Raw genomic sequence first — 230,686 nt, 5'->3', positions numbered from 1 at the left:
AAGATATAAACGGTAGGCTTTAATTACGGCATCCACGCCGCTGCACAGACCCGTTTTAAGAAGAAACTGCCAGGCGTTGCAAAACATAGAAGCATGTATATTTTGCTCCCACGTCATAAACCAGTCGGTTGAGAAAGGGAGCATCCCTTTTGGCGGAGGGCTACCGCGTAATTCTTTGTAGAGCTTAATGAGTCGGCCACGGCTTAACTGCGTTTCGCTTTCCAGCATTTGCAAACGGGCGCCCAATGTGATTAATTCCATCGCTAGTTGGATATCACGCGCTTCCTGAACAATGCTTTTTTCGCTCATCATCAAGCCCTTTTCTTACGCGCCGCATCATCAATGTCGCTTAACAGACGCGTTGAAAGCATGATACCGGTGTGAATTTGCTGAAGATCGTCAACGCGAGAATCTTGCGTCAGTCGAGTAACAGTTTGGTGATCATCGAAACGGAAATGACATACCAGTTGATTTGTTTCAGCCAGTTTGACCATTTGAGGAAGTGTTAGTGTTGCCAACGTGTCCGCCATCTCTTCGCTGATACCAAGGCGGAACATCGCGGATGCTTTATCCTGAACGATCAAACGCTGTGCAAGCAATAAATATGACAAATTGATGTCATAAATGTGTTTCAGCAACTCGGATGTATGCATTATTTGCATCCATAATAACCAACATGATTTTTATGCGGTAAAACCGCACCCCGTGATGTCGCCGGGAAGGCCCGGTAAAAAAAACAAAAGGTCAAATACATAGCAGCGTTACGGCACTTACGCGTTGTGTAAACATTCCCTTTTAAGAAGGCCGCGTTCCTTACAAGCTCACATCAATTCTTACAAATGTCTAAGATTTTTCCTAATTCGACGCAACTCTACCCGCCACCCGTTACACATACAACGGAGCGATGCTGCGAATTTAAAGAATATGTGACACAGATCACATAAAGTAGCTAAAGGATTAACATAAATCCATCAGCGCGGCTTTTACTTTGCTTGTTTTTTGAACTATCGTTCTTCATTTCAATTCCATGCGTACGAATATTATTGCAATGAAACCGAATAGCGCCTTATTTACCTGCGTTAATATCACGCACTGAAATAACATGCTGAATAACTTATTCACTATGAAACGTTATTTCATTAAATGCTTTATAAACAACAACTTAAATATTAAGGTCAATTAATTAATACCGCATGGTGACGACATCTTAAATGTTAATTAATGTTTAATTTTTATTAACACATTGTTTTCATTAGCAGTTGATTTCACTTAAATCACCTGAATGCATTTCAGGCTCATTTGACGTGATTATTCTATTTATAAGAATAATTAATGAATAATCATGATGGCATTCACACTATTGTCAGGTGAAACGATGCAGTATTGAGCTAACCCGAGTAAACATGAAAGTTCTCTCATAATTCTTATATAAAGGAGCGAGTTATGAGCTATGCGCACATTCTTGTTGCTGTTGCAGCCACCCCCGAAAGCCACCAGCTGTTAGCGAAGGCCGTTTCTATCGCTCGCCCTGTCAATGCCCGTATTAGCCTGATAACCCTTGTCTCGGACCCTGAACTGTATAATCAATTCGCTGCACCAATGCTGGAAGACCTGCGTGAAGTGATGCAAGAAGAGACACAGGATTTTATTGATAAGCTCAGTAAAGAGGCTCAGTACCCCATTGAAAACACCTTCATCACCTATGGGGCACTGAACGAACATATTCTCGACGTATGCCGCAAGCACGCTGTCGATCTTGTCATTTATGGCAACCATAACCAGAGCTTCTTTTCGCGAGCATCCTGCTCAGCGAAAAGCGTTGTCAGCGCAAGTCAGGTGGATGTGCTGCTGGTTCCGCTGGCGGGTGACTAATCACCGAGCATCGGATTTCAGGCCAGTTTGGGCAATGAGGCCACGTTGTCGTGCGGCTGGCTTTCAGCATGACGTGGCGCGACCTTTTTTAGGTCACGAATAAAACTGGCCTGCCAGTTGTCGATATCGTTTTTTACAATCGTCTCCAGCATCCCGGCGTGACGCGAAATACGCTCATCAAGCGGCATGATTAACGCTCTGTTCAACGCGCTGGCAACGTCATCCCGATCGTAAGGGTTAACGATCAGCGCGGAGGCCAGCTCATTCGCCGCCCCGGCAAACTGTGATAACACCAGTACGCCGGGATTGGCAGGATCCTGTGCGGCGACAAACTCTTTTGCCACCAGATTCATTCCGTCCCGTAATGGCGTAACCAGTCCAACATCCGAGTAACGGAAAATCTTCATCAGCAATTTGCGGTCAAAATACTGGTTCAGGTAGTAGAGAGGCGTCCAGCCCAGTTGACCATATTTGCCGTTAATTCGCCCGGCTTCGGTCTCTAGCTGATGACGAATATCCTGATAAGCCTGAACTTCTTCGCGCGATGTCGGCGCTATCTGTGTATAACGAATCTTACCGTGGTGCTGAGGGTAATTTTCTAACAAAGACTCATACGCCTGAAATCGCTCCGGCAGGCCTTTGGAGTAATCCAGCCGCTCGACGGAAAATATATTCTTCACATTCTTTAATTCAGCCTTTAACTGCGCCATTTTCGGCGGAAGCGGCCCTGCCGCCTGTTTGGCGATTTCATCCGGCGCAATACCGATAGGATACACCTCAGTGCGAAACGCTTTATTCCAGGCATGGTGATGTTTGTCGCGTGTGGTCACTCTGGTTTGAGCGCTCAGACAATCGAGAAAAGCCTGACGATCATTTTCGGTCTGGAATCCGAGTAAATCAAAATCACACAACTGCTCAAGCAATACTTTGTGTGGCGGTAGCGCGGTGAAAATTTCCGGCGTCGGAAAAGGAATATGCAGGAAAAAACCAATACGGTTATTCACACCACGCTTACGCAGTTCACTGGCAAACGGGAGTAAATGGTAGTCGTGAACCCAGATGATGTCGTCATCACTAAGCAGTGGCAGCAGTTTATCAACCAGTAAGGCATTCACCCGCTGATAGCCTTCCCATGCAGGACGCTGAAACTGCACCAGATCCAGCCGGTAGTGAAATGCAGGCCATAAAACGGCGTTCGAAAACTGACAGTAATACTCTTCGTAATCCTGTTCGCTCAGATTAAACGATGCCCAGGTAATATTGCCGCGGGTAACTTTTTTTAGCGGTTTATCTTCATTGCCTGTTTCACCGCTCCAGCCAAACCATAGCCCGCCTGCGGCCTTCAGAGCGCCCAGTACACCGACCGCAAGACCACCTGCGTTCCCTTTATCATCCGGTGAGGCAATTCGATTAGATACTACGACTAAACGGCTCATAGCTATCTCTCCTGTCATTCGTTGTTTTTTGTTCTTGCTGCGGACAGTTGATTTGCTCCAGCCAGCGCCAAACATCTGTTACGCCTGCCAGACGCCATGTCGCCTGAGTCGCCCCGCTTCCCACCTTTACGGAGATACCGCCGGCGCGGTTCACTACTCTAAAACCGGCCTCATCCGTCAGGTCATCACCAATAAAAACGGGTACTCTTCCGGCAAAAGGGGCTTCCTGCATAAAGGCATCTATAGCTTCTCCTTTATTCGTACCTTTTGGTTTAATCTCCACGACGCATTTCCCAGGCTGTAGCGCAAGCTGCGGCCATTTATGGATGATGTGCTGAGCCAGTGCCAACAGCGCCGCCTCATGCTCAGGAGCCTGTCGATAATGCAGGGCAAAAGCCATGCCTTTTGCTTCAAGCGTGGTGCCTGGCAGTTCTGCCATCGCCGCATTTAGTAGCACACCAATTTCACGTTCAACATCCTGAGGTAGACTCACAATATGGGCATGGCCATTGATGTCGCGGCGTTCTGCCCCATGCACTCCGGCAAGCGGAAAGCGAAAGGGAGTAGTGAGTACGTCAAGCTCAGCCATTGAGCGCCCTGAAATCAATGCCAGTGCTCCCGCATTTTGCGCCGCCAGGCGATGTAACAAATGCAGGACTGTCTTAGGGACAACTACCTGATCAGGATGCGGTTTAATCTCTGCCAGGGTTCCATCAAGATCGAAAAAATAAGCACAGTTTGCAGATAGCTCAGGGGTTACGGTTAGCGATGCTGTCACCCGAATCTCCTCCTCATCATTGTCTGTGCGACGCGCGGATCGCGCCGTATATGTGATGTATGACGGATATAAGTATAGACAGTGTGACCAGGCTCGCCATTTGGAAAAACAATCGCCAGCCGGTATAGCGGCTGGCGATGAGGAGAAGCTAGACTAAAAAGTTGGCAATGAAATTATCAAACAGTACGCTTCGCTTTTTGTTTGTAACGGTCGAAGATCACCGCCGCCAGCAGGATTAAGCCTCGAACCACATATTGTGCAAACGGAGAAATGTTCAGCAGGTTCATCGCGTTTTCAACGGTTCCAAGAATCAGCACCCCGGCGACTACATATGAGATTTTTCCGATGCCGCCTTTGAGTGAAACGCCCCCTAAAACACAGGCTGAAATCACAATAAGCTCATAACCGATAGAGGTCATTGGCTGGCCGCTGGTCATGCGTGATGCCAGAATAATCCCCGCAACGGCGGATACCAGGCCGGAAAGAATAAAGATAATTATCTTGGTGCGTACTACCGGAACCCCCGCCAGACGCGCAGCCTCCTCATTACCACCAATTGCCAGCGTATTACGTCCAAAGGTGGTTTTATTCAGCAGTAGGCCAAAAATAATAAAGCAGCCTACCGTCAACCAGATGGGTGCCGGCAACCCTAACCAGTTGGCATAGCCGAGTGCAAAAAAGCGCTCGTCTTCAATCCCTACCGCTTTACCGTCGGAGATAATGTAGGCCAGACCGCGAACAATCTGCATAGTTGCAAGCGTGGTGATCAGCGCATTAATTTTTAAACGTGCAATTACGAACCCATTCACCAGGCCGCACAGAACGCCTAACAACAGTCCTGCGGCAACGCCAATCCACAGGCTTTCCGTCATATTGATGACCACAGCGGTTGTAACCCCGGCGCAGGCAATTACCGAAGCGACCGAGAGGTCAAAGTCACCGGATGCCAGGCAAAACAGCATCCCGCAGGCGACCATACCCGACATGGAAACAGCCAGCCCCAGCCCCTTCATATTAATAAAAGTGGCAAAGTTAGGTACGAAGATGGCGCAAACCAGGAACAATGCGGCGAAAACCACCAGCATCCCATATTGATCCCAAATTCTGCCAAGATTTAGCGCCGATTTTGATGCGCCAGAACCCGATGTAGAAACTGAAGACATTATACTCTCCTTATTCAGGCTACAGCCTGGCTGACTTTAGGCATAGCAAGGCTTAGCGCCTGCCGTTCATCCGCCTGTTCATGAAGTAACACCCCCGCAATCTCCCCTTCCCTCATCACTACGATACGGTCGGCGACACCGAGAACCTCCGGCAGGTCACTGGACGCAAACAGCACGGCAACGCCGCGCGCCGCCAGCGCATAGATCACGTTATAAATCTCATGTTTCGCACCCACATCAATGCCGCGCGTAGGTTCGTCGAGCAGAATCACTTTCATCTCTTCCGATAACCAACGCCCCAGAATGGCCTTCTGCTGATTACCGCCGGAAAGGTTCATGATTAATTGCTCTGCACCCGGCGTTTTAATGTTCAGTGCGCGAATATGGTGGTCGGCATTCGTTTCTTCCCAGTTGTTGTTGATCAGGCAACCACCAAGTACATGTTTACGACGCGCGCTGATATTGATGTTGTTACGTACCGAATGCACAGGAATAATCCCTTCGGCTTTTCGATCCTCAGGACACAGCATCATCCCCGCCTCGATAGCGTGGCTGGGTTTACGGATGTTGATTGGCTTTTCATCAATAAACACCTGACCGGCGGTGATCCGCGTCCCTCCAAACAGCCCTTTCATCAGTTCGCTACGTCCGGCTCCAACCAGCCCGAACAACCCGACGATTTCGCCACTGCGTACCGATAAACTGATCGGCGTACGTACACCGGGCGCCTTCACCTCATGCAGACGCAGACGTTCTGCACCATAAGGTCTGGATTTCCAGCCGTAGATATCTCCGAGGTCACGCCCCACCATTGCCTGTACCAGCGCCTCGTGATCAACCTGCTGCATATCCGTAAAGGTTTTAACGTACTGACCATCTTTAAACACGGTGATGGCATCACTGAGGGCGAAAATCTCTTCCATTCGGTGCGAAACATACAGAATGACGCGCCCCTCATTACGCAGTTCACGAATGACGCGAAACAGATTCTCAATCTCCCTGGCGGAAAGGGAGCTGGTTGGTTCATCAAAGGCGATAATTTTGGCATTGCGCGCCAACGCTTTCGCAATCTCCACCATTTGCCACTGACCAATAGAGAGATATTTCAATGGGGTGGACGGATCGATATCCATCCCTAAATGTTTTAACTGCAGACCTGCTTCGTAGTTCAGTAGCGAGCGATTAACAATTCCACCCTTGTGCGGAAGCTGGCCTAAATAGATGTTCTCGGCGACGGTCATTTCCGGCACCAGATGCAGCTCCTGATAAATTATGGCGACACCGGCGTTCAGCGCGGTGGTTGTATCCGCAAAGGAAACCTCCTGTCCGCGGATCACCAAAGAACCCGTCGTTGGCGCATAGTTACCGCTGAGAATTTTTAATAATGTTGATTTCCCGGCGCCATTTTCACCCATCAGGGCATGCACCTGACCGGCATAGCAGTCAAAGCTGATATCCGTTAGCGCCTTAACGCCAGGAAAGGTTTTGCCAATGCCACGAAATGAGAGATACGGGGTAGACTGTTGCATAACGTCTCCGTGAGTCAGTATCGTTCTAACCTGTTGCCGGATGGCGGCGTTGCCTTGTCCGACCTGGAGTTAGCAGGTCGGACAGACGTTTCACAATTGTCGTGTTACTTACCGCCCAGCCCTTTCTTCGCCAGTTCTTCTTTGAAGTTTTCGCGGGTGATCAACACCACATCCGTGACTTCGGTGAAGACCGGGGGTTCTGCGCCTTTAGTCACCCAGTTGTAGAGCATCTCGCTGGATTTATAGCCGTGGACGTCCGGGCTTGGCAGCAGTGAGCCATAGAACCCGGTCGCTTCACCCTTGGAGAGTTCACTAATCGCATCAACGCCGTTAATGCCGATACCAATCACGTTCGGAGCTTTAAAGCCTTGTCCCTCAGTAGCACGAACGCCACCCAGTACGGTGTTGTCGTTCATACCGACAATCAGCCAGTGTTTAACCTCTGGGTGCTGAACCAGCATGGAGTTGGCGGCGTCGAATGCGCCTGGGATATCATTGGATTTGGTCGGAACCTGGTAGATCTGTTTTTCCGGGAAGCCCGCAGCTTTGAGTGCTTCCATTGATCCGGAAGTACGACGACGTGCGGTATCCAGTTCATTAGCGGTAATGGCCATCACGGCAGAAGATTTCACATCCCAGCCGCGTTTCTGCATTTCGTTGTACAACTCCTGTCCCTGACGCTCACCAATTTTTGTTGCCGCCATCATTACCAACGGTACGGTATCCATTGGCTTACCTTTGGCGTTGGCGAACTGGTCATCCACAGCGATGACTTTCATATCATAGCCACGTGCCTTGGCCATAATGGCTGGCCCAAGTTTCGGGTCAGGGGTACAAATCACGAACCCTTTTGCGCCACTTGCCGCCAGGCTGTCGATAGCATTAAGGGTTTTTTCACCGTCCGGGACAGCAATTTTAATTACCTCAAAGCCAAGATCTTTACCGGCTTTATCCGCAAAATTCCATTCTGTCTGGAACCAGGGTTCCTCCGGTTGTTTCACCAGGAAACCGAGCTTCATGGATTCAGCGATAGCGGATTGTGACATAACGGCAGCCAGACCGATGGCCGCCAGCGCTTTAGTGAATTTGTGCATGGTTAACTCCAGCTTTAACGTTCTTTTATGTAGGGTAAAATCAAACGATTTTTTGTAATTCAGACATAAAACAAGGCATTACTTTGATTGATAAGATCAACGCCAGTGCTGAGAGTAGTTGTAGCGGGAAATTGATTCTCCATAAGAGAGCGGCATCACACCACAGAATTACAGTAATTGCGTACATAAATTCAGTGGGAAATGACATAAAAAAGCGCTGCATTTTTGAAGGGAATAATAAGGAGTAGCAGATTAATCCATAACATCAGCCAGCGAATCCTTGTTCCCGAATACCGAAGCATTCGGGGATCCAGAGATTACCATGCGTAATAAATGTGTTCGGCGTGATCGCGAACAGAAGCGTCATCATCTAACAGACGAGCTGAGAGCGTGAAAGCAAAATCAAAAATATGCCCTAAACCTTTACCACTGAGAAGATTCCCATCTTCCACGACGGGCGCATCAACATATTCCCCGTCAGTAACATTTGCCCACAGTTCACCAGAGCACACATAGCGGCGTCCTTTCAACAAACCGTTACCGCCCAGCACCCGGGCTGCGGCAGAACAAACCGGGCAGATAAGTTTCCCGGCTTCATCATGACGAGCAACAAACTGGACTACCGCATCACTGGCAGCAAGGTTAACGCTTCCCTGTGGACCGCCGGGCAGCACAACTGCGTCATAAACGGTCTCCAGTCGGGCCATCAAAGTACTGTCGGTCACCATCGGGATATCGTGATAGCTCACTACCGCTCGAGACTCGGCACAGGCCAGGGTCTCAACATCGATATTAAGACGACGCAAAATATCGATGGTAACAATGGCTTCAGCCTCTTCAAAACCGGGAGCCAGCAGTACCGCAACCTTCTTCATATACAACTCCTCGTTTAACCCACATAAATACCACAACAAATACCGAATTATTTATGCCGTCAGAGTAATTAAATTCGTTAAAACTGATCTGACGCATAAAATTAACCACCAGATAATTTCCATCAGCGTCGCTGAGAACAGAAAAATTCCATTAGCGTAATGATTGAAAATCGCCTGTAGAACCAGATTATCTTGTTGTAGAATTTATTTTTGTGACATGAAATAGCATTTCATTATTTTTATTCGCAATTAATTACTGATACATCAATTAGTTAACCACACCCCACTATGCTGCGGCGACAGATGCACAATATTTTTATGACGATATGTAAAAAAATATAAATATGTAGTTTTAAGGATTTTCTTATGACCAGGCTGGCGTTATGATTATTTGTGATCGGTAAAGAGATCACTCTTTGGTCACCTAAAGGACCGGCGGAACGGAATTATTCTGCTAACAGTATGACTTGTACGTTGATGTGAAGTGCAGCGACAGCCCGTTGTACTGCCGTTAGTAACGTACAGCTTTCTTTCTGGAAATAAGGATATTGATATGGCTGCAGTTGGAATTGTTCACAAACTCAACGCGCAAATGAATCTTGAGTTTTACGCATCGAATCTCTACCTTCACTTTAGTGAGTGGTGCTATGAGCATAGCCTGACAGGCACCGCAACGTTTCTGCGTACTCAGGCGCAGGCGAACGTGACGCAAATGATGCGGGTGTTTAATTTTATGAAAAAAGCAGGCGCTAATCCTATCGTGAAAGCCATCGATGTTCCCGGAGATGAGCTGACATCCCTTGAAGAGTTGTTTCAAAAAACGCTTGATGAATATCAGCAGCGCTCCAGCACGCTGTCGCGCTTAGCGATCGAAGCTGAAGCATTGAACGATGCCCCTACCATTGATTTTCTGAACGATCTGGAAAAAGAGCAGCAACAGGATGGCATGCTGTTACAAACGATTCTCGATGAAGTTCGTAGCGCCAAACAGGCAGGCCTGTGTATGGCGCAAATGGATAAGCACCTGCTAAATGTCGTTAACTACCAGCAGCACTAATCTTTGATTCACTCTGCTTTCATGCCGGATGGTGATGCGATTCACCTTACCCGGCTTACACTCGGTCATCTATACGTTCACGCCTCCCGTTCCGGGAGGCGCAAAAAAACCTTTCTAAAACCTGAAACAACGGTTTATTTTAGTGAGACTCATTCTGCGGAGTGAATTTCAGTTCGATCAATGCAACCGCTTTTTGAATTGCACGCATAGTCACCGGATCGGCACCCGCCGGGTGACTGGAAAAATCGATGTTTTTAAGCTGGCTGGACATTTTCTCCCGGACTTCAACCGGGGCAATGACATCAATGATATCCAGAATTTGCTTGATAACCAGTTGGCAGGCAACAACATCCGAGAGCAGTTCCTGATCGGCATTCAGTGTTTGGGACATAGTGAGCTCCTTATAGAAAGGTCGTCATAGTACCCATTCAGCTGTCGAAACGATAGCGGCGCAAGCAGTGTAGCTGCGCTGAAAATAAAAAAAACAGTCAATTTCTTTGAGATGGCAAGCACGACATGAGTGAACATTTAGCGGTTGAGAAATTACGTGGCCTTTCGCCGGCAGCACTGCTCGTTGCCGGGGCCTTCTTTATGGAATTTATCGATGGCACGGTCATTGCCACCGCCCTGCCCGATATGGCAAAAAGCTTTGGTGTGCAGGCGGTTGACCTGAACATCGGCATCAGTGCCTATTTGATTACGCTGGCGGTCCTGATCCCCGCCAGCGGCTGGATAGCCGATCGTTTTGGCGCACGTAAGGTATTTACCCTGGCGCTGGCAATATTTACCCTCGCATCCGTCTTTTGCGGATTATCCACCAGCCTCGAAGGCTTTGTGGCGATGCGTATATTACAGGGTGTGGGCGGCGCACTGATGGTTCCGGTCGGTCGTCTCGCCGTCCTGCGTACAACGCCAAAGCATCAATTAATCACCGCCATTGCCACTCTGACCTGGCCTGCACTGGTTGCCCCGATCATCGGCCCGCCGCTCGGCGGGTTTATCACCAGCTATGCCAACTGGCGCTGGATCTTTTTTATCAATGTACCGTTGGGACTGCTGGCGATAGCTCTTGCGTTACGTATTATTCCGGATATTCATGACGACGAGCGCCGTCCGTTTGACTTCCCCGGTTTTATGGCAATGTCTGTCGCTATGGTCAGTCTGGTGTACGCCATGGAGTTACTGGGTTCACAACAGCCTCAGGGTTGGCTCACCGCCGGGCTGCTCACTCTCGGGATTGCCACCTTCATATTCGCTCTGCGCCACTTTCATCATGCCGCCTGGCCGATGATTCGTCTGGAGGCTATGCAGGTACCAACATTCCGCGTCACGATGTACGGCGGCTCACTGTTTCGTGCATCTATCAGCGCCGTACCTTTTCTGCTGCCGTTAATGTTTCAGGTCGGTTTTGGCATAAACGCCTTTCATGCCGGATCCCTGGTGCTGGCGGTGTTTGTGGGAAACCTGACGATTAAACCAGCCACCACACCATTGATACGCTGGCTGGGCTTTAAGAAACTGCTGTTGATTAACGGAGCTCTGAATGTTCTGGCGCTGCTGGCCTGCGCACTGATTACTCCACAAACTCCGGTATGGGTGATTTTACTGGTGCTATATCTGGGCGGCGTTTTCCGCTCGATACAGTTTACCGGCGTCAGCACGCTTGCCTTCGCGGATGTCCCTGCACCACAGATGAGCTATGCCAATACGTTGTTCAGTACGGCAACACAATTAGCGGTAGGGTTGGGGATATCACTGGCGGCTATCGGGATCCGAATTGGCGATAAAATCAGTGAATGGTTGGCGCTGGACAATATTCCGGGGATCAGTTTTCGTCTGGCATTTGTGGCTATCGCCATCATTTGCCTGATTGGTATGGTTGATACATTGCGTCTGACCCGCGATGCAGGAAGCGCGGTATCAAACAAAAATCGTTAAGCCCGGCAGACCGCTACCACCGGGCAACAGGATTTAGCCAATGATCTTACGGACAAACGCTTCGATCGCTTTGTCCTGGCAATTTTCAAAGAAACACTGTTGGAAACGCGGGCCCGACACGGCGGTTTTCACCAGTTCAGGATCGATAGCGCGCAGGGTATCAAGATAGTTTTCTTTTACCACTGCCGCTTTCACCTGATTCAAAATACCTGCGTTACGCACCTGCGGTTCTTTGCGCTCCGGCGGGTAACCTTCGCCATTACGACCTGTAAATGCTTTTTCAAACATGTAGCGCACGTTCAGCTCAGCGCCCCAGCCAAAGCCTTTGGCGAACGCCAGGGAGAGCGCATTACCATTATTGATCTGCGCAAACAGGAAGGCATCTGCCGGATCGAGACAATAGCCACACACCACACCAGGATGGATATTCAGCGACATCATCGCACCTTGTCCGGTGCCACAGCCTGTCACCACAAAATCGACCGCTTTGGAATTGAGCAGAATGCTGGCCATAATACCGAGGTGAATATAGGTCAAATGATGGTCGTTTTCGTCACTCATTCCAACGTTGAAGACAGGAAATCCTTTCTCATCCGCGACAGCCTTAAGCTCGTTATGAATGATCGCGTTTTTGCTTGCCTGGCTGTTTTCCATCATCAATGCAATTTTCATTCTGTATTCTCCTGAATGCGTCGCGGGGATTCCGCTATGAGTCATAACATTCAGGTCACATTACTATCTCTCAAACACACTTTCAAATTTAATGAAATTTAGTTTTAAAAAATAATGAGATGCTCACATTTCCCCCGTTAAACGGCAGAATTCCTTACAACAAAAGCGTCGTTGTGATTAATCGCAGGTGATCTTCACGTTATTCAACCCATTGACTCGTCGCTGTATCAGTCAGGATAACGTATCACCGAATTTTCAGAGCGATATCATGAAGCCTCTTATTCTTGCACTCTTGCCGCTCGTGCTAACGGGATGCACTATCACAAAACAGGCGCAGGTCAGCGAAGCCAGCCCCATCACTGGCGTGGTTCGTCTTACTTACAACCAGGCAATGCTACAAACAGCGCGCACAGACAACTATATTGCCCAGAGTACGGCAACAAAAGAGTGTCAGCGGATGGGATACGCCAGCGCTGTAGCATTTGGTCAGCCAGTGGCAACTTGTAGCGTTTACGCAGGTTCCCTGTGTATGAATACCAGGATTACGCTTGCCTGGCAGTGTCATGGTGTGGCCGTGTCGCAGACACAACCTTTCGGCTATTAACCTTTCTGACCTGCATTGTTTTGCTGGTCTTTTATTACTTATATACCCGTCATACTTCAAACTGCAGATGCGTTGACTACACTCAGAAACCCCAGTCACATAGTTATTTATGCTCCTGGGGATTTCCTCCCTTGCCGGGTGACTCGGCCTACGGCCTCGCCCCTTTGGGACCTGCGCAAGCGCTGTTCAAAATACCTGCTGCATTTTGTCCTGCAACTCAAATTATTTAGAATATATCGCTCTTTTAATAGTATTAATGCGTTTTATTCCCATTCTCATTTTTAATAAATAAATTTATTATTTTACCTTTTGCAAATAATTAAATAACAAATTATAGTGGCGCCACGTAAATATATAATTAATGTTCGTGGAGCAGAACCATGCTGAAAACAGAAATGATCGACAAACTGAATGAGCAAATGAATCTTGAACTTTATTCATCTCTGCTCTATCAACAGATGAGCGCGTGGTGCAGCTACCACAGCTTCGAAGGTGCCGCTGCGTTTCTGCGTCGCCACGCCCAGGAAGAGATGACGCACATGCAGCGTCTGTTCGATTACCTGACAGATACCGGCAGCTTGCCGTGCATTAATACTGTGCCGTCACCGTTTGCTGAATATGCTTCTCTGGATGAACTGTTCCGTGTCACCTATGAACATGAGCAGTTGATCACGCAAAAAATTAATGAGCTGGCTCATGCGGCAATGACTCACCAGGATTATCCAACATTTAATTTCCTGCAGTGGTATGTTGCCGAGCAGCATGAAGAAGAGAAATTATTTAAATCTGTTATTGATAAGTTATCACTGGCAGGAAAAAGCGGTGAAGGTCTTTATTTCATCGATAAAGAACTGGCTACGCTTGATACACAGAATTAATTCTGTTGGATTACGGTGGCTGACCGCCACCGTAATTCGAGGATCTTAATGGCGGCAGATCTTGCTTTCATGAGTAGAAAAACCGTCATCGCTGGCAATGAATTTCCCCTTCGCCGCCAAAAACGCCACCAGCTCAGCCGCCGTCATGCCTTCAGCAGAACAGGTATGAAAACGCGCCTGCTCACCAAAACGGGCCGTAATCGCCGCTTCAAGACTGGCATTTGAATACTGCTCGCCAGACTCAATCATCATGTTGAGCACTTCGTGACCGTGAATAGAATCCATACTCCCTCCTTAATAAACCCCGTAGCCTAATGTGAACCATATTGCACTGCTTTGCGCTAACGCAGGTTTATGCTGGCAGGACACAAAAAATATCATCTGTAATACATCTTCACCGCCAAATATTCGTAAATTAATCTGTACACAGATTGTAACGGTGATTTGACGAAAATATCGTTATGCCTTAACCTGCGCCGCAGATATAACCGTTGATTATCTCTGGGACAGAGGAAAGCGTGAAGAATAGAACTCTGGGTAGTATTTTTATCGTGGCGGGAACCACGATTGGCGCCGGTATGTTGGCGATGCCGTTGGCTGCGGCGGGCGTGGGGTTTAGCGTCACGCTGGCGTTGTTGGTTGGGCTATGGGCACTCATGTGTTACACCGCGCTGTTGCTGCTTGAAGTGTATCAGCATGTACCAGCGGACACCGGACTTGGCACGCTGGCTAAACGCTATCTTGGTCGCTACGGGCAGTGGGTGACAGGCTTTAGCATGATGTTTTTAATGTACGCGCTAACGGCTGCATACATCAGTGGCGCAGGTGAATTACTGGCGTCAAGCATCAGCGACTGGACCGGTGCCAGCATATCCCCTACGGCGGGTGTACTGCTGTTCACCTTTGTTGCCGGGGGTGTGGTATGTGTCGGGACGTCACTGGTCGATCTGTTCAATCGCCTGTTATTCAGCGCCAAGATTATCTTCCTTGTCGTCATGCTCGCCCTGCTGATGCCGCATATCCATAAAGTGAATCTTCTCACTCTGCCGCTACAACAAGGCCTCGCACTCTCCGCAATTCCGGTGATTTTCACCTCGTTCGGTTTTCATGGCAGCGTTCCCAGCATCGTCAGCTATATGAACGGTAATATCCGTAAACTGCGCTGGGTGTTTATCACGGGTAGCGCTATTCCACTGGTCGCCTATATTTTCTGGCAACTCGCTACACTCGGCAGTATCAATTCATCGACGTTTATGGGGCTGCTCGCCAACCATGCTGGCTTAAACGGTTTGTTACAGGCGTTACGTGAAGTAGTTGCCTCGCCACACGTAGAGCTGGCGGTGCATCTGTTTGCCGACCTCGCGCTGGCAACATCCTTCCTTGGCGTTGCACTGGGATTATTCGACTATCTGGCCGATCTCTTCCAGCGCCGTAATACCGTAACAGGCAGAATACAAACCGGTGTGGTGACGTTCCTGCCGCCGCTGGCGTTCGCTCTCTTCTATCCGCGTGGTTTTGTGATGGCATTAGGCTATGCAGGCGTTGCCTTGGCGGTGCTGGCTCTGCTCATCCCGTCAATGCTGGTCTGGCAAAGCAGAAAACACAATCCACAGACAACCTGGCGCGTAGCGGGTGGTACACCAGCACTGGCGCTGGTTTTCATTTGCGGGATCATCGTGATAGGCGTGCAATTTTCTATCGCAGCAGGACTGCTACCTGAAGTCGGTTAAAACAATAGCTTTAGAGTCGCATTAAAGTTGTTAGTAAGACGAAGGGGCTAAACGCCCCTTTTTCTTAATGCAGACAGCACTGCTTATACTTTTTACCACTACCACATGGGCACGGATCGTTACGCCCAATTTTGGCATCCGTTTTTAACGGAACCTTCACCGGCGCTTCCTGTGGATGCGCCATCCAGTAGGCATGCAGATCCAGAGCCGCCAGGCGGATCGCATCCACGCTCTCGTCAAATGCTTCAGGAGTCAGTTTCTCAACGACCTCGAAGTTCTCTTCCGTACCGTGCAACGCAATTGCTTCAAGCGCCGGCTTTAACGAATCCGGTAATGAAGACCAGTCAGACAGCGCGACACCTCGCATATAGCCAAAGCACCACTCTTCAACAATAGTCAGCTCATGCTCTTCAATTTCGCGCAGGCCAAACAGCGGTTCAAACTGCTCAGGAAATTCGTCAAGGCGATCGGCTGTATCAGCCATATGCTGAAACGTCAGGTTCATGAAACGCGTCATTTCTTTCTCGGAGGACCAGCGAGGGACATACTGCGCGCCTCCCCATATAGCGACCAGCCACTGCTCCGGCTCAATTTCATAAGGTGAACTGAGCACCGCCGTCAATAAGCCATCCAGCTCTGACACATCCAGAATTGCCTTGTCCGTATTGTACTTAGTCAGTACATCATCCAGCCATTCCAGTTCGCTTTCGTTTAGTGGTCCCGTTTTCATAACGCTTTTCCTTAGTAAAAATTCTTGCCTGTGATTATCTTACATGGCTGGTGGGATAACAGATACAAATGGGCATGAGCGGTTCACTGACACCGCCTGTTCAGGTTAACAGGAAACGAGGGTAATTCCGGTAGTTAACGCACAAAAGAGGTCACAAAAAACCTGGCATCATCTTCTGATAACCAGAAAACCACCCGCAGGTGGTTTATTGTTGTTCAATATGGTTGAGCGTGGCCGTATATCCTGTTTTTGCTACCGCCTTGAGTAGCGTATCAGTAGAGAAATCTTCAGGCACGATCACTTCAGTCTGGCGCGTCTTCAGCGACGATTTAGCCTTGATCACGCCGTCAGTTTCACGTAGCGCCTGATTAACAGAAATGACACACAGCGAGCAGGTCATATTTTGTATATCCAGCACCACTTTTTGATGAGCTGCCTGAGCCCACAACGGCAGCAATAAGCAAGCGATCAGAGTGACTATTTTCATTCAAATACCTCATAAAACCAGGCAACCAGCGTTGGATAAAATAACACCGGTAAAATCACTATCAGCGCACACCAGTAGAGAATACGCATCTGTTTCAGGGTCAGCCAGCCGGTACACCACAACCTTTTGGAAAAATAGAGCCGCCAAAAGAGGCGCAACAGCAGCCCAAGCGTCAGCAGAATCAAGGGGAGACGCAAAAACTCGAAACGAGCGAATACCGTAAAACTTGCCGCCGAAATGCCAAACAGCAAATATAACAGTGGCCCCACGCAGCATAATCCTGCGGTGACGGCAGCCACAGCGGCCGTCAGCAGAGTGAGGCCAGCGCCTTTAGCGTTGTTCTGTTGCGACATAGTTGTAGGAGAACGCTTTAGGGTCATAGAAGTTGATCGGATCCCCGTCTACTTCCGCATAGGGGTAACCAAAATTGTTCATCGCCCCCTGTTCTGTGCCCGGATACAGTTCAAAATCACGTCCGTAGTTGAACCCTACCCAGTTCATTTCCCAGTTACCGAACAGGTAGGTGTTAACGGCCTGCACATCAGCATCCTGATGCGTTTTTTTCTCGGCCAGACGCATTTTCGTCACGTCCGCCGGGTCGCAAGGCAACCAGCCGTAGCCAGCCAGATAAAACTCTGCGCGACAGTGCTGACCTCCACTCACATCAGCTACCCCGGCACCGTCGGCTTTACCAAAGGCGCTTTTCGAGTAGCGTTCAAGCTTATTGGCTTTCCCCAGACGAATCCCGAATAATTCACGCGCCGGAATGCCGCTGGCACGTGCCAGAGCGACGAAAACGGAACTCATATCGGTGCATTTCCCTTTGAGTTTGCCACTCTTCAGAATCTCCGCCACATCACCCGTTCCGCAGCCGATAACGTCATTATCACGCTCCATATGGCTACTGACCCACTCATAGATCAGGCGTGCTTTTTTCAATGGGTCCTGCTCGTTGCCGGTGATTTTACGCGCTGTTTCCTGCACAAGCCCGTCAACGGGAGTATGCGCAGTCGGCAATAAATAGGGTTTCACATCCAACGGATAAACGATCTGCTCCGGCGCATGCCAGGTTTTTAGCGCATCCTGCTTCAGCGGCTCCCAATCGGCGGTTTCAATGTCAATATCAACCTTAATTAACAACTCTCCTTGTGAATTGGGCCAACTGGCAAACAACGTTTTCGCGCCATAAGCATTATTGGTAGTGACATATGCCTGCTTATAGTTGCCGCTAAAAACAAGGTCTGTCATCTGCTGAAATGCTGTATCTACCGGCAACGGGATCCACAGTTTCACCACACCGCTTGAGCCTTGTGGCGGATTCAATTTATAGGTTTGCGATAAGGCAAAGCGCCGACGTACTACAGGCGCAACTAATGGCTCTGCGGCTTGTACCGTCTGGCTAACGACGGAAGGACCGACTAAACCGGCCGCAGAAAGGAGAACACTATTTTTAAGAAATTGTCGACGTTGCATTGCTGTCTGTCCATGTTGTATGAGTTGAGCGACGGCTAAACGGGCAGAGACCGTACACGATCATCACAGCAGACAGACGCTGACGTAAAAAGGCGAGTCGATGGAGTTTATTCATCAATAACAGACCTGTTAACTGTGAATGAAAAGAGAAACAATTAAGCCATTTTCAACCACAAGAGTACAGGCGCAGCATTAAAAAAGACGAAAAACGCATAATAACAGGTAGGCTCCATATCCTTAAAAACCGGCCACATCAAAATATGTACACGTTGGTTCCTAGTTTACGGGCTAACCCTTTTGCTCCCTCACGCATTACAGTATCGTGATTCCAGCGAAAGACGGGCGCTGCCAGTGGAGCAAGGTAGTTCATCCAGCGAATAGTGGTCCGTACATGCCAGTCATACCTGACGATAGTTTCCTTGCCGTTGTCGGAAAAAGACCATATTCCTCGCCCTTCAACTTCACCACTCGCCTCCCCTTCCAGCAGACAACAAGGCAGTATATTCAGTACGTTAATATCAAAGGTTAGACGATAAGGCAGCGCCCCTTTCCAGGTATAGCGGTGCAACGCGCCAATGCCCTGTATATCCCCTTTCTTTATTTCAATAATTCGCTCCAGGCTTCCCCACCATTCAGGCCACTGATCCGGGTGAGAGAAAACATCCCATACATCCTGGATCGAAGCTTCAACCCGCCAGACGGTGGAAAACTGATATTCGGCCATAAACTCCGCGCCCTTAAGGTGTGAAAAAATCCACGGGAAAACGAATATTGATGATCATGGCATCCATAAGTACGGTTTCCAGCCACTTTCCACCAGCATCGTAACTGAGCACTTTCACGGGTAGTCGATGGTAGTTATCGAACCAAACGTCATACCGGTGAACACCATCAACGACCATCGTCCCCGGCCCCGTCACGCAGACGTGCGTGGTCGAACGCCCCGATACGTTCTCCTCCCCGATTATCGCCGTTTTCCCCTCTCGCTGCAGGTGACGAATATTGTCCAACAATGCGCCAATGTCAGACTGATCGACCCGATGGCCACGCTCGTCTTTTATTAAAGAATTTGTTGGGGAGAGGTTTAATACTGGCAAAGTTCCCAACCCAAACGGCCAAAGCTTCACGTTATTACTTACCGGGTTATAGGTAAGAACGGCCCCAGGATGCGGCTGAGTAAAATCCATCCTTATAAAGCCTGGCTTTTTATAGCTATATCGAATGATTTTACTTTCGGCCTGGACGGAAGAGGAACGAATAAGAACCTGATAAGACTGGAGCTTATCAAAATGCTGCCGGGCGATAACGATGTGGTCTGTAGTTGTGGAACGTTGTGACAGCAGTGATGCAACGGCCAAACTTTTGTCCACCGGATACATAATGCAGCTAAGGACAAGTAATGCAGCAAACATTACCGTCGGAGAAAGTAAGTCTCTGATGTAACCTCCTGCATCTGCATGGTGAGCAAACAGGGGTGATCGCCTGTTACCTGTTCAATTATAGTGCTTAATGCCCCCCTTTGACCTTCCTGTACCGTCATCATGAACAAGGACATAACAGCTAAATTGTTCGTCCTGCACCGGGTATCGTCGCAACCAAAAGCCATACTTTAATAGCCATACTTTTTATGAGTACTAATCATGAAACTGCCATGGGCGCTTTCCTGCGCTGCCCTCGCCATCCTGTTGATGGCCTCCTCCCATCTCACTGCCAGCACTTTGCAAGACCAGGCTGAACTGGAGCGAGAGTTAAGTGCCGCTTTAGCAACCGGACACAGCGTCATTATTATTGGTGGAACGGAGAATTTCGGTTTCACTCTCAGAGCCAGAAACAGGATCCACAGACCATTTGCTATCCAGGATGGTATTGGCGATCCCGTGATGATTAACGGTTTTCAGGACCACAACTATAACCCTGCACGGGATGGATTTATGAATAATCCTGCCCGGGGACGTTTTATGTTGAACGCACCTGTTCGCCGCTAAGTGCGATATACATGGCGAGTCACTAGCGAGGAGGGATTGCTGGTGGTTTTGTATTAACGGGTCATGTGCTGCATGATAATGAACAGTTCGCGAAAACACGCACAAAAAAACCGCCGAAGCGAGTTATGATTGGGAGGATTTTTAAATAGTTACCTCCAGCGGGCTTAACATTCGTTAGGCGAATTTTTACGGTCTGAAAACGAGTCGTTCCCCGCGACTCGTCTCCCACATGGATCTCCCCCCCCTGCCGGGAGTATCTTTATAATTAATAATCAGTGATATTGACACTTATCATGTATTGCTGTTTTGTAAACAGAGAATATTTTTCAATAGCTGGCTCTATTGCTGCTGTTAATTTTCCACCAGCGCCATCATTAATTTTGGGGCTCTTATCTGCGTTATTATTGATTCTTTATAACTTTGCCAGAGGCAAGGAAAAGCCGGTGAAGAAATCTGCGGGAACATACAGTTCATCGGGTTTACATAAAACCATAGAAAAACAATCTAAGCTTAATGCCGGAGCGGCAATATGCGCTGCTACGGGCGTCACTGTCAATGCCGCCAGAACCGTTTGTGCCCGTTCAGCCTGGCGATCGGCCTGTTTTATTGCTCAGTATCTGCCGTTCGGTTTACACGATTTTATATATGCCATTTGGTAAGTGCGTAGTCGCATAAAAAAACCAATGGTGAAAGCAATGAGCAAATCCTGGGATAACCTCCTGATATAAAAAGGTTGTTTTGAGTGTACTTAGCGAGCGGACAAAACCTAATGACAGTTAGTTATGGGATTAACAAATTTCAATTAGATCTTATATAATTTGTACGAACTCATACAAATTTATACTGAACCTGAAATCTGTATATACGTCTTGTATATAGCGACAGGCCTCAGTAACCACATCACTTTCAATCAAACCATTCACGAGGATGATTATTTACGTGCATGTATCATTTTAACAAATGTAATCATAAAAAAATCACCCTTAATCCTGCCTCATATGGAATTACTACAAAAATGGATTGAAAAACTATAAGCAGAAACAGCACAGGTAAAAAAAACCGAAATACATGCAACTTTCTTATCAACTCGACAAGACTGAGTTGCGCTGTGGTTTGGGAGTTTTGAAATTTCAAGAAATGTGATCTTCCGTTTATCATACTGAAACAACAAATAAAAGAAAATGATTCAGCCCCTTCAAACTCTGACTATGAGCAATGGGAGCGTTCTTGTTTTCAATATGGTGAACATACGGAAGCAACATTTAATACACAAGAACTACATTGAACTGAGCTCATCAGGTTCAACTAATTAAAGAAGAAATGATAATGCATAAAATCTCGGGTACTGAAAGAAGCAGACACTTTTGCTTCTTTGCATGGTTACAAATTTTTGTACAAGTATTATTTCCCCTGGTTCCAATCATGCCCCACAGTGTTCTGGCGGACAGCTTATCTCTTTCTTCGGCTACGTCTTCTCCATTTTCGACTGTGCATAGCACGACATCAACCGACTCTACGCTGCCTTATGCCGGAACATTAAACACCGTCGCCAGTTCGCTCTCTTCCAGCGGAAAAAACGGCGTAGTCAACAGTGCCAAATCAGCCGCCTCCGGTTATACCTCTTCAACGACTCAGCAGTGGCTCAGCCAGTTCGGTACCGCGCGCGTTCAGCTCAACATTGACGACAGCGGCAACTGGGACGAAAGCGCCATCGATTTCCTTGCCCCTCTGTATGACAATAAAAACGCAGTGCTGTTTACCCAGCTTGGTCTGCGAGCTCCCGACGGGCGCACGACCGGCAATATCGGCATGGGTGTACGAACTTTCTACACCGACAAATGGATGTTTGGCGGAAATGTCTTTTTTGATGACGATTTCACAGGCAAAAACCGCCGCGTCGGTATTGGTGCAGAAGCCTGGACAGATTATCTGAAGCTTTCCGCCAACACCTATATCGGTACAACTGAATGGCATAGTTCACGTGACTTCGAGGACTATAATGAAAAACCGGCTGACGGCTATGATATCCGTGCCGAAGGCTATCTCCCTACATATCCACTGCTGGGTGCCCGGGCCATGTATGAACAATATTATGGAAATGATGTTGCCCTATTCGACAAAGACCACCTGCAGAGCAACCCTTCCGCTATAACCGTCGGTCTGAACTACACGCCAGTTCCGCTGGTTACTGCTGGTATTGATTATAAGCACGGTCAGGATTCTATGGATGAAACCCGCTTCAGTCTGAACTTCCATTACACTTTAGGTCAGTCCTGGCAGTCGCAGATGTCCTCAGACCAGGTTGCCCTGCGCCGCAGTCTCGCTGGCAGCCGCTATGACCTTGTAGAACGTAACAATGAAATCATCCTGCAGTATAAGAAAAAAGATGACACAGCAGTTCTCACAGACATGACTCTAACGAGCGTTAAAGACAACAGCCCAGCAGACGGTATTGCTACAAATACAGTGACGCTTCACGCTATTACATCTGATAATAAAGCTGCATCAAATGCATCTATTACCTGGGCCGTCACTGGTAGTGCAAAACTTAGTACGACCACATCGATGACCGACGCCAATGGTAATGCTTCAGTCAATCTGACCAGTACAACTGCCGAACAGGTTATCGTCTCAGCTTCATCTGGAACATTGACCCGCACAATGCCAAGTTCATTTTCGCTGTCAGTGGCATCACTAAATCTCAACCTGACTAAAAATAACAGCCAGGCTGACGGTAATGATCAAAATATTGGCCAGGTAGTATTGAAAGATGCCAGTGGTAAAGTTCTTTCCGGCGTTGCAGTTGCATGGCAGGTAGACAGTGGAGCCACTATCGTCAGTAGCGAAAGCGCTACTGACAGCGACGGTGAGGCAACCATAAATTTCACCAGTAAAACCGTCGGCCCTGTAAAATTAAGCGCTACGGCAGGAGGAAAAACAGAGTCGGTTAACTCAGCCTTTATTAACCAGGCTATTTCAAATGTTACTGTCAGTATGAACAACAATAATGCCCCGGCTGACGGCAACACTGCAAACGTAGCTCAGGCTGTGGTAACAGAGTCTAACGGCCAGCCAATGGTTGGCGTCAGTGTGACATGGAGTCTTGGCGTCGGTAGCGCAAAACCGGTTTCGCCACTGACGGTTATAACCAATTCCAGTGGAATTGCCACGTTAAACCTCACTGATACGGTGGCTCAGGATATTCATGTGGCCGCAAGCGCTGGAGATAAAACAGGCAATACTACTGCGACATTTGCAGAGGTGCCGTCCATTCTGACGATTACAATGAGCCCAGATAATTCGCCAGCTGACGGTAGCACACAAAACGTCGCGCAAATCACGGTAACCCGAGCAGGCAATCCTGTAGAAGGGGCATCCGTACAATGGAGTAAATCTTCTGCGAATGCACAATATGCTTCAGCGACCGCAACATCTACGAATGCCCAGGGTGTCGCGACACTCTCGTTGACTGATCTGACAGCAGAACAATTCACCGTGACAGCAACGGTGAACGGTAGTAACAGCACCTCAGTGCAAACAACCTTTACACCAACAGACTTTGGGCCAATAGCCATATCAATACCTGAAGCCGGTAATCCGTTGATTGTGAGTGTTAACCTGGCTTTGGATGGAGTTGATGTTGTGGTGGCTGCCTACAACAACATGACAGCAGGTGATCAAATAACAGTAAGCTCAGTTATTTCAGGGGATGAATTTAGAAAAACACTCCCATATACCTCACCCATTCATATCGTATCCAGTTCAGAGGTAGGCCAGAATATTACGTTGACTATCCCGTCGGAAAACCTGATGAAAGTGGAAGGAGGTGATGGGCAACCCAAGGCACAGCTAAATGTCAGAGCTGATATCACAAAAGGTACGGTAACAAAGAGCAGCGATACGCTGAAAAGCATTATCGACACCTGCGCCCCCGGTGATACAGGTTGCTGATAATCAGTAAAACAAACCGCCCCTACAATTTGGCGCTATGGCAGGGGTACTGGCGCAATGCACCGTAGCGCCCCCCTGCCGTATCACTGGAAAGCCAAAACCCCGCGCAGGCGGGGTTCTCGTTATGTTCAGATTTGCGCAGTTAAAATTAAACAGTAGCTCGGTTGTCTGCATTTCTGGGCGTGCAAAATTAAAACAACAATCCCACATGTAACAAAGTCATCTTAGGAAAGATGTTAGGAAATCAAATTTCAGGTACAAAAAAACCACCCGTAGGTGGTTTCACGACACTGCTTATTGCTTTGATTATTCTGTTCTTTCCCATGGTACCCGGAGTGGGACTTGAACCCACACAGCGCGAACGCCGAGGGATTTTAAATCCCTTGTGTCTACCGATTCCACCATCCGGGCTCGGGAAGAAATTGGAGGCGCGTTCCGGAGTCGAACCGGACTAGACGGATTTGCAATCCGCTACATAACCGCTTTGCTAACGCGCCGAAATCTTCAGGCTTTTCAGCCAACATCCGCAAATGCCGATGTTTAAAATTTGGAGCGGGAAACGAGACTCGAACTCGCGACCCCGACCTTGGCAAGGTCGTGCTCTACCAACTGAGCTATTCCCGCATCATCAAGTAACTTTGTTAATCACTTGATTTTGCTATCGTCTGGCAATCAGTGCTGCCGTTCGATGCGTTGCATTCTACTTACCTGACGCACTGAGTCAACGATATTTTTCACCACTGACGATCGTTTGCTGAAATTTGCGGCGAAACGATCACTGATCAAGCAAATCTCCGCGTGCGGCGCTCAAATACTGGAACATTGACCATAATGTCAGGATCGCGGCAACAAAGAAAAGTGCGATCCCGGCGTACTCAACCCAGATGTTTGGACGCCACAGTAACCAGGCCAGTGCCGCCATCTGCGACGTGGTTTTAACTTTACCGATCCAGGAAACGGCCACGCTGCTACGCTTGCCGAGTTCGGCCATCCATTCGCGCAGCGCAGAAATGATAATCTCACGCGCTATCATCGTGGCGGCGGGTAATGTCACCCACCAGCTGTGATAGTGCTCCGTCACCAGCACCATCGCGATAGCCACCAGCACTTTATCCGCGACCGGATCCAGGAAAGCACCAAAACGCGTGCTTTGGTTCCAGCGGCGCGCCAGAAAACCGTCAAACCAGTCGGTAACCGCCGCGATACAGAAGATAAGTGCGCAAACAAACGGAGCCCAGGTGAATGGCAGGTAAAATGCCAATACAAAGAAAGGGATCAGAATGACGCGAAACAGCGTGAGCAATGTAGGGATATTAAATTGCATATGACGGATAACTATCTGTTGTCAGTGAAATTACCCCTATGTTGCTACAGAGGGCCTAATGTTTCAACGAGTAGAAGATCTTTTCTGCCAGACCTTGCGAAATACCCGGCACTTTTGCAATTTCTTCGACACTTGCGTTACGAAGCCCTTGCAACCCGCCCATATACTTTAACAGCATCTGTCGACGTTTAGGTCCGACGCCCTCAATAGTTTCAAGCGTACTGGTGCTTTTCACCTTCGCGCGTTTTTTACGGTGTCCGCTGATGGCATGATCGTGAGACTCATCGCGAATATGCTGAATAACGTGTAGTGCTGGCGAGTCAGGCGGCAGACTGAACCCCTCTCCTTCCGGTTCAAAAAACAGCGTTTCCAGACCGGCTTTGCGATCGGCACCCTTCGCCACCCCGAGCAACAGCGGATGTTGTTTATCCCAGGGTACATCCAGCTCAGCAAAAACGGCTTTCGCCTGCCCCAGTTGACCTTTGCCGCCGTCGATCAGAATGACATCCGGGATTTTACTTTCTTCAATTGCCTTGCCGTAGCGTCGACGCAGCACCTGGTTCATCGCCGCATAATCATCGCCCGGCGTGATACCGGTGATGTTATAGCGACGATATTCCGCACGCAGCGGTCCGTTAGCATCAAAAACCACGCAGGAGGCCACCGTCTGCTCGCCCATCGTGTGGCTAATGTCAAAACACTCCATGCGTTTCACCGCAGGTAACTTCAGCACCGATGCAAGAGCCGTCAGACGCTGAGTAATGGTGGACTGCTGAGAAAGCTTTGTGGTTAGCGCCGTTGCCGCATTGGTACGAGCCAGCTTCAGATAACGCGCGCGATCTCCTCGCGGTTTCGTCTGGACATTAATTCGTCGCCCGGCCAGCTCAGATAAGGAGTCCGCCAACAGCATCTTATCGCTAAGATTAAAGTCGAGCAGGATCTCACCGGGTAAGGTGCGCATCTGGCTGCCCTGTAAATAGAACTGCCCAACAAAAGTTTCAACAACTTCGCCCAACTCTGTTCCGCCCGGAACTTTAGGGAAATAGCTGCGACTGCCCAGTACCTTACCCTGGCGAATAAACAGAACGTGTACACAAGCCATCCCGGCGTCAAATGCTACGCCGATGACGTCCAGATCATCACCGGTATTCGAAACGAACTGTTTCTCGGTCACACGGCGTACGGCCTGAATTTGGTCACGAATACGAGCAGCTTCCTCAAACTCCAGATTCTGGCTGGCTTTTTCCATCCGGGCGATCAATTGCGTCAGGACCTGATCGTCTTTGCCGGATAAGAACAGCCGGACGTAATCAACCTGCTGCGCATACTCTTCTTCACTCACCAGACCTGCCACACACGGCCCAAGACAGCGGCCAATCTGGTATTGCAGGCAAGGTCTCGAACGGTTGCGGTAGACACTGTTTTCACACTGGCGAATAGGGAATATTTTCTGCAATAGCGCCAGCGTTTCACGTACCGCATAACCGTTTGGGAACGGTCCAAAGTACTCACCTTTTGCATGCTTGGCCCCACGATGCATCGCCAGGCGTGGATGAGTGTCACCACTAAGGAAAATAAAAGGATAGGATTTATCGTCACGCAGCAGCACGTTGTAGCGTGGCTGATACAACTTGATGTAGTTGTGTTCGAGCAATAATGCTTCGGTCTCGGTATGCGTCACCGTAACATCAATCTGCTGGATTTGCGCGACCAGCGCTTCAGTTTTACGTGAAGCGAGATTGCTGCGGAAATAGCTGGAAAGCCGCTTTTTCAGGTCTTTCGCTTTACCGACATAGATAACCGTCCCGGCGCTATCGTACATACGATAAACACCGGGCTGACTGGTCACGGTTTTCAGAAACGCTTTTGCATCAAACTGATCGGTCACTGGCTTGTTAATGTCTCCGCATTACACAGGCCATGGCGAATTGCCAGGTGAGTCAGTTCTACATCGCCGTGAATGTTTAATTTACTGAACATTCGATAGCGGTAACTGTTCACCGTTTTAGGACTGAGATTCAGCTGCTCTGAGATCTCATTGACCTTCTGGCCTTTAGTGATCATCAGCATAATCTGCAACTCGCGTTCAGACAAACTGGCAAACGGTGTCTCCGTTTTCTCAGGCTCAATCTGGCTAAGTGCCATCTGTTGAGCGATATCGGAGGCAATATAGCGCTGCCCGGAAAAAACCGAACGAATCGCACTAACAACTTCCTGAGGCGCGGCCCCCTTGCTGAGATACCCCGCGGCACCAGCCTGCATGACTTTTGCCGGCAACGGGTTTTCGGTATGGACTGTCAGCATAATCACTTTGATGTCAGCTGTTGAACGTGCAATTTTGCGGGTTGCTTCAAGACCGCCAATACCGGGCATATTCATGTCCATCAGCACAACGTCGACGGAGTTTGAACGGCACCATTTCACCGCATCCTCGCCGCAGCACGCTTCGCCGACAACTTTTATGCCTTTTATATCTTCAAGAATGCGTCGTATCCCTGCGCGCACCAGTTCGTGGTCATCAACAAGAAAAACGTTGATCAAAGGAATATCTCCAGAATAGGGATAACGCTACCGATAGTTAATCGGTCCTATGTTAACGGGTTTTATCTCAACTTTGAAATGTAAAAAACACCCGACTTTCGATTTTGCTCTCGTTTTTGGAAATTAGATTGTACGAAGAGTGGAAACTTCCACAGCGGACAACCTTCAGAGACAGTTATATCGGTCTGGCTGTTTCAGAATAGTGACAAAAAATTCATATTCTTACGCTGAATGATAAATAGCAAAGCAAGCTTGTAACAATAATTAACGAGTCGAATACTCGCAATATACAAAGAATGGAGAAAATATATGCACTGCAACATATTGTTTATTTTAATATCGCCAGTGGGCGTTTGCGCAAAAAACAACCTCTGATATTTTTAGCAAAGCTTATGGTATACTCCGGCGCCTTAAGATTTGCCATCGCACTTTTTCATTGAAACATAACGAGGAAAATAAATGAGTACGCCTGATTTTTCCACTGCCGAGAATAATCAAGAACTGGCTAATGAAGTCACCTGCCTGAAAGCCATGTTAACGCTGATGCTGCAGGCAATGGGACAAGCCGATGCAGGACGCGTGATTCTTAAAATGGAAAAACAGATCGCGCTGATTGAGGACGAAACACAGGCTGAGGTATTCTCCAGCACTGTTAAGCAAATTAAACAGGCCTACCGTCAGTAATAAGAAACCGGCTGACAGCATTGCTCTCAGCCGGTTTTTGCGCCTGATACTCAGAACGACAATTTACTCAGATAAGCCCGGTTGCTGCGGCATAGCAGGCAATCTGTGTTTTGTTCGGGGCATTGAACTTCTTCTGCATATTCTTCTGATGGAAGTTAACAGTATTTTCAGAAATCGACAGAATCATCGCTATCTCTGAAGATGTTTTTCCCTCTGCGGTCCATTTCAATATTTCTTTTTCCCGCTTGCTAAAACGCATCTCCGGCGTCATGACCATGTCATCTTCCAGTCGAGTTAGAACTGACAGACTTTCCCGTATTAGCAGTTGCATCCTTAGTTCCACCTCATCCTGCTCAAAGCTGCTATTACGCACGCTCGCACGCGACACAGACAGGAAGCCCAAAGCCCGATTCGGCAACATTAAGCACTGGGTAATCCCCTTACGTAATCCGTGATTACGCGCCGCATCCCACAGTGGTTGGGCATCGCGGAACAACGTGTCATTCCAGGGCAGATGGCCCTGACTGAAATTTTCAGGCTTCAGCACCGGATCAATAGCGAAATAATTTTCGGATTGATAATGCGCCACCCATGCTTTGGGATACGTCGTATGGAGTGCCGTTTTAGGCCGGGTAAATGGTACGGGATGACGGACACAGAGCGCGTAAAAATCGAACTCCAGATGTTGCGTCTGATGTTGTAATTCATTATAGACATCCTCTGCCGTCGCCATTTCCTGAAAGCGTAACAGCATACTCCGTCGCCAGGTGAAGAAATCATGATCCTGCATACTAAGTGGTAATGCTCCTGAGATTGATAATCATCACAAATGTATGAACACGCTAACACATAAATGTATTTTATATATGCAAATTATCGGACAAGTGTGGAATTACTTGAGTATGGCTCAACAACAGGCTATTGCAGCAGAGTGGTGAGTCAATATTAAATCAATAATTATAAATAGTTATGCAGAGCACTCACCAAAACGGCTTTGGTGAGTGCTGTTGCACTATTTATTGCATCAGAAATTTTTCAAGAAACTGGCGAGTACGAGGTTGCTGAGGATCGGTAAATAAAGCCTTTGCGGGTCCCTGCTCCACTATCCGTCCTTGATCCATAAATATCGCCCGGTCGGCAACATCACGTGCAAAGCTCATTTCATGCGTCACAATAACCATGGTGCGTTTTTCCAGCGCCAACTGACGAATGGTGCTCAGTACCTCGCCAACCAGTTCCGGATCAAGCGCGGACGTTGGCTCATCAAAGAGGATCACTTCCGGACGCATCGCCAGCGCCCGGGCAATAGCCACGCGCTGCTGCTGTCCGCCGGATAAACGCCGCGGATAACTTGTTTCTTTACCCGCAAGCCCTACCTTCGCCAGCAGTTCACGCGCACGGGCTGTCGCTTCATCCTTCGCCTCACCTTTGACAATAACCGGCCCTTCAATAATGTTCTCCAGCACCGTACGATGCGGAAACAAATTAAAGTTCTGGAACACGAAGCCCACGTGCTGACGCAACTGACGGATTAATCCCTTTTGCTGATTCAGGGAGCGTGCGGTATCAATAGTAATGTCACCAACTTTGATCGTGCCCGCCTCCGGTTGCTCGAGCAAATTAATGCTACGCAACAGGGTGGTTTTCCCCGAGCCGCTCGGCCCGATAATTGCCACGACTTCACCGGGTTTAACATCCAGATCGATACCGTGTAGCACCGTTTGCCCGTGAAATTTTTTCACCAGGTTTCTGACTTCGATAGCACTCATTTCGGCTCTCTCTCCTGGCGGTTTAGCTGCTCTTCAAAATAGTTCTGCAGTGCGGAAAGCACCGTCGCCATCACCCAGTAAATCAGCGAGGCCGCCAGATACATGGTGAACACCTCCAGCGTACGCGAAGTAATCAGTTGTGCCTGACGGAACAGTTCCGGTACCTGAATCGTCGCGGCCAGTGAAGTGTCTTTCACCAGGCTGATAAAGCTGTTACTCAGCGGCGGCAAGGCTACGCGCGCAGCCTGTGGCAGGATCGCCCTGCGCATTGTCTGCCACGGCGTCATACCAATACTCGCCCCGGCCTCCCACTGGCCTTTGTCGATGGAGGAGATTGCCGCGCGCAGCGTTTCCGCCGCGTAAGCCGCCGTATTCAGCGACAGACCAATCATCGCCGCCGGGACAGGATCCAGTTCAATGCCAAACTGCGGCAGGCCGTAATAGATCATGAACAGCTGGGCTATCAGCGGGGTTCCGCGAAAAATAGAAATGTAAAAGCGCGCCAGCCAGCGGACAGGTAACAGCGGCGACAGGCGCATCAGTGCGAGGATAAACCCCAGCACCAGCCCGAAAAACATCCCGCCAATACTCAGCTGAAGCGTAAATACCGCACCTTTCAGCAGATATGGCAGCGAATCAATCACCAGTTGGATACTTTCTTGCATTAGCGTTTTTCTACCTTGCCGTTACACATGAGGATGGTAGGCAAACAGCGCAGGCGCCCCACCGGTATGAATAAAGAGAATTGGCCCTTCATCTTTAAAACGTTTCTGGCTGATGCCGTCGATTAATCCTGCCATCGCTTTACCGGTATAGACCGGATCCAACAAGATACCTTCCAGACGCGCTAACAGTTTTACCGCTTCCATGCCTTCTTCATTTGGCATACCGTAGCCCGGCGCAAAATACTCATCCCACAACAGAATATCTGCCGCAGCCGTCAGTTCCAGTTCACTGGCAATAGCCTGTTGAAGTGCAACAACTTTAGGCTTTTGATCGGCTACACTGCGCGATACGGTCACCCCTATCAGCTCAACACCTGGCATCAGTTGTTCCAGGCCAACGGCCAGACCGGCATGCGTTCCCGCGCTGCCTGATGCTACCACGACAGAAGAGAGCTCAACCGCGCCCTCACACTGTTGAGCAATTTCCAGCGCGCTTTCAACATAGCCCAATGCACCAAGCGCATTTGAACCGCCGACCGGGATCACATACGGACGAAACCCTTGAGCCTCAATGCGTGTCGCCAGTTCCTGGAGCTGCGCGTTCGGGTCAGTCAGCGCATCACACATTTCAATCTGGGTATTGAACAGATCTAACAGCAGGCGGTTACCGTTACTGAGATAGTTTTCAGCAGTTGTGCCAATCGGGTTTTCCAGCAGCGCCACGCAATGTAGCCCCAGCTTCGCCGCCACCGCCGCCGTCTGGCGAACGTGGTTAGACTGAATGGCGCCCGCGGTTATCAGCGTATCTGCGCCTTCACGCAGCGCGTCCGCCGCCAGAAACTCCAGCTTGCGCAGCTTATTGCCGCCCATTGCCATCGGCGTGACGTCATCACGTTTAATGAAAATATCGCGTCCGAGATAATCGGAAAAACGCGGGAGATATTCGAGCGGCGTTGGCGCGCCAATAAATTCCAGACGCGGAAAGCGCGTTAAGTTATGCAGTGGCATAGAGCCTCCGGTATTGACTCGTTGTCTTTCGGGCCGCACGTACATTGGCTGCAACCCAAAATCCATTGAGCAGACGTTGTTGTGATGTTCTTTTTATTATGCACATTAAGGCGCTGTGAAATAAAAAAAGGCGCTGTTAAAGGCGCCTTTTTTATTCGGGTGACGATTATTTCGTCACATCCGCCCCAAACCATTTCTCAGAGAGGGCTTTCAGCGTACCGTCTTTCTGCATATCCGCAATTGCTGCATCCACTGCTTTCAGCAGATCTTCGTTGCCTTTACGCAGCGCCACGCCAGACTCCTGACGGGAGAAGGCTTCACCGGTTACAGCCAGCGTGTCTTTGGTTTTCTTAACCAGATCCAACGCAGCCAGACGGTCAACCAGAATGGCGTCAATACGGCCTACGCGCAAATCCTGGTATTTAGTCGGATCATCATCATAGGTGCGGATATCTACGCCCTGTACGTTCTGGCGCAGCCACTCTTCATAGTTGGTTCCCAGACCGACGCCAACTTTTTTACCTTTCAGATCAGCAGCGGTCTTAATAACGCCTTCATTGCCTTTTTTCACCAGCGCCTGGATACCGGAAACCGTATACGGGGTAGAGAAATCATATTTTTTCTTACGTTCGTCAGAGATGGTCACCTGGTTGATGACGACATCAATGCGCTTTGAATCAAGTGATGCCAGCATGCCATCCCATTTGGTCGGCTTCAGCGAGGCCTGAACCCCAAGGTGCTTTGCCAGTTCCTGGGCAAATTCCACTTCAAAACCGGTCAACTTGCCGTCATCACCCTGAAAACTAAACGGGGGATAGGTCCCTTCAAGACCCACCAGCAGCGTGCCGCGCTCTTTCACTTTATTTAACAGACCTTCATCCGCATAAGTCTTTACACTCATTCCGGCGACAAGTGCAACAGCCATTACACCCATCAGAGCCTGACGTCCCAGAAGTGCTAATTTCATAGTTACCCCGAATATTGTCATTAGTGACTGCTATTTATGAGCATAGTGTAAAGCGTTTGCCGTGATCCACAAACACGACTCTGTTACACCTTATTCGTTTTTAATATATATCAGAACTGGCTGTCCAGGAGGATTTCTGCATATGTCCCATATGCGTATGGGCTTTAAACTGCTCATATTTTCGCAGCGCAATGCGGTAATTGTTAGTACTGGTTTGCGGTAACCACGGGGCGAGGTTTTCGTCGAGGAATCCTTCCTGCAGCAGGTCATGGGAGATATTCTGCTCGGTCAGATGATTGCCGAGGCGACGCAGGCGAACGACATATTCGCGTACCGTACCGTGGCTCATCTCGGTTTGCTCAAACAAAAATTGTTTAAAGCCGATGATGTCAAAAAAGTCGCTTTGTTCTTTGCAATGCAAATCACCGCAAAAACGGCATAACGCCACCCACTCTTTTTTTTCCTGCTCCCAGGCGGCGTCATCCATCAGCGTATCCAGGCGGGCGATAGCGATTTTATTCACAATCTGTCCCCGGCGGACCAACGTGATCCTGTCGAGTAACTTAAAGCAATGGGCGCAATGCGTCTGGCTGTGTTTGAAATCTTTGAGGTAGCGGCTTAGAGGCCGTCTTTTTGATTGCTGCACCGTCATGATAACTCCTGGTAGTCAATACGTTATGCGGCATTGTTCAGGGGTAAAATTACCCCTAGAGCTTACCCAGTTTGGTGCGTAGACGTTTGATAGCCTGGCTGTGCAACTGACTGACCCGTGATTCGCCCACTTCCAGAACAGCACCAATCTCTTTCAGATTCAGCTCTTCCTGGTAGTACAGCGTCAACACCAGTTTCTCGCGCTCCGGCAACGCGTCAATCGCGTCCATCACGCGCTGGCGCAGGTTCCCCTCAAGAAGCTGTTGTAACGGGTTTTCCTGCTGGTGCTCTTCGGTCACCAGCTCAATACTATCGCCATGCTCTTCCCGCCACTCATCGTATGAGAAGAGTTGGCTGTTATTGGTATCAAGCAACATCTGACGATACTCTTGCACAGGAATAGCCAGACGCTCCGCCACTTCGGTTTCCGTCGCGTTGCGCCCTAATTCCTGCTCCAGTTGCCCCATCGCCTGTGCCACTTCGCGAGCATTGCGCCGGACACTACGCGGCACCCAATCCCGGCTGCGTAGTTCGTCCAGCATAGCTCCACGAATACGCTGCACTGCGTAAGTGGTAAATGCCGTTCCTTGCAAAGCGTCATATCGGTCAACTGCATTCAATAACCCGATGCCGCCCGCTTGTAGCAGGTCATCCAGTTCTACGCTCGCCGGCAAGCGCACCTGAAGGCGCAATGCTTCGTGACGCACCAACGGTACATAACGCTGCCACAGCGAGTGTTTATCCATTACACCTTCAGCGGTATACAGTGAATTCACGATAAACAGCCCTGCGTTAAATGAGTTATCGGCATGATTATCCGTTTCTGCAGGGGTTTTAATCGGGTGAATAGTGGGTGAAATGAGGGGTTATTTGGGGGTTACGGGTAAAGCTGAATGTAAAAAACCCCGCCGTAGCGGGGTTTGCGCGATAAGTGTAAATTAACGCAGCAGAGACAGAACGTTCTGCGTGGTCTGGTTAGCCTGAGCCAGAACAGAAGTACCCGCCTGTTGCAGAATGTTTGCACGAGACATGTTGGACACTTCGGTCGCGTAGTCAGCATCTTCGATACGGCTACGGGCTTCAGACAGGTTGTTTACGGTGTTGCCCAGGTTAGTGATGGTAGAGTTGAAACGGTTCTGTACCGCACCCAGGTCGGAACGCAGGTCAGCAACTTTCGCCAGCGCCGCGTCAATTTTCGCCAGCGGGCTTTCGGTAGTAGCAGTCGCAATTTCATTCAATTTTGGTTCAGCTTTGAAATTGTGATCTTTTACTTTCTCAGCGAGATAGTCTTTGCCACCGACGTTAGCAATTTCTGTTTTACCGTTGACACCACCGAGTTGCACTGCAGCAATTGCGGCCTTACCATTCTTATCAGTATATTCTACTTCTTTAATAGACACTGCTTTATTGTCGTCTACAGAAGCTGCATAGTATTTGCCACTATCAGTTTTGAGAGCATAACCCCCATCAATAGCCTTACCATTGTTATCAGTGAAGGATACTTTGACCAGTTTAGCGGTACCTGCATCAGTAGTATCAGCCCCACCTTTAATCAAAGCTGCTTTTGCATTAGTAAGATCAATTGGTACAGCTTCCTGGAATGACTTAACATCTTTTGTGACTTTTGGAAGAACATCTTTGTCAGCATCGGCTAATGTCACTTTACCATCTGCAGCCGCAACCTTAACTTCATAAATACCACTGGTTGTAGCAGCGCCACCGGTAACATCTAACTCTGCATAATATTTGTTATTTTCCGCATCAAACTGCACTTCACCTTTAATAGCTACAGCGGTTGCCGCAGCATCTTTGGTTTTAATAGTGGTTAATGCCGCAGCCATGTCCGCTTTATCAATTGTAATACCAGCCTTATCCTGATACCCAAAATCAGCAGCCACATCAGAAACCTTATATTTCTGCTGCACGTTCAGTGAATCCAGCCCCAGGGTTTTGGAGTTGATTTCCTGCAGGTTGATATCGATGGTTTCGCCATCGTTGGCACCGACCTGGATGGTCAGGGTGTTGTCTTTCGCCAGTACTTTCACGCCGTTGAACTGGGTCTGACCGGATACGCGGTCGATTTCGTTCAGACGCTGAGTGATTTCAGCCTGGATGGAGTCGAGGTCAGACTGGGAGTTGGTACCAGTAGAAGACTGAACCGCCAGCTCACGAACACGCTGCAGGTTGTTGTTGATTTCAGACAGAGAACCTTCGGTGGTCTGCGCGATGGAGATACCATCGTTGGCGTTACGGGACGCCTGAGTCAGACCTTTGATGTTAGAGGTGAAGCGGTTAGCGATAGCCTGACCAGCAGCATCGTCTTTCGCGCTGTTGATACGCAGGCCGGAAGACAGACGCTCGATAGCGGAGCTCAGGGAAGACTGAGATTTGTTCAGGTTATTCTGGGTCAACAGCGACAGGCTGTTTGTATTGATGACTTGTGCCATGATCTTTTCCTTATCAATTACAACTTGATGTTATTGGGCTGTTGCCCACGGTTTCTCACCGTAACCCATGTATCGGCACGTTAATTTCGAACTTTAGAAAATTTTCACTTTCCGCCCTCTTTTTTCTTAGCCCCTGAAATACCCTCTTTAATTGCCACTATTCTGCGCATTATTTTTGCAAAACTATTATTAAACTTTGCGCGCAGATTGCCGATAAAGCGCTTAACTACTGTTTGCAATCACAAGGAATTAGGCATGCCTTCATTTACATCACTGGGCGTTGGTTCGAACTTACCGCTGGATACATTGCTGACAAACTTAACGACGGCTGAGAAAAAGCGCTTAACGCCTATTACCCAGCAACAGAGCGCTAACACCTCGCGTCTTACCGCTTACGGCACGCTAAAAAGTGCATTAGAAAAATTTCAGACGGCGAATACCGCACTAAACAGCGCCGATCTGTTTAAAAGCACCACAGCCACCAGCAGCACAGAAGATTTAAAAGTCAGCACCAGCGCAGGTGCGGCTCCGGGTAAATATACCGTTAGCGTGACCCAACTGGCACAGGCGCAGTCGTTATCGACTACGTCAAAGATTACCTCTACCAAAGAACAGTTGGGCGATACCAGCGTTGATGAGCGCACTATTACGATCTCACAGCCAGGCCGTAAAGAACCGCTGGAAATCAAGTTAGGCAAAGGCGAAACCTCTCTCGAAGATATCCGGGATGCCATTAACGATGCAGACAGCGGCATTTCTGCAAGCCTGGTAAAAGTGAAAGATGACGATTACCAGTTGGTATTAACCGCAGAGAGCGGCACCGAAAGCGAAATGACGATCTCGGTGTCGAATGATACGAAACTGAACGATTTACTGTCTTATGACAGCAAAGCCGGCAGCGGGAAGATGAAACAACTGGTCGGTGCGCAAAATGCACAGTTGACCGTCAACGGCATCGATATTGAACGTCAAAGCAATACCGTAACCGACGCACCGCAAGGCATCACGCTTGAGCTGACCAAAGAAATCAAAGATGCTTCCATCACTGTCACAAAAAGTGATGAAAAGGCCACTGCCGCAATTAAGACCTGGGTGGATGCCTATAACTCGCTGGTCGATACCTTTGGCACGCTGACTAAATATAAAGAAGTTGAACCGGGTGAAGCAGCAAGTACGGATAACGGCGCACTGTTGGGTGACAGTGTTTTACGTACTATCCAAAACGGTATTCGTGCTCCATTTGCGAACAGTGGCAGCGAATCCCCGTTTAAAACCATGTCTGAGATTGGCATTACTCAGGACGGCGGCACCGGTAAGCTAAAAATTGATGAAGAGAAGCTGGCTAAAGCGCTGAAAGATAACACAGCAGCCACCCGCGAACTGCTGGTTGGCGATGGCAAAGAAACGGGGATTACCACCAAGATTGCCACTGAAGTAAAAAGCTATCTGGCTGATGACGGCATTATCGACAATGCGCAGGACAATATTAACGCCAATCTGAAACTGCTGACTAAGCAGTATCTGACCGTAAGTAATAGCATTGACGAAGTCGTGGCACGCTATAAAGCGCAGTTTACGCAACTGGACTCAATGATGAGCAAACTGAACAGCACCAGTACTTATCTGGGTCAACAATTTTCAGCGATGAATAATTCCTGATAACACGAGGTAAGCATGTATACCGCGAGCGGTACCAAAGCCTATGCACAGGTCAGTGTGGAGAGCGCCGTGATGAGCGCCAGTCCGCATCAGCTGATCGAAATGTTGTTTGATGGCGCGCACAGCGCCCTGGTGCGCGCTCGCCTGTTTATGCAGCAGGGTGATATCGTTGCCAAAGGTGAAGCATTGAGCAAGGCGATCAATATTATCGACAATGGCCTGAAGGCAGGCCTGGACCATGAAAAAGGTGGGGAGCTCGCAACCCATCTGTCATCACTTTATGACTATATGGTTCGTCGTTTGTTGCACGCAAATCTGAACAATGATTGCCAGGCCATTGAAGAAGTCGAAGCATTGCTCGGCAATATTGCGGAAGCCTGGAAACAGATCTCACCCAACGCGTCGTCCCAGGAGTCCCGTTAATGACCTCAGCCGTGGAGTTTATCAACCGTTGGCAGCGCATCGCGCTACTCAGTCACTCGCTGCTGGAACTGGCGCAGCGCGGTGAATGGGACCTTTTACTGGAACAGGAAGTTAGCTATCTGCAAAGTATTGAAGTGGTCATGGAAGAAAAAACTCCACCAGGCATTACGCGAAGCGTTCAGGATCTGGTTGCCGGGTATATTAAACAGACGCTGGATAACGAACAGTTACTCAAAGCATTGCTGCAACAGCGGCTGGATGAACTCAGCGGTCTGATCGGTCAGTCAACCCGTCAGAAGACGCTGAATAACGCCTATGGTCGTCTTTCTGGCATGCTGTTGGTTCCCGACGCTCCAACCACCCCATAATAATTTCCCGTCTCGCCTGAATAATCTTCCATACTCCAGAGGTCGGCCAATCGACTTCTGGAGCACGGAAGATGAAAAATCCCACGTTATTGCAGTACTTCCACTGGTATTACCCTGATGGTGGTCACCTGTGGTCCGAACTTGCCGCACGCGCTGGCGGACTCAATGATATCGGCATCAATATGGTATGGCTTCCGCCCGCCTATAAAGGCGCTTCAGGCGGGTATTCTGTCGGTTACGACTCTTACGATCTGTTTGATCTGGGCGAGTTCGATCAAAAAGGCACCATCGCCACTAAATACGGCGATAAAAACCAACTGCTGGCGGCAATAGATGCGCTGAAACACAACGATATTGCCGTCCTGCTGGACGTGGTGGTAAACCACAAAATGGGCGCGGATGAGAAAGAAGCAATCCGTGTCCAGCGCGTTAACGCCGAGGACCGCACGCAAATTGACGACGAGATCGTCGAATGTGAAGGCTGGACACGCTACACCTTCCCTGCCCGCGCGGGTCAGTATTCTCAATTCATCTGGGACTTTAAATGCTTCAGCGGCATCGATCACATCGAAAACCCGACCGAGGATGGCATTTTCAAAATCGTTAATGATTACACCGGTGAAGGCTGGAACGATCAGGTTGATGATGAATTAGGCAATTTTGACTATCTGATGGGCGAGAATATCGATTTCCGTAACCATGCCGTGACCGAAGAGCTCAAATACTGGGCACGTTGGGTGATGGATCAAACACATTGTGACGGCTTTCGCCTCGATGCGGTGAAGCACATTCCAGCCTGGTTTTATAAGGAGTGGATCGAACACGTGCAAGAGGTTGCGCCAAAGCCGCTGTTTATTGTCGCTGAATACTGGTCTCACGAAGTGGACAAACTACAAACCTATATCAACCAGGTGGAGGGGAAAACCATGCTTTTCGATGCCCCTTTGCAAATGAAGTTTCATGAAGCGTCCCGTCAGGGCCGCGATTATGATATGAGCCAGATATTCACCGACACGCTGGTTGAGGCCGACCCATTCCATGCGGTGACGTTAGTCGCCAATCACGATACCCAGCCGTTACAGGCGCTGGAAGCCCCCGTAGAGCCCTGGTTTAAACCGTTGGCCTACGCGCTGATCCTGTTGCGAGAAAATGGTGTACCGTCGGTTTTCTATCCCGATTTATACGGCGCGCACTACGAAGATACCGGAGGCGATGGCGAAACCTATCCTATCGACATGCCAATCATTGAACAGCTTGATGAGCTAATCCTGGCCCGCCAGCGCTTCGCCCATGGCATACAAACGTTGTATTTTGATCACCCCAACTGTATTGCTTTTAGCCGGAGCGGCACAGACGATGATCCGGGCTGTGTGGTAGTGCTGTCCAACGGTGATGACGGTGAAAAGACCATCGCGCTCGGCGTGAATTACGCCAATAAAACCTGGCGTGACTATCTGGGCAATCGAGAAGAAAGTGTGGTGACAGACGAAAATGGCGAGGCGACGTTTTTCTGCAATGGCGGCAGCGTTAGCGTATGGGTGATTGAAGAGGTGTTGTAATGCACAACCCCGGTGGCGCGGGCTACCGGGGCACAAAGCTTATGGCAGCGGTGTAGCCAGTGGCGTTTTCTTTAACACCTCGGCACACTCCTGCGTTGGGCGCTCAACTCGTTGCAGCGTCATGCCGTCGTATTCCAGCGTATTGCCTTCGCGGTCAATTTCATACAGCTCGCGCTTCGCCGTCACGTTGGTGAGATCGCCGGAGATCATGGTCAATTTCCCCGGCACGGCAATCACCCGCTGCCACTGGCGACAATCCAGCGTATCCCCCTCTTTAGTGACCACCAGACTGGCGATGGCTTCCGGACTCACCAGCGCACGCTGCGGACCTTTTGACTGCCAGTACCCTTCCAGACCGGCGGGGGCTGGCGTTTTCACCACGTCGTTATAATTTTCTACCTCGGCGCATCCGGCAAGGGCCAGCAACGCACCAATGATTGCTAATTTTTTCATCATTCATCCTGCATGCGAAGAAAGTGGGATTGTGGCATTAAACCCCTGATGTCGCCAGCCTTTCGGGTGTGCGGATAAATATTGATCCAGGCAATAATACTTCTTATTACTAATAGTCAAAAATTCTGAACGGTGTAGTATCCACAACTCTTGTTAAATACCTTCTGAGTTCAGAGGCAAAACGCATGTCATGGCAACACTTCAAACAGGCCTGGTTAATTAAATTTTGGGCCCCTGCCCCTGCGGTCATCGCGGCGGGTATTCTCTCCACTTACTATTTCGGCATTACGGGTACCTTCTGGGCCGTTACCGGTGAATTCACCCGCTGGGGTGGTCAAATCCTGCAACTGTTTGGCATTCACGCCGAAGAGTGGGGATACTACAAACTGATCCACCTCGAAGGCTCTCCGCTGACCCGCATCGACGGGATGATGATCCTCGGTATGTTCGGTGGCTGCTTTGCCGCAGCGCTGTGGGCCAACAACGTTAAATTACGCATGCCTCGTAGCCGGGTACGTATTATGCAGGCGATTATCGGTGGGATGATTGCCGGTTTCGGCGCACGTCTGGCCATGGGTTGTAACCTTGCTGCGTTTTTCACCGGTATTCCGCAGTTCTCACTGCATGCCTGGTTCTTCGCACTGGCTACGGCGATTGGTTCATGGTTCGGCGCGCGCTTTACCCTGTTACCAATGTTTCGTATTCCGGTCAAAATGCAGAAAGTGTCCGCGGCATCACCGTTAACGCAAAAACCAGAGCAGGCTCGTCGCCGCTTTCGCCTTGGTATGCTGGTGTTTATCGGCATGATCGGTTGGGCGCTGCTGACGGCAATGGATAAACCCAAGCTCGGGCTTGCCATGCTGTTCGGTGTTGGTTTTGGCCTGCTGATTGAACGGGCGCAAATCTGTTTCACCTCGGCCTTCCGCGATCTGTGGATTTCCGGGCGCACCCATATGGCAAAAGCGATCATCTTCGGGATGGCGGTCAGCGCCATCGGTATTTTCAGCTATGTACAACTGGGCGTAGAGCCGAAGATCATGTGGGCAGGTCCCAACGCAGTGATCGGTGGCTTACTGTTTGGCTTTGGGATCGTGCTGGCTGGCGGCTGTGAAACTGGCTGGATGTACCGAGCAGTTGAGGGTCAGGTGCACTACTGGTGGGTCGGTCTGGGTAACGTTATCGGCTCTACCATTCTGGCGTACTACTGGGATGACTTTGCTCCTGCACTTGCCACCAGTTGGGATAAAGTGAATCTGCTTAATACCTTTGGTCCACTCGGTGGCCTGCTGGTGACTTATCTGCTGTTGTTTGCCGCGCTGATGCTGATCATTGGCTGGGAAAAACGCTTCTTCCGCCGTGCCGGGCTGACGCCGGCTAAGGAATCCGCATGAAAAATATCGTCCCTGATTACCGCCTCGACATGGTTGGTGAACCGTGCCCATACCCGGCCGTTGCAACGCTGGAGGCGATGCCACAGTTGAAGAAAGGTGAAATTCTGGAAGTGGTGAGCGATTGCCCGCAGTCGATCAACAATATCCCACTGGATGCCCGTAATCACGGATATACAGTTCTGGATATTCAGCAGGATGGCCCAACGATTCGCTATCTGATTCAGAAGTAACGTTATTCTCCCGTTGCGTCGTGCAGCGGGAGATTTTTCAGCTCACTACACCTGCATGCTCATCACTTCCTGGTACGCCGATACCAGTTTGTTTCGCACCTGAATGCCCATTTGCATTGAGACCGACGCTTTTTGCATATCGGTCATCACATCATTCAACGCAATACCGGGTTCGCCCAGAGTAAATTTTTCTGCCTGCACGCGAGAGGCAGTTTGCACATCGCTGATTCGGTCTAACGCCGCATGCAGCTGACCGGCAAAGCTCACGGTTGGCTGTGGCTGCATATCCTGCATTTTCGCTGACGTCGCCGTGGCCTGTAGCTGGCTGATGACCCCTTCAATCCCCTGTATTGCCGACATACTGATCCCCTGGATGTTTTTTTACCTAGCAGAGATTACCAGCTCGTCAATAAGATAAAGGCGCTAAATAACGATAAAAAACCTCGGTTTTTGGCGCATAGAAAAATGAGAAACCGCAAATAATGAGACCGTCAATTTTTCGAGTTTGCTGACCCGGGAGTGAGTCTTGTTCCACTTTGCAAAAAACGCCGTCCACGATAATCCACGAGGTGCGAGATGAGTGCGACAGCATCGACTGCAACCCAACTTAAACCTCTCGAGTGGTTAAATCGCCTGCGCGCGAATCCCAGAATTCCTCTGATTGTGGCGGGTGCTGCCGCCGTCGCTATTATTGTGGCGATGGTCCTGTGGGCCAAAGCGCCTGATTACCGCACACTGTTCAGCAACCTTTCCGATCAGGACGGCGGCGCAATCGTCACCCAACTGACGCAGATGAACGTTCCCTATCGTTTCACCGAGGGAAGCGGCGCTATTGAAGTCCCTGCTGATAAAGTCCATGAACTGCGTTTGCGCCTGGCGCAGCAAGGCCTGCCGAAAGGTGGCGCGGTGGGCTTTGAGCTGCTGGATCAGGAAAAATTTGGCATCAGCCAGTTTAGCGAGCAAGTGAACTACCAGCGTGCGCTGGAAGGCGAGCTGGCCCGTACCATTGAAACTTTGGGACCGGTCAAACGCGCCCGTGTTCACCTGGCGATGCCAAAACCTTCGCTGTTCGTACGTGAGCAAAAATCACCTTCTGCCTCTGTCACCGTGAATCTTGAACCGGGACGGGCGCTTGATGAAGGTCAAATTAGCGCGGTAACACACCTGGTTTCCAGTGCCGTCGCGGGTTTGCCGCCTGGCAACGTCACGCTGGTCGATCAGGCGGGTCATCTGTTAACCCAGTCGAATACCAGCAGCCGCGATCTGAACGATGCGCAGTTGAAATATGCCAGCGATGTTGAAAGTCGTGTTCAGCGTCGTATTGAATCGATCCTGTCCCCTATCGTCGGTAACGGTAACGTCCACGCGCAGGTTACCGCACAGCTGGATTTTGCCAGCAAAGAGCAAACCGAAGAGCAGTACAGTCCGAACGGCGATGAGTCGCAGGCGGTACTGCGTTCACGTCAGTTGAACGTCAGCGAGCAGATAGGTAGTGGGTATCCTGGCGGAGTTCCAGGAGCGTTGTCTAATCAGCCAGCCCCGGCTAATACCGCACCAATCGCTACGCCACCGGCTAATCAGCAAAATGCACAGAATGCACAAACGACGCAGACGGCCAATAACGCCAACACTAGCCCGCGTAATACCCAGCGCAATGAGACCAGCAACTACGAAGTCGACCGTACCATTCGTCACACCAAGATGAATGTGGGCGATGTGCAACGCCTCTCCGTAGCGGTCGTGGTCAACTATAAAACGTTGCCGGATGGCAAGCCCCTGCCGTTAACCGCTGATCAGATGAAACAAATTGAGGACCTGACCCGCGAAGCTATGGGCTTCTCCGATAAACGCGGCGATACCCTCAACGTGGTGAATTCACCCTTCACGGCGACAGACGAAACAGGCGGAGAGTTACCGTTCTGGCAGCAGCAGTCCTTTATTGAACAGCTGATGGTTGCCGGACGTTGGTTACTGGTTCTGCTGGTTGCCTGGATCCTGTGGCGTAAAGCAGTACGTCCGCAACTCCTGCGTCGCAGCGAAGAGGCGAAAGCCGCGAACGAGCAGACGCGAGTCCGTCAGGAAACCGAAGAAGCGGTAGAAGTTCGTCTCAGCAAAGATGAGCAGACCCAGCAACGTCGTACGAATCAGCGTCTGGGTGCAGAAGTCATGAGCCAGCGTATTCGCGAAATGTCAGATAACGATCCGCGCGTCGTGGCGCTGGTCATCCGCCAGTGGATAAATAACGAACATGAGTAATCTTAGCGGCACCGATAAAAGCGTCATTTTACTGATGACCATTGGCGAAGATCGCGCGGCTGAGGTGTTTAAGCACCTTTCCACGCGCGAAGTTCAGGCACTCAGTACGGCGATGGCCAATGTCCGGCAGATCTCCAATAAGCAATTGACGGATGTACTGGCCGAGTTTGAGCAAGAAGCAGAACAGTTCGCGGCGCTGAACATCAACGCTAACGAATACCTGCGTTCTGTCCTGGTGAAAGCGCTGGGCGAAGAACGTGCCTCCAGCCTGCTGGAAGATATTCTGGAAACTCGCGATACCACCAGCGGCATTGAAACGCTCAACTTTATGGAGCCACAAAGCGCCGCCGACCTTATCCGCGACGAACACCCGCAGATCATTGCCACTATTCTGGTACACCTCAAACGTGGTCAGGCTGCCGATATTCTGGCGCTGTTTGACGAGCGTTTACGCCACGATGTGATGCTGCGTATTGCCACCTTCGGCGGCGTGCAACCTGCCGCACTGGCTGAGCTGACCGAAGTACTGAACGGCCTGCTCGACGGTCAGAACCTCAAACGCAGCAAAATGGGCGGCGTGAGAACAGCAGCAGAAATTATCAACCTGATGAAAACACAACAGGAAGAAGCAGTTATTACCGCCGTACGCGAATTCGACGGCGAGCTGGCGCAGAAAATTATCGACGAGATGTTCCTGTTCGAAAACCTGGTGGATGTCGACGATCGCAGCATCCAGCGTCTGCTGCAGGAAGTGGATTCCGAATCGCTGTTGATCGCTCTGAAAGGTGCCGAACAGCCGCTGCGCGAGAAGTTCCTGCGCAATATGTCGCAGCGTGCCGCCGATATCCTGCGCGACGACCTCGCCAACCGCGGTCCGGTACGTTTGTCTCAGGTGGAAAACGAACAGAAAGCTATTCTGCTTATTGTGCGTCGCCTGGCAGAAACCGGCGAAATGGTGATCGGCAGCGGCGAGGATACCTATGTCTAACGAACTGCCATGGAAAGTCTGGACACCGGACGATCTCGCACCGCCAATGGCGGAGTTTGTACTGGCCGAACACAGCGATGATCCGCTGTCCGAAGAGGCAGAAGAGCCACAGCTATCTGCTGAGCAGCAGCTTGAACAACAGCTGGCGCAGATGCAGCTCCAGGCCCATGAGCAGGGGTATAACGCCGGTCTGGCTGAAGGTCGACAGAAAGGACATGAGCAGGGTTATCAGGATGGTTTAGCACAGGGTCTGGAACAAGGTCAGAACCAGGCCCGCGCTCAGCATGCGCCGATTCATGCCCGCATGCAGCAACTGGTGAGCGAGTTTCAAAATACGCTGGATGCGCTGGACAGCGTGATCGCCTCACGCCTGATGCAGATGGCGCTGGAGGCAGCACGTCAGGTTATTGGTCAGACACCGATTGTCGATAACGCCGCGCTGATTAAACAAATCCAGCAGTTGTTACAACAAGAGCCGCTGTTCAGCGGTAAACCGCAGTTACGCGTACACCCGGACGATCTCCAGCGTGTAGAAGAGATGCTGGGCGCGACCCTTAGCCTGCACGGTTGGCGGCTACGCGGCGACCCTACTTTGCACCATGGCGGGTGCAAAGTGTCGGCCGACGAAGGCGATCTTGACGCCAGCGTTGCTACACGCTGGCAAGAACTTTGCCGCCTGGCAGCACCAGGAGTCGTGTAATGACAACGCGCCTGACTCGCTGGCTCAATACGCTGGATAACTTCGAAGAGAAAATGTCGCTGCTACCGTCTGTGCGTCGCTACGGACGCCTGACCCGTGCAACGGGGCTGGTACTGGAGGCTACAGGCTTACAACTGCCGCTGGGCGCAACCTGCGTCATTGAGCGTCAGGAAGGTACTGAAACTCAGGAAGTTGAAAGCGAGGTAGTGGGCTTTAACGGCCAACGGCTGTTTCTGATGCCGCTCGAAGAAGTTGAAGGCGTTCTGCCCGGTGCACGCGTTTACGCGAAAAACATTGCAGGTGAAGGACTGCAAAGCGGAAAACAATTGCCGCTTGGCCCGGCCCTGTTGGGGCGTGTTCTCGACGGCAGCGGTAAACCGCTCGATGGCCTGCCTGCTCCCGATACTACGGAAACCGGTGCGTTAATCACGCCACCGTTTAACCCGCTGCAACGTACCGCGATTGAACACGTGCTGGATACCGGAGTGCGCCCAATCAATGCGCTGTTAACCGTTGGACGAGGTCAGCGTATGGGGCTTTTCGCCGGTTCCGGCGTCGGTAAAAGTGTCCTGCTCGGCATGATGGCACGTTACACCCAGGCCGATGTTATCGTCGTTGGCCTGATAGGCGAACGTGGTCGCGAAGTTAAAGACTTTATCGAAAATATTCTCGGGGCTGACGGTCGCGCACGCTCCGTGGTGATTGCCGCTCCGGCGGATGTGTCCCCGCTGTTGCGTATGCAGGGTGCCGCTTATGCCACACGCATTGCCGAAGATTTTCGCGATCGCGGTCAGCACGTGCTGCTGATTATGGATTCCCTCACCCGCTACGCGATGGCGCAGCGTGAGATTGCTCTGGCTATCGGCGAACCGCCCGCGACCAAAGGCTATCCGCCATCGGTGTTTGCGAAATTGCCTGCGCTGGTGGAACGTGCCGGGAACGGTATTCACGGCGGCGGTTCAGTTACCGCATTTTATACCGTACTGACCGAGGGCGATGACCAGCAGGATCCGATAGCCGACTCCGCCCGTGCGATCCTTGACGGACACATTGTCCTGTCTCGTCATCTGGCTGAAGCTGGCCACTATCCGGCAATAGATATCGAGGCGTCAATCAGCCGCGCAATGACCGCGCTCATCAGTGAAAAACACTATGCGCGGGTGCGTAACTTTAAACAACTACTGTCCAGTTTCCAGCGTAACCGCGATTTAGTCAGCGTGGGCGCGTATGCCAAAGGCAGCGATCCGATGCTGGATAAAGCCATCGCCTTGTGGCCGCAACTGGAAGCATTTTTACAGCAAGGCATCTTTGAACGAGCCGACTGGGAAGACTCCCTGCAGGCTTTGGATCTGATTTTCCCTGGGGTGTGATAAAGCAGGAGAACATAGGTCATGGCACAACATGGTGCGCTGGCAACGCTGAAAGACCTGGCTGAAAAAGAGGTAGATGACGCCGCGATTCTTTTGGGAGAAATGCGTCGTGGATGTCAGCAGGCGGAAGAACAGTTGAAGATGCTGATCGATTATCAGCATGAGTACCGTACCAATCTTAATAGCGATATGGGTCAGGGTATTACCAGTAACCGCTGGATTAACTACCAGCAATTTATTCAAACGCTGGAAAAAGCGATTGAACAGCATCGCCAACAGCTTAATCAGTGGACGCAGAAAGTTGACCAGGCGCTCAACAGCTGGCGCGATAAAAAGCAACGGCTTCAGGCATGGCAGACTCTGCAGGACAGACAGACCACGGCGGCCTTACTGGCTGAAAACCGACTGGATCAGAAGAAAATGGATGAATTTGCTCAGCGTGCAGCTATGAGGAAACCCGAATGATTACTTTGCCCCAACTGATCACCACCGACACCGACGTAGCCGCAGGTCTTCAGTCAGGAAAAGCGGTAGATTCACCCGAGGATTTTTTAGCTCTGCTGGCTGGCGCACTAGGCGCGGGCGACGCGCAGGGTAAAGATGCGCCACTGTCCCTTGCGGATTTACAGGCGGCAGGAAGCAAACTGCAAAAGGGATTGCTGCAAAAAAATGGCGACACCACGCAAACAGCAAAGCTAGCCGACCTCCTGGCACAAAAAGAGGTGCAGACAGATGCCACGCTGGGCGATTTGACTGACGCACAGCAACTGCTGTCAGCACTTACCCCGTCGCTGAAAGTCAATGCCCTGTCAACGTTGAGCAAGGCCGCCCAACAGGACGAAAAAACGACAACGCTGAGCGATGAAGATCTCGCCAAGCTGAGTGCGCTGTTCGCCATGCTGCCAGGTCAACCAGCCGTTACGCCAGCCGCTGACACACCGACTGCACCGGCCGATACCGCCCTGGCCACCCTGTTACGCGGCAATGCGCACGGTGCTAATGTGGATAATACCGCGGCGCTCGCAGCAGGTGACATGAAAAAAGGTAAAACGGATACCGCAGTACACACCAGTGGCGTTGATCAGGCCAGTAATCCGACATTAACACCGATGGCGGCTGCCGCTGCTGCCAGAACTGAGATCGAGAGCGCCCCCTCGCCAACGACCGCGAGTGTAGCAATAGCACCGCCGGTTGGCAGCCAAACACACGCGCAGCCACTGCCCACAGCCGCACCGGTATTGAGCGCGCCATTGGGTAGCCACGAATGGCAGCAATCGCTGAGCCAGCACGTTACGTTGTTCACTCGTCAGGGCCAGCAAAGCGCCGAACTGCGTCTGCATCCGCAGGATTTGGGTCAGGTACAAATTTCTCTCAAGCTCGATGACAACATGGCGCAGTTGCAAATGATGTCGCCGCATAGCCATGTTCGAGCGGCACTGGAAGCGGCATTACCGATGCTGCGCACTCAGTTGGCTGAAAGCGGGATCCAGTTGGGGCAAAGTAGCATCAGCAGCGAAAGTTTTGCCGGTCAACAGCAGTCATCTGCCCAGCAGCAACAGACTGGTCGCGCCCACGGGCAAGATCTTTTTGCCTCCGAAGATGAAGCAATGATGGCAGCACCGGCCTCGTTGCAAGCCATTGCGCGCGGTGATGGCGCAGTAGACATCTTCGCCTAACGCCAGAGGTAGCATGATTATCCGCGTCTTTTCCACGCTTTGTCGTGGACAGGACACGGGATAATCAGCCCATAAGCTGTACCGAAACAGGAAGCCCGTATCTGATGACTGACTCCGCGATTAACAAAAAGAGTAAACGCGCTATTTGGATCCCTCTGCTGGTGTTAATTACCCTCGCCGCCTGCGCAACTGCGGGATATAGCTACTGGCGCATGCAGCAGCAGCCGTCCGCCAGCGTCAAAGCGGAACCAGCCCCACCGCCGGCCCCGGTCTTTTTTGCACTGGATACGTTTACCGTCAATCTGGGCGATGCGGATCGCGTATTGTATATCGGCGTTACGCTACGCATGAAAGACGAAGCTACGCGCGCGCGTCTTAACGAATATCTACCAGAAGTACGCAGCCGTTTACTGCTGCTGTTTTCTCGTCAAAATGCCGCCACGCTCTCTACTGAGGAAGGCAAGCAACAACTGATTGCCGCCATCAAAGAGACACTCGCGACTCCGCTCGTTGTCGGGCAACCAAAACAGGTTGTCACCGACGTTCTTTATACAGCTTTTATTCTGCGGTAAAGACATGGGCGACAGTATTCTTTCTCAGGCTGAAATTGACGCATTGCTTAACGGCGATAGCGAAACTAAAGACGAACCCATTTCCGGTATTGCAAACGAAAGCAATATTCGTCCGTATGATCCCAATACGCAACGCCGCGTAGTACGTGAGCGTTTGCAAGCGCTGGAGATTATTAACGAACGTTTTGCGCGCCAGTTCCGGATGGGGTTATTTAACCTGCTACGCCGTAGCCCGGATATTACCGTGGGTGCGATCCGTATCCAGCCATATCACGAGTTTGCGCGTAACTTACCGGTTCCGACCAACCTGAACTTAATCCACCTGAAACCACTACGCGGTACGGGTCTGGTGGTGTTCTCGCCAAGTCTGGTGTTTATCGCCGTCGATAACCTGTTCGGCGGTGATGGCCGTTTCCCGACAAAAGTGGAAGGGCGCGAGTTTACCCATACTGAACAGCGCGTGATCAATCGCATGCTGAAGCTGGCGCTGGAAAGCTACAGCGACGCATGGAAAGCGATCAACCCGTTGGAAGTGGAGTACGTTCGTTCCGAGATGCAGGTGAAGTTTACCAATATCACCACATCACCCAATGACATCGTCGTGAATACGCCCTTCCATGTTGAGATTGGCAACCTGACCGGTGAATTTAACATCTGTCTGCCATTCAGCATGATTGAACCTTTACGCGAACTACTGGTTAACCCGCCGCTGGAAAACTCGCGTAATGAAGATCAGAACTGGCGCAATAATCTGGTGCGTCAGGTTCAGCATTCTGAGCTGGAGCTGGTGGCAAACTTTGCCGACATTCCGCTGCGGCTATCCCAGATTTTAAAGCTGAAACCCGGCGATGTACTGCCGATTGAAAAACCCGACCGCATTATTGCTCATGTGGACGGCGTGCCTGTGCTGACCAGCCAATATGGCACCGTAAACGGTCAGTATGCGTTACGCGTAGAACATTTGATAAACCCGATTTTGAATTCGCTGAATGAGGAACAGCCCAAATGAGTGATATGAATAATCCGTCCGATGAGAACACTGGCGCATTGGACGATCTGTGGGCTGACGCGTTAAACGAGCAAAAAACAACCACAACTAAAAGTGCGGCCGATGCAGTATTTCAGCAGCTAGGCGGTGGCGACGTCAGCGGTGCTCTGCAGGATATCGATCTGATCATGGATATTCCGGTCAAACTGACCGTCGAACTGGGGCGCACGCGCATGACCATTAAAGAGCTGCTGCGTCTGACGCAGGGTTCCGTCGTTGCACTGGACGGCCTGGCGGGGGAACCGCTGGATATTCTGATCAACGGTTATCTAATTGCCCAGGGCGAAGTCGTCGTTGTCGCGGATAAATACGGTGTACGTATCACCGATATTATTACGCCGTCTGAACGTATGCGCCGTCTGAGTCGTTAATGATGAATACCCAGGCCACTGTTTCTCAGCCAGCCGCTGTATCCGGATCTCCGTTGGTACAGGTAAGTGGCGCGCTGCTCGGGATCATCGTGTTGATCCTGGCGGCAGCCTGGGTCATTAAACGTCTGGGATTTGCACCGAAAGGGACCGGTACGCGAGGGCTAAAAGTCTCGGCCAGTACTTCATTAGGTCCGCGCGAGCGCGTGGTCATTGTTGAGGTCGAGGATGCGCGCCTGGTGCTGGGCGTCACTGCATCACAGATAAACGTACTGCACACCCTCCCCCCTGCGCCCATTATTGCAGAAGAAAAACCGGCCTCCCCTGCGGATTTCCAGGCCATGATGAAGAGTTTGCTCAAGCGTCCCGGGAGATCCTGATGCGCCGTTTGTTTTCCCTCACGCTGGTAGGCTTGTGGCTGATCAGCCCTGCCGCCTTCGCCCAGCTTCCTGGCCTTGTCAGCCAACCGTTGCCCGGCGGAGGTCAGAGCTGGTCTTTGCCTGTACAAACGCTGGTGTTTATCACCTCCCTGACGTTCCTGCCCGCTATTTTACTGATGATGACCAGCTTCACCCGCATCATCATCGTATTCGGTCTGTTGCGTAACGCGCTGGGAACACCATCCGCCCCACCCAACCAGGTTCTGCTCGGACTGGCGCTGTTTCTGACTTTTTTCATCATGTCTCCGGTGATCGACAAAATCTACGTTGACGCGTATCAACCGTTCAGCGAAGAGAAGATCTCCATGCAGGAAGCAATGGAGAAAGGTGCTCAGCCGTTGCGTGAATTTATGCTACGCCAGACCCGTGAAGCTGACCTGGCGTTATTTGCGCGCCTGGCAAACAGCGGACCGTTACAGGGACCGGAAGCGGTTTCCATGCGTATTTTGCTTCCCGCTTACGTCACCAGTGAACTGAAAACAGCATTTCAGATAGGTTTTACTATTTTCATTCCCTTCCTGATCATCGATCTGGTTATCGCCAGCGTACTGATGGCGCTCGGGATGATGATGGTGCCACCTGCCACCATTGCGCTGCCATTTAAGCTGATGTTGTTTGTGCTGGTTGATGGCTGGCAGTTGCTTGTCGGCTCGCTTGCACAAAGCTTTTACAGTTAGAGGCGCGAAATGACTCCTGAATCGGTCATGATGATGGGCACAGAGGCAATGAAAGTTGCCCTTGCCCTCGCCGCACCTTTGCTGCTGGTGGCTCTCGTCACGGGGCTTATCATCAGTATTCTGCAAGCAGCAACCCAGATTAACGAAATGACGCTGTCCTTCATTCCCAAAATCGTCGCCGTCTTTATTGCCATCATCGTTGCCGGCCCGTGGATGCTTAACCTGTTGCTCGACTACGTACGTACGTTGTTCGGCAATATCCCCTATATCATCGGGTAGACAACACTATGCTGCAGGTGACCAGCGTTGAGTGGCTCCACTGGCTGAATCTTTACTTCTGGCCACTGCTGCGCGTGCTGGCGCTCATTTCTACAGCACCAATTCTCAGTGAGCGTGCGATACCCAAACGGGTGAAACTGGGGTTGGGACTGATGATAACCATTGTTATCGCCCCGTCACTTCCCTCGATTGACGTCCCCATTTTTTCCGCCGGGGCGTTATGGCTGGCGATGCAGCAAATCCTGATCGGTATCGCGTTAGGATTCACTATGCAGTTTGCATTTGCCGCGGTTCGTACAGCCGGTGAATTAATCGGCCTGCAAATGGGCCTTTCCTTCGCCACCTTCTTCGACCCAGGAAGTCGTCTGAATATGCCTGTGCTGGCAAGACTGATGGATATGCTCGCAATGTTGCTGTTTTTGACCTTTAACGGTCACTTATGGCTGATCTCACTGCTGGTGGATACCTTTCATACCCTGCCCATAGGGGGCAATCCGGTTAACAGTAATGCGTTTCTCGCCCTCGCCCGCGCAGGCAGCTTAATCTTCCTCAACGGACTGATGCTTGCCTTGCCGGTAATGACCTTGTTGCTTACCCTCAACCTCGCACTCGGATTACTAAATCGTATGGCGCCACAGTTGTCGGTATTTGTGATTGGCTTTCCGCTGACCCTGACCGTGGGTATTTCATTAATGGCCGCCCTGATGCCATTAATTGCACCGTTTTGTGAGCGATTATTCAGTGAAATTTTTAATTTGTTGGCCGATATCGTCAGCGAAATGCCTGTAAATAATAGTCCATAACTTTTATCCTGTTTTACTAAGGATTGTCCTAAATTTATAAACCAACAACATCCACCAGGATATATCTGTCGCGGTTTATTTGTTTTAGCCTCACTCACATATCGCAACATTTACTTTACTTTAAGATGTTTCCTGGCAAATTATACTCAACTTTACGGGATAGTAATTTCGCCTGAAAAACAGCGAAAGCGTCATCTTGGGTAGTTATTATTCCGTTTAGTTGTGATGCAATAATCAGGTAAGGGGAATTATCGTTACGCATTGAGTGAGGGTATGCCATGTCAACGATTATTATGGATCTATGCAGTTACACCCGGTTAGGGTTGACCGGGTATCTGGTAAGTCGGGGGGTGAGGAAAAGGGAAATCAACGATATTTCAACCGTTGACGAACTCCGCATCGCCTGCGAATCACTGCACCCTGCTGTGGTGTTTATTAATGAGGACTGTTTCATCCACGATCCAGATAACAGTCAGCAAATAAAGCAAATCATTAATCAACATCCCAGTACATTATTTATTGTGTTTATGGCAATTGCCAACGTACATTTTGATGAGTATCTCTTAGTAAGAAAAAATTTATTGATTAGTTCTAAATCGATTAAGCCCGATTCACTGGATGAACTTCTTGGCGATATTCTGAAAAAGGAAGTCGATATTGTCGTTGATGTAAAACTGCCGACATTATCATTAAGTCGCACCGAATCCAGTATGCTACGTATGTGGATGGCGGGTCAGGGAACAATTCAGATTTCCGATCAAATGAATATCAAGGCAAAGACGGTGTCATCCCATAAGGGGAATATAAAAAGGAAGATTAAGACGCATAATAAGCAGGTTATCTATCACGTCGTTCGACTCACCGATAACGTCACCAACGGGATCTTTGTGAATATGCGGTAAAACGTTCTGACTGGTGGATATTCCACCAGTCAGAATAAACCCGAAAGACTTACATCACTCCAGTTTTTCCACAAAGATACCATCCTGATGTCCTGACTCATTAAAGAACCAGATACCGAGCGGGTAGTCTTCCAGCGAAACCAGGTACATTGTGCCTTCACTAAACTCTTCGATTGCCAGTACCACGCCCGGTCGACGAGGTCCGCCGTCCGTTTTGACTGTAACCCGATCATTCACCTTCATAGTTTTCCTCCTGTGGCTTTGTGCCAGTGTAGAACAAATTCCTTTTTCTGGCAGCGCCTGGCGCGTGTGATTGCGGGTTTTCTCGACGGTCTATACTTAAGTAGCGTGCATCAGAGGTTTTGCGGCGCGCGCCCGATATCCGTAACGGTTGAGAGGTATGAGGATGAAAACCGCGAAAGAGTACAGCGATACGGCCAAACGCGAAGTCGGCGTCGATGTGGACGCTTTGCTGAAGGCAATCAACGAAATCTGCGAGAGCGAAATTCACCGAAGCCACGATGACCCGGAACGCGTTAGCGTTGACGGTCGTGATTACCACACATGGCATGAACTGGCTGAAGCGTTCGAGCTTGATATCCATGATTTCAGCGTGTCTGAGATCAATCGCTGACTATGGGCGAAAAAAATCCCGGCCCTTATCGGGTCGGGATCAAGCTTGCTTATGCAAGAAGCACTTGAAAATTCGTTACACCAGGAAATCTGATGTGTTGGCAACCTTATCTGCAATTTTTTTGTCTGACAAGTAAATAATTCTCACTAAAATGATAAATATAACTAATGATTGAGATATCACCGGGTTACGTTTGAGCGATATATTCAGATTTCCTGGCTAAGCGGTCTTCGTTCACCGGACACCAGTTCATCTTCGCGGAACGCCTCCCGCTTGACGCCAAAGCCGTCGTACCAGCGACACTCCACCATACCGCTGGCATACCCGGTAACGATCATACGTGGGCCGCCCTCTTTCGCGGTAACTTCCTCACTGACAGAAAAGACCATACCTGCCCCCTGTATCAAGAGAAACCTTTTCACCTTAGACGACAAAGAGCAGTTTTGCATAATCAGCCACTGGACATTTAGTGCGAAACACCGCGCAATTTTGCCACCATTTTCACCAACAGCACCACGATACCGCCAATGATGAAACCGAGGACGAGGTTAAGCAGGGTCGGAAGCATCAGCGCGATAAATACGCTTTGCTGCTGCGAAAAATGTTCAATCGCATGATGTAACGGCGCAATGCCGTGCACCACAATTCCGCCCCCCACCAGAAACATCGCCAGAGTACCGACTACGGACAACGTTTTCATAAGCCAGGGCGCGACTACCAGCAACCCTTTACCTGTCAACTGCGCGAGGGTACTGGTCTTTTCTACCAGCCAGTATCCGATGTCATCAAGCTTGACGATAATGCCAACCAGGCCGTACACGCCAATAGTCACCGCTAAGGCGATACCAGAAAGTACCAGCACCTGATTCAGCAAAGGTGCATCCGCCACAATACCTAAAGTAATCGCGACAATCTCAGCAGATAAAATAAAGTCGGTACGCACGGCCCCTTTGATTTTATCTTTCTCAAAGGTCAGTGGATCCTGCGCCGCAAGGGTGGCAAGACGTTGCTGACGTTCCACAGGGGTTTCCTGGTGCTTGCGGGCTTCCAGAGTATGAAGGACTTTCTCCACTCCTTCGAAGCAGAGAAACGCCCCGCCAATCATAAGTAACGGCGTGATAGCCCAGGGTATGAAAGCACTGATCAACAACGCCAACGGCACGAGGATAACTTTGTTGACGAAAGATCCTTTTGCCACGCTCCATACAACCGGAAGCTCGCGGTTAGCGCGTACCCCCGACACTTGCTGCGCATTGAGCGACAGGTCGTCCCCCAACACTCCCGCTGTTTTTTTCGCGGCCAGTTTTCCCATCATGGAGATATCGTCGAGAAGCGTGGCGATATCATCAAGTAAAGTGAGTAAGCTACTTCCTGCCAAAATTTTTACCCTCAATATTATTTTTTTGCAGTCGTAAGTATGAAGTAAAACACGTAATGCTGAAACCGGCCTTTCTGGTCAACAATTATTTAACAACAGCGGACAATTATAAATCTCGCCAGCAAGATAGTTTTGACGTTTACTATGTTGCACCTTTTTATTTCCACCGTGAGGGATTATGCGTTTCAGGCAATTGTTACCACTTTTCAGTGCGCTGTTCGCGCTGTATATCATTTGGGGTTCCACGTACTTCGTTATCCGTATCGGTGTTGAAAGCTGGCCGCCGTTGATGATGGCTGGCGTGCGTTTTCTCTCTGCGGGAATTCTATTAACTGCGTTTTTACTTATTCGCGGTCATAAGCTGCCGCCTTTACGCCCGCTCCTTAATGCCGCGCTGATCGGTATTCTGCTGCTGGCAGTGGGTAATGGTCTGGTTACCGTCGCAGAACACCAAAATGTCCCTTCCGGCATCGCTGCCGTGGTAGTCGCCACGGTTCCACTGTTTACTCTTTGCTTTAGTTATTTTTTTGGTATCAAAACGCGCAAACTGGAATGGGTGGGGATTGCTATCGGACTGGCAGGGATCATCATGCTCAACAGCGGGGGAAATCTGAGTGGCAATCCGTGGGGGGCCGTGTTAATTCTAATCGGCTCGATGAGCTGGGCATTTGGCTCCGTATACGGCTCACGCATAACCTTACCCGTCGGCATGATGGCTGGTGCGATTGAAATGTTAGCTGCGGGTATTGTGCTAATGTGCGCATCGCTTCTCAGCGGAGAAAAATTAACCACTATGCCATCACTTTCCGGCTTTATGGCGGTGGCTTACCTGGCCCTGTTTGGCTCTATCATCGCCATCAACGCTTATATGTACCTTATCCGCAATGTTAGCCCAGCCCTGGCGACCAGTTACGCTTACGTCAATCCAGTGGTGGCTGTGTTGCTAGGAACAGGTCTGGGCGGTGAAAGCCTGGCGCTCATCGAGTGGTTGGCTCTGGGCGTGATAGTTTTCGCGGTAATACTGGTGACACTGGGTAAATACCTTTTTCCCGCCAGGGCCGACGTTGTCGCGGCTCCATCGGAAAAGTCCTTACAGTAAATGAATGCCAAGAGTGTCAATCTGCGCGGTGGAGCCACCGCCGCAGATCCACTCAATAACGCGTTCCGACAGTGCCTCATCCGCGAGTTTTTTTCGTCCCCGTAACGCGCATTCCCAGACAATCAGTACACGCCAGCCAAGCGCCTGTAGCTTTTCTCGATCCCGTCCGTCACGCTCGACATTCTTGCTTATTTTATCCAGCCAGAAGGCTGTTCGGGTGGCTGGCGTCTTAAACAAATAACAGTTGTGGTGATGCCAGAAACAGCCATGGGTGAAAATCACGCACTGATAGTCATCCACGACAAAATCAGGGCGACCCGGTAACGCAGCATCCTGAACGCGAAAAGTGACACCCTGCTCTGTCAACACGCTGGCCAGTCTTTTTTCAATAGCCGTATCGCGGGTGGCGATTGCCCGCATATTTTTACTGCGTGTTGCTTTATCGTGAACGTCTGCCATGCAGATTCTCTTTTTCCCGCATCACAACGGCCTGTTTGATTTTTGGCTCCAGCAGTCTGGCAACCGCTGCGAATGCAGGGACGACCACCGAGTTACCAAACTGACGATAGGCCTGGGTATCTGACACCGGAATTCGGAACTGATATCCCTGAGGTGATTCAAATCCCATCAGACGCGCGCACTCTCTGGGCGTTAGTCTGCGTGGACGGTGCAACTGATTCTTGGGATCGTCGAAATCTTTTTCCCCCAGCGCCATGTCCCAGCCACGATCAATCAGGATTTCCGCCCCGTCTTTGTAATAGCGTGCAGATAGTGTGCGCGTCACGGTATCCGGGTTGTCGGGATACACCATGCCGTAACCAAATCCATTTCCGCGCGCCTGATGCTTTTTCGCATAACGATAGAGATATTTCCACAGCACTGGCGTCAGTACATATTTCGCATCAACCGTCGGCTCAAGTAGTTCCGCCAGTGTAAGACGTCGCTGCGGGTAGCGGGTAACAATATTGCGCAGCGTAAAGTCTGTTTTCAAATTCAGACAGCGTCGAAAACCAACGAGCACAATACGTTCGCGATGCTGGGGCAAAAAATGTTTTCCATCGATGATTTTGGGATCATCCGGTCCGTTATCCGCCGCATCCGCTACGTCATAACCCAGTTCATCCAGCGTCTGCATAATGATACGAAACGTTTTTCCCTGGTCATGGCTCTTCAAGTTTTTGACATTTTCGAGCACAAATATAGCCGGACGTCGCGCATCAATAATTCGGACGACATCAAAAAATAGCGTGCCTTGTGTATCGCAGGCAAAACCGTGAGCACGACCTAACGCATTTTTCTTTGATACGCCAGCCAGAGAGAACGGCTGACAAGGAAAACCCGCCAGCAGCACATCATGCTCAGGAACATGCTGGCGAATATGTTCTGCTGCCTGTTGATCACTCACCCCTTCATGGTGACTGAGCGTGATATCGCGAATATCTTCATTAAAGTAATGTTGATTTGGATCGCAATAGTTGTTCGCTTTGTAAGTTCGTACCGCATGCTTGTTCCACTCGCTGGTAAAAACACACTGTCCGCCTATTGCTTCAAAACCTCGGCGAATGCCACCAATTCCGGCAAAAAGATCGATAAAACGAAAAGCATAATGTGGATGATGCGCGGGCGGCGTGGGAAGCAAAGTCTTCAGATGAGCAAGTTCATTATCGCTAAGGCGATGCCATGTCTCATTCGCAACTACGCGCTTAAAGATTGCCGGGCTCCAGTGATTCTCGCCAATCCCATTAAGATGAGCGACCAGCGTTTTTACGTCGTAGATCTCAAGTAACTTCACCAAAATCGCCTGCGCGGCGGTCCCGGTATCATCTGTCATCAGGTTCATGGTGCCTGCTACTGAAAATTTTTCCTGCATACGTTTAACCGGCCGAAATGGATGGTCGACAGGTTAACATAAAATAGAGGTGTTGACGTTTTGACTGTTATGTCTACTGATTTGATGTAAAGGGTTGAATAGCAGCGAGATCCAGCATTTCATATTCCCCTTTCAGCTCTGCGCTTAATTTCGCCATATAGGTCAGCAAAAAGTCAGCATTATGTTGTGCCAGATGTCGTCCTTGCTCAGTTTGCATCGTCATCGGTAACGTCAGCAATTTGGTCTGAAAATGGTCAAGCGCATATTGCTTATCGTCTGGAGTCCGGTGTCGGGCAAAAGGATCTTCCGCGTCAAACAATGCTACGCCCAATGCGCCCGAAACAGCAAACACACGTGCTAAACCGATGGCCCCTAAAGCTTCAAGTCTGTCAGCATCCTGGACAATTTTAGCTTCAATAGTCTCAGGCGTGATTTTTGCGCTAAAGCTGTGCGCTTCAATGGCGTGACTCACCGCTGGTAAATGGTCTTCAGGAAAATCAGGAAAATCTTGAACCAACACACGGCGCGTCTCCTGTGCGGCCAACACTGACGAACGATGACGGTCAGGATGGTTTTTCGACAAGCTGACAAGATCATGGAAATAGCAGGCTGTCAGAACCACCAACCAGTCAATCTCTGCACCATTACCCAGCTTTTGCGACGTCATCCACACGCGTCGAAAATGAAAAATGTCATGCGCAGCATCTTGTCCCAAGTGATTTTTGCGTAACCACGCTTCAAACTGCGACTGCCAGTATTGTAAATCCACGTTAACGCTCTCAGCAGAAAGAAAACTACCTTAACAATAAAAGTCATCACAGACCACATACAGTTGTGTTCTTTATAAGAAGTAATTACTACATAGCATCAAAGAATGAATACAACCAAGTTTACAATATGACATGGCAACAATATGCGATTAAAGAAATCATTCCTTACGCACATAATATATAAAATCACCATGATTAAAATATACCCATAACATCATGAAAACATACATTTAAATATTTAATAAAACAATAAGGCACATATTAAATAATTATCAAAAAACCAAATGGAAACATATTGAAATATTTAAAATATATTTGTTACATGTTATCTTTTAAATCAATCGAACTTAATAGAATAGTATCTAAATGTAGTTACTGGATAGAGCTACATATTCTTATCAATTATTATTAAAGGAAATATATAATGAAAAGAAAAGTTTTGGCATTACTTCTTCCTGCGTTATTAGCTGCCGGCGCAGCAAATGCTGCTGAAATCTATAATAAGAATGGCAATAAACTCGACGTGTACGGCAAAGTTGATGGTCTGCGTTATTTTTCTAATGATGCAGGCAGTGACGGTGATCAGACCTATGCGCGTCTTGGCTTTAAAGGTGAAACCCAGATCAACGATATGATGACGGGCTACGGTCAGTGGGAATACCACATTCAGGCCAACGGCCCCGAAAGCGATCACGGTGATTCCTGGACTCGTCTGGCCTTTGCCGGTTTAGGCTTCGGTCAGAATGGTACCTTCGACTATGGTCGTAATTACGGTGTAGTCTACGACGTTGAAGCGTGGACCGATATGCTGCCAGAGTTTGGTGGTGATACCTACGCCCAGACCGATGTTTACATGACAGGGCGTACCAACGGCGTTGCAACCTACCGTAACAATGGCTTCTTTGGTCAGGTTGATGGTCTGAACTTTGCGCTGCAATATCAGGGTAATAATGAAGGGCACAGCGCAAATCAGGAAGGTTCTGGTAATGGCAATAGTCGTAAACTGGCTAAACAAAATGGCGATGGTTATGGCATGTCCACCTCTTATGACTTTGACTTCGGTTTAAGCATGGGTGCTGCCTATTCCAGTTCAGATCGTACAAATGATCAGGTTGCAAAAAGCAACCGCAATGACAAATCCAGCATTACTGCGGGCGGCGATACAGCTGACGCATGGACTGTTGGTACTAAATACGATGCGAATGATGTTTACCTGGCGGCAATGTATGCTGAAACTCGCAATATGACCTCATATGGCAACAGTGACGGTATCGCGAATAAAACGCAGAACTTTGAAATCACAGCCCAGTATCAGTTTGACTTTGGTCTGCGCCCTTCCGTTTCCTACCTGTTGTCTAAAGGTAAGGACTTAGGTGGTCAGGGCGTTTATAATAACCGAGGTATCGCTCAGTACACCGACAAAGATCTGGTGAAATATGTCGACGTCGGTGCGACTTACTACTTCAACAAAAATATGTCCACCTACGTTGATTATAAAATCAACCTGCTGGATGAAGACGATCAGTTCTACGCCGATAACGGGATCGCGACTGACGACATCGTTGCAGTTGGTTTAGTCTATCAGTTCTAATCTGCTCATTAATACGCAAGCCCGCTTTATATAAAGCGGGCTATTTTATTTATGCTGACCCGTCCTGAATGACGTTTTTAAATTGCGAGGAAGTATCAGGTATTTCCTCGCCGAAAGTACTCAGTTAACGTCCACCCAAATTCGATTAAAATCTGGCCATCCCTGGGGAAATACAGTTACGTCGCAGATCCCCTTGCTTGCCCGCACTTCAAACTTCAGGGTGAATAGCGGAGACACGCAGCCAGTCCTGATCAGTAAGCGCATTATCCTGCGTATACGCTCAGGATAGCGTGCTTCATCCCGTCCAAGGCGAATCAGGAGCTGACTAAGCCTGCTATAAAATGTCGGTGGCGTGAATTGCCGGATCATAACCGAATGACAGAAGCGAGTTTCTGGTGCGAACCACCATGGGGTTTGAAAGCGCAGATCCGACACACCTATATCGCAGTCATCCCATTTTTCAGGCAGGAACCACAAATTGGCATCAATGGGGCGTATCGTCAGTTTACATCCCCAGTAACGCATCTGACGCTGAAGATTTTTCATCAATGCTTCCGTCTCAGGCGCCCAAAAGTAGCCGAGCGTCACCGCTGGCGGCAGCAAAACGACTTCCGCATTCTCAGACAATGCAGGTACTGACCATTGCTCACTGACAGGTGATACATTCTCACGCCCAATAAGCGATCTCAGAGCAACGCCAGCCAGTGCCTGAATAAAACGTTGCTGCGATGGGTTCAGACTCCCACTGCGATTATTAAATGCAAGGTAGACAAAACCAGCATCATCTTTCGGGAGATACTGAAACGTCGCTCCCTCCGGCTCCTCATCCGGGTGTAGCAGGACCACTGCGGTCCACTGCCTGCCAGGCAAACGGGCCTCAATACTGTACTCGATGGTCTGTATCCGCGGTTTCGTACCGTGATAACAATAAGATGCCTCAAGCTGCAATTGATGATCGTTATGCACCCGGATCGCGAAAGGCCCTAACCCCGTTTCCCCCGACTGCGGGTGAGCAAGCCGGTGTACCGGATCGGCCAATCGGTATGCCAGCATCGCATCAGGTCGGGACAGTGACAAAATCAGGGTATCTATACCGCGGTCTTTTTCCAGCTCGACGGAAGTCACATGAGAAAATGCAGGACGAGCAAGGTGAATCTGCAACGACTGTAACAACTGGTCGGCATGAACAGGCTCCCCATTGTGCCAGGTCAGACCTTGTCGTAAAGGAAATCGCCAGGTCTGTAAATTCTGGCTTTTTTTTGCAGCCATCGCCACGTCCGGCACTGCAACACCTTGATCGTTGATGGAAGTCAGTCCGGCATGAACCATATTCAACAGATGGCGTTCAACCCTCCCGGTATGGTCAGAGGGCACAATGGCATCAATTGGACGGTAGAAACGAATACACACACGGTTACTGCTAACATCCTCTGGGGGAGAACTTTCATATTCTGAATCTAACGTCGCGCTCACTTCGAGGAAAATTTTCTCTTTTTCCTGCATAGAGACATCTTTCACACGGCAGTGTAAACGCCCCCTGGCTCCCTGGCCACGCTGTCCGGTCCAAGATAGCCACTGACGTGCCATCATCGACTGGAGTAACACCCGAGTATAGCGACGGCAGCATCCCAGTTCTTCAGCAATTTCCTGTAGCGTCACCGCCGCGGCAGTCGTCTGCCAGCGAGCAACTAATCGTTGATAGTGAGATTCCAGACGGGATGTCTTGGGGGTGTATTTTCTATCCCGATTCATTACTGACATCATCCATTCCTTTATTTTTACAACCTTTCCTGATACCGCGAGTGGTGCAGAATATTTTCAGTTAATAGAGCATAGAAAAACAATCAGTGTTATGCCCCCAAAAAAACTTAAATAGAGGTATAACACCACTTATTCTCGCAGGGTTTATTCAGTCACTTTCAGTCGTATGCGTGGTTTTTCGTCCCTGTCAGATTTTGCTGTAAAAAAAGGCGTGATGCACTGACGGTTATTCATGCCCATTTTAGGCAGAGTACTGGCGATAGCTGTTGCAGGTGAAACTGTTGCCTTAAGCCTGCGAGTTGGCTCATAACGCTTCCACCACAGAATAAAATCCATCAGCTCGACATTGTTGCTCAAGCTAAATTTGCGCATGAGACTGTGTTTCTGTGAACTTACCGTCTTCGGACTTAGAGCCAGCCTGTCCACCAACTCTGATAACGACGTTCCCTGGCTTAAATAGTCGATAACTCGTTCCTCAGATTTAGTTAATAGCAACGGACGACAGGCATGACAACTAACCTCTTTCGTCTGAAACCGGCGATGCCAGGCCAGTATTATCTGACGCCGAATTTCCGCAAGAGTATCTGTTCTGTGCAGAAACACACAGTTATGCTGACACGGAAGAATTGTGTTCTGCGAAATCTCTCCGCGTGCCGAGCTGATGACAATCAGCAGGCTGCACTGCTTACGTAATCTGTATTCAGGGCGACACATTGCCTGCACACCTGCAGCACAATGATCAACATAGATATCCGCAACACGGATGGAGGAATTGCCAGGCGCCCCAGTCATTCGGGACAATGAAATCCCCATTCCATGGGTAAAAATATCTTCCAGTAAAGACAACATTCCCTGGCTGTAAATCTGGTTATCATCATTAAATGCTACCAGTAATGTTGAAGATTTAAATTTCATTCATGTATTCCTGCTGCTCACTTGTGAAGCTTTGGTTTATCGCCCGGTTAAATATTTGGCAATAACCGAAGACGACATCAATTCGTAATAATGACTGAAATATACGATCGTTAATCACTCATATTTTTTACGATATATTTAGCTAGCTGTTAATAGCAGCCAAATGAATCTCCCCTCTGTGATATATATTGTGTATAAATGCGGATTCTAAATCACTAACAGAAAAAATGACTCATGTTGTATTTTTGGCAACACCCAGCGACATAAAAAAACCAAGCCCCCAGGACATACAGATAAATATACATCAACGTTACCAGTGTGATGCTTCACAAGCTGGAAAAGAACACTAAAACATCATAACGGACGAATTTGAAAATCATCCACTTAAAAAAACGAATCAAATTATTAGTGATTTCCTCTTGCAATTTACAAAAAATAATTTCAATTCAAATAATCACAACCGCCAGTCAGATAGAGAACCTAAAAAATATTATACCTAATAATAAGTTACTATAAAATAATGCGACGGCCGTAAAAGTTATTTTTGCAGTTAAACACTCCGCGCAAACAAAAAAAACACAATTTAATTCGTTCGTAATCAAACTAATCCCATTAAAGCAGTGTAAAACTCTATACAAGCACAAAAACGCACCCAATAAAAAACAACATGCAACATAATAGCAACCAAAACAAAACCATGCAGCCACAACAAATAATAAAAATTCACTTTACCAGTAATTGAGACCTAAAAATTTCCAGCGCAAATCTATAACAGGTGCTCTTATTTTTTGTGCACGGAATTATCAAACCTGGCGTAAAAAACATTAAAGGGAACGGGCTTGCTAAATAGATACCCTTGCCCAAGAGCAACCCCCATCTGCTGGAGTTTCTCCTGTTGTTTTTTATTTTCAATACCTTCAGCAACCAAAGGAATCTGTACCAGTTGAGAGAGATGAACAATGTTGCTGACGATGGACTCTTCAACGCCTCCTCTGCCCAGTGAATCAATAAACATCTTATCTATTTTCAGATATTGAGGAGAAATTCTCTGCAACGCCGCATGGTTTGAATAACCAGTACCAAAATCATCCAGAGCCAGCGATGCACCTGCGTCTTTCAATCGGTTAAGTACATTTTCCTGGATTAGATTCAGCTGCCTTTCAGTGATTTCCAGCATCACACCGATATCAATCAGACTCATGCGTTGAATAAATCGAATACAGGCGTCTGTAAATTTATTGCACTCCAGGGATTCAGGCGGGATGTTAATACCGATATGAAACGATGTCTCTCTGCGATTACCTATTTGTTGCATATCCACTTCTACCCGCTCCAGTAAACTGAGCGTCATTGCATTAATCAGCCCATTTTTTTCCGCATCATGAATAAACTCATTAGGTGGAACAATCCCCCGCTCCGGATGGTTCCATCGGGCAAGAACTTCAGCTCCTACAATTTTTCCGGACATGAGTTCTACGACAGGTTGATAATATGGAATAAATTCGTCGTTATCGATCGCCCGTGCAAGCGTTTCAATCGATGACAATCGCTGTATATGACGCAGGTGAACACATGATTTTATCAACAGAATCAAAAATAAAATAATGATATAGCGATTATCTTGTAAATAATCACCGACCTGTCGATTGGATTTATCCACAATCCAGAAAGGATAATTATGTGAAGCCACCCGGGTCATAGATTTGCTATCGGGGTGCAGTAAGAACAACGCATCTATTTTTTTATCATGGGAAAATTTTTGTAAAATATTATCGATGACTGCCTTATAGACCGCAACCGCAACCACTTGCCCCGCAGCAGGGAAATAAACCATATACATATCCGTCTTTTGACGATGAACCAACTCAATCATCAAAGAGTGAGTGGTTGTACCTGACGAATGAATTCCCAGCGATTCCCTGCCTTCAAGAGATGAGCAAGTCCATTCGCCGTTTTCGATAATATTGAGTGAGCGGATGCTGTCTTCTGATGCCGTCAGACGGTTCAGTGTTCGCAACAATTCGTCCGTACAGGCTTCGTGGATATGTGTACTGGCAAGTGCTGCCAGTGTCCGTGCGCCATTAAAAACACGATTAATTTCTTCTACCAGATTACCTACTGCGTGTTCCCTGATGAGTTCTTCCTCTTTATTCCATTGCAGCCATGAGGCCAGCATTCCGGTCAGAAGAAAAATCAACACCATCACTGTGGGCGCAGCTTTCTTGGTTATAGACATAATTAACTCGTATTATCGGACAAAGCACCCACCGGGGTGCTTCCGGTATAGTTAAGAAATTCAGGCGAAAGTCTTACATGCTGCATCAATCCAACGGCATCAGAAATTCCATTTCACACCGACCATTGCGGCGCTGTCGTTATAGCCTTTATCGCCAACCTGAACGCCAACGTTACCCCACAGATTCAGATGGGAAGTTACCTGACCTTCCACACCAACCTTAACTTCACCGATGTTTTTCGCACCATTCTGACGTACATTCACGCCATCCATCGTTGCACTAAAATCTCGGCTATTGTGGATCCAGTTAATCTCAGCAAAAGGCTGGAATTCTCGCGATTTGCCGTTATCCATCTGATGATGGCTGTTAATCCAGGTTTTCATGCCCAGACGCGTCTGTAAGTTACTGCTGCCGTTGCTGCTGACTCGCGTCCCGTTGCTTTCAAGATGATCGTCAGCGTCCACTCCCATCCACACAGCCTGCGCCTGAGGCTGTACATACCATTCGTTCAGTGTCCCTTTGCTACCATTGAACACACCCAGTTTCTGGGTGTAGCCCGTTTCCAGTGAGGCCGTTACTCCGCTGGATTTATACGATTCGCCCTGCAGGTCATCGCCCTTCACATGGTTATTGAACCAGTTGTACTGTACCCAACTGTCCAGATACGCGCCGTTGTGTGACTCATCATTGGCATACCATGTCGCATATACGCCGGCACTATAGCCATTCACCGATCCCTTAGCATCGTATCCGGTTCGTGAAGACCGGGTGTTGTTGTGTTCATTGCCATAGCCCGCCATCACGCCAAGATGCCAGCGATCAACCTCGTTCTGACTCCACTGAGCAATATCTCCCCCCAGCTGCAGCACATAGCGATTGCTCTGGGTTTTCAACTGCCCGCTGCCATCACGCCAGCTATTGTGTCCTCCGACATGGCGCATCCACATACTGGTAATTTTCTGCTCCCCGGTAAGTGCATCCGTGTACCGGATCTCACCCTGGCGATCGTGAAGTCGCGTGACGAACATATTGTTCGCTGCTGCCAGGTTTGCGGTGTAGCTACTACCTTCCGGACGCAGGTCCTTCTCGGTATCTGGATTGGGTTTCGGATCGGGATCCGGATTGGTTTTACCGCTGGTGAGGTACCAGTTGCCGCTGTTCTCATCCAGACCACGCCCCAGGGTATAATCGTAGGCACCCGCGACGATACGTCCCGCCTGGGTAAATTCACCGTTTGACTGTCCATCAACGTGAATCACCTCTATTCCGTCGACAGTCGCAGCCCCTTTGCCACCCGTATTCGTCACACTGACAGACGTTTTGCCGCTCGTATCGCCATTAATCACCAGCTTATCCGTAACGGAACTGTCGTCACCCAACGCCGTATTTAATGACAGATGGCCATCGTTACCGGTGTAGTTCCCCTTAACGACCAGTTGATTACCCGCCAGTTGACCATGAATACCAGTAACAAGGTCACCGCTGTTCGACAAATCACCACCTACAGTAAACAGCTGAGGGTTGTCGCTCACCACCGACCCGACCAGTAACATACCGTCGTTATCGATGTTGCCTGCTACTCCACCAGAGCCGGAGAGCACCGCCCCGTCATGAATAGTGACCTGCGTACTGGCAAGTACCACCGGAGAGTCTGCCTGTCCCAGTTCCAGTCTACCTTGTTCGATAACAGTCTGGCCGGTCCAGGCCGCGTTATCACCTACGGTAATGGTCCCGGCGCCTGTTTTGGTTACGCTTCCCTGACCGTAAATCTCGTTGTCGAGTTGCCATGTGCTCTCACTGTTAAGTACCAGTGAACCGACATTACTGACTTGCGCATCGCCCAGGTTTTCCGCCGTCGAAGCCGTAAGCCGGGAGTCCGCATCAATGGTGAACTGCCCGGAGAAATCACTGTTATTCCCTGCCAGCACCACATCGCTGCCGCTCAGTTCTACCAACCCAGCGTCACTGATATTGTTATATAGCGTGCCTACGGATTTGCTCAGAGACAGCGTGCCCGCTGCGACGATATTTCCCACCCCCAGCCCAAGGGTATTATTCATCAACACACTTGCATCTTCTGCGATGGTTGTTTTAGCCGTCAGCGCACTGTTTTCACCGGTTACCGTCAACGTGTCGCCGATAATCTTCAGCTCGCCGCTGCCAGCCAGCGTACCGTCAACAGAACCACCATGTTGCAGCGTCAGGCTTCCGCCGTTGATATTCAGCAACGAATCCGCCACAGCAGACAGTTGATCAATTGTCTGGCTGTGACCATTCATATCAAAACCGGTTTCTGCTGCCAGACGAAGTTCACTCGTTTGCCCAAGAACGTTGTCGTTTTGCATCAGCAAATTACCACCACGAACATCGGTGACCCCGGTGTAATCATTATCAGTATTAGACAACGAAACGGTCTGCCCTTTCTGACTGTCAATTGCCAGATCGCCATTACCCGTTACACGGGCACTGAGGTCTGCCGCATTTCCGCTATTACCATTCGCACCCAGGGCCAGCGCATTATCGCCAGACGCAAGAAGTTCCACCTGCGTCAGCCCGTAACTGATATACAACCCGTCATTATTCTCACCGCTGGTAAGACGGTAATCATAGGTCCCTTCAGCTACAACCTCGCCGTTCTGACTGATAGAGGATTCGACGGCATCACTGATAACCTTTCCGTTCTGGTCCGTCAGTATCAAATTTCCTGCGCTGCCGATAGTGTCCCCATCACTGGAAACGAGTTGAATCAGGCTGTTTCCATCATCCTGCTCCAGAAGAGTAATATGGGTATTCGGTGTGGGAGTATCGTTATTTATCATTCCCCCCGTGGTTACCTGTATCGTTCCCTTTCCTGAAACATCCAGATCTCCGGTGGTATGAACTGTTTCCGTGCTTTCTGTCTGACCTGGGATAACATCTCCGAACACCAGCTTCCCACCATCAAACGCAAGCTCGTCAATAACCTGTTGACCATTCCCAACACTGACCACACTTCCTTCACCTAAACTCAGCAACATATTTTTCAGCGCAGCGGTATTCGTACCTGCCAGAGAAAATAATGTGTCTTTAAGCGCCAGCGTGCCGTTGAAATTCTCAGTCACTTCGGAGGAGTTAAAATCAAATGTATTTCCCGCTGCATTAATCTGAAGTACGCCCTGCCCAGTAAGCGTGTTAATAAACTGCCAGTCGTGAGCTGCGTCAATCTCCAGTAAGCCTCCGGTCATGGTAATTTCATTTGTGCCGATATTTTGTTGTTCTGAAATAACCAGTGTGGCAGGAGAGGAAATATTAAAACGCCCCCGAAAAGCGGAGTTATCACCGGACAAGGTAGAAACCCCACTCTCAGCATTTACTGAACCTGTACCGCTTATATCCGCATCAAGGACAAAATCCGTGTTGGTATGATTAAGTGTTAATACACCATCACCAACACCAAAAATAATTTTCTTAGTATCAATAATGCCGGCAACCGCCGCATCAGCACCCGCTCTGGCACCTACTGCCAGTTCACCGCTGGACCCGGAATCTTGCGCGATAACAATCTCTGGAGCACTGAGTATGCCACTATCGGAAGCAACCGCCGTCCCCTTACCCTGAAGTCCAACAGTCATTTTATCATTCGATGATATTATTGAATCAGCACCCTTTACGCTCATCAGATTATCGTAGGCTTTCGTCTCATCCATATTGCCTACCGAGATTGTGGCTTCACTATGGGTATGTCCGCCATTTGACGTGGTGAGGCTTCCGGAGCCATATGTTCCGACATGAATACTGCCCACACTCCATAATTCACTGTCTGTACCATCAACACTCACAACACCTGACGTTTCTCCGGATGAAGATGCCCTGCCGCCGATCCATATACCACCGGATTGATGGCGAACTTTTCCGCCATCAGAAATATTCATAAACCCATTTCCGTCCCCGGCCCCCACCTGGAGAGCTGCAGCATTTGTAGAGGATATGGTGATGAGACTTCCCTGCCCGGAAACATTAAGAGTGCCAGTCCCTTTATGGTTTTGACCATCGATAGACCCGCCAATATCAAAGGGATAACTCATTGATTCTGCGCTAACTGTCAATTTCCCGCCATCAATGACATTTACTGTACCGGTAGAATCTTCCTGGCCAATATGGAAGTATTTAGTTAAAACGTCACCACCTTGAACAATATTCAGAGCACCGTCTGTTTCATACCCAACCCTGATGCGACTCGGGTTGTTTGAGGTCTCATCCCATACGGAATCAATTGTAACTTCCTGGTTATTATTGATATCATTAGCCATTGCACTTGTAGTACACAGCGCAGATATAACAGCAATAAACACTTTGCTTAATTGCATAAACACAGCCTTACATTAGAATAGATACAGCAACGGATAATGACCATCAGTTATATTGATCACTATTTTCGTCACATATGAATGATGATCTAACCATTAGTCTGGCTAGCAAACCTGGGCAAAAAAATACCTAAGCGATACCATTAATCAGGCATTTGATTATTATGATTAAATATATTTTAAGATTAATGCGTACACTGAAGTTTCTTTAGGCTCTATTTTTAAGATAATAGTAAAGACATTCCTCTTTCCTGAACCAGCAAAGTCAAATCCAGCCCGTCATTATTCAACGATAATTTTATCGTTTCTGAATTAATCGATCTTCACTTTTACTTTGATGTGAAAGATCAGTCTAAAACACCTTCAGACACACCTGGGTTGAATCAGGAAAAATATCTCAGAGCACAGGCATCTTATCGACACCCAAAATCAAATTCAACAATATTTGAAAACAATATTTTTGTTGAATTTAAGGGTCGCAAGATTTACCATTTAGAAACAATGACATAGAAAAAAACAACGCAATTAAAAATAGGATTTATCTGCTTAAAAACGCTATAAACCAATTATCACCTGGAAAATAATCATACAAGAAAATTATTCACTTGCTTACTTTTACACCAACACGTTGCTTGTTTCCTGTGATCTGTAAACAAGATTTTACGACAAAAACAAACATTTGTTGAAAAATACAATTTCGTTTAATTCAGGGCGGAGCTGTGGTAACGTTATGGCATATCCCCCCCCGATGAGTAAGACTAAAGTATGAGTATTAAGCGCTATGCCACCAGTAAGCCCTTCCCTTTTTCCGATGCAGTTCAAGGGAATGGCATGGTATTTCTTTCAGGTCAGGTATCTATGACAGAGGAGGGTGAACCCGTGTATGGCTCTGTGACTGAACAAACGCAGAGGATCATGCATACCATTGTTGAAACGCTGAAACGTACAGGTATTTCGCAAGATAATGTCGTCAAAGTACAGGTATGGTTAAGTGATATGAAATATTTTGCTGAGTTTAACGCAGCATATTGCACGTGGTTCCCAAATGGTTACCCTGCAAGGACAGTAACAACCAGCCGCCTTGCCTTTGAATTGGATGTTGAGATAGAGGTACAGGCAGTCGCCTCGTAAAGAGACCATAATGAAAAACGAACGTGATCACTTAATAACTGTGCTGAGCGCTTCACTGGAAGCTCTGCGTACAACTCTCCCCTCAAATACTGAAGCCGTGTTACACGATCTTACACAGCCGGAAAAATCAGTTATCAGTATTGTCAACGGGCATATAAGTGGTCGGAAAATTGGAGATGCGCTGCTATCGGGACCGGATGATGACGCCGGCTTTTTAGGGCTACTCGATGCTTCACAGCCCGTCCCTACCCGTGTATTCAGTGGATATACAACAACAACGGTCGCAGGAACAAAGCTGAATAGTGCATCAACAATTTACTACAGCAAATCAGGTAGTCCTCTGGTGGCCTTCTGTATAAATGTTGATATTGAGGCCGTGGTACGGTTAAAGCGTGAGCTTGATTATCTTCTGCCAACACCTGTCGAGACAGAAAGCGCTGACAGTATCCCCAGAGATATTCAAGATAAGTCACTGGACGAAGTTCTTGCTCAATATCGACCAACAGGCTCAGAAAGCAAAACAGACTTTAGAAAGCGGGTCGTATCTGAAATACATGCAATGGGATTTTTTAAAATTAAAGGCAGCGTTAACCATGTAGCAAGAGCATTAGGCGTAACGCGATATACAATCTATAACTATCTGGACAAAATCAATGATAAATAATATCACAACCAGCCTCCCCTTTTACCAGGTGGATGCTTTTACGTCGCTCCCCTTTGGAGGCAATCCCGCTGCTGTATGCCCATTAACGGCATGGCTGGATGATGATATTTTGCAATCGATCGCTGCAGAAAATAATCTCTCAGAAACCGCGTTTTTCGTACCTGTTGAAGATGGATATCATCTCCGCTGGTTTACACCGGCGACAGAAGTTGATTTATGCGGTCACGCAACGCTGGCAACATCATGGGTAATGTTCAATAAACTAAATCATCCTGGCAAATCTATTCGTTTCCATACGCGCAGTGGCATTCTGACTGTGACTCAGCAAGGTCATGAATATTGCATGGACTTTCCGGCAAAGTCTGCCACAGAAGTTGAAGCGCCTGCAGGGTTACTTGAAGCACTCGGTATCACCACCGGTGTGATTAGCGTATGGCAATCAGACGATCTGATTGTCCTGGTGGACGATAAAGCAATCATTGATAAATTAGCGCCGGACTTCAATAAATTGGCTTTATTTGATACCCGTGGCGTCATTGTCACTGCCGGGGATGAAGAGTTTGATTTTGTCTCTCGCTGGTTTGGACCGCAAGTTGGCGTAAATGAAGATCCCGTTACCGGATCAGCACATACTTTTCTTGCCCCGTTTTGGGCATCACGGTTAGGCAAAACAGAATTGACGGCGCAACAAGGCGGTGCACGAAAGGGCACATTGCGTTGCGTTGTAGGCGATAATAAGCGTGTAGAATTATACGGCGCCGCCCGCTTGATGATTGAAGGGATGTTTCAGTTGTAATATTACAGCCCTGATTTGTAATGGTGAATATTTTCACCATTACTCATGCTCAGAAAATCATACTTTACCCCTCCAGTGATATTGATAACACAATCAATAAATATGGCAATATCATAAATGCGAGTTTATAAATGACAGCGAACACAAAACTATCCTCACCAGAAACTATGGCACTTGGCGGAATGACGCTAGCTCTTTTTCTGGGTGCCGGCAATATCATATTCCCACCGTTGGTTGGTCTGCAAGCCGGTACAAACACGTTTAACGCTGGTTTTGGTTTTATTATTACAGCTGTGTTATTTCCTGCATTAGCAATAATTTCACTTGCGATTAATGAAGGTAGTATCAATGAACTCACCAGGCCATTAGGAAAATGGGTCAGTTTTATATTCATCGGTATTTGTTTTTTAACTCTTGGTATGTTATTTGGTACTCCACGCACAGCTACCATTAGTTATGAAGTAATAACTAATGGAGCAGCAGACATATGGTGGAAAAAACTTATTTTTTCTGCTGTTTTTTTCGGACTGGCAGGCGCAATTTTAGCAAAGCCAGGTAAGATGCTTGAAGTCGTCGGCTTTGTCCTGTCACCGGTAAAAATTAGTGTGCTGATTTTCATTGGCGTATGCGCATGGTTTCATCCCATAGGCGAGATCACTACGGCGACAACTATATATGAAACACAAGCTTTCAGAGCAGGGTTTGTAAATGGTTACCAAACATTAGACGTGATCAGCGCACTATGTTTTGGGGCTATTATCTCACACACGCTTAAGCAACGTGGGGTTACACATACTAAAGGCATTTTCCGATATTCTGCTTCATCAGCATTTATTGCTGCCACCGGACTAACTCTGATTTACATTTGCTACATATCGATGGGCGCACACACTCCAGAGATTGGTGCGACAAACGGTATGCAAATCATGAGTGCATATGTAGAGACTGTTTTTGGAACATATGGCAGAGAATTGCTGGCAGCCATTATTACTCTGGCCTGCCTTGTCACCGCAATAGGACTCACGAGCGGTACAGCACAATTTTTCAAGCAGAACACAGGTATTTCTTACGGCGTATTTGTGACTCTGTCTCTTATATTCTCAGCAGCCATTGCTATTCTGGGCTTGAATTCGCTGACAACACTGGCGATACCGGTTCTTTGCTCTATCTATCCGGCTGTTCTGGTTGTAGTAATATTAGGCATATTTCGTAGATGGTTTGATATTCCGGATAATTTATACAGAGTCTTTTTTTATAGTGCGCTGGGAGTCGGCATTCTCAGTCTGTTTGTGAAAGGATAAATTAGTCCCTAATGGCAACCTCTCTCCGATTATACGATGAGGGTTTTGTGTAATCTTAAGCCTGCGCTATCTCCTGATTTCTGTGAAACGCCAGAGAGATGGCGCCGCCTCCGTCTTTTCAGGAAAAATTATTAAAAGTGATACTTCACGCCTGACGCTATTGCCCGTCTGGGCAACATAGCTGTTACTCTGAACAACCGTCACATCTGTAAACAGGGACCCGTCGATGGGTATCGGTCAGATTGTCGAAAACCTCAGTCTCTGATGTTGAAATCGCCATACCAGCCTTCCGAAGCCTTAGCACATCGGCAGCAATCCTCTGGATCCCAAACCAAAAAAGTCCCTCCAGCGCAGTAACCGGCAACCCTGCCTCAAGTGCCATTCTCAGTCGTTCGCGCGGAGACTTCACTGTTTTTGCTATTTGCTGGTAAGGTGCGGCCGTGATCCCGGATACATCCACCCGCCGAATGCGATTGGACAGATGATAGTGAAACTCATCTGGTATCCCGCTCAAATCCGCCTTCAGACTCCAGACACAACCAAAACGTTTCCCGTTGAAAACCACATTCTTTTGGTTGAGTTGCCATTCATCACGCACACTGGCTATTAGCTGTGGAGTGCGTACCAGCAACAACCGAAAAGGTAGCTCAAAGCTGGTCACATAATCCACGTTAAGCAACGCAATACGCAGGCGCTCCTCTGCCCCTGCTTTTTTATCCTGACATTCAGCAATAACATCCGCCCACTGACGGGTTAACCTGGGGGACTCCCCTCTTTCCGTTAAACAGTACTTTTCAATCTGGTAGTCAATGGATGAGGACACTCCGATTCCCTTCAGTATGCAGTTAAGTATTGAGTTGCTTATTTTACCAGCAGCCAGATGTAACGGGAAGCATACTATTAAACGGAAACCTGCCGTTTCAGCGATAAATATTTCACTACGAAACGCTGCGTAACGTCTCAAGGGCATGAGCTTATATCAGAAGCAAAACGACAGAAATTTAGTATTGATATAGTAAGGCGCATCCGGATATTCCTGAGTGAATATCCGGTATTTGGGCTGAGGAACAACCTTATTAAAGTGCAACACTTCGACTGAAGTCACAAAATGAATGACATGCTGGTAAAGCTCTACCTGGAATGCTGGCTAAGTGATAACTTGTGTAGCTGCGAGTTTGCCCAATGCATACCAGGACAATACCCAGCAAACCAGTTATGAATGGCATACTGAACAAATAAAGTTTTAGCTGAAAGAGATATAAATCGATTGGGTTGAGGCGGTGTTTTGGCGGAGAGAGGGGGATTTGAACCCCCGGTAGAGTTGCCCCTACTCCGGTTTTCGAGACCGATTTCATTGGTAATATTTTCAATAACTTAACTTTTCACGCTGGTATATCCACAATATTTCCACTTCATAAAATTCAACTAGTTACTCGTTTCTCCATACTTAATATACCAACACTTTCTGAGCTAAACCTAAGCTTCATTCTTACGGAAAGGAGGTGAAATTATGCGCAAAATTTTACTATTCAATAACATGTGAAAACTATCTATACCTGTTTTTGCACTTAATGGTCTGGTCAGGTTAAGTGTGATACTTACAGTATGTCCTATTGTCCCTATTTTGATAATATTGACCATTAATAGATCAGGGTTTAATTGTGCTCATCGATAGCAATGTCTAGTTGCATGTGAAGAGCATCCTCTCAAGGAAGGTTATGAATGAATATGGGTTATCTTTCAATCGCTGCATTAACTGTTGCAGTATTATTAGTTGTCATCGTTTTTGTCCTTTTGACAAAATTACGCGCAGTGAAGGCCTCAGATGCCAGTAAAACAGCACAACTTGAGCGTTATTCCGTCATTTCTGATGCAGAAACGGAAGCAACTCGGGTAACGCTAGAGGCGGAACAACAAGCTCGAGAAATCATCGACGGTGCAAAAAGCACTGCTGCCTCTCTGGAGGAGGAAGCAACTACATTGTTGAGTAATGCACAGTCAACGACCCTATCATTACAGGAGAGAATTACTTCATTACGTGCCTCATATGCCGAGAAAAAAAGCATTTATGACGAACTCGAAAAAGCGATAGCCCTTTATCGTGAAGATGTAGATTTTGCAGAGATGGGTATGTTCGACCCACATTTCGATTTCGACACTTCCGAAGAGTTTAAGGAGGCGATCAAAGATAACAGAAATGAGCAAAAATCCTTATTACGCCTCAAAAACAAAGCCGGAGCTATCTGGTGTGGAACTGACTGGACGGTCCATAATTCCCGTGCCGAAGGGAAAAAAATGACTACCCGAGCTATCAATCTAACAGCGAGGGCGTTCAATGGTGAGTGTGATGCAGCAATTGCCAACTGTACATTCAAGAACTGGTCAGTCATGCATGACAGGATCCAGGCAGCTTTCGATAAAATCAATGCACTCAACGAAGTGAATGATGTGCATATCAGTAAAGAATATCTCTGACTGAAGTTAAAAGAGCTCGATCTCGTACATGCCTACAAAATGAAAAAACAGTCAGAAAAAGAAGAACAGCGGGAAATACGTGCTCAAATGGCAGAAGAACGCAAAGCTCAGCAGGAAATTGAGCGGGCGATTCGAGAGGCAGAAGCGGAAGAGCTTCGTGCACAAAAAGCACTGGATAAAGCCCGTAAGGAAATGGAGTCAAAATTGGCGCAACTGACTACCGAACAGGCAGAAAAATATCAGTCAAAAATTGATGAGTTACGTGACGCCTTAACCGAAGCAGAATTGAAGGGCCAAAAAGCTTTGAGCATGGCACAGCAAACCAAACGTGGGCATGTCTATGTCATTTCCAATGTAGGGTCTTTCGGCGAAGATGTTTTCAAAATCGGTATGACGCGCCGTCTTGACCCTCAGGACCGGGTGGATGAACTAGGAAGTGCCTCAGTACCTTTTCTCTTTGATGTTCACGCCATGATCCATAGTGAAGATGCTCCAGCGCTAGAAAATGCGCTTCATCAACACTTTGATGCCAAACGAACGAACCTCGTTAATAGGCGTAAAGAGTTTTTTAACGTCAGTCTGAAAGAGATCAAGAGTGCTGTTTATGAACTTGCAGGTAATGACGTCGATTTTATCGAAACAGTTGTAGCACAACATTATTACGAGACATTGGCATTACGTAAGAAAAAAAGTGGAGTGGCAGAAGTGCAAGCCCAGCATACTGCCGTCCAACCACGTTTTGCTGAGTCAATTTAAGCATAGCCTACTACGTAATACGCTCGTAAAACTACATACTTCCGTTTCTGGCAAATAGCAGCCCTCAAGATGGTATTACGGCGTCATGGGATGTCGGGGGTCGGAGGTTCAAATCCTCTCGTGCCGACCAAAAACTCCTTTAAGAACCAGCCTTTACGGCTGGTTTTTTTATGCCTGTTTTCTGTACGGGGAAACTCCGGGGAATTATTGGGGTGAAACTATCGACAGATCACCAGCCGGCTACGTTCTATCGGATTGTAATATCCTCTTGAATAGCAAGCACGATAATTGCCAGGAACCTTTTCCCTATACAGTTGTCTGACAATAGAATTCATCTGACATTAAGAAGCCCTATGATTACTAGTCTCTCATTGGTATTTGCCGTGATTACCACTCTGTGCATCATGTTGTTCGCTACGGTAAAAGTAGGGATTGGTTTGTCTAACAATCCAGACAGAAATGATAATTAACCTCAACCACGTAACACCACTTCATACTTCACTTAACAGTGATGTGCTCACATCACCGGGCAATCATCAAACTCTGCATTCCTGGCGTCATTGATGATGTTTCAGATTAAACACCTTGAACGGTCATATCGCTTAAGTTGTATTAATTCAGACCTGATCTGGCACTCTTACGGCACAGAGCGAAACCTAATCTGACAGTCCGCTGTATACTGTGAGTTCAACCGATGGATGCAGCACCGTCAGTATCGCTGTAAATAAAAACATGTTTTAAAAAACAGTATTGACCTCAAATCTAAAATGAGTAAATTACTACAAAGCAGCACAATGAAAGTGGTTGGTAAGTTAGTGAAAAGTAAGAAGTACTGGAGAAGCCATTTTGCTTTACAGGCCATGAAGTTTGTTGTTTGGGATGTAGTTTGCTTTCAGGCCTTGTAGTATTTGTGCTGGTTCGCAAAATGGTAGTGTTAGCGCGACGATGTAAGGCCTTGTTTTTTTTGAGTTTATGTTGGCGGTTTTGTTTGTTTTTTAATCCTGCTGGCAAAGGGCAACGCATCAAAGAGTATATGTCGCGATGGGGGATGTGCTTGTTTGAGTTGCCACGCTTAGATTTTAAAAGCGCAGGCAGTTGTATAACGAGATAAATAGAGGGAGGTCTTTTAGTATTAATGCCCTATATTATCTGTAGTTAACGGGTACATTTTAAAGCAGTATAAATAGCAGTATCACTTTACTAAGTCCATTAATGTTAAATCTGAAGTTTGTAGTACCTTAAAAGCCCTGGCTGCAATGGTCAGGGCTTTTAAGATTACCTCCTTTCAATTGTAAATTTCCAGACAAATCATTGACAAAACTAACCTTGATTATTGCCCCGTAATAGTCCATCATGCCTTATCGGTTTGGCATACAGACCTTATGAAAGCAGTTTTAGTAAAGCAGTCCTCATTTCAAGCGTTATCCTTAGATACTCTTCTGCGTGAGCCTCCTCCTAAGTGCCCAATAAGTCCTCATCTGCAAGCAGGCCATGTTCGCCACAACATGTGGCTCAAGAAAATTAAAGGAAGTATCTATGTCGAATAAAATGACTGGTTTAGTAAAATGGTTTAACTCTGACAAAGGTTTCGGCTTCATTACGCCAGCTGACGGCAGCAAAGATGTTTTTGTTCATTTCTCTGCCATTCAGAGCAATGATTATAAAACGCTCGAGGAAGGCCAGAAGGTTGAGTTCTCGATTGAGAATGGTGCCAAAGGTCCGGCTGCCGGAAACGTAGTCGCGCTTTAATTGCCGATAACGACACAGACGCTTACGACAGCGATGACGGCACTGACCTGAGCAGATAAGTGAACGTGATAAAAAACCCGCCCTGAGCGGGTTTTTGTTTTTCATGAATGGCATGTAGCAAGGGTGACTGCCATTTTACTGCAGTTGCTGGAGTGAAAAAATGAAACCAAATAGTGCAAACCCAATGATGGTGACAAAAAGAAAGCCAATTAGTAATTTCCAGCCCAACACCTGTCCTCCATAAGTTTGTTTAACAAGACGGAGAGATAATAATATTCATGATTCATAAGTCAACCGGTGCAGGTGTCTTTGACAATCGCTTCACCAAAAAAATAATTTTGTGAAACAACCCTGAAAGACATCTATGGGTGTACTATGGGTTAGAAAAGATGTTAACAATGAGGAAATAATATGCACTTTCAGAAAGTCATATCATCAAGAATCAAATCCATAAGTTATTATTCATCAGAAAAAGTGCTGGAGGTGGCTTTTGTAGATTCAGTAGCCTATCAATTCATTAAAGTGTCTGAAAAAACTCATAATGACTTTCTAACGGCAAAATCCAAAGGCCGTTTTTATGATGGTGTAATTAAAGGTAAATACCTTTGCCGAAAAAAAGGTTGAGTCTTTAAAAATAAAGTCTAACAAAAGCAAAAGCCCCACCGGGAGGCCAGACTGGTAAGTTTAGAGACGACTTAACCCCCAAGCTTTAACGGCGCACTACGCGATAAAGTTAAGCGTTAAATAGCGAAAAACTGCCACCAGAAGGACCTTTCTGTCAATTTTCAATTATAAGTTCTATTTTCTGGCCTTCGCTCAAAGTTTTAAAGCTACCACTATGAATGGCAGCAAAGTGCCAGGAGCGAACGTTGCTAACAACAGTCTGAGTTGATAAACAGAGAGTAAGTCAGTATTTCTGCTCATCACTTTCGCAGACTAAACCGTATAAAATCATGAGGAAATAAAGGCTTAATCATTATTTTATCGTTAAAAATAAATAGATTAGGTGGTATGGCGATAATATCGTAGATATTATCGACAATAAGTTGTAGATGGGTTCTGAACACGGGCACATCGGCATCATCCGCTATGACAAATACAGTTTTATTGCCTAAGTCTCTCCTGTTAAACATCTCATGAGTGAGTTCATAATCGCTGAAATCCATTTCTGACCATATGAGATTACCGCTATGCCATGGATATTGATGAAAAATATCCATTACCATGCTCAAATCATCCCCTTCCACAACATCAAAATCTGCCTTGAGCAACGCCTTACATTCCTCAAACAATGTCATGTCCACTCTCTTTGTGGCTGTTTATTTATATAATAACCACCCAGGAGGATTGTCCAAAGGAATTATGAACTTCCGCTTTTCGCTGCCGCCCGTTCTTGTGGCACCTTATCAACTGGCCTTTATATCCGGGAGAGGAGGCCATTCCGGCTTTGAGGTATCAACTCGATTAAGCAAGACACGGCATTTTTTCCACGCCAGTAAAAGTGCCGCTTCCGCTTCAGTTGCAATATCCAGATCAACTGCATCCTGTAAAGGTGCGATTTTTAAAGCAGCCAGAGCAAGAAGGCTTTCTTTTTGCTGTGTCGCCTGCGTAATCTGTGCCATTTTTTCAGCTTCAGTGTCATGAACCCATTTTTTTCCGTCCCATTTCACAAAATGGCCTTCGGGCGCAACAGAAACCACATCGTCAGGTAACTTACCTAACTGGTTAATTGTGACGGCTTCCCCTGTATGAATGTCGTAGACCGTTTTCCCTCGATGGTCTTCAACAAGTGACCATTTTTCTGACTCAAAATTAAATACAGCGACAAAACCATCTTTCGCCAGAGGCGGCTCAATATCGGTACTGTATGCGGGTAACCCTGTATTAGCAGGGATAAATCCATCACCCTGACCGATAAATTCATTCGTTGCTGATGAAAGGTTATAGATTGTAATTACCCGGTTGGAATCAGTCATTTTAAAAGCCATTATGCAAGCCTCACTAAGTAGTTAAATGCGGTATTTTTTACGGTGTTTTCTGCATGACCAGACGGCGAAACAGTTACGCCGTGGCTGTGCGCACCAATGTAGACAGAGTGAGCATGTGCTCCGATACCAACAATGTGGTCGTGCGCACCAATACCAACAGAATGAGCATGCGCCCCACCCACATAAGTTCCCTGAGTTCCCACCCCGCCAGCCCACTGACCACCGGCACCAACTTTCGCTGCCTGCTGGGAAGTGTTGAGATAATAAACATCTAACGAGTGGGCGTGTTCGCCTCCGCTGCTTGTTGATTTCGTGCCATAGTCAAAAGCCGAAACAGATTTATTACCGTAATCAAACCCGGTAGTGTCACGGTTTCCGAGGTCGGTAGCTGCGACCGTTGCGCCGTGGTCGTGTGACTTAATACCATCCAGCTCCTGAGACAAGACAGCACGACCATCAGGTTTGCCCTTAATCATCTGGCCACGCATATCAGGAATAACACCCGTTGGATATGCCACAGCAAGTAATGGGTAGGCAGATTTATTAAACGCCTGACCCTGCATAAGCGCATGGTTAGCAGGCGGTATATCCGAAGGCCATGGTATGGGTGCGCCTATGGGGTAATACTCATAAGGAGGATTTGCCGTGTTAAAATCCCTGTGCCAGCCAGGCAAGTAACCATCGCCATGATTGATGTAGGTAAACTGAGCGGAAGGCGTTCCATTTCCTGCGGTGATGGTTGGCGTAGTAATACGAATAGTCATCGCACCACGTACTCCCATAACCTCCACTACCGAGCCAGCAAGACTGATATTCCCGCATCCCGTATCCGTAATAACCCTGTTATCACCGTAGGACCATGAACCTTTGCATACCCAATAGGGATGATTAAATGCCCCCTGATTTTCAAGCCAGACGATAAAGTCCGCTGTTTTCCAGTTACCGCCTCCACCAATACTGACCGAGCCACTGAAAGCTCGCCCGGCACCGATATTACGTACAAACGAATCCGGTTGCGGTACATCAGCGCCGTTCTGTTTTTTTTGCAGCGAACCGGCTGCTCGATTTATCGTTTCTACCAGGCCAAGGTTTTGTAGAAATAATGCGACATTCGGTATATCCGCGCCGTTCCGGTCTTTAGCCAGTCGCGCATTCGCATTATCCATTACGATCTTAACTGCCACAGGGGTGGCAGCCTGCGTTTCACTGGTGCTGTTCACAGCGCTGTTAAGTTGAACCAGCCCTCTTTGTTGTGTCGTGCCATCGAGGACACCAATCGACTCACGCGATGTTTTTTGTGCTTCCGCACCGCGCGCTTTTATCTCTTTCAGGTACTGGTCAATACGCAGAAATAACCCGTCGCCGGTTGCAACATTCAGCGTGATATTTGAGGTATCTGATACCGCCAGGCGAAACTGCATATTAACGCTGACACCGCCCACCGGCTTATCGATCGATGGGCAGTTTGCCACCGCGTAAAGCTCTCCGGCGTCAGTCATTAAACCAACTTCGCGAACGGTGAATCCACCAACCCCGGTCGGCAGAACGATTTTCGCCATTAACTGCGTGGACTGTTCCGGGGACACCACCAGCTCAGCGATATCTCCCCGGTACGTTTCATTGATCAACCGGATTTGCGATGGATCGGGTTTGACCTGCTTGCCATTACTGTCACCCACCACAAAGTGAGTCAGTACAATAAGGCGACCACTGGCAAGCGCCTCCGCCTCCAGTTCTTTACCCCGGTTAGTGATAATTGAGTAGTAATCAGCCATGAGATTCCCCGGCAAAGATGTCCACATCGATATGCGCTGTTGTCGCACCCGAAATATAAAAAGCCCCGGCCATACCCACATTCACCATCACATCAATTTTGCTCAGATAGCTGCGCAGGTTCTTGGCCCGATCGGTTAGCTGGCGGATCTGATGATAGAGAGCGTCGCTGACCCCCTCACTGCTCTGTACTTCGATCCGGAAGGTGTAAGGTTCAGCGCGCGGCGTGTCTTCCCACCACTCAACAACGGTCGTGGGCAGGTTCACAGACCCGAGAGAACGGCGTACCGCCCCGGCCGTTCCCCTGTGCTGATGAACATAAGCGGCATCTTTTATCACCTGTCGCTTCTGCGCTTCCGTCCAGCCGTCATCCCAGAAATCAACGGCATGCTCCCAGGCCAGCCAGGGGAGAAGATGCGCCGGACAGGTGTCAGGATTTTTGGACTTGCGCACCATATTGGTATCGAGGGTGGCGATCTGCTCAGCGCTGGCCTGCTCCTGCGCCCGCTCTTCATGAAATGCGCCAGGAGGTAGCAGAGATCGAAACTTAGCCGTCATTGCTGCTTACCTCCCTGCGGGTGACATTAATGGCGGTACACCAGGGGGCTTTACCCGGTTCCGCTTCCAGATCTGCCATCGGAGAAATCAGCCTTACCCGGACCACGCCGGATTGCTGCAGCGAGGCATAAATGGCGGACAGCGGGATAACGGTTTTAATCCGATGGGAAAGCGTGGTGTATGACCGTAAAACATCGATGGCATTATTCAGCACCGTACTGGCGTCCGGTCCTTCCGGAATTTCCAGCTCCGCCGTAACGGCATAGTTTGCAATCGTGGCACTTTTTACCGTCACATAGTCAGTTAACGGGCGGATTTCATCTGCATTCAGTGTGCTGTTAACCTTATCAAGCAGGGGCTGTCCCGCTGTCCCATCCCCGGTGCGTGACAGGACATAAACATCAACGTAGCCTGGTCGGTTATGAGTTTCCGGCCCATAGGCATCGGCATCCAGCACATCCGTATCGGCAGACTTCGCATGAAAGCGGTATGAGTTACGCGCGCCTGCTGTATTCAGTTGCGCCCATGAAAGCTGGATACGTTCGCGAAATGCCGCATCGTCTTCCAGTTCAGGCTCCACGGGCGGGATGGCAAGCGGATCGCCGGGCTTAATAACCTGACGTTTAACGTTGAATGCAGCACCTATCTGGTCAAGGTCTGCCTCTTTTGCACTCGCGAGAAATACCGCCCGCACGGCATCATTAACCCGCTGAAACGCAAGCGTCAGCTGGTAGGCATTCACCTCCCCCTGTTTAAACGTTGGATCGGATTCCACCAGCGCATCAAACTGCTTATCAAGTTCCCGCAGGCGCGCCAGCCACCGGGTGAAGATTTCAGTCGCATCCGGCACCACAATGGCATCCGGTACGTCCAGTTCGGACAGGTTGATCACGTCATAGCTGCTTGCCATAAATCGTTATGTCTCCCGTTCTGACAGGTAAATTGGTTTCCTTGTTGATCCCCTCGATATCCAGCACACAGCCGGACTCCCCTTCAGGAAAGGAAACAAGCACACGTCTTACCTTCAGCCGCGTTTCCCACCGGGCCAGTGCAGTCGCTGACGCGGCGATTATTTGTAGTCGGGTCAAATCATCCCGGGGGTTATCCACCAGCGAAAACAGATCACTGCCATAGTCCCGGACAAGAACCCGGCTCCCGATGGGCGTGGTCAGTATGTCGCTGACCGACTGGCGCAAATGGGCGACGCCGGACAGGCGTTTTCCGGTCCGGTTGTTTACACCGTTCATGATTAAATTCCGTTGCTGAGTCGCCGGATGGCGGGAGGGTTAACCGAAGTAGGACGGGCCTGTTTTGTCCTGCTTTTCTGATTTTTTCGAAGCCGCTGCGGGTTTACGAATATCCACGACAAGGTTGTAGGTGTAGCTGAATCCTGCTGACGTCAGAGAAAAGACCAGAGACTCAACCACCCATGCCCGATCCTCACGGGAGCCAAAACCGGAAGTCGACACACTTGCTTCTGCTGTCAGCGGAACATGTTTAGGGCGACATGGCCCCGTGAGCGTCATTTTCTGCTCGTTACGCTTCGCCTGTGTTTTCCTGGAGTTTGCCTGTTGCTCGGCGGTGTTTTTCTCCGACTGGGTATAGGGATTGGTCATCGCCGGACCATCATGTTCAACGGAGGAAGTCTTTGTCGTACCATCCTCCTCGTCGTAATAACGCACACCAATTTTCTCTTTGGCTTTTCCTCCGCTCCCCGTGGCTTTCCCCGTCGAACTCCCCCGCTCACCTTCACTGTAGGACCAGTTTGATACTTCATCCGGTGTGACGGTGATCCCGCCAGTCTGCTTCCCTGAAGCCGTTGCCGTGGCCCCTTGCTGTAAAAAAAGCCAGTAGCCTCCTGATGGTTTGCTCACTGCGTTGTAGTCACGTGCAAGCCTTGCGAGCAGGTTGGCATCGGATTCCGCCACCTGATCGATGTGATTGATATAAATATCTTTGAGCGCGTGGGCCACGCGGGGGATCAGCCCGTTATCGGTGGCCACTGTTTTGACAATATCGGCAAGGCGAAGGTTATCCCAGCTCCGGGTTTTCTGGCTTGTCACATCTCCGGGTTGTTTCTGGGCGTTCATCGGCGCGGCGGTCGCATAAAGCTCAATACGCCTTGGCGGGCCGCTGCTCGAGACACCACTGACAACAAACCAGCCTTTATCGATCAGCTGGTCATTGAATCCCAGAGCAACCCGAAGCCGGGCACCTTTAGTGGGTAGTGCCAGTGTTTCAGAGATGAGGCTGATTTTCAGTTCATCGGCTTTTGCTGTTGCCCCACCATAATCCGTCAGGGTCAGTTCACTCAGGCATTGTTGCAGCACCCGGGTTATATCTTTCCCTTCGGCCTGAATGCTGAAGGCCGGCGCATATTCCGGCATCGCTGTCTGATCTGCCATATCAATCCCATAAACTGAATGGCGATTCCGCTACGGGCGTCACCAGATCCGGCAGTGTGATATACAGGCCGGAAGGATACATAGCCCCCTGATCTGCCAGCCCCTGATTGGCTTCAAGAACCTGAGTCACTGAATCTGAAAGATTTTCAGTACCGTAATGCACGGCACAGATTGCATCCAGTACATCTCCGTCACGGGTTTGATAGATCGTCGGCATAGTGTTTTAGCGTCATCGTCCAGTTTTTGTTTCGGTGACCGCCACCCGGTAAAAACTTACTCGTCGTATCTGAAAAGTCGGTCACCACCCACCACCCCAGTACATCGCCTTCTCCGCTGACAAGCTGCTGGGGTTTCGCCTGATCGGCAAGATCAAATAAATCATTCACCCCTTCCACCCCTTTACGGAAAAAGGCATGAGACTGCCCTTCAAGCCTGACGGTACGCCCGGGCTTTCCGGTGTACTGAAGAAGGTCCTGTTTGCCGATGCGTTCCTGCTCACTCCAGCGCCAGCTGGCCTCACGGGTGAGCTGATGATAAGCCGCTGTATCAATCGAAAAGGCGAAATTCCCCAGCATCATCATCACGCGGGCTTCCTGCCCACCCCGTAATGCGCCTGCACCGCGCTGGCCGGAATCTTCAAATATCGGGATAATTTCACTCACCAGACAAGTCCTCCATCCAGAAGGCTGTTATCACCATTAAAGGCAGAATTGTTTTTCGTCACCGTGGTCACTTCATCGGCAATGGCTTTCTCATCCTGTCCCAGCGCGGCATTAATTTCGAAGTGGTACTCAAATTTGCGGTTATCGGTTATCTGCCGTGATGGCGGCTGCTTATCCAGTACATCCATTTTCTGAAGCAGACTTTCCCAGTAACCGCCCGTGCTCTCGTCTTTCAGAATCACCGGCTCAGCAGGTGAACTGTCTGTTGCAGTAACATTCCTGTCCTGCTGCCCGGCGGGAAAAAGGGGAACATTCGGATACTTATCCCCTGCGCGGGCGCTTTCTCCTTCCCCCTGGCTGTACGTCAGTACTGATGGTTCTCTTTCCCACTGACTGGCAGATGTTACCGGCTCATGCGCGTAATTATCCCAGGCTCCGGCACTGCTTTCCGGTTCCTCTTTAACGGTTTGCGCGACATGGTCCTTGTTTTGCTGTAGCGCCGCATTCCAGTTTAAAAGCGAGTCGCCGCCTTCCGGTGACAGATATTTATCAAGCGATTTGTTAAATGTTTCATCATCAGAATCAAAGCCAAACAATCCCCGGGTGGATTCCCAGGAGTGCTTAACTTTTTGCGGCAGGTCCGGGCGCTCTTTCAGTTGCTGGTCAAACCATTCCCCCTGTCCATTCTGGCTGGCCCTGAAACGCGCTCTTTCTATCCCATTTGCCGCAAGCGTTTTGAGTACGTCACGCTGATCATTTCGTTCATCCGGAAGTAACCAGGACAGTTTTTTAGCCAGCGCGTAAATAATTTTGCCGACAAAAACCACCCCCTGCCCGAACGACAGAACGCCGGGATAAAGGTCGTTTCGCAGGAAAGTCACAATGCGCTTGATCCCGCCACCTTTGAACCAGTCAGCAAGATCATTTGTCAGATTACGGATATCCGGCGCCAGTTCATTTCCCAGTTGCCCGGAAATTTCTGCAACCGCAGAAGAGAAAACAGTGCGGAGATTATTGATAGCCTGATTACCCGCAACCGCCCCATCAGCCCCCTCTTTGGTCACAAGGTTGTAGCGCCGCTGTTCGTCCATCAGATCGCGGTAGCTCCGGCCAGACTGCTTGATAAGCATCAGCAGTTTGCTCGCTTCCCCGCCAAGAAGAGAATCCAGTGCGAAGGAGGCTTTTGACTCGTCCTGAAGGCTGAGCGCCCGTTCAACAATTTTGTCAAACTGCGCCATATCGCTGAGCCCGGCAAAATCCCCCGCTTTGAACCCGAGCGTTTCAAACGCATCCTGCAGCGAGCCCTGCTTACCGTTCTGTTTATACTCCCCGGATTTGTGCAGATACTCTTCAAAGAGATCGCCAATGTTTTCCGCATTCATGTCGTACTGCTTCGCCAGAGAATCCCAGGCATTAAACGTGGCCACGTCCACGCCGTAACTTTTTGCGACATTAGTGCGGGTTGCCGTTTCAGCATTGGTGGCAGCTGGCGCTATCAGTGTGCCAAGAGCTGAAGCCACCACACCGCCACCGCCAATAGCCAGCCCGGATCCAAACATCCCGCCCACCTGCCCGGCGATCCCCAGACCGCGCCGGAACAGACCTTTACCGGCTCCTTTGAATGCCTGAATGCGCTGTGCTTTTTGCATCTGTACATTCAGTTTCTGCTGCTCCGCCTCCGTTTTGCGGATTTCCCTGGAAACATCGGTATAGCGGCGCTTCAAATCCCCCAGGCTTTCACCGGCCAGTTTGGCGCGCTTGATTTCTGCGGCCAGTCTGGTCTGGTCTTTTGTCAGTCGTTCAGACTGCTTTCCGACATCTTTCAGGCTTTTTTGCAGACCATCTGCAGATCGTTTCCATGAATTATCCAGGTTTCCGCCAAAGGTAATGACGGCCTTAAGGTTCTGGCTTATTCCGCCCACGGTTTATCGTCTCCAGTTCGTCGGTCAAAAAATCAGAGAAAGTGCTGAACGGCATATCGAGGTATTCCGCCATCGGAAAATGCAGTCGCCGCCCCAGAAATCTTATTGCCCGGAGGAGCCCGCCTTCGGTCGCTTCGCGGGCGGGAGCATAAAAACGTTAAAGGCATCCAGCAGCTGTGAGTAATCTGCCGCCGTCATCAGCCAGAGATCCTGTTCACTGAGATTGCACAGCAGCGCAATCATGCGGGCTTCTTTCTCTTCTTCGTTGCCGCGGTCTTTGGCATGAGTGATGCGATCGCGAACCAGCGGTTCACGCATGGTGACTTCATCGATCACGACCCCATTATCAAGTGATACGGGGGAATACAGTTTTATAACGCGGGTTTCACCAGGAAAGCTCATAGGATGCTCCATAAAAAAACGGCCCGCAGGCCGTTACAGTGGTGGGATAACAGTAAAATCAGAGACGCACTTTGGCAGCCAGGCCAGAAAGCACATCCACGCCATTCACCCGGCGGGCGAAACGCTCTGTGTCGATGGCGAACAGTTCGCGCCCGTCCAGTGACTGACGGTAGTAGCTGACGGCAATATCAACCGTCACGGCATTTTCGGAAAGCGTGTCCTTACTGCGCGCATCCGGCGTGACGGTCTGTACAAACCCCTCAATTTCCTCAACCGTACCGCGCGCAGTGCCGTTACCGAGATAGCCCTGATAAGCCGTAAAGCGTGAACGGCTGCCGCTGACAAAACCGAAGCTGGCCAGCATATCCGTATCTATCCCATAAAATTTAACCTGACAGGTCAGTGCTTCCATGCCGTCATCAACCGGGGTGGGCGCATCCTGTGCGCCGGTACGCAAATCCGTTTTAACAATAGCCAGAGACGGCGGCGTAAATTCATGCGCCCCCTGAATACGGATCCCCTGCCGAAAGAAGGTCCAGACGCGTAGTGTGTTTTTATCGCTCATGCTGCAAGCATCTCCTCAAGCGCATAGTTATTGTTCACCCGGACGCGCAGGCTGATAAGTTCAGTCGGCGATTTCGGACCAAAGTCATAGTTGATGTACAGGACACCCGACGCCATGGTTTCCGCTGTGTTCAGTTCTTCATCCAGCCAGGCCCGCCCACCGAATATGGCGCCAAGACCGACCAGTTGCCGCATATAGGCATTGATGGTGCCGATAATGTCGTCTGCATTTTCCCGATCCAGTGGGCGGTCAACATACTCGAGCATGGTTTCCTGAATGCTGTCCTCAATAACATCAGCAGTACGGCGGACAGATTCAAAACGCCACTGTGGATTGGTAGCACACAGACGGTTCCCCCAGTGTTTAAAACCCGCCCGGCGGATAATAGTGGACACGTTCTGCATGTTGAGCAGGTTTGCGTCGCAGTTTTCATCCCCGAGGATAAATTCATCGATCTGCTCAACACCGAGGATGTTGTTGATGTCCTGGTTTGACTTGCTCCACCACCAGCCTTTTTCAAAGTCGATGCGGGCGCGTAACCCGGCAGCAAACGCAGAGTAAGGCCGATAAACCAGCTGGCCATCTGCATCGCTTGCCTGGACCCGCGGGCGCAACAGTTCAGTTCGTGCGCCATAGGACTGGCGACGCTGTACCACTTCCTGCAGCGTCGCACCGGAGGCGCAGTCAACATAGGCAACGGCGCGCAATTTCCCGGCCACGGTTTCCAGCCCCTTACCAACCGCATCGTCCTCACTGAATCCCGGTGCAATCACAATACGCGGCTGGTACGTGGTAACAGATTTCGCTGAAGACAGGGTGCCGATCCCCTTCAGTACCGCAGCGCGTCGTTTTGCCACATCGTTTTCATCTGCCACACGCACCACCACCGTCAGCGCATTACGCTGATCGTTAATGTCTGTCAGTGCCTGTTTCAGCGTACCTTTTTCACCCAGGCGGGATAACAGCGTGGTGCCGACGACCGCCACCGGCGTATTGAGTGGAAAGGGTTCATCTTCACCCCCCGCCAATTGCAGGCTGAAAGGCTGGACAATCCCGTCACCGCGCCCGCTCGCACTGACTTTTGCGCCATCAACACCACCGACAGCCTCAGCAACGTCTCCGGGTTTAGCCGTGATAACACCGTGCTCATCACAACCCAGCGTGATTTTCAGTGTCAGCGATTCAGGATCCCAGCTTGCTGACGTCACAACCGCAGCAGGATTTTCGGCTGCCGGCTGTCCGGCCAGCGCAGCGACATTGATGACATTGCCTTCCCGCCCCTTAATTGTTGCAGTGAAGTCGATAACGTTATCGAGAATGGGTGTACCGGATGATCCCGATGCGGCTGTTCCCCCCGACGCATCAGGTGCCGTTCCCACCAGGCCGATAATGGCGGTCTGAATCGTGGTAACCGCCACCGTACCCGAGGTGAGTTCAATAGTTTCAACGCCATGTAACTGAGACATGTTTTTTCTCCAGGCATAAAAAAACCTGCCGCAGCAGGTCACATATTCTGATTAGGTTTATCGGTGAGCCCGCCGCTGTCGCCGCGGTGATCGTGGTTGTTAAAGACTTCACGTATCTTGCTCATGCTGCCGGATTTGTCCGTTATCTCCTTTGACGCCCCGATATTCCCTGCAACCGACGTGTCAGCATTAATCCAGGTTTTGCCCTGAACTGTCAGGGTATCGGTAATTTCAACCGGACCATCCAGCGTGCCTTTACCGACAATTTTGTAAGTTCCACCATCAGCCAGCGTAATCGTCAGGGCATGCGCGTTCCTGTCATAACGGATCTCGGTCCCGTCGCTGTAACGGGTAATGTGCTCGCTGTCACTTCCTTCCGGCACAGGCAGCTTTCCCGTGTTCCAGCCAGGAAACACCCGTCCGTTGTTGAGCTCTCCGGCTTCGGACAGGACCGTAACCGCATCCCCCACGGCATAAGGATTTGAATCCGCCCGGTTGGTTCCTGAAAACCCCTGGCACAACGGCAGCCAGGTCGTGATGATATCCCCCAAATCCACCCGGCATTTTGGGATGCGATCGTGCCTGACGGAATGGATAACGCCGCGCCGGACAAGGTTCGCCAGTCTGCGCTGCAGGTCGCCTGCGATATCACTCATCGGGCTGAGCCTCCTGGATAAGCTGATAGTCATCCACATGATTACGGCCCGTATCAGGTGCAGCACCCAGCCAGGCCTGCTGCAGAGGCATGCCATTGTTTGCAAAGGGGTCAGTACCAAATGCAGCCGCCTGGGTGAATGAAATACGCCAGACCAGATAATCATCCATTCGCGGATCAAACTCATCACGTTCAGCCGTGGTGAAAACCGCAGGCTCAATATGGCCCAGACCAAACTGCTGCCCGTCAATCCATTGGGTAATATCGGCCGCAGCGGTTCTGACAAAAATCTCAGGCTGACTCACACCCGATCCGGCAGCATCCACCACCACGAAGAGATCACAGGTTAAATTAACGCCCAGTTGCCCCTCATTACCTCCGCCCTGTTCCCAGCTGTTAATCGAGAAATACACCGCGGGCGTGGTCAGGCCCGAAAAGCGGGGAACATTTCGTTCCGGATACGCACCGGCATCACGCACCCATCCGATTTTTTTTAATGCGTCAGTCACGGCATCGTGATACCGCCCCAGCAACAGTGGCTCGGCCATCGTTCGTTACCTCAGACAGAAATACGGGCTTTTACGCGCCCGCGAATGTCGGTTTCAAAGTGATGCATAAAAATCTCCATCGCTTCCGCAAATGCGTTGTCCTCGATGTAGTTCAGCATCGGTTCGTAGATATCCATTTCTGCTTCGCGTGTCCGGCGGGTCAGGGGATCGCGAATAACCACCGTCCGGCGATTATCCCGTTTTGAACGGGACACCTCCCCGTTTTCAAACGACCGTTCGCTCAGCAGATTACCTTTTGGGGAAAATCCGGCGTTTTCTGCCTGGCGACGCGCTTTAATAAAACGCCCCGTGTTGCGATCACGCCGGGTATGGTGCGGTCGCAGCCGCCCGTTGATTCGTCCTTTAAGGTCTTTCACCTTAATGGCATTCAGCCCGAACCAGAGCCGGAAGTTATCCAGTTGCGATCCCCTGTCCAGACGAAAAGACAGCAGACGGCGCCGGACCAGATCCATACTGCGTGGGGCCAGCCCGTCTTTCAGATCCGCCATCGCTTTCTTTCGCAGCGTGGCGGCAGTACGCCTGAGCGCGCGCGAGTATGCTGCACGGAACTGTTTTTGCGTCGCACCGATACTGTCCGCAATTCGCCAGATAACATCCACATCAATATCGACGGGTAAATCCCGCCGCAGTCGAGACTCCCGCGCCATATCAGCTCCATTTATCGATCTGAGGCTGTGTTTTGCCGGGTTCCCCATATGCCAGCGTGACGCGGGTCCGCCCTTCTTCATCCGCGCCGATATGTGTCACCCGGTAAGGGATGGTATTGATCACCACACCGTCATGTTTTTCGAGACCGGAAATATCCGCAGTCATTGCACTGAACGCCGGGGAATGGTTCTGAATTTCCCCGCCGCCCGGTACACCCGACAGTGCATCCGGTGATTCAAAAATCACGGTCACCAGACGCGGGCCTTCACCCGTTTGCAGGCATGCAGGGACTTCTTCGGCAAACGCCCGGTTAATCCGGGCATCTGCTTTAGCCAAACGCTCCCGGAACCGGCTCATCAGAACCCCAGGCGGACGGCAACATCAGCATCATCCGCCTCAGCTGCTCCCCAGGCGGAACCAACAACCGGGTTTGGCGTTGCATCATCGCCTTTTGCCACCGTCAGCTTGCCGCCAGCCAGATACAGTTTCTGGCCTGCCGCAATTTCTTCTGCCGCTTTAGGCAGGACAAAAACACCGGTCATATGCAGTATTCCCCACTCGCCAGCAGGAATATCGCTGTGTGCCACCCCGGCAATTCCGCCGACCGCCACCAGCGCACCGGATGAAACGGCATCAACACCCACATTGTGATAATCCAGTGTGGTACCGTCCTGCTGATAGTTATTCGCCATGTTTTTTCTCCATAAAAGGAAAAGGCGACCAGCGCCGCCTTCAGGGATAAAAAAACCGCCAGGCGGCGGTCATTATTTTTTGGTGACTTTAACCAGCCCGCGCCAGTCGAGCGGAGCCACCCCCGCATCAATGCGCACCTTGAATGCGGCGCCGTCCACAGTGAAGCCCTGCTGCTGTTCCAGATATGGCGTGTCGATACCGTCGAGATACGCCACTTCAATGGTGTCGCGCCCCTGCGCAGCAGTCAGGTAATAATCGGTCGGGCTGCTGTCATCCAGGCGGGCCTCAGAAGCCACGGTCACAAAGTTCTGGATCGGGTTAACGATCCCGCTGTTCGCGTCTGCACCCGGTACACTGGCGGATTTAATCAGCTGATTTGCCCGTGACTCAATTGCCACTGGCGTCAGCATGTAGGCCGGACGAATATTCAGACGGCGATCGCCGGATTTTTGCAGCAGCATTGCCTTACGCGCAGTATCCAGCCCTTCAATAGTCAGATCGGCTGTAACAAGGTTGCCGTGATCGGCGTGGAACAACGGCTTATCGTCCGACATTTTCGGGTTGCTGGTCAATACCGCCCAGACCAGATCGCCGACAGTGGCTCGCGCAGCAAGCCCCATTGCCTGAGGGATACGCGTCAGCATATCCAGGTCGTCGTTGATAATAGTCTGGCGGTCAATGCTGAAAAGCTCACCATAGGTGGCCAGTGCAATAGGCTCACCACGATCTTTAATGGTGACATATTTATATTCCGCCCCGGCGCGAACCTTACGCAGCGATGCCAGTGATTCCAGGCCAACGCGGTGCGCGGTTTTGAAATCGGTCAGTGTGCCTTTACGGGTCCACTGTTCGAATGTTTCGCTGGCCTCATCCCAGCCAAGCAATGCCGCCTTATGTGCCACATCCATCAGGATATTGCCGAAATCGCTGCTGCTGTGGGTGAACGCCAGCCCAACCATCGCCTGTGCGGTACCGACACCAGAAATACCGATACCACGATCCACCAGCGAGGCGCGGGCCAGTTCGCGCAGGGTATACCCGTTGTAGGCGTTATCTTTTTCCGCCTGCGCATAGCCCGCACGGTTCATCACCGCCGCACGAATGGAATCACCAACAATGTTCCCGTTACCCGCATGGATGTGAACTGCACCCGGACCGGCACTCGGGGTAGTGCCTGCCGCCAGCGCATTGAGCAATTTGGTGCGGGCCTGTTCCGCTGAGCAGGAAATATCCGTGATGCATTCTGCTTTCAGCGAGCCGAAAGCAGGAAACGCATCAAACACAGCGGAAACGGCGCTTACTCGTTCAGTATTCGCCGCCTGCATCTGCTGCTGGAGCTGAGCGGCCAGCGCGGTAATGTCGATATTTCCTGCCAGCGGTTGCTGGGTGGGTTGATGTGCCGGTGGGGTATTTGCGGCCTGCGGCACCGGGTTTTGTGCGGGTTGCGGCTGACTTGCAGGGGCTTCGGCACGCGGCCCAAAAAGGTTGTTAATCTGTTCTGGCATATTCTGGTAATCCTTCAGTTTATTTTGATTCACACAGGCCGCGGCCTGCAGTTCTGGTTCAAGCGTGTCAGCGAAACCTTTTTCCACCGCCTCCGCGCCATTAAGCCAGGTTTCAGCTTTCAGCATCGCCTCCAGTTCTTCCTGCCCCAGCCCGGTCTTGTTCATGTAGGCACTGAGCATCAGCGCTTCATTACGATCAAGCCAGGCAGCGTAATCACGCATATCATCGGAATCCCCGGCGATCCCGCCCCACGGCTTGTGTACCATCAGCCAGGCGTTTTCCGGCATATGCACCGTGGCACCGGGCAGGCAGACAATCATTGAAGCCATACTGGCAGCCACGCCGTCCACCCAGATATCCAGCTTCGCCTTCAGACGGGACAAGGTGTTAAAGATGGCAAATCCCTGCATCACATCGCCGCCCGGGCTGTGGATATGCAGATCGACGGCGCTGGCATCAAACACCCCGGCCTCCTTACAGTCGGAGACGAACTGCTGAGCGGTAATCCCCCAGCCGCCGATCACGTCATAGAGAAATATTTCCACGCGTCCTGCAGCCAGTGCGCGAATCTCATACCAGCACTGACCGTTTGCGGCATCGATACCAGCCACACTGGCGCGGGGGTTAATCATCGTCCCGTGACGGGGCGGGCTTATCATTTGCTGCATCAGGGAGCACTCCTTTATCGTTGGCGGCGTCTGAGTCGAACACCAGCCCGTTTTCTCGGTTGAATTGGGTTTCCCGGAGACGCTGACGTTTCACCTCCTGCGGATTCTGACCACGTGCGCGCGTCCATTCGGCTTCTGTGCCTGCCCCCCCACGGACAATTGCCTTCCAGGCAGCAGCCTCTTTTCCCGGATCAATCCATGGCATGACTGGCCCAAGATAGAGCGCGTTGTAAAGGGATTTTTTGTCGACATCTTTGGGGATGGTAACGCCGCTGAGCAACGCCATTGCCAGCCAGTTTCGGTATACAGGACGGCTTTGCTGCCCAACAAACCACTGCTGCAGCACGTTGTAACCTTCAAAACTCTCTACCAGCTCCTGCCGCTGTGAACTGTAGGTACCGTTGTAATCCCGCGCGATGCTGGAATAACTGCCACGTGTCCCCGCCGCCACAGCGCGCATCTGACCGTTCCTGAACTCATACAGATGAACATTCGGGCGATTCGACTCCACCATGCCCAGATCCTCGCCTGGCTTTAGCTCGTCATAAATCATCCCCGGCGCAATATCGTAATGGCGCTGTCCACCCGGTGTTGAAAACTCGGTTTCTGTATCAAGAGACTGAGCATCCCCACGTTTGATATAGAAACCCAGCGCCGCCGCAATACGTGCCGCCACGCGCTCACTCTCTTCATAATCCTTAATATCGGAGAGCCGGGTGATCACGCCATGGATGAGGCTGATCCCCCTTAACTGGTGAAGCCGTTTACGCATAGCCAGGTGCAGCATGCTGTCAGCCGAAACAGTTTTTAAATCAGCATTGAGTCCGGCAAAACTGGCAGGATGGTTCTTATAAACTCTGTAGCCCGTCGGTCGCCCCCAGGCATTGACAATAATCCCCTGGCGGATCTGCTGCCCGGAGGTACTGTTCAGGTTAAACGGAACAAAATCCGCCTCCAGCAGTTCAAGAGAAAATGGTACCTGGGTTGAATGCTGCAACCCGGCTACATTTCCCCGTACCATCTGTGTAAACACTTCACCATCACGCAGTGCTGAACGTAACAAAAGCCGCTCGGCTTCCGGACGGGTAAACATCCCGGTCACTTCCGGACGAACCGACCATTCCGCCCAGAGTGCCGAAAGCTGCCCGGCAAAATCGGAATGGAGATTGCCCTCCAGATCGAGTGGCTGAGGCTCAACATGGATGCCGTGGGCACCAATTACCCGGTCTTCCATTTTGTCAAACAGGCCGATCACGAGGTCATGGTTTTCATCGAGCCAGCGGGCCTGTTCCCGCAGGGACTGGCCTGCTGCAAATACCGAGGTGTCCGCAGACTGGCTTTGCTTTTTGGCCTTGTGCAGCCGTGACGGGTTGGCCGCTTCATACGCATTAAGCCGGAGTCTGTCCCGCGCGCGCGCCGCTGCCCACCCGGGGGAAATAGCCCCCAGTGTTCTTTCAAGAATGCCCATAGAACGCCTTACAGAAAGTTAGCGAGTTTGTACGAACCACCACGGCTGTTGACCGCCCGCCAGCGACGCTCCCAGTATTCAAGCTCGTCGCGCAGCGCTTTCGGGTCGTGGTTGGTAATGGCGCGGCCATTTACGCCGGTGAAGGAGATACTCTTGCCGTCCAGCGAATCCTGGTAGGCCTGGCGCACCATCAGCAGCGTTCTCCAGATGTCGTCTTTCGTCACAGCCAGCCTCCCTTACCGGAAGATCCCAGCCAGCTGCCGGACAGTCCGGCGCCCTTTTCAGGTTCAGCCTGGACAGGCGACTGAACGGGTTTTGTTTTTTTCACAGTTATCTCCCGGGGGCGTTCCCCTTCATGAATATTTGGGTTGAGATCCTGCGGCTCAGCCCATGCAGGGGGTTTTTCCCAGTCACGAATTTTTTCGTAGCCGCGCAGAACCGCAACGGCGTGGGCATAGCAGAACAGGTCAAAGGCTTCGTTGGCGCCCTTGCCAGGCTTGCGCCATTTGCCGTCCACGCCGCGCTCTTCGTAGGTCAGTTCCTCGTAGAACCATTCCCCCAGCCAGTCGGGAAAATGGATATAGCCCGCACCGGGGGTCTCACGGTCCAGATTGTTGCTGAGCTGATCCTTGAGCAGGTCGGTCTGCAGCAGATACACCGGCACTTCGCCACGCGCATCGGCGCGACGGTCGCTGCGTTCGGTATTATTTGGATGGGTTTTAGTGATGATTTTCTGGCGCTTTGTGCTGTCGCCTTTGACCAGGTAAACACGTTTACCCAGGCCATCCCGGCGGCACTGGCGCCAGAATTTATAGGCGTTATCGGTCACGCCTTCCTCACCGCCGCTGTCGACGGCCATGGCCAGCACCGGCATACGCCGCGTCGGGTCAGACTGAAGCGCATAGGTTTTTTCCAGCACATCGGAGACCAGCAGCTGCCAGTCCTCCGGATACGCGCCGGGGTGGATCGGCTCCGCCTCACCATGCTCATTGCAGCGCAACGACTGGCGGATGTTGTAGCGATCCACCAGCCAGCGTTCACCGTTTTCGCCATAACCGATAATCTGCACGACGAAACGGCGCTTTTTGCCGCCCTGGACGTCCACAGCCGCCAGCAGGAAACGTACTTTTGGCGGGACCAGCCGTTTACCGTAATCCTCCGCGCGAAGCATCAGCGCATCGGCGCGTCGCTGTTCGCTGGCAGAGCGCGGCAGGTAAGGCAGCCCCCAGTCGGTATTGATCACCGCCTTAAGGGTTTCTTCGCTGCCGGTCGCTTCATACTCCTGCTCAGCGGTCAGCAGTTTGTACACCAGCTGTGCCCATGTCTGGTACGCGGCTGCCGGGCCTTCCATCCAGAAAGATGCAATGCGAGATCGCCGTGGCTCACCGGAAATATTGCCGTCACGGTCAATACTCTGACCTTCACGCAACCAGACTCCCACCCCGTTCAGCTCGCGTTTTTTGTCTGCCGTGATAATGCCGTTGCAATGCGGGCAAAGCAGATGGGCCGCCTCACTAGCTATTACCGGGTCTGGCTCTTCGCGGTAGCCGGTCATGGCCGACATTTCCGGCTGAAAATATTCACCACAATGCGGGCACGGCCAGTACCACCGACGGCGATCGCCACGGTTGTACAAAGAAAGCGCGCCTGTCGTTGGTGGCGCTTCATGGGGAGACTTGCGGCGCCATTTGCTGTCACGGATGTCCCGGCCCGGCGAACACTCCACCAGGGTCATCCCTGCGGACATAAACGTCGTGGTACGTTTGGAGGCCAGAGTAAAACCGTCACCCTCGCCGTCAATGTCCTCAGGGAAGCGGTCATAATCCGTGAGCGCCACACATTTAAAATCTGACGAGGACATGATGTTGATGGAGGGCCAGCCAATCTTCAGATAGTTCCCGGCAAGGAAGGTCCTGTCATGCACGTTGTTGTCGTTGCGTAACGGGCTCAGCCGCTTTGCCACTTCCGGGCTGACACGAAATGTTCTGGCAAGACGTTTTTTGGAGTGTTCACGCGCTTTCTCTTCCGTCATCTGTACGACCAGCATATCGGACGGGTCGCAGACGATGTTGTACACAACCCAGCCATCGACCAGACCGATGGTTTTCCCTGTTCGGGCTGGACCAACAAACACCACCGCATCGTATTCACGCATCGCGAGGCAGTTCATCGGCTCAATCACATAAGGGGCGACGGCAGGGTCCCACGGTACAGAGTTACCGGCCCCCATGGGTACGCGCATAAATTTTTGAACCGCCTCAGCCACAGGCATACGGCGCGGGGCTTTGAGAATGGCGGAAGCGTTACGCCTGACTTCCGCTGCCGTGGCCTGTCGCATGACTTACTCCTCTTCTGGCGTATCCTCCTGTTCCGGTGAGTCGGCCTGCTCAACTTTGAGGGCTATCTGATCGCGCAGATCGTCAATAACCTGCTGCACCCTGACAACCGCAGAGGGCGTCATTGCGCAATCTCGTTCAAGAATGTCGGGTAACGTCTCCAGCACCTGAACCATTGCTTTTGCCATGGAGGAAAACTCTCTGGTCGCTTCTGATGCAGGGATAAGCTCACCTGTTTCCTGCTGAAACTTGAGCCGTTCTCGCTCAGACTGAAACCACGCTTTACGATCAGGTGGAAGCATTTTGTCAACGTCCACCAGGTCCGGTGCTGTGGAGCGCGTCAGCAGTTCCCGAAGAATATCGGTGACGGCATAAAGCTTGAGTTTCGGATTGCTGCCTGGTGCCGGCTGAACATTTGCGAGCTTGCTCGCGACCGTCTGGCGGTGCAGATCGGTGATGGCTGCCAGCTGATTGATGTTCAGCCGGAAATTTTTCAGTTCGTTATCCATGATGGTGAACAAAAAATAGGCATTTCGACATCCTGAAAATTATCAGGACTGAAATATCAAGAGGTTAAATGGATGATGATGAAACCCATAAAATGCAAAAAACTAGCCGTTTTCCGCGTGTCCTCGCCCCCTCGGTGTTCAGAATCGCCAGGAGTACCTTTTGAAAATGAGAAATATTGTCATTTGAGTGCATAAAAAAGCCCCGCTATTGCGAGGCCTAGGGTTATTTGTATCGCGACCCACTACCTGTGAATGACAAACAGCGATTTACATTTAGGGCAAAGTAACGCCTGTTGCTGGCGTACTTTCGTGGTCGAGTGTATGGATTTATGTCCGCATATCGGGCACATGACAGTCATATTGGCTGCAAGCCCAACACGCTGCATTGCATAATCGAAAAATGACATGGTGGTTAACCTTTCAATGAATGGGGTTTATTATACCATGCATAGCTCAATTATTAACCAATCATCATCGCATGCTTGATGCCATTTAGCTTTGTCACAGGCATTCACTAAATGCCTGTGACATCAGGAGAAGGAGATACCCAAATTAACCAACACGGCTTTCTTTCCCTCAATACGGCGGTCAAGTTCGGCCACTGCATGTGGGCGTATAGCCTCAAGAAAGGCATTATCTTGATAGGCGGACTGGATTGTCACACCAAGCCCGGCACCACTTTCCAGTATACCTTTCAGCCGCTGTAGTTCTTTTATCTCGTTATTGATGTAATACGCTTCACTTAGGTTCTCTGCGTTCACGGGCAGACTCCTTCTTGCAGTTAACCTGCACTGATTTGTTATGCGCCAGGATGTCGCGCTTCGTCTGCTTATCCAGCACATCGATATCGTGGTCAGTCAGGTAGATGATGCGCACCCAACTGCACGCAGTATCAACCACCACCGGGGCGGGAGAATTGTTCGCGCAGCTCACGATCAACGTCGTCATCAGGCATGTGATTAACAGTCTGCTGGGCATTACTGGCCTCTTTAGTGACTTCAGCTTTACGTTCTGCCACCGCAACGGTCGCCGCTGCGTTCTCTTCGGTGCGCTGCTTGTCTGCTTTGGCTTCCGCTTTACTGGTGCCGCGCGCATGGCCGAAACCAAAAGCACCAGCGATAACGGCAATCACCGCTGCGGCCAGCCCGATAATCATTTCAATTCCCATAGCAGCCTCACACCAGCACGGCTTTTTCCAGATTGAACCGACGACGGCGGTCATCAAGACCGTTTTTACCGCCGTTGATGATGATCGTGATACGTTCCACATCGCCGGAATACACAAGGCATCCGCTGGTGGCAAAGAACCACGCTGCGGAACGCGCTGCATTTTCGTCCTGTTCCAGCAATTCCGGCTGCGTAACCAGATCAAGTTTTAGCGCCAGACCGCATTTGCGATAGTTGCTTAACCCTGTGATTTGCTTCAGCCCGCGCCCGCGATATTTCCACCCGTCACCGGCAACCTGGTTGCCCAGGTTCTTTTTGCCCCACTCGCCGCCATAAACCAGGTTAGCAATCGCTTTCTGATTTGCCGATTGCGTTGCCGTTCTGCCGAGCGCGGCAGCCTGCTGTGCCGTGATACGGTGCTTGCCGAATACGGGAACAAGACGATCGGCTGCGTAGTTCAGGCTTTCCACCAGCTTTTCATACCCGCCGGACTCATGCCCCATCTGCGCGATGAACATCGCATGATCGAGCGGCGCAGTGATGCCAAACTCCTTCATTGCTGCATCAATGTGCGGAAACCAGCGCGCAGCTAATCCGGCGCTTATACCAGCCGCCTGCTGAAATTGTTGTTGATTCATTAGTGCCTCAGATGATCAACCAGACGTGCAACGTTGCCTCTGACGGCCACCAGCACGGACAGGAAAATGATGTTGGCCCCAATCGTGGCCCATGAAGAATGAGGGTAAATGCCGCACAGATAGGCCAGTGGCACTGCACTGTAAGTCACAGTGATCAACCATGCCAGACGCGATACCCACGGACGATGCCGGGAATCACCCCGGCGGTAGAACATCAGGGTTATTACCACCCCTGCGCAGAGCAGCGCGTTAACAGTTGCTGACGGGTCATTTAGTACCACCTGAACCTCCCCGGCGCGTTATCAGCGCCACCAGCGAGTCGACATCCTGGTTATTCAGAAACGTCAGGATTTTGACAGCTAAAGCAGAAACGATTACGGCTCCGATAGCGTCCAGAGGCTTATCACTGTAACCAGTCCAGTCAGCCAGCTTTGAACCAACCAGCCCTGAGCAGATGATCCCGGCAATGTAGGACACGACAAAATACGCCAGCCGACGTGCTGCGCTAAGGTCCGCAGCCGTTGCTATATAAAATACAGCCCCGGCAAATGCGCCAAATACCACGCCGTAATCGGTTCCGGAAAGAAATCCATAGACGCTGGCCCCCGTCAGGACACCACCAGCCAGCCCAGTACCGGAAATCGGATCGGACATTTAGCCCCCTCTTAATTGCTGTGAGTCCTCTCAGGAATGAAGGGAAATAGGTTCAGGCTTCACGGGCTGGATTTGTCAACAAAGCACGTAGCGGATGATTCCCGTGAGCCTGATATGAAAAAGGCCGCCATGCGGCAGCCTCGAAATGAATACGGTTGTTACATTGATGGAGTAAGTGGAGTCTTAAGCAACTCTGATACTTGAACAATACCTACATAATGAATCCTGCCCCCCAGAATCATTAGATTGAAAGCGCAAATAGTATGAAGGTACCAATTCGTAAGTTTTGCCAGCCAAGACACATTTTTTTTTGTCCCAGATACTAAACTTCCTGCCGAACAAAAAACAAACAGGATGGCTAAAATGTACAACTCTATTTTAGTACCAATTGATGTTTCTGAGACTGACTTAACACGGCAAGTTATCCCCTATGTTCAGGCTCATTCTGTATTAAATACTGCTAAAGTACATTTTCTAACAGTAGTTCCCACATTGCCTTATTACTCATCTTTAGGTCTGGCATATTCAGCAGAAATGCCAAAATTAAAAGACATTCAGCACGCTGCATTATTGAAACTGGATGAAATCGTGAAGCAATTCAAAATCCCTGCGGGAAAAACCCAAACACATGCAGCCGCTGGGTCACCAAAGGATCAAATACTTAATCTCGCTAAATCAATCGATGCTGACTTAATCATTATTGCCTCACATCGTCCAGACATTTCAACCTACCTCTTAGGATCGAATGCAGCCGCCGTTGTCCGACACGCTGGTTGCCCTGTACTTGTAGTTCGATAAGAAATGAATCGCCACGCGCTTAGATGACATTCCGTTAGCTAGAATTACACTATCAAAATGCAAGAAAAAGGCCCATTCCATGGAGTGGGCCTGAAAAGAAGTATTTTGATTAACGTGATGCCGGGTGCCTCCCGGTGGACCTTTGGCTGACAAACCATGACCCGTGTGCACTAAGCATGTCATTCCATGACTTTGTTTACTGTCAGTTTCACCCCTCCGCTTAGGGGGATTCATCACAATTACGTCAAAACGAGAGCTTTTACTAGATGCTCTATAACTTTAGAACCAATAAGAAAAACCTGCAATCAAACAGCACTATTATTCTAAAAGGATCAGACTTCACGGGCTTGATTTATCAACAAAGCACGTAGAGAGTGATACCCGTGAGCCCGAAATGGAAAAGGCCACCATGCGGCTGCCTCGAAGTAAGTGCGGTTGTTTATATAGGTGGAGTAAGAGGACCTTCAAACACCTCTGCTTCACCGTTATGACAAATGTCATCGCCTCTGGTCAGATGCCAGACACCTGTGATTGTTTTACCCGTTTCCAGATCATCAACAGTGTCATTCGTGTAGTACGCCACCTGTACAACACCGACATGCTGAATCCAGTAGTAACCTTCTTTCATAAGCTCCTCCGCGATACTCAGCAGATAGTTTAGAGTGGTACAAATAATGCTGTGGTGCAGGAAGCCACAACTTAACCTTTGCTAATAAAGTAATTTCGAAAGATGACGATAATGGGTAATAAATGTAAGCCCGGAGGAACCACCATGAGTATGACAGTTAGCACTTTGAGTCAGGACATACTGCAAAGCACAGTAAAACAAGCACCTTCAAGTACTGGCAACTCTGTTTCACAACAAATTCAAAACCTGAAAAAACAAATTGGTGAGTTGACAAAAGAGCTCAGCGCCATGGGTTCAAAAATAAATGAAGTAACTTCCGAAGATGAGGCAAAACTGCTTAAACAGCAGATGGAAATGATTCAAAGGCAAATCGAGTCTATATACGCAAAAATTGCTCAATTACAAAAACAAGAAGCAGAAAAAAACCAAATGGTATCGGGAGCATTACCTACGGTAAGTGACAAATCAGGTTCGAACGTTGCAGGGAATAATACTAAAAATATTGATGTCTACGTTTAGCAGCTACCCCCAACCATTTTTCCTTTGAGTTAAAAACGAAAAAGCACTGGAGCGTTGTGAGAACTTGTTTTCAAGTTAACGATTCAGCACGGCGATATGACAGGGGTACTGGTGTAATACACCTCGCGAATACCCCTGTCGTATCGCCGGAAAGCAAAAACCCCGCGCTGGCGGGGTTCTCGTTATATTCAAATTGTTCGCTTTTCGTCGCTGCCATCGTGGCGCAGCTCTGCCAAGCATGAATGGATTATCTAACTTTCTGGGTAGTTTTCAATACCAGACACAAAAAACAGCACAAAAAAGCAAAAATATTATTCCTTGCTTTCCAAAAGTGCTTTCGCTGACAAGAACACCTTTGCTCTGAAAATCTGTAAACACCACTTCACTCGCTCTCTGGCCTTTTCTTGTGTCAGCCATGGCGCAATCGCCTGCAGTTCCCGGGTTATGTCTGAGACTTTTTTTCGGGTGGTGTAATACTGAAGACCAACAACATAAACCGGATCGTTTATATCCAGCGCCTGCAGTACGCATTGCTCAACAAAATCGACATCGTCACTATGCAGGGCCTCGTCAATTACACTGGCGGGTGACTGGGGCCAGAGAATGCTGTGTGCCCTGTTCATTGCCTGCTGTCCACGGAATCCCTCTTCTCTCGCCTGATTTAACGCAACGGTGAATCGCTCGAGTGCCTTATCTGACCAGTTCCGTCCCTTAAGCACATTCCAACACGCATGTCCTCGCGGCAAACGAGGAGCAGTTTTTCCTCCCACACCTTCCCCCCAGGTAGTGAGCAGGGATTTAATCCATCCGGACTGGATCCCCGTCAGGAGGATACATTTACCGAGCCAACTTTTACGCGGCGCAGATGCTGCTTTACCAAGTGCTTCAAAATGATTGCGGCGTTGACGTGGTGTCATCCTGTTTTTCTCCTTACGCCAGAACACCGAGCCCGTAAGCCCGGTCCAGCACTCTGATAATCATTACCGGCTGAGGTACATGCTTTCGCTCAAACTTCACCGGGTCGTTATGTAGTTCTGTATGGCACTGACGACACAAAGGGATCGCGAAAATATCATGCGCCTTCGTTGCCATACCTCCCTGCCCCCAGCCAATTAAATGGTGTGGGTCATCGGATGGTTTGCCGCAGCATTCGCAGGGCTGTGTTTTAATCCATTCCAGATATCGGGGGGCCGTCCAACGGATACGCTTTGGACGTTTCATATAGGTTTGCGGGGACTCAGGGTCGACCAGAACACCAACTACAGGCTTAACCTCAGGCACCTGCGCTGGTGGCATGTTCACGGTTACTGTGCTGGCTTTGGCTGTAATGATGCTGGTGGCGGTTACACCCGGCTCGACGTCGCATTCATGCATGACTGACTGATGATCTTCCGAAGGAATACGAAGCGCCCGACTGGCTACTGATTCGGGAATTGCGTCGGTAACCCCCATACGCACCGCCCACCAGCATAGCTCCGCCAGCGACAGTTCTCTGGAAGGATCCTGATTCAGTGCCACCATGATGCTGTTGATAATCCAGCTAATAACATTACATCTCGCCAGCTCTGCAAGTTGTTCGCTGTAATGGTCACGCAAATGGTTATCACAATGTCCACACAGAAGAACCGATCCGGGTTCATGACGCAGAGTGGTTAACTCGTGATAATGGTAATCGCTGTGTGGCCACTGGCAGCAGCTACCGCCATAACGCAGAAGCCAGTAATCAAGGCCACTCAAACCACCAGCAACCTTAATAACTTTTTCATCCAGGAAGAACGGTCGCAGCGACTCGTCACACGCAAGCGGCTGGCGAACGTCAGGAACACGGCCAGCAGGCAACCGTTCCATACCTGCCGGCTGGCTTTCCACCAGCACACGTTCACAACTGAATAATGACATCAGCTTACTGCCCGGCTTGAGCAGCACAATTCCAAGCTCACGCGCAACCACCGGCTTCAGCAGCGCCCTCATTCTGCAATCTCTCCGATAATTATTTGTCCCTTCTCTCCCCATAATTTTGTGACGCGTGAATCCCAGATGTGAGCGTCATCTTCGTAAATGGCATCCATCAGAGCTTTCATCATGTTGTCAAAATCAGGTTTTGTCTGGTGTGGTTTACCGTTGAACTCAGTCCGTTTCTTATTGCTCCAACTCGCTGGCATAGGAAGAATGAAGGTGACATGCGAACCGCTTTCCGGCAGCTCAACACCCTGCAGATGAACTTCATCACAGAAAGCCCGGTAACGCAGAACCTCGGGGCGCTTTTTCCATTTATCAGCGCGAGTCATCCTGGGCTTGCCCATTGGGGTGATATCGTAGACTTTCACATTCACCTCCAGATCCGTTGTTGCCAGGTTCTGTCCTGACGCGGAGGCTTAGATACTTCTGGCAAGAACGCGCTGATCGTCCAGTGAACGAAGTCATTATCCAGACTACGCTCGGTCTTAATCTGCTTTGCGTGATAGCGGGCTTCCAGTTCGTCAGCCTGCTCAGTGGTGAGTTGGGTATGTTGAAACCAGCTTTTCTTCATAACGCACCTCTGGATGCGGTAAAAAGAAAATCGCTGGCGTTAGTTAACGTCAGTATGTGGGATTGCTTGAATTGATCTTGCGCCATGGGCTTTTCTCCTGTGGCGCAGCAGGTATAGGTTGTTCAGGCCTATGACGGGAGTGTAACAGAATTCTGAGTAACGCGATAACCAGCCCTTTCCAGCATCTGAGTAAACAACGTAGGTGTACCAATAATTTCATTATCCTGAAGAGGCATGAAAGACACCATGCTACCGCGACGATACATCAGGGCGCGCTCACACTCAGGAAATGATTGCAGCCTGGCAACGATGACTCCATCGTGACATCTGATGACTGCGTAGCCTTTTTTGGGCAATTCTACTTTTTCTTTCACTTAAACTCCCCCATGCAATCGGGATAAAGTAATACCCAAAAAACTAATAAAACCAGTCGTCAGCGCTTTCCCAGGTCTCCTGGAGGATTTCCTCCACCTTCGTTTTATCGCCCTTATCGCCACCAAAAACTGTCAAGCTATCACCGCCAGCCGTGCGGATAACTAGAGAACAATTTCCATATTGATTCTGAAGTCGCTTAAGCAGCTCTTTCTCAAGTGCGGGTATGGCTCCGCGCGGCAGGTCTTTTGATTTGTTGATCGTAAGTTCTACCTTCATAATTCCCTCTACATCAAAATACTGTACATTAATACAGTATACCTATTGAATCTCATATTCAAGTGGTTAATAGCACTTTTTGCCAAAGCCATGCCGTTGTATACACTGAGCTTTTCCTAGCATTAGGGATTCACTAAATCTGAGTGGCAACACTGTATAGATAAGAAAAAACCCGCCGGAGCGGGTTAAAGATCCAGAGATTAAATAGTTTAAAGGCTGTATTCAAAAACTAATTAACCATCAGGCGTAGGGCTAAATCATTCGGGTAGGGGTCAAAATAGTTCTGAGTAAGCAAATAGCGATCTGGATATTCAGCCAGATAGTGCTTTAGCAAAGTAAGTGGAGCGAGTATCGGCAAGAGTCCACTGCTATAGTTGAGAATAACGTCACGCAGTTCTCCGCGCTGACGTGTATTCAACTGGTTACGGAAGTATCCCTGGATGTGCATCAACACGTTGGTATGGTTTTTCCGTGAGGACGGCTTCTTGAGGATTGCCATTAACTTTTCTCGGTAAAGAACAAAAAATGCTTCCAAATCATTCCACTCATGCATCGAAGCAACAAAAGGCCCAATTTCACGATAGCCTGCTTGGTTATGAGCCAAAAGCTGGAGCTTATAGCGACTATGGAAACTAAGTATCCCATGACGCGTAAGGCCATTAGCCCTTAAGATGTTAAGTTCATTGAGAGCAAAGATGCGCTCGACAAAATTCTCCCTCAGTACCGGATCGTGCAAACGTCCATCTTCCTCAACCGGCAACCACGGATATGCTTCCATTAACGCACCAGTAAAAAGGCCCGTGCCTTCTTTCCGCCCACGATTTCCCATTTCGTCATACAACCTCACTCTCTCCATACCGCAACTCGGTGATTTGGCACAGACAATAAAGCCAGACAAGGTGCTAAGCCCTCGGATATATGGAGTTGTGAATTCAGTCATTTTGTCAGTTATATCCTCACCAGGCTCGTGACTAAAACGCATGCGAATATAACCTTCATTGGTTTGAACCAGGCGCAATGCTGGGCGGGGAACAGATAAACCAATGGACATCTCCGGACAGACAGGCTTGAAAGTTACCCACTGAGCCAGTTCATCCATCGCAAACCCCATTCGTTTATGGCCGCCGTCGAACCGCACAGCTGTTCCGGTCAAGCATCCGCTAATCCCGATAGCTGGTTGAGTGTTCATATCGATACCCTCGTTAATTCAATGCCCACTTCGCGAAAGGAAAATCGTGACTGTTCAAATGATAATACCTAATCTATTTATATCATTCTTATTACAGATAAGCATAACCATGAGGACATCGCCAGCGTAATGAAAAGGAATCAGATAGAGCCGTAAAGTTGAGGTTCCTTCACTCATCCTTAAATCTTACGCCTACCACTAGCAGGACATGCTCAACGTCGAGTAGTGAAAGCCATGTTCCGCCGTTTTTCGGTTGTCATGCTGGCATCCTCCCCACGATATCTATAACCCGGCGCATAACTGCACTTCCCCGAAAATCTGCAGGTAACTCAATAACAGGTTTACTCGATCCGTATGAAAAACGCTGGAGATCGAAATCAATCACAGCCTTCCGATCCCTGAACAAACCAAGACGACCGTAACGAATGAGTTCGCCGCGTTCGGCTGCGACGCGGAAATACTTCTCAGCAGTCTGACGATGCAGCGACAACATCTGTGATGCCTCGCTAACGGTTAAGCGTCCACGGATTTTCACCTCTTCAATGATCACCCGAATAAGTGCCGCCTGCTCTTCTGGTGTATTTGGTCTTGGCATGCTGATCATCTCCGGGCCATACGTAGACATTCATTACGTTGCTGCGCTATACGTGACACTTCAGCTGAACTACGGGCAATGTCTAACATGTCGGTATATACCTTTGCCGCGCGCCGCCAGAGTCCCCGTGACTTAAGGTCTTTCGCCATTTTCTCCGCTAATTGCGTTTCAGCCGGATCGCTTTTCTCTTCCATGAAGGGCAGCTTTACGTCAGGTAATTCTGCATCCGGAGAGATGTTATAAACATACTGAGTTCCGTTGTGAGTGCGCAGGACTGTGCCGCTGACAGTCAGCGCGCGCAGAAACTTACCAGCGGTACCGGATGGAATATCCAGCGCTTCACACACATCACGTAATACGCAGTTCGGGGTATGGCGTACCACTATCGCTACCCGATCTTTCTGAGAGATTTCTATGGTCATTGGTCAATACTCGTTTTGGTTACTTCACGACCCGTAAGTGGGTCACATTTTTTCGATAACTTCCCCAGGCGAAATTTACCCAGATACCGTCATCCATGGTTAAGCGGTCCATGACCCGCTCACCCAGAACTTTTGATAATTCGTCATAATTCAGGTTTGTAAGTACCCCCACTGGTTTCATTGACGCCATACGGCGATCGATTATCTGATTAAGTAATACCCACTCATTGCGCGTATCACGTTGAACACCAACCTCATCAAGAACAAGCAAATCAACCTTGCACAAATCATCCAGCAAATCGGACTCAGACTGGCCCTCGTCATAGCACTTGCGGGTGCGAAGCATCAAATCAGGTATTGTCACGACCAGAACGGAATAATCGTGCTGAAGCAGGTAGTTCCCGATTGCCGCGGCAAGATGATTTTTCCCTGTTCCGCAACTGCCGCTGAATATAAAACTGGTAAAGCCATTCCCAAAGTTATGGGCGTAGCTCTTTGCCATCGTCAGCGCGTGTTTCTGCCCGTCGTTGCTCACCTGGTAATTTGCAAATGAGCACCCCCTGTGCAACTCGCAGATCCCTGAGCGCCCAAAAATCCTTTCTGAACGGTTACGCTGATTTTGTTTTTCCAGCTCAGCTGCGCGCTTTCGCCCTTCTTCCTGCTGCCAGGCCATTAACTCCTGACTGCTGGTAAATTTCGGCTGAACACCTGCAGGCATGAGATTACGCAGACGGCCAAGCAAATCATGCGTCGATTTCATCATTACCCCCTGAATCCCGGCGGGATCTGAGTGTCAGGTTGTGAAACGCCAAAGCCAGCCTGTCGACGTGTACCTGCCGATGGTGAGGAAGATTTGGCGCGTGATGTTTTCAGGCTGGAAGCAAAAGTCTGTTCCCACTGGATGTGATGTTTAACTTTCCCTTCGCATTTCCAGTAGTCCCGGAACTGCTGTAATTCGACGGCGGTATACCCTGGTAGATCCCCAAGATTTATTCCCCACTGCGCAGCCTGGCGTACAAAGTCATCACCAGGTGTCCAGTCATCTGTAATCGGAAATTTGCCTATGGGAGGTAAAAAGCCACCTGGCGCGTATAACTCTCTCTCTTGGTTTTCTTTTAGATCTGTATCTGTATCTGGATCTTTATTAGTTGGGTTTCCGTTGGCGTTCTGTTTCAACGGCAGCTCAACACCCGTTGAACACCCGTTGTTATTTTGTTGGTTATTCGCTCCTTTTTTAGCTTTTCTCGCCTGAGCGGATGCTTTTCCAGCTGCTGACTTTTGGCTGATTGAGTTTTTAACCGCCTCCAGATCACGCTCTATACGCTCCTGTACCCATTCGGTACCGTTATCGTTAAAAAACTCTTTCAACGAAGGTTCAACGGCATCCCAACGGTCGTTACTCAGCCGTGCAATTTTCGATAGTCGGTTTTTGGGGATTGGGCGACCTGTTTGCCAATAATTGAACATCAGTAGCAGGTATGCGCCATGCTCTTCTGTAGACAGATGCATGGTGTCCGCCAGGTAATCAGCAATGTAAAGTTGCATGTAAGGCAGAGCTGCCATGGTTACTCCCTTGTCCGGTTTCCCGGCGCGTAATGGTTATTGCTCAAAACTCGATTAAAACAATTGCGGCGCTACGGCGCTTAAACTCGCCAGTAGTGGTCCCGCCGCATCAGCTGGTAACATGTTGAACAAAGCGATTGCTGCTTCACGAATTTCCTTCTCCAGTTTCTGTAACGGAGCGCCGATTAATTTCGCCTGATGTGCCTCACTGCATTCTTTGATAGCGTTGGCCACCAGCTCCGCTTCTGTGCTCGCATTACTTAACCCGTGCTTCCTGGCAATCTGAACTGGCATAGCAGCAATGATTGAACCTGACAGCTGCATAACGTAAGCCGTATACTTTTCTGACCCTCCTTCGTTTTTCAGATATCGGAATAAATTCTGTTTATTAACAGCAATTCCGCGACCATCTGCTTTGGCCCACTCTTCAGCCACCAGCTGAGCGATCCGCTCCTGTGCCTGTCCTGGTAATGTCGATTCCCATTCACGAACAGCTGCCAATATGACGCGGTGCTGAATGCTGTCGCGGCGCTGGGGTTTAAAATGATTTTGCGTTTTCAACGGAACAGCTAAGCGTTGGCTATGATGTTGATATGTTACTGATTGCATGATTAAGCCTCCTTTTGAGGTAAACCATCAGTGGGATTTGGATAAAGGTCCGGTCGCAACTCGTGTGGTGTAATTTGCCAATTGAGAGCTTTGGATACGCGAACAACAAGCTCGCCGGGTACCTTTTTCTTGAACCATCCATTAACTGTTTGAGCTCGCCGATTTAGACGGCGCCCCAGTTCTGCCTGACTGCATATGGCTAACATTTTCTTTTGTGTTGTGAGCTTCATTGATTTATCTCGAGTAGTGAACGTGAAACGAGTAAATCAAATTATTTCGATATCGTCAAATTATATCGATAGGTTGAGCTACAGATAAAATCTGTATAATCGGATGTATGTTTTTGAGCGGGCTAGGAATATGAACTTCGGAAAGCGATTACAAAAAGCCATCCATGATCTTGGAATATCTCAATCGGAACTTGCACGCAGACTGGGAGTAAAAGCCCAGTCAGTAAATGGCTGGTGTAACTCTAATATACTTCCAAGAGCTGACATTCTAGATAGGCTACAGTCCGCTACAGGCTATCCACTCTATTGGTTTTTTCTTGAAGAAACTGAAGCTGACACTATTCCTGCCATAACATCAGAAAAAAAACGTCAACCTCAGTCGGCCCAGGAACAAAAGCTATTGGAGCAATTTGAGCTTTTGCCCACTGACGATGAGAGAGAAAAGATAGTTAAGTTGATCGAACTGCGACTGCAAGAGCTTGATGATGTAGCTACTGCTTACCTAAAAAAACGAAAGATAATCCCCAGTAACGAGTAGCCCCTCCACTCCTGTACCCTTCATAAAGCACGCGAAATCAATCCGATAAACTGATCGGTGAGTTGTTCACACGCATTGATATCGATTTAATTTGACATATATCGATTCAATCGATAATACTATTCCCAACACAAAGACAGTCATCGAGGCAGGACGCCCACGAAGTAGCTGCCGGCGGCATACGAATCACCGGATGAGATGACAAGTATTAACACGCAGCAGGTTCAACGTTCCGCCAGCCTGGCGACAAGGGCAACGCAAGAGGATAAATCCATGATCGATTTCGCACGTAAACCAGTGCGGTGTCAGGCCGTACATCTAAATCGCATTGAAGTAATCATTCGACTGATTTGCTACATGCTCGCCCAGAAGGGCGACCCGTCTGCCGACCAACAGACTGCAGTTCGTTCATAACGAGTTTGACCAATGGCTGTTGCCAGCCTCATGCCCGGTGCACAGGGCATTGTGATGGTAATACCACCATCGTAACCAAACAGGAGACGAAGACCTGTTCTGGTTAAATTGGAAAAGTGTTCTTTGCCCGTCCCGTGGCGGGCTTTTTTCCGGAGGTTTTTATGTCAGCTAACGATCTGGCATTGCGCTTCAGCAGCGCACCAGCTGAGGCATTAATCGGCGTTTTGCCTGTTCTGGAAGTTAAAGAAGCATTACGTGAAGAAGTTGAAAGTGATGTGATGGATGAAGTCTGGACAGAGCACAACTTTGAAATAGAAGCGATGGGCGAACAAGTTGATGAAACAGCCAGGCTCGCTCGTAAATTTGAATGTGCGGCTGAAGCTCTTGGAACGGCGATCAAACTTGCTCTGACTCTCCCACACAATGAGGCAATGCAGGTTCTGAGTGATGCCTTGAACGATAACCCTGGATACGGTCGCGAACCGGCAAAGGATGCGTGATGGAGTTTGGAATGAAACGTGTGGTGGCTTCAGTTCAGGCCGTTGCCATCCTCAACAGGATTTACAACGGCAGTCCGGTTTCCATCGCATCAATCAGCAAGGAATCAAAGCTGTCTGTGTCTTACCTCGAGCAGATTTTCTCGAAGCTGCGCAGCAGTGAAATTGTTACCAGTCAGCGTGGCGCCGGTGGCGGGTACCATCTTAGCAAAGCAAACCCCAGTGTGGCTGACGTTGTTCGCGCCGTTACTCACACGCCTGATTCATTTGAACCCGTGCTGAATGCTCTGGAGTGGGTCCCCGTCGCAAAGCTGGCGCAGGGAAAATCCCCTACCCCATAAAGCACAAAACCCGCGCAAGGCGGGTTAAGTACCCGGTCAGCCGACCAAAGCTTTCCGGAACGAGTTTTGACCAATAACCACTACCTTAGGCGGCGATCATCAGCTGCCGGGTATCTTACAATCCTATGGAGCCCGAACGCAATGTTAACGTATGCGTATCTTATTAAAGCCAAAGCGAAAGCAACTGAGGCAAAAAACCTGTTTTGCTGGTTCTCTGCGAAATCAGATTCCCGTGCAGAACGCGAAATCCTCAATATTCTCGAAGATAACGATATTGCCGTCGGTCGTGGCGCCGACTATCAATTACCTGTCCGCACCAACTGGTTTGTTGTTGACGATCTTCCTGAGGAAAGCACACTTGATGACACATGGTGCGATCGTTACGAACTGGCAGAAGACCAGCAAACGTGGCAACTGAAACAGAAGCCGGATAATGAAAATCTGGAGGCTTCCAGCCAGCAAAAACCTGAAACCTCCAGTGCCAATGTACCCACCAGCGATGCGCCAGCATTGCTCCGCCCCATATCTCGCCTGCGCCTGTCTCAGCGGCTGATTGCGCACCTGTTAAATGACGGTGAAGAGAAGGAAATCAGTGAAGCGCGGCACGTCCAGATCGGACAAATGGAACTGGACGAAAATGATCTCTATATACAAAACCTGTTACTGGCCGTTGCAAATGTGCCAGCGGCGAAAGAGCTTTCTGCTCATGTCGAGTGGAACCTGGCAAACGCAATAAAAGAAGTCTTCGACCGTGAGCAGGTCTATACCATTGCTTCATTTGAGGAATTTATTACCGAATGGATTGCGGAACCGAAAGCGCGGACTCAAACCGTGCAGGAGTGGGTTAACGATAAGAAAGCACGAATTGTGGGTGATGAGCCCACCGTTCCACCTGTAACGCCAGAACTCATTACCGTTGCGACTCTCCCGCTACGCCAGCGCCTTTTGGCTCAGTTTATTTCTGATGAATATGCTTACCATATTGATACTGAACAGAAGAAAACCATTCAGGAACTTGAGCTGGATGTGGATAACAGCTACGTGCAAAATCTGCTGCTTGCCGCCGAGAATGTAGAACCATTCAAGAAAGCGCCAGAGATCGATATCTGGAAAATTGTCAGCGCGCTAAAAACTATTTTCCCGGTTGATGGTAAACGAGTGGATCTGTCTACCGTAATTCAGTTCTTTAAGGCCTGGTTCAACACTGAACACATTGACCGTGGGCTGCTGGTTAAAGAGTGGTGTAAAGGCAATCGCGTGTCGCAGATTCAGCGCACTGACTCCGGAACCAACGCTGGCGGCGGCAATGGGACCGATCGCAACCCGGAACTTGTCCACACGCTGGACACTCTGGACATTGATATTGCGCTGGCCACACTTCCAATGGATTTCAACATCTACGATATTCCTGGTGGCGTTTTCCGTCGTGCAAAAGAGATCATTTCTAAAAACGAAAGCCCGTTCAAAGAGTGGTCCGCCGCCCTGCGCAAACGCGCTGGCATTCTGGATTATTCCCGCGCCGCTATTTTCGCGCTTATTCGTAGTGCAGAAGAAAACACTCACCATTTCCCGGAACTGCTGAGCCGTTACATCAACAAAAACCTGACTGAAACCGACCACCAGCACCCAACTGAAGAAACCCTGGCGGCAGCCGGTCACGTACCAGAAAAAAGCTGGGAAAACGAGATTAAAGAGAAGTCCACAGCTGAACAGAAGGCAATAACCGAGCAACCAGAAATCGCCAACATGGGCAACGGTGTTTTCTCCATTGATGGCCTGATGGGTAACCAGCCGGCGCCAGCGCTTTCTGTCGCAGACCAGGTACGCCAGCGCGCCGTCGAAGAAAAATTACATCAAGCCAATACCGAGGAAACCACCAGCGATGTGCAGATGGAAAAAACTGACAACAGCGAAATCAAAGCTAATCCTGAAGTGTCTCAGAGCGAAACAGCAGTTTTGCCAGTTAAAAGCGCTGATGCAACTGGTGACGCGTCAGCTTCCCTGAATAATGAACCCGTTCACCATATTGATACGGATACCCTGAACGCTTTTTATACTCACCTGATGGTTGATATGGAAACTATGGGCAACAGTCCTGATGCCCCAATAGTCTCTATTGGCGCTGTATTTTTTGATCCTTCAACTGGTAACACTGGTGCCGAGTTTTACCAGGTTGTCAGTCTGGAGTCATCGATGTCGTTTGGCATGAAACCGGATGCCTCTACAATTCAGTGGTGGCTGAAACAATCATCTGAAGCCCGCTCTGCCATTCTTGTTGATGAAGCCATGGGGCTGCTTGAGACTCTCGAACTTCTGGCTGACTTTATTGCTGAAAATGCTGCTAACGGTAGTCACACCATTCAGATGTGGGGTAATGGATGCTCGTTTGATAACGTCATTCTTCGCCGCGCATACGCGTTAACAGATACCCCCTTCGCTGTTCCGTTCTGGAATGACAGGGACGTAAGGACCATGGTCGAGCTGGGTAAATCTGTCGGTATCAATCCACGCTTCGACATCCCGTTTGAAGGCGAAATGCACAATGCGCTTTCTGACGCCCGGCATCAGGTCAAATACGTCTCTGCAATCTGGCAACGCCTGACTGCAAACTGATTTTCTAATTTCACAATTTACGGATCCTGCCTGGTATGTTTCTACAGGCAGGCCATCAGAGAGATGAGCTATGCACGAACTTACACTGTCTCCTCAGGAAATTGCAGAAATTACTGGCTATCAGCGCTACACCCACCAGCAGCGACAGCTGCGGTGTCACGGCATACCGTTCACCACTGATGGGCGGAACCGCCCAATTGTATTGCGCAGAAGTATTGATCCCGGAGTTTCTGAATTACCTAAGGTCGATGAATATGTTGCACTTGAGCCAAATTACGACGCAATCAATGGGCAGACCAAGAAAAGATCCTAAAGACAAGCACCTCCCGCCACGCGTAACTAAAAACCGTTATAGCTATGTGTGGAAGCCAAAAGGAACAAAACAAAGCGTAACTCTTGCACCTATTACCGGGACGAGTATGTCCCGGCTATGGGCGCGTTATGAGGAAGAAAAAGCCAAGCGCTCAGACGTAATGACATTTTCTAAATTATGGAAGTTATTCACCAGCAGCCCAGCTTTTGCTGAACTGGCTCCACGAACGCAGACTGATTACAGGTCGTATGAAAAAAACCTGGTTCTAGTGTTCGGGAATATGCGAGCAGATGACATAAAAATTGAGATGGTCAGGATCTATATGGATAAACGTGGCCAACGCAGTATTAACCAGGCAAACCAAGAACTCGGCGGGATGTCGCGTGTTTTCTCATGGGGATATGAACGAGGGTATGTGAAAGGAAATCCGTGCAAAGGAGTACGCAAGTTCTCTTTAAAAGCCCGTGACGTGTACGTGACAGACGAAGAATATCAGGCAATTTATGAAGAGGCGGCACCAGCTCTCCGGGTTGGCATGGAGATATCTTACTTATGTGCGGCTCGCGTTTCGGATGTTCTTTCTCTCAAATGGTCGCAAGTAAGCGAGGAAGGCATTTTTATCCAGCAGGGAAAGACCGGGACTAAACAAATAAAAGTCTGGACTGAACGGCTTCATAACGCCATCGAACTTGCAAAAACTCTGGGTGGGCGGGAAACGGTTATCTGTAGCAGCAAAAAAACTAAATACTCGAAAAGTGGGTTTAACGATCTGTGGGAAACCGCAAGGGAAGCAGCAGGAAAAAAACTAGATAGAAAACTGCCGTGTACTTTTCATGATCTCAAAGCCAAGGGGATATCTGATTACGAAGGCTCGAGTAAGGACAAACAACTATTCTCAGGTCACAAAACTGAAAGCCAGGTTGTGGTTTATGACAGAAAAGTGAAAATTTCTCCCACATTGGATCTTCCAGTCTTGGGCAAATCAGAAGATGATGATGGCGAGTTTTATACCAAGTGAATATACCAACACTATACCAAGTGTGACATGAGTCGTTGAAAGGAATTGAGCTAAGTGTTTGAATAGTGGCGGAGAGAGGGGGATTTGAACCCCCGGTAGAGTTGCCCCTACTCCGGTTTTCGAGACCGGTCCATTCAGCCGCTCTGGCATCTCTCCGTTCTGGCGGTTGCCATGATGCCAGGTAATTTGGCATTTTAACAGACCCAGTTCCGTCAATTTCGTTCAAGTGACGAGTTTGCGAGCAAAACGATGATTAAGTGGCCCTGGAAAGAACAAGAAACAATCCGTAATGATGAGTGGCCCTGGGATGATGCCCTGGCAATTCCTCTTCTGGTGAATCTCACTGAACAAGAACAAGCCAGACTGATCGCCCTGGCCGAACGCTTTTTACAACAAAAAAGGTTAGTTGCCCTTCAGGGATTTGAACTGGACCCACTGAAAAGTGCGCGTATAGCTTTGCTTTTCTGTTTGCCCATACTGGAATTGGGTATTGAGTGGCTTGATGGTTTTCACGAAGTGCTCATCTACCCTGCCCCATTTGTCGTGGATGACGAGTGGGAAGATGATATTGGGCTGGTGCATAATCAACGCGTAGTTCAGTCCGGACAGAGTTGGCAGCAAGGTCCGATCATCCTGAACTGGCTCGATATCCAGGATTCCTTCGATGCCTCCGGCTTTAATCTGATTATCCATGAAGTGGCGCATAAACTTGATATGCGTAATGGTGATCGCGCCAGCGGCGTCCCGGCAATCCCTTTGCGAGAAATTGCAAACTGGGAACACGATCTGCATGCGGCAATGAACAACATTCAGGACGAAATCGATCTGGTGGGTGAAACCGCATGCAGTATAGATGCATATGCTGCGACCGATCCTGCCGAATGTTTTGCCGTATTATCCGAGTATTTTTTCAGCGCTCCCGAATTGTTTGCACCGCGTTTTCCCGCATTATGGCAGAGGTTCTTCCAGTTCTATCGGCAAAACCCAATGCTACGGTTGCGCGATAGCCGGGAAGATGACGATTATCGCTCATCGAATGTGCATTAATACTACGTTTTGAGGATTAATTAACCAATTGATATGGCGTGCTAATTTTACTGTTGACACGATATAGTGAGGTCAGTAATATGCGCCTCGTTCACACGATTCCTCTGTAGTTCAGTCGGTAGAACGGCGGACTGTTAATCCGTATGTCACTGGTTCGAGTCCAGTCAGAGGAGCCAAATTTAGAAAAGCCCGCTTTTTAGCGGGCTTTTTGCTTTAGATCTGATAATCAATCATCACTTCATCTGGCTCCATAGCCTGTCGTTTGATCTCATCCACCGATAAGCCCGCATTACATAACTCAATGAATCGCCAGACGTAATTACGCTGTAATTGACCTCGTTTCAGGCCAAGCCAGACGGTATTCGCATCAAATAAATGCCGGGTATCCAGACGGATCAACGTGCCCTCTTCCTGCTCACCGCTGGATTGCTCCGCCACCAGTCCAATCCCCAGTCCCAATGCCACATAGGTTTTAATCACATCCGAGTCCTGAGCGCTAAGGATAATATCGGGCACCAGTCCTTTACGCGCAAATGCCTCATCAATGCGGGAACGTCCCGTAATTCCTTGTCGATATGTAATTAGTGGCCAGTGAGCAATAGACTCTAACGTCAATGGAGAAGCCTGAACTAACGGATGATCATGAGGAACAAGCAGGCTGTGATGCCAACGGAACCAGGGAAAGGCCACCAGCAGTGGATCGCTACTTAACCGTTCGCTGGCAATCCCGATATCTGCCCCGCCATTTCGCAATAGCACGTCAATTTCTTGCGGCGTCCCCTGTACTAACTCAAGACGGACTTCAGGAAAGAGTTCGCGAAATGCCTTAATCACCGCCGGCAGGCTGTAGCGAGCCTGTGTGTGCGTGGTAGCAATCGTCAGAACACCGGACGTGTCATTTGTAAACAAATCCGCCAGTCGGCGAACATTACTGGCTTCATTAAGAATACGTTCGGCGATAACCAGCAATGCTTTGCCCGGCTCAGTCATGCCCAGCAGGCGTTTACCGCGCCGGATAAATATTTCAATACCGAGTTCATCTTCAAGCTCGCGAATATGCCGGCTTACGCCCGACTGCGAGGTATAAAGAATGTTCGCGACTTCCGTCAGGTTGTAATCCTGACGGGCCGCCTCGCGGATAATTTTAAGTTGCTGGAAATTCACGCTTCGCTCCGGGTACATCAGACATTACTCTATTGTTAAAGTCTGACGCCCGGCATAACAAATAATAAAAACCTGCATCTTATTCCTGTCGGGAATAAGGTTTAACTGACCAGCTGCAATTCGCGGTTTTCCAGCGCCGGACGGCTGACCAGTGATAACAGAATTTCTTTTACCGCTTGTGCCTGCGGCGACAAACTCCCTCTGGCCGATACATTCAGCGATAATGGCAAGCTCATCGACGGCGTTGTAATCCGGGCCATCCAGCCATTTGCGGCATTACATAATGAACGAGCGGCCGACTCAGGCAAAACAGTCACCCCCATACCGCTTGCAATAGCTGCAGTTAATGTGGAGATGGACTCGATTTCCCCGATTACTTTGGCCGTTAAGCGACGTAGCGAAAAGGCTTCGTCCACACGTAAACGTACCGCACTATAATCTCGCGGAAGAAACAGATTCATTTGAGCTACTGCGATTAAATCAACACTTTGACCCGGACAGTCACGCGTGCCAACAAGGAAAAGATCTTCTTTTAGCAATGGTTGACTGGAAATCCCAGCCACCGGCGAACGCTCATAGAGCACAGCCATATCAAGTTGACCACTGAGCAGTTTGTCGTTGAGCACTGCGCCACTGTTTTCATGCAGGTAAACCAAAACATCCGGCAGCTCGGCACGTACAGTTTGTAATAACGGCATCGTTATTGAGGATGCGGCAGTTCCAGGTGCGAGCCCAATAGACACCTGCCCGCTCAACGTCTGCCCGACATTATTGACCGCGAGCTGCGCCTGTTCACACTGACGCAAGATAGTCCGGGCGTGAGTATAAAGAACCTTTCCGGCCTCAGTTGGCGTCACGCCGCGCTTGGTACGAATCAACAATTGCTGATCCAGTTCACCTTCCAGCGTAGCAACCTGCTGACTCAGCGCAGGTTGCGCAATGTGCAACACCTCCGCGGCCTGGGTCAGGCTACCAATATCGACGATTTTTACGAAGTATTTCAGTCGTCTGAAGTTCATTTTGCCTCCTGTCGGAATACCAGAACCCGTGCTGGCAGTCATATTTATCAGGTTGCAAGATGCTTGCCAGTTTCGCCTGGCTGCGGTTAATCGCGCTAACCACCCGAAAAATAAGGGCCGATGGTGAATAATAACTATTCTCGATGCTTTGCGCAGTTTTCTGCCTGCCCCAACACGGGTAGGCGCGCACCAGAATGGAGCAAAAACATAAAAAGATTGAAAGATCGTCGCTTTGTTGATTTTGTCAGCAAACAAACACACATTTGCATTTACCCCTTTGACAACCCCTACGACCCTCGCTAATATGCGCCTCGTTCACACGATTCCTCTGTAGTTCAGTCGGTAGAACGGCGGACTGTTAATCCGTATGTCACTGGTTCGAGTCCAGTCAGAGGAGCCAAATTTAAGAAGCCTGCTCAGGAAACTAAGCAGGCTTTTTGCTTTTTTACTGCCATTAAAAACCTCATTCCTTAAGCACCCTTCCCAACAGTTTTTCACCTGCCGGATGCCACATCACACCAATGATTAAAGTTGTGTAAATGTAAATCGTTTCAACTTTGCAATTATTGTAAGTGCTAGTGATTATCATTTATTGTACGACTGCCGAAAGGACGAGCGCTCGCTCGTTCACTGAACGTTCCAATTACTCTGGGATATAAACGATGAATGCTCTGCCTCGCACTGGACTGCGCCGTATCACGCTTGCATCAGCCCTGGTACTCTCCGTTAGCCTGCCGGCTTTCGCCCAGGATACGTTAACACTCTATACCACCCGCGAACCGGGTCTGATTCAGCCCCTGCTTGATAGCTGGACGCAATCCAGCGGTATAAAAGTAAGCACCGTTTATATCAAGGATGGCATGCTTGAGCGTGTAAAAGCAGAAGGTAAAAACTCCCCTGCAGATCTGCTGATGACCGTCGATGCCGGAAATCTCATCGATTTAGTTGAAGCTGGCGTGACACAACCTGTGCAGTCCGAAACGTTGAAGACTGCAATCCCGGCCAATCTGCGAGGTGAAGATAACCAGTGGTTTGCGCTTTCTATGCGAGCACGCGTACTTTACGCTGAGAAGTCTCTGCCAATTGATAACTGGCATTACGAACAACTCGCAAGCCCTGAATACAAAGGTAAAGTGTGTATCCGTTCCGGACAGCACCCGTATAACACGGCGCTGATTGCCGCCATGATTGCGCATCACGGTGAAGCCAAAACAGAAGAGTGGCTACGCGGTGTGAAAGCTAACCTGGCACGTAAAGCCACCGGCGGCGACCGTGACGTAGCTCGCGATATCCTCGGTGGTATTTGTGATATTGGCCTGGCTAACTCCTATTACGTCGGCCATATGAAAAATGCCAAACAAGGCAGCGATGCCCGTCAGTGGGGCGATGCGATTAAAGTCGTTAAGCCAACCTTTGAAAATGGTGGCACGCACGTCAATATCAGCGGTGCAGCCGTAGCCCGCTATGCACCTAATAAAGCAGATGCTATTAAACTGATGGAATACCTGGTTTCCGCACCCGCTCAGCAGCAATACGCGAAAGCAAACTTTGAGTATCCGGTACTAAAAGGCGTTACGCTCGATCCGGTTATTAGTGCCACTATCGGTGAAATCGACGTAGATAAAATTCCGTTAACCGAAATCGTGAAGTACCGTAAGCAAGCTAGCCTCCTGGTAGATAAAGTTGGATTCGATCAATAAATCGCTACAGTTTCCGACGTTACGCGGCCTGGTTTCCGGGCCGCAGTCATTATTAACACCATTGCATCTTAGCGCGTTATGCATTGCGCTAGGTGTCCTGACACCCATAGTTGCGCTTATCTGGCAGGCTACACAGGCTGATTTATCTCACTGGGATAATCTCATCGCGTTTGTATTGCCCTCAGCATTAAAAAACACAGTACTTCTGCTGGCGGGAGTCGCTGTGATGGTGGGCGTGATTGGCGTTGGTAGCGCGTGGGCCGTAACGGCGTGGGACTTCCCAGGTCGCAAAATTCTCAGTTGGGCACTGTTGTTGCCACTGGCGATGCCGACTTATATCGTCGCCTTCGCCTGGCTCGATTTACTGCATCCAATCGGCCCACTGCAAACATTCATCCGTTTTTTACTGGGCTTTGACAGCCCACGACAGTTCCGCCTGCCAGATCTACGTTCACTTTCTGGTGCCATTATTTTGCTCGGTTTAGTACTTTACCCTTACGTTTATCTGACGACCCGGGCCATGTTCATCAGCCAGCCCGCCCATTTACTGGAAGCAGCCCGTACGCTTGGGTGCAGCGCAACCGGGACTTTCTTTCGCGTAGCTCTGCCAATGGCGCGTCCGGCGCTGGCAGTCGGTGTCAGTCTGGCACTTCTGGAAACGCTTAACGATATTGGCGCGTCGGAGTTTCTCGGGGTACAAACATTAACGGTCACTGTGTACACCACATGGATCTCCCGTTCTGATTTATCCGCTGCTGCACAAATCGCCTGCATGATGCTGATGTTTATCTTCTTCATTCTGACGCTGGAGTTTTATGGTCGCAGAAAGCAAGGATTCAGCAGCCGCAGCCTGCGAGAAATTCAACCCACACGCGTGCACGGCTGGCGGGGATGGCTCCTCGGCTCAGTGATTGCGCTGCCAGTTATTTTGGGATTCCTTGCCCCGGTACTGTTTTTAATGTGGGAGAGCGTCAAACGTTTAGGTGAAAAGAACCCGCTTTCCGCCTCGTTGCTCTCCGCATTGCAAAATACACTATTGCTGGCGGCGGGAACCACGCTGGTAGTGGTTTGCGTCAGTTTACTGGTGGCCTGGAGCGCGCGTCATAGTGCCGCAGACAACGCCATGCCAGGCTTTCGTCGCGGCGTGATGCGTCTGGCCTCTTTGGGCTATGCGGTGCCCGGCACTATTCTGGCAATTGGTTTTCTGCCGCCGGCTATGGCGGTAGACCGCTGGCTGGCCGATATACTGGATATTCGTGGTTTGCCGCTCATGTCTGCCGGTATCCTGCTGATTATTTGCTGTGCGATGCGCTTTCAGGCGATCGCCATCGGAGCGCTGGATTCCGGACTGGGTCGTATCCCCCCGTCCCTTGAACAGGCTTCGCGTTTGCTGGGTGAAAATGGCGCAGGTACATTTGCACGAGTCCATTTACCGCTACTACGACCAGCAATAGTAAGCAGTGCATTGCTGGTCTTTGCCGATGCGATGAAAGAGCTGCCCACGACTCTACTTTTACGCCCTGTCAATTTCGAAACGCTGGCAACGCTACTGTATGCAGAAGCCGCTCGCGGAACCTATGAAGAAGGGGCAATTGCCGCGCTGATGATTGTTTTAGCAGGCACGTTACCGGTTATTTTACTGGTGCGTCACCAGATGACACGCCGTGGTTAAGAGAGTACCAATGTCAGAAATTGCATTACGACTCCAGGATGTGCATGTTGCATATGGCAACAGTCAGCAACCGGTGCTGAGCGGATTTTCTATGTCTGTGCGCAAAGGCGAAATCGCCTGTCTGCTGGGCGCTTCAGGCTGTGGGAAAACCACGGTACTTCGTGCTGTTGCCGGGTTTGAACGCCTGCAACGCGGAGATATTTATGTTTCTCAGAGGCACGTTGCCGGCCCTGGCGTACATCTGCCGCCGGAAAAACGGCATGTCGGCATGGTTTTTCAGGAATATGCATTATTCCCTCATTTGACGGCACAACAAAACGTGGCATTTGGCTTACGACGTATGCCGCATGAAGAACAGCAGGCCAGAGTGGCAGATCTGTTAAACATGGTGGAATTGCATAGCCATGCCAGCCGTTATCCCCATGAGCTTTCAGGTGGGCAGCAACAGCGTATTGCACTGGCTCGCGCACTGGCGCCACATCCTGAAATCCTGCTGCTGGATGAACCCTTTTCCAGTCTTGATAAGCGAACCCGTGAACGTCTGGGGGGTGAGGTTCGGGATATTTTGCGTGCAGCCGGACAAACAGCGCTGCTGGTTACGCACAGTGAACATGAAGCCCGGTTGATGGCAGACCATATCGGTTTCGTAAAAATGGGGCAGTATCACATTAAACAAGCGGCCAGTCTTACTTGATCACGAAAAACAGGCCGCCTGTTACTCATTAATATTTATGAATCAGGCCGATATTCACTGGCATCCCGGAGCGTCGTTCAAGTGTTGCATTCGCGCGATTAACATCCACATCACTGCCTGTGATAAAACTACGCAATGCAGACGTTACCGGTAGTGGGATCTTTTTATCTGACTCATATTCAGCGCGATTTCGGGACAATGGCTCATGAACCTCAACCCAGCGGCTACCGTCTGGCTCTGCGCTATATTTCACCGGTCTGTCGATAAGTTGAACGCGCGTTCCAACCGGAACGGTATCAAAAAGGTATTTGATATCGTCATTACGCAGACGGATACAGCCCTGGCTCACCCGCAGCCCAATACCAAAATTGGCATTTGTTCCATGAATGGCATATAGCCTGCCGATATAAATGGCATACAACCCCATCGGATTATCTGGCCCGGCCGGAACAAAAGCAGGTAAGCTCTCCCCACGAGCGGCATATTCTCGCCGGGTATTCGCCGTTGGCGTCCAGCCCGGTGCTTCCTGCTTCCGCTCTACTGCTGTCACCCAGTTACGTGGCGTTTCTCTCCCCGCCTGACCGATGCCGATCGGCAAAACCTCAACTGTATTTGTGCCCTGAGGGTAATAGTAAAGGCGCATTTCTGCGACATTGATGACAATTCCCTCACGTACGGTATCTGGCAAAATAATCTGCTGCGGTACAACCAGCGTTGAACCCGATTTAGGCAAATAGACATCCACGCCCGGGTTGGCCTCAAGCATATTGCTTAGCCCTTGCCCGTACTGCGCAGCAAATGCCTCCAGCGGCTGAGTATTTCCTTGCGGAACCGTAATTGTCAAAGGACTTCCCACCAGACGACTTCCCTCGGGTGGCAGCGGATAGCTTACAGCCTGTGTTCCCTGACTCGCGAACAGCATGATAAGCGAACATAGCAGTTTTACACGACGCATCATTGTCCTTTCCTTCGTCGCAACAGATATCCGTTAATTATAGCTTTTTTATCTGTTTTTCGGATTTACGACGTACACCATAAGAAAGAAACCCCGCCATTCAGCGGGGCACGGAGGACTACGCTTCCTTGCCGTCTGGTAGCACAATATTGCTGGCAGCTAAATGCCCCATATTGCTGTACATCGCACAGGCGGCTTCGACAATCGGCATCGCCAGCGCGGCACCACTTCCTTCACCTAAACGCATCCCCATGTTGAGATACGGCTCCAGTTCCAGATGTGCCAACGCGGTCCTGGCTCCCTTCTCGGCAGAGAAGTGTGAAGGGATCAAATATGGCTTAATCTCAGGCGCTATCCGGCAGGCGGCAAGTGCAGCTGAATAAGAGAGGAACCCATCCAGCAGCACCGGCAGACCGCAGGAGGCAGCACCTAACATCACGCCTGCCATACCGACAAGATCAAAGCCGCCGACTTTTGCCAGCACATCGATACCATCACTGGGGTCAGGTTGGTTGACGGCAATTGCCCGGCGGACAACCGCCACCTTATTACCAACGCGGGAAAGTGGAAGGTTAGCGCCAATACCAACCACATCCTCAGCATCGCTACCGGTCAACACGCTGACAATCGCTGCTGCGGGCGTAGTGTTTGCCATACCAAGCTCACCAACGCCAAACAGTGTCACGCCCTCATCCGCCAGTTCACGGATATAGCGGATGACTTCCAGCAGCAGTTCTTCAGCCTGAGAGCGGCTCATAGCCGGACCTTCAGCAATATTGCCGCAACCACGCGCCACACGCATATTGACTACGCCGGGGATAAGATCAGCGTCAATCCCCACATCAATCACATGAACCTTTGCACCCGCCTGAGCCGCCAGCACGCAGACCCCGGTTGTCCCGCGCGTCATATTTGCCGCCTGAATAGCCGTGACCACTTTGGGTGAAACAGCAACGCCCTCATCCCATACGCCGTGATCGGCACACATCACCAGCATCGCTTTTCCCCCGACATGCGGCACACCCTTAAGGCCCGGCATACCAGCCAGTTGCACGGCAAGAGATTCAAGTCGACCAAGACTACCCGGTGGTTTGAGTAATCCGTCAATATGCTTCTGCGCACTCAACATCGCAGCACTATCGGGTGAAGGGATCGCCTGGAGTAAAGAGGATAAAGTCTGCATAAGGGTTCTCAATGTGTAGGCTGACTCAAAGCAGAGCCAGCAAGAAGATCAGCTCGCCAAGTTCGATGGCCGCACCCAGCGTATCGCCGGTTTGTCCACCCAACGTGCGTTTCAGTAATTGCCCAAGAATGAAAATTGCCACCATCGTGACGACCAGAGCCGCCACGCCACGCATGCCAGGAAGCAGTACTGCGGCAAGGATTGCCGCAAACCCCAACGTTACGCAGGTTTGTCGTCCGGTTACTTTGCCAATAAAGACGTTTCCCAGCCCCTCTTCTCGGGCATAACGATGCCGGTACATCAGCAGAACAGCGGTTCCCCGCCCCGCCACACAGGCCGCCGCCAGTGCCGCGAGCATCGGTGTTCCGCGCAAAGCCAGTTCGCTCACCACCAGCACTTTAGCCAGCAGAACGAAAATCAGCGCCAGCCCACCGTGCGTCCCCAGGCGACTGTCACGCATGATTTCCAGCATGCGTTCGCGCCGACGAGCAGAAAAAATGCCGTCACAGGTGTCCGCCAGGCCATCAAGATGAAAACCACCGGTCAGCAGCGCCAGAGCCAGCACGCTAAACAGTGCGGCCAGTGGAATACCGCACCAGGGTTGCAACGCCATAAACACCAGACCAGAGAGTCCCCCTAGCACTACGCCGATAAGAGGAAACATGACGATTCCGCGCGAATACTGTTCGAAATCGAGTCCTTGCGACCACCGTGTCGGAACAGGCAAGCGACTGATAAAAGAGAGCATTGCCCAGAACAACTTACTCATTTAATTTTGACTCCAATTCCAGATACCACCAGCCAGACCTCATCTGCCGCCGCTGCCAGGCGCTGGTTAACTCGTCCGGCAATATCACGAAAATGCCGCGCCAGACGATTCTCCGGAACAATCCCCATCCCCACTTCGTTGGTAACCAGAACGATTTTTGCCGGACAACGCTGACAAGCTTCGATCAGCATATGCATCTCTGCCTCAATGGATGTCTCCATTGCCGCGTAATCCCAGCTGTCGGGATCGCTATCACCGCCCAGTGAAAAGAGCAGATTGGTCACCATCGTGGTGATGCACTCCAGTAAAATCGCCTCTTGTGGATCGTTCGTCGCCGTTATCAGCTCATCAAGATGTTGCCAACGCTCAGCGGTACGCCAGTGCGCGGGACGACCATCGCGATGATGCTGAATTCGTGCAGCCATCTCGTCATCAAAAATCTGTGAAGTCGCGATGTACAGCACGTTCGGAGAATCAGCAATTAGCGCCTCAGCATGCCGACTTTTGCCGCTGCGTGCTCCGCCGGTAACCAGAATCATCATACTGGCTCCCGATGTTGCTGCATGATGGTATAAATTTTCTCAATATCGATGTGTTGCCGCATCGCATCCGCCAGCAGATCAAACTGCTGCGATTTATATTGCGCGTAATGGAAGGTGGAATCCAGCGGCGCTAACCCTTTCCGTACACGCAGACCATTAACCAGCGCACGAGTGAATTCATCGCTGTCGAACAGACCATGAAGATAGGTGCCAAACGCCAGACCATCGGGGGTTACCGCGCCATCAGCCACATTACCGCCGTCTTTGTGCAACGTCATCACCGACTGGCATTGCGTGGTTAATTCCGTTTCACCCATATGAATTTCATAACCGCGAACGGATAAGCCCGCCGCGTCCGCCAGCCAGTCAGGCAAAGAGGAGGACATCTGCCCCTCAACCAGGGTCGTTGTTTTGTTCTGGGCAAAATGGGTTACGGTATTGAGCAACCCCAGCCCCGGCAGCGTACCGAGTCCTGACTCCACCTCATCAATGATGGTATCGCCGAGCATCTGGTAACCACCGCAAATGCCCACCACCGGAACGTGCTGGCGATGTAGTTGCAACACGCCGTGCGCCATACCACTTTCACGCAGCCAGACCAGATCGCCCAACGTATTTTTACTGCCGGGCAGGATCACCAGGTCAACACCCGCCAGTTCCTCCGGGTGACGCACATAGCGAACGCGAACGTCCGGTTGTGCCGCCAGTGCGTTGAAATCAGTAAAGTTGGAAATATGTGGTAGTTGAACGACAGCAATCTCTATATCTCGTTTATCGGTGCGCAAATATTTGCCTTTTTGCAACGCGACACCATCCTCATCTTCCAGATCAACATCCAGCCACGGCATCACGCCGAGCACTGGAACGCCGGTCAGCGCTTCAATTTGTTCAATACCGGAATAGAGCAACGCCACATCACCACGAAATTTATTGATGATTACGCCTTTTACTCTGGCGCGTTCGTGGTCGTGCAGCAGCGCCAACGTACCGTAAATTGAGGCAAACACCCCACCACGATCGATATCGGCAACCAGAACAACCGGACACTGCGCCATTTCCGCCATGCCCATATTGACGATATCGCGATCGCGTAGGTTAATCTCAGCCGGGCTTCCCGCCCCTTCCAGCACCAGCACATCAAACTCCTGAGCCAGGCTGTTATAAACCGAAATAATCTGTTCCCGCAGGCGCGGTTTGTATTCGTGGTAACTCACCGCATCCATATCGGTGGCGACTTTGCCCATTAACACGACCTGGGCTTTACGGTCACTGGTCGGTTTAAGCAGCACCGGATTCATACGCACATCCGGTGTGATCCCTGCGGCTTCTGCCTGAAAAATTTGCGCGCGCCCCATCTCTTTACCCTCTGGGGTTATTCCAGAGTTAAGCGCCATGTTCTGCGATTTAAACGGTGCAGTCCGCAATCCATCCTGGTGAAAAATACGACACAGTCCGGCAACCAGTACGCTTTTGCCCACATCAGATGCCGTTCCCTGCAACATTATTGCCTGCGTCATGACGCCTCCTTCAGTGCGTTCTCTCGCATACAGCTAAAAAATTCAGCCTCTGTTTTACACAGCGGGAAGCCTAACTGTGTATGCAGCTTCACCAGCCAGGGCTGAGTTAATCCTGCTTGTTCAATAAGATCCGTGCGGGCAAATACCTCACCCGGCGTGCCGTGCGTCAGCACTTCTCCTCGGCGTAAAACGTAAACTGCATCGCTAACTTCATAAATAAGATCGATATCATGACTGGAAATGACCACATGATTTCCTTGCGCCACAATGCGTTTAATAATCTCAATCATCTGCGCACGACCCGATGGATCAAGGCCCGCAGTGGGTTCATCCAGTAACAGATACTGCGCCTGCAACACCAGCGCCCCTGCAATCGCAACACGTTTCTTTTGCCCGTGGCTTAAGCATTGAATGGGCTGATGGCGGAAATGTTGCGCATCTACCAGCGTCAATGCATCGTCAACCCGTCGGGCAATTTCAGCCTCATCCACACCCAGATTGCGCAAACTGAATGCGATGTCACTGTCAATGTCGGTATAAAAGATTTGCTGATCGGGATCCTGAAATACGGTTGCCACCTGCTGGCGCAGCGCCAGCAGACCACGCTTGCTGTAATCCAGCGGTTTTCCTTGCCACATCACCGCCCCCTGCTGCGGGCGTAGTAAACCACTCAGATTCATAAACAGCGTAGATTTCCCGCAGCCGTTCGCTCCCACCAGTCCGGTGACAGCATGCGGAGAAAAGTCCAGCGTTAGCCCTTTAAGGATGGGGTCATCCTGATAGCGAAACCAAAGCGCTGAGGTGGCAAGCATACTTTTCCTTACAGGTGAAAATCACCCTGATACAGTTTGATATCCAGTGTGGTGGTCATTTGTTGATAGCGGATCAACACGCGCGTAAACAACAATCCCACCAGCATCGCCAGCGAACGATAGCTCAACGGCAAACTACGATAACCAAAACGCAGCGTTTGTGCGCGATGAATGGCGAGCGCTTCGTCTAACAGAATAAAAATAAAGCGCCAGGTCAGCAGGATCTGTTCAGTGAGCAGTCGTGGAACATGCGCACGTTTGAGCAGAATGATTAACTGCGGAAATGGCAAGTTAAGCACCAGCCAGAATGTTGCCGCCAGTGCCGCCAGACTACGCCAGAACGTCTCATTGGCGGTATGTAAGCCCGAGGAGGTGATCCCCAGCCAGTAGCTCCCCACCGGAAGGCTGGCCAGTAAGGTCTGCGGATCGCGACTGACGCTAAATAAAATCGTCACAACACCAACTACCAGAAACCCAAAGGGCAATGCCATCCAGCGGCACCAGCGCCAGAAAGAAATGCGCAGCAACCAGCAACTCAGAGCGGCAATAAGTAACAGCTCAATACCCTGCCCCATCGGGGGCAGAGTAAAGGCCAGGATCATCATCAGCAGCCAGAGCAGGAATTTCCGCTGTGGTGAGACATGAAACCAGCGGCTCTGGTAGCTAAGCCTGTCAAGCCCGGTCATCACGACGTTGTCTGCCCTTGGTGTAACCCAGAATGTAGAAAATGACCGCTGCACCAAGAGATCCCTGAAGAGTAAACAGCAGGCTTTCAATCTCTCCGCTGGCGGGTTCATACAACGGCTGGAACCATGGCTCATAATGAGGGGCGATAGCCTGAATCTGGCTTTCTGCTTCGCCATCCGAGCCACCGTATTCTCCGCCGTGGTTAATAAAGAACGGCAGGATCACCAGCGCCACCACCATCCCTAACAGAATCAGCGTCTTTTTCATCGTTAATGTCCTTGTGCCGTAATCAACTGACGTTTGGTTAACTGGTCGTAGATCATCACGGTCAGCAAGCCTTCCGCGATAGCAATTGGGATCTGCGTCAGACAGAAAATCCCCATAAATTTGATAATTGACCCCATCGCGCCTGCCCCCGGATCCGGGAAGGCGACACCCAACTGGACCGAGGTAACAAAATAGGTCACAAGATCCGCCAGCATAGCGCACAGGAAGACGCAGACATCACGACGGAACCCCGCGCGACAGGCCATCTTCCACACCATGTAACCCACTACCGGGCCAATAACCGCCATCGACATGCCGTTCGCGCCCAGCGTTGTCAAACCGCCATGAGCCAGCAGCAACGCCTGGAATAACAAGACGATCGCACCAAGAATCGCCACGACGCCCGGCCCAAACAGAATAACGGCCAGACCGACCCCAGTCGGATGCGAGCAACTGCCTGTCACAGAAGGAATTTTTAGCGCCGACAGAACGAAAATAAACGCCCCACACAGTGCCAACAGAACTTTCTGGTGGTTATCTTCCTGCACGATTTGACGCAGGCGTACCAGTCCATACCACAGACAAGGTAAAAACAGCAGCCACCAGGCCAGCGCCCACATCGGCGGTAAAAAACCTTCCATAATGTGCATCGCGAACGCTTTTTCAGGGACAATCATCAGTAATAGCGCCGCGGCCAACCCGCTGAAAGACAGCTGTTTTAGCTGTTGTTCAAGCTTCATTGTGCATACTCCCACTGTTTGTTGACCAGAATGGTCGAGAAATAAGGCAGCGGCTGATCGTCACTCACTTCATTGAGATGACGCCAGCACTGCTCACCCGGCAGCGTGGCTTCTGACATCATTAACGCGCAGTCCAGCAGACCCTCTTGTTGTAGCAATGCCTTGATGCGCGCAAAACGACCATACACTTTCATCAGTACCAGACTGTCATGTTGCTTTAACGCCTGCTGGATTTCTGTTTCCGGTGCGGTACAGGAGACAACTGCCAGCGACTGCTGCTCCATAGCAAGCGGCGTTTTTGAGCGGGCGGCAATAGCGGCAAAAGAAGTCACACCAGGGACGATCTCTAACCAGTCAGGGCAGCCAATCCGCTGGAGTAAAAAGACCCAGGTACTAAACAGCATGGCGTCGCCGAGGGTGATAAAACCTACCTGCTTACCGGCATTCACTTCCTGTACCAACGCGGCAGCGACCTCGTCCCAGACGGCTTCTTTTTCCGCGCTGTCAGCACTCATAGGAAAATGGCAGCAGCGCACTTCAGTCTGTTCACCAATGTATTCACGCACGATCGACAGCGCCAGGCTATCCCCACCTTTACGCCCGGCTGGCGCATAGAGAATATCCAGTGCGCCAAGAGTGCGCGCTGCACGCACGGTGATCAGATCGGAAGCACCTGGTCCGGTGCTGAGTGCATACAATTTACCGCTCATGCTGCTTCCTCCAGCGCCACGTTCAGCGCCTGCTGTAAATGTGCCACGAACATGGCACGTACCGCCGGGTTCTCACCCAAACCACTTAACCACGGCGTGGCCGGAATTCCCGCAGCGTTGAATAACGTCTTCCACGAGTCATCTTCATCGGAAGCCATATCATTGATGGCGTGGTCGCCAGCAACTAACATCAGCGGCATCAGATGCACCGCCGTTACACCTTCCTGACGCAAACTTTCAATAATCACTTCCACTTCCGGATAGCTCTCCACTGCCCCTACACGGGCCGGAAAACGCTGCGCCGTCATCATGTGATCGAGACAGGCGTAGGCGGCAAACGCATGGTGACTAGCTCCGTGTCCCATAAACACCACTTTTTCACTCTCTTTAAGCGGCGGCATCTGTTGTTGCAGCGCCAGCATCAACTGCGCGTAATCATCGTGGCTACTCAGTAGCGGTACACCCAGCGTCAGGCGCGAAAACAGCGGGCGCATGCTCTGAACTTCACGGACAATTTTTTCGTATTCGTCACCGTTGATGATGTGCAGCGACTGAATAGCCACATCCTGATAGCCCTGCTCCGCCAGCTTTTGCAGTGCCTGCAGCGGCGTGTCGATATCGATGCCATCACGCTGTTTGAGCTTGCGGATGATCATCCCGGAGGTAAACGCCCGAAACAGATCGCGGTCAGGGCAACTGGCTGCAAGATCACGCTCACAGGCCACAATATTTTTCTCGCAGGTGTCGTGGTAGCTGGTGCCAAAGCTGACCACCAGAAGCGCTTTCTTCATCTCTTACTCCTTAAGCCGTGGCCAGCCAGCGCGCTAAACGCGCCCCAAATGCGGCCTGACTTTCCAGTAACTCTTCTCCCGTCACCAAAGGTGCCGGACGTGTAATCACGATGCAGGGGATACCGGCATCCAGACAAGGTTGTACTTTTTCCTGATAACCGCCTTCCGCACCCGATGCTTTAGTGATAACCACATCAGCCAGACACTGGCGGTAGAACGCAGCATTAAACTCGGCGCTAAAAGGACCGCACAGTGCGAAAATTTCACCCACGCCAAAGCCCAAATCCGCACATTGCTGGATAACCTCAGGTACCGGCAGTACGCGAGCCAGCAGCGTTTTATCCGGCAATCCCGTACGCCAGATAGCCAGATCTTTACTACCGGTCGTCAGCAGTACGCGCTCACCGAAGCGTCGCGCTACATCGCAGGCTTGTTGAATACTCTGCACGGTGTACAAATGCGGGTGCGTTAAATCACTCAGTTGCTCAGGGCGCTGATAGCGGCTTAGCAGTACGCCTGCCGCTTCACATGCGCTCATGATGTTACGGCTCACCACTTCGGCATAAGGATGTGAAGCATCGATCACCCAGCGCGTACCATTTTCTTGCAGCCAGGCAATCATCTGCTCCCGCTCCAGGCGTCCACAGCGCACCTGACCTTTGATGTCGCCCGCCAGCTGTTTCCCTGTCGGTGTTGCAACCGACAGGGTATAGGCCACGTTTGCTGCATCCAATTGCTGGCACAGCATACGTGCATCGCTGGTGCCACCCATGACCAGTACATCTCCGTAATTCACAGCACATAACCCCGTGGCGTGATCATCAGGCCATCCTGAACATAGGTCGTTTTATTACCAACAATCACCAGACTGGTCATATCAACCGGTTCAAAGTCCATTTCACCCAGCGTGGTCAGCCATTTCTCCTGTTTTTTACGCCCCGCCGACTTCACGATCCCCACCGGCGTTTGCGCGCTTTTACTGGTCGAAAGCAGTTCAAAAGCACGCGCCAGGTGCCCTTCACGGCCGCGGCTGCGCGGGTTGTAGAAACAGATAACGAAGTCAGCTTCACCTGCGGCAACAATGCGTTTTTCAATCACCGGCCATGGTGTTAACAGATCGCTGAGACTGATATGGCAAAAGTCGTGCATCAACGGTGCGCCCAGCAAAGACGCCGCAGCAATACTGGCCGTCATCCCTGGAACCAGCTTGACCTCAACATCCAGCTTCTGCTTGCTGACCAGTTCGAGTACCAACCCGGCCATGCCATAAATCCCGGCGTCGCCACTGCTGATCAACGCCACGTTGTGCCCAGCCTGCGCCAGTTCAATTGCCGCCTGGCAGCGTTCAATCTCTTTGCACATACCGGTTTTGATCACCTGCTTATCACCAGTGAAGGCTTTTACCAGATGGGTGTATGTTTTATAGCCAACAATAATTTCTGCCGCCTGCAGTGCTTCAACGGCTTCCATGGTCATCATTGCCTGCGAGCCAGGGCCAATTCCAATTACGGTTAACATCAGTGTGAAACTCCCAAAGTAATAGTGACGCCCTGTTCACGCAGGGTCTCGCCTAACAGTTGTCCATGACTCAGTAGCCAGGCTGCAGGACCGGAAACACTTCCCGTGCCGACCGTTTTGCGAACAAACGACGAAGCAGGAAAACGGTGTTCATGCTCACGCAGCGCGTCAGCAGTAAAGGTTTCGAAAGGTACGCGACAGCAGGAGGCCAGTTGGATAAGTCCCTGTTCATCTTTTTTCAGCGTGATGCTGCCAATCGCTTTTAACGCCAGCGGATCGAGCCGCTGGGCTTCAAGTTGACGGGCAAGCAACTCGGCTAACAACGGAAATGGCGTATCACGGCGACAACCAATTCCAGCCACCACCCGCTGTGGCACCAGCTTCCAGTGCGGGATGGGCATTTCTGGTAAATCGGTGCGCAGAGTGATGCAAATTAACGCATCCAGTTCCGGTAATTGCGTGAGATCGGTTACGGTGATAAAACCACGGCGATCACAATGGCTGACGTCCTGTGCCAGTTCATCATCCCACCACAGCCCCACCCGTTTGTTGCTAACCAGCATCTGGTTGACAATTTTTACCACTGAGCGGAAATCGGTCATTCGCGCATTCAACTGGAACGCAAGCGTGTCCAGAGCCGCCATATCATTCACATCCGTCGCGGTCGTAATCACCGGATCAGCCCCCAGCATTCCCGCCAGATAACGCGCAAGGGCATTAGCGCCCCCCGCATGACCTGAGAGCAGGCTGATAACATGCTGGGCACGCTCATCAATCACCACAACCGCCGGATCGCAGAACTTGTCGTTTACCAGCGGGGCCAGTACGCGTACCGCAATACCGGTCGCACCAATAAAAATCAGCGCTGAGTAGTTCGCAAAAGCGTCGCGCGCAGCATTGGCAAAACCGTTTTCGAACGGAAGAAATCCCTCCTCCAGCAACTTTTCACTGGTGAAACAGGTTACCGGCAGCATCGCCGCCAGACGCTTCGCAAGCGTCACGCCGCCCGGTGTCAGGCAAAACAGTGCAATAGATTCAGGCTTTACGGTATTCATGGCTAAAGTCCGCCGCATAGAGTTTGGAGTAGTGGTACTCCGAGCCCAGGAAATTACCGACCAGAATGAGCGCCGTTTTGCGGATCCCTGCATCGCGTACTTTGTCGCCGATATCAGCCAGGGTGCCGCGCACGGTCTGGCTTTCTGGCCAGGTCGCTTTGTAGATGACTGCCACTGGTGTGGTCGCCGGGTAACCGCCTTCAACCAGACGTTCAGCAACCCGGTGAATACGCTGGACAGAAAGATAAATCGCCATGGACGTCTGGTGGCTGGCAAACGACTCCAGCTGTTCACGTTCTGGTACCGGCGTGCGGCCCTCCAGGCGGGTAATAATCAGACTCTGTGAAACTTCAGGTACGGTGTACTCGACACCAAGTTCGGCCGCTGCACCGAGGAATGCGCTGACACCCGGTACAACCTGCCAGTCAATCCCACGTTTGGTCAGCTCTTCGCCCTGCTCACGCACAGAGCCATACAACGAGACATCACCAGTTTGCAGGCGTACTACGGTTTTTCCTGCCTTCACTCCGGCTTCCATCAGGTCGAGGATCTGCTCCAGATGCAGTTCCGCGCTATCATGGCACTCAGCGCCTGCCGGGCAATAATCCAGCAGTTCAGTGTTAATCAGCGACCCGGCGTAGATAACCACCTGCGCCTGCTGCAGCAAGCGGTAACCTTTAAGGGTGATCAGCTCACGATCGCCAGGACCAGCGCCAACAAACCACACACTACGGGGATCAAAAATCTCAGACATGGTTTCCTTCCTTCTGACAGGCGATAACAAAAACGGGATTATTCGGTTTGAAATAGTGACCACTACCGAGCACAGTCAGAGATGAAACCTGCATTTGCAGGCAATCCACCCTCTGTACGCCTAGATGGTCCAGATGAGCCAGGGCGGTATTCAGGTTTTCCTGAAGGATGAACGTCATCACCAACCGTCCTGCCGGATGCAGTTGACGCATCGACCAGTCAATCAGATCGGTCAGATGGCCACCGCTGCCGCCCATAAAGATGGCATCGGCTTTTTCGGTGATGGTCATCGGCGCGATACCGGGAAAAATGTCGATATTCCCGCAGGCAAAATGCTGGCGATTTTCGTCCAGAAGCCTTAACGCATCAGGGTTACGCTCGATAGCCGTGACGCGCAGCGACGGATATTGCAACGCCGCTTCGATTGATACACTGCCGGTTCCTGCACCAATATCAATCAGGTGACTGGCACGGTGTAATTCAAGTTTTGAGAGGGCAAGTGCGCGTACCGCTTCTTTGGTCATCGGCACTTTCCCTCCACGCAGAAAAAGCTCATCTTTCATCGAGGATCACCACTGCATTCATGTCATAGTCGGCATTAATTTCACTGAGAGGCAGGCAGTGGATACGCTCATTTTCCATCGCCAGGTTTTCGCCAATCACCATCCAGCGATGTCCCTTACCCCGTGCAATCAGTTGATGGGCGATTTCACGCGGGCCACACAAGGCATCCGTGACCATTGCCACTTTGTTATGTCGAGCCAGCTCATCGAAACAAACGTTGCGACCGTGGCTACTGGTGAGCCACATGTCGTTCATATCAATGCCGGACTGCGCACAAAGGTACTGCACCGCACTAATACCGGGAATAATGCGCACATTTTCGATGCCAAAGTGCGCCACCATCCGGGTACCGATGCCGTAAAACAGAGGATCACCAGACGCCAGTACCACCACGTGTCGGTCCTGATGAGCGCTAATCCAGCCCAATAACTCCGGGATGTTGGCCCCGAGGACAAACTGTTCACCGGTAAAATTCGGGAACTGCTGCAGATGCCGCTTGCCACCGACAAGAACATCCGCTATTGCGACCGCATCGCGCGCCGCCGGCGTCATCAGATGCAACCCCGCGGGCCCCATCCCTACAACAGTTAACATTGCATCTCCTCCGCAATCTCGGCGACAGGACGGTTGCTACCAAGGATCTGGTTATCAAAAGAGAACATAATGGCGTCGCAGGTCGGGGGATTTTTCGTAAAGCGCAAAGTTTGCAGAACGCGCATGCAGATACGCTTAGCCAGATGGTTATAGATATGCTGAAAGCCGTATGCGTCGATGTGCTCCATCGCGGCTTCAGTAGTATCGCAGTCACTGACCAGCGTCAGTAACTCCAGCGGGGCACCAAGCAATGCCAGATGGGCAACAAGTGTCTCCATACGGGCATCGGCAATATGGCTATGGGTATGGAAAATTCCTGCTGCTATTTTAATGAGCTTACCAGGATGGCCAACCAGGACGATTTGTCGGAACCCAAGGCGTACCGCCTCTTCAATCATGTAACCCACGAAGTTACTCATGGTGACGACAACCTGCGTATCTATCCCCATCTGTTCGCGGACGAAACGTTCACCGTGGTTGCCCGGCACCAGCACGACGCGATCCAGCCCGGCGGCACGTTTGATTTCGAGTTCCAGCGACAGTGAACGCTTCCAGCTTTCTTCCGACATCGGTGTAACGATACCGGTGGTACCAATGATGGAAATACCGCCCAGAATACCAAGACGCGAGTTGTAGGTTTTTTGCGCCCGTTCTTCACCTTCTGGAGCGAAGATTTTAATTTGCGCTCCGCGATTTGGTCCGATAGCCTCACGTACGGCAGATTCAATCGTCTGGCGAGGCGTTCGGTTAATCGCCGAACTCCCCACCGGCAGGCCAATACCTTTGCGGGTCACCGTACCGACGCCTTCACCACCCTGTAAGCGGATTTCTCCGCTATCGTCTAACGTTACACGGGCGAAAATCAGCATGCCATGCGTGGCGTCCACGTCATCGCCACCATCTTTGCGGATGGCGGCAATAGCCTGCTGTCCTTCAATGTGCGGCGACTCAACATTCAGACATAGCGTCACACCGGAAGGCGTCACAATTGAAACCTGATGGATCAAATGCTGACGCAATACCATCAGCGCAGCTACTTTCGCTGCCGCCGTCGCACAAGATCCTGTGGTGTATCCTTTGCGCAGTGCTTTTCCGTTATGCCATACCGGAGCATCGAAGGGTTGGTCGCTCATCGCTCCCCCTGCATGTGGTAGAGCATAGCGTTGACGATAGCGGCGGCGACATTGCTCCCCCCTTTGCGGCCTAAGGCGGCAATAGCTGGCAAGTTACTTTGCGTCAGTGCATCTTTCGACTCTTCCGCGCCGACAAAACCTACCGGTACGCCGACCACGCCACTGACGGCAACATCGTGCTCAAGCAGGCGGAACAGCGCCGTCGGTGCGTTACCGAAGACAAACAGCTTTTCGCCTTCTTCCTTCACTGCAATATCTACGGCCGCCATTGAACGGGTGATCCCCTGTTCTTTTGCCGCACGCACCACGCGCGGGTCGCTGATATAGCAGCGGCACTCACCGCCAAATTTTGCCAGCAGTGTTTTATTGATCCCGGAAAGCGCCATCGTGGTATCAGTGTAAATCACGCTCGGACGACGTAGCGCGGCGCAAAACTGCTCCAGCACATCACTGGAAAACCAGAGAATGTCCAGCCAGTCAAAGTCTGCCGTGGTGTGGATAACCCGCTTAATGATGGCCTCATGTAACGGACTGGCAAACTGATAGTCCGGACGGGTTTCACTGATGATCTCACCAATAATGTCGAAACTTTTGGCCTCAATCGCCTGGGGTTGCTGGATATATTGCATAGTATTGTCCTCAGGCTACACCGACCAGCAGCCACCGCAGCGCGATAAATAGCGCCAGTGCCAGCGTCGATGCTACCCACATCAATCGAATCGTTTGGGAAATGTCGTCTACCGAAATATCTCGTTGTGCATCACCAATCCACGGTTTCTCAACACGCTCGCCAAAGTAGTCATTAGGACCACCCAGACGAATACCTAATGCTCCGGCAACAGTTGCTTCCGACCATGCACAGTTTGGGCTGCTGTGGTTGTAGCGATCGCGCCAGCCAATATGCAATGCGCGTGAGCCGTCTTTACGGCATAAGAATGCCGCCACACCCAGCAGCAGCCAGCTTAGTCTTGCAGGAATAAAGTTTGCGACATCGTCCAGACGCGCGCTGACCATACCGATTGCACGGTATTTTTCATGCTTGTAACCGACCATAGAGTCCAGGGTATTCACCGCCTTGTAGGCCATCGCCAGCGGGGCGCCACCAAGAAAAAGGAAGAACAGCGGTGCGATGATGCCGTCAACAGTGTTTTCAGCAACGGTTTCCACCACTGCGCGATTGATCTGTTGCGGTTGTAATTGCGAGGTGTCACGGCCCACAATCCATGAGAGTTTTTCACGGCTTTCAGCAAGATTATTGGCACGCAGTGGACGCTCAACATCCCGTGCGGCGTCAGCGAGGCAACGCCCCGCCAGCACGGTAAAGATCATCCAAATTTCAATACCCCAGCCAAGCCAGGGGTGAATTGACTGAGCCAGTGTCAGTACGCCCCAGCACACGCCCCAGGTCAGCCCAACAACGACTATCCACATTACTGCGCCACCAATACGCAGCATCATGTCGCTATGACAGTAACGTCGAATCATTCGCTGAACGGCTGAAATAAGATTACCAATCCAGCGTACCGGGTGCGGCCAGTTCGGCGGGTCACCAATGAAAAAATCAAGAAGCCAGGCAATACACCATGCGAGCAGTGTCATAGCACACTCCTTGCCGCCGCCAGCCAGTGATTAAGCATTTCAGGACGCTGAGCAAAATGAACGTGCAGATAGCTGGCGAAAGTATTGCCCATTTGCCAGCCACCAGACCATGATTGCAATGTTTTACCATCACGAACCTTACGGCAGGCCATCACAGCTGGAATTTCAGGGGTAAAGTCGGAATAATGGAATTCATGTCCGCGCAGCACTTCGCCTGGTGCCGCCAGCAATGTTTGCTCAACAGCCCGCGCTTCACAGTAGCCAAAGCGGGTCAGACGCTTACCCATTTTGCTGTGACCTGGAATAATATCCGCCATCGGCCAGATATCGCCGTTGCTATCCTCCAGCGAGCTTCCAAGATACATAAGACCGCCGCACTCTGCGTAAATCGCCACGCCGCGTTGATGAGCTGAACGCAGTTGCGACAGCATGCTGGTATTGCCTGAAAGTGTTGCAGCGTGCAATTCAGGATATCCGCCGCCCAACCAAATCATCTGGCAATCAGGTAGATGGCTGTCGTGTAACGGACTAAAACGCACGATGTTGATACCCGCACGTTCCAGTAGCGTAATGTTGTCCGGGTAGTAGAAGTTGAATGCTTCATCATCTGCGATGGCAAGCGTTAACCCGGCGCCTGCATCAGCGGCAGGAAGTGCGGGCCACTCGCCAACAGGTTGGGTATCTATTTGGCTTAGCGTCAGGAGGGCGTCGATATCCAGCGTTTGCTCAAGCGTTGCGGCAAATTCCTGCCATGGCTGCTGATTAACAACCGACTCACGCGCGGTGACTAATCCAAGATGACGTTCCGGGAGAGCCACGCCTTCCACTCGGGGAACATAGCCTAAAACAGGCACTGAACAGTAGCGCTCAATCGCCACTTTAAGTAACTGGTAATGGGTTTCGCTGTTAACCCGATTAACGATTACACCGGCAATATTTAAGGAGGGGTCAAAATGCTGAAAACCCATCACCGTCGCGGCAATAGAGGTTGAAACGGCTTTACCATCAACCAACAAGATGACCGGACAACCCAACTGTTTTGCCATTGCGGCGGTACTACAGTAGTCAGGATCTGTTCCATAGCCGTCATACAATCCCATAACGCCTTCGATAACCGCGATATCCGCATGCTGCATCTGATCGCAAAATAAGGCGTTGAGTGTAGGAATGGGGAGCATAAAGCTATCAAGATTACGGGAAGCCGTACCGCATACAGCGGTATGCCAGGCGGTATCAAGGTAGTCAGGACCAACTTTGCAAGGCTGAACACGCAAACCACGTTTTTTCATCAGGCTTAGCAAACCCAGCGTCACCGTAGTTTTACCACAGCCGCTTCCGGTACCTGCAAGAACAAACGCGTGAAAATTGGCCGCCATACCCTGATCCTGTTCAGGGTGGTAGGGGTGTATAGATACCCAGTCTCTCGACTGTATGCATCTGCGCAACCCACTTCCCACCGAAGTTGTTGGTAGTCACTGACAGGCAGGTCTTCTGGCTTAGCGTCAATCTCACCCGTCCTTCCCAATCTTGCGATCAGTGGTCTATACGGGGTCGTCAGCATCACAGCAGCGGGGGCTGCGGGGGATTCTCACCCCCTTCCCTACCACAAACGTGGCAAACCTGTCAGCTCAGGAGCCTGTTCTAATTAAGCTCCGGACCATGAGATGAATTATCACACCTCATGACAAAATTTCATTTTAAATATTTTCTTGCGTTTACTTAGCCAATGTTATCTCTTCATTAAGCTTATTCTTATGCTTACATTCCAAATGAAAGCATCAATAAATAATAAAGAAAGTCATTCACCCAGACACTGTATCTCATCACAAAAATAAAAACTGGTGCAGTTTATCCTTCCAACGCTATTACTTTGTTGCGCTATGACAATTTATTGACTGCTATCTCTAATTTTCATTTTATAATGACGGACATACAATACGATATCAAAAATCGGCAATAGCAAATTATTGCTATTTATGCCGACTCGCCAGATGAAGCAACATTAATTTGTTGACGAAAAGCCTGTGGCGTAACCTGATAGGTCTGGCGGAATACTTTGCAAAAATAACTGGTTTGTGAAAAGCCTAAATTACGCGCAATGCTGGCGATGCTCCAGTCACTATGGCATAGCAACTCTTTAGCACTGGCCATTCGCTGTTGGTTTACCCAGGCATTAAATCCAATACCCTGATATTTTTTGAACAGCTTACTGAAATAGTACGGGCTCAGGTAAACATGAGAAGCCACATCCTCAAGGCGCAGCTCATCCGATAAATGAGCATCAATGTAGCGCAGCGCCTTTTTCATTTTGCTGTCATGAGGCGTCGGGCTACGACTCGTTTTTGCCGGCTCTGATTGCTGTGGGTTGTCCTTGATAACAACAAAATTCAGTTGTTTCTTAAGACAATTTTCGACGATAAGCTTCAGAAGATCCGCAGAAGCGATGACTCTTGAGTAATCCATTTCAGGAACATTGCGAAATTCACTGACCAGTTCCGGATCGGCTTGCCAGCGGTCGTCGACGTTCAAAATATCAACTAATCCAACATCATTGCTTAGACGAACCTGCCCGCACAAAACAAATCCAACCAGGTGGCCCGCGATCACTAAAGGAATCGAGAAATCGGTGAGTCCGGCATGGCAGCGGTAAATGCAGGGTTGATCGGATTTTGATGCTTCGAGTCCTCCACAGCGATCGCTCATTCGGCAACGTGTGCTGTGCTGAGGATGCTGGCGCATCAACTGACAAAATGGGGTGAAATTAAATAACTCAGAAATTTCATCACCGTGAATATTGACAACCACAACAGCCAGACTGGTGGCTTGTGCAAAATCCTGTGCGATTTTATTAATGAGTTCTGAGTTCAGGGCGCTCGCAGAAATCATGATAAAACCTCTCAGTTAATTTATTGTTATAAATAAAACATATTATTTACATCCACTTTTCATCTTGCTACCCGGAGCAAGATGAAAAAAGGTGTAATGGACCATAACAAAAGTCTCCCATTCTTGGGAGACTTTTTAACCGGTTCAGGAAACCGGATCACGAAATCAGTTTTTACATTTCATAAATAGGCATTTTCCGTGAAGCTAACCCTCATTATCCTCCAGCTTGCACGTATTACAGGGTAAATTTTTGCCAATGAAATAACGATAAATTGCTGCCCCGGCGCAGGCACCGATAATGGGAGCTACAATCGGTACGATGAAGTAGGGAATGTCACGTCCCCCCGTCATCGCAATATCGCCCCATCCGGCAAACCATGCGAAAAGTTTAGGGCCGAAATCACGAGCAGGGTTCATTGCGAATCCAGTGAGCGGACCGGTAGATGCGCCGATAACGGCAACCAGAATACCAATTAGCAGAGGTGCCAGTGGCCCTTTGGGAACACCGTTGCCATCATCGGTAAGCGCCATGATCATGCCCATCAGAATAGACGTAATCACCACCTCTACCAGTGCGGCCTGCCAGACACTCAGTGCAGCAGCGGGATACGTACTAAAAATACTGGCAAGCTGCAGGCTTTCCAGGCTGCCACGAACCATATGATTAGCCGTTTCAAACTCTACAAATAAACTTCCATACAACAAATAGGCCAGTAACGCACCACCAAAGGCACCTGCCACCTGCGCTATGCTGTAGGGCAAAACTTTACGTCCTGGGAAACAAGCAAACAGCCATAAAGCAATAGTAATGGCAGGATTGAGATGCGCACCAGAAATCCCGGCGGTCAGGTAGACAGCAAGCGAGATCCCCAGACCCCATATGATGCATATCTCCCATAACCCCAAACTTGCACCGGCGACTTTCAGGGCGCTAAGACATCCAATACCAAAAAACAAAAACAGTCCGGTACCCAAAAACTCGGCAATGCATTGCGCTTTTAGAGAATCGTTCATTATGACACCTTCTAAGCAGAGTGCGTGTCTGTACCAGCAAACTCCTTGCTGGCAGTAGAATACATCGAGGCTTACTATAAAAAGCGTTGCCTACAAATTGTTGGCAACATCAGAACGATATGCTCTTAAAAATCGTGTTGCGATAACAAATTATTGCAATCACGTTTATTAAAACAGGCACGAAAGCGGGTTGAAATCCTAATAAAGTGACATTTTAAGAATGACAAAATATTGTTCAGGGCAGATTTCCGTTTTCAAACAAACATCACAATTCCATTTTTAGCGCATAGCAAAGGATATTTAATCTGTCACCACTAAAAATGTAAATCTGGAATTGACATAACCAAATTATCACATTAACAAAATCATTAATACTCAATAAAAACAAGACCATACAATAAAAAACAGCAATTTTATATCACCCGAACCTCACTATTTTTTCACTCTCACTTTCAAGTCAGCCATTCTTTTTCCTCGCTTCTTTTTATAGTCATGAAAATCGGGACAACCCAGGCGAGGTCTTTATGCAACAAGAAGCGTTAGGAATGGTAGAAACCAAAGGCTTGACTGCGGCCATAGAGGCTGCAGACGCAATGGTGAAGTCAGCCAATGTGATGCTGGTCGGCTACGAAAAAATTGGTTCAGGGCTGGTAACCGTTATTGTTCGCGGCGATGTAGGCGCTGTAAAAGCTGCAACAGATGCTGGTGCAGCCGCCGCACGTAACGTGGGTGAAGTGAAAGCCGTACACGTGATCCCACGCCCTCATACCGATGTAGAAAAAATCTTACCGAAGGGAATTAGCTAATGAGCAGCAATGAACTGGTTGAACAGATCATGGCGCAGGTGATTGCTCGTGTGGCAACACCGGAGCAAAAGGCTATCCCTGAAAATAATCATCCAACACGAGAAACGGCTATGGCAGAAAAGAGCTGCAGTTTAACGGAATTTGTCGGCACGGCGATTGGCGATACCGTCGGTCTGGTGATCGCAAACGTAGACAGCGCCTTACTGGACGCGATGAAGCTTGAAAAACGCTATCGCTCCATTGGCATCCTTGGCGCACGAACAGGTGCTGGTCCACACATCATGGCCGCAGATGAAGCGGTAAAAGCAACAAATACTGAAGTCGTCAGTATTGAGCTTCCCCGTGATACCAAAGGCGGTGCTGGTCACGGCTCGCTGATTATCTTAGGCGGCAACGATGTTTCCGATGTGAAACGCGGAATCGAAGTCGCTCTGAAAGAGCTTGATCGCACATTTGGTGATGTCTACGGCAATGAAGCCGGACACCTCGAGTTGCAATACACCGCGCGAGCCAGTTACGCGCTGGAAAAAGCCTTTGGGGCGCCAATTGGCCGTGCCTGTGGCGTTATCGTCGGCGCACCGGCATCCGTTGGTGTGCTGATGGCTGACACCGCACTGAAATCCGCCAACGTTGAAGTGGTGGCTTATAGCTCCCCTGCACATGGCACCAGTTTTAGTAATGAAGCCATTCTGGTCATTTCCGGTGACTCCGGCGCCGTGCGTCAGGCCGTCATCTCCGCCCGTGAAATCGGTAAAACCGTGCTGGCGACCCTCGGTTCTGAACCGAAAAACGATCGTCCGTCCTACATCTGATATCAGTGAGGCTGATTCATGAGATCGAAAAGATTTGAAGCACTGGCGAAGCGCCCTGTGAATCAGGACGGCTTTGTTAAGGAGTGGATCGAAGAAGGCTTCATTGCGATGGAAAGCCCGAACGACCCTAAACCGTCTATTAAAATCGTTAACGGCATGGTCACTGAACTGGATGGTAAAGCCGCCGGCGAATTTGACTTAATTGACCATTTTATTGCTCGCTACGGTATTAATCTGGCGCGCGCAGAAGAAGTGATGGCGATGGACTCAGTCAAACTCGCCAATATGCTTTGCGATCCCAATGTGAAGCGCAGGGACATAGTTCCGCTGACAACTGCGATGACTCCGGCAAAAATTGTCGAAGTGGTTTCACACATGAATGTCGTTGAGATGATGATGGCAATGCAGAAAATGCGTGCCCGTCGTACCCCTTCTCAGCAAGCGCATGTTACTAACGTAAAAGACAACCCAGTGCAGATTGCAGCGGATGCTGCAGAAGGCGCATGGCGTGGATTTGACGAACAGGAAACAACCGTTGCCGTAGCACGTTACGCTCCATTTAACGCTATTGCTCTGCTGGTAGGTTCGCAGGTTGGGCGTCCTGGCGTATTAACCCAGTGTTCACTGGAAGAAGCTACCGAACTGAAACTGGGCATGCTAGGCCACACCTGCTACGCAGAAACCATTTCTGTGTACGGTACTGAACCGGTATTTACCGACGGCGACGACACCCCATGGTCAAAAGGCTTCCTGGCCTCTTCTTACGCTTCTCGCGGTCTGAAAATGCGCTTTACCTCCGGTTCCGGCTCAGAAGTTCAGATGGGTTACGCCGAAGGCAAATCGATGCTTTACCTGGAAGCCCGCTGCATTTACATCACCAAAGCCGCTGGCGTGCAAGGGTTACAGAATGGCTCCGTCAGCTGCATCGGCGTCCCTTCCGCTGTACCGTCAGGTATCCGCGCGGTACTGGCCGAAAACCTGATCTGTTCTTCTCTGGATCTGGAGTGCGCTTCCAGTAACGACCAAACCTTTACTCACTCGGATATGCGTCGTACTGCTCGTCTGCTGATGCAATTCCTGCCAGGTACTGACTTCATCTCTTCCGGTTATTCTGCCGTTCCGAACTACGACAACATGTTTGCCGGTTCTAACGAAGATGCTGAGGACTTTGACGACTATAACGTTCTCCAGCGTGACCTGAAAGTGGACGGTGGACTGCGCCCTGTTCGTGAAGAAGACGTCATCGCCATTCGTAACAAAGCCGCCCGCGCACTACAGGCCGTGTTTGCCGGAATGGGATTACCACCGATCACCGATGAAGAAGTTGAAGCAGCTACTTACGCCCACGGTTCGAAAGATATGCCGGAGCGTAACATTGTTGAAGACATCAAATTTGCACAAGAGATCATCAATAAAAACCGTAACGGCCTGGAAGTGGTGAAAGCCCTTGCCCAGGGAGGGTTTACTGATGTTGCTCAGGACATGCTCAACATCCAGAAAGCCAAGTTAACCGGAGATTATCTGCATACCTCCGCCATTATCGTCGGCGACGGACAAGTGCTATCCGCAGTCAATGACGTCAACGATTATGCCGGTCCGGCAACAGGTTATCGCCTGCAAGGCGAACGCTGGGAAGAAATTAAGAACATCCCCGGCGCACTTGATCCCAACGAGCTTGGCTAAGGGGTGAACAATGGAAATCAATGAAAAGCTGCTGCGCCAGATAATTGAAGATGTGCTGTCTGAAATGCAGACCAGCGACAAACCCGTCTCTTTTCGCGCGTCCACAACAGCAGTTGTACCACAAACAACGGCTCAAGGTGACAGCTTTCTGACCGAGATTGGCGAAGCCAAACAGGGCCAGCAACAAGATGAAGTGATTATTGCTGTTGGTCCGGCATTCGGTCTGTCTCAAACCGTCAATATCGTCGGCATACCACACAAGAATATCTTGCGTGAAGTGATCGCCGGTATTGAAGAGGAAGGCATTAAAGCACGTGTCATTCGCTGTTTTAAATCCTCCGATGTGGCGTTTGTCGCAGTAGAGGGCAACCGTCTGAGTGGTTCCGGTATTTCAATCGGTATCCAGTCAAAAGGCACTACGGTTATCCACCAGCAGGGATTACCGCCGCTTTCTAACCTGGAGTTATTCCCCCAGGCTCCGCTTCTGACACTGGAAACCTATCGTCAGATCGGTAAGAACGCTGCGCGATATGCCAAGCGTGAATCTCCGCAGCCGGTCCCTACGCTGAATGATCAGATGGCACGTCCGAAATACCAGGCGAAATCGGCCATTCTGCACATTAAAGAGACCAAATACGTCGTGACGGGCAAAAACCCGCAGGAACTGCGCGTTGCGCTTTGATAAAGGATAACTCCATGAATACCGACGCAATTGAATCGATGGTTCGGGATGTGTTGAGCCGAATGAACAGCCTGCAGGGAGAGACAACCACTCCTGCCACGGCCAGTTCATCAACTCATACCGCAAAAGTCACGGATTACCCTCTCGCGAATAAACATCCGGAGTGGGTAAAAACCGCCACAAACAAAACCCTGGATGACTTCACGCTCGAAAATGTGTTGAGCAACAAAGTCACGGCACAGGATATGCGTATCACACCTGAAACGCTGCGCATTCAGGCTGATATTGCCAAAGATGCCGGACGTGACCGGTTGGCGATGAACTTTGAGCGAGCTGCAGAACTAACCGCTGTACCTGACGACCGCATCCTTGAAATTTACAACGCGCTACGTCCATACCGCTCAACGAAAGACGAGCTAATGGCCATCGCAGACGATCTCGAAAACCGTTATCAGGCAAAGATCTGTGCAGCTTTCGTTCGTGAAGCGGCAGCACTATATGTTGAGCGTAAAAAACTCAAAGGCGACGATTAATATCAGGAAAATACGATGCGATATATAGCTGGCATTGATATAGGCAACTCATCAACAGAAGTCGCTCTCGCCACTCTGGATGAGGCTGGCACGCTGAGCATTACCGGCAGCGCACTGGCAGAAACTACCGGAATTAAGGGCACATTGCGTAATGTGTTTGGTATTCAGGAGGCGCTTACGCTTGCGGCAAAAAATGCAGGCATCAATGTCAGCGATATTTCGCTCATCCGTATTAACGAAGCCACTCCAGTCATAGGTGATGTGGCGATGGAAACGATCACCGAAACCATCATCACCGAATCGACCATGATCGGCCACAACCCCAAAACGCCTGGCGGCGTGGGGTTAGGTGTTGGCGTCACGATTACACCGGAAGAGTTGTTAACCCGTCCGGCTGATATTCCTTACATCCTGGTGGTGTCATCAGCATTCGATTTCGCCGATGTCGCCACCATGATTAATGCCTCTGTTGGCGCAGGATATCAATTATCGGGCGTTATTTTGCAGCAGGACGATGGCGTTCTGGTCAGTAATCGCCTGAACAAACCGTTACCTATCGTTGATGAAGTGCTCTATATCGACCGTATCCCATTAGGGATGCTGGCCGCCATTGAGGTCGCCGTTCCGGGCAAGGTTATTGAGACACTTTCCAACCCATACGGCATTGCGACAGTTTTTAACCTCGACGCGAACGAGACCAAAAATATTGTCCCCATGGCACGCGCGCTGATTGGCAACCGCTCTGCTGTTGTGGTGAAAACACCTTCAGGTGATGTGAAAGCACGTGCAATTCCGGCCGGGAATATTGAACTCCAGTCACAGGGACGTACCGTTCGCGTCGACGTCGCCGCTGGTGCCGAAGCGATTATGAAAGCAGTTGGTGAATGTCCAAAGCTTGATAACGTTACCGGTGAAGCTGGAACCAATATTGGCGGCATGCTGGAGCACGTACGCCAGACCATGGCTGAATTAACCAACAAACCTAGCCATGAAATCTTCATTCAGGATTTGTTGGCTGTTGATACTTCAGTTCCCGTCAGCGTGACGGGCGGACTGGCCGGAGAGTTTTCGCTGGAGCAGGCAGTTGGAATTGCCTCAATGGTGAAATCAGATCGCCTGCAAATGGCGATGATTGCCCAGGAGATCACACAAAAGCTCAATATTGACGTCCAGGTTGGCGGTGCTGAAGCCGAAGCAGCTATTTTAGGTGCTCTCACTACGCCAGGCACCACCCGTCCGTTGGCCATTCTGGATCTCGGCGCGGGTTCTACAGACGCCTCCATTATTAATCCCAAAGGCGAAATTATTGCCACACATCTGGCTGGGGCAGGCGATATGGTCACGATGATTATTGCCCGCGAACTGGGGTTGGATGATCGATATCTCGCAGAAGAGATCAAAAAATACCCGCTGGCAAAAGTTGAGAGCTTATTCCACCTTCGCCACGAAGATGGCAGTGTTCAGTTTTTCCCTACCCCCTTGCCACCAACAGTATTTGCACGCGTTTGTGTGGTGAAACCTGATGAACTGGTGCCATTACCAGGGGATCTGGCACTGGAAAAAGTCAGAGCCATTCGCCGCAGCGCGAAGGAGCGAGTCTTTGTCACTAATGCGCTGAGAGCGTTACGTCAGGTCAGCCCAACCGGCAACATTCGCGACATCCCCTTTGTGGTTCTGGTCGGAGGATCCTCTCTGGATTTTGAAGTACCACAACTGGTTACGGATGCGTTGGCGCACTATCGACTGGTAGCGGGTCGAGGCAACATCCGGGGTACTGAAGGTCCCCGCAATGCGGTCGCGACAGGGTTGATCCTCTCCTGGTACAAGGCGTTCGCTCATGGAAAGTAATCTCACCGCACCAGCTATCGTGATCTGCACCGTAGGGGACTGCACCTCACGCTGGAATGACGTATTGCTGGGTATTGAAGAGGAAGGGATCCCCTTTGTTATACGGGAAACCCATTCTACCGACATTATCCACAACGCATGGCTAGCTGCATGCCAATCGCCGTTGCTCGTCGGCATTGGATGCGATCAGGAAAAACTGGTTGTGCACTACAAAAACCTACCTACATCAGCACCACTTTTTACGCTGATGTATCAACAAAATAGCCACGATCGTCGGAGCATTGGTAACAACGCTGCGCGGCTGGTTAAAGGCATCCCTTTCAGGGAATGCCACTCATAACCCACAGGAGAAAAGCAGTATGAATAACGCACTGGGACTGGTTGAAACAAAAGGGCTTGTCGGCGCTATTGAAGCCGCTGATGCCATGGTGAAATCCGCAAACGTGCAGTTGGTTGGCTATGAAAAAATCGGCTCTGGCCTGATTACGGTCATGGTTCGTGGCGATGTTGGTGCGGTTAAAGCTGCAGTTGATGCAGGGAGTGCTGCAGCCAGTGCTGTTGGCGAGGTGAAATCCTGCCACGTTATCCCGCGTCCACACAGCGACGTTGAAGCTATTTTACCTAAGTCCGCGTAAGCCGTAGCAAAAGGAGCACAGCGTGAAGCAATCACTGGGATTACTTGAAGTTAGTGGTCTGGCGTTAGCCATCAGTTGCGCGGACGTCATGGCGAAAGCCGCATCCATCACGCTGGTGGGTCTCGAAAAAACCAACGGCTCAGGCTGGATGATGCTCAAAATCATCGGTGATGTGGCCTCCGTTCAGGCGGCCATCTCCACCGGTGCCAGCTTTGCAGAACTTCGGGATGGCCTGGTCGCTCACAGAGTCATTTCCAGACCTGGGGAAGGCATCCTTTCCCACAGTGTCATGACAGAGCCTGAGCCAGCCCCCGAGCCAACACCAGCCGTGGCGGAAGAAGAAGTAACTGTGGAAAACGTATTATCCGAAGCCCCCCAAAATGCAGAGTTAATTAGCTGCAATCTGTGTCTTGACCCTGCCTGTTCGCGTCAAAAGGGAGAGCCTCGCTCACTTTGCCTGCACTCCGGCAAACGAGGTGAAGAATGATGGATAAACAGCTACTGGAAACAACCGTCAGCAAAGTACTGGATGAAATGCGCGAACGCCCTATTCCGCTGGGGATCTCTAATCGCCATATCCATCTTTGTGCTGCAGATTATGACCGCCTGTTCCCAAATCAGCCTATTAGCGAGAAAAAAGGGTTGTTACAGCCAGGGCAATACGCGGCAGACCAGACCGTAACGCTTGTGGGACCCAAAGGTCAGTTAAAAAATGTGCGTTTACTTGGGCCACTGCGTAGCACCAGCCAGGTCGAAATTTCACGCACTGACGCGCGCACGCTGGGTATAGCTGCGCCGCTACGCATGTCAGGCAATATCCAGGGTACGCCAGGCATTCGTCTTGTCAGCCCTTTTGCCGAACTGGACTTAGCATTCGGGGTAATTGTCGCCCAGCGCCATATTCATATGTCACCACTTGATGCGCTGATCCTGCGTGTCTCACATGGCGATAAAGTCTCCGTGGCCATCAATGGCGACGAACGCAGACTTATTTTCGATAACGTCGCCGTTCGCGTTTCACCCGACATGCGTCTTGAGATGCATATCGATACTGATGAAGCCAATGCCGCGGGTGCTGATAATCCACAGGCATTTGCCACACTGGTGGCCTCACGATGAACAACGAACTGCTGCAACGCATCATTGAGGAGGTTGTTTCCCGATTAAAAAAACGCGCGGAAAGCACACTCTGCGTGAGCGTCGCGCAGTTACGGGAAGTTGATACCCGGACAATATGTTGTCAGTACTCAACGCTGCGCATCCTGCAGGTAGATCTGCCTTTGCTGGCACAAATTGCGGAACACGACGCGTCCTGCGAGTCAGTAGTAACGATCCACGAAGCACTGGCCTGCGGAGTCCGCGTGAAGATATCACTGCAACATCGACTGTTACCGGCGATCCCCGTGAGGAAACTCGCCCGACTGCCGGTGGAATTCAGCGATGAGCACGGACAAAACATCATTCTGCATCCCGAAACACTTTTAAGTTATGCCGACGTAGCCCGGTTGAAGGATGGATTTCTGGTAATACGCCGTCGATGTGTCGTTACCGCATTGGCTCAGGAAGCAGTCAATACGCGGAATGTCCAATTAATTAAGCAGGAGTGAACCATGCATCTGGCACGAGTTACAGGCGTCGTGGTTTCCACGCAAAAGTCGCCATCACTGGTCGGAAAAAAACTTTTGCTGGTACGTCGGGTATGCGCCGATGGGGAACTTCCCGCCTCCCCTGTGAGCGGGGATGAAGTCGCGGTTGATTCTGTAGGTGCAGGAACCGGCGAACTGGTATTACTCAGCAGTGGTTCCAGTGCCAGACACGTTTTTTCCGGCCCAAATGAGGCTATCGATCTGGCCATTGTCGGCATTGTCGACACGCTTTCTCGATAGGAGGAACTATGCCGATTTATACCCGAACTGGCGATGCCGGTACCACAGCACTCTTTACCGGGCAGCGCGTCAGTAAAACGCATCCACGCGTTGAAGCATACGGTACGTTGGATGAACTCAATGCTGCGCTGAGTCTGTGCGTCTGCGCAGTGAAAAGCCAACAACACCGACTCTTACTTGAACAAATTCAAGTGCAGCTCTTTTGGTTTAGTGCGGAACTTGCCAGCGAAAGCGAACAGCCGACGCCAGAACAGCGTTACATCAGCTCGGAAGAAATTGCGGCCCTGGAAGCCGCTATCGATACCGCTATGGGGCGAATCCCCCCACTGCATAGCTTTATTTTACCGGGCCGCTGCGAATCTGCGAGCCGTCTACACTTTGCCCGTACGCTTGCCCGCCGCGCAGAAAGACGGCTTGTCGAACTCTCAACAGATGTCTCTATCAGACATGTGCTGATGCGGTATATCAATCGCCTGTCCGACTGCTTATATGCACTCGCTCGTGCCGAAGATCATGACGCCCATCAGGCCGACATCATTCGGAAAGTGACTGAGCGCTATCTGGCTACAACCCAAACAATAACCACAAATGAGTCTGCAATGTCTTTATCTTTCCAGGAACTTCATCAACTGACTCGAGCCGCGGTAACACGGGCAGATGAACTCAAAGTCCCTGTCGTTATCAGCATAGTTGATCCTAACGGGACACAAACGGTGACCTGGCGCATGCCCGATGCATTGCTCGTGAGTAGCGAACTTGCACCGAAAAAAGCCTGGACCGCCGTTGCGATGAAAACCGCCACTCATGAACTGAGTTCTGCGGTACAACCGGGAGCCGCACTTTACGGTCTGGAAAGCCATATGCAGGGAAAAGTCGTCACTTTTGGTGGCGGCTACGCACTATGGCGTGAAGGTTTACTACTTGGGGGTCTTGGCATCAGCGGAGGAAGCGTTGAGCAGGATATGGACATTGCAGAAACTGCCATTGCGGCGATTAACGTGAGAACACATCAATGAATACGTCAGAACTTGAAATCCTTATCCGCAACATTCTGAGTGAGCAACTCGCACCGGCAAAAACAGAAATAAAAGGAAACGGTATTTTCCCGTCCGTCGGTGAAGCGATAGATGCTGCTCATCAGGCCTTTTTGCGTTATCAGCAATGCCCACTGAAAACCCGTAGCGCCATCATTAATGCACTACGGGAAGAACTGACACCTCATCTTGGTTCGCTGGCGGCAGAGAGCGCGGCAGAAACGGGGATGGGCAACAAAGAGGATAAATTCCTCAAAAACAAGGCGGCGCTGGACAACACCCCAGGCATCGAAGATCTAACGACAACGGCCCTGACCGGTGACGGTGGCATGGTGTTATTTGAATATTCCCCGTTTGGCGTAATTGGCTCAGTCGCCCCCAGCACCAACCCAACGGAAACCATTATTAACAACAGCATCAGTATGCTGGCCGCAGGAAACAGCGTTTATTTCAGTCCGCACCCGGGCGCTAAAATGGTCTCACTTAAGCTGATTGCCATGATTGAGGATATTGCGTTTCGCTGTTGCGGGATTCGGAATCTTGTCGTCACGGTCACAGAACCTACTTTTGAAGCTACCCAGCAGATGATGGCCCATCCTAAAATCGCAGTGCTGGCGATCACCGGTGGCCCTGGCATTGTTGCTATGGGCATGAAAAGTGGGAAAAAAGTTATTGGTGCAGGTGCGGGTAATCCTCCATGTATCGTTGATGAAACCGCCGATCTGGTGAAAGCAGCGGAAGATATCATCAACGGCGCATCCTTTGATTACAACCTGCCCTGCATTGCAGAGAAAAGCCTGATTGTTGTTGATGCTGTTGCCGAACGGCTGGTTCAGCAAATGCAGTCTTTTGGTGCGGTGCTTCTGAACTGCGAAGAGATCGACAAATTACGCGCCGCCTGTCTGCCTGAAGGGATAGCCAATAAGAAACTCGTAGGGAAAAGTCCCGCAACATTACTGGAAGCTGCGGGTATACCGGTTCCGGCAAAAGCACCCCGCCTGTTGATTGGTATCGTCAGCGCTGACGATCCTTGGGTCACCAGCGAGCAATTGATGCCAATGCTGCCAATCGTGACGGTAAATGATTTTGACAGTGCGTTAACGTTAGCCCTGAAAGTTGAAGAGGGACTGCATCACACTGCCATTATGCACTCACAGAATGTTTCACGTTTGAACCTTGCCGCCCGCACGCTTCAGACATCTATTTTTGTGAAAAATGGCCCCTCTTACGCCGGAATTGGCGTGGGTGGTGAGGGCTTCACGACCTTCACTATCGCCACACCGACCGGTGAAGGAACAACGTCTGCGCGAACTTTCGCACGCTCTCGTCGTTGTGTGCTGACAAACGGTTTTTCAATCCGCTAACGAGGCCGTAATGAATAGCTTTTCACTACAAACCCGATTGTACAGCGGCCAGGGAAGTCTGGAAGTGCTCAAGCGCTTCACAAATAAGCATATCTGGATCATCTGCGACAGTTTTCTGGCGCGCTCACCTCTGATTGACAAGCTGAGGAGTGCCCTGCCAGCGGATAATCGCATCAGCGTTTTCAGCGACATCACTCCCGATCCAACCATCGGTACGGTAGTTCAGGGGATTGCGCAAATGCATTCCCTGCAACCGGATGTTGTTATCGGCTTTGGTGGAGGCTCAGCGCTTGATGCTGCAAAAGCTATCGTCTGGTTCAGCCGACAGTTTGGCATCGAAATAGAAACCTGTGTGGCTATTCCAACCACCAGCGGCACAGGTTCTGAAGTGACCAGCGCTTGTGTGATTAGCGATCCGGATAAAGGTATTAAATATCCATTATTTAATAATGCTCTGTATCCAGATATGGCGGTACTTGATCCGACCCTGGTCGTCAGCGTGCCGCCAGCCATCACTGCAAATACCGGGATGGACGTACTGACGCACGCGCTGGAAGCTTATGTTTCAACGAAGGCCAGCGACTTCACCGATGCTCTCGCAGAAAAGGCGGCACAAATCGTCTTCCAGTATCTGCCCGTCGCGGTCAGTAAAGGCGATTGTCTGGCAACACGAGGAAAAATGCACAACGCCTCGACGCTTGCCGGAATGGCTTTTAGCCAGGCAGGACTCGGGATTAATCACGCGATAGCCCATCAGTTAGGCGGTCAGTTTCATCTGCCTCACGGCCTTGCCAATGCGCTAATACTGACTCCGGTCATTCAGTTTAACGCTCGTGATCCACGGGCAGCAAAGCGATACGCCCGATTTGCGAAAGCCTGTCACCTGTGCCCGGATAATGCTAACGATACAGCGGCACTCAATGCGCTAATTCATCATATTGAGCTGCTCAACAAACAGTGTGCGTTACCCTCTTTTATTGACGCGCTTAAAGACGGAAAGCAAACCTGGTCACAGCGAATACCGTTGATGGTTCAGGCCGCGCTGGCTGATGTCACGCTGCAAACTAATCCTCGCGTAGCCAACGCCAGTGCCATCCAGGAACTGCTTGAGGAATTATTATGAATACAGCCATGACGGCAGAACCCACTCTTTATGATGCGCAAACGATACGCGATCGCGTTCGTGCTGCGGGTGTGGTGGGAGCAGGAGGCGCAGGGTTTCCTGCGCACGTCAAACTCCAGGCTCAGGTTGATACGTTTCTGGTGAATGCAGCAGAGTGCGAGCCAATGCTGAAAGTTGATCAGCAATTAATGGCTCTGCAGGCGGCCCGACTGGTCCGTGGCGTGCAGTATGCTATGAAAGCCACAGGGGCCAGTGCAGGCATAATTGCTCTTAAAGAAAAGTATCAGAAAGCTATCAGTGCCTTAACACCTCTCCTGCCTGCTGATATCCGGTTACACATTTTGCCTGATGTTTATCCGGCTGGTGACGAGGTGCTGACGATATGGATGGCAACCGGACGACGAGTCCCCCCTGCCGCATTGCCGGTCAGCGTCGGTGTAGTCGTCAATAACGTCCAGACCGTACTTAACATCGCCAGAGCCGTCGAGCAACAGTATCCCGTTACGCGTCGTACGCTGACCGTCAACGGCGCTGTAGCCAGGCCCGTAACCATGACGGTCCCTATCGGAATGTCTTTACGTGAAGTACTGGCCCTGGCTGGCGGATCCACCGTCGATGACCCTGGATTCATCAACGGTGGCCCCATGATGGGTAGCCTGATTACCTCCCTGGATACGCCGGTGAGCAAAACGACAGGCGGCCTGTTGGTTCTGCCAAAATCCCATGCGCTTATTCAACGGCGAATGCAGGATGAACGTACCGTACTTTCGGTGGCAAAAACCGTTTGTGAACAGTGCCGTTTGTGTACGGATCTGTGCCCAAGACATTTGCTCGGCCATGAACTATCGCCTCATCTACTGGTCCGCGCGGTTAACTATCAGCAGGCCGCTACACCGCAATTGCTGCTCACTGCCCTGACCTGCTCAGAATGCAACGTCTGCGAAAGCGTTGCATGTCCGGTAGGCATCTCACCGATGCGTATTAATCGCATGCTTAAACGTGAGCTGCGTGCGCTAAACCATCGTTATGAAGGGCCACTCAACCCTGCTGATGAAATGGCGAAGTATCGCCTCATCCCGGTTACACGACTCATTACCAAACTGGGTCTAAGTGACTGGTACCACGACGCACCGTTAGCACCGACAGATTATTCAACAGATACAACGACGTTGCTGCTACGCCAACATATTGGTGCCAGCGCCATCCCTTGTGTGCAAAAAGGGGAACGAGTTGTTCGTGGCCAGTGTGTTGCCGATGTGCCAGCAGACGCATTAGGCGCCCCTGTTCACGCCAGTATTGACGGTATTGTCAGCGAGATAACTGATCAATCCATCACGGTAATTAGAGGTTAACCATGTCTCAGGCTATAGGTATTTTAGAACTCACCAGCATTGCCAAAGGGATGGAAGCCGGCGATGCCATGCTCAAAAGCGCGAATGTGAATTTACTGGTCAGCAAAACCATCTGTCCGGGCAAATTTTTACTCATGCTCGGCGGAGATGTTGGCGCTGTGCAACAGGCTATCGCCACTGGCACATCGCTTGCAGGTGATATGCTCGTTGACAGTCTGGTATTGCCAAATATTCATGCCAGCGTTCTGCCAGCAATCAGCGGTCTTAACAGCGTTGATACACGTCAGGCGGTTGGGATTGTAGAAACCTGGAGCGTAGCCGCGTGTATCTGTGCCGCCGATCGCGCAGTTAAAGCCTCAAATGTCACGCTGGTACGGGTACATATGGCATTTGGCATTGGAGGCAAATGCTACATGGTGGTCGCGGGTGATGTTTCCGATGTGAATAACGCCGTGACGGTAGCCAGCGAAAGCGCAGGTGAAAAAGGACTGCTGGTCTATCGCTCTGTCATCCCGCGTCCGCATGAAAGCATGTGGCGACAAATGGTGGAGGGATAATGGAAAGGCAACCGACGACGGATCGCATGATCCAGGAATACGTACCGGGAAAACAGGTCACTCTGGCACATCTCATCGCCAATCCGGGTAAAGATTTATTCAAGAAACTGGGATTACAGGACTCGGTTTCAGCTATTGGGATTTTAACCATTACACCAAGTGAAGCCTCAATTATTGCCTGTGACATCGCCACCAAATCCGGTGCAGTTGAGATAGGTTTTCTTGACCGTTTTACCGGCGCAGTCGTCCTGACAGGTGATGTTTCAGCGGTTGAATATGCGCTAAAACAGGTTACCCGCACGCTGGGCGAAATGATGCGTTTTACCGCGTGTCCCATTACACGGACTTAACACCATGAAACGCATAATGCTAATTGGACCCAGCCAGTGCGGTAAGACATCACTTACTCAATGTATGCGTGGTGAAGCACTTCATTACCAGAAAACTCAGGCCATTGTCTGGTCTCCTGCAGCAATAGACACACCGGGTGAATATATTGAGAACCGGTGCCTGTATAGCGCACTGCTGGCCAGTTCCTGTGAAGCCGACATTATCGCTCTGGTACTCAATGCTGATGCACCCTGGTCACCTTTTTCGCCTGGTTTTACTGGCCCGATGAACAGACCTGTTATCGGTCTGGTGACCAAAGCTGATTTAGCTAATCCGCAGCGTATTTCCCTCGTCGAAAACTGGTTGGTGCAGGCTGGAGCGCAAAAAGTCTTTATCACCAGCGCAGTGAACAATACCGGAGTGGATGAGATGTTCATTTTTCTGAATGCAAAGGAACCTTCATGTCTCACAAGATAATGGCTATTAACGCCGGCAGCTCTTCGCTGAAGTTTCAGTTACTGGCCATGCCGCAGGGTGAAATGCTGTGTCAGGGGTTGATCGAGCGTATCGGCATGACTGACGCACAGGTCACCATCAAAACACCAGTAGAAAAATGGCAGGAGATTTTGCCCGTTGCCGACCATCGGGATGCGGTAACCCTGTTACTGGAAAAACTGCTCAGCCATAAAATTATCAACAGTCTGGATGACATTGACGGTACGGGACATCGCGTTGCGCACGGCGGGGAATCTTTTAAAGATTCTGCCCTAGTGACCGAGGAAACACTGGCAGAAATCGAGCGTCTTGCAGAACTGGCACCGTTACATAACCCGGTTAATGCGCTCGGCATTGCTGTATTTCGCCAATTGCTGCCAAAAACGCCTGCTGTTGCCGTTTTTGACACCGCTTTCCATCAGACACTCGATGAGCCTTCTTTTATTTATCCCCTGCCCTGGCGGTATTACTCTGAGCTGGGAATTCGTCGCTACGGTTTTCATGGCACCAGCCATAAATATGTCAGCGCCGCACTGGCTGAAAAACTGGGTGTTCCTCTCAGCGCCCTGCGCGTTGTGTGCTGTCATCTGGGTAACGGGAGCAGTATCTGCGCCATCAAGGGCGGGCTGTCGGTTAATACATCAATGGGCTTTACCCCACAATCGGGCGTGATGATGGGCACTCGTAGTGGTGATATCGATCCGTCTATTCTGCCGTGGATTGCGATGCGTGAAGGCAAAACACCGCAGCAGCTCAATCAGTTACTCAATAATGAGTCAGGTTTGCTGGGTATTTCTGGCATTTCACCTGATTACCGTGACGTTGAACATGCTGCTGATAATGGAAACCATCAGGCAGCACTTGCGCTAACGCTGTTTGCCGAACGTATTCGGGCCACGATTGGCAGCTACATTATGCAAATGGGCGGTCTGGATGCACTGGTATTTACTGGTGGTATTGGCGAGAACTCTGCACGTGCCAGGGCCGCCATTTGTCGCAATTTGAATTTCTTAGGTCTGGCCGTTGATGAAGAAAAAAATCAGCGTAACGCGACCTTCATTCAGACAGAAAACGCGATGGTCAAAGTGGCCGTGATTAACACCAATGAAGAGCTAATGATAGCGCAGGACGTGATGCGAATAGCGATAGCAGAAACTGTGACATTGGACATCCCGGCCTAGTATTGCCGCACTGCAAATTGCGGCAAATCATGGTAATAGCGCGATCGCCATGACACTATGCGCCGAGGATTGCTGATCACAAAGGTGAAGACGTGGCTGTTGCGCAATGTCCCGCATCATGCGGAGAACTTATCCAGGGCTGGATTTTGGGCAGTGAGAAATTGGTCTCCTGCCCGGTTGAATGGTATAGCACCGTTGAGATTAGTTCAGGTTCACCGTTGACAGATGAACGTCCCCTGTCTCGGGCGATGGTTGACCGGTTGTTGCAGCACTGGCAATACCCGGCACATGTCAGCCAGGATATCCGGATAGACATCCATTCAACAATCCCCATCGCCAAAGGTATGGCCAGCAGTACGGCGGATATTGCCGCCACGGCAATTGCTACGGCGCATCATCTGGGCCATCCGTTGGATGAATCGACACTGGCGCACCTTTGCGTTTCACTTGAGCCTACTGACAGTACCGTTTTTCGCCAGTTAACCCTTTTCGATCATAACGACGCCTCCACACAAATTGCCTGTGAAGCGCAGCCGCAACTCGACCTGTTAGTTCTCGAAAGCCCGGAAACGTTACGTACAGCAGACTATCATCGTATTCCTCGTCAGTCAGGATTACAGGCTGGCGCCCCTGCACTTAAGCGAGCATGGGAAAAAGTTCAGGAAGCCTGTGTTTATCAAAACCCCTACAGAATGGGCGAAGCGGCAACACTAAGCGCAATCGCCAGTCAGTTGTTGTTGCCAAAACCCGATTTCGACTCACTATTGGCGCTGGTAGAAGAATGTGATTTATACGGAGTGAATGTCGCGCACAGCGGCAGCGTTGTCGGCCTGATGCTGGACAGAAAACGTCACGATGTTGATTATATCAAATGGATGCTGGGGCAGAAGAAGCTGACAAGGCACTGGCCGGAACAGCATTTGCTAAGGATGGTAACTGGTGGGGTCGAGTTACAATAAGGGCCGCACCGCAGCCCTTATCATTATATACCTGTCATACTTCAATTTTCCCTGAAACCTGAAGGTTCAGGGTATAAAACGTTACTCTGCTTTCGCTTCGCCGTTTTTCACTTCGCCCATGGCTTTCAGCTTTTTAGAAATATCGCGACGCTCTTTTGAGATCTCAGCGTTTTTGATGATGTAATCATCCACGCGATCTTCGTAGTCACTTTTCATGCTGGCAATAATGCCCTGGATCGCTTCGACGCTCATGCCCGGCTTGATGTAGTCACTCAGGTTGTCTAGCAGCAGAACGCGTTTCTGGTTGTCACGGATCTTTTTCTCAACGTCCTGGATTTCACGTTGCAGTTTGTTCTTACGACGGAACAGACGAACAAATTCCAGCACGTCCTGGAAAGAAGGCTTGGTAGTTTCCATTTTTACACCCCTGATAATGTGAGATTCGGATTCGTTTAAACAACGGCTAAAGTGGGTCAACATTACTTTCATGCCCGCCATACTTCAAGTTGCATATGCATTGACAATACATGGTTGAAACCTGAATTATCGAGGGTAAAGCCATTGCAGTTAACAATGGTTTTAGCCTTTTTCAGTATCATACCCTTAATCCTTGCTGAATCGAAGCAGCAGGATAATCAATCCCCTCATCTGCTCTTTATTTGCGCAAAGCGCGACAGATTAAATGTGAGAGCAACTCCAGTTGTCGTGCCATTTCCATGTTCAGCCAGACATAGCCGTGAATGGGAGTCTCAGCGACATTATCGCCTTTATGCTCATCAATGAGCTTACGCAGCTCCGCTACGGTATCGTTGAGTTTTTCCGTATTGGCAAGCACTGGCTGCGGATTACCTTCATACAGAGCATGAGTTATCGTCAGTAATGCCTGTTGAGTTCTGAGCTGTGTTTCACGCAGTGTATGCGCATTCAGCATCACAAAGTGGCTGGTACGCGTTGCCCAAAGCGCATTAATTTGCAACTCGAGCATGCAAACCAGATTACGGTTAACAGTTTGAATAGCCTCAAATATAGACTTTTGGATATGCGTTTCTTTGCTGGCAGGGACGATGAGCCCGCGCATTTTGACAACGTCACTCAACAACTGCTGTAAATGTTTCTCCAGACGGGGTTGTTCGAGCAGGTTAGGCGACAGAGCAGCCTGGTACACACGATTATACCCTGTAACACAATGCGCAAGTTGAATACGCCAGTGTATAAAAGCGCGTTGTGGCCAGATGCCGGTAAACAGCATCGCCAGTAGCGACCCCAGGATAACGTCACCACCACGCCAGAGTGCCGTATTCATATCGCCAGCAGGAGCTCCCACGACAACGGCAAGCGTAATGCCAATCAGCAGAGCCTGATAGGGCTTTTTGCCTAGAGCCAACCAGCCGCAGAGAAACATCGCCACCGCACACCATATCAACATTAACGGTAGTGAAAAGAGTTCCAGCCGCAGAGCCACCAGCCCCAGCACAGAGCCCAGAATCGTCCCACCAATGCGCTCAAAAGCCCTGGGAACCACATTACCCCAAAATGAAATAGGCCCCATGATCACGACCAGCGTGATTAGAGGCCATGTACCTTCAGGGATGTTCAGCAGCCGGACCAGCAGAAAAGTGAGAAGAAACGCCAGCGCAATGCGAATACCATGCACAACACGATAATGACGATACAAACGAATTTCAAAAGGACTCAGCGACTTATCTGCACGCACTCATGCACTCCGTCAGGGAATAGCAAAGAACGGAATTGTACCTGCTTTTTCAGTGAAAATATCACTGTAATGGTCAGGTCTTTCATCCTGATTTACACAAAAAACAGTTACTTCGACTGCACTGGCACATACATTTCAATGTCCCAGTAACCATCTTCCGTACCATTGTTCATATAAATTTCAAAACAAGGTCTGGCCGATATCTGATACGTTGAGTCCTGCAACAGGAGATTAAAAAACTGATACCACGGTGTCGCAAAATCATGATTCTCAACGCGTGCAACGGCAACTGCATATTCACCACCCGCCAGTTCAGTCAGAGTCACTCCTTCACTGTTTTGTGGGATCACGAAACTATCAGGGACGGAAACTACAGTATCACAGCGGAGTTTATCTGCCGGAACAACGTCCGGGTTGTCGTAATAGACGGCAATCCATTCCAGCGGTGCGATATTCTTACTATCGACCCACATCATTAACTGCTCAAATCCCTGCTTTACCGTTTGTTCCCACGGCCCCACCATGTGAAAGCCGGCAATCCTGCGTTTTTCTACCTGCCTGATCTCATACTTCATATAGCCTCCATAATTACACTGTATTTATATACAGTATAATTATTGCTTATTACGACAACAAGGAAACAGTGTTCATTATGTGAGCAGATTCGCACTCTTGCCAGTCAGAACCACAAGCAATTAATTACACTTTATGGTGAAAATAATCGCTCAGGCGAGAAAACATGCCGCCTTCGCCAACTGACTCCAGCGTCATCAGCGGCCAGTGTGCCACGAGCTGATCTCGGTCATAGAGTTCAATTTCACCCACGCGTTGATGCGCAGCAATAGGGGCAACCAGTTCTTTCTTATCAAGCACATACTTTGCTTTAATGTTTTGAACTTCCGTTTTCGGCAGTGCCATCCAGAAATCCTGCTCAGTACCCAGGCTAATTTTTTCTTTATCGCCATACCAAATCCGCTCAACACCTACCTGCTTACCGCTACGCAAAATCTGCACTGTGTCGAAGTTTTGCTGTCCCCATAGCAACAGTTTGCGCGCCTGATCTTCGCGCCCTTTCGCACTCTCAGCGCCCATGACAACAGCAATCAAACGGCGCTGTCCATCAACAGCAGATGCGATTAGATTAAATCCGGCACCAGACGTGTGCCCCGTTTTCAACCCATCGACATTCATCGTCTTATCCCACAACAATCCGTTACGGTTCTGCTGCGTGATGCCATTCCATGTAAGGCTTTTCTCACTATACATATGGTAAAAATCAGGCTCTCCATGAATGATTGCCCGGGATAGCACGGCCAGATCGTAAGCAGAACTGTGCTGACCTGGCGCATCCAGTCCGTGTACCGTTTCGAAATGCGTGTCCTGAAGCTTTAGCTTTTTCACATAGCTGTTCATCATGTCGACAAACTGTGGCTGTCCACCGGCAATGTAATCAGCCAACGCGACACAGGCATCATTACCAGAATCGACAATTAAGCCGCGGCTTAAATCACGCACTGAAACACGATCGCCTTCTTTCAGGAACATTAATGATGAGCCCACGAATACCGGATTATCTTTTGCCCAGGCATCTCGTCCAACGGTAACAATATCGGTCGGGCTGATGCGGTGGCTGTCGATTGCGCGATCAACAACATAACCTGTCATCAGTTTGGTGAGGCTGGCGGGATTGCGCTGCTGGTGTTCATTACCTGCGGTAAGAATTTGGCCCGTGGTGTAATCCATAAGTACCCACGCCCCGGCATTTATGGCTGGAGGCTGGGGAGCAAAACTGGTGACATCCGCCGCAAAGGCGGACGAAAAACTCATCGCGAACAGAGAAGCGGCAACAAACAAACGGCATTTCAACAGCATGTCCTCAGGAATAGGAGAAATAGCCGTTCTTTTTACGGAAGTTTAGTCGAATAAACAGGGATAAATTGCAAGAAAATGTGACATAAAGCACATTTTCTTGCGGGGTGATATGGGTGTTAAATGTACGCATCGTGCGCGATGCGTACTAGATTAATTACCCTTTACGTGGCTGCGCTTCTGTGTGATGACTACGATGACGATGATAGCCATCAATCATGCTACGAAATATTTGTGTCGGCGTGTCGCCTAATGTGCACAGGTAAATATGTGCACAAATAAACAGAATGCCAACAATCGCTAACGCCATATGCAGCACTAACATTACCGGACCTGCTCCGATAACCTGCGGGTAAAGACACAGCAAACCGGTGATGATTAATAACGGAACCAGCGCATACATAATGGCCAGATATGCCAGTTGTTGCAGAGGGTTAAATTTATTATCCGCCGTAGCCGCAAAGGGATGCGCTTCGCCTTTCATGATCCCATACAGATAAAAGCGCGTTTGCAGCAAGCAGCGCGAAATCAGCCCGTTAAATTTCACACGGTAGTGACAGCCATTACCGCTGGTTGCGTTTATCAGCACAAAGCCACCCCAGAAGGCGAGCAATGCAAAGCCACACCAGGTATGCACCTGCACCATTAAGGCCACAGGGCCGACAGAAAAGTGACCAAATAAGCCGCTCAGCAGAAGCAGGATGAATAACAGTGCATTCCCCCAGTGCCAACGACGGACTGCTAACGAATAGAGGTAGTCACGATGCTCTTCTCCGCCTGCCGTTTTGGGTGCCAGCATCCGACGCAACAGTGCATGTGCGATCAGGCCAATAATCATCATCAGAATGATAACACCTGCATAAATGAGCCACAGCGGCCAGTAATCCGGCGCATAATTAAGCTCTGCTCCCCAGATAGCATTCATACTTTCCCCTCCTGATGGATCTCTTTACGTCGATAAAGACTCACCTCGCCACTTCGTTTTTCCTGCTGGCGATAAACCGCTTTTTGATTAATCCAGTGCTGAATTTCCGGGTCATCGCGGCGGCCAAATTTCAGCGCATCCGTCGGACAAACAGAAACACATGCTGGTGATTGTCCGGCATCCAGGCGGGTATCCGAGCAGAAGTTACATTTGTCAGCGATTCCTGTTTGCGGGTTAAGGTAGCGCACATGGAACGGACAAGCGGCGACACAATAGTCGCAGCCAATACAACGCGATTTGTCGACTTGTACAATGCCATTCTCATCACGGTAAGACGCGCCGGTCGGGCAGACGCTGACACAAGGCGCATCTTCACAATGCTGGCAGGAGACTCGCACAAACTGAAAATGAGACAGAACCTGAGGCTCATTTTCCGGTGAACGGATCTGCACCTGCAGCCGGCTGTAACCCTCGGGTACATCATTAAGTACTTTGCAGGCAACCGTACACGCCTGACAGCCAATACAGCGTTTCTCGTCATGCAGCATGACATAGGGGTTTGTTGAATGATTCATGATGTTCTCCTTTCTCATGCCCGACTCAGCGTAACGCCAGCAGTGTGAACCACCGTCCCGGAAACCGGACTGGTCACATGCGGAAGTAAATTACCGCAGTGAATACCATGCGTTGTCGCAGCCGTCCTGGCCCCGGCCTTGGCGCCAAATCCCATATAGACGAACAGCGTATCGGGTCGAATACCAGCTGTTACCAGTGCCTTACCTTTCTCTTTACCCGTCGCGTTTTCCAGCCAGATGTCGTCCCCGCTTTTGATCCCTTTTTCTTGTGCTGTTTTCGGGTGTATCCATACTGCGTTATCCCACATCAGCTCACTAAGCAGAGGAACATATTGCGTCGCACCGTTTGTGTGAACCGCCACTTTGCCCTGGATAAAATAGAGTTCGTTATCCCCCTTAAGCGCAAAATTACGGGCTCGCGGGCTACCGTAGCCGGGTAGTAATGTCTCCAGCTCTTCGGAATAAAGTTCGATTTTTCCTGACGGGGATTTGAATCGGAGTTGCTCGCCGTAAGTGCCGTCGCTGTCAACTGCTACCGCAGCGGGATACTGTGCCGTAAACTGGCGTACCATTTCAGGTTCGCGCAATAACAATGGGATGCCCCATTCGCGGTATCCCTTCTGGCGCAGTTCAGCAGATAAAGCATGGTCGCCATTCAGTTGATATAACTGCCGTGTTTGCATATCTTGCCACGGATAAAATTGTCCCAGCCCTAACTGTTCTCCCAGCTCTTTCCAGATCTGCCAGCTCGGACGCGCATCGCCAACAGGCTCAACAACCTGCTGACGCAGCGCATAGGCCGGATTTAGCCCGGACATATCAGAAACCTCTTCATCGCGCTCGAGGTAGGTACATTCCGGAAGCAGATAATCGGCATACGCCGCACTTTCGCTTAAATAAACATCACAGCTGACCACAAGATCCAGTTGTTCAACGGTTTTGACCAAATCGGGTCGGCAGGTTACGGTTTGAAAAGGATTATGTCGGGACATAATCCATCCCTTCACCGGATACGGTGTCTGATTTAACACGGCATCGATAATACTCTGCACAACCCCACCGCCCGCCGCGATGTACTTAAACTGCGGCGCGACCATATCAATACGTTGTGCTGCAGGTTTCGCCAACTTGGCATCAGGTTTCGCCAGCACCGGGGCGACTTTTTCACCAGCCAGTTTGTTGTAGGTGGCGGCATTTTTTTTCTGGTACATACCACCTTCACGTTCAATATTCCCCATCAACACATTGAGGGTGAAAATCATCCGCCGCATGTCGATCTCTTCCTGAGAAAACGTCGCACGGTGGCCCGGACTAACGATGGCGTGAGGCGCACAAGCTGCCATTTCCCGGGTAACGCGGGTAATGACATCCGCAGGCACATCGGCCAGTTTTTGCGCCCATTCAGGGGTAGTCTCTTGTACTGCCTCGACCAGTTGCGCAAATCCCGTGGTGTAGCGTTCAACAAACTGTGCGTCATAGAGCTTTTCTTTAATCATGACGTGGCACATGGCCATAAGCACCGGTAAATCACCACCAGGTTTGATCGCATGCCATTCATCCGCTTTACTGGAAAACACGGACAAACGAGGATCGAAGCTGACCATCTTCGCCCCCTTCTCCTGCGCGGTCATCAGTTCATGCGTGTCGGCAACCTCAATGCCTTCATACAAGTTATGACCAAAGGAAACCATATAGCGGGTATTGGCAATATCCATTGCTAAATCGCCCCCCATCATCACCTTAGCGGCAATAGATTTTCCTGCGGGACATGTTGAGGCGTGAGTGAAGGTATTAGGCGAACCAAAGGCCGTCGCCAGGTGAAATAAATGGCCGGAAAGCGAACCTGATTTAGAAGAGAACACAATGCCCTGGGGACCATACTGCTCTTTTATGGCACCCATTTTTTCAGCAATTTCTTTATAAGCCTGTTGCCAGCTAATGACCTGCCATTCACCGCTACCGCGGGGGCCGGTACGCTTCATCGGTTTAACGATACGATGTGGGTCGTTGACCAGGCTGACACCACTTCCCCCTCGCGCGCAAACTCGCGTACCTTGTTGAGGCGCATTGGGATTACCCTGGATAAAAACGGTTTTATTATTAATAACTTGTGCTTGAATTGGGCAACGAAATGAACACATTTCGCACAGACTTGGCGTGAGCGCTGTTTTTCCTTTAATGCTCTCAGGCGAATTTCGCGCCAGTGCACCAGGTGGGAAACTTCCTATTGCGCAAGCAGAGCAACCAATCCCCACTCCTCGCAAAAAATTACGCCGACTAATGCTCATATAACCTCCTGTTATTAGATATACCCAATGATTATATGGCGTTTAAATTATTAGTTTTTAACATCACTCACATTTCATTACACTAAACCACCATTAATCATTAGAAATAAAAGCCTTTGTTTATAAAAGACTTTTAAAATTTCCAAAACACAACAATTAACCGTAAAAATAACAATAATTGTTCGCAATCAGATTTTTCTGAACACCAGCCTTCAGGAAAATTTATTCCGGTAATTTCCTTTAAAACTAAAAAAATAATTTATCTTATTTAATCAGCTCTTGTTTATCTCAATTTTAATGCGGCCAGTACCCAGGAATGATAATCACTTTGCTGATTACCGCGCTCATTTTTGGTATTCTTAGAAAAGCGCTAAATTGATCCCGGACATAACTGAACAATGAATGACGGCAAGCAGCACCCGACTTTTCTCTTCCACGATTACGAAACCTTTGGCACCCATCCGGCGCTGGACAGACCCGCACAGTTCGCAGCTATCCGCACAGATAGCGATTTCAACATTATTGGTGAACCTGAAGTCTTTTATTGCAAGCCTGCAGACGATTATCTGCCACAACCAGAGGCGGTACTGATCACCGGTATTACGCCGCAGGAAGCGCGTGCAAAGGGAGAGAATGAGGCTGCTTTTGCTGCACGTATTCACTCGCTGTTTACCGTGCCGAAAACCTGTATCCTGGGCTATAACAATGTCCGCTTCGATGATGAAGTGACACGCAATATTCTGTATCGCAATTTTTACGATCCTTATGCCTGGAGCTGGCAACACGATAATTCACGCTGGGATTTACTGGATGTGATGCGCGCATGTTATGCACTGCGTCCAGAAGGGATTAACTGGCCAGAAAACGACGACGGTTTGCCCAGCTTCCGGCTTGAACATTTGACCAAAGCCAACGGCATTGAACATGCCAATGCCCACGATGCGATGGCAGACGTCTACGCGACTATTGCAATGGCACAACTGGTTAAGTCACGTCAGCCGCGCCTGTTTGACTATCTTTATAGCCATCGTAATAAGCACAAACTGGCCGCCCTGATTGACGTTCCACAAATGAAACCCCTGGTGCATGTCTCCGGCATGTTCGGCGCATGGCGAGGTAACACCAGTTGGGTCGCTCCGCTCGCCTGGCATCCGGACAATCGCAACGCGGTTATCATGGTCGATTTAGCTGGTGATATTTCTCCTCTGCTTGAGCTGGACAGCGACACTCTGCGCGAGCGCCTGTACACGGCTAAAGCCGACTTGGGCGATAACGTGGCGGTACCGGTAAAACTGGTGCACATCAACAAATGTCCGGTGCTGGCGCAAGCCAATACACTCCGCCCGGAAGATGCCGATCGCCTCGGGATTAACCGTCAGCATTGTCTGGATAATCTTAAAGTCCTGCGCGAAAACCCGCAGGTCCGCGATAAAGTAGTGGCCATTTTTGCCGAAGCCGAGCCTTTCGCCCCATCAGATAACGTGGATGCCCAACTGTATAACGGTTTTTTCAGTGATGCCGACCGCGCCGCGATGAAAATCGTTCTGGAGACCGACCCGCGTAATTTACCGGCGCTGGACATCACCTTCGTCGATAAACGCATTGAAAAACTGCTGTTTAATTACCGCGCCCGCAACTTCCCCGGCACGCTGGATGAAACCGAACAACAGCGCTGGCTGGAACATCGCCGCCAGGTGTTCACTCCAGAGTTTTTGCAAAATTACGCCAATGAACTGCAGACACTGAGTCAGCAGTACGCTGATAACAAAGAGAAACTGATGCTGCTGAAATCGCTCTGGCAATACGCTGAAGAGATTGTGTAAAACGCAGACATAAAAAAACCGGAGAAATTCTCCGGTTTTTAATTATGCGCCGGGCAAACCGGCGCAGAAAAGTCAGTTGTTATGCAACATCTTCGTACTGCGGTACCGGGTTGCGGAAACTTTTGGTCACGCAAGCCAGGTAAATCAGACCAATACCAGCCCAGATCAGCCCCAGAACCATAGAGCTCTCTTCCAGGTTCACCCACAGCGCACCAACGGTCAGCGCACCGCACATCGGCAGGAACAGGTACTGGAAGTGGTCTTTCAGCGTCTTGTTGCGCTTCTCACGGATCCAGAACTGGGAGATCACCGACAGGTTAACGAAGGTAAACGCCACCAGCGCACCAAAGTTAATCAGCGCCGTTGCCATCACCAGGTCAAAGTTGATTGCCAGCAGGGCAATCGCCCCAACCAGAATGATGTTCATGGACGGAGTACGCCATTTCGGGTGCACATAACCGAAGAAACTTTTCGGGAAGACACCGTCACGCCCCATCACATACATCAGACGCGCTACGCCTGCATGCGCCGCCATACCGGATGCCAGTACGGTAATGGTGGAGAAAATCAGTGCGCCAACCTGGAAGAACTTACCAGCTACATACAGCATAATTTCTGGCTGCGAAGCATCCGGGTCCTTGAAGCGCGAGATATCCGGGAAGTACAGCTGCAACAGATAGGTGGAGACAATAAAGATCAGGCCACCAATCAGCGCGGTCAGGAAGATAGCACGTGGAATTACGCGCTCGGCATCTTTAGTTTCTTCCGACAGGTTGCTGATGCCGTCAAATCCTGTAAAGGAGAAGCACAGAATCGTCGCACCGGTGATCATCGGAATAACGTGCGCATCGCCTGACCAGAATGGACGGGAACTCACCAGCGTACCGGCACCTTCGCCCTCAAATACACCGTAAACCACCATGCCCAAAATGACCGCAATCAGCACAACCTGCAACACCACAATCACGGTATTGAAGTTAGCGACGGATTTGAGACTACGCAGGTTGAATGCCGTCATAAACGCCACCAGGGCGATAACAAATACCCACGACGGAATCGAAGGCACGAGGGCTTCAAAGTAAATTTTTGCCAGCAGAATGTTGATCATCGGCGCGAACAGGTAATCGAGCAGAGAAGACCAACCCACCATAAAACCTACAGTAGGACTAATAGATTTCTGGGCATAGGTGTACGCAGAGCCAGCAGAAGGGTAACGACGTACCAGCTTCCCGTAGCTCAGCGCTGTAAACAGAATGGCGACCAGCGCGAAGGCATATGCCGTCGGCACGTGACCGTCTGTGAGGCCCGAAACGATACCAAATGTATCGAACAGCGTCATCGGCTGCATATAGGCAAGGCCCATCATAACAACCGGAACCAACGTAAGCGTTTTACGTAATTCCACGCGAGAGGTGTTTGGAGTAACGTTATGCGACATGGTCATTCCCCTTTACGGTGAACACCGTCGCGTAAGCAAAAAATTGCCCCATTTTTATGGATTCCTCAGCGACAACAACTGTCGGTTTTTAGTAAGTATCTATCCGGTACGAAGCCCGGCCTCTTTTATGAATGATTGGTTTGATGCAAAAAAATAACCGACGCGTATTAAAACGTCGGTTAATGTCATTTTTTGCAAGCGGCGTATTTTGCACTAAAGTGGGGAGAAATAACAAGAGAATGAGGCTACTGTATAATAATATTTTTTCTTAACTGTTTGATTTATCGGCAACCGTTTTTACATAGACACCCGCAATAGCACTATTTGCTAAAATCTCATCCCGCCACCAGACGCTTGCTAATCCAGAGGTCTGTTCATTCCAGCCAATCCACACCGGCTCAAACATAATTTGCGCGACCACTTTCTTCTCAATAAGCGCGCCACTGTCCAAAAATCGCTGTGCCAGATAACGCGGCATATAGCCACACCCCAGGCCACTAATTTGCAATTCCAGCTTGGTCTTAAAATCGAAAACAGTAATAGCTTCCTGATCATCAAATAACTGAGTTCCGGACGAATTCGCAGAATGCGCATTATCATTATCTCCCACAACGATAGCGCGATACCGTTTGATGGTTCGGCGATTCAATGGTTCTTCTTCCTGCGCCAACGGATGATGGGGAGCGACCACAAAAACCTGCTCAAGATCGCCTAAACGCGCAAAACCGAATTCGCTTGCCGAGGGCGGTTCGTGCATCGCACCGACAATAATATCTGCCCGCCCCTGGGTAAGAGCATCCCAGGAGCCTCCCAGCACGCCGTTAATAAATTTAAGGCGAGTCACACTGTGATGTTGGTAAAAAGACTCGATGAGCGGGGCAAGAAGCGAAAAGGGAAACGTATCATCCACACCGATAACCAGTTGGTTTTCCCAGCCCTCATGCAGTTTGATCGCCTGTTTTTCAAGTTCGCGGACGGTGTGCAGTACCTCCCTCCCCTTTTCCAGCAGCATCTGACCGGTACGGGTAAATTTCGCCCGATGTCCGCTACGATCCAGCAACTGAATATTGAGGTCGCTCTCCAGCTTATGGACGGTATAGCTCAGCGCCGACGGCGTCTTAAACAATTTTGCCGACGCCGCCGCGAAGCTTCCCTCTTTCTCTAACGCATCAAGGATGATCAAAACGTCCAGCAGTGGTTTCATACTCGCCCCCTGGCGGTATACAGCGGCACTCTGCTGGTCTGTCACTCCATCGGCATCACCAGCGGATCAGGATACTGGTACTCGAACCCAAGCTCATTACAAATGCGGTTGCCATCAATGACTTTACCTTTACCGTTATCCACACTGTCCCGGAAAGTTGGCGGCTCCATACCCAACAAACGAGCCATCTGGGGATAGAACACATTACGCGCAGGATGCATAGGCGCACATATATTATAGATGTGTCCCCCTTTAGGTGCCTGTAACAACAAGGTGATTGCCGAAACAACATCATCCAGATGCACCAGATTAACCCCGTGTTGTCCGTCAGGAGCCGTTTTACCCGCAAAAAAACGGCCAGGGTGTCTTCCCGGTCCAACTAACCCGGCCAGACGCAGAATATCGACCGAGGTCCCCGGCAGGTTGTGCAGCCAGTCTTCCAGTTCTTTCAGAACGCGACCGCTTGCCGTAACCGGATTACGCGGCGAGCCCTCTTTTACCATCCCCTGTACATCGCCATAGACCGACGTAGAGCTGGTAAAAATAATCCGCGGAATACGATACGCCAGCGCACTGTCGACCAGTTCCTGCATCGCCTGCAGATAAAAATCCTCACCAGGACCGCTCCGGCGCGCGGGCAGCGTAATCACCAGCGCATCGGCGTCCATTAACGCATCAAGATCATCTGGCTCACAGACCAGTTCAGGCTCCAGGCGTAACGAGTAGCTCTCAATACCGCTCATTCGGGCCGCTTCTACACCATCCAAAGTGGTTTTGCTGCCGGTGACCTGCCAGCCTCTCGCCGCCAGCGACATGGCTAACGGCATGCCTAACCAACCTAACCCGACAATTGCGACCTTTTTCATGCCTTCTCTCCTGACTTTTGGCCTATAACTCAAGGCTACGCCAGCCCACGGTGGCTGACAATTCATAGTATCAATATGAAATGAATTAATGATCAAAAAAAGCCCTTGCTTTCCGTGGCTGAAGTGGTTTAGGTTAAAAGACATCAAATGAATAAGCATTCATCGAGAAATTTTATGACACGCGCTCAATTTAAACACCATCACCACCATCATCCTGACTAGTCTTTCAGGCGATGTGTGCTGGGAGACATTTAAATCTTCCAGTGGTGCATGAGCGTATGAGAGAGCCCCCGGAAGAATTCTTCCGGGGGCTTTTTTTTGGTGCGCAACCCAGACCGATTCAGACAGGATAACGAGGAACAGAGAATGTTAGACAACACCCGTTTACGCATAGCTATGCAGAAATCAGGCCGTTTAAGCGATGATTCACGCGAATTACTGGCTCGCTGTGGCATTAAAATTAATCTTCACACCCAGCGCCTGATTGCGATGGCAGAGAATATGCCGATTGATATTCTCCGCGTGCGTGATGACGATATCCCGGGTCTGGTAATGGATGGCGTCGTGGATCTTGGCATCATTGGTGAAAACGTTCTGGAAGAGGAGCTGCTCAACCGACGGGCACAGGGCGAAGATCCACGCTACTTTACACTGCGTCGACTGGACTTCGGCGGCTGTCGTCTCTCGCTGGCTACCCCCGTTGACGAAGCATGGGACGGCCCGTCAGCGCTGGACGGCAAACGTATCGCGACCTCTTATCCGCACCTGCTCAAACGCTACCTCGATCAAAAAGGCGTCTCGTTTAAATCCTGTCTGTTAAACGGTTCTGTTGAAGTCGCACCGCGTGCCGGACTGGCCGATGCTATCTGTGATCTGGTTTCAACTGGCGCCACACTGGAAGCCAACGGCCTGCGTGAAGTGGAGGTCATTTACCGTTCCAAAGCCTGCCTGATTCAACGCGATGGCGAGATGGCTGAAGCCAAGCAACAGCTGATTGATAAATTACTGACCCGCATTCAGGGTGTTATCCAGGCCCGCGAATCCAAGTACATCATGATGCACGCTCCAAGCGAACGTCTGGAAGATGTCATCGCTCTGCTTCCGGGTGCTGAACGCCCAACCATTCTGCCGCTGGCGGGCGATCAGCAGCGCGTGGCAATGCACATGGTCAGCAGCGAAACCCTGTTCTGGGAAACCATGGAAAAACTGAAAGCGCTCGGTGCCAGCTCGATTCTGGTACTGCCGATTGAGAAGATGATGGAGTAATCGCCATGAGCTTTAGCACAATCATTGACTGGAATAGCTGTAGCCCCGAGCAGCAACGCGAATTACTGATGCGCCCGGCAATTTCCGCCTCAGACAGCATCACCCGTACCGTCAGCGACATTCTGGATAACGTCAAATCACGTGGTGATACGGCGCTGCGCGAATACAGCGCAAAGTTTGATAAAACCACAGTCAGTGCGCTGAAAGTCAGCGCCGAAGACATTGCCGCCGCCAGCGCACGCCTGAGTGATGACCTCAAGCAGGCCATGGCTGTGGCGGTAAACAACATCGAAACTTTCCATAACGCGCAAAAACTGCCACCAGTAGATATCGAAACGCAGCCCGGCGTGCGCTGCCAGCAGGTGACCCGTCCGGTGAACTCTGTTGGCCTGTATATTCCCGGAGGGTCTGCACCGCTCTTCTCTACGGTATTAATGCTTGCCACTCCAGCTCGTATAGCGGGATGCAAAAAAGTAGTGCTGTGTTCCCCGCCGCCTATTGCCGATGAAATTTTGTATGCGGCGCAGTTATGCGGAGTACAGGACGTGTTTAACGTCGGTGGCGCGCAGGCCATCGCCGCGCAGGCGTTTGGTAGCGAATCTGTACCGAAAGTGGACAAAATTTTCGGCCCCGGTAATGCCTTTGTGACCGAGGCCAAACGCCAGGTCAGCCAGCGTCTGGACGGTGCGGCAATCGATATGCCTGCGGGCCCGTCAGAAGTGCTGGTGATTGCCGACAGCGGCGCAACACCGGATTTCGTCGCCTCTGACTTACTTTCTCAGGCCGAACACGGACCGGACTCTCAGGTGATCCTGCTGACGCCGGATGCTGATATCGCACGCCGTGTCGCTGAAGCGGTAGAACGCCAGCTTGCTGAACTGCCTCGCGCGGAAACCGCTCGTCAGGCGTTAAGCGCCAGTCGCCTGATTGTGACTAAAGATTTGCAGCAATGCATCGCCATCTCTAATCAGTACGGTCCGGAACATTTGATTATTCAGACCCGTAACGCGCGGGAACTGGTTGATGACATCACCAGTGCCGGTTCGGTATTTCTCGGTGACTGGTCGCCGGAATCGGCGGGTGATTACGCTTCAGGTACCAACCACGTCCTGCCAACCTATGGCTATACGGCAACCTGCTCAAGTCTTGGGCTGGCTGATTTCCAGAAACGGATGACCGTACAGGAATTATCACCGCAAGGTTTCTCAGCCCTGGCCTCTACGATTGAAACGCTGGCCGCCGCTGAGCGACTGACCGCCCACAAAAATGCCGTCACCCTGCGTGTTAACGCCCTGAAGGAGCAAGCATGAGTACTGATAACATTCTCAGCGTTACCGATTTAGCCCGTAAAAATGTTCGTGAGCTGACGCCCTATCAGTCCGCCCGCCGTCTGGGCGGTAATGGCGATGTCTGGCTGAATGCTAATGAGTTTCCGACCGCTGTTGAATTCCAGTTAAGCCAGCAGACGCTAAACCGCTATCCGGAATGTCAGCCGAAAGCGGTGATCGAGAACTACGCACAGTACGCAGACGTGAAACCACAGCAGGTACTGGTCAGTCGTGGGGCAGACGAAGGTATTGAGCTGTTGATCCGCGCATTTTGTGAACCCGGCAAAGATGCGATTCTCTACTGCCCGCCAACCTATGGCATGTACAGCGTCAGCGCCGAAACCATCGGCGTTGAATGCCGCACCGTCCCTACTCTTGACGACTGGCAACTGGATTTACAGGGCATAGCTGAGAAGCTTGATGGTGTAAAGGTTGTCTACGTTTGCAGCCCGAATAATCCAACAGGTCAGTTGATCAACCCACAGGACCTGCGCTCACTGCTCGACATGACGCAGGGGAAAGCCATCTTGGTCGCCGATGAAGCCTATATTGAGTTTTGTCCGCAGGCAACGCTGGCAGGCTGGCTTTCTGAATATCCGAACCTGGTGGTCCTGCGCACGCTTTCCAAAGCGTTTGCCCTTGCAGGCTTGCGCTGCGGATTTACGCTGGCTAATGAAGAAATTATCAACCTGCTGCTGAAAGTGATTGCACCCTACCCGCTTTCTACCCCAGTGGCAGACATCGCCGCCCAGGCACTGACGCCACAAGGGATTTCAGCCATGCGTAAACGGGTGACGCAGATCCTGCAAGAGCGCCAGTATCTGGTCGATAACCTGAAAACAATCCCCTGCGTGGAGCAGGTTTTCACCTCTGAAACCAACTATATTCTGGCCCGCTTTACCGCCTCCAGTTCTGTGTTTAAATCTCTGTGGGATCAGGGCATTATCTTACGAGACCAGAACAAACAACCTTCGTTAAGCGGCTGCCTGCGTATTACTGTCGGAACCCGTGAAGAGAGCCAGCGCGTCATTGACGCCTTACGTGCGGAGCAAGTATGAGCCAGAAGTATCTTTTTATTGACCGTGATGGAACCCTGATTTCTGAACCGCCAAGTGACTTTCAGGTTGATCGCTTTGACAAGCTCGCTTTTGAGCCGGAGGTTGTCCCTGCGCTACTGAAACTGCAAAAGGCAGGTTATAAGCTGGTGATGATAACCAACCAGGATGGCCTGGGAACGCAAAGTTTCCCGCAGGTAGATTTTGACGGCCCGCACAACCTGATGATGCAGATATTCACCTCTCAGGGGGTGGTATTTGATGAAGTATTGATCTGTCCGCATCTGCCAGCGGATGAATGCGATTGCCGTAAGCCAAAAGTGAAGCTGGTCGAACAGTACCTGGTTGAGCAAGCGCTGGACGCCGCGAACAGCTACGTCATTGGCGATCGGGCGACCGATATTCAGCTTGCTGAAAACATGGGAATTACCGGATTACGCTATAACCGTGAAACCCTGAACTGGTCGATAATTGCCGAACAGCTAACCCGACGCGATCGTTACGCTCACGTTGAGCGTAATACCAAAGAAACACAGATTGACGTCAAAGTCTGGCTGGACCGCGAGGGTCGCAGCAAAATCAATACCGGCGTTGGTTTCTTTGACCACATGCTGGATCAAATTTCGACCCACGGCGGTTTTTGCATGGAAATTACCGTCAAAGGCGATCTGTATATCGACGATCACCACACGGTGGAAGATACCGGTCTGGCGCTGGGCGAAGCCTTAAAGCTGGCTCTGGGCGATAAACGCGGAATCAACCGTTTTGGTTTTGTACTGCCGATGGACGAGTGTCTGGCACGCTGTGCGCTGGATATTTCCGGGCGCCCTCACCTGGAATACCGGGCTGAATTTACCTATCAGCGCGTCGGCGATCTGAGCACGGAAATGATTGAACACTTTTTCCGTTCACTCTCTTACACCATGGGTGTCACGCTACATCTGAAAACTAAAGGCAAAAATGACCACCACCGCGTGGAAAGCTTGTTCAAAGCATTTGGTCGCACGCTGCGTCAGGCGATTCGCGTGGAAGGCGACACGCTTCCCTCCTCAAAAGGAGTGCTGTGATGAATGTGGTGATCCTCGATACCGGCTGCGCCAACCTGAACTCGGTGAAATCCGCCGTGGCGCGTCATGGATACGATCCTATTGTCAGTCGTGACGCCGATGTTGTACTGCGCGCCGATAAACTCTTTCTGCCCGGTGTTGGCACCGCGCAGTCGGCAATGGATCAGTTACAAGAACGAGAACTGATAGAGCTGATCAAAGCCTGTACACAACCTGTGTTAGGGATTTGTCTGGGCATGCAACTTCTCGGTCGCCGCAGCGAAGAAAGTAACGGTGTCGACCTGTTGGGCATTATTGAGCAGGACGTGCCCAAAATGACCGATTTTGGCCTGCCACTACCGCATATGGGCTGGAACCGCGTATATCCGCAAGCCGGGAACCGTCTGTTTCAGGGCATTGAGGACGGCGCATATTTTTATTTTGTGCACAGCTACGCCATGCCGGTGAATCCGTGGACCATCGCTCAGTGCAACTATGGCGAACCGTTTACCGCTGCAGTACAAAAAGACAATTTCTTCGGCGTGCAGTTTCACCCTGAACGTTCGGGTTCCGCAGGGGCGCAGTTGCTGAAAAACTTTCTGGAGATGTGATGATTATTCCGGCATTAGATTTAATCGACGGCACGGTTGTACGCCTCCATCAGGGCGATTACGCGCAACAGCGCGATTACGGCAACGATCCCTTACCGCGTCTACAAGACTACGCCGCGCAAGGTGCGCAGGTTTTGCACCTGGTGGATTTGACCGGTGCAAAGGATCCGTTGAAACGACAAATACCGCTGATTAAAACGCTGGTCGCTGGCGTAAACGTTCCGGTACAGGTTGGCGGCGGCGTGCGCACTGAAGAGGACGTTGCGGCCCTGCTGGACGCGGGTGTTGCGCGTGTGGTTATCGGATCCACAGCGGTAAAATCACCAGAGATGGTTAAAGGCTGGTTCACCCGCTTTGGCGCCGATGCGCTGGTACTGGCACTCGATGTGCGTATTGATGCCCAGGGCAACAAACAGGTAGCGGTCAGCGGCTGGCAGGAAGACTCCGGCGTTTCGCTGGAAGAACTGGTTGAGACCTATTTACCCGTTGGCCTGAAGCATGTGCTGTGTACAGATATCTCCCGCGATGGCACGCTGGCTGGCTCAAACGTCTCGCTTTATGAAGAGGTCTGCACCAGATACCCGCAGGTGGCATTTCAGTCCTCTGGCGGTATTGGTGATATTGAAGATGTGGCCGCTCTGCGCGGGACAGGCGTTCGCGGCGTGATCGTCGGCCGTGCTCTGCTGGAAGGTAAATTCACCGTTGAGGAGGCCATCCAATGCTGGCAAAACGCATAATTCCATGTCTGGACGTTCGCGATGGACAGGTTGTCAAAGGCGTCCAGTTTCGCAATCACGAAATCATTGGCGACATCGTGCCGCTGGCAAAACGTTATGCCGATGAAGGTGCGGATGAACTGGTGTTCTACGATATCACTGCTTCCAGCGATGGCCGTGTGGTTGATAAGAGCTGGGTTTCACGTGTGGCAGAAGTGATAGACATTCCGTTCTGTGTTGCTGGCGGCATTAAGTCGGCGGAAGACGCAGCCAAAATACTCACCTTTGGTGCAGACAAAATCTCAATCAATTCCCCTGCGCTGGCCGACCCGACGCTGATTACCCGCCTGGCTGACCGTTTTGGTGTGCAGTGCATTGTGGTAGGTATTGATACCTGGCATGACACAGAAACCGGAAAATATCACGTCAATCAATATACCGGTGATGAAAACCGTACCCGCGTCACCCAGTGGGAAACTCTCGACTGGGTAAAAGAAGTGCAAAAACTCGGGGCAGGCGAAATCGTCCTCAATATGATGAACCAGGACGGTGTTCGTAACGGCTACGATCTGGAGCAGCTAAAAAAAGTGCGCGAGGTTTGCCATGTTCCACTGATCGCCTCTGGTGGTGCAGGAACGATGGAACACTTCCTCGAGGCATTCAGAGATGCAGATGTCGACGGCGCACTCGCGGCTTCAGTCTTCCACAAACAGATAATTAATATTGGTGAATTAAAAACGTACCTGGCGACACAGGGCGTGGAGATCAGGATATGCTAACGAAGCAACAAAGCCGGGAACTTGACTGGGAAAAAACCGACGGACTGATTCCGGTCATTGTGCAACATGCGGTATCCGGGGAAGTATTGATGCTCGGCTATATGAACCTGGAGGCGCTGGAGAAAACCCTCGAAAGCGGGAAAGTGACTTTTTTCTCGCGCACCAAACAGCGTTTGTGGACCAAAGGTGAAACCTCTGGCAACTTTCTCAATGTTGTCAGCATTACACCCGATTGCGATAACGACACCCTGTTGGTGCTGGTCAATCCAGTTGGACCAACCTGCCATAAAGGCACCAGCAGTTGTTTTGGTGAAGCAAGCCATCAGTGGCTTTTCCTGTATCAACTTGAACAACTGCTTGCTGAACGTAAAACGGCGGATCCTGCCAGCTCTTACACCGCGAAGCTTTATGCAAGTGGCACTAAACGAATTGCCCAGAAGGTCGGTGAAGAAGGTGTCGAGACCGCATTGGCCGCGACGGTGCATGATCGTTTCGAACTGACCAATGAAGCATCAGACCTGATGTATCACCTGTTGGTTCTGTTGCAGGACCAGGATCTCGATCTGACCACGGTGATTGAGAATTTACGTAAACGTCATCAGTAATCTGCAGACACAAAAAAACCGGGCAACGCCCGGTTTTTCTTTTGCAGTAAATAAATGATGACTTACTGCGCTTTTGCGTTGTAACTACGCAGAGCGTTGCGACCAAGAACCACACCCGCACCAATCATCCCACCCAGCAGTACTGCCAGAACCAGAGTAATTGCTTTTTTCGGACTATCACGACGCACAGGTAAGCTTGGTTTCATCACATAACGGTAGGAGTGCATCTCTGCCCCCTCAAGCTTCAGATTCTCGATATCCAAGAGCTTTTGTTTGGTCTGAAAGTAGCTGTCAGAGAACACCAGGGGACGTGTAGACTCATGCTCAATCATCGATTTCAGGGCTTCACTACCCAGAAGGAACATACTGTCCTGAGTAACATCCTGAGTTTGCTGGAGCTGCGGCTTGGTTACATTCGCCTGTTCGGCATAGCGCAATGCTTCCTGGATTTGCTTAATTCGCAATTCTTTTTGCTCCTGAGCAACCACTTCCTGAGTTTTCAAAGAGTCTTCAAGCGTAGTCGTTTGCAACTTGATGTTATCAGCCAAGTCGAGTTCAAGCTCTTTAGCAACTTTTTCATCAGTTTGTTGAATGTATTCAGACAGCTGACGCTGCGCATTTTCTGCTGAATTACCTACATAAGAAACCGCCAGCGGCAGCTGCTGACCTTTAACCGACGGCTCAATGGTCAATTTTTCTGGTTTTTCCTGGTTATCGAGTGTTTCGGCTAACGCAGAGAAAGACGTACTAAAACGACCAACCACATCCATCTGAAGATCTGTTACTTTTGGCGCACTGTTACCATATATAACGTTGAATGCGTTATTGTAGGTCGCAATCTGACCAACATCCGGCTGAGTAATAATTGCTGTCGAAGTCCATTTTTCTTTAGCAATCATCAGATAGCCAGCCGCCAGCGCAACCGCAACAATCACACAAACAATAATCGTCACTTTGCCACGCCACAACTGCACTACTAAATCAATCAAATCAATCTGTTCCGGATCGTTACTGCGCCCGGATGTGTTGTTATCGCCCACAGACATAAATACCCTAAATGAGGAAAAACCGAAACTGGAAATAGTGTAGTCATATATACGGGTAATGCCATAGGATTATTGATAAAAATCGCAGATTGTTTACAGGATTTTGATTGGTATTTTAATCATCACAGAAAAAGTTACTCAGGAAATCATTAACATCAACGTTCAGATGCCCGTTACTGAGGATTAATCTGATTAATCAACAAATTCACGTCATGAATATGTTTTTCATCACCAAAACAGAGGTTGGCGTAATGACACTTAACGATTATCTTTCTTGCCATCTAACGGTATCATTCTTGTTTTGTGGTGCCTGCTGGCACCTGGCTATAATTTAGCCTGAAAGAGGAACAAAAAATGAAATTTCTGGTTACGGGAGCCGCTGGTTTTATCGGCTTCCACGTTAGCAAGCGCCTCCTGAAGGCAGGCCACCAAGTCGTCGGTACTGATAATCTTAACGACTATTACGACGTGAACCTTAAACAAGCTCGTCTGGATTTACTGGCGCAACCCGGTTTCAATTTTCATAAAATTGATTTAGCCGATCGGGACACGATGGCTGAGCTTTTTTCAAGCGAGCATTTTGACCGTGTAATACATCTTGCCGCACAGGCTGGCGTACGTTATTCGCTCGAAAACCCGCACGCCTATGCTGACTCTAACCTTACTGGCTTTCTGAACGTGCTTGAAGGTTGTCGGCATAATAAAGTACAACATTTGCTCTATGCCTCCTCCAGTTCAGTATACGGCCTGAACCGCAAAATGCCTTTTTCTACGGATGATTCGGTCGACCATCCCGTTTCTCTGTATGCCGCGACCAAAAAAGCTAATGAACTAATGGCACACACGTATTCGCACCTGTACGGACTACCTACAACAGGCCTGCGCTTCTTTACTGTATACGGTCCATGGGGTCGCCCTGATATGGCGCTCTTTAAGTTCACCAAAGCAATGCTCGAAGGTAAAAGTATTGACGTGTATAACTTCGGAAAAATGAAGCGTGATTTTACCTATATTGATGATATCGCAGAGGCAATTATTCGCTTGCAGGACATCATTCCGCAGGTTGACGCACAATGGACCGTTGAGACCGGAACCCCGGCAACAAGCATTGCGCCCTACCGCGTATACAATATTGGAAATAGTTCACCAGTTGAACTGATGGATTACATCAAGGCATTGGAAGATGCCCTTGGTATTGAAGCCGCTAAAAATATGCTGCCACTACAGCCTGGCGACGTACTGGAAACCAGCGCAGATACTAAAGCACTGTATGAGATTATTGGTTTTAAACCCGAAACAACAGTTAAAAATGGCGTGAAAAACTTTGTTGACTGGTATCGTGATTTCTACAAAGTATAATTGCAGTCTGGTTTAATGTAATAAAAGGCCTTTCAAAAGGCCTTTTTTACAGAAACGATATTTAATCATTGCCAAACAGATCTCGCGTGTACACCTTTTCGGCGACATCATCCAGTTCCGGCGTCATACGGTTAGAAATAATAATATCTGCTTCATTCTTAAAGGCGTCTAAGTCACGTATCACTCGAGAACGGAAGAACTCATCCTCTTTCATGACGGGTTCATAAATAATAACGGGCACACCCTTAGCTTTAATCCGTTTCATTATTCCCTGAATGGAAGATGCACGGAAGTTATCAGAACCACTCTTCATAATCAGGCGATACACCCCCACCACCTTCGGCTTACGGGCGAGGATAGAGTCAGCAATAAAATCTTTACGCGTACGGTTAGCATCAACAATCGCGCCAATAATATTATTCGGTACTGAAGCATAGTTAGCCAACAACTGCTTAGTATCTTTCGGCAGGCAGTAGCCACCGTAACCGAATGATGGGTTGTTGTAATGGTTGCCGATACGCGGATCCAGGCATACTCCTTCAATAATCTGACGCGAATTCAGCCCCAGACTCTCTGCATAGCTGTCCAGCTCGTTAAAATAGGCTACGCGCAGCGCAAGATAAGTGTTGGCGAAAAGCTTAATAGCTTCGGCTTCGGTAGAGTCGGTAAACAGGGTCGGAATATCTTTCTTCACGGCCCCTTCCTGTAGCAGTGCAGCAAAACGCTCGGCGCGCTCGGAACGCTCACCAATTACGATACGAGACGGATGCAGGTTGTCGTATAGCGCACGGCCTTCACGCAAAAACTCCGGCGAAAAAAAGATATTGTCGATACCCAACTGCTCCTTAATGGAATTCGTAAAGCCCACCGGAATGGTGGATTTTATGACCATCACTGCATTTGGATTAATTTCAACAACATCGCGGATTACTGATTCCACACTGGAGGTGTTGAAGTAGTTGGTTTTCGGGTCGTAATCAGTCGGGGTGGCGATAATAACGTAGTCAGCATCGCGGTAAGCATCATTCTTATCGGTTGTCGCACGGAAATTCAGCGGTTTCGTGGCCAGATACTCTTCGATCTCTTTATCAACAATCGGCGATTTTTTCTGATTCAGCATGTCGACTTTAGACTGAACGATATCCAGGGCAACCACTTCATGGTGCTGGGCGATCAGAATGCCGTTCGACAGGCCTACGTAACCTGTTCCTGAGATAGTTATCTTCATTCGCTCTGCAACTTCTTCCGGTTAAACATTTAAGGGTGAACGTGTCACCATCGTTAGACCCAACTTTGTCGTATCGGATCAGCCTGCAATCATTATATCGTGATTTATAACTGTAAGGCCTATCAGACCAAGCCGAATGCCGTTTTTTGCCCATAAAAAAGCCCGGAGGAGCGCTCCGGGCCTGCATTTACGATTGGGTTAAATCAGATTAATCCAGCCATTCGGTGTGGAACACACCTTCTTTATCAGTGCGTTTATAGGTGTGTGCACCGAAGTAGTCACGCTGAGCCTGAATCAGGTTCGCCGGCAATACCGCAGAACGGTAGCTGTCATAGTATGCTACGGCGGCAGAGAACGTCGGTACCGGGATACCATTCTGCACAGCATAAGCCACTACATCACGCAGCGCCTGCTGATATTCGTCAGCGATGTTTTTGAAGTAAGGAGCCAACAGCAGATTTGCGATGCCTTTGTTTTCAGCATAAGCATCGGTGATCTTCTGCAGGAACTGAGCGCGAATGATACAGCCTGCGCGGAAGATCTTCGCGATTTCACCGTAATTCAGATCCCAGTTGTACTCGTCAGACGCAGCGCGCAGTTGAGAGAAACCCTGCGCATAGGAGACGATTTTGCCCAGGTACAGAGCGCGACGTACTTTCTCAACGAACTCTGCTTTATCACCAGCCAGTTTAGCCTGCGGACCAGACAGCACTTTAGATGCAGCAACACGCTGGTCTTTAAGGGAGGAGATGTAACGAGCGAATACAGACTCAGTGATCAGAGACAGGGGTTCCCCAAGATCCAGAGAACTTTGGCTGGTCCATTTACCGGTACCTTTGTTCGCCGCTTCATCCAGGATCACATCAACCAAATATTTACCGTCTTCATCCTTTTTAGTGAAGATATCTTTGGTGATGTCAATCAGGTAGCTGCTTAATTCACCTTCGTTCCACTCGGTGAAGGTGGTCGCCAGCTCTTCGTTAGACAGGTTCAAACCACCTTTCAGCAGAGAGTAGGCTTCAGCAATCAACTGCATGTCACCGTATTCAATACCGTTGTGGACCATCTTCACATAGTGGCCCGCACCATCGGCGCCAATATAGGTTACACATGGCTCACCATCTTCGGCAACAGCTGCGATTTTGGTCAGAATTGGCGCGACCAGTTCGTAAGCCTCTTTCTGGCCACCAGGCATGATAGAAGGCCCTTTCAGTGCGCCCTCTTCACCACCGGACACGCCGGTACCGATGAAGTTAAAGCCTTCGGCCGACAGTTCACGATTGCGACGAATGGTGTCCTGGAAGAAGGTGTTACCGCCATCAATAATGATATCGCCTTTGTCCAGATACGGCTTCAGGGAATCAATGGCAGCGTCTGTACCTGCTCCCGCTTTCACCATTAACAGGATACGACGAGGCGTTTCGAGGGATTCAACAAACTCTTTTACCGTGTAGTAAGGCACCAGTTTCTTGCCAGGGTTCTCGGCAATCACTTCTTCGGTCTTTTCACGGGAGCGGTTGAAAACGGAGACGGTATAACCACGGCTTTCGATGTTGAGCGCCAGGTTGCGCCCCATCACTGCCATACCGACGACGCCGATCTGTTGCTTGGACATTACATACTCCTGTCAGGTGTGGTTACCCACCGGGACAAACTCCGGGGGCTTAAGTGAATAGCATGTTAACTCAGAGGCAAGGCAGGAAGGTAGTAATTGATGTACCAGAGCTTCCTTTTGGGTAGTAATCAGCCATGTCTAACGAGACTCAATACGCGCCGTCTCGATGTAAAACAACCTTCACTGTCTTAAACAAAATGGCAATATCATTCCAGAGTGTCCAGTTCTTGACATACCAGGAGTCAAAATACACACGCGTTTCATAGTCCACATCATTGCGACCACTAACTTGCCACAGACCTGTCATTCCTGGTTTTGCCATCAAATAATAGTCAACATCATCACAATACCGTTCAAGTTCATCCGAAATGATTGGGCGTGGCCCAACCAAACTCATCTCACCTTTTAATACATTGAACAGTTGGGGTAATTCATCAAGACTTGTTTTTCGAATAAAACGCCCAACAGCAGTAATGCGAGGATCATTTTTAAGTTTAAAATCTTTTTCCCACTCAGCTCTCGCATCGGGATCTTTATCCAGAAGATCTTTCAATACTACTTGCGAATTCATCACCATTGAACGAAATTTATAACACGGAAATAATTTACCGTTCCGCCCTACGCGTTGATGGCCGTAAATCGCTGGACCTCCATCTCGGGTAACTTTATACCAAAGATAAATCATAAGGGGTGATGCCACTAATAGAATTAATATTGAACAAACGATGTCAAATGTTCGTTTAAGGAAACGGGAGGTACGCTTTGCAAGATTGTTCTGTATCCTTAACAGCATAACTTCATGGCTAAAAATAAAGGACATATCTGTATTATACAATGGCAATCCGCGAAAAGAAGGAACCACAGTTACTGATCGGCAATGATGCTTTGATAACTCACGAAGCCAAAATTGTGTTTTATCTAACTCAGTATATTCATAGGCAAGAATATAATGAATATCACCTGTACGATTCAAACTCCAGATTTCTTTATCTTCTTTTATTATTGGTAACCCATTAATCTCAGAATGAATTGCATCACTATCAAAGAAAGCAACAACATCAAATCCCATCATCTCTTCACTCTGAAGAGCACTGTATGCTCCGAGTGCATTTTGGCCACTTCCGAGAATGATGGTTTTCTTCTTCCAGATTCCAAGTTTGTTAAGCAAATGCTTTGTAAGTACACGGAAGAATGGCACCAATACAAGCGCAAATGTCCAGCAAAAAACCCAGACATACCGTGAAAATTGCCACTTAGAAAAGGCGCTTAAAGCTAGGTCAAATACAGCAAAAATAACAATGGTACGAAAAATTTCTTTCAACTCATACCAGAATGGCTTGCGATACGTATAATGCCGTAATCGAATCCAAAACCATCCCACACATACTATAGATAAAATGAAGTGGGAGATAAATCGTGTATCCAGCTGTTCTTGTGGAACAAAACGCTGAACTTCATCAAAAATTAAATATACACAACCTAATGACAGCCATAGTGCCACATTAAAAAAGACCAAATCAGATATGGCTAAAAAAAGCTTACACAACTGTGGATTATACTTATTATCAATATTATCCATTTAACCCTCACCCTCTAAATGGGTATAAAAAACAAGATAAAATCACTGTTCTTTTGAACATGCTTCGAGATAAATTTAGAAAATCTTAGCTTTCATCCCTGATACGAACAAGAACAGTTTCTACAATATCTTGAGCAATTACCAATGAATTCGCCTCGGCATAACAACGCAACTCAGGTGCATTCCCTGAAGGTCGTAAATGCACAATACTCCCACTACCAAGCGTAATTCTTATCCCATCAGTGATATCTACAGAGACAGCGATTTCATCTTGTAAACCAATACTATTGAGCAATGATTGCTGATTTACAGCTCCCATATCAATTAGTTTTCGGCTCTTTTCAAAGCAGATATTCTGTAATCGGTCAGAATGGGTGTACCTGCGGGGAAGTTGTTCAACAAGACTGCTAATATTTTTCTCTCTACTACTGTAAAGAAGCATAATCGCTGGTAATAGTGCATCACGAGTCGGCAATGCTGATAAAACTTCACCATTAATAGTGACATCACTTCCTAATAAGAAACCTCCGTTAGCTTCAAACCCGGCAATACGGTCATAGCTCTGCGATAATTCAGAAAACGCAGCTATAACATAGGGTGAACCAATCTTAGTAAGTTCTACATGTTTAAAGTAATGACCGGAAGATATGACACTATTACAACTCACAGGAATAGCAACAGCATCTACAGATAAGGCAAGCGAACACAACAGTCCTAAAATATCCCCTCTCAACCACTGCCCTTTCTCATCAGAAATTAAAGGTCGATCTCCATCTCCGTCAGTAGAAAAGATGGCATCCAATTCAAAATCCTTTACCCATTTAAGTGCTTTCGCTCTATCCTTTTCGCTTACCGCTTCAGTATCTATAGGTACGAAGCTATCACTCCGATCCAGACTGATAACTTCAGCACCTAAAGCTTTAAATAAAGGTTTATAAAGATCGCGCCCAGCACTTGAGTGCTCATAAATACCAATACGCTTTCTCTTCAAAAACGGTGTAGGGAACAGAGAAAGATAGCGTGAAATGTAATTTTCAGCAGCAACTGGTGAAACAGACAATTCTTCAAGCACTAGTTGATTACATGTAGCTTGAGTATTCAGAATTGCTAGCTCATCAGCTTTTGTAATTTCGCCATCAGGACGGTAGAACTTCAATCCATTACGATCAAAAGGTATGTGGCTACCTGTCACCATAATCGCTGGAATTTTATCTGCCATAGACTGAAGCGCTAAGGCTGGTGTTGGAATAACACCGTAGAAAATCGCATTGATGCCTTTATCGGCCAATGCTGCGGCACAAGCCTGGGCCATAGCATAGCTGCTTGGTCGATTGTCTATTGCCAGCGCTATTGCATCGAAAGAAAAACGTTGCTGCATAACAGCCACAAACGAAACGGTGAAAGCAGCGCATACGGTCGGTGTAAAATCGGTCACCAGACCACGAGCACCACTGGTTCCAAAAGCGATACCTGAGGTGTTAATTACATCGTGGCTATTACAAACTGTGTTCATCAGTCCCTTCCTCCAGAAATCCTGAACGCTGCTCTAAACGAATAATATCATCCTCACCAAGATAGGTACCTGATTGGATTTCAATTAGCTCCAATGGGACAACCCCTGGGTTTTCTAGCGCATGAATAGTGTTAAGTGGTATAAATGTTGACTCGTTCTCCGACACGATAAATGTCTGCTCCCCCTTAGTAACGCGGGCGGTTCCAGATACCACTATCCAGTGTTCTGCTCGATGCTGATGCATCTGCGCGACAAATTTTTCACCGGGCTTAACACTTATTCGTTTGACCAAATAATTGTCACCGCTATCAATTACGTTATATTTTCCCCAAGGGCGGAAAACTTCTAAATGTTGCTTATATTCGGTTCTGTTGTTATTTTTCAGATAATCTACGATTTTTTTGACATCTTGAACCGAATCTTTACTCGAAACCAATAAAGCATCAGCAGTCTGAATAATAACAAGATTACTTACTCCTACAGTACTGATAAATGAGTTTTCAGAGTAGATGTAGTTATCTTTACTGTTATGTGTAAAAACGTCGCCATGTAAGACATTGCGCTGCTGATCTTTTTCTGAAATATCCCAAAGTGAAGACCAGGAACCAACGTCCGACCAGCCAGCACTCATAGGTACAACTACTGCATGATGGGTATGCTCCATAACCGCATAATCGATAGAATCACTCGGGCACAAACTGAATGCCTCTTTATTAATACGGATGAAGTCAAGATCGGGATTGATATGGCCTACAGCTTTCTCACAGGCACTATATATATCAGGTGATAATTTTTTTAATTCGTTCAAATAGGAACTTACTCGGAATAAAAACATTCCACTGTTCCAGTAATACTTCCCGGACGCAAGGTAGTGACAGGCCGTATCAAAATCTGGTTTTTCCACAAACTCTGCTACAGTAAAAGCATCATCCCCAATTGCCTCGCCCCGGAGTATATAACCATAACCAGTTTCAGCCTGCGTAGGAACGATACCGAAAGTTACAAGTTTACCTTGCTCCGCGAGAGGCTCAGCCTGTTTAATGGCCTGAATAAAAGCTTCTTCGTCGCGAATGACATGATCTGCAGCAAGAACTAACAAGAGAGGGTCTTCGCCATCGGAATTCTGGAGTGAACAAAACGCAGCAAGTGCTATGGCCGGAGCTGTATTACGCCCAACAGGCTCCAAAATAATATTATTCGCGAGTTTATCAATGGCACGAAGCTGCTCAGCCACAAGAAAGCGATGTTTATCATTGCAAATGACCACCGGCGCTTCAACTGAAAGTGGAGCCAATCGCATAATGGTATTCTGCAGCATTGATAATTTACCCTCAATGCTAAGGAATTGCTTCGGATGATGTTCGCGGGACAACGGCCACAAGCGACTACCGGTGCCACCAGCCATAATTACGGGAAGAACTGACATTTATCTTATCTCTTTTGATTCAGAGCGTTTAAAATTATTCCAATAACTCTTATACATACTTAAAAACCGGCATAGCGGTAAGGGAAGTGATTGCCAGCGTTTTCCTAACTTATAACCAAGTAACTTAGCGAACGTTGTCAATAATGCTCTTGGGATCCATAAAGGTGCTTTTTTAAGAAGAAAACAAATCTCTGATTTAACAAAACGCGAGCCTTCCCCTCCGGCACCGCCAAAATCCTGTTGAATCCAGGGATTACAAGCATGGAAAACACCCGTATCAAAATATCGTTGGAATTCTTCTCGCGGGCTATAATTATGAGAATGCCTCACAACGGCCGTTCCACAATAAGCCACTTTGTAGCCTGCTTGAATCATCTTAGCAGCCATAAACATATCCTCAGCTAGGATCGTATGCTCAGGAAACCCGCCTAATTTTTCAAAAACAGAACGACGGTAAGCTGCAAAAGAATTCGACATAAATACGGTTTTAATACCAAAGGTTTTTATATCTGACTTACTCTTAATTTGTGATGTTGAACCGTAGTTAAAATTACGGGCATGTACTGCCAAAGGATTAGCGTCAAGATGCGGGATTTGTCTTCCGCAAACAGCGGCGACGTCTGGATCCTGAAATACTTCGATCATGTTAGCTAGTGCATCTTCATTATCAAAAATTGCATCCTGGGTCATAAAAACAATAACATCTGTATCCAACACTAATTTCGCAGCAATATTTCTAGTGCCACCATGGTTAAAATCCTTAGAGTTAACATGGGATATTATAATATTTTTGTTATTTTTTGCCAAATCCACAGTAGCATCTTTAGACCCCGAATCAATAACAACCAGGTGGTCTGGGTATAAAGTCTGGCATTTTAGTTCTTTTAAAAAATCAGACCAATTTGGGCCGGCGTTATATGTTGGGATAATTAAAGTCACATTCATTAACATAGTCCTGCCAGCCAAGTTTCAACCATTTTTTTCATATTATCAAAGCTATATCGTGAGACATATTTATCAAAACGAGAAAGACTATTTGGCAATTTATTTATTTTTCCTAAAGCGTGCTTCCAACTTTCATCATCATCAGGATTCACATATAACACAGCATCAGCAAGAATTTCATGAAATACAGGGATATCAGAAACTATAACAGGCGTATTTGATGCCATTGCTTCAATTGGCGGTATACCGAACCCTTCATCAAGGGATGGGTAAATAAGGGCTCTAGACTCAGAGTATAGAACCTTCAGCTCATTAAAAGAAATCTCATGAACAAATTTAACCTTATCCGATAAACCTAATTCATGCACCATCACCTTTAAAGATTCAGCATAATCAGTAAGTCCGCATACTATCACTAATTTAGAATGTTCAGGCCAGACATTACAAGCCCTAATAAATGAATGTATATTTTTATGGGGCCAACTGGCGCCTACAGCCAAGAAAAAATCCTCTTTATTGTCATTTTTTAAAAAATCGGTTTCATCAATGCAATTATAAATCACTGATATTTTTTCGGGATTAATATCATAGGTATCGGCAATCTTATCTTTAACCGTATAAGATACGGTTAAAATATGCTGACATCGTTTGATTGAAAACCTCAGCAAATATCTAAAATAAATTTTCTGTATAAAACTATCCGGATAATAAAAAGGTCGAATATCATGCACAGTAATAGTTTGGTTTTTAAGTAGTGGGATATTATGATGTGTTGTGCATACTAATTTTGTTTTCCCAAACTTGAGAATAACTCTCAATGCTAGCCAATAACTGTATACATACCATAGTAATGGCCTGATTCTCGAGGTTTTAGACGTATTGCTAACAACATCTGGTACAGTCATTACGCTAAAACCCATATCTTTAAAAAATCCTTCATGTGCCCGACTGCAGATAACTGCTTCTACATTAACTGTTGCGCGTAGTGCAGCTAAAAATTTGATAGAATATTGCCACATTCCTGTACCACTTTTACCCAAACGTGACAGGTTTACAATCATTGAATAACTCTCCGTTTTTCTAATCGCATTTTAATTGCGATAATCATAAGAACAATCACTAGGAAAAAAATATTATTCGAAAGCATTTTAATTACAATAAACCATGGATCACGATTAAATCTGAAAAGAGAATCACATACAAAATAAATATACACGACCCTTGAAAATATTACAAAATTGGTGCTTGAAGTTGCTCTCAGTAATAAACTAGATATTCCTCCGAGCAAAAAATACCAGAGGAAAGAATAGTTTGAAAAATATATAATCGCGCTTGCATAACCAGATAACCCGCCTAATGGGCTGAGCTCGCCGAAATTATTAATATACATTAACGATGCTTTCTCAACATTAGAAAATGAAGGTAAAGTAAATATTGCCGAATCAAAAAAAAGCATCTGTGGTGCAAAAGGTACAGAACCATGATTCAGCAAATCAAGCATTCTGATAAATGATATTTGGTTAAATAAAGATTCATATACAATAGGACTGATAATTAAATCGAGACTAATGCTATCAATTGCAACATTAGAACGCATTATAAAAACGATTAAGAATGAAACAATGACCACACAAAAAAACACACACAGAAATAGCAATAATTTTATTTTTGAATATTTCCTGCTAATAAATAGAACATAAAAAATGATTATCAAAAGTAATATTAAAGTAAAAATCCGCGTTCCATGTAATAAATTCAATGAGACAACGAAAAATGTTAGATATGCAAATCGAATGTTCTTAGTAACTAAACAAAAAACAAAAATAATCACCCCAAGTTCTGATAATCCCATAGATATATTCCAAACGCGACTTGACATTGCTCCTGAATCAAATGCATATGAAGAATATACCCCCTCAGGGTAAAGTAATATTTTTGATAACACCAACGAAACTAATACAGCTAAAAAAATAACTTTTATTATTCCTGGCAATTTAAACTCACTCTGCCATATTATTTTTTTACATCTTACCCCAAAACCGAATAATGATGAACTTGCTAAAAAGAAAAATAGTGAAATAGCATAAAAAATCATCATATTTGAAAGCTTACTAGGATCACTATCAAAGATCTGTTCTACCCCTCCTTGACTAAACCCCAAAAAATGGACATACGCTACCGGCAATATATATGCTAAATTGAAAATAAGGAATAGAATTGAATGCGGAAGCATCTTTATACCCAGTAATTAAATTATTTATGTCCGAATAACTATTGTAGCCAACAATCATTACACTCAACATACCAACATATCAATCAGCATCATTAAGTTTATATGACATGATGATGCTGTATTCTTAGTCTTAATTCAGAGCCAAAAATCAACTTACTTATAAATTTGCTGGATAGTTGAAAGCGATGATAAGTATCTAAAAGCTTTAACTAATGACTGATACCGGTAAGGCCCAATGAGTCTGATCAATAATTTTATAATAGAATTAAGTTTTTCGATTCTATCGTTAGCTATCTTTTTGTCTTTGATTTCATTAGATATACTTTTTTCATAAATGCCTTTACTTCTTAAAAAATTAATAAATACTTCACTTTTTTCAATTGATTCGAATGGACTTGAAAAATCATTTTGATGAGAGAAATATAAACGTCTTGCTATTAAACTAATCACCGCCTCATTTTTATATTTAAAAAATCTATAAGGAGGCAGATCACCAATCGTGGCCAAATTGCTTTTCACTAGTTCAGCATACTCTAAAAATAAATTTTTGATATCCATACGGTCAGAAAGATTATATCTATTCTGATACTTGCTTATTTTCTCAATATTATTTACATCAATACCACTGAAATGATAAAAGATAAGATCATAGTTATCAATTTTTCCCGCGCTGACAAAGCGTTCATGAAGGTTCCAATAAGCTACGTTCAACCCAAGATGCCGACTGATGTAGACATTAGCGAACAAACCAGGAACAAGATTTATCCATTTTTGGTCGACAAATAACCCTTTAGCAGGATCAAAAAAACATTCATCTCTACATTTATCCATCCACCACTGAATAAAACTGTTTGATGTTTCATCATTTTTCACTGCAAGAAAACCTAAATTATATGTCCCCGAAAAAAGATGTATTTGCTCATTCGGAATTTTATCATCTTTAATTGGGGAACAAATATGTGGTGTCAAAAATATCGAATAGCTATCCAGATAATTTAGCACTGGCTCTGTGAGATTTTTATATACATATATATCCGGGTCAATATAACAGACTTTGTCATAACCTTCGATAAATAATGAATTGATAACAAATGGTTTAATTGAGGTACAATATTCAGTAACATCATAGTAAAACCCCATTTTTAAGAAAAGGTCAGGTGATATTGTTAAAGCATCTACCAATTCAACGGGATACTCTGCAGATATTTTATCTCTGACGCTCTCATCAAGACCATCGGCAACATAGATTCGAAAATCGATATTGCCATTTGACTCACACATTGATTTATACAATGTCAGCGCATAGCCCAAATAATTTTGGGCTACAATTGTAAATGCTATATTTTTCATTATGGTATCCAAATTACTTTAATCAATTATTCTTGCCGGAATCCCAGCAACGACGGTAAAAGGTGCAACATCTTTAGTGACGACAGAATTTGCACCAACAATGGCACCGCATCCTATACGAACCCCGGGTAAAACAACCACACCGTCCCCAATCCAAACATTTTCCTCAATAATTACAGGTCCCTTACTGTATAATTCCCGCTGGTTTGGAGGAATATCAGATTGCTTATTTAACTCTGCAGTTTGGCCATGTGAATGATCTGTAATATGTACCTTACTTCCTAACAAACAACCTGAGGAAATAACAACCTTATTTAAAGCACCTATGTGTACATAATCCGAGAAATTCACATGTTCTCCAATAATCAAACGCGAATTAGAATTTACGGCTTGCAACCACAACCCTTGTCCAGAAGAGAAATTATTACCGATCTCTATTCCTTTGGGGTTTATAATTTTAACCCCTCGCCAATCAATTCTCACATCTTGTCGATATAAAATTTTATATAGTACATTTAAGACTCTATTTTTTAGAACTCTCGGAATTTTAATTATATGCCAAAACATCATGTCAATTGCCATGCTAAACCTTTTTTATCTTATCTAATATTGACTTTATTTTCATCCCGTATCTGGCTAGCATTGGATATTTAAACAAATACCTAAACATGTATTTATAGCTAGCTATTTGACCAAACGCCCTGTCACATATAGGAATATAATTTTCTTTCTGAAAGCCATTCTGTTTTTCAGGCAAACTAATAAAATACAATAAAAATTTAATTAACTTTTTCCGTATTAGAATACTTTCGAACTCATTCCGATAATAATAGTGGTCAACAAATTTAATAAACGATTCGGAGAAAACAGTGAACAGTTTGTAGCCTCCAGTATTATCTACCGCAGCACGAACCAGTTTGTCGTCAATAATTACCAAACCAGAGTTTAACCTTATTGTTTTCAGAATCCAGAATAGCTGAATGAGATTGGTGCCATAAAATTTTGAAAGATCACAGTTCAAGATATCTTTATCATTTCTTATTATTATAGATGATATAAATGATATCATCACCCCTACATTTGAAATAAATTCTCGCTCACTAACCTCTCTCAATGATAGGTCATGCTGTGCTTCATATTTTACTATATCTCCTATTATTTTAGGTTTGCATCCCAGTGAAATTATGTTTATATCTTTACGCACTTTCAAAATATCGATAATCTTCTTAAGACTACCCTCAACAATGAGGTCATCATCCCCGAACATCCAAAAGTATCGGCCTGTAGCTAAATTAAAACACTTATGGAAGTTACCATCCATACCTATATTGACATCATTTCTTGAATATTTAACAACCAACCCATTTAGTCGATATTTTTCAATGACTGACACAACATCTACAGTGGAAGCATTATCACTGACTATTAATTCTATTGATGTTTTGTCTTGAAGTACCGATATTTCTTTTAATAGATTATCTAACAACTCATTCAGATATTCGATTCTATTATATGTTGGTATTGCAATACTTAAAATAGGGTTATTGTCTCTCATAGCTTAATTTGAATCGCTTATATATCAAAAAAGTAATAGGAACAAAGTATACCCATACCATTGCAGTATAGGATATAACGAATAATTCATTTTCCTTGTAATAGGAAAATATAGTCAGCACTACAACTGTCAAAATGGCCATTAGCATCGATGGGGCTGTCATATTTTCAATTTTGTGTGCCCGGATATAAGTTGCCCAACAAGCGATAATATGATTACCAACGACAGCAATTGCAATTGCAATAAATAAATGGAATGGTAAGAATCTCTGTGCGATAGCAAAGTTACAGTAATCCAAGATCTTGAGTAGTGTACAACCACAAAACAATGCGAAGCAGATAAAAGAAAGAGACTGTTTCATTGCAAGAATAAATGAACGATCAAGTTCAAGTCTATTTTTCCTGGCAATGACACCTCCCCAGTATGGGCATTTAGTTGTTAGCCAAGCTAAACCAATGTTCATAACCATATTGCATACTGACATTGTTATTCCAAGCTGACCAGCAAAGCTTGCGCCAAATGCCTTAAACGCTATTGGATTAATAATAAAAAATATAAAATATCCGCTAATCCAACTTAGCGCAATTCGCCATTGCATGGGTAAAATTTCATACCGCCAAGAAATAATATGATCTTTTGTTTTCTCCACAAAAGCGGAAAAAATAAGTTTCCTGACGTCTTTTATCCAAAAAGAACCAAAAACAATTGTCCCAGAGATAGCCATCGCAGAAACAGCGAACAGTCCGTAATTCATCAATAATAGCATGATAGATATTAAACCAGCCAATATTGACTGGTAAAAACGAAGTCTATTTATTTTTTCTACAAACCCACATCCCTCATATATTGACGTGATAGATATAAAAGTGATATTGATGGCGGTAAAGATTACTAATGTGATCCATTCAGAATACCAAACATTAGTAGCAACGTCTCCAAGGAAAAAAAAGTAACCTATAGGACCAATTACAAATAAAATCATTAGGCCAATAACTGCATACCATTTTACTGACATACGAATTAATGAATTAATCCGATTTTTATTTTTACTATTTCCAGTAAATTTTTGTTTTGTAACACTAAATTCTAATCCATTCATTTCATGGCTTACAAACTGTATTATAACAGTGGACAAACCTAATTCAAATATTACCTGTAGTGATACCAATGAACTGAACGTATAATAAACCCCCTGCTGCTCGGGAGTCAGTTGTGTTGAAACAAGATACAGTATTAAAATCCCAGAAAGAACTGTAATTCCACGCCCCATCAATACATATTTAATTGCTTGATCAATGCCTATTTTGGATAAAATTTTATTCATTAGTGAAACTCAGCATTTTCTTTATACCTTCCTGGATATCAAAACATGGCTCCCATCCAATTTGCCTCAAAGTTAAATTATTTGCCTTTGAATCTAATATTTCATCATCCCTGATAGGAATAGCACCGTATTCAATTTCACTATGACTATTACTTTCTTTTTTTAACTGTTCGATAAAAGCTCGTAAGGGTTTTGACTGCCCTGTTCCTACTTGGTATTCTCTATATCCAGCAACCATGTCATAATCGAGAACTTTGAGATAAGCATCGGTTACATCATCTATATAAATGAAATCTCTTTTCTGCAGTCCATGAGTGCACAATATATTTTCATGCTTCCTCATTTTTCCCAAAATAGTTGGGATAAATTTTCCCTCACCATCACCCTCCCCATAAACATGCTCCAGTCGCATATTAACTAAACCAATATCGAATCCTTTTATTGTTTCACAAGCAACTTCATAAAAATGTCTTTTAGTGATTATATATTGCTTCATATAATTATATGTGTTTTCATATTTTCCAAAAAATGAATCAGTAAAAATAAATTTTTGAACACCATGGATTTTAGACCATTCTAAAAGGATTAAAGGTAACATCACATTGCAATTATATTGTTCAACCGCTGAACCACTATTTCTACCATAATTTGTAGCTAAATGAATACACGCCTTAACAGTATATCCGTTTACCGCTGATTCAAGATCATCCAGTGTGATCCATTTAATACGTTCTGTTTCTTTTTTTTCATTGAGATTACCAGGGCGCGTTATTGCAACAATATTATAATCAAAGTCTATTAATTTTTTAGCTAAATGCTTACCGATAAAACCGCTAGCACCCGTAAGTACAATAATATCTTTCACAATAAGTGCCCTGTTTAAATATTAGAAATTCAGACCAAAGAACTCTTCAAATTTGCTAACTACGTAGTCCAAATGCTCAGTAGTTAGTCCTGGGTAAATACCAATCCAGAAGGTTTGATTCATTATGCGATCTGTATTTGTTAACTCACCCACTACTCGGTACTTCACATTCGCAAAATACGGTTGACGAGTCAGATTACCTGCGAATAACAGACGGGTACCGATCTTGGCTTCATCAAGAAACTTAACTAAATCAATGCGTTCAACGCCACTCGTTTCTTTAAGCGTGATCGGGAAACCAAACCAGGATGGGTCAGATTTCTCTGTGGCTTCCGGTAACTCAAGGAACTCAGCACAGGATTGCAAACCTTGCTTAAGGTATGCAAAGTTCTCTTTGCGTTTTTGTACGAACTCTTCAACACGTTCTAATTGTGCCAGGCCACATGCAGCCTGCATATCCGTAATTTTCAGGTTATAACCCAAATGAGAGTAGGTATATTTATGGTCGTATCCGAACGGCAGAGAACCCAGTTGCTGTCCAAAACGTTTACCACAGGTATTATCGCAACCTGGTGCACAATAACAATCACGTCCCCAGTCACGGAAGGATTCAATCAGTTTCTTTAATTCGCCTGATTTGGTAAATACCGCCCCGCCTTCTCCCATTGTGATATGGTGTGCAGGATAGAAACTCACAGTACCAATATCACCAAAAGTACCGACCATTTGACCATCATAAGTAGATCCGAGCGCATCGCAGCAGTCTTCGATAAGCCAAAGGTTATACTTATCAGCAATACGGCGCACTTCCGTTAAATCAAACGTATTACCCAGTGTATGGGCGATCATAATCGCTTTTGATTTTTCACTCACTGCGGCTTCAATAAGTGAAGCGTCAACATTATAAGTAGGGATATCAACATCCACAAAAACCGGAATCAATCCATTCTGGATTGTTGGGTTAACTGTGGTTGGAAACCCTGCTGCTACGGTAATGACTTCATCACCTGGCTTGAGCGCACGATCACCAAGTTTCGGTGACGTTAATGCTGTTAAAGCCAACAAGTTCGCTGAGGAACCTGAAGTGGTTGTTAATACGTGAGGCACACCAATAAACTCACCGAGTTTCTTCTCGAAAGCATCATTAAAACGACCCGTTGTAAGCCATCCATCTAAAGATGCTTCAACCATCAATTGCAATTCTTTCGCACCAATAACCTTCCCTGAAGGTGGGACGACACTCACACCTGCATTAAATGGTTTTGGGCTCAGTGCCTCATCGGCATACTCAGCAACGAGTTTGGATATTTGTTCACGCAGGTTTTTTGCTGTCATTGCTATAATTCCTGTACTTATCTATTTTAGCTAAAAGTGGTAGTGGTCATATAATCATGAATTTCACGTTTCGAGCATTCCAACATATCTGCTCCGTTTATCCATGCTTTATGCCATTTAACAATACGACCAAGTGTTTCAACGAGCCCCCATCTAGGGTGCCAATCTAATTGCATATGGGCTTTCGAACAATCCAGTTTAAGATAGTGTGCCTCATGGGGATGATCCTGACCATCCAACTGCCAACTGGCCCCCTCACCCCATAATGTAACCATTTTGTCGACAATGAACCCAACCGTTTTTGCATCCTCCTCACGAGGACCGAAATTCCACCCTTCTGAATATTTGGCCCCCTCAACATAGAGGCTCTGTGCCACCACGATATACCCAGAAAGCGGTTCAAGTACATGTTGCCATGGACGAATGGAATGAGGATTGCGAATAACGACCTGCTTCTTTTTCTCAAAAGAACGCAAAATATCTGGAATCAAGCGATCTTCTGCCCAATCACCGCCACCAATCACATTACCCGCCCTAACCGAAGCCAAGCCAACGCCATGGTTTGCATAATCCTTAGGATTAAAAAACGAATTACGAAATGCGGAAGCAACTAGTTCAGCGCAGCCTTTGCTGTTGGAGTAGGGATCGTAACCGCCCATCGCTTCATTTTCGCGGTAACCCCAAACCCATTCACGGTTTTCATAGCATTTATCGCTGGTAATATTGACTACAGCCTTAATACCCCCAACCTGTTTTACCGCTTCAAGCAAATGTACAGTGCCCATCACGTTTGTTGAATAGGTTTCGATAGGTTCTTTATAAGAAAGCCTTACTAGCGGCTGGGCAGCCATATGAAAAATAATTTCTGGCTTAAAAGACGCTATAGAATTACGTAATTTATCAAAATCACGAATATCGCCTATTTCCGATTCCATCAAGTTACTGATATTAGCGGTGTCAAATAAGCTAGGATTCGTCGGGGCCTCAAGGGAGTAACCTTTTAGTGTTGCTCCCATTTCACTTAGCCATAGAGAGAGCCAACTACCTTTAAAACCCGTATGGCCGGTAATGAATACGCGTTTACCCTGCCAGAAGCTCTTATCAATCATGCAGTCACTCCCATGTTTTCCAGGGCGCAGTACCTTTTTCCCATAAACCTTCAAGGTACGTTTTATCGCGCAGTGTATCCATCGGCTGCCAGAACCCTGCATGCTCGTAAGCCATGAGTTCTCCCTGTTTAGCCAATGTCATCAACGGTTCCTGTTCCCAGGTAGTCGCATCATTTTCAATAAGATCGATCACTGAAGGATTTAGTACGAAGAAACCACCGTTGATCATCGCTCCATCGCCTTTAGGCTTCTCCTGGAACGATTGAACCTGGCCGCCACGGATATCCAGGGCACCAAAACGTCCAGGAGGGAACGTTGCCGTCAGAGTTGCTTTTTTACCATGCGCTTTATGAAAATCAATCGTAGCTCTGATATTGAGATCGGCAACACCATCCCCATACGTAAACAGAAACGCTTCATCATCCTTTACGTACTCAGCCACACGTTTCAAACGGCCACCGGTCATAGATGAATCACCAGTATCAACTAGCGTTACATTCCACGGTTCTACACGTTTATGGTGAACTTCCATTCTATTTTCTGCCATATGAAATGTTACATCCGACATATGCAGGAAATAGTTAGCAAAGTATTCTTTGATTACATATCCCTTGTACCCACAACAGATAATAAAATCTTTAATGCCGTGGGCGGAATACATTTTCATAATATGCCAAAGAATCGGCTTACCACCAATTTCTACCATTGGTTTTGGTTTTACTATTGTTTCTTCACTCAATCTGGTACCAAGCCCACCAGCCAGAATTACCGCTTTCATACCTAACCCTCTATTATCATTATTTAGATGCGGTAAAAGCATCTGAATAGAAATTATCAACAGACAGATTTTTTGACATAAAGTCTTTTTTACTTGCGTCGATCATGATGGGCGACCCGCATGCATAAATATCAAACGATTCAAGCGAGTCAAAATCCTCCATCACAGCCTGGTGAACAAAACCTTTACGCCCATTCCATGTTTGATCATCTCCAGACACCACGGGAATAAAATGAATCAGATCAAAATCCTTGCTCCATTCATCAGGAACTTTTGAATAGAAGTCTTTCGCGAATGGCATCCCCCAATAAATATAGATATCGCGAGAAATCGTATTTTTCACTAAATGCTCAACCATGGATTTAACAGGGGCAAACCCTGTACCCCCGGCGATAAAAATAATTGGGCGATCGTTTTCTCTAATGAAAAAAGTTCCACATGGACCTTCGATACGCATCAAAGTATTAACTTGCAACTCATTGAAAATCAATGAACTCATTTGGCCATTGATAACATTTCTGATATGCAACTCAATACCATCTGCTTCATTGCTATTCGCAATAGAATAGCTACGCGTTACACCCTTGTACTGCAGATTAATATATTGCCCAGGAAGAAAACTCATTTTAGCAGTCGGGGGGAGACGAAGTGTAAGTTTCATGACATCGGCAGAAACAAGATCGATACTATTGACTTTACAAGGTACGATCTTCTTCACCTGCCCTTGCAATTCTGGATAGTAAAGAGCCTGCAACTGTATGTTACTTTTAGGCTTACAATTGCAGGTGAGAACTTTATCCCCTTGTGCATATATCCTGCCCATGGGATCTATCGCTTCTCCGGCAAGTAATGTAGACTCACAAACCCCGCAATCTCCATTTTTACAACTGTGCTCCAGATGTATACCCGCAGAGAGCGCAGAATCGAGGATTGTCGAGTCTTCTTCACCTGAGAACTCAATATTGGATGGGAAAATCTTAATTAGATGTGACACAGTAATTCTTACTCAGATAATGAAACTTGTTCTAACCGAGGAGCAACAGCATCTTTTGCTGAAAGTTCTGGAGGTTGTGTAATCGGCCACTCGATACCAATTATTTCATCACTCCATAATATGCTACCCTCAGCAGATGGTGCATAATAATTCGTTGCTTTATAGAGGAACTCAGCGGTTTCACTCAGTGTGACAAAACCATGTGCAAAACCTTCAGGTATCCAGAGTTGCTTCTTATTTTCTGCTGACAGATGTACGCCAACCCATTTTCCAAATGTCGGTGAATTTTTGCGGATATCAACAGCTACATCAAATACCTCACCAAGCGTGCAACGCACTAACTTGCCCTGGGCATGTGATCCTTTTTGAAAATGCAGTCCTCTCAGGACCCCTTTTCTCGATTTAGAGTGATTATCCTGCACAAAAGTAATTTTACGCCCAACCGATTCTTCGAAAATTTTCTGACTAAAACTTTCGAAAAAGAACCCACGCTCATCTCCAAACACTTTCGGTTCAAAGATCAACACTTCCGGAATTGCTGTTTGAATAACGTTCATCTCTTATAAACCTTTAACCATTCTTATAAGGTACTTACCGTAATCGTTTTTTGATAATGGCTCTGCCAGTTTCTCAACCTGTACAGCATCAATAAACCCTTTCCGATAAGCAATTTCCTCAGGACAAGACACCTTCAATCCTTGTCGCTCTTCAATTGTGGCAATAAAATTACTGGCTTCGATCAGACTCTGGTGCGTCCCTGTGTCCAACCACGCATAGCCACGCCCCATCATTGCAACCGATAAACGGCCCTGCTCCATATAAATTCGGTTAATATCCGTGATTTCGAGTTCACCGCGTGCCGAGGGATCTAAGTTTTTTGCCATTTCCACGACATCGTTGTCGTAGAAATACAATCCGGTAACAGCATAATTGCTCTTGGGGTCAATAGGTTTTTCTTCAAGGCTAATAGCGGTTCCATGCTTATCGAATTCGACTACACCGTAGCGCTCAGGATCGTTCACATGGTATGCAAATACTGTTGCCCCATTTTCTTGATTGACTGCGGTATCCATTAATTTAGGCAAGTCATGTCCGTAAAAAATGTTGTCACCCAACACTAATGCGCAATCATCAGTCCCGATGAACTCTTCACCAATGATAAATGCCTGGGCCAGTCCATCCGGTGTAGGCTGTATTTTGTATTGAAGATTAAGCCCCCATTGGCTGCCGTCCCCCAGAAGTTGTTCGAAACGAGGAGTATCCTGCGGGGTACTAATAATCAGGATGTCACGAATACCAGCCAACATCAGAGTAGAAAGCGGGTAATAAATCATCGGCTTGTCATAAATAGGCAGTAGCTGCTTACTCACTGCCATAGTTACTGGATATAAACGGGTGCCCGATCCACCAGCTAAAATAATACCTTTACGCGTTTTCATTTCATTTTCTCTTTTATGCGCAAAATGCCCGCTTACGCAGCATTATTATCATGATCAGATTGCTGTTGTAGTAAATAATTCGTTCAGCATACGCTTCACACCGGACTCCCACTGTGGAAGAACAAGCCCAAAGTGACGCTGGAATTTTTCAGTATTCAGACGAGAATTATTCGGTCGGCGAGCTGGTGTCGGATAAGCATTGGTTGGCACTTCATTCAACTTATTAATTGCTAATTCAACACCAGCTTTTCTGGCCTCATCAAACACCAATGCAGCATAGTCATGCCATGTGGTAACACCACTCGCGACCAGGTGATAGAGACCAGCAACCTCATGATTTTTAATAGCTATACGAATAGCATGGGCGGTACAATCCGCCAGCAACTCCGCACCTGTCGGTGCACCATACTGATCGTTAATAACTGACAGCTCCGTCCGTTCTTTCGCCAGCCGTAGCATGGTTTTGGCAAAATTATTACCTTTACCGGCATAAACCCAACTAGTACGGAAAATAAGATGTTTCTGACAGTATTCTTGTAACGCCTTCTCACCAGCCAGTTTAGTTTCGCCATAAACATTCAACGGTGCCGTAATATCATCTTCACGCCACGGTGTTTCACCGGTACCTGGGAAAACGTAATCCGTTGAATAATGTACCACCCACGCTCCTGTTTCAGCGGCAGCTTTAGCGATGGCTTCTACACTTGTAGCATTGAGCAACTGCGCAAATTCAACTTCTGACTCAGCTTTATCTACAGCGGTATGTGCCGCCGCATTAACAACTACATCGGGACGTATCTTACGTACGGTTTCAGCAATACCTTCTGGATTACTGAAATCTCCACAGTAATCTTTAGAATGAACATCAAGAGCAATAATATTGCCAAGTGGGGCTAATGCTCGTTGAAGTTCCCAACCCACCTGACCATTTTTCCCAAAAAGCAGAATATTCATTACTGACGTTCCCCGTAATTCTGTTCAATCCAGGTTTTATAGGCACCGCTTTTAACGTTATCTACCCATTGAGTGTTGTGCAGATACCATTCCACCGTTTTACGGATACCGCTTTCAAAGGTTTCTCGCGGCTTCCAGCCCAGCTCGCGACTAATTTTATCTGCGTCGATAGCGTAGCGGCGATCATGGCCCGGACGATCAGTTACATAGGTGATTTGCTCTCTGTATGAAGCCGCTTTTGGTACAATCTCATCCAAAAGATCGCAAATGGTATGAACTACATCGATATTTTTTTTCTCATTATGGCCACCGATATTGTAGGTTTCACCAATTTGACCTTCTGTCACAACGGTGTACAGCGCTCGGGCATGATCTTCTACATACAGCCAATCACGGATTTGGTCGCCTTTGCCATAAATTGGCAGGGCCTTTCCTTCAAGTGCGTTAAGGATCACTAACGGAATCAACTTCTCAGGAAAGTGGTACGGTCCATAGTTGTTCGAACAGTTGGTGACAATCGTGGGGAATCCATAGGTTCGCATCCAGGCGCGAACCAGATGATCGCTGGAAGCTTTCGACGCAGAATATGGGCTGCTAGGTGCATAAGGTGTTTTTTCTGTAAACATCGGTAATTCTGTACCGCTCGCCACTTCATCCGGATGCGGCAAATCGCCGTACACTTCATCCGTCGAAATATGATGAAAACGAAACGCCGATTTCATCTCAGCGTCCATTGTTGACCAATAGGCACGCGCGGATTCCAACAGCACATACGTGCCCACAATATTCGTTTCAATGAAGTCCGCAGGTCCGGTAATAGAACGGTCTACATGGCTTTCGGCCGCAAGGTGCATCACAGCATCAGGTTTATGCGTAGCAAAAATACGTGCCATTGCCGTTTTATCGCAAATATCCGCATGCTCAAAATGATACCGACTGCTTTCATTAACTTCAGCAAGAGACTCCAGGTTACCGGCGTAGGTTAGTTTATCAACATTAACAACCACATCCTGGGTATTTTTGATTATATGACGAACAACTGCAGATCCAATGAACCCCGCCCCACCAGTAACAAGTATTTTCACTTTTTAATTCCGAATATCATATATATGGCTACTATTAAGATGCTGGTATAAAAACAGCCCCTGGATATTTATCCACGCTACCGCCCCTGGCTTCACAGCTACCAGAGCACTACATAAATTTCCAAAGATGTAACCAGCCCCGCTAGCTATGCAAAGCTCTCTTAAGCTTAAACGTTAATTGTCTTACCAAATGCTGTCATAAACAAGGGAAAATCTGACAAAGATAAGATTAAACTTAGTAGTTTAACTCGTTGTTATTGGTTGTTTTTAATAAAAAAACGACAGTAACATTCCATTGCATCAAGCATAGACGCTGGAATGTTAGCTGCCGCTATTTTTTGTGGAGTATTGTCACAAAGAAATCAAAATCTATTCGCTAAGCAACTTCTCAATGCTCTTGCGAAACTTCGGTCCTTCCTTCAGGTTGCGCAGCCCGTACTTCACAAAGGCCTGCATGTAACCCATTTTTTTACCGCAGTCATAGCTATCGCCGGTCATTAGCATGGCATCAACAGATTGTTTTTTCGCCAGTTCAGCAATTGCATCGGTTAACTGAATACGTCCCCATGCGCCAGGTTGCGTATGCTCTAATTCAGCCCAGATATCTGCAGAAAGTACATAACGCCCCACGGCCATCAGATCGGAGTCCAGCGTTTGTGGCTGATCGGGTTTTTCAATAAATTCAACGATGCGGCTAACTTTACCTTCATTATCTAAAGGTTCTTTAGTCTGAATGACGGAGTACTCGGAAAGGTCGCCTTCCATACGTTTAGCCAGTACCTGACTGCGCCCTGTCTCATTAAAGCGGGCAACCATAGCAGCCAGGTTGTAGCGCAACGGATCTGCACTTGCATTGTCAAGAATAACATCAGGTAACACCACCACGAACGGGTTATCCCCTACAATCGGGCGGGCACATAGAATTGAATGACCAAGGCCAAGCAGTTGAGCCTGACGAACGTTCATAATGGTCACGCCAGGAGGGCAGATAGATTGTACTTCGGCTAGCAGTTGGCGTTTTACGCGTTGCTCAAGAAGCGACTCTAATTCATAAGAGGTGTCGAAGTGGTTCTCTACTGCATTCTTGGATGCATGAGTAACCAGAACGATTTCTTTGATCCCTGCAGCAACAATCTCGTCGACAATGTACTGAATCATCGGCTTATCGACGATCGGCAGCATCTCTTTTGGGATGGCCTTTGTGGCAGGCAACATATGCATCCCCAGGCCCGCTACCGGAATAACTGCTTTCAAATTAACCATTAAGTCATTCACCTATACAATAGTTGCTGAATTATAGCTTTTTAGCTTGTTTTAGCCAGTATGAATTACATTGATCAGATGCCTCACATGTTACTCCGCTTATGTGCCAAATGCAGTAGTATTAATCTCAAGCTGGTATCATTTTAGGCAGAAAAGCTCGTAAAATTACCGCTCCGGTAGCGTAAAATTCACTGTATCCACATTCACCACCTGATGATTCACACTGTCGATATCGGCCGAACTCTGCCCGGTCTCATTTACCGCATTGACATTAGCCAGTGACAGCAATGTATTCTCTTTGGCCATAAACTTCCCGCGAATGTCCTTACGCAGATCGAAGTGCATTTTTAGCGCGGGTCCCACTGTGGATTGCTGCATTACCTTGATATTACGTAAAAACAGATGCTGCGGTTTGTTATGTAGCTCAAGCGTTCCACGCTTCATATCGACATTGGTGATGGATACGAAAGAGGTAGCATTACCTGAGGAAATCTGGATGCCGCGTAATTTATAATCAAAACTAGTGTTATCCAGTTGAATATTATTTAATTTAAAGTTTTGAGGGATCGATAAATATCGCCCTTTGACTACGCCGTAACCAATCAGTATTCCCGCGCTATTCCTCATCTTTATATTATCTATCACAAAATTATCACACCCATAAATAGCAATCGTTGCATTATCAATACCCGCTTTCTTACTGAAATCCGGAGTGATATTCCGCGCATTGACATTACGAATGATAAAGTGCTTACCGTTCTCCACATGGATTAACTGGCGGCAGTCGCTACCGGTGATATTCGCAACCACAAAGTTTTTCACTGCCTGGTCGTCCGGGTAGGTATTGTCATAGGTACTTCCCGCCAGCCCTATACCGATGCCCCAGTTAACATTGCCATTGGTACAGTTGATGCGCTCTATAACATGGTCGGAGATAAGAATATCGCGATCGTTTATTGCCACATTCCACTCAATGGCATCGCCCTGCAAATCACTAAAGCGACTATTAGTGATTTGCACACCATCCAGTTGGTTATGAAATCCCTGGCGCAGGATCCCGTAATTAGCATGGGTGATGGTAATATCATCGATGGTAAGGTTGCGCATCACCCGCTTTTTTTTACCGCCGATATATATCTGCGTCACCGGACCAAAACCGCTCAGCATGATTCCTTTAATCAAGCAGTCCGATCCACGCACATCGAGGGTAATATTATGCAGGCTCCCGCCTTTCTCCCCTACTACCTTGCAACCATCCTGCAGAACAAATCGACCACGCCCATTACTGCTTATGTGACCTTGCAGAAGTAATGTTTTACCTTGCGGAATGAAAATCCCGGTATTCATGTTTCCACATACCAACCCGACAGGTACAACGACCGTTTGTGCCTCTGAAAATGCCTGTCGGAACGAAGCTACCCAATCCTTTGGATCGTAGTCCTGAATGTTAACGCTGCGCCCGGTTTCAAGCGAGCGTCCAACCGGTGAATGGAGTACGACAAGCGCGGAGCCTGCCGCCAGAAAGGTACGTCGGGAAAGTTTTTTCTCTGGCATACAACCTCGAATCACAGCGTTTGCAACAGGCTGGATAACTGCGTATTGATGACTGACTGATTGAATTCAGATTCAATTTTCTCACGTGCACGCAGCACAATTGGCTTTAGCTCTCCGCTGTCGATATGAGTCAATGCTGCCAGTCGTTCTGCCAGCGCCTGCGCATCGTTTTCGGGAACCAGCCAGCCTGTCTTACCGGACTCAACCAGCTCAGGGATACCACTGTGAACGGTAGAAACGACCGGGATCCCCACAGCCATCGCTTCCATCAGTGCCACCGGGATCCCCTCCATATCACCATCCGTCCCTGTGATTGAGGGCAGCAGAAATACGTCCGCTCGCTCGAGCATCTCTTTCACCTGATGACTGGGCATAAAACCCGACATTTCAATCACATCATCCAGTTGATATTGCTCAATCAGCGTACGCAGACGACGCTCCCAGGGGCCAATGCCCAGGATCCGATAACGAAATGCCATGCCCTGCTCTTTCAACTGACGACAGGCTTCGATGGCGACGTGCAGCCCTTTTTTCTCGGTTAATCGTGCGACAGAGAGAATTTCCAGCGGAGCAGCAGGTGCTTTCACTTCACGAGGAGTAAACCGTGTCATATCTATCCCCATGCGTGATACAGCGATTTTTTCTGGCGGGCATCCCATCTTTTGTAAACGCCCGGCCCAAAGATTACTGATCGGCAACATTAAATCTCCGCGCTGAAACAGCTTTTGATATTCCGGGGTATAACGGGCAAGCACCTCCCGATGTGAAATATCAATGCCGTGAAACACCGTCGCTATTTTGCCGCTAATTACACCAAGCTCACGTAGTTTCGCCGCCGTCACACCTGCCGGTCCAAAGTGAGCAATAAACACATCGGCATGCAATGCCTTTGGCGTTAACCCGCATATGGCGGCCAAAATCAGGTTGCGCGCCTCATCACCGTAGCGCGAAATATTGAGTGCCTTCCAGGAGACCATGCGGGTAATCCCTTGTAACGCAGCAGTAATCCGGTATTGCAACTTCCTCAGTTTGTCGTTCGGTTCATCAAGCAGCCAGCGCGTTTTTTCTGCCAGCTGATAGGCATCGTATGAGGCATGCGTATTTTCAAGGTCGCCCTTATGCAAGGCGACAATTTCCACTTCATAACCCATATCAATAAACGCAGTGATCTGATTAAGCACAAAAGTTTCTGATGAAAGCGGGAATTTGAGCAGGAAAAATCCAACCTTCATTTTTCCTCCCCGATACGAGCTAATACCGACTGCACCATACGCAACCCCTGTTCACGTTCACGCTTTACAGCGTCTTCCACGCGTACGTTCAGTTCCGGTAGTTGGCCGAGGGTATCGGTAACCTTACCTTCCAGGCTGCCATCCAGCAGATGACTAATATCAACAGCCATCTCCGGTAGCCCCAGTTGTTGCATAATCCCCGCTGATTTATGCTCGTAATTGATAGCAATCGCCGGAGTGTCAAAGTTCATTGAGATGATGGCGGAATGCAGACGCGTGCCCACCGTTAAATCACATGCGCCGAGAATTTTTCCCATTTCAAGGTCATTCAGTTCATCCATTACCACGTGGTAACGGTCTGGATCGTTGATGTACTGACGCAGATTCAGCGCCACCATGCGGTCATCTTTGTTGTAACTATCAATCCCGGTACACGTTGACAGCGCCACCACCTGGTAACCTGCGTCAAGGATCCTGTTTACCACTCCGGCAAAAGCTTGCTCATAGGCCTGCTGCGTTGTTCCCAGACGCTTATCAAACGGTGCCAGTTCGCGCAGGGTAATGGCGACGGTTTTTTGTTTTGCCACCGTTTGTAACCAGTGCTGTACAGCATAACCAGGCTCAAAATCATCCTGATGATTGTCAACGAGCCAGGCTGTATCCACGCCGGACTCAACTTTCGCCGTGGTTATTTCACTGCGTTTCATCAGTTCCAGGCTGACTGATTCACGTAAAATCAGCGCATTGCAGTGCCCAAAAACGTAATTCGCCAGTTGATTAAACTGTTCATCCTGGAATGGCCCCACACTGTGACCAATCATGTACAGCGGTTTTTTGGCCATAAATGAACACAAAGCATGCTCAAACTGCGGTACACCGTACAAATCGACAAAAAAAGATCCGCCGACCTGGATAATGGCGTCATAGCGCGAAAGCAGACGGACAAAGTCGGTAAATCCCTGAGCAATTGCGATATTACGCAGATTGCCAGAATCAGTGACGCGAGAAAGCAGTACCTGATGCTGATAGCGACGGCGCAGTATTTTCTTCACCCGCCCTACCACACCCGCAGCATTGTTGTGCTGCTTCATTTGTGAATACAACGGATCGCCCATCACCGGGCGGTTCAGTAACCAGGAGGAACTCACCGGGTAGCGGCTCATCACATCTACTTCAGTCTCTGGCTGTAGCGTATTAATGGCATCCAACAAACCGCGCAGAATAGCGCTATCACCACGATTTCCGCAGGTGTGGTTGCCCAGAATTAGTAATTTCATAATGACCTCTTAAAACGATTTTCTTACCCTGCGCGTAGCAGTGTTTTCATTTTTTCACTGCGGCAGAACTGGCGCTTGATCTCCACCACCAGCGGGTGGCGCGACAGGACAATCGTTACGACAAACGCCAGCGCGCCCGACGCTATCTGCAGACCCAGCAGCAGGCTTAACTCCAGCTGACCTTGCAGCGCAATGCCCAACAGGTAGCTGACGATCAGCGTCGGCAAGGAAAGATAAAACGGCAGCCACAGGCTGAGCATGTACTGCCGATAGCTGGTGCCAAGCACCGGTTTAATCATCACGAAGTAACTCAGGACGGTGTTGATCACCTGCACCAGCAAAAAACCCAGCGTGACGCCAAGCGCACCAGCAATATTCCCGCCAACCAGAATGGCAGGGATAAACAAAAAGGTTTTGAATACATTGAATTTGAAGCTGATATCGACGCGGGCTTTTGCCATCAGCAGCGAACCAATTGGATTACCAACAGATCGCAGTAGCCCAACGATGCACAGCAGTTGCAGGATGGGGACGATGGCGATCCACTTCTCGCCAAACACCAGCGGCACCAGATTGTTCGACACCACCATCAGGCCCAGCAGCGCCGGAAAATTGATAATGCCGACAACCGACAGCAGCTTGTAGAAATTCACCCGCAGTTTTTCGTTGTCATCCTGAATTTTGGCAAACGCCGGAAACAGCACACGGGTAATAATTGGATTCAGTTTTATTGGCGGCACAACCGCCACATTCCAGGCAAGGTTGAACCCTCCCGCAACGCCAGCCCCCAGAGTTCTGGCCAGTACCAGGGTGGAAAGATTGGTATTAACGTAATTGATGATGCTGTCTGCAGTCAGCCACGCGCCAAAACGCAGGTTTGCCGACACGCTAGCGAGGGAAAAATGCAGTCCGGGGCGATAAATTTTGCGACCCAAATAGCCGAACAGCAGCGTTCGCAGCACACAGTTCACCAGATAGCCCAGAATAGCCGTCATCGCTAACGGCCAAACGTGGGCGCTGACCACGGTAAAGGTAAAACCGGTCAGCACCGAACTGGTTTCGATGATGCCAATTTTGTTGAATTCCAGCTCTTTTTGCATCAGGGCGCGGAACTGTTGGCCATGCGGTATTACCACAAACGCCAGCGACAACGCTTTTATCAGCAGCGCCAGATCGGGGGTGTTCAGTACACTGGCAATCGTATCACTGAGCAGAAACATCGCTACGCAAACAACAATACCCAGCCCAACGTTTATCCAGTACAGGGTGGTGAGTTCAACATAACCGATCTCTTTGCGCTGAATAATAGAATTGGCGATACCAAAATCTGACAGCGTATCTGCCAGCGCGATAATCACCAGCGACACGGTTAACAGCCCGAACTGATGGCTATCAATAATGCGCGCCAGTACAGTCATCTGGATCAGGCCAAGGCCAATGATGATCACCGTGGCAATTGCTGACCACTTTGCGCCGTTGAGGGTTTTTTCTCGTAAGCTCATATTAATACGCCGCTTTATTCACAAAGCCTTTAAACACCGTCAGAAAAACAATCTTGATATCGAACCACACGCTCCATTCACGAATGTACTCAAGGTCAAACTCAACGCGTTTTTCCATTTTTTCCAGCGTATCGGTTTCACCACGCCAGCCATTGATTTGCGCCCAACCGGTAATGCCGGGTTTCACCTTATGGCGCAGCATGTAACCTTCGATCAACTGACGATACTGTTCGTTATGCGCCACCGCATGCGGACGTGGACCGACAATAGACATCCCCCCCGTCAGCACATTAATAAACTGCGGCAGTTCATCAAGCGAAGTGCGGCGCAGGAAGTTGCCTATGCGGGTCACACGCGGATCGTTCTGGGTCGCCTGAGTCACCACCGCATCGTTTTCCATTACCTTCATGGAGCGAAATTTCCAGACTTTGATCGGTTTGCCGTCTATGCCGTAACGCGTCTGGCGAAAAATGACTGGTCCTTTTGAGGTCAGCTTCACCATCAGCGCAATGGCGCATAACACCGGAGAAATAAGCAACAGAATTAACGACGCCAGCACGATATCTTCCGCGCGTTTCAGCAGACGGTTAATGCCTGACAGCGGCGTGTCATACAAGGGGACAACCGGCACACCATTCATCTCTTCAATCCGCGAGTGCAGAATATTGAAAGTAAAGACATCGGGAATAAGGATCACCGAACAGGTGGTATCAGCCAGGTCGCGCACCAGTTTTTTTACGCGTGCCCCTTCGTTCATCGACATTGCGATATAGACGTTATGAATGCGTGAAGCTTTGGCGTCATCCACCAGTTGTTGCAGATTTCCGGCCCAGTCACGAGAGTTTCGTCCAGGCTCTGGGTCATGATAGACGCCAGCCACCTCAAAACCGAGCCACGGTTCATGGCGAAAGCTATCCAGCAGCATCTGCCCTGCGGGGAGATCGCCTGCAACTGCTACCCGTCGAGTGTTATAACCGCGGTTTCGCAACCATCCCGCACCGAAGCGAATAAAAGCACGACACAGCACCAGACCGACGCTTGAAAGCAAATACCACGCCAGCCACAGGGCCAGTCGGTTATCAAAATCGTTATTAAAGGCAATCAATCCCGCACTAAAAATCAGACTCAGCGTCCAGTTTTGCAGCAGTAACACTAGCTCAGTGGATATTTTGACGCCGCGCCAGGAGCGGTAAAAATCCGTTATTCCTCCCAGCATCTGGAAAACCACCAACGTGATTAACGCCACCAGCAGGTGCATGTACAGGAAAGGCAAACCGGCCAATTCGCAGACCATCCACAATCCGCCAAACATGATGGTGATATCCGAAAAGCGTTGCACCATCGAGATTAACGACGCATTGGTTTTGGTTCGTTCGCGCTTTTTTAGATGTGTCATCGTGGTTCCTGTTAGTCAACCCGTCCGGAAGAACCGGCATTACTGATTCAGCAACGCCAGAAGAGTGCGCGTTCGCGCTTCCATCAACGGAATATCTCCGCGCGATTCCACATTAAGGCGCACCACGGGTTCGGTGTTGGAGGAACGTAAATTGAAGCGCCAGTCGGCAAATGACATGCTGATACCATCGGTTCTGTCCACCGTCAGCGCCTCACCTGAAAAATGTTGTTCCACACGATTGATAGCCACTGCCGGCTCCGCCAGCGTGCTGTTAATTTCGCCACTCGCCGGGTACGCCGCCATCCGGTCACGTACCAGTTCGCCCAGCGACTGTCTTTTCAGACACAGCAATTCCGCTACCAGCAACCACGGGATCATCCCACTATCGCAGTAAGCAAAATCGCGGAAATAGTGATGGGCGCTCATCTCACCGCCGTAAACCGCATCTTCATGACGCATACGCTCTTTGATAAAAGCGTGGCCGGTTTTCGACATCACCGGCGTGCCTCCCGCAGTGTTCACCACATCCACCGTGTTCCAGGACAAACGCGGGTCATGGATAATTTTGGCCCCTGGATGTTTCTCCAGAAATGCCTGTGCCAGCAGGCCAACGATGTAGTAACCCTCGATAAACTGGCCCTTCTCATCGAACAGGAAGCAACGGTCAAAATCCCCGTCAAAAGCAATCCCCATATCCGCACCGTGTTCAATCACCGCATTCCGGGTATCTGCACGACATTCCGGTAACAGTGGGTTGGGAATACCATTAGGGAAGGAGCCATCAGGGGTATTGTGAATTTTGATGAATTCAACCGGTACGCCCAGCGTCTTAAACCGGGCTTCAATGGCATCCACCACCGGACCTGCCGCACCGTTACCAGAATTAAGCACCAGCTTTATCGGTTGCAGATTGTTGACGTTGATATAACTCAGCAGATGGTCAATGTAAGCGTCACGCAGATTAATAGTCTTGTAACTACCGCGTGTTGTCGGGTTGACGGGCGGAAAATCGTTAGACTGTGCCAGGCGCTGCACGTCTCGCAGGCCGGTATCGCCACTGATGGGTCTCGCGCCTTCACGTACCAGCTTCATCCCATTGTAATCCATCGGGTTATGGCTGGCGGTGACTTCGATACCACCGTCAACACCAAGGTGAAACGTCGCGAAGTAAATCTCTTCAGTGCCTGACATACCAAGATCCAGTACGTCCACCCCCGCGTCCTGCAGCCCTTTCGCCAGCGCCAGCTTAAGCGCTTCGCTACTCAGACGCACATCGCCGCCCAGTACCACCGTTTTCGGTTGCAGGAATTCACCACAGGCGCGGCCAATACGCCATGCAATGTCTTCATTCAGCTCGTCGCCTAGCTTGCCGCGAATATCGTAGGCTTTGAAACAGGTTAATTTCGTCATGATTTCCCCTTTTTCAGGCAACAGTTAGCCCTGACCGGAATATGGCCAAAACAGGTTGTTGTCATTATTTGCCCGATAACGCTGTGCTTACCGGGCCTACAGATTTGTAGCGTTAAACCCGTCCGTAGCGGTCCTCAAAGCGCACCACATCGTCCTCTTCGAGATAGGATCCCGAGCGCACTTCAATCAGGTCTAGCGGAATTTTTCCGGGGTTCTCCAGGCAATGAGTCGCCCCCAGAGGAATATAGACCGACTCATTTTCGCCAAGCAGTTTGATGTCGTCATTGACTGTCACCTTAGCCGTACCGGCCACCACCACCCAATGTTCGGCGCGGTGATGATGCATCTGCACAGACAACCCCTCACCCGGTTTAACGGTAATACGCTTCACCTGGTAGCGTTCTCCGGCATCAATAGAGTCATACTTGCCCCACGGACGGTACACTTCACGGTGAATATGGTGTTCATGGCGTCCGTCAGCTTTAATCTGTTCAACCACCTTTTTCACATCCTGTACCGCGTTGCGATCAGCAATCAACACCGCATCTTTGGTCTGTACCACCACCAGATCCTTCACACCAACAGTCGTCACCAGGCCTGACTCCGCGTAGACATAGCTGTTTTCAGTTTTGTGGCTAATCACGTCGCCGTGATGCACATTACCTTCGGCGGTATGGGCGCTGATTTCCCACAGCGATGACCACGAACCCACATCACTCCAGCCCGCGTTCATCGGCATCACTACTGCGTCAGCCGTATGCTCCATCACCGCATAGTCCACCGACTCTTCCGGGCAGGCGAGAAAGGCCTCTTCATCAACGCGAACGAAATCAAGATCGGGATCGGCCATGCTCATGGCATTCTCACAGGCGTCGAAAATATCGGGACGGTACTTTCTCAGTTCTTCGAGGTAGCGACCGGCACGGAACAAAAACATACCGCTGTTCCAGTAGTATTCGCCGCTTGCCACATAACCCCGCGCGGTTTCAAGATTGGGTTTCTCAACAAACTGCGCAACGTCAAAAGCGACAGCATCGGTATTGGTGGGGGAAACATCGCCACGCCGAATATAACCGTAGCCAGTTTCAGCCTGATCCGGCACGATGCCAAACGTCACCAGTTTACCCGCATCGGCATAAGGCATGGCATTGCGAACCGCTTCGCGAAAAGCCCCTTCGTTGGTAATCACATGATCAGCTGCCAGCACCAACAGTAGCGGATCCCTCTGCGGGGTGTGACGTTTTGCCGCAAGCGCAGCCAGCGCAATCGCTGGGGCTGTATTGCGCCCTGCGGGTTCAAGGATAATGTTCTCGGTCAGCTTATTAAGTTGTCGTAACTGTTCCGCCACGATGAAACGGTGTTGTTCATTGCAGATAACGACCGGGCTTTCGCACTCTACGCCGTTCAGACGACAAATTGTGGTCTGCAACATGGTGAGATCGCCTTTCAGGCACAAGAACTGTTTTGGATACAGTACACGGGACAACGGCCACAATCGACTACCAGAGCCACCGGCCATAACGACCGGAAAGAGTTTGGATTGACTCATGATTTATCCCCGTATATCTGCAATAAATTGGGTGAGCACATTTTCTTTATCCAGCGTGCATTCGGCATAATTTCGCGCCACCGTGTTTACTTTTGGCATCATCAACGCCTGTTCAATACCACTGACCAATGCACTCACCGACTCCGGCTCCACGCGAACCGCAATCCCCGGATAGCTTTCACAGAGCTGACCGAGTTCGGTTTCAGGCTCGGCGGTGATCACTGCATTGCCGCCAACAGCGAGTATATTGGTCAGTTTTGAAGGCAAAACGGCATCCGCCGCACCACGTTTTTGCACGACTAAATGGCAATCGCCCATCTTCAGTAACGCAGGTAGCGCGTCATAAGACTGCAGGGGGAAAAATTTCACGTTGTACAGACCGAGTTCACTGACCATCTTCTCCAGCCGCGCTTTTCCACCACCCTGCCCGACGATCACAAACAACCATGGTTGATTGCTAAGTTGAACTGCCGCATCAATCACGCTTTCCAGCCCCTGTTTTTCTCCAACATTGCCTGAGTAGAGAATGATTTTTTGATCTTCAGGCAAACCGAGGTACTGACGTAGTGCCTGAGCATCGGCTGTGGACACCTCACGAAAACGCGCCACTTCTGACCAGTTAGGAAAGAAAATAACCTTCTGCGGCGCGACGCCTTTTCCCTCAGCTTTGTTCATCATGGAACGAGAGATTGTCGAAACGTGGTCCACACTGTGCAGACCACTGCGCTCAAAAGCGCTGGCCAGTTTCGCCACTGCGCTGCTTTTGCTTTTCCCGACCATCCCGAGCCCTAACATAGCGTCAACTTCGTAGTCCTGGATGTGCAGCAGCGTCCGCGCCCCGGAAAGCCAGGCCAGTAACCGCATGCCAGGCGTACAAAACAGCGTTGGCACTACACCAATAATGCGATCCGGCTTCCAGCGACGCTGGGCCATTAGCGGGAAAAAACTACTCAGAGCGAAACTGCCTAAATGCAGCAGGCGCTTAAGCGTTGATGGCTGTTCAGGCACGTACAGAGGACAACGCCAGACAATGGCATCACCCTCCTCACGACGGTAGCGCCAGCAGGAATAGCGACCGTTTACTTTCCACTGTGGATAATAAGGAGGCGCGGTGATCACCCGAACGTCATGCCCTTTGCTCGCCATCCACTCCACCATCTCACCGGTGTACTTGCCGATGCCAGTTAGCTCGGGAGAATAGTTAATGCCATACACCAGGATCTTCATATTCCCGCCACTCCGGGCTGACGCTCCGGCATAAAGTACGCCAGGCTATTATCGTGCACGTTCTCACACTCCAACAGTGCCTCAGGTGTTAGCCAGCGATACGCCTCATGCTGGGCATCAGGCAATTGCAGTTCGTTTTGCTGCACCCGCAGACGAAAACCGAGCACGATGTAGTGGGTCGAGAAATCCTCACCGGAAAAGTTATCGTCATAAAAGTGCTGCCAGACCCCATAAAACTTGCCTGCGGATATCGATAAACGCAGCCCCAGTTCGGCTTCGGTCAGGCGTTCGAAGGCCATGTGAAGCGGCTCATCTTTTTGCACCCGCCCCCCCGGTACAAACCAGTATCCCTGAGCCGGGCGATTGATGCGCTGACCAAACAGGTACTCGCCACGCGCGTTTTCCACAATCAAATCAATAGCCACCAACGGGGCAGAGCGCACGACGGTGGCAAAATCTTCATGGCGTAAAAACATAATTACCCCCGATACCGCTGCTGATTCTCAAGGAACCACTGCCAGGTGCTGGCAAGTCCGGCCTCCAGCGACACTTCGTGATACCAGCCAAGCTGGTGTAGTCGCGTGACATCGAGCAACTTCCGTGGTGTACCATCCGGTTTCGAGGCATCAAACACCACGCGCCCTTTGTAGCCCACTACCTTCGCGATAGTCTGCGCCAGTTCGCGAATAGTGCAGTCAACACCTGTACCTACGTTGATATGCGACAACATCGGCTGGGTGTGCTCTCGCCAGACTTCGCGAGCCAGCTCCATCACATGAATACTGGCCGCGGCCATATCATCCACATGCAGGAACTCGCGCATCGGCGTCCCGCTCCCCCACACCACAACGTCCGCCGCATTTTGATTACAGGCATCATGAAAGCGGCGCAGCAACGCCGGGATCACATGCGAATTGCTCGGATGAAAATTGTCGTGCGGCCCGTATAGATTGGTGGGCATTACCGAACGATAGTCGCGGTCATATTGACGGTTGTATGACTCGCACAACTTGATCCCGGCAATTTTTGCAATCGCATACGGTTCATTAGTGGGTTCAAGCGCCCCCTGCAATAGTTCACTTTCGTGCATCGGCTGTCTGGCCATCTTCGGGTAAATGCATGATGAGCCGAGGAAGAGCAGCTTATTCACGTTATGCTGATGAGCCGCATGAATAACATTGCTCTCAATCATCATGTTTTCATAAATAAAATCAGCAGGATAAGTATTATTTGCCACAATACCACCCACTTTTGCCGCTGCCAGATACACCTGGTCAATACGTTCGGTCGCGAAGAAGTGACGCACCGCATTCCCGTCCAGCAGATTAAGCTCATCACGGGTACGCAGCACCAACTCAACGTTATCGCGCTGCGCCAGTTGCCTCACGATGGCAGACCCCACCATCCCGCGATGGCCCGCCACAAAAATACGTTGTTTCATCATCCTCAGTACTCCAGCGCGATGGCGACCTCATACCCATGGGATTTCAGCAGAGAATGTCGCTTCGCCGCCTCCAGATCGTTGGCAACCATTTCAGAGACCATCTGGCGCAGCGTAATTTCCGGTTTCCAGCCCAGTTTTTCGTGAGCCCTGGCCGGATCGCCCAGCAGAGTTTCTACCTCAGCCGGACGGAAATAACGCGGATCGACAGCAATCATCACATCGCCCGGTTTAACACCTGGAGCATCATGGCCGGTCACGGAAACGACAATCCCTTTTTCGTTCACGCCCTGACCTTCAAAGCGCAACTTAATGCCCAACTGTGCCGCCGCCATTTCCACAAACTGACGTACGGAATACTGCACACCAGTGGCAATAACAAAATCTTCTGGTGTTTCCTGTTGCAGCATCATCCACTGCATCCTGACGTAATCTTTGGCATGTCCCCAGTCGCGCAGGGAATCCATATTGCCGAGATACAGACACGACTCCAGCCCCTGGGCGATATTGGCAATCGCGCGGGTAATTTTCCGCGTGACAAAGGTTTCCCCCCGGCGCGGGGATTCGTGGTTAAACAGAATGCCGTTACAGGCGAACATGCCGTAGGATTCACGGTAGTTGACGGTGATCCAGTAGGCATACAGTTTGGCAACTGCATACGGCGATCGTGGATAAAACGGCGTGGTCTCTTTCTGCGGAATTTCCTGTACCAGGCCATACAATTCAGAGGTGGATGCCTGATAAAAACGGGTTTTCTTTTCGAGACCGAGGAAGCGGATCGCCTCCAGCAGGCGCAGCGTGCCAATCGCATCGACGTCAGCGGTATATTCCGGTGATTCAAATGACACCGCTACGTGGCTCATCGCCCCCAGGTTATAAACTTCATCCGGTTGAACTTCCTGTAAAATCCGGGTCAGGTTGGAGGTATCCGTCAGATCGCCATAGTGCAGATGGAATTTGGGATTACCCGAATGCGGATCCTGGTAAATATGGTCCACGCGTTCGGTGTTAAACGATGATGCGCGGCGTTTAATACCATGCACTTCATAACCTTTTTCCAGCAAAAGCTCTGCCAGATAAGAACCATCCTGCCCGGTTACGCCAGTAATGAGAGCGACTTTTGACATGTTTTCACCTCTTAAATGATCCCCTCAGGGAGTAACTTTTTCGACGCGTTTGCGCGTAACAACTGCGGGATTACCCCGACAAACGGTATTTGCCGGCAGCGATTTAAAAACGCTGCTTCGTGCACCCACTACGGTGCCATCGCCAATCGTCACACCAGGAGCAACAAAAACATCCGTCGCCAGCCAGCATTTCTCACCAACAACAATCGGCGTGGCGGTAATATCAAAATATTGACTGGTGAAATCATGACTCCCGGTGCATAAATAACTTTTCTGTGAAATAACCGCGTGCGCACCAATCGTAATATTACCCAGCGTATATAAAACCGTGTCATCACCTACCCAGGCATAATCTCCCAGGGTTAATTTCCACGGATAAGTAATTTTTACTGAAGGTCTGATTACTACGTTTTTTCCTATTTTCGCGCCAAACATTCGTAATAAAAATGCGCGCCAGCGATACATCACCTGTGGTGACAGCCGAAATAATGTCGCCTGTACTGCCCACCATAATTGCACTTTAATGGCGCCGCCACCGCGAAAACCTTTCGGTACTGAGAAGCCATTTAAATTCTGCATAGTGTGCCCCTACGTTTTACCATATAAGGTTTTTGTCTTACCGGTTGTTCGCAGGCGTAAATACCAGGAAAGCTCAGCCCAAAAACCTGGCATCCGTAATATCTGTCGCTGCACTTTTTTTGCATCCCGGCATAATTCCAGATTATTCGTAGTAGACACACCGCCCATAGAGAACTCTGACACCAGTCCGGTGATTTTTTTAAAAGAAAATCCGCACTTATATAATTTGGCAGCCAATGCATAATCTGAGGATATTTTATATTGCAAGTCATAACGCCAGACATTCAATCCGCTAACCGGAAAAAAAATCGCCTGATGGCTGGCCGGTAAGCTGTGATAGATATACCAGCCTGGTTTAGCCCGGCGTTTAATTTTATTACCATCACCGAAATCCAGTAACGCATCACCAATAACCATCGCGTTATCACTTTGCGCTTTCAGCTGACGAACAAACTTTGCGGCATCTGCATGTAGAACATCCCCGGAGTTAAGGAACAAAGCGAACCGCCCGCGCGCCAGCGCAATACCTTTATTCATCGCATCATAAATACCGTTATCCGGCTCGCTGACAAAGCGTAACCTGTGCTCTCCGTTAAGATCCTCAAGATACGCTGACGTACCGTCAGTGGAGCCACCATCAACGACAATCCACTCAAAGCTGATATCTCCCGCCTGCGCCAGGTGAGACAGTGACGCGTGAGTTTTGATAACCCCTTCCAAATTGCGAAAGGCGACGGTGATAATACTGAGCAGCATGTAAATTACCTCGCGATATTCAGCGCCTTGCGCAAAATAAACGGACACACAATTAAAAAAGCGTATTCCGGACTAAATACTGAACCGGTGAAAAACAACGACAGTGGCGTAAAAAGATAAAGCTGCACCCGATAATTCTGATTATCGCCAAACGCATTCAGCATCATTTTCATGACTGTCCCCATATACCAGAGGGCTAATATCACGGCAAACCATGAAAAATAGATAATCAACAAATACAAACCATTGTCTATCGTTTTACCTACATCCGCACCGTTAAAAATTCCGAATGACGCAACATACTCATAAAGTGAGCCGAATCTGACTACGCCATCAATATTCAGCAGAGAATAACCAACCATTACCAATGGGCCGACGATACGATAATACGATGACGAACCTTCTGTACCTAAATCTCCCAGACGCGTCGAGATGTATGGAAATGCAAATACCACTCCAATCAGAAACACGCTTAGTGAGATAATCGCCAACGGTAACTTCTTTTTTATCGCATCTTTATTCAAATACTGGAACACCCACTCCAGTAAATAAAACAAGATAAATGTCATCACCCCCGAAAACGATCCTGATAATATTACCCCTAACAGAATCATAGCATCGGACTTAGGCGTTTTGATACCAAACTGTTTGATACTGAGCCAAATTGAGATTAAGGCCAGAGCGAAAAATGCCGGTTCGAAATAGAGTGCGGTAGTACGTTTGCCACCAAACTTAATAAAGTTCAGAACATAACTATTGCTGTAAATAAGATATTTCGAAATAACTTCCATTACGCTACTGCTACCGCTCAGAATAATCTGTGTCATTTCAATCGCAGCAAGCCCCACCACCAGCCCTACTACCAGCCAAAAGGAACGTAAAATTTTCCGATAGTTATGCGGCGAAATCGTTTTGAACCGAATACTCCACACCATACCAATGATGATCACGGTATACACAAAAAGCATCGCGGAGGTGACATATTTGCTTGCATCCAGCGACTGACCGAACAGATAGTTAAATGCTGTCAGTCCTCCACCGACACCGAGCGCAATCAGCAACTTTTTGATATTGATGCGTTCAATAAACAGCAACAACAGAACCGGTAAAAAAGTGACGATCGTGACGGGAAAACTTTCTCCCAGTTGTGCAAGTTTGACATTAACCAGCAGATACAGCAGCGGTAACATCAGGTAGCTACAGATTCTGATAGAACGAGACATATTCCTCCAGCATCTGTTGCCCGCTGTATGCGGCCCGACTACGCTGGCTAAACGTCGCAAGCGAAGTAGCGAATACAGCCTGAGCTATTTCTGACTTATTCAGTTGTACCAGTCGCAGGACATCAGCGTCGCTGAACGTTTTTCCTCCCGATTTAGCCAGCACTTCCTGCGCTGCCTCGCTATGCGTGGCGATCACCGGCACACCGATAGATAGCGCTTCGCATAAAATCAACGGATAGTTATCAACCCGGGAACTGAATACCAACCCATCCATTTGATTAAGAGCACTCATTAACTTGCCCTTATCGGTTTCAAATCCGTGATTGGTTACGTTCACCCCGGTAAACGGCGAAAACTTACCGAAGGTATGTAGCTCTATCTTGTCGCCCAGCGCGACCATCTGGCGCACCAGTTGCTGGTTCGTTTTACCGTCATAGCGCAAGTCGTGAGCCACTACTGCAATTTTCGGTCTGCCTTGATGTTCCATTGCCTGTGGCAGGTCAGAGAGAATGGCTTCCGTTGCAATATCAATCCCGTTATTAATAATGCGGCAGCGTCCTGTGCCGTACAGGTGGTTAAACGCATCGGCTACATGCTGACTGGGAGAGATGAACTGGCAGCCTAACGCCAGCATGGCGCGAAACATCTGTCGTTTGCCGGGCAGTTGTTGGTGCGCCTTATCGACTTTTACTGGGGGATAGTTGGTCAGCGTTGGGCATTTCTGACAGTCAGTTTTCCAGCCCTCACAGCCGTCGGTAAAGGCACAGCGACCGGTGACACTCCAGTGATCATGTAGTGTCCAGACGAAGGTGATATCGGGTTTATGCAACTTCACCTTTTGGCAAAACGCCACTACCTCTTCCAGATTCAGCCAGTAGCTGTGCAGCACATGAAAATGCAGCACCAGTGGACCAGATGTACGGGTAACTGTGCGGTACAAATTATCGAGATTGCCAAACAGGTCGCGGTTAGCCAGACGAAACAGCGCAATATTCGCCGCCGACGTCAGACGTGGCGTGTGCTTAATCACGTGTGGATAGTTGTCGTGGCTGATACTTCTCTTGCCGCCTTTGCCATAACCATACACAAAACGCGACGACAACCCTTTATCCAGCGCGCGCAGGTGCAGATCCAAAGCTACCCCTGCTGCCCCTCCTTCTGCGAGTCGGACATTAAACTGTAATATATTCATTTCGTTGCCTTAACCCGTGCTTTTTCACCCACCACCAGCGCGTCGTCAGGAACGTCATCAAGTACAACGCTGCCTGCGCCAATCGTCACGTTATGACCAATGGTGATAGCGCCAAGCAGAATGACATTAGCCCCCAGCTCAACACCGTTACCAATCACCGGGCAGGCCATATCTTTTGCACCAACATTACCGATGGTAACGCCGTGGCGAAGGGTAAAATCGTCACCTGCCACTACATGTTTGTTGATAACTACCCCATAGCCATGATGGATGGTAAAACGACGACCGATAGTTGCTGCTGCCTGAATTTCATAGCCAAATACACATTCAGTGATAAGGCGATACATCACCAATATCGGTGCTGCCCACAAGTTGTTCAGCACGCTTTTTTTACGCCACACGGAGCAAAAATGAGCAATCCGATACGCCCCTACCATGCAGCAGGGACGCAGGCTCCAGCCGTTCGCTCGTAAATCTTCCAGCATATTTAACGCCCTCTCAGCCCGGCGGCCAGACGCTTGCTGTTACGCACTGAAAGTAACGTCAACAACGTGCGCCAGTTCATTCGTTTGTTACGGATCTGATAGAGAGTAAACAGCTGATATTTTTTGCTGGCCCGGTCAAATTTGCCTTTGTGCTTGCGGTAGAACTGGAAGTAACCGGAGAATTTTCGTGGTGATGATGTAATACGCATCTCGCCGTGATTAACATGCAGAATTTGCGTTGCCTCTTTTACCTTCCAGGGCTCGCCATACGCCACCACCATACGCAGGAAAATGTCGTAATCCTGTGCGGCTTTCAACGTTGTATCGAACAGGCACGCTTTAAAGCGCCAGGCCCAGGTAAAGACCTGATTACCAATAATGTTGCGCTTATAGAATTTACGTCGCGAGTACACGGACTTTGGGTAGAGCGGCAGACTGGCTGGCTGCGAATAGACCTCGCCTTCGCAGACATAGTCATTGGCATAGAGAAACGCACGAGTCACCAGTTGATGACGATATTTGAGGAAGACGCTCAAACGGTTTGGCGTCCACTCGTCGTCGTCATCAATACCCGTAATGTATTGCCCGCTGGCCTGCATAATGGCCTGATTGCGTACCGCGCATGCCCCGGAGTTAATGGCATTATGAATATAGGTAACACGTGGATCGTTCAGCTCATCGACAAACTGCTGCAACTGCTCCCAGGACGAAGAGCAATCATCCACAATGATCATCTCCCAGTGTGGATAGTCCTGGCGCAGCACCGATTTAATTGCCCGGATAGCCAGTTGCTGACGGTTCCAGGTCGGCATATAAATTGAAATTAGCGGGTTGTCTGTTGTCATTCTCATTCCCCAGATCGAGATACGTTTGTCGGCCAGATAAAGCGCGTTTATGCCACCTACCGGCACCGTTCATTACTTACTTCGAATCCGACATGTACTCATATTCGTAGTAGCCGTAATCCTGGTATCCACTGGCGCGACGGAAGATAGAGTTGAGGATCACCCCTTTCACCTGAATGCCGTTTTGTTCAAAGCGGCTCAGGCTGGTTTCGACTTCTTTCAGGGTGTTGACGGCATAACGGGCGACCATCAGCGTAGTGCCGGCATGACGTCCCACAATCGCCGCATCGGTCACTGCCAGTATTGGCGGGGTATCGATGAGCACCAGATCATAGTTCGAGCTTGCCCAGGCCATCAGTTCGCCAAAGCGTTCACTCATCAAAAGTTCTGAAGGATTCGGTGGAACCTGTCCGCGCGGGACCAGATCAAAATTCGCGATTGAGGTTGGTTTTGCACAGGACGAGAGGTCACTCTTACCAATGAGGAGATCGGACAGACCATTGACGTTATTGGTCCCGAGCAGTTCGTGCGTATAGCCTTTGCGCATATCGCAGTCGATCAGCAGAACGCGTTTGTGGGTCTGACTAATGACCGCCGCCAGGTTGGCGCAGACAAACGTTTTCCCAATTGACGGGCTGACCCCGGTAAGCATCAGCACATTGTTGCGCGCCTGCATCATGGCAAAATGCAGGCTGGTACGCAGGCTGCGTACTGCTTCTATCGCCAGGTCGGTCGGATTCCCCACCGCCAACAGCTGACTTTGTTTGTAACGCTTAACACCTTTAATGGTTTTGACGCTATCACGTGCTTTTTGCCACTCAGAAAGAGGAATACTGGCATATACACTGATACCGTTCTCTTCCAACACCTGAGGATTCTCGATCCCACGATTAAACAGAGAACGCAGCAGAACGCCAACAACTGAAAGCATCAGGCCAAGGATAATGCTACCGAGAATTATCAGCGCAGTTTTCGGTTTCAGTACGCCAGGCTGAGCAATGGCGGGGTCAACAATACGAACATCACCTACCGTACTGGCTTCGGTTATCTTCAGCTCCTGCTGTTTGTTCAGTAACTGCATATAAACCTGCTGACCAGACTCAACATCGCGGGTCAGGCGGACAATTTCCTGCTGCGTTTTCGGCATTGCGGTCACGCGCCCGTTCAGTTTGCTTTTCTCATCTTCCAGCGCCTGGCGTTTTTCCAGCAGCGTGCGATACGCCGGGTGCGCTTTGGTGAACAGTTTGGAAATTTCAGCTTCTTTGAACGTCAGTTCATTCAACTGAGCATCAATATTCACCATCGAATCCAGTACCGCTTTCGCCTCCAGCGGAAGATCTACTGAGTCCTTATCCTGGCGAAACGCATTCAGTTTATTTTCCGCAACATCCAGGTCGTTACGCACCTCGGGCAGTTGCTTTGCCAGAAACGCCAGGCTTTTGGCCGCCTCTTCAGATTTA

General features: G+C 49.1%; 245 protein-coding genes, 7 tRNA genes, 5 pseudogenes, 1 riboswitch and 1 other annotated feature (2 of these 259 running past the window's edge). Of the genes and pseudogenes, 90 read left to right on the top strand and 167 right to left on the bottom strand.

Features of this window, described 5'->3' with window-relative positions; translation table 11 throughout:
• Window positions 1-309: the 5' portion of a flagellar transcriptional regulator FlhC gene (flhC, locus tag SK36_RS07920; protein WP_045449675.1), read on the bottom strand. It extends 270 nt beyond the left edge of the window; 309 of the gene's 579 nt are visible here — the first part of the coding sequence; its start codon is at window positions 307-309; its stop codon lies beyond the left edge, outside the window.
• 2 nt (window positions 310-311) lie between these two features.
• Window positions 312-653 carry a flagellar transcriptional regulator FlhD gene (gene flhD / locus SK36_RS07915; RefSeq protein ID WP_003034622.1) on the bottom strand — a complete coding sequence of 114 codons (342 nt, stop codon included), beginning with the start codon at window positions 651-653 and terminating at the stop codon, window positions 312-314.
• Window positions 654-1,443: 790 nt separating this feature from the next.
• Between flhD and uspC the strand changes: the two genes are divergently transcribed.
• Complete coding sequence (uspC, locus tag SK36_RS07910; RefSeq protein ID WP_045444205.1) at window positions 1,444-1,872, top strand: universal stress protein UspC; 429 nt, start codon at window positions 1,444-1,446, stop codon at window positions 1,870-1,872.
• Between the two features lie 17 nt (window positions 1,873-1,889).
• Here uspC and otsA read toward each other — a convergent pair whose 3' ends face one another.
• The 6 genes from otsA to SK36_RS07880 form a co-directional block, all read right to left on the bottom strand.
• The gene (gene otsA, locus SK36_RS07905) at window positions 1,890-3,308 is read right to left on the bottom strand and encodes an alpha,alpha-trehalose-phosphate synthase (protein ID WP_045444208.1); all 1,419 of its coding nucleotides are present in this window, start codon (window positions 3,306-3,308) and stop codon (window positions 1,890-1,892) included.
• Entirely contained in the window at window positions 3,283-4,086 is an 804-nt protein-coding gene (gene otsB, locus SK36_RS07900) for a trehalose-phosphatase (protein ID WP_045444212.1), read from the bottom strand. The genes otsA and otsB overlap by 26 nt, the downstream gene beginning before the upstream one ends.
• 176 nt (window positions 4,087-4,262) lie before the next feature.
• The gene (araH, locus tag SK36_RS07895; protein ID WP_045444215.1) at window positions 4,263-5,249 is read right to left on the bottom strand and encodes an arabinose ABC transporter permease AraH; all 987 of its coding nucleotides are present in this window, start codon (window positions 5,247-5,249) and stop codon (window positions 4,263-4,265) included.
• 14 nt (window positions 5,250-5,263) lie between these two features.
• Window positions 5,264-6,778: an L-arabinose ABC transporter ATP-binding protein AraG gene (araG, locus tag SK36_RS07890; RefSeq protein WP_048221246.1), complete on the bottom strand. Its 1,515-nt coding sequence runs from the start codon at window positions 6,776-6,778 to the stop codon at window positions 5,264-5,266.
• A 104-nt stretch (window positions 6,779-6,882) separates the two neighbouring features.
• The gene (locus SK36_RS07885; RefSeq protein ID WP_045444221.1) at window positions 6,883-7,872 is read right to left on the bottom strand and encodes an arabinose ABC transporter substrate-binding protein; all 990 of its coding nucleotides are present in this window, start codon (window positions 7,870-7,872) and stop codon (window positions 6,883-6,885) included.
• A 317-nt stretch (window positions 7,873-8,189) separates the two neighbouring features.
• Complete coding sequence (locus SK36_RS07880) at window positions 8,190-8,747, bottom strand: DJ-1/PfpI family protein (RefSeq protein WP_045444225.1); 558 nt, start codon at window positions 8,745-8,747, stop codon at window positions 8,190-8,192.
• Window positions 8,748-9,300: 553 nt separating this feature from the next.
• Between SK36_RS07880 and SK36_RS07875 the strand changes: the two genes are divergently transcribed.
• Window positions 9,301-9,804 (top strand): non-heme ferritin-like protein, encoded by a 504-nt coding sequence (locus SK36_RS07875; protein WP_045444228.1) that lies wholly within the window; start codon window positions 9,301-9,303, stop codon window positions 9,802-9,804.
• 139 nt (window positions 9,805-9,943) lie between these two features.
• Here the strand turns inward: SK36_RS07875 and SK36_RS07870 are convergent, their stop codons facing one another.
• Window positions 9,944-10,195, bottom strand: a complete 252-nt coding sequence (locus SK36_RS07870; protein WP_045444231.1) for a DUF2766 family protein — start codon at window positions 10,193-10,195, stop codon at window positions 9,944-9,946.
• A 125-nt stretch (window positions 10,196-10,320) separates the two neighbouring features.
• Here SK36_RS07870 and SK36_RS07865 point away from each other — a divergent pair, with 125 nt between their 5' ends.
• Window positions 10,321-11,742 (top strand): MFS transporter, encoded by a 1,422-nt coding sequence (locus SK36_RS07865; RefSeq protein ID WP_048221244.1) that lies wholly within the window; start codon window positions 10,321-10,323, stop codon window positions 11,740-11,742.
• A gap of 33 nt (window positions 11,743-11,775) precedes the next feature.
• Here SK36_RS07865 and SK36_RS07860 read toward each other — a convergent pair whose 3' ends face one another.
• Window positions 11,776-12,414: an RpiB/LacA/LacB family sugar-phosphate isomerase gene (locus SK36_RS07860; protein ID WP_045444237.1), complete on the bottom strand. Its 639-nt coding sequence runs from the start codon at window positions 12,412-12,414 to the stop codon at window positions 11,776-11,778.
• 268 nt (window positions 12,415-12,682) lie between these two features.
• Between SK36_RS07860 and yecR the strand changes: the two genes are divergently transcribed.
• Together yecR and ftnA are read left to right on the top strand one after the other, a co-directional pair.
• Window positions 12,683-13,018: a YecR family lipoprotein gene (yecR, locus tag SK36_RS07855; protein ID WP_045444238.1), complete on the top strand. Its 336-nt coding sequence runs from the start codon at window positions 12,683-12,685 to the stop codon at window positions 13,016-13,018.
• A gap of 380 nt (window positions 13,019-13,398) precedes the next feature.
• The gene (ftnA, locus tag SK36_RS07850; RefSeq protein ID WP_045444240.1) at window positions 13,399-13,896 is read left to right on the top strand and encodes a non-heme ferritin; all 498 of its coding nucleotides are present in this window, start codon (window positions 13,399-13,401) and stop codon (window positions 13,894-13,896) included.
• A gap of 45 nt (window positions 13,897-13,941) precedes the next feature.
• Here ftnA and SK36_RS07845 read toward each other — a convergent pair whose 3' ends face one another.
• Complete coding sequence (locus SK36_RS07845) at window positions 13,942-14,181, bottom strand: YecH family metal-binding protein (protein ID WP_045444242.1); 240 nt, start codon at window positions 14,179-14,181, stop codon at window positions 13,942-13,944.
• A gap of 233 nt (window positions 14,182-14,414) precedes the next feature.
• On the opposite strand from SK36_RS07845, the gene tyrP reads away from it, so the two are divergent.
• Entirely contained in the window at window positions 14,415-15,626 is a 1,212-nt protein-coding gene (tyrP, locus tag SK36_RS07840) for a tyrosine transporter TyrP (protein ID WP_045444245.1), read from the top strand.
• 64 nt (window positions 15,627-15,690) lie between these two features.
• Here tyrP and SK36_RS07835 read toward each other — a convergent pair whose 3' ends face one another.
• From SK36_RS07835 to SK36_RS07810, 6 genes are all read right to left on the bottom strand, one after another.
• A complete protein-coding gene (locus tag SK36_RS07835; protein ID WP_045444248.1) occupies window positions 15,691-16,356 on the bottom strand; it encodes a YecA/YgfB family protein in 666 nt (221 codons plus the stop codon).
• A 205-nt stretch (window positions 16,357-16,561) separates the two neighbouring features.
• A complete protein-coding gene (locus tag SK36_RS07830) occupies window positions 16,562-16,843 on the bottom strand; it encodes a heavy-metal-associated domain-containing protein (RefSeq protein ID WP_048221243.1) in 282 nt (93 codons plus the stop codon).
• Window positions 16,840-17,196, bottom strand: a complete 357-nt coding sequence (locus SK36_RS07825; RefSeq protein WP_048221242.1) for a mercuric transporter MerT family protein — start codon at window positions 17,194-17,196, stop codon at window positions 16,840-16,842. The genes SK36_RS07830 and SK36_RS07825 overlap by 4 nt, the downstream gene beginning before the upstream one ends.
• Window positions 17,174-18,316, bottom strand: coding sequence for a transglutaminase-like domain-containing protein (locus SK36_RS07820; RefSeq protein ID WP_048221240.1), 1,143 nt, complete (start codon window positions 18,314-18,316; stop codon window positions 17,174-17,176). Before SK36_RS07820 ends, SK36_RS07825 begins: the two co-directional genes overlap by 23 nt.
• Before the next feature lie 253 nt (window positions 18,317-18,569).
• Window positions 18,570-19,040 (bottom strand): SRPBCC family protein, encoded by a 471-nt coding sequence (locus SK36_RS07815; RefSeq protein ID WP_048221238.1) that lies wholly within the window; start codon window positions 19,038-19,040, stop codon window positions 18,570-18,572.
• A 13-nt stretch (window positions 19,041-19,053) separates the two neighbouring features.
• Window positions 19,054-19,503 (bottom strand): LolA-like protein, encoded by a 450-nt coding sequence (locus tag SK36_RS07810; RefSeq protein WP_231593075.1) that lies wholly within the window; start codon window positions 19,501-19,503, stop codon window positions 19,054-19,056.
• Window positions 19,504-19,956: 453 nt separating this feature from the next.
• Between SK36_RS07810 and SK36_RS07800 the strand changes: the two genes are divergently transcribed.
• The 3 genes from SK36_RS07800 to SK36_RS07795 all read left to right on the top strand — a co-directional run bounded on the left by SK36_RS07800 (window position 19,957) and on the right by SK36_RS07795 (window position 24,252).
• Window positions 19,957-20,301 (top strand): hypothetical protein, encoded by a 345-nt coding sequence (locus tag SK36_RS07800; RefSeq protein ID WP_048221235.1) that lies wholly within the window; start codon window positions 19,957-19,959, stop codon window positions 20,299-20,301.
• Between the two features lie 281 nt (window positions 20,302-20,582).
• Window positions 20,583-20,960: a hypothetical protein gene (locus tag SK36_RS24635; RefSeq protein ID WP_136345467.1), complete on the top strand. Its 378-nt coding sequence runs from the start codon at window positions 20,583-20,585 to the stop codon at window positions 20,958-20,960.
• A gap of 667 nt (window positions 20,961-21,627) precedes the next feature.
• Window positions 21,628-24,252, top strand: a complete 2,625-nt coding sequence (locus tag SK36_RS07795; RefSeq protein ID WP_082138869.1) for an inverse autotransporter beta domain-containing protein — start codon at window positions 21,628-21,630, stop codon at window positions 24,250-24,252.
• Window positions 24,253-24,576: 324 nt separating this feature from the next.
• On the opposite strand, the gene SK36_RS07790 is transcribed toward SK36_RS07795, so the two are convergent.
• The 6 genes from SK36_RS07790 to uvrY all read right to left on the bottom strand — a co-directional run bounded on the left by SK36_RS07790 (window position 24,577) and on the right by uvrY (window position 28,117).
• Window positions 24,577-24,663, bottom strand: a tRNA-Leu gene (locus SK36_RS07790).
• A gap of 12 nt (window positions 24,664-24,675) precedes the next feature.
• Window positions 24,676-24,749, bottom strand: a tRNA-Cys gene (locus tag SK36_RS07785).
• A 51-nt stretch (window positions 24,750-24,800) separates the two neighbouring features.
• Window positions 24,801-24,876, bottom strand: a tRNA-Gly gene (locus SK36_RS07780).
• 151 nt (window positions 24,877-25,027) lie between these two features.
• The gene (gene pgsA / locus SK36_RS07775; protein ID WP_003030490.1) at window positions 25,028-25,576 is read right to left on the bottom strand and encodes a CDP-diacylglycerol--glycerol-3-phosphate 3-phosphatidyltransferase; all 549 of its coding nucleotides are present in this window, start codon (window positions 25,574-25,576) and stop codon (window positions 25,028-25,030) included.
• A gap of 55 nt (window positions 25,577-25,631) precedes the next feature.
• Complete coding sequence (gene uvrC, locus SK36_RS07770) at window positions 25,632-27,464, bottom strand: excinuclease ABC subunit UvrC (protein ID WP_045444271.1); 1,833 nt, start codon at window positions 27,462-27,464, stop codon at window positions 25,632-25,634.
• A complete protein-coding gene (gene uvrY / locus SK36_RS07765; RefSeq protein WP_003834023.1) occupies window positions 27,461-28,117 on the bottom strand; it encodes a UvrY/SirA/GacA family response regulator transcription factor in 657 nt (218 codons plus the stop codon). The genes uvrC and uvrY overlap by 4 nt, the downstream gene beginning before the upstream one ends.
• 296 nt (window positions 28,118-28,413) lie before the next feature.
• Between uvrY and SK36_RS25215 the strand changes: the two are divergent.
• From SK36_RS25215 to SK36_RS07760, 3 genes and pseudogenes are all read left to right on the top strand, one after another.
• Window positions 28,414-28,494: pseudogene (locus SK36_RS25215) on the top strand (hypothetical protein); the annotation flags it as partial.
• A pseudogene (locus SK36_RS24985) lies at window positions 28,470-28,580 on the top strand (hypothetical protein); the annotation flags it as partial. The pseudogenes SK36_RS25215 and SK36_RS24985, both read left to right, overlap by 25 nt.
• The gene (locus tag SK36_RS07760) at window positions 28,577-28,801 is read left to right on the top strand and encodes a DUF2594 family protein (RefSeq protein WP_045444275.1); all 225 of its coding nucleotides are present in this window, start codon (window positions 28,577-28,579) and stop codon (window positions 28,799-28,801) included. The pseudogene SK36_RS24985 and the gene SK36_RS07760, both read left to right, overlap by 4 nt.
• A 67-nt stretch (window positions 28,802-28,868) precedes the next feature.
• Here SK36_RS07760 and sdiA read toward each other — a convergent pair whose 3' ends face one another.
• The 8 genes from sdiA to SK36_RS07720 form a co-directional block, all read right to left on the bottom strand.
• Window positions 28,869-29,591 carry a quorum-sensing transcriptional regulator SdiA gene (gene sdiA, locus SK36_RS07755; RefSeq protein WP_045444278.1) on the bottom strand — a complete coding sequence of 241 codons (723 nt, stop codon included), beginning with the start codon at window positions 29,589-29,591 and terminating at the stop codon, window positions 28,869-28,871.
• 226 nt (window positions 29,592-29,817) lie between these two features.
• Window positions 29,818-30,570 (bottom strand): L-cystine ABC transporter ATP-binding protein TcyN, encoded by a 753-nt coding sequence (gene tcyN, locus SK36_RS07750; protein ID WP_045444281.1) that lies wholly within the window; start codon window positions 30,568-30,570, stop codon window positions 29,818-29,820.
• Window positions 30,567-31,235: a cystine ABC transporter permease gene (tcyL, locus tag SK36_RS07745; protein WP_045444284.1), complete on the bottom strand. Its 669-nt coding sequence runs from the start codon at window positions 31,233-31,235 to the stop codon at window positions 30,567-30,569. The genes tcyN and tcyL overlap by 4 nt, the downstream gene beginning before the upstream one ends.
• Window positions 31,236-31,256: 21 nt before the next feature.
• Complete coding sequence (dcyD, locus tag SK36_RS07740; protein WP_048221233.1) at window positions 31,257-32,243, bottom strand: D-cysteine desulfhydrase; 987 nt, start codon at window positions 32,241-32,243, stop codon at window positions 31,257-31,259.
• Window positions 32,244-32,409: 166 nt separating this feature from the next.
• Window positions 32,410-33,210 (bottom strand): cystine ABC transporter substrate-binding protein, encoded by an 801-nt coding sequence (gene tcyJ / locus SK36_RS07735; protein ID WP_045444291.1) that lies wholly within the window; start codon window positions 33,208-33,210, stop codon window positions 32,410-32,412.
• 100 nt (window positions 33,211-33,310) lie between these two features.
• Window positions 33,311-33,862, bottom strand: coding sequence for a flagella biosynthesis regulatory protein FliZ (gene fliZ / locus SK36_RS07730; RefSeq protein ID WP_045444294.1), 552 nt, complete (start codon window positions 33,860-33,862; stop codon window positions 33,311-33,313).
• Between the two features lie 55 nt (window positions 33,863-33,917).
• A complete protein-coding gene (locus SK36_RS07725) occupies window positions 33,918-34,637 on the bottom strand; it encodes an RNA polymerase sigma factor FliA (RefSeq protein WP_045444297.1) in 720 nt (239 codons plus the stop codon).
• Window positions 34,638-34,799: 162 nt separating this feature from the next.
• Window positions 34,800-36,308, bottom strand: coding sequence for a FliC/FljB family flagellin (locus SK36_RS07720; protein WP_048221231.1), 1,509 nt, complete (start codon window positions 36,306-36,308; stop codon window positions 34,800-34,802).
• A gap of 255 nt (window positions 36,309-36,563) precedes the next feature.
• On the opposite strand from SK36_RS07720, the gene fliD reads away from it, so the two are divergent.
• From fliD to amyA, 4 genes are all read left to right on the top strand, one after another.
• Window positions 36,564-37,967 carry a flagellar filament capping protein FliD gene (gene fliD / locus SK36_RS07715; protein ID WP_048221229.1) on the top strand — a complete coding sequence of 468 codons (1,404 nt, stop codon included), beginning with the start codon at window positions 36,564-36,566 and terminating at the stop codon, window positions 37,965-37,967.
• A 15-nt stretch (window positions 37,968-37,982) separates the two neighbouring features.
• Window positions 37,983-38,390: a flagellar export chaperone FliS gene (gene fliS / locus SK36_RS07710; RefSeq protein ID WP_045444306.1), complete on the top strand. Its 408-nt coding sequence runs from the start codon at window positions 37,983-37,985 to the stop codon at window positions 38,388-38,390.
• A complete protein-coding gene (fliT, locus tag SK36_RS07705; RefSeq protein WP_045444309.1) occupies window positions 38,390-38,758 on the top strand; it encodes a flagella biosynthesis regulatory protein FliT in 369 nt (122 codons plus the stop codon). Before fliS ends, fliT begins: the two co-directional genes overlap by 1 nt.
• 71 nt (window positions 38,759-38,829) lie before the next feature.
• Window positions 38,830-40,317, top strand: a complete 1,488-nt coding sequence (amyA, locus tag SK36_RS07700; RefSeq protein WP_048221227.1) for an alpha-amylase — start codon at window positions 38,830-38,832, stop codon at window positions 40,315-40,317.
• A gap of 39 nt (window positions 40,318-40,356) precedes the next feature.
• On the opposite strand, the gene yedD is transcribed toward amyA, so the two are convergent.
• Window positions 40,357-40,770, bottom strand: coding sequence for a lipoprotein YedD (gene yedD, locus SK36_RS07695; protein ID WP_048221226.1), 414 nt, complete (start codon window positions 40,768-40,770; stop codon window positions 40,357-40,359).
• 185 nt (window positions 40,771-40,955) lie between these two features.
• Here yedD and yedE point away from each other — a divergent pair, with 185 nt between their 5' ends.
• Window positions 40,956-42,161 carry a selenium metabolism membrane protein YedE/FdhT gene (gene yedE / locus SK36_RS07690; protein WP_048221225.1) on the top strand — a complete coding sequence of 402 codons (1,206 nt, stop codon included), beginning with the start codon at window positions 40,956-40,958 and terminating at the stop codon, window positions 42,159-42,161.
• Entirely contained in the window at window positions 42,158-42,391 is a 234-nt protein-coding gene (gene yedF, locus SK36_RS07685) for a sulfurtransferase-like selenium metabolism protein YedF (protein WP_000790504.1), read from the top strand. The genes yedE and yedF overlap by 4 nt, the downstream gene beginning before the upstream one ends.
• Before the next feature lie 45 nt (window positions 42,392-42,436).
• Here yedF and fliE read toward each other — a convergent pair whose 3' ends face one another.
• Complete coding sequence (gene fliE / locus SK36_RS07680; protein ID WP_045444321.1) at window positions 42,437-42,751, bottom strand: flagellar hook-basal body complex protein FliE; 315 nt, start codon at window positions 42,749-42,751, stop codon at window positions 42,437-42,439.
• Between the two features lie 216 nt (window positions 42,752-42,967).
• Between fliE and fliF the strand changes: the two genes are divergently transcribed.
• The 14 genes from fliF to rcsA all read left to right on the top strand — a co-directional run bounded on the left by fliF (window position 42,968) and on the right by rcsA (window position 54,470).
• On the top strand, window positions 42,968-44,647 hold the full coding sequence (gene fliF, locus SK36_RS07675) for a flagellar basal-body MS-ring/collar protein FliF (RefSeq protein WP_045444324.1): 1,680 nt from the start codon (window positions 42,968-42,970) through the stop codon (window positions 44,645-44,647).
• Entirely contained in the window at window positions 44,640-45,635 is a 996-nt protein-coding gene (gene fliG / locus SK36_RS07670; RefSeq protein WP_045444327.1) for a flagellar motor switch protein FliG, read from the top strand. The genes fliF and fliG overlap by 8 nt, the downstream gene beginning before the upstream one ends.
• Entirely contained in the window at window positions 45,628-46,335 is a 708-nt protein-coding gene (gene fliH / locus SK36_RS07665) for a flagellar assembly protein FliH (RefSeq protein ID WP_045444329.1), read from the top strand. The genes fliG and fliH overlap by 8 nt, the downstream gene beginning before the upstream one ends.
• Window positions 46,335-47,705, top strand: coding sequence for a flagellar protein export ATPase FliI (gene fliI, locus SK36_RS07660; RefSeq protein ID WP_045444331.1), 1,371 nt, complete (start codon window positions 46,335-46,337; stop codon window positions 47,703-47,705). Before fliH ends, fliI begins: the two co-directional genes overlap by 1 nt.
• 21 nt (window positions 47,706-47,726) lie before the next feature.
• Entirely contained in the window at window positions 47,727-48,170 is a 444-nt protein-coding gene (gene fliJ / locus SK36_RS07655) for a flagellar export protein FliJ (protein ID WP_045444334.1), read from the top strand.
• A complete protein-coding gene (gene fliK, locus SK36_RS07650) occupies window positions 48,167-49,381 on the top strand; it encodes a flagellar hook length control protein FliK (protein ID WP_048221223.1) in 1,215 nt (404 codons plus the stop codon). Before fliJ ends, fliK begins: the two co-directional genes overlap by 4 nt.
• 104 nt (window positions 49,382-49,485) lie before the next feature.
• Entirely contained in the window at window positions 49,486-49,953 is a 468-nt protein-coding gene (fliL, locus tag SK36_RS07645) for a flagellar basal body-associated protein FliL (protein WP_045444339.1), read from the top strand.
• A gap of 4 nt (window positions 49,954-49,957) precedes the next feature.
• Window positions 49,958-50,962: a flagellar motor switch protein FliM gene (fliM, locus tag SK36_RS07640; RefSeq protein WP_045444342.1), complete on the top strand. Its 1,005-nt coding sequence runs from the start codon at window positions 49,958-49,960 to the stop codon at window positions 50,960-50,962.
• Window positions 50,959-51,372, top strand: coding sequence for a flagellar motor switch protein FliN (gene fliN, locus SK36_RS07635; RefSeq protein ID WP_005127761.1), 414 nt, complete (start codon window positions 50,959-50,961; stop codon window positions 51,370-51,372). Before fliM ends, fliN begins: the two co-directional genes overlap by 4 nt.
• Window positions 51,372-51,749, top strand: a complete 378-nt coding sequence (gene fliO / locus SK36_RS07630) for a flagellar biosynthetic protein FliO (protein WP_136345466.1) — start codon at window positions 51,372-51,374, stop codon at window positions 51,747-51,749. The genes fliN and fliO overlap by 1 nt, the downstream gene beginning before the upstream one ends.
• Window positions 51,749-52,486: a flagellar type III secretion system pore protein FliP gene (gene fliP / locus SK36_RS07625; protein WP_045444346.1), complete on the top strand. Its 738-nt coding sequence runs from the start codon at window positions 51,749-51,751 to the stop codon at window positions 52,484-52,486. Before fliO ends, fliP begins: the two co-directional genes overlap by 1 nt.
• Before the next feature lie 9 nt (window positions 52,487-52,495).
• Entirely contained in the window at window positions 52,496-52,765 is a 270-nt protein-coding gene (gene fliQ, locus SK36_RS07620) for a flagellar biosynthesis protein FliQ (RefSeq protein ID WP_045444349.1), read from the top strand.
• 8 nt (window positions 52,766-52,773) lie between these two features.
• Entirely contained in the window at window positions 52,774-53,568 is a 795-nt protein-coding gene (gene fliR / locus SK36_RS07615; RefSeq protein WP_045444352.1) for a flagellar biosynthetic protein FliR, read from the top strand.
• A gap of 278 nt (window positions 53,569-53,846) precedes the next feature.
• Window positions 53,847-54,470: a transcriptional regulator RcsA gene (gene rcsA, locus SK36_RS07610; protein WP_045444355.1), complete on the top strand. Its 624-nt coding sequence runs from the start codon at window positions 53,847-53,849 to the stop codon at window positions 54,468-54,470.
• Between the two features lie 54 nt (window positions 54,471-54,524).
• On the opposite strand, the gene dsrB is transcribed toward rcsA, so the two are convergent.
• Entirely contained in the window at window positions 54,525-54,713 is a 189-nt protein-coding gene (gene dsrB, locus SK36_RS07605; protein WP_045444358.1) for a protein DsrB, read from the bottom strand.
• 163 nt (window positions 54,714-54,876) lie between these two features.
• Between dsrB and yodD the strand changes: the two genes are divergently transcribed.
• Window positions 54,877-55,104 (top strand): YodD family peroxide/acid resistance protein, encoded by a 228-nt coding sequence (gene yodD / locus SK36_RS07600; RefSeq protein ID WP_045444359.1) that lies wholly within the window; start codon window positions 54,877-54,879, stop codon window positions 55,102-55,104.
• Window positions 55,105-55,310: 206 nt separating this feature from the next.
• Here yodD and SK36_RS07595 read toward each other — a convergent pair whose 3' ends face one another.
• Complete coding sequence (locus tag SK36_RS07595; RefSeq protein WP_045444360.1) at window positions 55,311-55,493, bottom strand: YodC family protein; 183 nt, start codon at window positions 55,491-55,493, stop codon at window positions 55,311-55,313.
• A gap of 77 nt (window positions 55,494-55,570) precedes the next feature.
• On the bottom strand, window positions 55,571-56,482 hold the full coding sequence (locus SK36_RS07590) for a DUF808 domain-containing protein (protein WP_048221221.1): 912 nt from the start codon (window positions 56,480-56,482) through the stop codon (window positions 55,571-55,573).
• Window positions 56,483-56,660: 178 nt separating this feature from the next.
• Between SK36_RS07590 and yedA the strand changes: the two genes are divergently transcribed.
• On the top strand, window positions 56,661-57,581 hold the full coding sequence (gene yedA, locus SK36_RS07585; RefSeq protein ID WP_048221220.1) for a drug/metabolite exporter YedA: 921 nt from the start codon (window positions 56,661-56,663) through the stop codon (window positions 57,579-57,581).
• Here yedA and SK36_RS07580 read toward each other — a convergent pair.
• The 3 genes from SK36_RS07580 to SK36_RS07570 all read right to left on the bottom strand — a co-directional run bounded on the left by SK36_RS07580 (window position 57,573) and on the right by SK36_RS07570 (window position 60,220).
• The gene (locus SK36_RS07580) at window positions 57,573-58,040 is read right to left on the bottom strand and encodes a very short patch repair endonuclease (protein WP_048221219.1); all 468 of its coding nucleotides are present in this window, start codon (window positions 58,038-58,040) and stop codon (window positions 57,573-57,575) included. The genes yedA and SK36_RS07580 overlap by 9 nt on opposite strands.
• A complete protein-coding gene (locus SK36_RS07575) occupies window positions 58,021-59,451 on the bottom strand; it encodes a DNA cytosine methyltransferase (RefSeq protein ID WP_048221218.1) in 1,431 nt (476 codons plus the stop codon). The genes SK36_RS07580 and SK36_RS07575 overlap by 20 nt, the downstream gene beginning before the upstream one ends.
• A gap of 73 nt (window positions 59,452-59,524) precedes the next feature.
• Window positions 59,525-60,220: a phosphohydrolase gene (locus SK36_RS07570; RefSeq protein ID WP_045444368.1), complete on the bottom strand. Its 696-nt coding sequence runs from the start codon at window positions 60,218-60,220 to the stop codon at window positions 59,525-59,527.
• Between the two features lie 425 nt (window positions 60,221-60,645).
• Between SK36_RS07570 and ompC the strand changes: the two genes are divergently transcribed.
• Window positions 60,646-61,812 carry a porin OmpC gene (gene ompC, locus SK36_RS07565; RefSeq protein WP_048221217.1) on the top strand — a complete coding sequence of 389 codons (1,167 nt, stop codon included), beginning with the start codon at window positions 60,646-60,648 and terminating at the stop codon, window positions 61,810-61,812.
• A 120-nt stretch (window positions 61,813-61,932) separates the two neighbouring features.
• Here the strand turns inward: ompC and SK36_RS07560 are convergent, their stop codons facing one another.
• The 4 genes from SK36_RS07560 to SK36_RS07545 form a co-directional block, all read right to left on the bottom strand.
• Window positions 61,933-63,564 (bottom strand): SgrR family transcriptional regulator, encoded by a 1,632-nt coding sequence (locus SK36_RS07560; RefSeq protein WP_167493954.1) that lies wholly within the window; start codon window positions 63,562-63,564, stop codon window positions 61,933-61,935.
• A gap of 153 nt (window positions 63,565-63,717) precedes the next feature.
• Entirely contained in the window at window positions 63,718-64,488 is a 771-nt protein-coding gene (locus SK36_RS07555) for a response regulator transcription factor (protein WP_048221214.1), read from the bottom strand.
• Window positions 64,489-65,269: 781 nt separating this feature from the next.
• Entirely contained in the window at window positions 65,270-66,724 is a 1,455-nt protein-coding gene (locus SK36_RS07550) for an EAL domain-containing protein (RefSeq protein WP_082138867.1), read from the bottom strand.
• A gap of 99 nt (window positions 66,725-66,823) precedes the next feature.
• On the bottom strand, window positions 66,824-71,071 hold the full coding sequence (locus SK36_RS07545) for an autotransporter outer membrane beta-barrel domain-containing protein (RefSeq protein WP_082138866.1): 4,248 nt from the start codon (window positions 71,069-71,071) through the stop codon (window positions 66,824-66,826).
• A 765-nt stretch (window positions 71,072-71,836) separates the two neighbouring features.
• Between SK36_RS07545 and SK36_RS07540 the strand changes: the two genes are divergently transcribed.
• The 4 genes from SK36_RS07540 to brnQ all read left to right on the top strand — a co-directional run bounded on the left by SK36_RS07540 (window position 71,837) and on the right by brnQ (window position 74,963).
• The gene (locus SK36_RS07540) at window positions 71,837-72,202 is read left to right on the top strand and encodes a RidA family protein (protein ID WP_045444382.1); all 366 of its coding nucleotides are present in this window, start codon (window positions 71,837-71,839) and stop codon (window positions 72,200-72,202) included.
• Between the two features lie 10 nt (window positions 72,203-72,212).
• A complete protein-coding gene (locus tag SK36_RS07535) occupies window positions 72,213-72,866 on the top strand; it encodes a helix-turn-helix transcriptional regulator (RefSeq protein ID WP_045444385.1) in 654 nt (217 codons plus the stop codon).
• Window positions 72,856-73,662 carry a PhzF family phenazine biosynthesis protein gene (locus SK36_RS07530; RefSeq protein WP_045444388.1) on the top strand — a complete coding sequence of 269 codons (807 nt, stop codon included), beginning with the start codon at window positions 72,856-72,858 and terminating at the stop codon, window positions 73,660-73,662. The genes SK36_RS07535 and SK36_RS07530 overlap by 11 nt, the downstream gene beginning before the upstream one ends.
• Before the next feature lie 131 nt (window positions 73,663-73,793).
• Window positions 73,794-74,963: a branched-chain amino acid transport system II carrier protein gene (gene brnQ / locus SK36_RS07525; RefSeq protein ID WP_048221211.1), complete on the top strand. Its 1,170-nt coding sequence runs from the start codon at window positions 73,794-73,796 to the stop codon at window positions 74,961-74,963.
• Window positions 74,964-75,147: 184 nt separating this feature from the next.
• Here brnQ and SK36_RS07520 read toward each other — a convergent pair whose 3' ends face one another.
• On the bottom strand, window positions 75,148-75,786 hold the full coding sequence (locus SK36_RS07520; RefSeq protein ID WP_048222635.1) for an ECs1377 family protein: 639 nt from the start codon (window positions 75,784-75,786) through the stop codon (window positions 75,148-75,150).
• Between the two features lie 463 nt (window positions 75,787-76,249).
• Window positions 76,250-76,372, bottom strand: a tRNA-OTHER gene (locus tag SK36_RS24630).
• A gap of 313 nt (window positions 76,373-76,685) precedes the next feature.
• Here SK36_RS24630 and SK36_RS07515 point away from each other — a divergent pair.
• From SK36_RS07515 to SK36_RS07505, 4 genes and pseudogenes are all read left to right on the top strand, one after another.
• Window positions 76,686-78,194, top strand: a pseudogene (locus SK36_RS07515) (DUF4041 domain-containing protein).
• A gap of 353 nt (window positions 78,195-78,547) precedes the next feature.
• On the top strand, window positions 78,548-78,664 hold the full coding sequence (locus SK36_RS25210; RefSeq protein WP_404979421.1) for a YnaM/YnfT family protein: 117 nt from the start codon (window positions 78,548-78,550) through the stop codon (window positions 78,662-78,664).
• Window positions 78,665-79,730: 1,066 nt separating this feature from the next.
• Window positions 79,731-79,943, top strand: coding sequence for a cold shock protein CspG (cspG, locus tag SK36_RS07510; RefSeq protein ID WP_048221209.1), 213 nt, complete (start codon window positions 79,731-79,733; stop codon window positions 79,941-79,943).
• Between the two features lie 411 nt (window positions 79,944-80,354).
• The gene (locus SK36_RS07505) at window positions 80,355-80,567 is read left to right on the top strand and encodes a KTSC domain-containing protein (protein ID WP_048221207.1); all 213 of its coding nucleotides are present in this window, start codon (window positions 80,355-80,357) and stop codon (window positions 80,565-80,567) included.
• Between the two features lie 299 nt (window positions 80,568-80,866).
• Here SK36_RS07505 and SK36_RS07500 read toward each other — a convergent pair whose 3' ends face one another.
• From SK36_RS07500 to SK36_RS07365, 30 genes are all read right to left on the bottom strand, one after another.
• Window positions 80,867-81,241 carry a CDI toxin immunity protein gene (locus tag SK36_RS07500; protein WP_048221205.1) on the bottom strand — a complete coding sequence of 125 codons (375 nt, stop codon included), beginning with the start codon at window positions 81,239-81,241 and terminating at the stop codon, window positions 80,867-80,869.
• A 108-nt stretch (window positions 81,242-81,349) separates the two neighbouring features.
• The gene (locus tag SK36_RS07495) at window positions 81,350-81,931 is read right to left on the bottom strand and encodes a tail fiber assembly protein (protein ID WP_048221204.1); all 582 of its coding nucleotides are present in this window, start codon (window positions 81,929-81,931) and stop codon (window positions 81,350-81,352) included.
• Window positions 81,931-83,706: a phage tail-collar fiber domain-containing protein gene (locus SK36_RS07490; RefSeq protein ID WP_048221203.1), complete on the bottom strand. Its 1,776-nt coding sequence runs from the start codon at window positions 83,704-83,706 to the stop codon at window positions 81,931-81,933. The genes SK36_RS07495 and SK36_RS07490 overlap by 1 nt, the downstream gene beginning before the upstream one ends.
• Window positions 83,699-84,262, bottom strand: a complete 564-nt coding sequence (locus SK36_RS07485) for a phage tail protein I (protein WP_048221202.1) — start codon at window positions 84,260-84,262, stop codon at window positions 83,699-83,701. The genes SK36_RS07490 and SK36_RS07485 overlap by 8 nt, the downstream gene beginning before the upstream one ends.
• A complete protein-coding gene (locus tag SK36_RS07480; RefSeq protein ID WP_048221201.1) occupies window positions 84,252-85,172 on the bottom strand; it encodes a baseplate assembly protein in 921 nt (306 codons plus the stop codon). Before SK36_RS07480 ends, SK36_RS07485 begins: the two co-directional genes overlap by 11 nt.
• On the bottom strand, window positions 85,156-85,509 hold the full coding sequence (locus SK36_RS07475; protein ID WP_048221199.1) for a GPW/gp25 family protein: 354 nt from the start codon (window positions 85,507-85,509) through the stop codon (window positions 85,156-85,158). Before SK36_RS07475 ends, SK36_RS07480 begins: the two co-directional genes overlap by 17 nt.
• A gap of 39 nt (window positions 85,510-85,548) precedes the next feature.
• Window positions 85,549-86,667, bottom strand: coding sequence for a contractile injection system protein, VgrG/Pvc8 family (locus tag SK36_RS07470; protein ID WP_048221198.1), 1,119 nt, complete (start codon window positions 86,665-86,667; stop codon window positions 85,549-85,551).
• A 1-nt stretch (window position 86,668) separates the two neighbouring features.
• The gene (locus tag SK36_RS07465; RefSeq protein ID WP_016150410.1) at window positions 86,669-86,884 is read right to left on the bottom strand and encodes a tail protein X; all 216 of its coding nucleotides are present in this window, start codon (window positions 86,882-86,884) and stop codon (window positions 86,669-86,671) included.
• Window positions 86,859-87,329: a phage tail protein gene (locus tag SK36_RS07460; RefSeq protein ID WP_082138865.1), complete on the bottom strand. Its 471-nt coding sequence runs from the start codon at window positions 87,327-87,329 to the stop codon at window positions 86,859-86,861. Before SK36_RS07460 ends, SK36_RS07465 begins: the two co-directional genes overlap by 26 nt.
• On the bottom strand, window positions 87,326-89,251 hold the full coding sequence (locus tag SK36_RS07455; protein ID WP_048221197.1) for a hypothetical protein: 1,926 nt from the start codon (window positions 89,249-89,251) through the stop codon (window positions 87,326-87,328). Before SK36_RS07455 ends, SK36_RS07460 begins: the two co-directional genes overlap by 4 nt.
• Before the next feature lie 102 nt (window positions 89,252-89,353).
• Complete coding sequence (locus SK36_RS07450) at window positions 89,354-89,653, bottom strand: phage tail assembly protein (protein WP_032943852.1); 300 nt, start codon at window positions 89,651-89,653, stop codon at window positions 89,354-89,356.
• A 58-nt stretch (window positions 89,654-89,711) separates the two neighbouring features.
• Window positions 89,712-90,218, bottom strand: coding sequence for a phage major tail tube protein (locus SK36_RS07445; protein ID WP_016150414.1), 507 nt, complete (start codon window positions 90,216-90,218; stop codon window positions 89,712-89,714).
• Window positions 90,215-91,684 (bottom strand): phage tail sheath family protein, encoded by a 1,470-nt coding sequence (locus SK36_RS07440; RefSeq protein WP_047357976.1) that lies wholly within the window; start codon window positions 91,682-91,684, stop codon window positions 90,215-90,217. Before SK36_RS07440 ends, SK36_RS07445 begins: the two co-directional genes overlap by 4 nt.
• A gap of 38 nt (window positions 91,685-91,722) precedes the next feature.
• The gene (locus SK36_RS07435) at window positions 91,723-92,340 is read right to left on the bottom strand and encodes a phage baseplate assembly protein V (RefSeq protein WP_048221196.1); all 618 of its coding nucleotides are present in this window, start codon (window positions 92,338-92,340) and stop codon (window positions 91,723-91,725) included.
• Complete coding sequence (locus SK36_RS07430) at window positions 92,333-92,887, bottom strand: hypothetical protein (RefSeq protein WP_048221195.1); 555 nt, start codon at window positions 92,885-92,887, stop codon at window positions 92,333-92,335. Before SK36_RS07430 ends, SK36_RS07435 begins: the two co-directional genes overlap by 8 nt.
• Before the next feature lie 11 nt (window positions 92,888-92,898).
• Entirely contained in the window at window positions 92,899-93,555 is a 657-nt protein-coding gene (locus SK36_RS07425) for a hypothetical protein (RefSeq protein WP_040230738.1), read from the bottom strand.
• Between the two features lies 1 nt (window position 93,556).
• Window positions 93,557-93,913, bottom strand: a complete 357-nt coding sequence (locus SK36_RS07420) for a head-tail joining protein (protein WP_040230736.1) — start codon at window positions 93,911-93,913, stop codon at window positions 93,557-93,559.
• Complete coding sequence (locus SK36_RS07415) at window positions 93,913-94,248, bottom strand: capsid cement protein (RefSeq protein WP_048221194.1); 336 nt, start codon at window positions 94,246-94,248, stop codon at window positions 93,913-93,915. The genes SK36_RS07420 and SK36_RS07415 overlap by 1 nt, the downstream gene beginning before the upstream one ends.
• Before the next feature lie 72 nt (window positions 94,249-94,320).
• Window positions 94,321-96,423, bottom strand: coding sequence for a ClpP-like prohead protease/major capsid protein fusion protein (locus SK36_RS07410; protein ID WP_048221192.1), 2,103 nt, complete (start codon window positions 96,421-96,423; stop codon window positions 94,321-94,323).
• Window positions 96,380-97,891: a phage portal protein gene (locus tag SK36_RS07405; RefSeq protein ID WP_048221190.1), complete on the bottom strand. Its 1,512-nt coding sequence runs from the start codon at window positions 97,889-97,891 to the stop codon at window positions 96,380-96,382. The genes SK36_RS07410 and SK36_RS07405 overlap by 44 nt, the downstream gene beginning before the upstream one ends.
• A gap of 8 nt (window positions 97,892-97,899) precedes the next feature.
• The gene (locus tag SK36_RS07400) at window positions 97,900-98,115 is read right to left on the bottom strand and encodes a hypothetical protein (protein WP_048221188.1); all 216 of its coding nucleotides are present in this window, start codon (window positions 98,113-98,115) and stop codon (window positions 97,900-97,902) included.
• Entirely contained in the window at window positions 98,112-100,229 is a 2,118-nt protein-coding gene (locus tag SK36_RS07395) for a phage terminase large subunit family protein (RefSeq protein WP_048221187.1), read from the bottom strand. The genes SK36_RS07400 and SK36_RS07395 overlap by 4 nt, the downstream gene beginning before the upstream one ends.
• Window positions 100,230-100,232: 3 nt before the next feature.
• On the bottom strand, window positions 100,233-100,736 hold the full coding sequence (locus tag SK36_RS07390; RefSeq protein WP_048221185.1) for a DUF1441 family protein: 504 nt from the start codon (window positions 100,734-100,736) through the stop codon (window positions 100,233-100,235).
• 242 nt (window positions 100,737-100,978) lie between these two features.
• A complete protein-coding gene (locus SK36_RS24975; protein ID WP_219725564.1) occupies window positions 100,979-101,143 on the bottom strand; it encodes a YnfU family zinc-binding protein in 165 nt (54 codons plus the stop codon).
• Between the two features lie 123 nt (window positions 101,144-101,266).
• A complete protein-coding gene (locus tag SK36_RS07385; RefSeq protein WP_048221184.1) occupies window positions 101,267-101,497 on the bottom strand; it encodes a hypothetical protein in 231 nt (76 codons plus the stop codon).
• Complete coding sequence (locus SK36_RS24970; protein WP_072161081.1) at window positions 101,475-101,684, bottom strand: hypothetical protein; 210 nt, start codon at window positions 101,682-101,684, stop codon at window positions 101,475-101,477. Before SK36_RS24970 ends, SK36_RS07385 begins: the two co-directional genes overlap by 23 nt.
• Window positions 101,629-101,904 (bottom strand): hypothetical protein, encoded by a 276-nt coding sequence (locus SK36_RS07380; RefSeq protein ID WP_048221183.1) that lies wholly within the window; start codon window positions 101,902-101,904, stop codon window positions 101,629-101,631. Before SK36_RS07380 ends, SK36_RS24970 begins: the two co-directional genes overlap by 56 nt.
• A gap of 7 nt (window positions 101,905-101,911) precedes the next feature.
• Complete coding sequence (locus tag SK36_RS07375; RefSeq protein ID WP_048221182.1) at window positions 101,912-102,541, bottom strand: glycoside hydrolase family 19 protein; 630 nt, start codon at window positions 102,539-102,541, stop codon at window positions 101,912-101,914.
• Window positions 102,541-102,822 carry a phage holin family protein gene (locus SK36_RS07370; protein WP_072161082.1) on the bottom strand — a complete coding sequence of 94 codons (282 nt, stop codon included), beginning with the start codon at window positions 102,820-102,822 and terminating at the stop codon, window positions 102,541-102,543. The genes SK36_RS07375 and SK36_RS07370 overlap by 1 nt, the downstream gene beginning before the upstream one ends.
• Entirely contained in the window at window positions 102,809-103,195 is a 387-nt protein-coding gene (locus SK36_RS07365; protein WP_048221181.1) for a phage holin family protein, read from the bottom strand. The genes SK36_RS07370 and SK36_RS07365 overlap by 14 nt, the downstream gene beginning before the upstream one ends.
• A gap of 363 nt (window positions 103,196-103,558) precedes the next feature.
• Between SK36_RS07365 and uspF the strand changes: the two genes are divergently transcribed.
• Window positions 103,559-103,993 (top strand): universal stress protein UspF, encoded by a 435-nt coding sequence (uspF, locus tag SK36_RS07360; protein WP_048221179.1) that lies wholly within the window; start codon window positions 103,559-103,561, stop codon window positions 103,991-103,993.
• Window positions 103,994-104,432: 439 nt separating this feature from the next.
• Here uspF and SK36_RS07355 read toward each other — a convergent pair whose 3' ends face one another.
• The gene (locus tag SK36_RS07355; RefSeq protein ID WP_048221178.1) at window positions 104,433-104,621 is read right to left on the bottom strand and encodes a hypothetical protein; all 189 of its coding nucleotides are present in this window, start codon (window positions 104,619-104,621) and stop codon (window positions 104,433-104,435) included.
• Between the two features lie 144 nt (window positions 104,622-104,765).
• Between SK36_RS07355 and SK36_RS07350 the strand changes: the two genes are divergently transcribed.
• A complete protein-coding gene (locus SK36_RS07350; RefSeq protein WP_048221177.1) occupies window positions 104,766-105,140 on the top strand; it encodes a FlxA-like family protein in 375 nt (124 codons plus the stop codon).
• Window positions 105,141-105,451: 311 nt separating this feature from the next.
• Here the strand turns inward: SK36_RS07350 and SK36_RS07345 are convergent, their stop codons facing one another.
• The 13 genes from SK36_RS07345 to SK36_RS07285 form a co-directional block, all read right to left on the bottom strand.
• On the bottom strand, window positions 105,452-106,057 hold the full coding sequence (locus SK36_RS07345) for a hypothetical protein (RefSeq protein ID WP_048221176.1): 606 nt from the start codon (window positions 106,055-106,057) through the stop codon (window positions 105,452-105,454).
• 13 nt (window positions 106,058-106,070) lie between these two features.
• Window positions 106,071-107,111, bottom strand: a complete 1,041-nt coding sequence (locus SK36_RS07340; RefSeq protein WP_048221175.1) for a DUF968 domain-containing protein — start codon at window positions 107,109-107,111, stop codon at window positions 106,071-106,073.
• Entirely contained in the window at window positions 107,108-107,467 is a 360-nt protein-coding gene (locus SK36_RS07335) for a RusA family crossover junction endodeoxyribonuclease (protein ID WP_048221174.1), read from the bottom strand. Before SK36_RS07335 ends, SK36_RS07340 begins: the two co-directional genes overlap by 4 nt.
• Before the next feature lie 2 nt (window positions 107,468-107,469).
• Window positions 107,470-107,670, bottom strand: coding sequence for a hypothetical protein (locus SK36_RS07330; RefSeq protein ID WP_048221172.1), 201 nt, complete (start codon window positions 107,668-107,670; stop codon window positions 107,470-107,472).
• Window positions 107,671-107,798: 128 nt separating this feature from the next.
• A complete protein-coding gene (locus SK36_RS07325) occupies window positions 107,799-108,044 on the bottom strand; it encodes a hypothetical protein (RefSeq protein WP_048221170.1) in 246 nt (81 codons plus the stop codon).
• Between the two features lie 43 nt (window positions 108,045-108,087).
• On the bottom strand, window positions 108,088-108,321 hold the full coding sequence (locus tag SK36_RS07320) for a DinI-like family protein (protein WP_032943871.1): 234 nt from the start codon (window positions 108,319-108,321) through the stop codon (window positions 108,088-108,090).
• A gap of 229 nt (window positions 108,322-108,550) precedes the next feature.
• Window positions 108,551-109,510, bottom strand: coding sequence for a YbgA family protein (locus tag SK36_RS07315; protein WP_047357956.1), 960 nt, complete (start codon window positions 109,508-109,510; stop codon window positions 108,551-108,553).
• A 256-nt stretch (window positions 109,511-109,766) separates the two neighbouring features.
• The gene (locus SK36_RS07310) at window positions 109,767-110,105 is read right to left on the bottom strand and encodes a DUF977 family protein (RefSeq protein ID WP_047358009.1); all 339 of its coding nucleotides are present in this window, start codon (window positions 110,103-110,105) and stop codon (window positions 109,767-109,769) included.
• Window positions 110,106-110,110: 5 nt separating this feature from the next.
• The gene (locus SK36_RS07305) at window positions 110,111-110,527 is read right to left on the bottom strand and encodes a PerC family transcriptional regulator (RefSeq protein WP_048221169.1); all 417 of its coding nucleotides are present in this window, start codon (window positions 110,525-110,527) and stop codon (window positions 110,111-110,113) included.
• A 19-nt stretch (window positions 110,528-110,546) separates the two neighbouring features.
• Window positions 110,547-111,287: an ATP-binding protein gene (locus SK36_RS07300; RefSeq protein WP_047357954.1), complete on the bottom strand. Its 741-nt coding sequence runs from the start codon at window positions 111,285-111,287 to the stop codon at window positions 110,547-110,549.
• Between the two features lie 2 nt (window positions 111,288-111,289).
• Window positions 111,290-112,090 carry a DUF1376 domain-containing protein gene (locus tag SK36_RS07295; RefSeq protein WP_048221168.1) on the bottom strand — a complete coding sequence of 267 codons (801 nt, stop codon included), beginning with the start codon at window positions 112,088-112,090 and terminating at the stop codon, window positions 111,290-111,292.
• A gap of 54 nt (window positions 112,091-112,144) precedes the next feature.
• A complete protein-coding gene (locus SK36_RS07290; RefSeq protein ID WP_047357953.1) occupies window positions 112,145-112,699 on the bottom strand; it encodes a toxin YdaT family protein in 555 nt (184 codons plus the stop codon).
• A gap of 2 nt (window positions 112,700-112,701) precedes the next feature.
• On the bottom strand, window positions 112,702-112,929 hold the full coding sequence (locus SK36_RS07285) for a transcriptional regulator (RefSeq protein WP_047357952.1): 228 nt from the start codon (window positions 112,927-112,929) through the stop codon (window positions 112,702-112,704).
• A gap of 130 nt (window positions 112,930-113,059) precedes the next feature.
• On the opposite strand from SK36_RS07285, the gene SK36_RS07280 reads away from it, so the two are divergent.
• The 7 genes and pseudogenes from SK36_RS07280 to SK36_RS07255 all read left to right on the top strand — a co-directional run bounded on the left by SK36_RS07280 (window position 113,060) and on the right by SK36_RS07255 (window position 118,663).
• Window positions 113,060-113,467, top strand: coding sequence for a helix-turn-helix domain-containing protein (locus SK36_RS07280; protein WP_047358007.1), 408 nt, complete (start codon window positions 113,060-113,062; stop codon window positions 113,465-113,467).
• Between the two features lie 273 nt (window positions 113,468-113,740).
• Window positions 113,741-113,881, top strand: a pseudogene (locus SK36_RS07275) (hypothetical protein); the annotation flags it as partial.
• Between the two features lie 161 nt (window positions 113,882-114,042).
• Window positions 114,043-114,381 carry a hypothetical protein gene (locus tag SK36_RS07270; RefSeq protein WP_136345438.1) on the top strand — a complete coding sequence of 113 codons (339 nt, stop codon included), beginning with the start codon at window positions 114,043-114,045 and terminating at the stop codon, window positions 114,379-114,381.
• Window positions 114,382-114,392: 11 nt separating this feature from the next.
• Window positions 114,393-114,719, top strand: a complete 327-nt coding sequence (locus SK36_RS07265; RefSeq protein WP_048222630.1) for an RrF2 family transcriptional regulator — start codon at window positions 114,393-114,395, stop codon at window positions 114,717-114,719.
• Window positions 114,720-114,860: 141 nt separating this feature from the next.
• Window positions 114,861-117,332: a 3'-5' exonuclease gene (locus SK36_RS07260; protein ID WP_048221166.1), complete on the top strand. Its 2,472-nt coding sequence runs from the start codon at window positions 114,861-114,863 to the stop codon at window positions 117,330-117,332.
• A 70-nt stretch (window positions 117,333-117,402) separates the two neighbouring features.
• Window positions 117,403-117,645 carry a DUF4224 domain-containing protein gene (locus SK36_RS23455; protein ID WP_071667664.1) on the top strand — a complete coding sequence of 81 codons (243 nt, stop codon included), beginning with the start codon at window positions 117,403-117,405 and terminating at the stop codon, window positions 117,643-117,645.
• Window positions 117,620-118,663, top strand: a complete 1,044-nt coding sequence (locus tag SK36_RS07255) for a tyrosine-type recombinase/integrase (protein WP_048222627.1) — start codon at window positions 117,620-117,622, stop codon at window positions 118,661-118,663. The genes SK36_RS23455 and SK36_RS07255 overlap by 26 nt, the downstream gene beginning before the upstream one ends.
• A 66-nt stretch (window positions 118,664-118,729) precedes the next feature.
• Here the strand turns inward: SK36_RS07255 and SK36_RS07250 are convergent.
• Window positions 118,730-118,819 (bottom strand) — tRNA-Ser (locus tag SK36_RS07250).
• Between the two features lie 93 nt (window positions 118,820-118,912).
• Between SK36_RS07250 and mtfA the strand changes: the two genes are divergently transcribed.
• Both mtfA and SK36_RS07240 read left to right on the top strand, forming a co-directional pair.
• Entirely contained in the window at window positions 118,913-119,710 is a 798-nt protein-coding gene (mtfA, locus tag SK36_RS07245; RefSeq protein ID WP_048221165.1) for a DgsA anti-repressor MtfA, read from the top strand.
• A 100-nt stretch (window positions 119,711-119,810) separates the two neighbouring features.
• Window positions 119,811-119,886, top strand: a tRNA-Asn gene (locus SK36_RS07240).
• Window positions 119,887-119,923: 37 nt separating this feature from the next.
• On the opposite strand, the gene cbl is transcribed toward SK36_RS07240, so the two are convergent.
• Together cbl and nac are read right to left on the bottom strand one after the other, a co-directional pair.
• Window positions 119,924-120,874: an HTH-type transcriptional regulator Cbl gene (gene cbl, locus SK36_RS07235; RefSeq protein ID WP_048221164.1), complete on the bottom strand. Its 951-nt coding sequence runs from the start codon at window positions 120,872-120,874 to the stop codon at window positions 119,924-119,926.
• Window positions 120,875-120,975: 101 nt separating this feature from the next.
• The gene (gene nac, locus SK36_RS07230; protein WP_045444396.1) at window positions 120,976-121,893 is read right to left on the bottom strand and encodes a nitrogen assimilation transcriptional regulator NAC; all 918 of its coding nucleotides are present in this window, start codon (window positions 121,891-121,893) and stop codon (window positions 120,976-120,978) included.
• A 324-nt stretch (window positions 121,894-122,217) separates the two neighbouring features.
• Here nac and SK36_RS07225 point away from each other — a divergent pair.
• The 4 genes from SK36_RS07225 (at window position 122,218) to SK36_RS07210 (ending at window position 125,959) form a co-directional block, all read left to right on the top strand.
• Window positions 122,218-122,293: transfer RNA gene (locus tag SK36_RS07225), tRNA-Asn, on the top strand.
• Window positions 122,294-122,555: 262 nt separating this feature from the next.
• Window positions 122,556-123,593: an extracellular solute-binding protein gene (locus tag SK36_RS07220; protein ID WP_048221163.1), complete on the top strand. Its 1,038-nt coding sequence runs from the start codon at window positions 122,556-122,558 to the stop codon at window positions 123,591-123,593.
• Window positions 123,577-125,265, top strand: coding sequence for an ABC transporter permease (locus SK36_RS07215; RefSeq protein ID WP_045444400.1), 1,689 nt, complete (start codon window positions 123,577-123,579; stop codon window positions 125,263-125,265). The genes SK36_RS07220 and SK36_RS07215 overlap by 17 nt, the downstream gene beginning before the upstream one ends.
• Before the next feature lie 10 nt (window positions 125,266-125,275).
• Window positions 125,276-125,959 carry an ABC transporter ATP-binding protein gene (locus tag SK36_RS07210; RefSeq protein WP_048221162.1) on the top strand — a complete coding sequence of 228 codons (684 nt, stop codon included), beginning with the start codon at window positions 125,276-125,278 and terminating at the stop codon, window positions 125,957-125,959.
• A 28-nt stretch (window positions 125,960-125,987) separates the two neighbouring features.
• Here the strand turns inward: SK36_RS07210 and ldtA are convergent, their stop codons facing one another.
• The 23 genes from ldtA to pduF all read right to left on the bottom strand — a co-directional run bounded on the left by ldtA (window position 125,988) and on the right by pduF (window position 146,048).
• The gene (gene ldtA / locus SK36_RS07205; RefSeq protein WP_048222626.1) at window positions 125,988-126,914 is read right to left on the bottom strand and encodes a L,D-transpeptidase; all 927 of its coding nucleotides are present in this window, start codon (window positions 126,912-126,914) and stop codon (window positions 125,988-125,990) included.
• 118 nt (window positions 126,915-127,032) lie between these two features.
• Window positions 127,033-128,097 carry a nicotinate-nucleotide--dimethylbenzimidazole phosphoribosyltransferase gene (cobT, locus tag SK36_RS07200; RefSeq protein ID WP_048221161.1) on the bottom strand — a complete coding sequence of 355 codons (1,065 nt, stop codon included), beginning with the start codon at window positions 128,095-128,097 and terminating at the stop codon, window positions 127,033-127,035.
• A 25-nt stretch (window positions 128,098-128,122) separates the two neighbouring features.
• Window positions 128,123-128,866 (bottom strand): adenosylcobinamide-GDP ribazoletransferase, encoded by a 744-nt coding sequence (gene cobS / locus SK36_RS07195; RefSeq protein ID WP_045444409.1) that lies wholly within the window; start codon window positions 128,864-128,866, stop codon window positions 128,123-128,125.
• Window positions 128,863-129,408: a bifunctional adenosylcobinamide kinase/adenosylcobinamide-phosphate guanylyltransferase gene (gene cobU, locus SK36_RS07190; protein WP_045444412.1), complete on the bottom strand. Its 546-nt coding sequence runs from the start codon at window positions 129,406-129,408 to the stop codon at window positions 128,863-128,865. The genes cobS and cobU overlap by 4 nt, the downstream gene beginning before the upstream one ends.
• Window positions 129,405-130,925 (bottom strand): cobyric acid synthase, encoded by a 1,521-nt coding sequence (locus SK36_RS07185; protein WP_048221160.1) that lies wholly within the window; start codon window positions 130,923-130,925, stop codon window positions 129,405-129,407. The genes cobU and SK36_RS07185 overlap by 4 nt, the downstream gene beginning before the upstream one ends.
• Window positions 130,922-131,737: an energy-coupling factor ABC transporter ATP-binding protein gene (locus tag SK36_RS07180; RefSeq protein WP_048221159.1), complete on the bottom strand. Its 816-nt coding sequence runs from the start codon at window positions 131,735-131,737 to the stop codon at window positions 130,922-130,924. Before SK36_RS07180 ends, SK36_RS07185 begins: the two co-directional genes overlap by 4 nt.
• A gap of 8 nt (window positions 131,738-131,745) precedes the next feature.
• On the bottom strand, window positions 131,746-132,423 hold the full coding sequence (locus SK36_RS07175) for an energy-coupling factor ABC transporter transmembrane protein (protein ID WP_045444423.1): 678 nt from the start codon (window positions 132,421-132,423) through the stop codon (window positions 131,746-131,748).
• Window positions 132,410-132,691, bottom strand: coding sequence for an energy-coupling factor ABC transporter substrate-binding protein (locus SK36_RS07170; protein WP_006683999.1), 282 nt, complete (start codon window positions 132,689-132,691; stop codon window positions 132,410-132,412). Before SK36_RS07170 ends, SK36_RS07175 begins: the two co-directional genes overlap by 14 nt.
• Before the next feature lie 2 nt (window positions 132,692-132,693).
• Window positions 132,694-133,431: a cobalt ECF transporter S component CbiM gene (gene cbiM / locus SK36_RS07165; protein WP_045444427.1), complete on the bottom strand. Its 738-nt coding sequence runs from the start codon at window positions 133,429-133,431 to the stop codon at window positions 132,694-132,696.
• The gene (locus SK36_RS07160; protein WP_048221158.1) at window positions 133,428-134,141 is read right to left on the bottom strand and encodes a cobalt-factor II C(20)-methyltransferase; all 714 of its coding nucleotides are present in this window, start codon (window positions 134,139-134,141) and stop codon (window positions 133,428-133,430) included. Before SK36_RS07160 ends, cbiM begins: the two co-directional genes overlap by 4 nt.
• Window positions 134,138-134,932 (bottom strand): sirohydrochlorin cobaltochelatase, encoded by a 795-nt coding sequence (gene cbiK, locus SK36_RS07155; protein ID WP_045444434.1) that lies wholly within the window; start codon window positions 134,930-134,932, stop codon window positions 134,138-134,140. Before cbiK ends, SK36_RS07160 begins: the two co-directional genes overlap by 4 nt.
• A gap of 10 nt (window positions 134,933-134,942) precedes the next feature.
• Window positions 134,943-135,728, bottom strand: coding sequence for a cobalt-precorrin-6A reductase (locus SK36_RS07150; protein ID WP_048221157.1), 786 nt, complete (start codon window positions 135,726-135,728; stop codon window positions 134,943-134,945).
• Window positions 135,725-136,450: a precorrin-3B C(17)-methyltransferase gene (locus SK36_RS07145; protein ID WP_045444439.1), complete on the bottom strand. Its 726-nt coding sequence runs from the start codon at window positions 136,448-136,450 to the stop codon at window positions 135,725-135,727. Before SK36_RS07145 ends, SK36_RS07150 begins: the two co-directional genes overlap by 4 nt.
• Window positions 136,450-137,505 (bottom strand): cobalt-precorrin 5A hydrolase, encoded by a 1,056-nt coding sequence (cbiG, locus tag SK36_RS07140; protein ID WP_045444441.1) that lies wholly within the window; start codon window positions 137,503-137,505, stop codon window positions 136,450-136,452. The genes SK36_RS07145 and cbiG overlap by 1 nt, the downstream gene beginning before the upstream one ends.
• Complete coding sequence (locus tag SK36_RS07135) at window positions 137,486-138,259, bottom strand: cobalt-precorrin-4 methyltransferase (protein WP_045444449.1); 774 nt, start codon at window positions 138,257-138,259, stop codon at window positions 137,486-137,488. The genes cbiG and SK36_RS07135 overlap by 20 nt, the downstream gene beginning before the upstream one ends.
• The gene (locus tag SK36_RS07130) at window positions 138,252-138,821 is read right to left on the bottom strand and encodes a decarboxylating cobalt-precorrin-6B (C(15))-methyltransferase (RefSeq protein ID WP_045444452.1); all 570 of its coding nucleotides are present in this window, start codon (window positions 138,819-138,821) and stop codon (window positions 138,252-138,254) included. Before SK36_RS07130 ends, SK36_RS07135 begins: the two co-directional genes overlap by 8 nt.
• On the bottom strand, window positions 138,811-139,416 hold the full coding sequence (locus tag SK36_RS07125; protein WP_048221155.1) for a cobalt-precorrin-7 (C(5))-methyltransferase: 606 nt from the start codon (window positions 139,414-139,416) through the stop codon (window positions 138,811-138,813). The genes SK36_RS07130 and SK36_RS07125 overlap by 11 nt, the downstream gene beginning before the upstream one ends.
• Entirely contained in the window at window positions 139,410-140,549 is a 1,140-nt protein-coding gene (gene cbiD, locus SK36_RS07120) for a cobalt-precorrin-5B (C(1))-methyltransferase CbiD (protein ID WP_048221154.1), read from the bottom strand. The genes SK36_RS07125 and cbiD overlap by 7 nt, the downstream gene beginning before the upstream one ends.
• Window positions 140,546-141,178 carry a cobalt-precorrin-8 methylmutase gene (locus tag SK36_RS07115; protein ID WP_045444470.1) on the bottom strand — a complete coding sequence of 211 codons (633 nt, stop codon included), beginning with the start codon at window positions 141,176-141,178 and terminating at the stop codon, window positions 140,546-140,548. The genes cbiD and SK36_RS07115 overlap by 4 nt, the downstream gene beginning before the upstream one ends.
• Window positions 141,179-141,188: 10 nt before the next feature.
• Window positions 141,189-142,148, bottom strand: coding sequence for an adenosylcobinamide-phosphate synthase CbiB (gene cbiB / locus SK36_RS07110; protein WP_045444473.1), 960 nt, complete (start codon window positions 142,146-142,148; stop codon window positions 141,189-141,191).
• Window positions 142,145-143,524 carry a cobyrinic acid a,c-diamide synthase CobB gene (locus SK36_RS07105; RefSeq protein ID WP_048221152.1) on the bottom strand — a complete coding sequence of 460 codons (1,380 nt, stop codon included), beginning with the start codon at window positions 143,522-143,524 and terminating at the stop codon, window positions 142,145-142,147. Before SK36_RS07105 ends, cbiB begins: the two co-directional genes overlap by 4 nt.
• A gap of 88 nt (window positions 143,525-143,612) precedes the next feature.
• Window positions 143,613-143,787, bottom strand: a riboswitch (cobalamin riboswitch).
• Window positions 143,788-144,122: 335 nt separating this feature from the next.
• Window positions 144,123-145,034 (bottom strand): transcriptional regulator PocR, encoded by a 912-nt coding sequence (gene pocR / locus SK36_RS07100; RefSeq protein ID WP_045444480.1) that lies wholly within the window; start codon window positions 145,032-145,034, stop codon window positions 144,123-144,125.
• A 204-nt stretch (window positions 145,035-145,238) separates the two neighbouring features.
• Window positions 145,239-146,048: a propanediol diffusion facilitator PduF gene (pduF, locus tag SK36_RS07095; protein ID WP_045444483.1), complete on the bottom strand. Its 810-nt coding sequence runs from the start codon at window positions 146,046-146,048 to the stop codon at window positions 145,239-145,241.
• Between the two features lie 524 nt (window positions 146,049-146,572).
• Between pduF and pduA the strand changes: the two genes are divergently transcribed.
• The 21 genes from pduA to SK36_RS06990 all read left to right on the top strand — a co-directional run bounded on the left by pduA (window position 146,573) and on the right by SK36_RS06990 (window position 163,328).
• The gene (gene pduA, locus SK36_RS07090; RefSeq protein ID WP_003030255.1) at window positions 146,573-146,854 is read left to right on the top strand and encodes a propanediol utilization microcompartment protein PduA; all 282 of its coding nucleotides are present in this window, start codon (window positions 146,573-146,575) and stop codon (window positions 146,852-146,854) included.
• Window positions 146,854-147,666, top strand: a complete 813-nt coding sequence (gene pduB, locus SK36_RS07085) for a propanediol utilization microcompartment protein PduB (protein ID WP_048221151.1) — start codon at window positions 146,854-146,856, stop codon at window positions 147,664-147,666. The genes pduA and pduB overlap by 1 nt, the downstream gene beginning before the upstream one ends.
• An 18-nt stretch (window positions 147,667-147,684) precedes the next feature.
• A complete protein-coding gene (gene pduC / locus SK36_RS07080; RefSeq protein WP_048221149.1) occupies window positions 147,685-149,349 on the top strand; it encodes a propanediol dehydratase large subunit PduC in 1,665 nt (554 codons plus the stop codon).
• A 10-nt stretch (window positions 149,350-149,359) separates the two neighbouring features.
• The gene (gene pduD, locus SK36_RS07075) at window positions 149,360-150,031 is read left to right on the top strand and encodes a propanediol dehydratase medium subunit PduD (RefSeq protein WP_048221147.1); all 672 of its coding nucleotides are present in this window, start codon (window positions 149,360-149,362) and stop codon (window positions 150,029-150,031) included.
• Between the two features lie 14 nt (window positions 150,032-150,045).
• Window positions 150,046-150,564 (top strand): propanediol dehydratase small subunit PduE, encoded by a 519-nt coding sequence (pduE, locus tag SK36_RS07070; RefSeq protein ID WP_045444498.1) that lies wholly within the window; start codon window positions 150,046-150,048, stop codon window positions 150,562-150,564.
• Between the two features lie 15 nt (window positions 150,565-150,579).
• The gene (locus SK36_RS07065; protein WP_048221145.1) at window positions 150,580-152,412 is read left to right on the top strand and encodes a diol dehydratase reactivase subunit alpha; all 1,833 of its coding nucleotides are present in this window, start codon (window positions 150,580-150,582) and stop codon (window positions 152,410-152,412) included.
• Complete coding sequence (locus tag SK36_RS07060) at window positions 152,402-152,752, top strand: glycerol dehydratase reactivase beta/small subunit family protein (RefSeq protein ID WP_045444503.1); 351 nt, start codon at window positions 152,402-152,404, stop codon at window positions 152,750-152,752. The genes SK36_RS07065 and SK36_RS07060 overlap by 11 nt, the downstream gene beginning before the upstream one ends.
• A 19-nt stretch (window positions 152,753-152,771) precedes the next feature.
• Entirely contained in the window at window positions 152,772-153,047 is a 276-nt protein-coding gene (gene pduJ, locus SK36_RS07055; protein WP_001057752.1) for a propanediol utilization microcompartment protein PduJ, read from the top strand.
• 22 nt (window positions 153,048-153,069) lie between these two features.
• Window positions 153,070-153,534: a BMC domain-containing protein gene (locus tag SK36_RS07050; RefSeq protein ID WP_048221143.1), complete on the top strand. Its 465-nt coding sequence runs from the start codon at window positions 153,070-153,072 to the stop codon at window positions 153,532-153,534.
• On the top strand, window positions 153,534-154,166 hold the full coding sequence (locus SK36_RS07045) for a phosphate propanoyltransferase (RefSeq protein WP_045444512.1): 633 nt from the start codon (window positions 153,534-153,536) through the stop codon (window positions 154,164-154,166). The genes SK36_RS07050 and SK36_RS07045 overlap by 1 nt, the downstream gene beginning before the upstream one ends.
• Window positions 154,163-154,654: a microcompartment protein PduM gene (gene pduM, locus SK36_RS07040; RefSeq protein ID WP_048221142.1), complete on the top strand. Its 492-nt coding sequence runs from the start codon at window positions 154,163-154,165 to the stop codon at window positions 154,652-154,654. The genes SK36_RS07045 and pduM overlap by 4 nt, the downstream gene beginning before the upstream one ends.
• A gap of 3 nt (window positions 154,655-154,657) precedes the next feature.
• Complete coding sequence (locus SK36_RS07035) at window positions 154,658-154,933, top strand: EutN/CcmL family microcompartment protein (protein ID WP_045444518.1); 276 nt, start codon at window positions 154,658-154,660, stop codon at window positions 154,931-154,933.
• A gap of 8 nt (window positions 154,934-154,941) precedes the next feature.
• On the top strand, window positions 154,942-155,949 hold the full coding sequence (gene pduO / locus SK36_RS07030) for a two-domain cob(I)yrinic acid a,c-diamide adenosyltransferase PduO (RefSeq protein WP_048221141.1): 1,008 nt from the start codon (window positions 154,942-154,944) through the stop codon (window positions 155,947-155,949).
• Window positions 155,946-157,331, top strand: a complete 1,386-nt coding sequence (pduP, locus tag SK36_RS07025; RefSeq protein WP_045444533.1) for a CoA-acylating propionaldehyde dehydrogenase PduP — start codon at window positions 155,946-155,948, stop codon at window positions 157,329-157,331. Before pduO ends, pduP begins: the two co-directional genes overlap by 4 nt.
• Before the next feature lie 10 nt (window positions 157,332-157,341).
• Window positions 157,342-158,454, top strand: a complete 1,113-nt coding sequence (locus SK36_RS07020) for a 1-propanol dehydrogenase PduQ (RefSeq protein WP_048221138.1) — start codon at window positions 157,342-157,344, stop codon at window positions 158,452-158,454.
• The gene (gene pduS / locus SK36_RS07015) at window positions 158,451-159,806 is read left to right on the top strand and encodes a cobalamin reductase PduS (RefSeq protein ID WP_048221137.1); all 1,356 of its coding nucleotides are present in this window, start codon (window positions 158,451-158,453) and stop codon (window positions 159,804-159,806) included. Before SK36_RS07020 ends, pduS begins: the two co-directional genes overlap by 4 nt.
• Before the next feature lie 2 nt (window positions 159,807-159,808).
• Entirely contained in the window at window positions 159,809-160,363 is a 555-nt protein-coding gene (gene pduT / locus SK36_RS07010; protein WP_048221136.1) for a propanediol utilization microcompartment protein PduT, read from the top strand.
• Entirely contained in the window at window positions 160,363-160,713 is a 351-nt protein-coding gene (gene pduU / locus SK36_RS07005; protein ID WP_032939586.1) for a propanediol utilization microcompartment protein PduU, read from the top strand. Before pduT ends, pduU begins: the two co-directional genes overlap by 1 nt.
• Before the next feature lie 4 nt (window positions 160,714-160,717).
• Window positions 160,718-161,170 carry a propanediol utilization protein PduV gene (pduV, locus tag SK36_RS07000; RefSeq protein WP_045444543.1) on the top strand — a complete coding sequence of 151 codons (453 nt, stop codon included), beginning with the start codon at window positions 160,718-160,720 and terminating at the stop codon, window positions 161,168-161,170.
• On the top strand, window positions 161,155-162,369 hold the full coding sequence (locus SK36_RS06995) for an acetate/propionate family kinase (RefSeq protein ID WP_045444545.1): 1,215 nt from the start codon (window positions 161,155-161,157) through the stop codon (window positions 162,367-162,369). The genes pduV and SK36_RS06995 overlap by 16 nt, the downstream gene beginning before the upstream one ends.
• Before the next feature lie 92 nt (window positions 162,370-162,461).
• Window positions 162,462-163,328: a GHMP family kinase ATP-binding protein gene (locus tag SK36_RS06990; RefSeq protein ID WP_048221135.1), complete on the top strand. Its 867-nt coding sequence runs from the start codon at window positions 162,462-162,464 to the stop codon at window positions 163,326-163,328.
• An 81-nt stretch (window positions 163,329-163,409) separates the two neighbouring features.
• Here SK36_RS06990 and SK36_RS06985 read toward each other — a convergent pair whose 3' ends face one another.
• From SK36_RS06985 to phsA, 7 genes are all read right to left on the bottom strand, one after another.
• The gene (locus tag SK36_RS06985; protein WP_003834176.1) at window positions 163,410-163,745 is read right to left on the bottom strand and encodes a DUF496 family protein; all 336 of its coding nucleotides are present in this window, start codon (window positions 163,743-163,745) and stop codon (window positions 163,410-163,412) included.
• Window positions 163,746-163,983: 238 nt separating this feature from the next.
• A complete protein-coding gene (locus tag SK36_RS06980) occupies window positions 163,984-165,042 on the bottom strand; it encodes an FUSC family protein (protein WP_045444553.1) in 1,059 nt (352 codons plus the stop codon).
• A 107-nt stretch (window positions 165,043-165,149) separates the two neighbouring features.
• Window positions 165,150-165,617, bottom strand: coding sequence for a DNA gyrase inhibitor SbmC (gene sbmC, locus SK36_RS06975; protein WP_048221134.1), 468 nt, complete (start codon window positions 165,615-165,617; stop codon window positions 165,150-165,152).
• Window positions 165,618-165,741: 124 nt separating this feature from the next.
• Entirely contained in the window at window positions 165,742-166,914 is a 1,173-nt protein-coding gene (gene dacD, locus SK36_RS06970) for a serine-type D-Ala-D-Ala carboxypeptidase DacD (RefSeq protein WP_045444560.1), read from the bottom strand.
• A gap of 154 nt (window positions 166,915-167,068) precedes the next feature.
• On the bottom strand, window positions 167,069-167,836 hold the full coding sequence (gene phsC, locus SK36_RS06965) for a thiosulfate reductase cytochrome B subunit (RefSeq protein ID WP_048221133.1): 768 nt from the start codon (window positions 167,834-167,836) through the stop codon (window positions 167,069-167,071).
• Window positions 167,833-168,411 (bottom strand): thiosulfate reductase electron transport protein PhsB, encoded by a 579-nt coding sequence (phsB, locus tag SK36_RS06960; RefSeq protein ID WP_045444566.1) that lies wholly within the window; start codon window positions 168,409-168,411, stop codon window positions 167,833-167,835. The genes phsC and phsB overlap by 4 nt, the downstream gene beginning before the upstream one ends.
• A gap of 14 nt (window positions 168,412-168,425) precedes the next feature.
• Window positions 168,426-170,699, bottom strand: a complete 2,274-nt coding sequence (gene phsA / locus SK36_RS06955) for a thiosulfate reductase PhsA (protein WP_045444569.1) — start codon at window positions 170,697-170,699, stop codon at window positions 168,426-168,428.
• A 398-nt stretch (window positions 170,700-171,097) separates the two neighbouring features.
• Here phsA and sbcB point away from each other — a divergent pair, with 398 nt between their 5' ends.
• Window positions 171,098-172,522 carry an exodeoxyribonuclease I gene (gene sbcB, locus SK36_RS06950; RefSeq protein WP_048221132.1) on the top strand — a complete coding sequence of 475 codons (1,425 nt, stop codon included), beginning with the start codon at window positions 171,098-171,100 and terminating at the stop codon, window positions 172,520-172,522.
• Between the two features lie 79 nt (window positions 172,523-172,601).
• On the opposite strand, the gene plaP is transcribed toward sbcB, so the two are convergent.
• The 4 genes and pseudogenes from plaP to SK36_RS06935 form a co-directional block, all read right to left on the bottom strand.
• Window positions 172,602-173,960 carry a putrescine/proton symporter PlaP gene (gene plaP / locus SK36_RS06945; RefSeq protein ID WP_045444576.1) on the bottom strand — a complete coding sequence of 453 codons (1,359 nt, stop codon included), beginning with the start codon at window positions 173,958-173,960 and terminating at the stop codon, window positions 172,602-172,604.
• Window positions 173,950-174,012, bottom strand: a complete 63-nt coding sequence (gene yoeI, locus SK36_RS24625) for a membrane protein YoeI (protein ID WP_101706264.1) — start codon at window positions 174,010-174,012, stop codon at window positions 173,950-173,952. The genes plaP and yoeI overlap by 11 nt, the downstream gene beginning before the upstream one ends.
• A gap of 161 nt (window positions 174,013-174,173) precedes the next feature.
• Window positions 174,174-175,164: pseudogene (locus tag SK36_RS06940) on the bottom strand (LysR substrate-binding domain-containing protein).
• A gap of 41 nt (window positions 175,165-175,205) precedes the next feature.
• Window positions 175,206-176,030, bottom strand: coding sequence for an SDR family oxidoreductase (locus tag SK36_RS06935; RefSeq protein ID WP_045444581.1), 825 nt, complete (start codon window positions 176,028-176,030; stop codon window positions 175,206-175,208).
• A 174-nt stretch (window positions 176,031-176,204) separates the two neighbouring features.
• Here SK36_RS06935 and hisL point away from each other — a divergent pair, with 174 nt between their 5' ends.
• The 9 genes from hisL to hisIE all read left to right on the top strand — a co-directional run bounded on the left by hisL (window position 176,205) and on the right by hisIE (window position 183,436).
• On the top strand, window positions 176,205-176,252 hold the full coding sequence (hisL, locus tag SK36_RS24620; RefSeq protein ID WP_100250077.1) for a his operon leader peptide: 48 nt from the start codon (window positions 176,205-176,207) through the stop codon (window positions 176,250-176,252).
• Window positions 176,228-176,350, top strand: a sequence feature (His leader region). (Overlaps the previous gene by 25 nt.)
• 46 nt (window positions 176,351-176,396) lie before the next feature.
• Entirely contained in the window at window positions 176,397-177,296 is a 900-nt protein-coding gene (gene hisG, locus SK36_RS06930) for an ATP phosphoribosyltransferase (protein ID WP_045444584.1), read from the top strand.
• Window positions 177,297-177,301: 5 nt separating this feature from the next.
• Window positions 177,302-178,606 (top strand): histidinol dehydrogenase, encoded by a 1,305-nt coding sequence (gene hisD / locus SK36_RS06925; protein ID WP_048221130.1) that lies wholly within the window; start codon window positions 177,302-177,304, stop codon window positions 178,604-178,606.
• Window positions 178,603-179,682 (top strand): histidinol-phosphate transaminase, encoded by a 1,080-nt coding sequence (gene hisC / locus SK36_RS06920; RefSeq protein ID WP_048221129.1) that lies wholly within the window; start codon window positions 178,603-178,605, stop codon window positions 179,680-179,682. The genes hisD and hisC overlap by 4 nt, the downstream gene beginning before the upstream one ends.
• Window positions 179,679-180,746, top strand: a complete 1,068-nt coding sequence (gene hisB, locus SK36_RS06915) for a bifunctional histidinol-phosphatase/imidazoleglycerol-phosphate dehydratase HisB (protein WP_048221127.1) — start codon at window positions 179,679-179,681, stop codon at window positions 180,744-180,746. Before hisC ends, hisB begins: the two co-directional genes overlap by 4 nt.
• Window positions 180,746-181,336 (top strand): imidazole glycerol phosphate synthase subunit HisH, encoded by a 591-nt coding sequence (gene hisH / locus SK36_RS06910; protein WP_048221125.1) that lies wholly within the window; start codon window positions 180,746-180,748, stop codon window positions 181,334-181,336. The genes hisB and hisH overlap by 1 nt, the downstream gene beginning before the upstream one ends.
• Entirely contained in the window at window positions 181,336-182,073 is a 738-nt protein-coding gene (hisA, locus tag SK36_RS06905) for a 1-(5-phosphoribosyl)-5-[(5-phosphoribosylamino)methylideneamino]imidazole-4-carboxamide isomerase (RefSeq protein WP_045444597.1), read from the top strand. Before hisH ends, hisA begins: the two co-directional genes overlap by 1 nt.
• The gene (gene hisF / locus SK36_RS06900) at window positions 182,055-182,831 is read left to right on the top strand and encodes an imidazole glycerol phosphate synthase subunit HisF (RefSeq protein WP_045444599.1); all 777 of its coding nucleotides are present in this window, start codon (window positions 182,055-182,057) and stop codon (window positions 182,829-182,831) included. The genes hisA and hisF overlap by 19 nt, the downstream gene beginning before the upstream one ends.
• Window positions 182,825-183,436 (top strand): bifunctional phosphoribosyl-AMP cyclohydrolase/phosphoribosyl-ATP diphosphatase HisIE, encoded by a 612-nt coding sequence (gene hisIE, locus SK36_RS06895; protein WP_048221123.1) that lies wholly within the window; start codon window positions 182,825-182,827, stop codon window positions 183,434-183,436. Before hisF ends, hisIE begins: the two co-directional genes overlap by 7 nt.
• Window positions 183,437-183,498: 62 nt before the next feature.
• Here hisIE and wzzB read toward each other — a convergent pair whose 3' ends face one another.
• Window positions 183,499-184,482: an LPS O-antigen chain length determinant protein WzzB gene (wzzB, locus tag SK36_RS06890; protein WP_045444604.1), complete on the bottom strand. Its 984-nt coding sequence runs from the start codon at window positions 184,480-184,482 to the stop codon at window positions 183,499-183,501.
• A gap of 354 nt (window positions 184,483-184,836) precedes the next feature.
• Here wzzB and SK36_RS06885 point away from each other — a divergent pair, with 354 nt between their 5' ends.
• Window positions 184,837-185,841, top strand: coding sequence for an NAD-dependent epimerase (locus SK36_RS06885; RefSeq protein ID WP_045444607.1), 1,005 nt, complete (start codon window positions 184,837-184,839; stop codon window positions 185,839-185,841).
• Between the two features lie 61 nt (window positions 185,842-185,902).
• On the opposite strand, the gene ugd is transcribed toward SK36_RS06885, so the two are convergent.
• The 40 genes from ugd to wzc form a co-directional block, all read right to left on the bottom strand.
• The gene (ugd, locus tag SK36_RS06880; protein ID WP_045444610.1) at window positions 185,903-187,069 is read right to left on the bottom strand and encodes a UDP-glucose 6-dehydrogenase; all 1,167 of its coding nucleotides are present in this window, start codon (window positions 187,067-187,069) and stop codon (window positions 185,903-185,905) included.
• Window positions 187,070-187,277: 208 nt separating this feature from the next.
• A complete protein-coding gene (gene gndA / locus SK36_RS06875) occupies window positions 187,278-188,684 on the bottom strand; it encodes an NADP-dependent phosphogluconate dehydrogenase (protein ID WP_045444613.1) in 1,407 nt (468 codons plus the stop codon).
• A gap of 148 nt (window positions 188,685-188,832) precedes the next feature.
• Window positions 188,833-190,263, bottom strand: a complete 1,431-nt coding sequence (locus tag SK36_RS06870; RefSeq protein ID WP_048221122.1) for an undecaprenyl-phosphate galactose phosphotransferase — start codon at window positions 190,261-190,263, stop codon at window positions 188,833-188,835.
• An 85-nt stretch (window positions 190,264-190,348) separates the two neighbouring features.
• A complete protein-coding gene (locus SK36_RS06865; protein WP_048221121.1) occupies window positions 190,349-191,776 on the bottom strand; it encodes a phosphomannomutase in 1,428 nt (475 codons plus the stop codon).
• Window positions 191,760-193,202 (bottom strand): mannose-1-phosphate guanylyltransferase/mannose-6-phosphate isomerase, encoded by a 1,443-nt coding sequence (locus SK36_RS06860; RefSeq protein ID WP_045444622.1) that lies wholly within the window; start codon window positions 193,200-193,202, stop codon window positions 191,760-191,762. Before SK36_RS06860 ends, SK36_RS06865 begins: the two co-directional genes overlap by 17 nt.
• Window positions 193,203-194,147 (bottom strand): glycosyltransferase family 2 protein, encoded by a 945-nt coding sequence (locus tag SK36_RS06855; RefSeq protein WP_048221120.1) that lies wholly within the window; start codon window positions 194,145-194,147, stop codon window positions 193,203-193,205.
• Window positions 194,147-195,208: a glycosyltransferase family 4 protein gene (locus SK36_RS06850; RefSeq protein WP_048221119.1), complete on the bottom strand. Its 1,062-nt coding sequence runs from the start codon at window positions 195,206-195,208 to the stop codon at window positions 194,147-194,149. The genes SK36_RS06855 and SK36_RS06850 overlap by 1 nt, the downstream gene beginning before the upstream one ends.
• Window positions 195,205-196,380, bottom strand: coding sequence for a hypothetical protein (locus SK36_RS06845; protein WP_048221118.1), 1,176 nt, complete (start codon window positions 196,378-196,380; stop codon window positions 195,205-195,207). The genes SK36_RS06850 and SK36_RS06845 overlap by 4 nt, the downstream gene beginning before the upstream one ends.
• 153 nt (window positions 196,381-196,533) lie before the next feature.
• Window positions 196,534-197,730, bottom strand: coding sequence for a glycosyltransferase family protein (locus tag SK36_RS06840; RefSeq protein WP_053069231.1), 1,197 nt, complete (start codon window positions 197,728-197,730; stop codon window positions 196,534-196,536).
• A gap of 18 nt (window positions 197,731-197,748) precedes the next feature.
• Window positions 197,749-198,312: an acyltransferase gene (locus SK36_RS06835; RefSeq protein ID WP_053069230.1), complete on the bottom strand. Its 564-nt coding sequence runs from the start codon at window positions 198,310-198,312 to the stop codon at window positions 197,749-197,751.
• Between the two features lies 1 nt (window position 198,313).
• A complete protein-coding gene (locus SK36_RS23095; RefSeq protein WP_053069229.1) occupies window positions 198,314-199,285 on the bottom strand; it encodes a glycosyltransferase family 2 protein in 972 nt (323 codons plus the stop codon).
• Window positions 199,272-200,609: a polysaccharide biosynthesis protein gene (locus SK36_RS06825; RefSeq protein ID WP_048221116.1), complete on the bottom strand. Its 1,338-nt coding sequence runs from the start codon at window positions 200,607-200,609 to the stop codon at window positions 199,272-199,274. The genes SK36_RS23095 and SK36_RS06825 overlap by 14 nt, the downstream gene beginning before the upstream one ends.
• Window positions 200,602-201,474: an NAD-dependent epimerase/dehydratase family protein gene (locus tag SK36_RS06820; RefSeq protein ID WP_053069228.1), complete on the bottom strand. Its 873-nt coding sequence runs from the start codon at window positions 201,472-201,474 to the stop codon at window positions 200,602-200,604. The genes SK36_RS06825 and SK36_RS06820 overlap by 8 nt, the downstream gene beginning before the upstream one ends.
• Window positions 201,475-201,495: 21 nt before the next feature.
• Window positions 201,496-202,809: a lipopolysaccharide biosynthesis protein RfbH gene (rfbH, locus tag SK36_RS06815; RefSeq protein WP_048221114.1), complete on the bottom strand. Its 1,314-nt coding sequence runs from the start codon at window positions 202,807-202,809 to the stop codon at window positions 201,496-201,498.
• A gap of 26 nt (window positions 202,810-202,835) precedes the next feature.
• On the bottom strand, window positions 202,836-203,918 hold the full coding sequence (gene rfbG, locus SK36_RS06810; protein WP_048221113.1) for a CDP-glucose 4,6-dehydratase: 1,083 nt from the start codon (window positions 203,916-203,918) through the stop codon (window positions 202,836-202,838).
• 4 nt (window positions 203,919-203,922) lie between these two features.
• Window positions 203,923-204,696 (bottom strand): glucose-1-phosphate cytidylyltransferase, encoded by a 774-nt coding sequence (gene rfbF / locus SK36_RS06805; protein WP_045444653.1) that lies wholly within the window; start codon window positions 204,694-204,696, stop codon window positions 203,923-203,925.
• A gap of 19 nt (window positions 204,697-204,715) precedes the next feature.
• Window positions 204,716-205,690, bottom strand: a complete 975-nt coding sequence (locus SK36_RS06800) for a CDP-6-deoxy-delta-3,4-glucoseen reductase (RefSeq protein WP_048221112.1) — start codon at window positions 205,688-205,690, stop codon at window positions 204,716-204,718.
• An 8-nt stretch (window positions 205,691-205,698) separates the two neighbouring features.
• Window positions 205,699-206,247, bottom strand: a complete 549-nt coding sequence (gene rfbC / locus SK36_RS06795) for a dTDP-4-dehydrorhamnose 3,5-epimerase (protein ID WP_048221111.1) — start codon at window positions 206,245-206,247, stop codon at window positions 205,699-205,701.
• Between the two features lie 3 nt (window positions 206,248-206,250).
• Window positions 206,251-207,129, bottom strand: coding sequence for a glucose-1-phosphate thymidylyltransferase RfbA (gene rfbA, locus SK36_RS06790; RefSeq protein WP_048221110.1), 879 nt, complete (start codon window positions 207,127-207,129; stop codon window positions 206,251-206,253).
• 54 nt (window positions 207,130-207,183) lie between these two features.
• Entirely contained in the window at window positions 207,184-208,083 is a 900-nt protein-coding gene (gene rfbD / locus SK36_RS06785) for a dTDP-4-dehydrorhamnose reductase (protein WP_045444665.1), read from the bottom strand.
• Entirely contained in the window at window positions 208,083-209,168 is a 1,086-nt protein-coding gene (rfbB, locus tag SK36_RS06780) for a dTDP-glucose 4,6-dehydratase (RefSeq protein ID WP_048221109.1), read from the bottom strand. Before rfbB ends, rfbD begins: the two co-directional genes overlap by 1 nt.
• 369 nt (window positions 209,169-209,537) lie before the next feature.
• Window positions 209,538-210,431, bottom strand: coding sequence for a GalU regulator GalF (galF, locus tag SK36_RS06775; protein ID WP_045444671.1), 894 nt, complete (start codon window positions 210,429-210,431; stop codon window positions 209,538-209,540).
• Window positions 210,432-210,596: 165 nt separating this feature from the next.
• On the bottom strand, window positions 210,597-211,985 hold the full coding sequence (gene wcaM, locus SK36_RS06770; protein WP_048221108.1) for a colanic acid biosynthesis protein WcaM: 1,389 nt from the start codon (window positions 211,983-211,985) through the stop codon (window positions 210,597-210,599).
• A gap of 11 nt (window positions 211,986-211,996) precedes the next feature.
• Complete coding sequence (wcaL, locus tag SK36_RS06765; protein WP_048221107.1) at window positions 211,997-213,217, bottom strand: colanic acid biosynthesis glycosyltransferase WcaL; 1,221 nt, start codon at window positions 213,215-213,217, stop codon at window positions 211,997-211,999.
• On the bottom strand, window positions 213,214-214,494 hold the full coding sequence (gene wcaK, locus SK36_RS06760) for a colanic acid biosynthesis pyruvyl transferase WcaK (protein WP_048221106.1): 1,281 nt from the start codon (window positions 214,492-214,494) through the stop codon (window positions 213,214-213,216). Before wcaK ends, wcaL begins: the two co-directional genes overlap by 4 nt.
• 23 nt (window positions 214,495-214,517) lie before the next feature.
• Complete coding sequence (locus tag SK36_RS06755; protein WP_048221105.1) at window positions 214,518-215,996, bottom strand: MOP flippase family protein; 1,479 nt, start codon at window positions 215,994-215,996, stop codon at window positions 214,518-214,520.
• Between the two features lies 1 nt (window position 215,997).
• Window positions 215,998-217,392, bottom strand: a complete 1,395-nt coding sequence (wcaJ, locus tag SK36_RS06750; protein WP_045444686.1) for an undecaprenyl-phosphate glucose phosphotransferase — start codon at window positions 217,390-217,392, stop codon at window positions 215,998-216,000.
• A 39-nt stretch (window positions 217,393-217,431) separates the two neighbouring features.
• The gene (gene cpsG, locus SK36_RS06745) at window positions 217,432-218,802 is read right to left on the bottom strand and encodes a colanic acid biosynthesis phosphomannomutase CpsG (RefSeq protein ID WP_048221104.1); all 1,371 of its coding nucleotides are present in this window, start codon (window positions 218,800-218,802) and stop codon (window positions 217,432-217,434) included.
• Between the two features lie 112 nt (window positions 218,803-218,914).
• Entirely contained in the window at window positions 218,915-220,351 is a 1,437-nt protein-coding gene (gene cpsB / locus SK36_RS06740; RefSeq protein WP_048221102.1) for a mannose-1-phosphate guanyltransferase, read from the bottom strand.
• Window positions 220,352-220,354: 3 nt separating this feature from the next.
• Entirely contained in the window at window positions 220,355-221,578 is a 1,224-nt protein-coding gene (wcaI, locus tag SK36_RS06735; protein WP_048221101.1) for a colanic acid biosynthesis fucosyltransferase WcaI, read from the bottom strand.
• Window positions 221,575-222,054 (bottom strand): GDP-mannose mannosyl hydrolase, encoded by a 480-nt coding sequence (locus SK36_RS06730; RefSeq protein ID WP_045444694.1) that lies wholly within the window; start codon window positions 222,052-222,054, stop codon window positions 221,575-221,577. Before SK36_RS06730 ends, wcaI begins: the two co-directional genes overlap by 4 nt.
• A 2-nt stretch (window positions 222,055-222,056) precedes the next feature.
• Window positions 222,057-223,022, bottom strand: a complete 966-nt coding sequence (gene fcl, locus SK36_RS06725; protein ID WP_048221100.1) for a GDP-L-fucose synthase — start codon at window positions 223,020-223,022, stop codon at window positions 222,057-222,059.
• A 2-nt stretch (window positions 223,023-223,024) separates the two neighbouring features.
• Entirely contained in the window at window positions 223,025-224,146 is a 1,122-nt protein-coding gene (gmd, locus tag SK36_RS06720; protein ID WP_045444698.1) for a GDP-mannose 4,6-dehydratase, read from the bottom strand.
• 24 nt (window positions 224,147-224,170) lie between these two features.
• Entirely contained in the window at window positions 224,171-224,725 is a 555-nt protein-coding gene (wcaF, locus tag SK36_RS06715) for a colanic acid biosynthesis acetyltransferase WcaF (protein ID WP_045444700.1), read from the bottom strand.
• A 9-nt stretch (window positions 224,726-224,734) separates the two neighbouring features.
• Window positions 224,735-225,481, bottom strand: a complete 747-nt coding sequence (gene wcaE / locus SK36_RS06710) for a colanic acid biosynthesis glycosyltransferase WcaE (protein ID WP_045444703.1) — start codon at window positions 225,479-225,481, stop codon at window positions 224,735-224,737.
• 5 nt (window positions 225,482-225,486) lie between these two features.
• Window positions 225,487-226,704: a colanic acid polymerase WcaD gene (gene wcaD / locus SK36_RS06705; RefSeq protein ID WP_045444705.1), complete on the bottom strand. Its 1,218-nt coding sequence runs from the start codon at window positions 226,702-226,704 to the stop codon at window positions 225,487-225,489.
• Window positions 226,679-227,896, bottom strand: coding sequence for a colanic acid biosynthesis glycosyltransferase WcaC (gene wcaC / locus SK36_RS06700; protein WP_048221099.1), 1,218 nt, complete (start codon window positions 227,894-227,896; stop codon window positions 226,679-226,681). The genes wcaD and wcaC overlap by 26 nt, the downstream gene beginning before the upstream one ends.
• Window positions 227,893-228,381 (bottom strand): colanic acid biosynthesis acetyltransferase WcaB, encoded by a 489-nt coding sequence (gene wcaB, locus SK36_RS06695; RefSeq protein WP_048221098.1) that lies wholly within the window; start codon window positions 228,379-228,381, stop codon window positions 227,893-227,895. Before wcaB ends, wcaC begins: the two co-directional genes overlap by 4 nt.
• Before the next feature lie 2 nt (window positions 228,382-228,383).
• Window positions 228,384-229,226, bottom strand: coding sequence for a colanic acid biosynthesis glycosyltransferase WcaA (gene wcaA / locus SK36_RS06690; protein ID WP_048221097.1), 843 nt, complete (start codon window positions 229,224-229,226; stop codon window positions 228,384-228,386).
• A gap of 76 nt (window positions 229,227-229,302) precedes the next feature.
• Window positions 229,303-230,686, bottom strand: partial view of a tyrosine-protein kinase Wzc gene (wzc, locus tag SK36_RS06685; protein ID WP_048221096.1) — the 3' portion only. The gene runs 779 nt beyond the window's last position; 1,384 of the gene's 2,163 nt are visible here — the last part of the coding sequence; the start codon falls outside the window, past its right edge — the gene reads right to left on this strand; the stop codon is at window positions 229,303-229,305.

Origin of the sequence: Citrobacter sp. MGH106 (genome assembly GCF_001037495.1) — a bacterium.
Taxonomy (GTDB): Bacteria; Pseudomonadota; Gammaproteobacteria; order Enterobacterales; family Enterobacteriaceae; genus Citrobacter; species Citrobacter murliniae.
Note: the sequence above shows the minus strand (reverse complement) of the source record. Positions and strands in the feature narration are given on the sequence as shown.

Coding starts and splice junctions, on each gene's coding strand:
- flhD (WP_003034622.1), bottom strand. CDS start 653: ATGCATACATCCGAGTTGCTGAAACACATTTATGACATCAATTTGTCA.
- uspC (WP_045444205.1), top strand. CDS start 1,444: ATGAGCTATGCGCACATTCTTGTTGCTGTTGCAGCCACCCCCGAAAGC.
- otsA (WP_045444208.1), bottom strand. CDS start 3,308: ATGAGCCGTTTAGTCGTAGTATCTAATCGAATTGCCTCACCGGATGAT.
- araH (WP_045444215.1), bottom strand. CDS start 5,249: ATGTCTTCAGTTTCTACATCGGGTTCTGGCGCATCAAAATCGGCGCTA.
- araG (WP_048221246.1), bottom strand. CDS start 6,778: ATGCAACAGTCTACCCCGTATCTCTCATTTCGTGGCATTGGCAAAACC.
- SK36_RS07885 (WP_045444221.1), bottom strand. CDS start 7,872: ATGCACAAATTCACTAAAGCGCTGGCGGCCATCGGTCTGGCTGCCGTT.
- SK36_RS07880 (WP_045444225.1), bottom strand. CDS start 8,747: ATGAAGAAGGTTGCGGTACTGCTGGCTCCCGGTTTTGAAGAGGCTGAA.
- SK36_RS07875 (WP_045444228.1), top strand. CDS start 9,301: ATGGCTGCAGTTGGAATTGTTCACAAACTCAACGCGCAAATGAATCTT.
- SK36_RS07870 (WP_045444231.1), bottom strand. CDS start 10,195: ATGTCCCAAACACTGAATGCCGATCAGGAACTGCTCTCGGATGTTGTT.
- SK36_RS07865 (WP_048221244.1), top strand. CDS start 10,321: ATGAGTGAACATTTAGCGGTTGAGAAATTACGTGGCCTTTCGCCGGCA.
- SK36_RS07860 (WP_045444237.1), bottom strand. CDS start 12,414: ATGAAAATTGCATTGATGATGGAAAACAGCCAGGCAAGCAAAAACGCG.
- yecR (WP_045444238.1), top strand. CDS start 12,683: ATGAAGCCTCTTATTCTTGCACTCTTGCCGCTCGTGCTAACGGGATGC.
- ftnA (WP_045444240.1), top strand. CDS start 13,399: ATGCTGAAAACAGAAATGATCGACAAACTGAATGAGCAAATGAATCTT.
- SK36_RS07845 (WP_045444242.1), bottom strand. CDS start 14,181: ATGGATTCTATTCACGGTCACGAAGTGCTCAACATGATGATTGAGTCT.
- SK36_RS07835 (WP_045444248.1), bottom strand. CDS start 16,356: ATGAAAACGGGACCACTAAACGAAAGCGAACTGGAATGGCTGGATGAT.
- SK36_RS07830 (WP_048221243.1), bottom strand. CDS start 16,843: ATGAAAATAGTCACTCTGATCGCTTGCTTATTGCTGCCGTTGTGGGCT.
- SK36_RS07825 (WP_048221242.1), bottom strand. CDS start 17,196: ATGTCGCAACAGAACAACGCTAAAGGCGCTGGCCTCACTCTGCTGACG.
- SK36_RS07820 (WP_048221240.1), bottom strand. CDS start 18,316: ATGCAACGTCGACAATTTCTTAAAAATAGTGTTCTCCTTTCTGCGGCC.
- SK36_RS07815 (WP_048221238.1), bottom strand. CDS start 19,040: ATGGCCGAATATCAGTTTTCCACCGTCTGGCGGGTTGAAGCTTCGATC.
- SK36_RS07810 (WP_231593075.1), bottom strand. CDS start 19,503: ATGGATTTTACTCAGCCGCATCCTGGGGCCGTTCTTACCTATAACCCG.
- SK36_RS07800 (WP_048221235.1), top strand. CDS start 19,957: ATGAAACTGCCATGGGCGCTTTCCTGCGCTGCCCTCGCCATCCTGTTG.
- SK36_RS07795 (WP_082138869.1), top strand. CDS start 21,628: ATGCATAAAATCTCGGGTACTGAAAGAAGCAGACACTTTTGCTTCTTT.
- pgsA (WP_003030490.1), bottom strand. CDS start 25,576: ATGCAATTTAATATCCCTACATTGCTCACGCTGTTTCGCGTCATTCTG.
- SK36_RS07760 (WP_045444275.1), top strand. CDS start 28,577: ATGAGTACGCCTGATTTTTCCACTGCCGAGAATAATCAAGAACTGGCT.
- sdiA (WP_045444278.1), bottom strand. CDS start 29,591: ATGCAGGATCATGATTTCTTCACCTGGCGACGGAGTATGCTGTTACGC.
- tcyN (WP_045444281.1), bottom strand. CDS start 30,570: ATGAGTGCTATCGAAGTCAGAAACCTGGTGAAAAAATTTCACGGGCAA.
- tcyL (WP_045444284.1), bottom strand. CDS start 31,235: ATGCAAGAAAGTATCCAACTGGTGATTGATTCGCTGCCATATCTGCTG.
- dcyD (WP_048221233.1), bottom strand. CDS start 32,243: ATGCCACTGCATAACTTAACGCGCTTTCCGCGTCTGGAATTTATTGGC.
- tcyJ (WP_045444291.1), bottom strand. CDS start 33,210: ATGAAATTAGCACTTCTGGGACGTCAGGCTCTGATGGGTGTAATGGCT.
- fliZ (WP_045444294.1), bottom strand. CDS start 33,862: ATGACGGTGCAGCAATCAAAAAGACGGCCTCTAAGCCGCTACCTCAAA.
- SK36_RS07720 (WP_048221231.1), bottom strand. CDS start 36,308: ATGGCACAAGTCATCAATACAAACAGCCTGTCGCTGTTGACCCAGAAT.
- fliD (WP_048221229.1), top strand. CDS start 36,564: ATGCCTTCATTTACATCACTGGGCGTTGGTTCGAACTTACCGCTGGAT.
- fliS (WP_045444306.1), top strand. CDS start 37,983: ATGTATACCGCGAGCGGTACCAAAGCCTATGCACAGGTCAGTGTGGAG.
- fliT (WP_045444309.1), top strand. CDS start 38,390: ATGACCTCAGCCGTGGAGTTTATCAACCGTTGGCAGCGCATCGCGCTA.
- amyA (WP_048221227.1), top strand. CDS start 38,830: ATGAAAAATCCCACGTTATTGCAGTACTTCCACTGGTATTACCCTGAT.
- yedD (WP_048221226.1), bottom strand. CDS start 40,770: ATGAAAAAATTAGCAATCATTGGTGCGTTGCTGGCCCTTGCCGGATGC.
- yedE (WP_048221225.1), top strand. CDS start 40,956: ATGTCATGGCAACACTTCAAACAGGCCTGGTTAATTAAATTTTGGGCC.
- yedF (WP_000790504.1), top strand. CDS start 42,158: ATGAAAAATATCGTCCCTGATTACCGCCTCGACATGGTTGGTGAACCG.
- fliE (WP_045444321.1), bottom strand. CDS start 42,751: ATGTCGGCAATACAGGGGATTGAAGGGGTCATCAGCCAGCTACAGGCC.
- fliF (WP_045444324.1), top strand. CDS start 42,968: ATGAGTGCGACAGCATCGACTGCAACCCAACTTAAACCTCTCGAGTGG.
- fliG (WP_045444327.1), top strand. CDS start 44,640: ATGAGTAATCTTAGCGGCACCGATAAAAGCGTCATTTTACTGATGACC.
- fliH (WP_045444329.1), top strand. CDS start 45,628: ATGTCTAACGAACTGCCATGGAAAGTCTGGACACCGGACGATCTCGCA.
- fliI (WP_045444331.1), top strand. CDS start 46,335: ATGACAACGCGCCTGACTCGCTGGCTCAATACGCTGGATAACTTCGAA.
- fliJ (WP_045444334.1), top strand. CDS start 47,727: ATGGCACAACATGGTGCGCTGGCAACGCTGAAAGACCTGGCTGAAAAA.
- fliK (WP_048221223.1), top strand. CDS start 48,167: ATGATTACTTTGCCCCAACTGATCACCACCGACACCGACGTAGCCGCA.
- fliL (WP_045444339.1), top strand. CDS start 49,486: ATGACTGACTCCGCGATTAACAAAAAGAGTAAACGCGCTATTTGGATC.
- fliM (WP_045444342.1), top strand. CDS start 49,958: ATGGGCGACAGTATTCTTTCTCAGGCTGAAATTGACGCATTGCTTAAC.
- fliN (WP_005127761.1), top strand. CDS start 50,959: ATGAGTGATATGAATAATCCGTCCGATGAGAACACTGGCGCATTGGAC.
- fliO (WP_136345466.1), top strand. CDS start 51,372: ATGATGAATACCCAGGCCACTGTTTCTCAGCCAGCCGCTGTATCCGGA.
- fliP (WP_045444346.1), top strand. CDS start 51,749: ATGCGCCGTTTGTTTTCCCTCACGCTGGTAGGCTTGTGGCTGATCAGC.
- fliQ (WP_045444349.1), top strand. CDS start 52,496: ATGACTCCTGAATCGGTCATGATGATGGGCACAGAGGCAATGAAAGTT.
- fliR (WP_045444352.1), top strand. CDS start 52,774: ATGCTGCAGGTGACCAGCGTTGAGTGGCTCCACTGGCTGAATCTTTAC.
- rcsA (WP_045444355.1), top strand. CDS start 53,847: ATGTCAACGATTATTATGGATCTATGCAGTTACACCCGGTTAGGGTTG.
- dsrB (WP_045444358.1), bottom strand. CDS start 54,713: ATGAAGGTGAATGATCGGGTTACAGTCAAAACGGACGGCGGACCTCGT.
- yodD (WP_045444359.1), top strand. CDS start 54,877: ATGAAAACCGCGAAAGAGTACAGCGATACGGCCAAACGCGAAGTCGGC.
- SK36_RS07595 (WP_045444360.1), bottom strand. CDS start 55,493: ATGGTCTTTTCTGTCAGTGAGGAAGTTACCGCGAAAGAGGGCGGCCCA.
- yedA (WP_048221220.1), top strand. CDS start 56,661: ATGCGTTTCAGGCAATTGTTACCACTTTTCAGTGCGCTGTTCGCGCTG.
- SK36_RS07580 (WP_048221219.1), bottom strand. CDS start 58,040: ATGGCAGACGTTCACGATAAAGCAACACGCAGTAAAAATATGCGGGCA.
- SK36_RS07575 (WP_048221218.1), bottom strand. CDS start 59,451: ATGCAGGAAAAATTTTCAGTAGCAGGCACCATGAACCTGATGACAGAT.
- ompC (WP_048221217.1), top strand. CDS start 60,646: ATGAAAAGAAAAGTTTTGGCATTACTTCTTCCTGCGTTATTAGCTGCC.
- SK36_RS07560 (WP_167493954.1), bottom strand. CDS start 63,564: ATGAATCGGGATAGAAAATACACCCCCAAGACATCCCGTCTGGAATCT.
- SK36_RS07555 (WP_048221214.1), bottom strand. CDS start 64,488: ATGAAATTTAAATCTTCAACATTACTGGTAGCATTTAATGATGATAAC.
- SK36_RS07550 (WP_082138867.1), bottom strand. CDS start 66,724: ATGTCTATAACCAAGAAAGCTGCGCCCACAGTGATGGTGTTGATTTTT.
- SK36_RS07545 (WP_082138866.1), bottom strand. CDS start 71,071: ATGCAATTAAGCAAAGTGTTTATTGCTGTTATATCTGCGCTGTGTACT.
- SK36_RS07540 (WP_045444382.1), top strand. CDS start 71,837: ATGAGTATTAAGCGCTATGCCACCAGTAAGCCCTTCCCTTTTTCCGAT.
- SK36_RS07535 (WP_045444385.1), top strand. CDS start 72,213: ATGAAAAACGAACGTGATCACTTAATAACTGTGCTGAGCGCTTCACTG.
- SK36_RS07530 (WP_045444388.1), top strand. CDS start 72,856: ATGATAAATAATATCACAACCAGCCTCCCCTTTTACCAGGTGGATGCT.
- brnQ (WP_048221211.1), top strand. CDS start 73,794: ATGACAGCGAACACAAAACTATCCTCACCAGAAACTATGGCACTTGGC.
- SK36_RS25210 (WP_404979421.1), top strand. CDS start 78,548: ATGATTACTAGTCTCTCATTGGTATTTGCCGTGATTACCACTCTGTGC.
- cspG (WP_048221209.1), top strand. CDS start 79,731: ATGTCGAATAAAATGACTGGTTTAGTAAAATGGTTTAACTCTGACAAA.
- SK36_RS07505 (WP_048221207.1), top strand. CDS start 80,355: ATGCACTTTCAGAAAGTCATATCATCAAGAATCAAATCCATAAGTTAT.
- SK36_RS07500 (WP_048221205.1), bottom strand. CDS start 81,241: ATGACATTGTTTGAGGAATGTAAGGCGTTGCTCAAGGCAGATTTTGAT.
- SK36_RS07495 (WP_048221204.1), bottom strand. CDS start 81,931: ATGGCTTTTAAAATGACTGATTCCAACCGGGTAATTACAATCTATAAC.
- SK36_RS07490 (WP_048221203.1), bottom strand. CDS start 83,706: ATGGCTGATTACTACTCAATTATCACTAACCGGGGTAAAGAACTGGAG.
- SK36_RS07485 (WP_048221202.1), bottom strand. CDS start 84,262: ATGACGGCTAAGTTTCGATCTCTGCTACCTCCTGGCGCATTTCATGAA.
- SK36_RS07480 (WP_048221201.1), bottom strand. CDS start 85,172: ATGGCAAGCAGCTATGACGTGATCAACCTGTCCGAACTGGACGTACCG.
- SK36_RS07475 (WP_048221199.1), bottom strand. CDS start 85,509: ATGAACGGTGTAAACAACCGGACCGGAAAACGCCTGTCCGGCGTCGCC.
- SK36_RS07470 (WP_048221198.1), bottom strand. CDS start 86,667: ATGGCAGATCAGACAGCGATGCCGGAATATGCGCCGGCCTTCAGCATT.
- SK36_RS07465 (WP_016150410.1), bottom strand. CDS start 86,884: ATGCCGACGATCTATCAAACCCGTGACGGAGATGTACTGGATGCAATC.
- SK36_RS07450 (WP_032943852.1), bottom strand. CDS start 89,653: ATGAGCTTTCCTGGTGAAACCCGCGTTATAAAACTGTATTCCCCCGTA.
- SK36_RS07445 (WP_016150414.1), bottom strand. CDS start 90,218: ATGAGCGATAAAAACACACTACGCGTCTGGACCTTCTTTCGGCAGGGG.
- SK36_RS07440 (WP_047357976.1), bottom strand. CDS start 91,684: ATGTCTCAGTTACATGGCGTTGAAACTATTGAACTCACCTCGGGTACG.
- SK36_RS07435 (WP_048221196.1), bottom strand. CDS start 92,340: ATGAGTGATATCGCAGGCGACCTGCAGCGCAGACTGGCGAACCTTGTC.
- SK36_RS07430 (WP_048221195.1), bottom strand. CDS start 92,887: ATGGCCGAGCCACTGTTGCTGGGGCGGTATCACGATGCCGTGACTGAC.
- SK36_RS07425 (WP_040230738.1), bottom strand. CDS start 93,555: ATGGCGCGGGAGTCTCGACTGCGGCGGGATTTACCCGTCGATATTGAT.
- SK36_RS07420 (WP_040230736.1), bottom strand. CDS start 93,913: ATGAGCCGGTTCCGGGAGCGTTTGGCTAAAGCAGATGCCCGGATTAAC.
- SK36_RS07415 (WP_048221194.1), bottom strand. CDS start 94,248: ATGGCGAATAACTATCAGCAGGACGGTACCACACTGGATTATCACAAT.
- SK36_RS07410 (WP_048221192.1), bottom strand. CDS start 96,423: ATGCAGCAAATGATAAGCCCGCCCCGTCACGGGACGATGATTAACCCC.
- SK36_RS07405 (WP_048221190.1), bottom strand. CDS start 97,891: ATGGGCATTCTTGAAAGAACACTGGGGGCTATTTCCCCCGGGTGGGCA.
- SK36_RS07395 (WP_048221187.1), bottom strand. CDS start 100,229: ATGCGACAGGCCACGGCAGCGGAAGTCAGGCGTAACGCTTCCGCCATT.
- SK36_RS07390 (WP_048221185.1), bottom strand. CDS start 100,736: ATGGATAACGAACTGAAAAATTTCCGGCTGAACATCAATCAGCTGGCA.
- SK36_RS24975 (WP_219725564.1), bottom strand. CDS start 101,143: ATGTCATTTTTCGATTATGCAATGCAGCGTGTTGGGCTTGCAGCCAAT.
- SK36_RS24970 (WP_072161081.1), bottom strand. CDS start 101,684: ATGACGACGTTGATCGTGAGCTGCGCGAACAATTCTCCCGCCCCGGTG.
- SK36_RS07380 (WP_048221183.1), bottom strand. CDS start 101,904: ATGGGAATTGAAATGATTATCGGGCTGGCCGCAGCGGTGATTGCCGTT.
- SK36_RS07375 (WP_048221182.1), bottom strand. CDS start 102,541: ATGAATCAACAACAATTTCAGCAGGCGGCTGGTATAAGCGCCGGATTA.
- SK36_RS07365 (WP_048221181.1), bottom strand. CDS start 103,195: ATGTCCGATCCGATTTCCGGTACTGGGCTGGCTGGTGGTGTCCTGACG.
- uspF (WP_048221179.1), top strand. CDS start 103,559: ATGTACAACTCTATTTTAGTACCAATTGATGTTTCTGAGACTGACTTA.
- SK36_RS07355 (WP_048221178.1), bottom strand. CDS start 104,621: ATGAAAGAAGGTTACTACTGGATTCAGCATGTCGGTGTTGTACAGGTG.
- SK36_RS07350 (WP_048221177.1), top strand. CDS start 104,766: ATGAGTATGACAGTTAGCACTTTGAGTCAGGACATACTGCAAAGCACA.
- SK36_RS07345 (WP_048221176.1), bottom strand. CDS start 106,057: ATGACACCACGTCAACGCCGCAATCATTTTGAAGCACTTGGTAAAGCA.
- SK36_RS07340 (WP_048221175.1), bottom strand. CDS start 107,111: ATGAGGGCGCTGCTGAAGCCGGTGGTTGCGCGTGAGCTTGGAATTGTG.
- SK36_RS07330 (WP_048221172.1), bottom strand. CDS start 107,670: ATGAAGAAAAGCTGGTTTCAACATACCCAACTCACCACTGAGCAGGCT.
- SK36_RS07320 (WP_032943871.1), bottom strand. CDS start 108,321: ATGAAGGTAGAACTTACGATCAACAAATCAAAAGACCTGCCGCGCGGA.
- SK36_RS07315 (WP_047357956.1), bottom strand. CDS start 109,510: ATGAACACTCAACCAGCTATCGGGATTAGCGGATGCTTGACCGGAACA.
- SK36_RS07310 (WP_047358009.1), bottom strand. CDS start 110,105: ATGCCAAGACCAAATACACCAGAAGAGCAGGCGGCACTTATTCGGGTG.
- SK36_RS07305 (WP_048221169.1), bottom strand. CDS start 110,527: ATGACCATAGAAATCTCTCAGAAAGATCGGGTAGCGATAGTGGTACGC.
- SK36_RS07300 (WP_047357954.1), bottom strand. CDS start 111,287: ATGAAATCGACGCATGATTTGCTTGGCCGTCTGCGTAATCTCATGCCT.
- SK36_RS07295 (WP_048221168.1), bottom strand. CDS start 112,090: ATGGCAGCTCTGCCTTACATGCAACTTTACATTGCTGATTACCTGGCG.
- SK36_RS07290 (WP_047357953.1), bottom strand. CDS start 112,699: ATGCAATCAGTAACATATCAACATCATAGCCAACGCTTAGCTGTTCCG.
- SK36_RS07285 (WP_047357952.1), bottom strand. CDS start 112,929: ATGAAGCTCACAACACAAAAGAAAATGTTAGCCATATGCAGTCAGGCA.
- SK36_RS07280 (WP_047358007.1), top strand. CDS start 113,060: ATGAACTTCGGAAAGCGATTACAAAAAGCCATCCATGATCTTGGAATA.
- SK36_RS07270 (WP_136345438.1), top strand. CDS start 114,043: ATGTCAGCTAACGATCTGGCATTGCGCTTCAGCAGCGCACCAGCTGAG.
- SK36_RS07265 (WP_048222630.1), top strand. CDS start 114,393: ATGAAACGTGTGGTGGCTTCAGTTCAGGCCGTTGCCATCCTCAACAGG.
- SK36_RS07260 (WP_048221166.1), top strand. CDS start 114,861: ATGTTAACGTATGCGTATCTTATTAAAGCCAAAGCGAAAGCAACTGAG.
- SK36_RS23455 (WP_071667664.1), top strand. CDS start 117,403: ATGCACGAACTTACACTGTCTCCTCAGGAAATTGCAGAAATTACTGGC.
- SK36_RS07255 (WP_048222627.1), top strand. CDS start 117,620: ATGGGCAGACCAAGAAAAGATCCTAAAGACAAGCACCTCCCGCCACGC.
- mtfA (WP_048221165.1), top strand. CDS start 118,913: ATGATTAAGTGGCCCTGGAAAGAACAAGAAACAATCCGTAATGATGAG.
- nac (WP_045444396.1), bottom strand. CDS start 121,893: ATGAACTTCAGACGACTGAAATACTTCGTAAAAATCGTCGATATTGGT.
- SK36_RS07220 (WP_048221163.1), top strand. CDS start 122,556: ATGAATGCTCTGCCTCGCACTGGACTGCGCCGTATCACGCTTGCATCA.
- SK36_RS07210 (WP_048221162.1), top strand. CDS start 125,276: ATGTCAGAAATTGCATTACGACTCCAGGATGTGCATGTTGCATATGGC.
- ldtA (WP_048222626.1), bottom strand. CDS start 126,914: ATGCGTCGTGTAAAACTGCTATGTTCGCTTATCATGCTGTTCGCGAGT.
- cobT (WP_048221161.1), bottom strand. CDS start 128,097: ATGCAGACTTTATCCTCTTTACTCCAGGCGATCCCTTCACCCGATAGT.
- cobS (WP_045444409.1), bottom strand. CDS start 128,866: ATGAGTAAGTTGTTCTGGGCAATGCTCTCTTTTATCAGTCGCTTGCCT.
- cobU (WP_045444412.1), bottom strand. CDS start 129,408: ATGATGATTCTGGTTACCGGCGGAGCACGCAGCGGCAAAAGTCGGCAT.
- SK36_RS07185 (WP_048221160.1), bottom strand. CDS start 130,925: ATGACGCAGGCAATAATGTTGCAGGGAACGGCATCTGATGTGGGCAAA.
- SK36_RS07180 (WP_048221159.1), bottom strand. CDS start 131,737: ATGCTTGCCACCTCAGCGCTTTGGTTTCGCTATCAGGATGACCCCATC.
- SK36_RS07175 (WP_045444423.1), bottom strand. CDS start 132,423: ATGACCGGGCTTGACAGGCTTAGCTACCAGAGCCGCTGGTTTCATGTC.
- SK36_RS07170 (WP_006683999.1), bottom strand. CDS start 132,691: ATGAAAAAGACGCTGATTCTGTTAGGGATGGTGGTGGCGCTGGTGATC.
- cbiM (WP_045444427.1), bottom strand. CDS start 133,431: ATGAAGCTTGAACAACAGCTAAAACAGCTGTCTTTCAGCGGGTTGGCC.
- SK36_RS07160 (WP_048221158.1), bottom strand. CDS start 134,141: ATGAGCGGTAAATTGTATGCACTCAGCACCGGACCAGGTGCTTCCGAT.
- cbiK (WP_045444434.1), bottom strand. CDS start 134,932: ATGAAGAAAGCGCTTCTGGTGGTCAGCTTTGGCACCAGCTACCACGAC.
- SK36_RS07145 (WP_045444439.1), bottom strand. CDS start 136,450: ATGTTAACCGTAATTGGAATTGGCCCTGGCTCGCAGGCAATGATGACC.
- cbiG (WP_045444441.1), bottom strand. CDS start 137,505: ATGAATACCGTAAAGCCTGAATCTATTGCACTGTTTTGCCTGACACCG.
- SK36_RS07135 (WP_045444449.1), bottom strand. CDS start 138,259: ATGTCTGAGATTTTTGATCCCCGTAGTGTGTGGTTTGTTGGCGCTGGT.
- SK36_RS07130 (WP_045444452.1), bottom strand. CDS start 138,821: ATGAAAGATGAGCTTTTTCTGCGTGGAGGGAAAGTGCCGATGACCAAA.
- SK36_RS07125 (WP_048221155.1), bottom strand. CDS start 139,416: ATGTTAACTGTTGTAGGGATGGGGCCCGCGGGGTTGCATCTGATGACG.
- cbiD (WP_048221154.1), bottom strand. CDS start 140,549: ATGAGCGACCAACCCTTCGATGCTCCGGTATGGCATAACGGAAAAGCA.
- SK36_RS07115 (WP_045444470.1), bottom strand. CDS start 141,178: ATGCAATATATCCAGCAACCCCAGGCGATTGAGGCCAAAAGTTTCGAC.
- cbiB (WP_045444473.1), bottom strand. CDS start 142,148: ATGACACTGCTCGCATGGTGTATTGCCTGGCTTCTTGATTTTTTCATT.
- SK36_RS07105 (WP_048221152.1), bottom strand. CDS start 143,524: ATGGCGGCCAATTTTCACGCGTTTGTTCTTGCAGGTACCGGAAGCGGC.
- pocR (WP_045444480.1), bottom strand. CDS start 145,034: ATGATTTCTGCGAGCGCCCTGAACTCAGAACTCATTAATAAAATCGCA.
- pduF (WP_045444483.1), bottom strand. CDS start 146,048: ATGAACGATTCTCTAAAAGCGCAATGCATTGCCGAGTTTTTGGGTACC.
- pduA (WP_003030255.1), top strand. CDS start 146,573: ATGCAACAAGAAGCGTTAGGAATGGTAGAAACCAAAGGCTTGACTGCG.
- pduB (WP_048221151.1), top strand. CDS start 146,854: ATGAGCAGCAATGAACTGGTTGAACAGATCATGGCGCAGGTGATTGCT.
- pduC (WP_048221149.1), top strand. CDS start 147,685: ATGAGATCGAAAAGATTTGAAGCACTGGCGAAGCGCCCTGTGAATCAG.
- pduD (WP_048221147.1), top strand. CDS start 149,360: ATGGAAATCAATGAAAAGCTGCTGCGCCAGATAATTGAAGATGTGCTG.
- pduE (WP_045444498.1), top strand. CDS start 150,046: ATGAATACCGACGCAATTGAATCGATGGTTCGGGATGTGTTGAGCCGA.
- SK36_RS07065 (WP_048221145.1), top strand. CDS start 150,580: ATGCGATATATAGCTGGCATTGATATAGGCAACTCATCAACAGAAGTC.
- SK36_RS07060 (WP_045444503.1), top strand. CDS start 152,402: ATGGAAAGTAATCTCACCGCACCAGCTATCGTGATCTGCACCGTAGGG.
- pduJ (WP_001057752.1), top strand. CDS start 152,772: ATGAATAACGCACTGGGACTGGTTGAAACAAAAGGGCTTGTCGGCGCT.
- SK36_RS07045 (WP_045444512.1), top strand. CDS start 153,534: ATGGATAAACAGCTACTGGAAACAACCGTCAGCAAAGTACTGGATGAA.
- pduM (WP_048221142.1), top strand. CDS start 154,163: ATGAACAACGAACTGCTGCAACGCATCATTGAGGAGGTTGTTTCCCGA.
- SK36_RS07035 (WP_045444518.1), top strand. CDS start 154,658: ATGCATCTGGCACGAGTTACAGGCGTCGTGGTTTCCACGCAAAAGTCG.
- pduO (WP_048221141.1), top strand. CDS start 154,942: ATGCCGATTTATACCCGAACTGGCGATGCCGGTACCACAGCACTCTTT.
- pduP (WP_045444533.1), top strand. CDS start 155,946: ATGAATACGTCAGAACTTGAAATCCTTATCCGCAACATTCTGAGTGAG.
- SK36_RS07020 (WP_048221138.1), top strand. CDS start 157,342: ATGAATAGCTTTTCACTACAAACCCGATTGTACAGCGGCCAGGGAAGT.
- pduS (WP_048221137.1), top strand. CDS start 158,451: ATGAATACAGCCATGACGGCAGAACCCACTCTTTATGATGCGCAAACG.
- pduT (WP_048221136.1), top strand. CDS start 159,809: ATGTCTCAGGCTATAGGTATTTTAGAACTCACCAGCATTGCCAAAGGG.
- pduU (WP_032939586.1), top strand. CDS start 160,363: ATGGAAAGGCAACCGACGACGGATCGCATGATCCAGGAATACGTACCG.
- pduV (WP_045444543.1), top strand. CDS start 160,718: ATGAAACGCATAATGCTAATTGGACCCAGCCAGTGCGGTAAGACATCA.
- SK36_RS06995 (WP_045444545.1), top strand. CDS start 161,155: ATGTCTCACAAGATAATGGCTATTAACGCCGGCAGCTCTTCGCTGAAG.
- SK36_RS06985 (WP_003834176.1), bottom strand. CDS start 163,745: ATGGAAACTACCAAGCCTTCTTTCCAGGACGTGCTGGAATTTGTTCGT.
- sbmC (WP_048221134.1), bottom strand. CDS start 165,617: ATGAAGTATGAGATCAGGCAGGTAGAAAAACGCAGGATTGCCGGCTTT.
- dacD (WP_045444560.1), bottom strand. CDS start 166,914: ATGCTGTTGAAATGCCGTTTGTTTGTTGCCGCTTCTCTGTTCGCGATG.
- phsC (WP_048221133.1), bottom strand. CDS start 167,836: ATGAATGCTATCTGGGGAGCAGAGCTTAATTATGCGCCGGATTACTGG.
- phsB (WP_045444566.1), bottom strand. CDS start 168,411: ATGAATCATTCAACAAACCCCTATGTCATGCTGCATGACGAGAAACGC.
- phsA (WP_045444569.1), bottom strand. CDS start 170,699: ATGAGCATTAGTCGGCGTAATTTTTTGCGAGGAGTGGGGATTGGTTGC.
- sbcB (WP_048221132.1), top strand. CDS start 171,098: ATGAATGACGGCAAGCAGCACCCGACTTTTCTCTTCCACGATTACGAA.
- plaP (WP_045444576.1), bottom strand. CDS start 173,960: ATGTCGCATAACGTTACTCCAAACACCTCTCGCGTGGAATTACGTAAA.
- SK36_RS06935 (WP_045444581.1), bottom strand. CDS start 176,030: ATGAAAAAGGTCGCAATTGTCGGGTTAGGTTGGTTAGGCATGCCGTTA.
- hisG (WP_045444584.1), top strand. CDS start 176,397: ATGTTAGACAACACCCGTTTACGCATAGCTATGCAGAAATCAGGCCGT.
- hisD (WP_048221130.1), top strand. CDS start 177,302: ATGAGCTTTAGCACAATCATTGACTGGAATAGCTGTAGCCCCGAGCAG.
- hisC (WP_048221129.1), top strand. CDS start 178,603: ATGAGTACTGATAACATTCTCAGCGTTACCGATTTAGCCCGTAAAAAT.
- hisB (WP_048221127.1), top strand. CDS start 179,679: ATGAGCCAGAAGTATCTTTTTATTGACCGTGATGGAACCCTGATTTCT.
- hisH (WP_048221125.1), top strand. CDS start 180,746: ATGAATGTGGTGATCCTCGATACCGGCTGCGCCAACCTGAACTCGGTG.
- hisA (WP_045444597.1), top strand. CDS start 181,336: ATGATTATTCCGGCATTAGATTTAATCGACGGCACGGTTGTACGCCTC.
- hisF (WP_045444599.1), top strand. CDS start 182,055: ATGCTGGCAAAACGCATAATTCCATGTCTGGACGTTCGCGATGGACAG.
- hisIE (WP_048221123.1), top strand. CDS start 182,825: ATGCTAACGAAGCAACAAAGCCGGGAACTTGACTGGGAAAAAACCGAC.
- wzzB (WP_045444604.1), bottom strand. CDS start 184,482: ATGTCTGTGGGCGATAACAACACATCCGGGCGCAGTAACGATCCGGAA.
- SK36_RS06885 (WP_045444607.1), top strand. CDS start 184,837: ATGAAATTTCTGGTTACGGGAGCCGCTGGTTTTATCGGCTTCCACGTT.
- ugd (WP_045444610.1), bottom strand. CDS start 187,069: ATGAAGATAACTATCTCAGGAACAGGTTACGTAGGCCTGTCGAACGGC.
- gndA (WP_045444613.1), bottom strand. CDS start 188,684: ATGTCCAAGCAACAGATCGGCGTCGTCGGTATGGCAGTGATGGGGCGC.
- SK36_RS06870 (WP_048221122.1), bottom strand. CDS start 190,263: ATGGATAATATTGATAATAAGTATAATCCACAGTTGTGTAAGCTTTTT.
- SK36_RS06865 (WP_048221121.1), bottom strand. CDS start 191,776: ATGAACACAGTTTGTAATAGCCACGATGTAATTAACACCTCAGGTATC.
- SK36_RS06860 (WP_045444622.1), bottom strand. CDS start 193,202: ATGTCAGTTCTTCCCGTAATTATGGCTGGTGGCACCGGTAGTCGCTTG.
- SK36_RS06855 (WP_048221120.1), bottom strand. CDS start 194,147: ATGAATGTGACTTTAATTATCCCAACATATAACGCCGGCCCAAATTGG.
- SK36_RS06850 (WP_048221119.1), bottom strand. CDS start 195,208: ATGATTGTAAACCTGTCACGTTTGGGTAAAAGTGGTACAGGAATGTGG.
- SK36_RS06845 (WP_048221118.1), bottom strand. CDS start 196,380: ATGCTTCCGCATTCAATTCTATTCCTTATTTTCAATTTAGCATATATA.
- SK36_RS06840 (WP_053069231.1), bottom strand. CDS start 197,730: ATGAAAAATATAGCATTTACAATTGTAGCCCAAAATTATTTGGGCTAT.
- SK36_RS06835 (WP_053069230.1), bottom strand. CDS start 198,312: ATGGCAATTGACATGATGTTTTGGCATATAATTAAAATTCCGAGAGTT.
- SK36_RS23095 (WP_053069229.1), bottom strand. CDS start 199,285: ATGAGAGACAATAACCCTATTTTAAGTATTGCAATACCAACATATAAT.
- SK36_RS06825 (WP_048221116.1), bottom strand. CDS start 200,609: ATGAATAAAATTTTATCCAAAATAGGCATTGATCAAGCAATTAAATAT.
- rfbH (WP_048221114.1), bottom strand. CDS start 202,809: ATGACAGCAAAAAACCTGCGTGAACAAATATCCAAACTCGTTGCTGAG.
- rfbG (WP_048221113.1), bottom strand. CDS start 203,918: ATGATTGATAAGAGCTTCTGGCAGGGTAAACGCGTATTCATTACCGGC.
- rfbF (WP_045444653.1), bottom strand. CDS start 204,696: ATGAAAGCGGTAATTCTGGCTGGTGGGCTTGGTACCAGATTGAGTGAA.
- rfbC (WP_048221111.1), bottom strand. CDS start 206,247: ATGAACGTTATTCAAACAGCAATTCCGGAAGTGTTGATCTTTGAACCG.
- rfbA (WP_048221110.1), bottom strand. CDS start 207,129: ATGAAAACGCGTAAAGGTATTATTTTAGCTGGTGGATCGGGCACCCGT.
- rfbD (WP_045444665.1), bottom strand. CDS start 208,083: ATGAATATTCTGCTTTTTGGGAAAAATGGTCAGGTGGGTTGGGAACTT.
- galF (WP_045444671.1), bottom strand. CDS start 210,431: ATGGTTAATTTGAAAGCAGTTATTCCGGTAGCGGGCCTGGGGATGCAT.
- wcaM (WP_048221108.1), bottom strand. CDS start 211,985: ATGCCAGAGAAAAAACTTTCCCGACGTACCTTTCTGGCGGCAGGCTCC.
- wcaL (WP_048221107.1), bottom strand. CDS start 213,217: ATGAAGGTTGGATTTTTCCTGCTCAAATTCCCGCTTTCATCAGAAACT.
- wcaK (WP_048221106.1), bottom strand. CDS start 214,494: ATGAAATTACTAATTCTGGGCAACCACACCTGCGGAAATCGTGGTGAT.
- SK36_RS06755 (WP_048221105.1), bottom strand. CDS start 215,996: ATGAGCTTACGAGAAAAAACCCTCAACGGCGCAAAGTGGTCAGCAATT.
- wcaJ (WP_045444686.1), bottom strand. CDS start 217,392: ATGACACATCTAAAAAAGCGCGAACGAACCAAAACCAATGCGTCGTTA.
- cpsG (WP_048221104.1), bottom strand. CDS start 218,802: ATGACGAAATTAACCTGTTTCAAAGCCTACGATATTCGCGGCAAGCTA.
- cpsB (WP_048221102.1), bottom strand. CDS start 220,351: ATGAGTCAATCCAAACTCTTTCCGGTCGTTATGGCCGGTGGCTCTGGT.
- wcaI (WP_048221101.1), bottom strand. CDS start 221,578: ATGAAGATCCTGGTGTATGGCATTAACTATTCTCCCGAGCTAACTGGC.
- SK36_RS06730 (WP_045444694.1), bottom strand. CDS start 222,054: ATGTTTTTACGCCATGAAGATTTTGCCACCGTCGTGCGCTCTGCCCCG.
- fcl (WP_048221100.1), bottom strand. CDS start 223,022: ATGATGAAACAACGTATTTTTGTGGCGGGCCATCGCGGGATGGTGGGG.
- gmd (WP_045444698.1), bottom strand. CDS start 224,146: ATGTCAAAAGTCGCTCTCATTACTGGCGTAACCGGGCAGGATGGTTCT.
- wcaF (WP_045444700.1), bottom strand. CDS start 224,725: ATGCAGAATTTAAATGGCTTCTCAGTACCGAAAGGTTTTCGCGGTGGC.
- wcaE (WP_045444703.1), bottom strand. CDS start 225,481: ATGCTGCTCAGTATTATCACCGTCGCCTTTCGCAATTTGGAAGGGGTT.
- wcaD (WP_045444705.1), bottom strand. CDS start 226,704: ATGTCTCGTTCTATCAGAATCTGTAGCTACCTGATGTTACCGCTGCTG.
- wcaC (WP_048221099.1), bottom strand. CDS start 227,896: ATGAATATATTACAGTTTAATGTCCGACTCGCAGAAGGAGGGGCAGCA.
- wcaB (WP_048221098.1), bottom strand. CDS start 228,381: ATGCTGGAAGATTTACGAGCGAACGGCTGGAGCCTGCGTCCCTGCTGC.
- wcaA (WP_048221097.1), bottom strand. CDS start 229,226: ATGACAACAGACAACCCGCTAATTTCAATTTATATGCCGACCTGGAAC.